General features: G+C 72.2%; 198 protein-coding genes, 1 tRNA gene and 2 pseudogenes (2 of these 201 only partly in view). 123 read left to right on the top strand and 78 right to left on the bottom strand.

All coding sequences use genetic code 11. The features are described from left to right. The 11 genes from ACIQ6Y_RS04070 to ACIQ6Y_RS04020 form a co-directional block, all read left to right on the top strand. A protein-coding gene (locus ACIQ6Y_RS04070) for a GntR family transcriptional regulator (RefSeq protein ID WP_404032541.1) crosses the window boundary here: on the top strand, positions 1–104 show its 3' end. The gene continues 634 nt to the left of window position 1, outside the view; 104 of the gene's 738 nt are visible here — the last part of the coding sequence; its start codon lies beyond the left edge, outside the window; its stop codon occupies positions 102–104. A 199-nt stretch (positions 105–303) separates the two neighbouring features. Then, positions 304–1,308, top strand: a complete 1,005-nt coding sequence (locus ACIQ6Y_RS04065) for a sugar ABC transporter substrate-binding protein (protein WP_404032539.1) — start codon at positions 304–306, stop codon at positions 1,306–1,308. Continuing rightward, entirely contained in the window at positions 1,305–2,336 is a 1,032-nt protein-coding gene (locus tag ACIQ6Y_RS04060) for an ABC transporter permease (protein ID WP_404032536.1), read from the top strand. The genes ACIQ6Y_RS04065 and ACIQ6Y_RS04060 overlap by 4 nt, the downstream gene beginning before the upstream one ends. Beyond that, positions 2,333–3,103 carry an ATP-binding cassette domain-containing protein gene (locus ACIQ6Y_RS04055; RefSeq protein ID WP_404032533.1) on the top strand — a complete coding sequence of 257 codons (771 nt, stop codon included), beginning with the start codon at positions 2,333–2,335 and terminating at the stop codon, positions 3,101–3,103. Before ACIQ6Y_RS04060 ends, ACIQ6Y_RS04055 begins: the two co-directional genes overlap by 4 nt. A gap of 116 nt (positions 3,104–3,219) precedes the next feature. Then, complete coding sequence (locus tag ACIQ6Y_RS04050; protein WP_404032530.1) at positions 3,220–4,365, top strand: ROK family glucokinase; 1,146 nt, start codon at positions 3,220–3,222, stop codon at positions 4,363–4,365. Next, positions 4,362–4,946 (top strand): sugar kinase, encoded by a 585-nt coding sequence (locus ACIQ6Y_RS04045; protein ID WP_404032527.1) that lies wholly within the window; start codon positions 4,362–4,364, stop codon positions 4,944–4,946. The genes ACIQ6Y_RS04050 and ACIQ6Y_RS04045 overlap by 4 nt, the downstream gene beginning before the upstream one ends. Before the next feature lie 121 nt (positions 4,947–5,067). Beyond that, on the top strand, positions 5,068–7,914 hold the full coding sequence (locus ACIQ6Y_RS04040; RefSeq protein ID WP_404032524.1) for a DEAD/DEAH box helicase: 2,847 nt from the start codon (positions 5,068–5,070) through the stop codon (positions 7,912–7,914). 1,019 nt (positions 7,915–8,933) lie between these two features. Next, complete coding sequence (locus ACIQ6Y_RS04035; RefSeq protein WP_404032522.1) at positions 8,934–10,193, top strand: SWIM zinc finger family protein; 1,260 nt, start codon at positions 8,934–8,936, stop codon at positions 10,191–10,193. Between the two features lie 119 nt (positions 10,194–10,312). After that, entirely contained in the window at positions 10,313–11,620 is a 1,308-nt protein-coding gene (locus ACIQ6Y_RS04030) for an alpha/beta fold hydrolase (protein WP_404032519.1), read from the top strand. 78 nt (positions 11,621–11,698) lie between these two features. Next, on the top strand, positions 11,699–12,334 hold the full coding sequence (locus ACIQ6Y_RS04025) for an MBL fold metallo-hydrolase (RefSeq protein ID WP_404032516.1): 636 nt from the start codon (positions 11,699–11,701) through the stop codon (positions 12,332–12,334). Between the two features lie 65 nt (positions 12,335–12,399). Beyond that, a complete protein-coding gene (locus ACIQ6Y_RS04020) occupies positions 12,400–13,179 on the top strand; it encodes an exodeoxyribonuclease III (RefSeq protein WP_404032513.1) in 780 nt (259 codons plus the stop codon). A gap of 10 nt (positions 13,180–13,189) precedes the next feature. Here ACIQ6Y_RS04020 and ACIQ6Y_RS04015 read toward each other — a convergent pair whose 3' ends face one another. Further along, positions 13,190–14,905: an SGNH/GDSL hydrolase family protein gene (locus tag ACIQ6Y_RS04015; RefSeq protein ID WP_404032510.1), complete on the bottom strand. Its 1,716-nt coding sequence runs from the start codon at positions 14,903–14,905 to the stop codon at positions 13,190–13,192. Between the two features lie 244 nt (positions 14,906–15,149). Here ACIQ6Y_RS04015 and ACIQ6Y_RS04010 point away from each other — a divergent pair, with 244 nt between their 5' ends. Together ACIQ6Y_RS04010 and ACIQ6Y_RS04005 are read left to right on the top strand one after the other, a co-directional pair. After that, positions 15,150–15,557: a DUF6278 family protein gene (locus tag ACIQ6Y_RS04010; RefSeq protein ID WP_404032507.1), complete on the top strand. Its 408-nt coding sequence runs from the start codon at positions 15,150–15,152 to the stop codon at positions 15,555–15,557. A gap of 108 nt (positions 15,558–15,665) precedes the next feature. Beyond that, the gene (locus tag ACIQ6Y_RS04005) at positions 15,666–16,409 is read left to right on the top strand and encodes an amino acid ABC transporter ATP-binding protein (RefSeq protein WP_404032504.1); all 744 of its coding nucleotides are present in this window, start codon (positions 15,666–15,668) and stop codon (positions 16,407–16,409) included. A gap of 232 nt (positions 16,410–16,641) precedes the next feature. Here the strand turns inward: ACIQ6Y_RS04005 and ACIQ6Y_RS04000 are convergent, their stop codons facing one another. Together ACIQ6Y_RS04000 and ACIQ6Y_RS03995 are read right to left on the bottom strand one after the other, a co-directional pair. After that, a complete protein-coding gene (locus ACIQ6Y_RS04000; protein WP_404032501.1) occupies positions 16,642–18,210 on the bottom strand; it encodes an alpha/beta fold hydrolase in 1,569 nt (522 codons plus the stop codon). Positions 18,211–18,308: 98 nt separating this feature from the next. Then, entirely contained in the window at positions 18,309–19,058 is a 750-nt protein-coding gene (locus tag ACIQ6Y_RS03995; RefSeq protein ID WP_404032498.1) for a hypothetical protein, read from the bottom strand. Between the two features lie 79 nt (positions 19,059–19,137). Between ACIQ6Y_RS03995 and ggt the strand changes: the two genes are divergently transcribed. After that, the gene (gene ggt, locus ACIQ6Y_RS03990; protein ID WP_404032496.1) at positions 19,138–20,937 is read left to right on the top strand and encodes a gamma-glutamyltransferase; all 1,800 of its coding nucleotides are present in this window, start codon (positions 19,138–19,140) and stop codon (positions 20,935–20,937) included. Between the two features lie 15 nt (positions 20,938–20,952). Here the strand turns inward: ggt and ACIQ6Y_RS03985 are convergent, their stop codons facing one another. Together ACIQ6Y_RS03985 and map are read right to left on the bottom strand one after the other, a co-directional pair. Next, entirely contained in the window at positions 20,953–23,502 is a 2,550-nt protein-coding gene (locus tag ACIQ6Y_RS03985; RefSeq protein ID WP_404032494.1) for an ATP-dependent Clp protease ATP-binding subunit, read from the bottom strand. A 174-nt stretch (positions 23,503–23,676) separates the two neighbouring features. Continuing rightward, entirely contained in the window at positions 23,677–24,444 is a 768-nt protein-coding gene (gene map / locus ACIQ6Y_RS03980) for a type I methionyl aminopeptidase (protein WP_404032492.1), read from the bottom strand. Between the two features lie 63 nt (positions 24,445–24,507). On the opposite strand from map, the gene ACIQ6Y_RS03975 reads away from it, so the two are divergent. The 9 genes from ACIQ6Y_RS03975 (at position 24,508) to ACIQ6Y_RS03935 (ending at position 35,549) form a co-directional block, all read left to right on the top strand. Further along, positions 24,508–24,759: a helix-turn-helix domain-containing protein gene (locus ACIQ6Y_RS03975; protein WP_404032490.1), complete on the top strand. Its 252-nt coding sequence runs from the start codon at positions 24,508–24,510 to the stop codon at positions 24,757–24,759. 141 nt (positions 24,760–24,900) lie between these two features. Continuing rightward, positions 24,901–26,418, top strand: coding sequence for a hypothetical protein (locus tag ACIQ6Y_RS03970; protein WP_404032487.1), 1,518 nt, complete (start codon positions 24,901–24,903; stop codon positions 26,416–26,418). Positions 26,419–26,651: 233 nt separating this feature from the next. Then, entirely contained in the window at positions 26,652–27,494 is an 843-nt protein-coding gene (locus tag ACIQ6Y_RS03965) for a nitrilase-related carbon-nitrogen hydrolase (RefSeq protein WP_404032484.1), read from the top strand. After that, positions 27,491–28,777 (top strand): aspartate aminotransferase family protein, encoded by a 1,287-nt coding sequence (locus ACIQ6Y_RS03960; RefSeq protein ID WP_404032480.1) that lies wholly within the window; start codon positions 27,491–27,493, stop codon positions 28,775–28,777. Before ACIQ6Y_RS03965 ends, ACIQ6Y_RS03960 begins: the two co-directional genes overlap by 4 nt. 74 nt (positions 28,778–28,851) lie before the next feature. Continuing rightward, positions 28,852–30,414 (top strand): PucR family transcriptional regulator, encoded by a 1,563-nt coding sequence (locus ACIQ6Y_RS03955; RefSeq protein WP_404032477.1) that lies wholly within the window; start codon positions 28,852–28,854, stop codon positions 30,412–30,414. 155 nt (positions 30,415–30,569) lie between these two features. Continuing rightward, positions 30,570–31,412 carry a nitrilase-related carbon-nitrogen hydrolase gene (locus ACIQ6Y_RS03950; RefSeq protein WP_404032474.1) on the top strand — a complete coding sequence of 281 codons (843 nt, stop codon included), beginning with the start codon at positions 30,570–30,572 and terminating at the stop codon, positions 31,410–31,412. Positions 31,413–31,479: 67 nt separating this feature from the next. After that, entirely contained in the window at positions 31,480–32,883 is a 1,404-nt protein-coding gene (hydA, locus tag ACIQ6Y_RS03945) for a dihydropyrimidinase (RefSeq protein WP_404032471.1), read from the top strand. A gap of 11 nt (positions 32,884–32,894) precedes the next feature. Next, positions 32,895–33,917: a TIGR03842 family LLM class F420-dependent oxidoreductase gene (locus ACIQ6Y_RS03940; RefSeq protein WP_404032468.1), complete on the top strand. Its 1,023-nt coding sequence runs from the start codon at positions 32,895–32,897 to the stop codon at positions 33,915–33,917. A 102-nt stretch (positions 33,918–34,019) separates the two neighbouring features. Further along, a complete protein-coding gene (locus ACIQ6Y_RS03935) occupies positions 34,020–35,549 on the top strand; it encodes an NCS1 family nucleobase:cation symporter-1 (protein WP_404032465.1) in 1,530 nt (509 codons plus the stop codon). A gap of 22 nt (positions 35,550–35,571) precedes the next feature. Here ACIQ6Y_RS03935 and ACIQ6Y_RS03930 read toward each other — a convergent pair whose 3' ends face one another. Continuing rightward, entirely contained in the window at positions 35,572–36,237 is a 666-nt protein-coding gene (locus ACIQ6Y_RS03930; protein WP_404032462.1) for a hypothetical protein, read from the bottom strand. 240 nt (positions 36,238–36,477) lie between these two features. On the opposite strand from ACIQ6Y_RS03930, the gene ACIQ6Y_RS03925 reads away from it, so the two are divergent. The 9 genes from ACIQ6Y_RS03925 to ACIQ6Y_RS03885 all read left to right on the top strand — a co-directional run bounded on the left by ACIQ6Y_RS03925 (position 36,478) and on the right by ACIQ6Y_RS03885 (position 46,513). Beyond that, entirely contained in the window at positions 36,478–38,313 is a 1,836-nt protein-coding gene (locus ACIQ6Y_RS03925; RefSeq protein WP_404032460.1) for a gamma-glutamyltransferase family protein, read from the top strand. 86 nt (positions 38,314–38,399) lie between these two features. Beyond that, a complete protein-coding gene (locus tag ACIQ6Y_RS03920) occupies positions 38,400–39,245 on the top strand; it encodes an inositol monophosphatase family protein (RefSeq protein WP_404032457.1) in 846 nt (281 codons plus the stop codon). Positions 39,246–39,364: 119 nt separating this feature from the next. After that, positions 39,365–40,774, top strand: a complete 1,410-nt coding sequence (locus ACIQ6Y_RS03915; protein ID WP_404032454.1) for a phytoene desaturase family protein — start codon at positions 39,365–39,367, stop codon at positions 40,772–40,774. A gap of 27 nt (positions 40,775–40,801) precedes the next feature. After that, positions 40,802–41,311 (top strand): O-acetyl-ADP-ribose deacetylase, encoded by a 510-nt coding sequence (locus ACIQ6Y_RS03910; RefSeq protein ID WP_404032452.1) that lies wholly within the window; start codon positions 40,802–40,804, stop codon positions 41,309–41,311. A gap of 57 nt (positions 41,312–41,368) precedes the next feature. Next, positions 41,369–42,163: a class I SAM-dependent methyltransferase gene (locus tag ACIQ6Y_RS03905; RefSeq protein WP_404032450.1), complete on the top strand. Its 795-nt coding sequence runs from the start codon at positions 41,369–41,371 to the stop codon at positions 42,161–42,163. A 456-nt stretch (positions 42,164–42,619) separates the two neighbouring features. After that, on the top strand, positions 42,620–43,045 hold the full coding sequence (locus ACIQ6Y_RS03900) for a CBS domain-containing protein (protein ID WP_404032447.1): 426 nt from the start codon (positions 42,620–42,622) through the stop codon (positions 43,043–43,045). Between the two features lie 117 nt (positions 43,046–43,162). Continuing rightward, a complete protein-coding gene (gene lpdA / locus ACIQ6Y_RS03895; RefSeq protein ID WP_404032444.1) occupies positions 43,163–44,575 on the top strand; it encodes a dihydrolipoyl dehydrogenase in 1,413 nt (470 codons plus the stop codon). Positions 44,576–44,693: 118 nt separating this feature from the next. Continuing rightward, positions 44,694–46,040 (top strand): hypothetical protein, encoded by a 1,347-nt coding sequence (locus ACIQ6Y_RS03890; RefSeq protein ID WP_404032441.1) that lies wholly within the window; start codon positions 44,694–44,696, stop codon positions 46,038–46,040. Then, complete coding sequence (locus ACIQ6Y_RS03885) at positions 46,037–46,513, top strand: hypothetical protein (protein ID WP_404032439.1); 477 nt, start codon at positions 46,037–46,039, stop codon at positions 46,511–46,513. The genes ACIQ6Y_RS03890 and ACIQ6Y_RS03885 overlap by 4 nt, the downstream gene beginning before the upstream one ends. Positions 46,514–46,520: 7 nt before the next feature. Here the strand turns inward: ACIQ6Y_RS03885 and ACIQ6Y_RS03880 are convergent, their stop codons facing one another. Further along, positions 46,521–46,883 carry an ArsR/SmtB family transcription factor gene (locus ACIQ6Y_RS03880; protein WP_404032437.1) on the bottom strand — a complete coding sequence of 121 codons (363 nt, stop codon included), beginning with the start codon at positions 46,881–46,883 and terminating at the stop codon, positions 46,521–46,523. 56 nt (positions 46,884–46,939) lie between these two features. Between ACIQ6Y_RS03880 and ACIQ6Y_RS03875 the strand changes: the two genes are divergently transcribed. The 5 genes from ACIQ6Y_RS03875 (at position 46,940) to ACIQ6Y_RS03855 (ending at position 52,319) form a co-directional block, all read left to right on the top strand. Next, entirely contained in the window at positions 46,940–48,982 is a 2,043-nt protein-coding gene (locus tag ACIQ6Y_RS03875; protein ID WP_404033689.1) for a heavy metal translocating P-type ATPase, read from the top strand. Positions 48,983–49,043: 61 nt separating this feature from the next. Then, positions 49,044–50,513: an AlkA N-terminal domain-containing protein gene (locus ACIQ6Y_RS03870; RefSeq protein WP_404033687.1), complete on the top strand. Its 1,470-nt coding sequence runs from the start codon at positions 49,044–49,046 to the stop codon at positions 50,511–50,513. Positions 50,514–50,524: 11 nt separating this feature from the next. Next, on the top strand, positions 50,525–51,052 hold the full coding sequence (locus ACIQ6Y_RS03865; protein ID WP_404032434.1) for a methylated-DNA--[protein]-cysteine S-methyltransferase: 528 nt from the start codon (positions 50,525–50,527) through the stop codon (positions 51,050–51,052). A 107-nt stretch (positions 51,053–51,159) separates the two neighbouring features. Continuing rightward, positions 51,160–51,816 carry a helix-turn-helix transcriptional regulator gene (locus ACIQ6Y_RS03860; RefSeq protein ID WP_404032431.1) on the top strand — a complete coding sequence of 219 codons (657 nt, stop codon included), beginning with the start codon at positions 51,160–51,162 and terminating at the stop codon, positions 51,814–51,816. A 32-nt stretch (positions 51,817–51,848) separates the two neighbouring features. Next, positions 51,849–52,319: a DUF3291 domain-containing protein gene (locus ACIQ6Y_RS03855; protein ID WP_404032428.1), complete on the top strand. Its 471-nt coding sequence runs from the start codon at positions 51,849–51,851 to the stop codon at positions 52,317–52,319. Here ACIQ6Y_RS03855 and ACIQ6Y_RS03850 read toward each other — a convergent pair. Then, positions 52,316–53,053 carry an SIR2 family NAD-dependent protein deacylase gene (locus tag ACIQ6Y_RS03850; RefSeq protein WP_404032425.1) on the bottom strand — a complete coding sequence of 246 codons (738 nt, stop codon included), beginning with the start codon at positions 53,051–53,053 and terminating at the stop codon, positions 52,316–52,318. The genes ACIQ6Y_RS03855 and ACIQ6Y_RS03850 overlap by 4 nt on opposite strands. Positions 53,054–53,136: 83 nt before the next feature. Between ACIQ6Y_RS03850 and ACIQ6Y_RS03845 the strand changes: the two genes are divergently transcribed. Further along, entirely contained in the window at positions 53,137–53,334 is a 198-nt protein-coding gene (locus ACIQ6Y_RS03845) for a type II toxin-antitoxin system VapB family antitoxin (protein WP_404032422.1), read from the top strand. A gap of 3 nt (positions 53,335–53,337) precedes the next feature. Here ACIQ6Y_RS03845 and ACIQ6Y_RS03840 read toward each other — a convergent pair whose 3' ends face one another. Further along, a complete protein-coding gene (locus tag ACIQ6Y_RS03840; RefSeq protein ID WP_404032419.1) occupies positions 53,338–53,829 on the bottom strand; it encodes an NUDIX domain-containing protein in 492 nt (163 codons plus the stop codon). Positions 53,830–53,907: 78 nt separating this feature from the next. Then, the gene (locus tag ACIQ6Y_RS03835) at positions 53,908–54,981 is read right to left on the bottom strand and encodes an ADP-ribosylglycohydrolase family protein (RefSeq protein WP_404032416.1); all 1,074 of its coding nucleotides are present in this window, start codon (positions 54,979–54,981) and stop codon (positions 53,908–53,910) included. A gap of 162 nt (positions 54,982–55,143) precedes the next feature. Between ACIQ6Y_RS03835 and ACIQ6Y_RS03830 the strand changes: the two genes are divergently transcribed. After that, entirely contained in the window at positions 55,144–56,280 is a 1,137-nt protein-coding gene (locus ACIQ6Y_RS03830) for a glycerate kinase (RefSeq protein WP_404033685.1), read from the top strand. Positions 56,281–56,744: 464 nt separating this feature from the next. Here ACIQ6Y_RS03830 and pssA read toward each other — a convergent pair whose 3' ends face one another. The 9 genes from pssA to ACIQ6Y_RS03785 form a co-directional block, all read right to left on the bottom strand. Next, on the bottom strand, positions 56,745–57,560 hold the full coding sequence (gene pssA / locus ACIQ6Y_RS03825; protein WP_404033683.1) for a CDP-diacylglycerol--serine O-phosphatidyltransferase: 816 nt from the start codon (positions 57,558–57,560) through the stop codon (positions 56,745–56,747). A gap of 22 nt (positions 57,561–57,582) precedes the next feature. Then, on the bottom strand, positions 57,583–58,239 hold the full coding sequence (locus tag ACIQ6Y_RS03820) for a phosphatidylserine decarboxylase (protein ID WP_404032414.1): 657 nt from the start codon (positions 58,237–58,239) through the stop codon (positions 57,583–57,585). 169 nt (positions 58,240–58,408) lie between these two features. Next, entirely contained in the window at positions 58,409–59,614 is a 1,206-nt protein-coding gene (locus ACIQ6Y_RS03815; protein WP_404032411.1) for an acyl-CoA dehydrogenase family protein, read from the bottom strand. Between the two features lie 3 nt (positions 59,615–59,617). Then, positions 59,618–60,124 (bottom strand): MaoC family dehydratase, encoded by a 507-nt coding sequence (locus tag ACIQ6Y_RS03810; protein WP_059195327.1) that lies wholly within the window; start codon positions 60,122–60,124, stop codon positions 59,618–59,620. 4 nt (positions 60,125–60,128) lie between these two features. Continuing rightward, entirely contained in the window at positions 60,129–61,091 is a 963-nt protein-coding gene (locus tag ACIQ6Y_RS03805; RefSeq protein ID WP_404032408.1) for an HpcH/HpaI aldolase/citrate lyase family protein, read from the bottom strand. Continuing rightward, complete coding sequence (locus tag ACIQ6Y_RS03800) at positions 61,088–63,136, bottom strand: protein meaA (protein ID WP_404032405.1); 2,049 nt, start codon at positions 63,134–63,136, stop codon at positions 61,088–61,090. The genes ACIQ6Y_RS03805 and ACIQ6Y_RS03800 overlap by 4 nt, the downstream gene beginning before the upstream one ends. Before the next feature lie 17 nt (positions 63,137–63,153). Then, entirely contained in the window at positions 63,154–64,491 is a 1,338-nt protein-coding gene (ccrA, locus tag ACIQ6Y_RS03795; protein WP_404033681.1) for a crotonyl-CoA carboxylase/reductase, read from the bottom strand. Between the two features lie 399 nt (positions 64,492–64,890). Then, positions 64,891–65,700: a TetR family transcriptional regulator gene (locus ACIQ6Y_RS03790; RefSeq protein ID WP_404032402.1), complete on the bottom strand. Its 810-nt coding sequence runs from the start codon at positions 65,698–65,700 to the stop codon at positions 64,891–64,893. A gap of 160 nt (positions 65,701–65,860) precedes the next feature. Beyond that, on the bottom strand, positions 65,861–67,666 hold the full coding sequence (locus ACIQ6Y_RS03785; protein WP_404032400.1) for a 3-hydroxyacyl-CoA dehydrogenase family protein: 1,806 nt from the start codon (positions 67,664–67,666) through the stop codon (positions 65,861–65,863). Positions 67,667–68,074: 408 nt separating this feature from the next. On the opposite strand from ACIQ6Y_RS03785, the gene ACIQ6Y_RS03780 reads away from it, so the two are divergent. Beyond that, positions 68,075–68,659 carry an adenylosuccinate lyase gene (locus ACIQ6Y_RS03780; protein WP_404032397.1) on the top strand — a complete coding sequence of 195 codons (585 nt, stop codon included), beginning with the start codon at positions 68,075–68,077 and terminating at the stop codon, positions 68,657–68,659. Here the strand turns inward: ACIQ6Y_RS03780 and ACIQ6Y_RS03775 are convergent. The 4 genes from ACIQ6Y_RS03775 to ACIQ6Y_RS03760 all read right to left on the bottom strand — a co-directional run bounded on the left by ACIQ6Y_RS03775 (position 68,637) and on the right by ACIQ6Y_RS03760 (position 72,348). Then, a complete protein-coding gene (locus ACIQ6Y_RS03775) occupies positions 68,637–69,161 on the bottom strand; it encodes a GNAT family N-acetyltransferase (RefSeq protein WP_404032394.1) in 525 nt (174 codons plus the stop codon). The two genes, ACIQ6Y_RS03780 and ACIQ6Y_RS03775, sit on opposite strands and share 23 nt — an antisense overlap. Then, positions 69,158–69,559 carry a RidA family protein gene (locus ACIQ6Y_RS03770; protein WP_404032391.1) on the bottom strand — a complete coding sequence of 134 codons (402 nt, stop codon included), beginning with the start codon at positions 69,557–69,559 and terminating at the stop codon, positions 69,158–69,160. Before ACIQ6Y_RS03770 ends, ACIQ6Y_RS03775 begins: the two co-directional genes overlap by 4 nt. A gap of 48 nt (positions 69,560–69,607) precedes the next feature. After that, positions 69,608–71,167 (bottom strand): alpha/beta hydrolase, encoded by a 1,560-nt coding sequence (locus tag ACIQ6Y_RS03765; protein WP_404032388.1) that lies wholly within the window; start codon positions 71,165–71,167, stop codon positions 69,608–69,610. A 140-nt stretch (positions 71,168–71,307) separates the two neighbouring features. After that, the gene (locus ACIQ6Y_RS03760; RefSeq protein WP_404032386.1) at positions 71,308–72,348 is read right to left on the bottom strand and encodes an Rv2578c family radical SAM protein; all 1,041 of its coding nucleotides are present in this window, start codon (positions 72,346–72,348) and stop codon (positions 71,308–71,310) included. Positions 72,349–72,482: 134 nt separating this feature from the next. On the opposite strand from ACIQ6Y_RS03760, the gene ACIQ6Y_RS03755 reads away from it, so the two are divergent. The 10 genes from ACIQ6Y_RS03755 to ACIQ6Y_RS03710 all read left to right on the top strand — a co-directional run bounded on the left by ACIQ6Y_RS03755 (position 72,483) and on the right by ACIQ6Y_RS03710 (position 86,715). Beyond that, positions 72,483–72,926: an SRPBCC family protein gene (locus ACIQ6Y_RS03755; RefSeq protein WP_404032383.1), complete on the top strand. Its 444-nt coding sequence runs from the start codon at positions 72,483–72,485 to the stop codon at positions 72,924–72,926. A gap of 149 nt (positions 72,927–73,075) precedes the next feature. Beyond that, entirely contained in the window at positions 73,076–75,463 is a 2,388-nt protein-coding gene (locus ACIQ6Y_RS03750) for an MFS transporter (protein WP_404032381.1), read from the top strand. Positions 75,464–75,603: 140 nt separating this feature from the next. Then, positions 75,604–78,069 (top strand): SpoIIE family protein phosphatase, encoded by a 2,466-nt coding sequence (locus ACIQ6Y_RS03745; RefSeq protein ID WP_404032378.1) that lies wholly within the window; start codon positions 75,604–75,606, stop codon positions 78,067–78,069. A gap of 101 nt (positions 78,070–78,170) precedes the next feature. Further along, complete coding sequence (locus tag ACIQ6Y_RS03740; protein ID WP_404032375.1) at positions 78,171–78,896, top strand: class I SAM-dependent methyltransferase; 726 nt, start codon at positions 78,171–78,173, stop codon at positions 78,894–78,896. Between the two features lie 98 nt (positions 78,897–78,994). Continuing rightward, positions 78,995–79,828 (top strand): M55 family metallopeptidase, encoded by an 834-nt coding sequence (locus tag ACIQ6Y_RS03735; protein WP_404032372.1) that lies wholly within the window; start codon positions 78,995–78,997, stop codon positions 79,826–79,828. Further along, positions 79,821–81,125: a M20/M25/M40 family metallo-hydrolase gene (locus ACIQ6Y_RS03730; RefSeq protein WP_404032369.1), complete on the top strand. Its 1,305-nt coding sequence runs from the start codon at positions 79,821–79,823 to the stop codon at positions 81,123–81,125. The genes ACIQ6Y_RS03735 and ACIQ6Y_RS03730 overlap by 8 nt, the downstream gene beginning before the upstream one ends. 17 nt (positions 81,126–81,142) lie before the next feature. Beyond that, positions 81,143–83,080 (top strand): prolyl oligopeptidase family serine peptidase, encoded by a 1,938-nt coding sequence (locus tag ACIQ6Y_RS03725; protein ID WP_404032366.1) that lies wholly within the window; start codon positions 81,143–81,145, stop codon positions 83,078–83,080. Further along, positions 83,077–84,006, top strand: coding sequence for an LD-carboxypeptidase (locus ACIQ6Y_RS03720; protein ID WP_404032364.1), 930 nt, complete (start codon positions 83,077–83,079; stop codon positions 84,004–84,006). The genes ACIQ6Y_RS03725 and ACIQ6Y_RS03720 overlap by 4 nt, the downstream gene beginning before the upstream one ends. A gap of 212 nt (positions 84,007–84,218) precedes the next feature. After that, a complete protein-coding gene (locus tag ACIQ6Y_RS03715) occupies positions 84,219–85,991 on the top strand; it encodes a CocE/NonD family hydrolase (RefSeq protein WP_404032361.1) in 1,773 nt (590 codons plus the stop codon). Positions 85,992–86,151: 160 nt separating this feature from the next. Further along, the gene (locus ACIQ6Y_RS03710) at positions 86,152–86,715 is read left to right on the top strand and encodes a GNAT family N-acetyltransferase (protein ID WP_404032358.1); all 564 of its coding nucleotides are present in this window, start codon (positions 86,152–86,154) and stop codon (positions 86,713–86,715) included. Here ACIQ6Y_RS03710 and ACIQ6Y_RS03705 read toward each other — a convergent pair. Further along, positions 86,687–87,034 carry a DUF6204 family protein gene (locus ACIQ6Y_RS03705; protein ID WP_404032355.1) on the bottom strand — a complete coding sequence of 116 codons (348 nt, stop codon included), beginning with the start codon at positions 87,032–87,034 and terminating at the stop codon, positions 86,687–86,689. The genes ACIQ6Y_RS03710 and ACIQ6Y_RS03705 overlap by 29 nt on opposite strands. A gap of 144 nt (positions 87,035–87,178) precedes the next feature. On the opposite strand from ACIQ6Y_RS03705, the gene ACIQ6Y_RS03700 reads away from it, so the two are divergent. The 3 genes from ACIQ6Y_RS03700 to ACIQ6Y_RS03690 all read left to right on the top strand — a co-directional run bounded on the left by ACIQ6Y_RS03700 (position 87,179) and on the right by ACIQ6Y_RS03690 (position 91,109). Further along, on the top strand, positions 87,179–89,119 hold the full coding sequence (locus ACIQ6Y_RS03700; RefSeq protein WP_404032352.1) for a DUF5107 domain-containing protein: 1,941 nt from the start codon (positions 87,179–87,181) through the stop codon (positions 89,117–89,119). 358 nt (positions 89,120–89,477) lie between these two features. After that, positions 89,478–90,011, top strand: coding sequence for a phage holin family protein (locus ACIQ6Y_RS03695; protein WP_404032349.1), 534 nt, complete (start codon positions 89,478–89,480; stop codon positions 90,009–90,011). A 6-nt stretch (positions 90,012–90,017) separates the two neighbouring features. Then, a complete protein-coding gene (locus ACIQ6Y_RS03690; RefSeq protein WP_404032346.1) occupies positions 90,018–91,109 on the top strand; it encodes an SDR family oxidoreductase in 1,092 nt (363 codons plus the stop codon). Here the strand turns inward: ACIQ6Y_RS03690 and ACIQ6Y_RS03685 are convergent. After that, a pseudogene (locus ACIQ6Y_RS03685) lies at positions 91,063–91,668 on the bottom strand (TIGR03557 family F420-dependent LLM class oxidoreductase); the annotation flags it as partial. The gene ACIQ6Y_RS03690 and the pseudogene ACIQ6Y_RS03685 sit on opposite strands and share 47 nt — an antisense overlap. A 228-nt stretch (positions 91,669–91,896) precedes the next feature. Between ACIQ6Y_RS03685 and ACIQ6Y_RS03680 the strand changes: the two are divergent. The 13 genes from ACIQ6Y_RS03680 to ACIQ6Y_RS03620 all read left to right on the top strand — a co-directional run bounded on the left by ACIQ6Y_RS03680 (position 91,897) and on the right by ACIQ6Y_RS03620 (position 101,504). After that, positions 91,897–93,414: an NAD(P)/FAD-dependent oxidoreductase gene (locus ACIQ6Y_RS03680; RefSeq protein WP_404032343.1), complete on the top strand. Its 1,518-nt coding sequence runs from the start codon at positions 91,897–91,899 to the stop codon at positions 93,412–93,414. After that, complete coding sequence (locus ACIQ6Y_RS03675) at positions 93,411–95,258, top strand: transketolase (protein ID WP_404032340.1); 1,848 nt, start codon at positions 93,411–93,413, stop codon at positions 95,256–95,258. Before ACIQ6Y_RS03680 ends, ACIQ6Y_RS03675 begins: the two co-directional genes overlap by 4 nt. Continuing rightward, complete coding sequence (ligD, locus tag ACIQ6Y_RS03670; RefSeq protein WP_404032338.1) at positions 95,255–96,181, top strand: non-homologous end-joining DNA ligase; 927 nt, start codon at positions 95,255–95,257, stop codon at positions 96,179–96,181. The genes ACIQ6Y_RS03675 and ligD overlap by 4 nt, the downstream gene beginning before the upstream one ends. A 68-nt stretch (positions 96,182–96,249) precedes the next feature. After that, positions 96,250–96,564: a gas vesicle protein gene (locus ACIQ6Y_RS03665; protein ID WP_404032335.1), complete on the top strand. Its 315-nt coding sequence runs from the start codon at positions 96,250–96,252 to the stop codon at positions 96,562–96,564. 58 nt (positions 96,565–96,622) lie between these two features. Further along, on the top strand, positions 96,623–97,048 hold the full coding sequence (locus ACIQ6Y_RS03660; protein WP_404032332.1) for a gas vesicle structural protein GvpA: 426 nt from the start codon (positions 96,623–96,625) through the stop codon (positions 97,046–97,048). After that, entirely contained in the window at positions 97,045–97,815 is a 771-nt protein-coding gene (locus ACIQ6Y_RS03655) for a GvpL/GvpF family gas vesicle protein (RefSeq protein ID WP_404032329.1), read from the top strand. The genes ACIQ6Y_RS03660 and ACIQ6Y_RS03655 overlap by 4 nt, the downstream gene beginning before the upstream one ends. Before the next feature lie 3 nt (positions 97,816–97,818). Further along, positions 97,819–98,067, top strand: coding sequence for a gas vesicle protein GvpG (locus ACIQ6Y_RS03650; protein ID WP_404032326.1), 249 nt, complete (start codon positions 97,819–97,821; stop codon positions 98,065–98,067). Positions 98,068–98,080: 13 nt separating this feature from the next. Continuing rightward, a complete protein-coding gene (locus tag ACIQ6Y_RS03645; protein WP_404032323.1) occupies positions 98,081–98,719 on the top strand; it encodes a DNA primase in 639 nt (212 codons plus the stop codon). After that, the gene (locus tag ACIQ6Y_RS03640; RefSeq protein WP_404032320.1) at positions 98,716–99,870 is read left to right on the top strand and encodes an SRPBCC family protein; all 1,155 of its coding nucleotides are present in this window, start codon (positions 98,716–98,718) and stop codon (positions 99,868–99,870) included. The genes ACIQ6Y_RS03645 and ACIQ6Y_RS03640 overlap by 4 nt, the downstream gene beginning before the upstream one ends. Then, positions 99,867–100,193: a gas vesicle protein gene (locus ACIQ6Y_RS03635; RefSeq protein WP_404032317.1), complete on the top strand. Its 327-nt coding sequence runs from the start codon at positions 99,867–99,869 to the stop codon at positions 100,191–100,193. Before ACIQ6Y_RS03640 ends, ACIQ6Y_RS03635 begins: the two co-directional genes overlap by 4 nt. Then, positions 100,190–101,038: a GvpL/GvpF family gas vesicle protein gene (locus ACIQ6Y_RS03630; RefSeq protein WP_404032314.1), complete on the top strand. Its 849-nt coding sequence runs from the start codon at positions 100,190–100,192 to the stop codon at positions 101,036–101,038. Before ACIQ6Y_RS03635 ends, ACIQ6Y_RS03630 begins: the two co-directional genes overlap by 4 nt. Then, positions 101,035–101,223, top strand: coding sequence for a gas vesicle protein (locus ACIQ6Y_RS03625; RefSeq protein WP_404032311.1), 189 nt, complete (start codon positions 101,035–101,037; stop codon positions 101,221–101,223). Before ACIQ6Y_RS03630 ends, ACIQ6Y_RS03625 begins: the two co-directional genes overlap by 4 nt. 17 nt (positions 101,224–101,240) lie before the next feature. Continuing rightward, complete coding sequence (locus tag ACIQ6Y_RS03620) at positions 101,241–101,504, top strand: gas vesicle protein K (protein WP_404033679.1); 264 nt, start codon at positions 101,241–101,243, stop codon at positions 101,502–101,504. Between the two features lie 11 nt (positions 101,505–101,515). Here ACIQ6Y_RS03620 and ACIQ6Y_RS03615 read toward each other — a convergent pair whose 3' ends face one another. Next, positions 101,516–101,686 (bottom strand): hydrophobic protein, encoded by a 171-nt coding sequence (locus tag ACIQ6Y_RS03615; RefSeq protein ID WP_404032309.1) that lies wholly within the window; start codon positions 101,684–101,686, stop codon positions 101,516–101,518. A 43-nt stretch (positions 101,687–101,729) separates the two neighbouring features. After that, entirely contained in the window at positions 101,730–102,551 is an 822-nt protein-coding gene (locus tag ACIQ6Y_RS03610; protein ID WP_404032307.1) for a class I SAM-dependent methyltransferase, read from the bottom strand. Between the two features lie 155 nt (positions 102,552–102,706). On the opposite strand from ACIQ6Y_RS03610, the gene ACIQ6Y_RS03605 reads away from it, so the two are divergent. Together ACIQ6Y_RS03605 and ACIQ6Y_RS03600 are read left to right on the top strand one after the other, a co-directional pair. Beyond that, positions 102,707–103,375: a histidine phosphatase family protein gene (locus ACIQ6Y_RS03605; protein WP_404032304.1), complete on the top strand. Its 669-nt coding sequence runs from the start codon at positions 102,707–102,709 to the stop codon at positions 103,373–103,375. A 76-nt stretch (positions 103,376–103,451) separates the two neighbouring features. Further along, positions 103,452–105,071: an ABC-F family ATP-binding cassette domain-containing protein gene (locus ACIQ6Y_RS03600; protein ID WP_404032301.1), complete on the top strand. Its 1,620-nt coding sequence runs from the start codon at positions 103,452–103,454 to the stop codon at positions 105,069–105,071. Positions 105,072–105,169: 98 nt separating this feature from the next. Here the strand turns inward: ACIQ6Y_RS03600 and ACIQ6Y_RS03595 are convergent, their stop codons facing one another. Further along, positions 105,170–106,285, bottom strand: coding sequence for a Vms1/Ankzf1 family peptidyl-tRNA hydrolase (locus tag ACIQ6Y_RS03595; protein ID WP_404032298.1), 1,116 nt, complete (start codon positions 106,283–106,285; stop codon positions 105,170–105,172). Positions 106,286–106,344: 59 nt separating this feature from the next. On the opposite strand from ACIQ6Y_RS03595, the gene ACIQ6Y_RS03590 reads away from it, so the two are divergent. Continuing rightward, positions 106,345–106,659: a DUF6158 family protein gene (locus ACIQ6Y_RS03590; protein WP_404032295.1), complete on the top strand. Its 315-nt coding sequence runs from the start codon at positions 106,345–106,347 to the stop codon at positions 106,657–106,659. Positions 106,660–106,870: 211 nt separating this feature from the next. Here the strand turns inward: ACIQ6Y_RS03590 and ACIQ6Y_RS03585 are convergent, their stop codons facing one another. The 6 genes from ACIQ6Y_RS03585 to ACIQ6Y_RS03560 all read right to left on the bottom strand — a co-directional run bounded on the left by ACIQ6Y_RS03585 (position 106,871) and on the right by ACIQ6Y_RS03560 (position 113,061). Then, positions 106,871–108,967 (bottom strand): catalase, encoded by a 2,097-nt coding sequence (locus ACIQ6Y_RS03585; RefSeq protein ID WP_404032292.1) that lies wholly within the window; start codon positions 108,965–108,967, stop codon positions 106,871–106,873. Continuing rightward, positions 108,967–109,509 (bottom strand): type 1 glutamine amidotransferase domain-containing protein, encoded by a 543-nt coding sequence (locus tag ACIQ6Y_RS03580; protein ID WP_404032290.1) that lies wholly within the window; start codon positions 109,507–109,509, stop codon positions 108,967–108,969. Before ACIQ6Y_RS03580 ends, ACIQ6Y_RS03585 begins: the two co-directional genes overlap by 1 nt. A 6-nt stretch (positions 109,510–109,515) precedes the next feature. Then, the gene (locus tag ACIQ6Y_RS03575) at positions 109,516–110,172 is read right to left on the bottom strand and encodes a diguanylate cyclase (protein WP_404032288.1); all 657 of its coding nucleotides are present in this window, start codon (positions 110,170–110,172) and stop codon (positions 109,516–109,518) included. Further along, positions 110,169–110,624 carry a CBS domain-containing protein gene (locus tag ACIQ6Y_RS03570; RefSeq protein WP_404032285.1) on the bottom strand — a complete coding sequence of 152 codons (456 nt, stop codon included), beginning with the start codon at positions 110,622–110,624 and terminating at the stop codon, positions 110,169–110,171. The genes ACIQ6Y_RS03575 and ACIQ6Y_RS03570 overlap by 4 nt, the downstream gene beginning before the upstream one ends. Beyond that, positions 110,624–111,007: a DUF2795 domain-containing protein gene (locus ACIQ6Y_RS03565; RefSeq protein WP_404032283.1), complete on the bottom strand. Its 384-nt coding sequence runs from the start codon at positions 111,005–111,007 to the stop codon at positions 110,624–110,626. Before ACIQ6Y_RS03565 ends, ACIQ6Y_RS03570 begins: the two co-directional genes overlap by 1 nt. Positions 111,008–111,264: 257 nt before the next feature. Continuing rightward, positions 111,265–113,061, bottom strand: coding sequence for a thiamine pyrophosphate-requiring protein (locus ACIQ6Y_RS03560; protein ID WP_404032281.1), 1,797 nt, complete (start codon positions 113,059–113,061; stop codon positions 111,265–111,267). A gap of 253 nt (positions 113,062–113,314) precedes the next feature. Between ACIQ6Y_RS03560 and ACIQ6Y_RS03555 the strand changes: the two genes are divergently transcribed. From ACIQ6Y_RS03555 to ACIQ6Y_RS03540, 4 genes are all read left to right on the top strand, one after another. Continuing rightward, positions 113,315–114,109 carry an RNA polymerase sigma factor SigF gene (locus tag ACIQ6Y_RS03555; RefSeq protein WP_404032278.1) on the top strand — a complete coding sequence of 265 codons (795 nt, stop codon included), beginning with the start codon at positions 113,315–113,317 and terminating at the stop codon, positions 114,107–114,109. 143 nt (positions 114,110–114,252) lie between these two features. Further along, entirely contained in the window at positions 114,253–114,900 is a 648-nt protein-coding gene (locus tag ACIQ6Y_RS03550; protein ID WP_404032275.1) for a hypothetical protein, read from the top strand. 117 nt (positions 114,901–115,017) lie between these two features. Then, a complete protein-coding gene (locus tag ACIQ6Y_RS03545; protein WP_404033677.1) occupies positions 115,018–116,349 on the top strand; it encodes an aminotransferase class I/II-fold pyridoxal phosphate-dependent enzyme in 1,332 nt (443 codons plus the stop codon). Further along, positions 116,346–117,443: an MBL fold metallo-hydrolase gene (locus ACIQ6Y_RS03540; RefSeq protein WP_404032272.1), complete on the top strand. Its 1,098-nt coding sequence runs from the start codon at positions 116,346–116,348 to the stop codon at positions 117,441–117,443. Before ACIQ6Y_RS03545 ends, ACIQ6Y_RS03540 begins: the two co-directional genes overlap by 4 nt. Before the next feature lie 82 nt (positions 117,444–117,525). Here the strand turns inward: ACIQ6Y_RS03540 and ACIQ6Y_RS03535 are convergent, their stop codons facing one another. Together ACIQ6Y_RS03535 and ACIQ6Y_RS03530 are read right to left on the bottom strand one after the other, a co-directional pair. Then, positions 117,526–118,146 carry a DedA family protein gene (locus tag ACIQ6Y_RS03535; RefSeq protein WP_404032270.1) on the bottom strand — a complete coding sequence of 207 codons (621 nt, stop codon included), beginning with the start codon at positions 118,144–118,146 and terminating at the stop codon, positions 117,526–117,528. Then, positions 118,143–118,916, bottom strand: a complete 774-nt coding sequence (locus ACIQ6Y_RS03530) for an MBL fold metallo-hydrolase (RefSeq protein WP_404032267.1) — start codon at positions 118,914–118,916, stop codon at positions 118,143–118,145. The genes ACIQ6Y_RS03535 and ACIQ6Y_RS03530 overlap by 4 nt, the downstream gene beginning before the upstream one ends. A gap of 84 nt (positions 118,917–119,000) precedes the next feature. On the opposite strand from ACIQ6Y_RS03530, the gene ACIQ6Y_RS03525 reads away from it, so the two are divergent. The 7 genes from ACIQ6Y_RS03525 (at position 119,001) to dnaK (ending at position 128,571) form a co-directional block, all read left to right on the top strand. Then, on the top strand, positions 119,001–119,438 hold the full coding sequence (locus ACIQ6Y_RS03525; protein WP_404032265.1) for a hypothetical protein: 438 nt from the start codon (positions 119,001–119,003) through the stop codon (positions 119,436–119,438). Between the two features lie 134 nt (positions 119,439–119,572). Continuing rightward, the gene (locus ACIQ6Y_RS03520) at positions 119,573–121,690 is read left to right on the top strand and encodes a phage holin family protein (protein ID WP_404032262.1); all 2,118 of its coding nucleotides are present in this window, start codon (positions 119,573–119,575) and stop codon (positions 121,688–121,690) included. Between the two features lie 84 nt (positions 121,691–121,774). Continuing rightward, positions 121,775–123,142 (top strand): amino acid permease, encoded by a 1,368-nt coding sequence (locus tag ACIQ6Y_RS03515; RefSeq protein ID WP_404032260.1) that lies wholly within the window; start codon positions 121,775–121,777, stop codon positions 123,140–123,142. A gap of 78 nt (positions 123,143–123,220) precedes the next feature. Continuing rightward, positions 123,221–124,282, top strand: coding sequence for an ATP-binding protein (locus tag ACIQ6Y_RS03510; RefSeq protein ID WP_404032257.1), 1,062 nt, complete (start codon positions 123,221–123,223; stop codon positions 124,280–124,282). Next, on the top strand, positions 124,279–126,081 hold the full coding sequence (locus ACIQ6Y_RS03505) for a hypothetical protein (RefSeq protein WP_404032254.1): 1,803 nt from the start codon (positions 124,279–124,281) through the stop codon (positions 126,079–126,081). Before ACIQ6Y_RS03510 ends, ACIQ6Y_RS03505 begins: the two co-directional genes overlap by 4 nt. A gap of 52 nt (positions 126,082–126,133) precedes the next feature. Continuing rightward, positions 126,134–126,562 (top strand): OsmC family protein, encoded by a 429-nt coding sequence (locus ACIQ6Y_RS03500; RefSeq protein WP_404032251.1) that lies wholly within the window; start codon positions 126,134–126,136, stop codon positions 126,560–126,562. A 155-nt stretch (positions 126,563–126,717) separates the two neighbouring features. Then, positions 126,718–128,571: a molecular chaperone DnaK gene (gene dnaK / locus ACIQ6Y_RS03495; protein WP_404032248.1), complete on the top strand. Its 1,854-nt coding sequence runs from the start codon at positions 126,718–126,720 to the stop codon at positions 128,569–128,571. Positions 128,572–128,715: 144 nt separating this feature from the next. On the opposite strand, the gene narJ is transcribed toward dnaK, so the two are convergent. The 3 genes from narJ to ACIQ6Y_RS03480 form a co-directional block, all read right to left on the bottom strand. Beyond that, entirely contained in the window at positions 128,716–129,210 is a 495-nt protein-coding gene (narJ, locus tag ACIQ6Y_RS03490; protein ID WP_404033675.1) for a nitrate reductase molybdenum cofactor assembly chaperone, read from the bottom strand. 276 nt (positions 129,211–129,486) lie between these two features. Further along, entirely contained in the window at positions 129,487–130,287 is an 801-nt protein-coding gene (locus tag ACIQ6Y_RS03485) for an SAM-dependent methyltransferase (RefSeq protein ID WP_404032245.1), read from the bottom strand. Positions 130,288–130,320: 33 nt separating this feature from the next. Then, positions 130,321–131,184, bottom strand: a complete 864-nt coding sequence (locus ACIQ6Y_RS03480) for a helix-turn-helix domain-containing protein (RefSeq protein ID WP_404032243.1) — start codon at positions 131,182–131,184, stop codon at positions 130,321–130,323. Between the two features lie 204 nt (positions 131,185–131,388). Between ACIQ6Y_RS03480 and ACIQ6Y_RS03475 the strand changes: the two genes are divergently transcribed. Continuing rightward, entirely contained in the window at positions 131,389–131,814 is a 426-nt protein-coding gene (locus ACIQ6Y_RS03475) for a hypothetical protein (RefSeq protein ID WP_404032240.1), read from the top strand. On the opposite strand, the gene ACIQ6Y_RS03470 is transcribed toward ACIQ6Y_RS03475, so the two are convergent. Continuing rightward, complete coding sequence (locus ACIQ6Y_RS03470) at positions 131,796–132,617, bottom strand: helix-turn-helix domain-containing protein (RefSeq protein WP_404032238.1); 822 nt, start codon at positions 132,615–132,617, stop codon at positions 131,796–131,798. The genes ACIQ6Y_RS03475 and ACIQ6Y_RS03470 overlap by 19 nt on opposite strands. A 74-nt stretch (positions 132,618–132,691) precedes the next feature. Between ACIQ6Y_RS03470 and ACIQ6Y_RS03465 the strand changes: the two genes are divergently transcribed. Together ACIQ6Y_RS03465 and ACIQ6Y_RS03460 are read left to right on the top strand one after the other, a co-directional pair. Then, positions 132,692–132,997 (top strand): 4a-hydroxytetrahydrobiopterin dehydratase, encoded by a 306-nt coding sequence (locus ACIQ6Y_RS03465; protein WP_404032235.1) that lies wholly within the window; start codon positions 132,692–132,694, stop codon positions 132,995–132,997. Between the two features lie 32 nt (positions 132,998–133,029). Next, positions 133,030–133,773, top strand: coding sequence for a class I SAM-dependent methyltransferase (locus tag ACIQ6Y_RS03460; protein WP_404032233.1), 744 nt, complete (start codon positions 133,030–133,032; stop codon positions 133,771–133,773). Here ACIQ6Y_RS03460 and ACIQ6Y_RS03455 read toward each other — a convergent pair. Both ACIQ6Y_RS03455 and ACIQ6Y_RS03450 read right to left on the bottom strand, forming a co-directional pair. Further along, the gene (locus tag ACIQ6Y_RS03455; protein ID WP_404032230.1) at positions 133,739–134,218 is read right to left on the bottom strand and encodes a hypothetical protein; all 480 of its coding nucleotides are present in this window, start codon (positions 134,216–134,218) and stop codon (positions 133,739–133,741) included. The two genes, ACIQ6Y_RS03460 and ACIQ6Y_RS03455, sit on opposite strands and share 35 nt — an antisense overlap. Next, a complete protein-coding gene (locus tag ACIQ6Y_RS03450) occupies positions 134,215–134,694 on the bottom strand; it encodes a hypothetical protein (RefSeq protein WP_404032227.1) in 480 nt (159 codons plus the stop codon). The genes ACIQ6Y_RS03455 and ACIQ6Y_RS03450 overlap by 4 nt, the downstream gene beginning before the upstream one ends. A 39-nt stretch (positions 134,695–134,733) precedes the next feature. Here ACIQ6Y_RS03450 and ACIQ6Y_RS03445 point away from each other — a divergent pair, with 39 nt between their 5' ends. Then, positions 134,734–135,681 (top strand): helix-turn-helix transcriptional regulator, encoded by a 948-nt coding sequence (locus tag ACIQ6Y_RS03445; RefSeq protein ID WP_404032224.1) that lies wholly within the window; start codon positions 134,734–134,736, stop codon positions 135,679–135,681. 39 nt (positions 135,682–135,720) lie between these two features. Here the strand turns inward: ACIQ6Y_RS03445 and ACIQ6Y_RS03440 are convergent, their stop codons facing one another. Both ACIQ6Y_RS03440 and ACIQ6Y_RS03435 read right to left on the bottom strand, forming a co-directional pair. Continuing rightward, a complete protein-coding gene (locus ACIQ6Y_RS03440) occupies positions 135,721–138,381 on the bottom strand; it encodes a cellulose binding domain-containing protein (protein WP_404032221.1) in 2,661 nt (886 codons plus the stop codon). A gap of 235 nt (positions 138,382–138,616) precedes the next feature. Further along, positions 138,617–141,529 (bottom strand): glycoside hydrolase family 48 protein, encoded by a 2,913-nt coding sequence (locus ACIQ6Y_RS03435; protein ID WP_404032219.1) that lies wholly within the window; start codon positions 141,527–141,529, stop codon positions 138,617–138,619. Positions 141,530–141,987: 458 nt separating this feature from the next. On the opposite strand from ACIQ6Y_RS03435, the gene ACIQ6Y_RS03430 reads away from it, so the two are divergent. The 3 genes from ACIQ6Y_RS03430 (at position 141,988) to ACIQ6Y_RS03420 (ending at position 145,115) form a co-directional block, all read left to right on the top strand. Continuing rightward, complete coding sequence (locus tag ACIQ6Y_RS03430) at positions 141,988–142,254, top strand: hypothetical protein (RefSeq protein ID WP_404032216.1); 267 nt, start codon at positions 141,988–141,990, stop codon at positions 142,252–142,254. A gap of 31 nt (positions 142,255–142,285) precedes the next feature. Next, the gene (locus ACIQ6Y_RS03425) at positions 142,286–144,019 is read left to right on the top strand and encodes a glycoside hydrolase family 6 protein (protein WP_404032214.1); all 1,734 of its coding nucleotides are present in this window, start codon (positions 142,286–142,288) and stop codon (positions 144,017–144,019) included. Between the two features lie 190 nt (positions 144,020–144,209). After that, positions 144,210–145,115 (top strand): class I SAM-dependent methyltransferase, encoded by a 906-nt coding sequence (locus tag ACIQ6Y_RS03420; RefSeq protein WP_404032212.1) that lies wholly within the window; start codon positions 144,210–144,212, stop codon positions 145,113–145,115. Positions 145,116–145,183: 68 nt separating this feature from the next. Here ACIQ6Y_RS03420 and ACIQ6Y_RS03415 read toward each other — a convergent pair whose 3' ends face one another. The 3 genes from ACIQ6Y_RS03415 to ACIQ6Y_RS03405 all read right to left on the bottom strand — a co-directional run bounded on the left by ACIQ6Y_RS03415 (position 145,184) and on the right by ACIQ6Y_RS03405 (position 149,839). Continuing rightward, positions 145,184–146,020, bottom strand: a complete 837-nt coding sequence (locus ACIQ6Y_RS03415; protein WP_404032209.1) for an aldo/keto reductase — start codon at positions 146,018–146,020, stop codon at positions 145,184–145,186. Between the two features lie 109 nt (positions 146,021–146,129). After that, entirely contained in the window at positions 146,130–147,956 is a 1,827-nt protein-coding gene (locus ACIQ6Y_RS03410) for an AMP-dependent synthetase/ligase (protein WP_404032206.1), read from the bottom strand. A gap of 380 nt (positions 147,957–148,336) precedes the next feature. Then, positions 148,337–149,839, bottom strand: coding sequence for an MFS transporter (locus tag ACIQ6Y_RS03405; protein ID WP_404032203.1), 1,503 nt, complete (start codon positions 149,837–149,839; stop codon positions 148,337–148,339). Positions 149,840–149,958: 119 nt separating this feature from the next. Between ACIQ6Y_RS03405 and ACIQ6Y_RS03400 the strand changes: the two genes are divergently transcribed. Then, positions 149,959–150,939, top strand: a complete 981-nt coding sequence (locus ACIQ6Y_RS03400; protein ID WP_404032200.1) for an Lrp/AsnC family transcriptional regulator — start codon at positions 149,959–149,961, stop codon at positions 150,937–150,939. An 18-nt stretch (positions 150,940–150,957) separates the two neighbouring features. Here the strand turns inward: ACIQ6Y_RS03400 and ACIQ6Y_RS03395 are convergent, their stop codons facing one another. Beyond that, positions 150,958–151,812, bottom strand: coding sequence for a LysR substrate-binding domain-containing protein (locus tag ACIQ6Y_RS03395; protein ID WP_404032197.1), 855 nt, complete (start codon positions 151,810–151,812; stop codon positions 150,958–150,960). A gap of 190 nt (positions 151,813–152,002) precedes the next feature. Between ACIQ6Y_RS03395 and ACIQ6Y_RS03390 the strand changes: the two genes are divergently transcribed. Further along, entirely contained in the window at positions 152,003–153,043 is a 1,041-nt protein-coding gene (locus ACIQ6Y_RS03390) for a bile acid:sodium symporter family protein (protein WP_404032195.1), read from the top strand. On the opposite strand, the gene ACIQ6Y_RS03385 is transcribed toward ACIQ6Y_RS03390, so the two are convergent. Both ACIQ6Y_RS03385 and ACIQ6Y_RS03380 read right to left on the bottom strand, forming a co-directional pair. Further along, positions 152,979–154,211, bottom strand: coding sequence for a DUF4185 domain-containing protein (locus tag ACIQ6Y_RS03385; RefSeq protein WP_404032192.1), 1,233 nt, complete (start codon positions 154,209–154,211; stop codon positions 152,979–152,981). The two genes, ACIQ6Y_RS03390 and ACIQ6Y_RS03385, sit on opposite strands and share 65 nt — an antisense overlap. Before the next feature lie 44 nt (positions 154,212–154,255). Continuing rightward, entirely contained in the window at positions 154,256–155,173 is a 918-nt protein-coding gene (locus ACIQ6Y_RS03380) for a zinc-binding alcohol dehydrogenase family protein (RefSeq protein WP_404032190.1), read from the bottom strand. Positions 155,174–155,262: 89 nt separating this feature from the next. Between ACIQ6Y_RS03380 and ACIQ6Y_RS03375 the strand changes: the two genes are divergently transcribed. Beyond that, positions 155,263–155,700 carry a MarR family winged helix-turn-helix transcriptional regulator gene (locus ACIQ6Y_RS03375; RefSeq protein WP_404032188.1) on the top strand — a complete coding sequence of 146 codons (438 nt, stop codon included), beginning with the start codon at positions 155,263–155,265 and terminating at the stop codon, positions 155,698–155,700. A 19-nt stretch (positions 155,701–155,719) separates the two neighbouring features. Then, positions 155,720–156,247, top strand: coding sequence for an isochorismatase family protein (locus ACIQ6Y_RS03370; RefSeq protein WP_404032185.1), 528 nt, complete (start codon positions 155,720–155,722; stop codon positions 156,245–156,247). 105 nt (positions 156,248–156,352) lie between these two features. Here the strand turns inward: ACIQ6Y_RS03370 and fdhD are convergent, their stop codons facing one another. Genes fdhD through ACIQ6Y_RS03345 form a run of 5 tightly spaced genes read right to left on the bottom strand, consistent with a single transcriptional unit; the run spans position 156,353 to position 162,776 of the window. Beyond that, positions 156,353–157,201, bottom strand: a complete 849-nt coding sequence (gene fdhD / locus ACIQ6Y_RS03365; RefSeq protein ID WP_404032182.1) for a formate dehydrogenase accessory sulfurtransferase FdhD — start codon at positions 157,199–157,201, stop codon at positions 156,353–156,355. Positions 157,202–157,217: 16 nt separating this feature from the next. Beyond that, positions 157,218–158,078 (bottom strand): 2Fe-2S iron-sulfur cluster-binding protein, encoded by an 861-nt coding sequence (locus ACIQ6Y_RS03360; RefSeq protein ID WP_404032180.1) that lies wholly within the window; start codon positions 158,076–158,078, stop codon positions 157,218–157,220. Further along, a complete protein-coding gene (locus ACIQ6Y_RS03355) occupies positions 158,075–159,883 on the bottom strand; it encodes an NADH-ubiquinone oxidoreductase-F iron-sulfur binding region domain-containing protein (RefSeq protein ID WP_404032176.1) in 1,809 nt (602 codons plus the stop codon). Before ACIQ6Y_RS03355 ends, ACIQ6Y_RS03360 begins: the two co-directional genes overlap by 4 nt. Positions 159,884–159,888: 5 nt before the next feature. Then, positions 159,889–161,808, bottom strand: a complete 1,920-nt coding sequence (locus ACIQ6Y_RS03350; protein ID WP_404032173.1) for a molybdopterin oxidoreductase family protein — start codon at positions 161,806–161,808, stop codon at positions 159,889–159,891. Next, entirely contained in the window at positions 161,805–162,776 is a 972-nt protein-coding gene (locus tag ACIQ6Y_RS03345) for a 2-dehydropantoate 2-reductase (RefSeq protein WP_404032171.1), read from the bottom strand. Before ACIQ6Y_RS03345 ends, ACIQ6Y_RS03350 begins: the two co-directional genes overlap by 4 nt. 281 nt (positions 162,777–163,057) lie before the next feature. On the opposite strand from ACIQ6Y_RS03345, the gene ACIQ6Y_RS03340 reads away from it, so the two are divergent. Together ACIQ6Y_RS03340 and ACIQ6Y_RS03335 are read left to right on the top strand one after the other, a co-directional pair. Continuing rightward, the gene (locus tag ACIQ6Y_RS03340) at positions 163,058–164,005 is read left to right on the top strand and encodes a beta-ketoacyl-ACP synthase III (protein ID WP_404032168.1); all 948 of its coding nucleotides are present in this window, start codon (positions 163,058–163,060) and stop codon (positions 164,003–164,005) included. A gap of 115 nt (positions 164,006–164,120) precedes the next feature. Next, the gene (locus ACIQ6Y_RS03335; RefSeq protein ID WP_404032166.1) at positions 164,121–164,798 is read left to right on the top strand and encodes a GntR family transcriptional regulator; all 678 of its coding nucleotides are present in this window, start codon (positions 164,121–164,123) and stop codon (positions 164,796–164,798) included. Positions 164,799–164,801: 3 nt separating this feature from the next. Here ACIQ6Y_RS03335 and ACIQ6Y_RS03330 read toward each other — a convergent pair whose 3' ends face one another. Further along, complete coding sequence (locus ACIQ6Y_RS03330) at positions 164,802–166,031, bottom strand: low temperature requirement protein A (RefSeq protein ID WP_404032164.1); 1,230 nt, start codon at positions 166,029–166,031, stop codon at positions 164,802–164,804. A gap of 216 nt (positions 166,032–166,247) precedes the next feature. Here ACIQ6Y_RS03330 and ACIQ6Y_RS03325 point away from each other — a divergent pair, with 216 nt between their 5' ends. From ACIQ6Y_RS03325 to ACIQ6Y_RS03300, 6 genes are all read left to right on the top strand, one after another. Continuing rightward, the gene (locus ACIQ6Y_RS03325) at positions 166,248–167,429 is read left to right on the top strand and encodes an ROK family transcriptional regulator (protein ID WP_404032161.1); all 1,182 of its coding nucleotides are present in this window, start codon (positions 166,248–166,250) and stop codon (positions 167,427–167,429) included. A 120-nt stretch (positions 167,430–167,549) separates the two neighbouring features. Next, complete coding sequence (locus ACIQ6Y_RS03320) at positions 167,550–169,070, top strand: sugar ABC transporter ATP-binding protein (protein ID WP_404032158.1); 1,521 nt, start codon at positions 167,550–167,552, stop codon at positions 169,068–169,070. Then, positions 169,067–170,086, top strand: coding sequence for an ABC transporter permease (locus ACIQ6Y_RS03315; RefSeq protein ID WP_404032156.1), 1,020 nt, complete (start codon positions 169,067–169,069; stop codon positions 170,084–170,086). Before ACIQ6Y_RS03320 ends, ACIQ6Y_RS03315 begins: the two co-directional genes overlap by 4 nt. A 17-nt stretch (positions 170,087–170,103) precedes the next feature. Then, entirely contained in the window at positions 170,104–171,141 is a 1,038-nt protein-coding gene (locus ACIQ6Y_RS03310; RefSeq protein WP_404032153.1) for a substrate-binding domain-containing protein, read from the top strand. A gap of 44 nt (positions 171,142–171,185) precedes the next feature. Then, positions 171,186–172,595, top strand: coding sequence for a Gfo/Idh/MocA family protein (locus ACIQ6Y_RS03305; RefSeq protein ID WP_404032151.1), 1,410 nt, complete (start codon positions 171,186–171,188; stop codon positions 172,593–172,595). 15 nt (positions 172,596–172,610) lie between these two features. Next, a complete protein-coding gene (locus tag ACIQ6Y_RS03300; RefSeq protein WP_404032148.1) occupies positions 172,611–173,609 on the top strand; it encodes a sugar phosphate isomerase/epimerase family protein in 999 nt (332 codons plus the stop codon). Between the two features lie 79 nt (positions 173,610–173,688). Here the strand turns inward: ACIQ6Y_RS03300 and ACIQ6Y_RS03295 are convergent, their stop codons facing one another. The 4 genes from ACIQ6Y_RS03295 to ACIQ6Y_RS03280 all read right to left on the bottom strand — a co-directional run bounded on the left by ACIQ6Y_RS03295 (position 173,689) and on the right by ACIQ6Y_RS03280 (position 180,286). Next, the gene (locus ACIQ6Y_RS03295; RefSeq protein WP_404032145.1) at positions 173,689–175,080 is read right to left on the bottom strand and encodes an OFA family MFS transporter; all 1,392 of its coding nucleotides are present in this window, start codon (positions 175,078–175,080) and stop codon (positions 173,689–173,691) included. A 122-nt stretch (positions 175,081–175,202) separates the two neighbouring features. After that, on the bottom strand, positions 175,203–177,347 hold the full coding sequence (locus tag ACIQ6Y_RS03290; protein WP_404032142.1) for an acetate--CoA ligase family protein: 2,145 nt from the start codon (positions 177,345–177,347) through the stop codon (positions 175,203–175,205). A 4-nt stretch (positions 177,348–177,351) separates the two neighbouring features. Beyond that, positions 177,352–178,593, bottom strand: a complete 1,242-nt coding sequence (frc, locus tag ACIQ6Y_RS03285; RefSeq protein WP_404032139.1) for a formyl-CoA transferase — start codon at positions 178,591–178,593, stop codon at positions 177,352–177,354. 10 nt (positions 178,594–178,603) lie between these two features. Then, a complete protein-coding gene (locus ACIQ6Y_RS03280) occupies positions 178,604–180,286 on the bottom strand; it encodes a thiamine pyrophosphate-binding protein (protein ID WP_404032136.1) in 1,683 nt (560 codons plus the stop codon). Positions 180,287–180,429: 143 nt separating this feature from the next. Here ACIQ6Y_RS03280 and sucC point away from each other — a divergent pair, with 143 nt between their 5' ends. The 5 genes from sucC (at position 180,430) to ACIQ6Y_RS03255 (ending at position 184,889) form a co-directional block, all read left to right on the top strand. Next, a complete protein-coding gene (sucC, locus tag ACIQ6Y_RS03275) occupies positions 180,430–181,560 on the top strand; it encodes an ADP-forming succinate--CoA ligase subunit beta (RefSeq protein ID WP_404032133.1) in 1,131 nt (376 codons plus the stop codon). A gap of 14 nt (positions 181,561–181,574) precedes the next feature. Next, positions 181,575–182,492: a succinate--CoA ligase subunit alpha gene (sucD, locus tag ACIQ6Y_RS03270; RefSeq protein ID WP_404032131.1), complete on the top strand. Its 918-nt coding sequence runs from the start codon at positions 181,575–181,577 to the stop codon at positions 182,490–182,492. A 70-nt stretch (positions 182,493–182,562) separates the two neighbouring features. Then, positions 182,563–184,131, top strand: coding sequence for an aldehyde dehydrogenase family protein (locus ACIQ6Y_RS03265; protein ID WP_404032128.1), 1,569 nt, complete (start codon positions 182,563–182,565; stop codon positions 184,129–184,131). Positions 184,132–184,194: 63 nt separating this feature from the next. Then, positions 184,195–184,644 (top strand): MarR family winged helix-turn-helix transcriptional regulator, encoded by a 450-nt coding sequence (locus tag ACIQ6Y_RS03260; protein WP_404032125.1) that lies wholly within the window; start codon positions 184,195–184,197, stop codon positions 184,642–184,644. Between the two features lie 157 nt (positions 184,645–184,801). Then, positions 184,802–184,889: transfer RNA gene (locus tag ACIQ6Y_RS03255), tRNA-Leu, on the top strand. A gap of 75 nt (positions 184,890–184,964) precedes the next feature. On the opposite strand, the gene ACIQ6Y_RS03250 is transcribed toward ACIQ6Y_RS03255, so the two are convergent. After that, positions 184,965–186,020 carry a glycerophosphodiester phosphodiesterase family protein gene (locus ACIQ6Y_RS03250; RefSeq protein ID WP_404032122.1) on the bottom strand — a complete coding sequence of 352 codons (1,056 nt, stop codon included), beginning with the start codon at positions 186,018–186,020 and terminating at the stop codon, positions 184,965–184,967. Between the two features lie 199 nt (positions 186,021–186,219). On the opposite strand from ACIQ6Y_RS03250, the gene ACIQ6Y_RS03245 reads away from it, so the two are divergent. The 9 genes from ACIQ6Y_RS03245 (at position 186,220) to ACIQ6Y_RS03205 (ending at position 197,913) form a co-directional block, all read left to right on the top strand. Beyond that, on the top strand, positions 186,220–186,921 hold the full coding sequence (locus ACIQ6Y_RS03245) for a DNA polymerase beta superfamily protein (RefSeq protein ID WP_404032119.1): 702 nt from the start codon (positions 186,220–186,222) through the stop codon (positions 186,919–186,921). 315 nt (positions 186,922–187,236) lie between these two features. Then, entirely contained in the window at positions 187,237–189,291 is a 2,055-nt protein-coding gene (fusA, locus tag ACIQ6Y_RS03240) for an elongation factor G (protein ID WP_404032117.1), read from the top strand. Positions 189,292–189,408: 117 nt separating this feature from the next. Next, the gene (locus tag ACIQ6Y_RS03235; protein ID WP_404032114.1) at positions 189,409–190,332 is read left to right on the top strand and encodes an LLM class flavin-dependent oxidoreductase; all 924 of its coding nucleotides are present in this window, start codon (positions 189,409–189,411) and stop codon (positions 190,330–190,332) included. A 293-nt stretch (positions 190,333–190,625) separates the two neighbouring features. Further along, positions 190,626–191,942 (top strand): ABC transporter substrate-binding protein, encoded by a 1,317-nt coding sequence (locus ACIQ6Y_RS03230; protein WP_404032112.1) that lies wholly within the window; start codon positions 190,626–190,628, stop codon positions 191,940–191,942. 5 nt (positions 191,943–191,947) lie between these two features. After that, a complete protein-coding gene (locus ACIQ6Y_RS03225; protein ID WP_404032109.1) occupies positions 191,948–192,943 on the top strand; it encodes a carbohydrate ABC transporter permease in 996 nt (331 codons plus the stop codon). Between the two features lie 7 nt (positions 192,944–192,950). Beyond that, positions 192,951–193,790, top strand: a complete 840-nt coding sequence (locus tag ACIQ6Y_RS03220) for a carbohydrate ABC transporter permease (protein WP_404032106.1) — start codon at positions 192,951–192,953, stop codon at positions 193,788–193,790. Positions 193,791–193,810: 20 nt separating this feature from the next. Further along, a complete protein-coding gene (locus ACIQ6Y_RS03215) occupies positions 193,811–195,169 on the top strand; it encodes a GH1 family beta-glucosidase (RefSeq protein ID WP_404032103.1) in 1,359 nt (452 codons plus the stop codon). Positions 195,170–195,340: 171 nt separating this feature from the next. Continuing rightward, positions 195,341–197,233, top strand: coding sequence for a discoidin domain-containing protein (locus ACIQ6Y_RS03210; protein WP_404032100.1), 1,893 nt, complete (start codon positions 195,341–195,343; stop codon positions 197,231–197,233). A 218-nt stretch (positions 197,234–197,451) separates the two neighbouring features. After that, entirely contained in the window at positions 197,452–197,913 is a 462-nt protein-coding gene (locus ACIQ6Y_RS03205; protein WP_404033673.1) for a GNAT family N-acetyltransferase, read from the top strand. A gap of 129 nt (positions 197,914–198,042) precedes the next feature. On the opposite strand, the gene ACIQ6Y_RS03200 is transcribed toward ACIQ6Y_RS03205, so the two are convergent. After that, positions 198,043–198,807: a CDP-alcohol phosphatidyltransferase family protein gene (locus ACIQ6Y_RS03200; RefSeq protein ID WP_404032097.1), complete on the bottom strand. Its 765-nt coding sequence runs from the start codon at positions 198,805–198,807 to the stop codon at positions 198,043–198,045. Between the two features lie 107 nt (positions 198,808–198,914). On the opposite strand from ACIQ6Y_RS03200, the gene ACIQ6Y_RS03195 reads away from it, so the two are divergent. The 5 genes and pseudogenes from ACIQ6Y_RS03195 to ACIQ6Y_RS03175 form a co-directional block, all read left to right on the top strand. Beyond that, entirely contained in the window at positions 198,915–199,901 is a 987-nt protein-coding gene (locus tag ACIQ6Y_RS03195) for a 3-hydroxyacyl-CoA dehydrogenase NAD-binding domain-containing protein (protein WP_404032094.1), read from the top strand. Positions 199,902–200,011: 110 nt separating this feature from the next. Beyond that, positions 200,012–200,410, top strand: a complete 399-nt coding sequence (locus ACIQ6Y_RS03190) for a 6-pyruvoyl trahydropterin synthase family protein (protein WP_404032091.1) — start codon at positions 200,012–200,014, stop codon at positions 200,408–200,410. Further along, complete coding sequence (locus ACIQ6Y_RS03185) at positions 200,407–201,558, top strand: glycosyltransferase family 4 protein (protein WP_404032089.1); 1,152 nt, start codon at positions 200,407–200,409, stop codon at positions 201,556–201,558. Before ACIQ6Y_RS03190 ends, ACIQ6Y_RS03185 begins: the two co-directional genes overlap by 4 nt. Continuing rightward, the gene (locus tag ACIQ6Y_RS03180; protein ID WP_404032086.1) at positions 201,555–202,496 is read left to right on the top strand and encodes a methyltransferase domain-containing protein; all 942 of its coding nucleotides are present in this window, start codon (positions 201,555–201,557) and stop codon (positions 202,494–202,496) included. The genes ACIQ6Y_RS03185 and ACIQ6Y_RS03180 overlap by 4 nt, the downstream gene beginning before the upstream one ends. Beyond that, positions 202,493–203,374: pseudogene (locus ACIQ6Y_RS03175) on the top strand (lysylphosphatidylglycerol synthase transmembrane domain-containing protein); the annotation flags it as partial. The gene ACIQ6Y_RS03180 and the pseudogene ACIQ6Y_RS03175, both read left to right, overlap by 4 nt. A 113-nt stretch (positions 203,375–203,487) precedes the next feature. Here ACIQ6Y_RS03175 and ACIQ6Y_RS03170 read toward each other — a convergent pair. After that, the gene (locus ACIQ6Y_RS03170) at positions 203,488–204,225 is read right to left on the bottom strand and encodes a creatininase family protein (protein WP_404033671.1); all 738 of its coding nucleotides are present in this window, start codon (positions 204,223–204,225) and stop codon (positions 203,488–203,490) included. 38 nt (positions 204,226–204,263) lie between these two features. Here ACIQ6Y_RS03170 and ribA point away from each other — a divergent pair, with 38 nt between their 5' ends. Further along, a complete protein-coding gene (gene ribA / locus ACIQ6Y_RS03165) occupies positions 204,264–204,926 on the top strand; it encodes a GTP cyclohydrolase II (RefSeq protein ID WP_404032083.1) in 663 nt (220 codons plus the stop codon). On the opposite strand, the gene ACIQ6Y_RS03160 is transcribed toward ribA, so the two are convergent. Genes ACIQ6Y_RS03160 through ACIQ6Y_RS03150 form a run of 3 tightly spaced genes read right to left on the bottom strand, consistent with a single transcriptional unit; the run spans position 204,916 to position 208,201 of the window. After that, the gene (locus ACIQ6Y_RS03160) at positions 204,916–206,148 is read right to left on the bottom strand and encodes a serine hydrolase domain-containing protein (protein WP_404032080.1); all 1,233 of its coding nucleotides are present in this window, start codon (positions 206,146–206,148) and stop codon (positions 204,916–204,918) included. The two genes, ribA and ACIQ6Y_RS03160, sit on opposite strands and share 11 nt — an antisense overlap. 59 nt (positions 206,149–206,207) lie before the next feature. Beyond that, positions 206,208–207,629, bottom strand: a complete 1,422-nt coding sequence (locus ACIQ6Y_RS03155) for an MFS transporter (protein WP_404032077.1) — start codon at positions 207,627–207,629, stop codon at positions 206,208–206,210. Next, positions 207,626–208,201: a TetR/AcrR family transcriptional regulator gene (locus tag ACIQ6Y_RS03150; protein WP_404032074.1), complete on the bottom strand. Its 576-nt coding sequence runs from the start codon at positions 208,199–208,201 to the stop codon at positions 207,626–207,628. The genes ACIQ6Y_RS03155 and ACIQ6Y_RS03150 overlap by 4 nt, the downstream gene beginning before the upstream one ends. A 91-nt stretch (positions 208,202–208,292) precedes the next feature. Between ACIQ6Y_RS03150 and ACIQ6Y_RS03145 the strand changes: the two genes are divergently transcribed. Continuing rightward, positions 208,293–208,718: a PPOX class F420-dependent oxidoreductase gene (locus tag ACIQ6Y_RS03145; protein ID WP_404032071.1), complete on the top strand. Its 426-nt coding sequence runs from the start codon at positions 208,293–208,295 to the stop codon at positions 208,716–208,718. 4 nt (positions 208,719–208,722) lie between these two features. Here the strand turns inward: ACIQ6Y_RS03145 and ACIQ6Y_RS03140 are convergent, their stop codons facing one another. Genes ACIQ6Y_RS03140 through tkt form a run of 8 tightly spaced genes read right to left on the bottom strand, consistent with a single transcriptional unit; the run spans position 208,723 to position 219,070 of the window. Continuing rightward, complete coding sequence (locus ACIQ6Y_RS03140; RefSeq protein ID WP_404032068.1) at positions 208,723–210,177, bottom strand: membrane-associated oxidoreductase; 1,455 nt, start codon at positions 210,175–210,177, stop codon at positions 208,723–208,725. A 46-nt stretch (positions 210,178–210,223) separates the two neighbouring features. Further along, on the bottom strand, positions 210,224–210,808 hold the full coding sequence (locus ACIQ6Y_RS03135) for a histidine phosphatase family protein (protein WP_404032065.1): 585 nt from the start codon (positions 210,806–210,808) through the stop codon (positions 210,224–210,226). 8 nt (positions 210,809–210,816) lie between these two features. Next, the gene (gene gnd, locus ACIQ6Y_RS03130; protein WP_404032062.1) at positions 210,817–211,692 is read right to left on the bottom strand and encodes a phosphogluconate dehydrogenase (NAD(+)-dependent, decarboxylating); all 876 of its coding nucleotides are present in this window, start codon (positions 211,690–211,692) and stop codon (positions 210,817–210,819) included. Positions 211,693–211,694: 2 nt separating this feature from the next. Further along, positions 211,695–213,341 carry a glucose-6-phosphate isomerase gene (pgi, locus tag ACIQ6Y_RS03125; protein WP_404032059.1) on the bottom strand — a complete coding sequence of 549 codons (1,647 nt, stop codon included), beginning with the start codon at positions 213,339–213,341 and terminating at the stop codon, positions 211,695–211,697. Further along, complete coding sequence (opcA, locus tag ACIQ6Y_RS03120; protein WP_404032056.1) at positions 213,334–214,269, bottom strand: glucose-6-phosphate dehydrogenase assembly protein OpcA; 936 nt, start codon at positions 214,267–214,269, stop codon at positions 213,334–213,336. The genes pgi and opcA overlap by 8 nt, the downstream gene beginning before the upstream one ends. Beyond that, a complete protein-coding gene (gene zwf, locus ACIQ6Y_RS03115) occupies positions 214,266–215,843 on the bottom strand; it encodes a glucose-6-phosphate dehydrogenase (RefSeq protein WP_404032053.1) in 1,578 nt (525 codons plus the stop codon). Before zwf ends, opcA begins: the two co-directional genes overlap by 4 nt. Further along, positions 215,840–216,964 carry a transaldolase gene (gene tal / locus ACIQ6Y_RS03110; RefSeq protein WP_404032050.1) on the bottom strand — a complete coding sequence of 375 codons (1,125 nt, stop codon included), beginning with the start codon at positions 216,962–216,964 and terminating at the stop codon, positions 215,840–215,842. Before tal ends, zwf begins: the two co-directional genes overlap by 4 nt. Positions 216,965–216,994: 30 nt before the next feature. Continuing rightward, a complete protein-coding gene (gene tkt, locus ACIQ6Y_RS03105) occupies positions 216,995–219,070 on the bottom strand; it encodes a transketolase (RefSeq protein WP_404032047.1) in 2,076 nt (691 codons plus the stop codon). 146 nt (positions 219,071–219,216) lie between these two features. Here tkt and ACIQ6Y_RS03100 point away from each other — a divergent pair, with 146 nt between their 5' ends. Next, entirely contained in the window at positions 219,217–220,122 is a 906-nt protein-coding gene (locus tag ACIQ6Y_RS03100) for a helix-turn-helix domain-containing protein (RefSeq protein WP_404032045.1), read from the top strand. A gap of 6 nt (positions 220,123–220,128) precedes the next feature. On the opposite strand, the gene ACIQ6Y_RS03095 is transcribed toward ACIQ6Y_RS03100, so the two are convergent. Beyond that, the gene (locus tag ACIQ6Y_RS03095; RefSeq protein WP_404032043.1) at positions 220,129–220,626 is read right to left on the bottom strand and encodes a GNAT family N-acetyltransferase; all 498 of its coding nucleotides are present in this window, start codon (positions 220,624–220,626) and stop codon (positions 220,129–220,131) included. A 56-nt stretch (positions 220,627–220,682) separates the two neighbouring features. After that, positions 220,683–222,083 carry a glycoside hydrolase family 16 protein gene (locus tag ACIQ6Y_RS03090; protein ID WP_404032040.1) on the bottom strand — a complete coding sequence of 467 codons (1,401 nt, stop codon included), beginning with the start codon at positions 222,081–222,083 and terminating at the stop codon, positions 220,683–220,685. Between the two features lie 284 nt (positions 222,084–222,367). Here ACIQ6Y_RS03090 and ACIQ6Y_RS03085 point away from each other — a divergent pair, with 284 nt between their 5' ends. After that, complete coding sequence (locus ACIQ6Y_RS03085) at positions 222,368–222,778, top strand: VOC family protein (protein WP_404032038.1); 411 nt, start codon at positions 222,368–222,370, stop codon at positions 222,776–222,778. A gap of 52 nt (positions 222,779–222,830) precedes the next feature. On the opposite strand, the gene ACIQ6Y_RS03080 is transcribed toward ACIQ6Y_RS03085, so the two are convergent. Beyond that, positions 222,831–224,519, bottom strand: a complete 1,689-nt coding sequence (locus ACIQ6Y_RS03080; RefSeq protein ID WP_404032035.1) for a carbohydrate binding domain-containing protein — start codon at positions 224,517–224,519, stop codon at positions 222,831–222,833. Between the two features lie 194 nt (positions 224,520–224,713). Further along, complete coding sequence (locus tag ACIQ6Y_RS03075; protein WP_404032033.1) at positions 224,714–225,838, bottom strand: ATP-grasp domain-containing protein; 1,125 nt, start codon at positions 225,836–225,838, stop codon at positions 224,714–224,716. A gap of 301 nt (positions 225,839–226,139) precedes the next feature. On the opposite strand from ACIQ6Y_RS03075, the gene ACIQ6Y_RS03070 reads away from it, so the two are divergent. Then, a protein-coding gene (locus tag ACIQ6Y_RS03070) for a metallophosphoesterase family protein (protein WP_404032030.1) crosses the window boundary here: on the top strand, positions 226,140–226,562 show its start. It continues 477 nt past the right edge of the window; only the first 423 of its 900 coding nucleotides appear in the window; it begins with the start codon at positions 226,140–226,142; its stop codon lies beyond the right edge, outside the window.

Genomic DNA, 226,562 nt, shown 5'->3' with positions numbered 1-226,562 from the left:
AGCGCACCACCTTCGACGACACCGGCCGCCCCGTCGAGCACGGCAACCACACCTACCGCGCCACGCGCTACTCCTTCGAGTTCCAGCTCCTCGTGCGCCCCTGAGCCCCGCTCGGACACCGATTTCCCGCCACTTTCCCGCCCCCTTCCCCGCCACAGCACGTCGCAATGTCCGGACAATGCGACCGACTCGCGCTCCCCGGTCGCGAAGGGCACGATCCCTGTGTTCGATACTGGGGCGTTTGGGGTCGGCGGGATCGCCGGCTCCGCGTACGGCAGAACACGGCAAGAAGGGCACGGCCTCGTGGCACGGTTTCGGACCTGGGCAGGGATCGCGTTGGCGGGGGCACTCAGCGTGTCCCTGGTGGCGTGCAGCAGCACCGGCGGCAAGCGCGCCGAGGACGCCCGCAAGGCCGCGGCCGAACGGGGCAGGGCGGCGGTGTCCACTCCCCGCTGGACCTTCGCGATGATCACCCACTCGGGCGACGGCGACACCTTCTGGGACATCGTCCAGAGCGGCGCCAAGGAAGCCGCCGCCAAGGACAACATCAACTTCCTGTACTCCCACGACGACGAGGCGCAGCAGCAGGCCCAGCTCGTGGACGCGGCCGTCGACAAGAAGGTCGACGGCATCATCGTCACCCTCGCCAAGCCCGACGCCATGAAGGCCGCCGTGGCCCGTGCCGTGAAGGCCGGCATCCCGGTGATCACCGTCAACTCCGGCTCCGCCGAGTCCAAGGCCTTCGGCGCCCTCACCCACATCGGCCAGGACGAGACCATCGCCGGCCAGGCCGTCGGCGAGGAGCTCAACGCGCGCGGCCGCAAGAAGGCCGTCTGCGTCCTGCACGAACAGGGCAACGTCGGCCACGAACAGCGCTGCGCCGGGGTGAAGGAGACCTTCGACGGCGACGTCCAGAACCTCTACGTCACCGGCACCAACATGCCCGACGTGCAGTCCGCGATCGAGGCCAAGCTCCAGGCCGACAAGGACGTCGACGCGGTCGTCACCCTCGGCGCCCCCTTCGCCGACACCGCCGTGAAGGCCAGGCAGGACGCCGGCAGCGACGCCGAGATCGACACCTTCGACCTCAACGCCAAGGTCGCCGCCGGCCTCAAGGACGGCACCCTCGGCTTCGCCGTCGACCAGCAGCCCTTCCTCCAGGGCTACCAGGCGATCGACCTGCTCTGGCTCTACCGCTACAACGCCGACGTGCTCGGCGGCGGCAGGCCGGTCCTGACCGGCCCGCAGATCATCACCAAGGACCAGGCGTCCGCGCTCGAGGAGTACACGAAGCGGGGCACCCGATGAGCGCCACGACCACCGACGAACGGCTGCTGCACACCTCGCCGCTGAAGAAGCTGCTCGGCCGCCCCGAGCTCGGCTCGGTCGTCGGCGCGATCGCCGTCTTCGTCTTCTTCGCGATCGCCGCCGACAGCTTCCTGCAGGCCTCCAGCCTCAGCACCGTCCTGTACGCGTCCTCGACCATCGGCATCATGGCGGTCCCGGTGGCGCTGCTGATGATCGGCGGCGAGTTCGACCTGTCCGCGGGCGTCCTCGTCACGTCCTCCGCGCTGATCTCGTCGATGTTCAGCTACCAGATGACCGCGAACGTCTGGGTCGGCGTCGGCGTCTCCCTGCTCGCCACCCTCGCCATCGGCGCGTTCAACGGCTTCATGCTCACCCGCACCAAGCTGCCCAGCTTCATCATCACGCTGGGCACCTTCCTGATGCTGACCGGCATGAACCTCGGCCTCACCAAGCTGATCGACGGCACGGTCTCCACCAAGACGATCGCCGACATGGAGGGCTTCCCCACGGCCCGCGACGTCTTCGCCTCCACCCTCACCATCGGTGACGTCGACTTCAAGGTCACCATCCTGTGGTGGTTCGGCCTGGTCGCCGTCGCCTCCTGGATCCTGCTGCGCACCCGCATGGGCAACTGGATCTTCGCGGTCGGCGGCAACAGGGACGCGGCCCGCGCGGTCGGCGTCCCCGTGAACAAGACCAAGATCGGCCTCTACATGGGCGTCGCCTTCGGCGCCTGGATCGCCGGCCAGCACCTGCTCTTCTCGTTCGACGTCGTCCAGTCCGGCGAGGGCGTGGGCAACGAGCTGATCTACATCATCGCGGCTGTCATCGGCGGCTGTCTGATCACCGGCGGCTACGGCAGCGCGGTCGGCTCGGCGGTCGGCGCGTTCATCTTCGGCATGACCAGCAAGGGCATCGTCTTCGCCGAGTGGAACCCGGACTGGTTCAAGTTCTTCCTCGGAGCGATGCTGCTCCTCGCGACCCTGCTCAACGCCTGGGTCCGCAAGCGCGCGGAGGCCACCAAGTGACACTCGTCGAGCTGACCGACGTCAGCAAGCACTATGGCAACATCCGCGCCCTCGAAGGTGTCTCCCTGGAGGTAAACGCCGGGGAGATCACCTGCGTCCTCGGCGACAACGGCGCGGGCAAGTCCACCCTCATCAAGATCATCGCGGGCCTGCACCAGCACGACGGCGGCACCCTGCGCCTCGACGGCGAGGAGACGAAGCTCTCCTCCCCGCGCGAGGCCCTGGACCGCGGCATCGCCACGGTCTACCAGGACCTCGCGGTCGTCCCCCTCATGCCGGTCTGGCGCAACTTCTTCCTCGGCTCCGAGCCGCGCAAGGGCGTCGGCCCCTTCAAGCGCATGGACATCGACCACATGCGCCGCACCACCCACGCCGAACTGCTGCGCATGGGCATCGACCTCCGCGACGTCGACCAGCCCATCGGCACCCTCTCCGGCGGCGAACGCCAGTGCGTCGCCATCGCGCGCGCGGTCCACTTCGGCGCGAAGGTCCTGATCCTGGACGAGCCCACGGCCGCCCTGGGCGTGAAGCAGTCGGGAGTGGTCCTGAAGTATGTGGCGGCGGCACGCGACGAGGGCCTGGGTGTTGTGTTGATCACCCACAACCCCCACCACGCGTACCTGGTGGGAGACCGCTTCGTACTCCTGAAGAGGGGCACGATGGTGGGCAACCACACCCGCGACCAGATCACCCTGGACGAGCTGACTCAGCAGATGGCGGGAGGATCGGACCTCGACGCTCTACGCCACGAACTGCAACGTGGTTAGGGGCGCGGGGAACGGCGCGAGCAACCCGACACGACCCGCAGCCGCACTATGAGACAAGCCACCCCGTTGCGGTCGCGTACGCCGCGCAGCGCACCCGTACGGCAGAATCGCACCTGATGAGCACCTACCGCGACCTCACCGCCCCCATCGGCTCCCGCCGCGCGCCCGTACTGCGCACGGTCGGCACCAGGGAACGCCGCTCACTCCTGACGGCACCCCGCGTGCCCACCGTGGGCATCGACATCGGCGGCACCAAGGTGATGGCGGGCGTGGTCGACGCCGACGGCAACATCCTGGAGAAGGTCCGCACCGAGACCCCGGACAAGTCCAAGAGCCCCAAGGTCGTCGAGGACACCATCGTCGAGCTCGTCCTGGACCTGTCCGACCGGCACGACGTGCACGCCGTCGGCATCGGCGCCGCCGGCTGGGTCGACGCCGACCGCAACCGCGTCCTGTTCGCCCCGCACCTGTCCTGGCGCAACGAGCCGCTGCGCGACCGCATCGCCGGGCGCCTCGCGGTCCCCGTCCTCGTCGACAACGACGCGAACACCGCCGCCTGGGCCGAGTGGCGCTTCGGCGCCGGCCGCGGCGAGGACCACCTGGTGATGATCACCCTCGGCACCGGCATCGGCGGCGCGATCCTGGAGGACGGCCAGGTCAAGCGCGGCAAGTACGGCGTCGCCGGCGAGTTCGGCCATATGCAGGTGGTGCCCGGCGGCCACCGCTGCCCGTGCGGCAACCGCGGCTGCTGGGAGCAGTACAGCTCAGGAAACGCGCTGGTCAGAGAGGCCAAGGAACTGGCCGCGGCCGACTCCCCGGTGGCGTACGGGATCATCGAGCACGTCAAGGGTCAGATCGGCGACATCACCGGCCCGATGATCACCGAGCTGGCCCGTGAGGGCGACGCCATGTGCGTCGAGCTGCTCCAGGACATCGGCCAGTGGCTCGGCGTCGGCATCGCCAACCTCGCGGCCGCCCTCGACCCCTCCTGCTTCGTGATCGGCGGTGGCGTCTCGGCCGCCGACGACCTGCTGATCGGCCCCGCGCGGGACGCGTTCAAGCGGCACCTCACCGGCCGCGGCTACCGCCCCGAGGCCCGGATCGTGCGCGCCCAGCTCGGCCCCGAGGCCGGCATGGTGGGCGCCGCCGACCTCGCCCGCCTCGTCGCGCGCCGCTTCCGGCGCGCCAAGCGCCGCCGCGTGGAGCGGTACGAGCGCTACGAGCGGTTCGCCGCCACCCGCCGCTCCGAGGAGTCGCTGTGACGGGCTCTCTGCCGCACCAGCCCGGCCCGCCCGAGGACGACCGGGCCCACGACACGGAGGACCGCCGCCACATGCGCCGCCGACGGGCGCTCACCCTGCTGATCATCGTGCTGCTCATCGGCATCCCGGCCGGCTACCTGATGATCTCCGCCGCACAGAGCCGCGACAGCGGCAAGGACAAGGAGGCGCGCTACTCGGCGCGCGGCCTGACCGAGGACTGGCCCTCCAAGGTCCAGCGCCGCCTCTACCAGGTGCCCATCCCGCACCCGTCCGTCAAGGTCGCCCACTACGAGACGAACAACTGGAAGACCAGCCGTCTCTACGTCCAGTTCCAGGCGCCCAACGTCAACCTCGACGAGTTCCTGCGGAACATGGGCGCCAGCCGGGCCCAGCTCAAGCGCGGCGACATCACCATCAGCGCCCGCGACCAGCGGATCACCGGCTGGGACTTCAGCGGCCCCGGCGCCTGGTACGGCCTCGTCCACGAGCAGAAGAAGCCCGCGCCCACGCAGGACGTGATGGTGAACCTGTCGGAGCCGAACAACCCGTTCGTGTACGTCGTCTCCCGTACGACGCCCTGACCGGACGCTCCCGGACCGGCCCTGCCCCGGCCTCGGACGGTCTTCGGGGCCGATTGTCAGACCCCGCCCGTAGAGTCGAAGACGAATGATCCGACACGACGGGCGGGAGGTGGCAGGACGTATGAGCGACAGCGCGGCGACCGCGGGCACGGCCCCGTCCGTCCCACTCCGCCTGGCGGCCGTCTTCCTCCCCGCCCCCCTCCCACGCGAGGGCCGCATCGCCTTCTGGGACCCGGAGGGCGAGCCGGTGCCGAGCTCCGACGGCCGCACCGAGCTGACCGTCGTCCGCCCCCACGGCAAGGGCGTGCGCCGCGCAAGCACCTCCGCGCTCAGCCTGCCGCTCGACCAGGCCCTGCCCCTGCTCGTACGGGCCCGGCGGGACCCCGCCGCGCATCCCGCCACCGCCTGCTGGGGCGCGGCCGCCCTGCACGCGCTGCGGCTCACCGCGCGCGGCCGTCTGCTCCCCGGCCTCACCCCCTCCGGACACGACGCCTGGCGTGCCGGACCCCTCGACCCGGACGACATCGCACACCTGCGCGCGGTCGCCGCGGCCCTGCCCTACGAAGGGCATGCCGTCCCGCTGCCGGGACCGGGCCCGGTCCGGCTGCCCGAGCCGGAAGCACTGATGCGCGCCTTCCTCGACGCGGTCGCGGACACCCTGCCCCGCACCCCGGCCGCCCCGCACGCCTGCGGCCGGCCCTTCGCCGACCGCCGCCCCCAGCATCTGCCCGCCGCCCACGACTGGGCCGCGGAGGTCGCCGCCGGCATGGACGCGGGCGTCCGCATCTCCCTACGGCTGGACCTGTCGGCGTACGACATCTTCGACGGCGGCGACGCGGCCGAGGGCGGGGACGCAGGTGAGCGAGTCCGGCGTGCGGGGGCCGCGATCGTGCAGGTGCACAGCCTCGCCGACCCCATCCTGGTCGCCGACGCGACCGCGCTGTGGGCGGGGGAGGCCGACGGGGCGTTCGGGCCACGCGCGCGGGTGGACGCCGCCCTCGCCGTCCGCCGTGCCGCCCGGGTCTGGCCGCCGCTGGACCGGCTCGCCGAGCAGGACGTACCGGACGTCCTCGCCTTGTCCGAGGAGGAGCTGGGCGACCTGCTCGGGGTCGCCGCCACCCGGCTCGCCGCGGCGGGAGTCGCCGTCCACTGGCCCCGCGACCTCGCACGCGACCTCACCGCCGCCGCGGTGGTACGGCCCGCGCCCGGCTCGGCGACCGACGGCACGGGCTTCTTCGACAGCGAGGAACTGCTCCGCTTCCGCTGGCAGCTCGCGATCGGCGGCGACCCGCTCAGCGACGCCGAGATGGACGTGCTCGCCGAGACCCACCGCCCGGTCGTCCGGCTGCGCGACCAGTGGGTGCTGGTGGACCCCGCCCTCGTCCGCAAGGCCCGCAAGCGCGAACTGGGCCTGCTCGACCCCGTCGACGCGCTCTCGGTGGCGCTGACCGGCACCGCGGAGGTCGACGGCGAGACCGTCGAGGCGGTCCCCGTCGGGGCGCTGGCCGCCCTGCGCGACCGCCTGACGGCCGGCGTACACCCCGCCGAACCGCCCGCCGGACTGGCCGCCACCCTCCGCGACTACCAGCTCCGCGGCCTGGCCTGGCTCGACCTCATGACCTCCCTCGGCCTCGGCGGCTGCCTCGCCGACGACATGGGCCTCGGCAAGACCGTCACCGTCATCGCGCTCCACCTCAAGCGCGCCCGCACCGAACCGACCCTGGTGGTCTGCCCCGCCTCGCTGCTCGGCAACTGGCAGCGGGAGATCACCCGCTTCGCCCCCGGAGTCCCCGTCCGCCGCTTCCACGGCGCCGAGCGCAGCCTCGACGACCTCGACGCGGGCTTCGTCCTCACCACCTACGGCACCATGCGCTCGGCCGCCACGACCCTCGCCGAGCAGCGATGGGGCATGGTCGTCGCCGACGAGGCCCAGCATGTGAAGAACCCCTACTCGGCCACCGCGAAGGCACTGCGCACCATCCCGACCCCCGCGCGCGTGGCCCTCACGGGCACGCCCGTGGAGAACAACCTCTCCGAACTGTGGGCCCTGCTCGACTGGACGACCCCCGGCCTGCTGGGTCCCCTGAAGTCCTTCCGCGCCCGGCACGCGCGTGCGGTGGAGACCGGGGAGGACGAGGAGGCGGTGCAGCGGCTGGCCCGCCTGGTGCGCCCCTTCCTGCTGCGCCGCAAGAAGTCCGACCCGGGGATCGTCCCCGAACTGCCCCCCAAGACGGAGACGGACCACCCGGTCCCGCTCACCCGCGAACAGGCCGCGCTGTACGAGGCCGTGGTCCGCGAGTCGATGCTCGCCATCGAGACGGCGCAGGGCATCGCCAGGCGGGGCCTGGTCCTGAAACTGCTCGGTGCGCTGAAGCAGATCTGCGACCACCCGGCGCTCTACCTCAAGGAGGCCCACGGCAACCCCGAAGGCCTGGCCGCCCGCTCCGGCAAACTCGCGCTGCTCGACGAGCTGTTGGACACGCTGCTCTCCGAGGACGGCTCGGCGCTGGTCTTCACCCAGTACGTCGGCATGGCCCGCCTGATCACCGCCCACCTCGCCGGCCGCGCGATCCCGGTCGACCTCCTGCACGGCGGCACGCCTGTCCCCGAGCGCGAGCACATGGTGGACCGCTTCCAGAGCGGGGAGACCCCGGTCCTGGTGCTCTCCCTGAAGGCGGCCGGCACCGGCCTGAACCTCACCCGCGCGGGCCACGTCGTCCACTTCGACCGCTGGTGGAACCCCGCCGTCGAGGAACAGGCCACCGACCGCGCCTACCGCATCGGCCAGACCCAGCCCGTGCAGGTCCACCGCCTCATCACCGAGGGCACGGTGGAGGACCGCATCGCCGAGATGCTCGCCGCCAAACGCGCCCTCGCCGACGCCATCCTCGGCTCCGGCGAGTCGGCCCTGACCGAACTCTCCGACCGCGAACTGTCCGACCTGGTCTCCCTCCGGAGGACGTCATGACGGAGGAACGGCCCGAGGAGCGGCAGGACGACAAGCTGCCTCCGGCCTCGGACATCCAGCCCGGCCCCGCGGACGAGGCCCGCCGTGCGCTGCACGCCGCCCTGAAGCGGGGGAGCCCCGAGCCGGAGGCCGGGCCAGCTCGTCGGCGAACCCCGGCGGTCCGAGTACGCCCCGAGGACGCCCGGTCCGGCCCCGCCGACGCCGTCCGCGCGGCCCTGCGGCGTGGCCTGCCCGAGGCCGAAGAGAGTCCTGCCCCGGAAGCCGCGCCCGCCGCCGACGCCGCCCAACACCCGGAGGGGCCCACAGCACACGGCCCGCACACCGGCCCCCGCCCCGGCGACGCCGCCCGCGCGGCGCTACGCGCGGCCCGGGCGGCGCGCGACGAGGCACGGCCGGGCGAGGACCCTGCGGGGGAGGACGACCGTACAGTCCGGGACGAGTCCCGAGGCCCGGAGCTGTCCCGGGGCCGGGAGTCGCTCCGGGGCCGGGAACGGTCCCGGGGCCCGATGCAGTTCCGGAGCCCGTTGCCGTCCGGAAGTCCGGAGCCGTCTCAAGGCCCGCAGCCGTCGCGAGGCCTGGAGCAGTCGCGAGACCTGGAGCAGCCGTCCCGAGGCGAAGCCCCGCCCCGCGACCGGGAGCCGTCCCGGGGCCCGATGCTGTCCGGAAGTCCGGAGCCGTTGCGAGACCTGGAGCACCCGTCCCGGGGCGAAGCCCTGCCCCGAGACCCCGAGCCGTTGCGAGACCCGGAGCAGCCGTCCCGAGGCGAAGCCCTGCCCCGAGACCCCGAGCCGTTGCGAGACCCGGAGCAGCCGTCCCGAGGCGAAGCCGCGCCCCGAGACCCGGAGCCGTACCGAGACCCTGAGCCGTCCCGAAGCGAAGCCCCGTTCCAGGCCGAGGCACTTCGTCGCCCGCGCCTGGCACCACAGGCCGACCCCGTCCTGGACGCGGCGCCCGCCCACCGCCCTCAGCCCTCGACGACGCACCCCACCACGTCCCCCGTAGCCACCACCCCCCGTTCCATGGCCGCGCCCCACCGCGACACCGACCTGCGCCGCACCTTCCCGGCCTTCAGTGCCCGCCCCACGGAAGGCGACTTCGCCGAGACCTGGTGGGGCAACGCCTGGGTGGCCGCGCTGGAGGAAGGGGCGCTGGACGTGAAGCGGTTGGTGCGGGGGCGCGGGTATGCGGAGCAGGGGCATGTGGACGCGATCACGGTGACGCCCGGGCATGTGCTGGCCTATGTGCGGGGCAGCCGGCCGCGGCCGTACCGCGTGCAGGTGCGTCTGCGGACGCTGGACGACACCGACTGGGAGGAGTTCCTGGACGCGGCGGCGGAGCGGCCCGCGCACATCGCGGCGTTGCTCGACAAGGAGCTGCCTCCGTCCCTCGCGGAGGGTGCCGTGCCGCTGCTGCCCGGTCCGGGGGAGCTGGAACCGCACTGCAGTTGCCCGGACCGAGGTCATCCCTGCAAGCACGCGGCGGCGCTGTGCTACCAGACGGCCCGGCTGCTGGACGCCGACCCGTTCGTGCTGCTCCTGCTGCGAGGAAGGGGCGAACGGGTGCTGCTGGACGAGCTGTCCCGCCGTAACGCGACCCGAGCGGCCCGCGCCGCGCAGGAACAGCCACCGGCCCCGCTGCCCGGCGTACGCGCGAGCGAGGTGCTCGCCGGTCGGGAGCGGCCGCCGCTGCCCTTGCCGATACCCGCCCCCGCGCACCCCGAGCAGCCCCCGGCGTACCCGGCGGCGCCGGGCGGGCCCGACCCGTTCGCGCTGGACCAGTTGGCCACCGACGCCGCGGCCCGCGCCCACGCGCTGCTCGTCACCGGGCATGACCCGATCGCCGAACTGACGCTGTGGCAGGACGCGGTACGCCTCGCCGCGGGCCGTCCCGGCTCCGGACTGACCGCCGGCAGCCGCGCTCTGTACGCCTCGCTCGCCTCCGCCGCGGGCCGCACCCCGGCCGAGCTGGCCCGCGCGGTCGCCGCCTGGCGGCAGGGCGGCCCGGCCGGACTCGCCGTACTGGAAGAGCCCTGGGACCCGCCGGCCGGTCGTTTCGACCGCGCGCGTCCCCTCCTGCTGGCCGCCGACCTGCCCGCCTTCCGCCCGTACCGCAACCGCCTCACCCACCCCCGAGGCCACCTCCAACTGCGCCTGGGCCGCGACAGCTTCTGGTACGCCTACGAGTCCGACCCCGGCGCCGACGACTGGTGGCCCCGCGGCACCCCCGACCACGACCCGGTCGGCGCCCTCACCGGCATAGGCACACTCTCCGACATATGACCGAACCCACCTCCCCACGTGGACGGAATGTGAGGGTCCTCCGGCGATCCCACGCAGCTCCTTGCGCAGCTTCGGGGCCCCGCGCCCCGGCGCCGGAGGGCTGCGGTTAGCGTGGAGCGGTGAGTGAAACGAACACCCCCGCCCTGCAGTACCGCCTCGACGGCCCCGACGACGCACCGGTGCTCATCCTGGGCCCCTCCCTCGGGACGACGTGGCACATGTGGGACCGTCAGGTCCCCGAGCTGACCCGGCAGTGGCGGGTCTTCCGGTTCGACCTGCCGGGGCACGGCGGCGCTCCCGCCTACCCTGCGGGCTCGGTCGCCGACCTCACCGCGCGGCTGCTGGCCACGCTGGACGGGCTCGGTGTGCAGCGGTTCGGGTACGCCGGCTGTGCGCTCGGCGGGGCCGTCGGCATCGAGCTGGCTCTGCGGCACCCCGAGCGGCTGGCGTCCCTCGCGCTGATCGCGGCCTCGCCGCGGTTCGGCACGGCGGACGAGTTCCGCCAGCGCGGGGTGATCGTGCGGACGAACGGCCTGGACCCCATCGCCCGTACCGCGCCCGACCGTTGGTTCACGGCCGGTTTCGCCGCCGCGCAGCCCGCGATCACCGACTGGGCGGTGCAGATGGTCCGCACGACCGACCCCGGCTGCTACATCGCCGCGTGCGAGGCCCTCGCCGCGTTCGACGTGCGCCCCGAGCTGACCCGGGTCGGCGTGCCGACGCTCGTCCTGGTCGGCTCCGAGGACCAGGTCACGGGCCCCGCGGAGGCGCGCACGCTGGTCGCCGGCATCCCCGACGCGCGGCTGGCCGTCGTACCGGGCGCCTCGCACCTGGTGCCCGTGGAGCAGCCCGCGGCCGTCACCGACCTGCTCGTGCGGCACTTCTCCACCGCCTGGCAGCCCGCCCATGACACGGGCACCGGCCCGGTGCCGGTTCCCGTGCAGGTCGCCGCGCCCGTCCAGCCGATGGCCGTCGTGGCGCCCGCCCCGATCGCGCCCATCGCCGAGATCGCCCCGCCCGCGGCCCAGCCCGAGGCCGAGGTCGGCGCCGACGCCTACGAGGTGGGGATCAAGGTGCGCCGCGAGGTGCTCGGCGACGCGCACGTGGACGGCGTCCTGGAGCAGGCCGACGACTTCTCCGCCGACTTCCAGGACTTCCTCACCCGCTACACCTGGGGCGCGATCTGGGACCGGCCCGGTCTGGACCGGCGTACCCGCAGCTGCGTCACACTCACCGCGCTCGTCGCGGGCGGCCACCTGGAGGAACTCGCCGTCCACACCCGTGCCGCCCTGCGCAACGGCCTCACCCCGCCCGAGATCAAGGAGGTCCTGATGCAGGCGGCCGTCTACTGCGGCATGCCCGCCGCGAGCAGCGCCTTCCGGGTCGCCCAGCAGGTCATCCGCGAGGAGACGACCCCGCAGGAGTGAGTCGGGCCTCCGCCGGCGCGGTCTGTCCTCCCGGCGGGAGCGAGCAAGGGCCCCCTCCACGCGGCAGGATGGGGGACCATGAGGCTCACGAAGATGTCACACGCCTGTGTCCGCCTGGAGAAGGACGGCCGCGTGCTCGTCCTCGACCCGGGCGGCTTCACGGAGGAGGACGCCGCGCTCGGCGCGGACGCGCTTCTCGTCACGCACGAGCATCCCGACCACTTCGACGAGGGACGGCTGCGCGCCGCGCTCGAGGCCGACCCGGCTGCCGAGATCTGGACCCTGAAGGCGGTCGCCGACCAGATCTCGGCCGCCTTCCCGGGCCGTGTGCACACCGTCGGCCACGGCGACACCTTCACCGCGGCGGGCTTCGACGTCCAGGTGCACGGCGAGCTGCACGCCGTGATCCACCCCGACATCCCGCGCATCACCAACGTCGGCTATCTGATCGACGACGGCCGTGTCTTCCACCCCGGCGACGCCCTGACCGTGCCGGACCACGAGGTGGAGACGCTGATGCTCCCGGTCATGGCGCCCTGGAGCAAGATCTCCGAGGTCATCGACTACGTCCGCGAGGTGAAGCCGCAGCGGGCGTACGACATCCACGACGCCCTGCTCACCGATCTGGCCCGCCCGATCTACGACCGCCAGATCGGCGCCCTCGGCGGCACCGACCATCTGCGGCTGGCCCCGGGCGCCTCCGCCGACGTCTGAGAGCTGAGAGGGGCGTCTGAGAGCTGAGAGGGGCGTTGTCAGACCCTCCGGGTAGGTTGTGAGGCATGCGTATCGCGACCTGGAACGTGAACTCGATCACCGCCCGCCTGCCCAGGCTCCTGGCCTGGCTGGAGAGCAGCGGCACCGACGTGCTGTGCCTTCAGGAGGCCAAGGTCTCCGAGGAGCAGTTCCCGTCGGAGCAGCTGCGCGAGCTGGGCTACGAGTCGGCGGTCCACGCCACCGGCAGGTGGAACGGCGTGGCGGTGCTCTCCCGCGTAGGCATCGAGGACGTGGTCAAGGGCCTGCCCGGAGACCCCGGCTTCGACGGTCTGGTCGAGCCGCGGGCCATCTCGGCGACCTGCGGCCCGGTCCGCGTCTGGTCGGTGTACGTGCCGAACGGCCGCGAGGTGGAGCACCCGCACTACGCGTACAAGCTCCAGTGGTTCGAGGCCCTCAAGGCCGCCGTCGCCGGGGACGCGGGCGGCAGCCGCCCCTTCGCGATCCTCGGCGACTACAACGTGGCGCCGACGGACGACGACGTCTTCGACCCGGCCGCCTTCGAGGGCGCCACCCACGTCACCCCGGCCGAGCGCGCCGCCCTGGCCTCCCTGCGCGAGGCGGGCCTGAACGACGTGGTGCCCCGCCCCCTGAAGTACGAGCACCCCTTCACGTACTGGGACTACCGCCAGCTCTGCTTCCCCAAGAACCGCGGCATGCGCATCGACCTGGTCTACGGCAACGCCCCCTTCGCCAAGGCCGTCACCGACGCCTACGTCGACCGCGAGGAGCGCAAGGGCAAGGGCGCCTCGGACCACGCGCCGGTGGTCGTGGACCTGGACGTGTAGGACACCGGCCTCAGAGCGCCTCCAGGTCCACCGCCTGCGCCATGGCGGCCATGCCCGCGTCGTTGGGGTGCAGATGGTCGCCGCCGTCGTAGGCGGGCAGCATTCGGGTGGGGTCGGCGGGGTCGCGCAGGGCGGCGTCGAAGTCGAACAGAGCGTCGAACCCGCTGCCACCGCCGCGCAGCCACGCGTTCAGCTCGGCCCGCTCGGCCTCGACGGCCGGTGTGCACAGGATGTTGCCCCCGCAGGGCAGGATCGTGACCGCCAGGACCCTGAGCCCCCGCGCGTGGGCGCGCGCGGCGATCTCGCGCAGGCCGGCGGCGACCTGCTCGGCGTCGGCGCCGAACCTCAGGTCGTTGACCCCCTCGAAGACGACGACCGTCCGTGCCGAGGTCTGCGCGAACACGTCCCGGTCGAGGCGGTTGAGGGCGCTGACCCCGGTCTGGACCGACGAGGTCCCGTCGCCGAGGTAGCCGTCGGAGACGACACGGTTGGACGAGATCCCCTGGTTGACCATCCCGTAGCGGGGGACGGCGCCCTGCGCCTGGAGCCGGTCGGAGAGCAGGTCGGGCCAGCGCCGGTTGGCGTCCACGGTGGAACGGCTGCCGTCGGTGATCGAGTCGCCGAGCAGCACCACGGACCCCGGCCCGCCGCCCACGTCCACGCCGGCCAGCAGCGGCCAGTAGCTGATCCCCCCGGTGTACGCCGCCGCGGAGGGGTCGGTCGTGTGGTCGCCGGGCCGGCTCACGTACGACCGCTGGTTGGCGAACCGATGCACGGGCAGCGCGCTGACGGTGCCGGTCAGCCGGAAGCTGACGAGCAGATTCCTGTCCGCGGGCAAGGGGAAGTCGAGGGGGTCGCTGTACGTCTGGGCGCCGGCGGCGATCGAGGTGCCCGCCGCACCCCGGAAGGTCACCGGCACGGGCGTGTCCACGGCCTCGGCGCCCCGCGCCTGCACGGCCACCGTCGCGGACTCGATCCCGACCGGCGTCGAGGCGAAGGTGTTGTCGAAGCGCAGCCTCAGCCGCGGTCCGCCCGCAGAGGTGTGCACCACCAGCCGCAGTGTGCGGTCGGTCCACGGTCCCACGGCCGGGTGACCGGAGGTCGCGGCCGCCCAGGTGCCGGTCCAGCCCTTGGCCACGGGCCGCACGGACAGCGCGAAGACATGCAGACCGGCTGCCCATGGCAGCCGTACCGACACGACCTTGCGGTCCGGCGCGATCGGCACCGTCACGACGTACAGCCGTGCCTTCTCGGCGAGTTGGCCGTCGGGCGTGTTGACGTGCGGCAGGGCGACGGCCTTGGTGGCGAGCGGGCCGGTGCGCCAGTCGGGTGCGGTGAGCCGGTACGCGGAGCTCATGCCGTCCGCGTAGTCGACCCGGCCGATGCCGCTCGCGTCCGGGCCCGTGCCCGCGACGAGGAAGGCCAGCGCGTCCCCGCGCCCGGTGAGGCGCACCGACTGCCCGGTGGCCCGTACGTTGTCGGGTTCGCCCGGCGCGCAGCGCGGCAGGGTCAGCCGGGCGCCCTGCACGATGATCGTGCGGCCCGGTGTCCAGCCCGCGGCGGCGAGGTCCTGGGCCGACAGCGAGGCGCCCGAGCCGTCGAAGTCGGCCGAGTCGGGCTGGGAGTCGTCGCTGACGGCGGTGTTGTCGAACAGCCGCTCGAGCGGCCGTGCGAGCTGCCCGGCGGTGGCCTGTGGCGCGGTCGGTGACAGCGCGGTGGCGATCACGACCAGGACGGCAGCTAAGAAGATCCGGCATCCCTGGCGTATCAACCGATCCTCCCGGTGGGGGTGAGGCGAACCGGCCGCTGTGCTGAGGAGCGGCACACTGCGACGTTAGCGGCGCAAAGTGAAGCTAGGGAGACGGTGGGTGACCGTCAATCCCAAGGGACGGCAGCCGTGGAACATCACCCGCAAGAGGTGCCCCGCGCGCCTGTGGTGCGCAGGCCGGTGTCGGTGCCAGGCTGGGCGTATGAACATCCCGTTCCTCGGCCACCGGCAGAAGAAACACGGCGCGCCCGATCCGGAAGGGATCGCCGCGCTGCTGTCCGAGTGCGAGCTGCTGCGCTCGCAGGCGGCCGAGGCGGGGGTGCGACTCGACGACACCGAGGCCTCGTTGGAGGCGCTGGACCAGGTGGTGCCGCGCTGGCGGGACGACGAGGAGACGCTGCCGTGGCTCGGCAACGACGCCGGTCTGTATCTGGGCACGGTGATCGTCCGGACCGTGCCCGGCGCCGCCTGGGCCCTGTGGCCGGACGGGCAGCCGGTGGTCCGGCTGGCTTCCGGCCGTGAGGTCGATGTCGTGACCGCGGGGCAGGAGTGGGCGTCGAGCGGTGCGCCGGAGCTGTCGCAGGTCTACGCCGAAGTCGCGGAGGCCTGAGACGGTTATACGGCTAATGCCCGAAAAGTGCGTGTCGTTCGTCAACCCCTTTCCCCGGTGGATAGGTTGCGGCAGCCACGGCACGGCTGAGAGTGAGTGGGGCTGGGAATGGCTGTCGATCCGTTGATCGAACTGCGTCAAGTGAACAAGCACTTCGGTGACCTGCATGTCCTTCAGAACATCGATCTCGCTGTCGGCAAGGGGGAGGTGGTGGTGGTCATCGGCCCGTCCGGGTCGGGCAAGTCCACACTCTGCAGAGCGATCAACAGACTCGAGCCGGTCGAGACCGGCACCATCCTGCTCGACGGCAAGCCCCTGCCCGCCGAGGGCAAGGCGCTCGCGGCGCTGCGCGCCGATGTCGGCATGGTCTTCCAGTCCTTCAACCTGTTCGCGCACAAGACGGTCCTGCAGAACGTCTCGCTCGGCCAGATCAAGGTCAGAAAGCGCAAGAAGGAGGACGCCGACCGGCGTTCACACGAACTGCTGGAGCGCGTCGGCGTCGCCGACCAGGCCGACAAGTACCCCGCCCAGCTCTCCGGCGGCCAGCAGCAGCGGGTGGCCATCGCCCGCGCCCTCGCCATGGACCCCAAGGCCCTGCTGTTCGACGAGCCCACCTCCGCACTGGACCCGGAGATGATCAACGAGGTCCTGGAGGTCATGCGGCAACTGGCCCGGGAAGGCATGACGATGGTCGTCGTCACCCACGAGATGGGCTTCGCCCGCTCCGCCGCCAACCGTGTGGTGTTCATGGCCGACGGCCGGGTCGTGGAGGACCGCAGCCCGGACCAGTTCTTCGACAACCCGCACAGCGACCGCGCCAAGGACTTCCTGTCCAAGATCCTCAAGCACTGAGACCGGACACCCTCTACCACACCCACCGGCGTCGCCGGGCCCGTGATGCACCCCACCGGGCGACGCCCCGTTCCGGACCTCGACTAGGATTTGACCTTCGTGCCTGCGGAGCCGGTGGTCACGGTCGTCTCCGGACCAGGGACGCTGCTGCCGGGTGGGGAACCCCCCACGGCCCCTCGACCGTAGGGGGCAGCAGTCACAAGAGCCAGACCCGGCCGGCGGCAGCCGGAGATCACTGCTCGCGCAGCGGGACCGTCAGATATGACGGGTCGTTCGCCGGCGAGGAGAAGGTCAGCTGCGCGCCGGACGGGTTGTGCTCGATGTAGAGCGGGTCGACCGTGTCGACGACCAGGGCCAGTCGGTGCCCTGCCGGGACGTTGTAGGCCGTGGAGAACACCTCCAGGTCGACGCCGAACGGCTTCCCGGGGGTGCGCCCGTGGAAGGTGTACGGCGCGTGGCCGACCAGCTTGCCGAGGCCGAGCGGGCCCACGTCGTACAGGTACGCGACGAGGGTTCCGCTCTCCTTGGTCGCCGTCAGCGTCGTGTGCAGCCGGGCCGTGCCGCGGATGTGCTGGGCCGTCGGACACCGCTCGGACTGCCATACGGCGGTCCAGCGGCGGGGGAGCAGCGGGATCGACGCCACCGGCGGGAGCTGGGCGATCTGGTCGAGGATGCTGGACAGGAAGACCGTGCCGCCGTCGGCGCCCGAGTCCACGTTGGTGTGGATGGTCTCGGTGCCCGCGAGGGCGATCTTCCGGTCCGTCGCCGCCACCGACTTCCAGTCCGGGTAGCCCTCGTAGGCCCCGCCCGTACGGGACTTCAGCCGCACCGGCGCCTCACGGTCGACGCCGTTGTCGGCGCCCTTGAGGTGGTGGTCGAACCAGCGGCCGGTGTCGGTCCACACGTCGTTGGGCAGCCCGAACAGTCCCGTCAGCTCGGCGGTGGCGTGGTCGCCGGGGCGCAGCTGGAGCCGCTTGGGGCCCGTCAGCTTCTCGTAGAAGTCGGCGTACTGGCCGGGCGGGAAGATGCTGTCGCCCCAGGCGTTGGCGAGCATCACGGCCGTGCCGTTGGCGTTGATCCGGTCGACGTAGGCCTCGGGGGAGCGCTTCTTCCCCCAGGCGAGCATGTCGGGCTCGCGCTCCAGGTTCGAGGCGTAGAAGTCCTTGAAGATCTGCCGGAGTTCCGGGCCGGGGCGGCCGGTGAGCGTTCCCGCGCCGTCGAGCAGGGAGGCGGCCTGCACATGCTGGGTGCGGCCGCCGTAGATGGAGTCGATCAGGTCGGCCCAGCCGCTGAGGGCGGCGACCGCCTTCACCCGCGGGTCGTGCGCGGCCGCGAGCAGGCTGATCCCGGCGCCGTAGGAGACGCCCGCCATGCCGATGTGGGCGGGGTCCGCGGGGGTGTGGGCGAGCGCCCAGTCGATGACCCGGGAGGCGTCGGCCACGTCCGGTGGCCCGGCGACTTCTATCTCACCGCCCGACTGCCAGAAGCCGCGCACGTTGTAGGTGACGACCACATAGCCGGAGTCGGCGAGTTTCTGGGCCGGCGCCAGGTACTCGATCTGGGGCAGGCCCCAGCTGGTGGGCAGCACGACGAGCGGGTAGCGGCGGCTGCCGTCGGCGCCCGTGGGCGTGACGACGTTCGCCTTCAGGACGGTTCCGCCGTCGCCGGAGATGTCGACGAACCGGACCGGGTTCGGGGCGGCCTGCGAGGCCGGGGCGAGGCCGAGGGTGCCGGCCGCGAGCAGGGCCGCGGAGACGGCGCCCACGGTGGACGTACGCAGTGCGGTGCGGTGGGGTCGCACGGGTCACTCCTCACTCGTGTCAGTGCAAAGTGACCCGACGGTAACCGCGGCCGATTACCGGTGGTAACCCGTCGGTAAGTTACGTAGGAGTAACAATCTCAGGAGGCCCGGTGAGAGGTGCGGGCTGCCGGCAGCGGGGCCTGCGCCGCGCGCGTCACGTCCGCGACCAGCTCCACCACATCGGGGCCGTACGCATGCGAGTTGACCACCTTCAGCAGCAGCACGAAGGAACCCGTGCCGTACTTGCGGGACAGACGCTCGTGGTGGCGGGCGAGATAGCGGGTCGCGGCCTGGTTGGTGATGGCCCGCTGGCCACAGAAGAGGAACACCGGGCGGGCGTCCGGGTTCTGCTCGTCCGTCAGCCGGGCCAGCAGCACGTACTCGGTACGGCCCGCCTCCAGGCGGTAGCGCTCGGCGCCTATCTGGAACGCGCCGCGGTCCGGCCCCGGCTCCGGGTCCACGTTGACCCGCACGCCCGGCAGCATGGCCGCCATGTGCGCGGTCATACGGCGGTTGGAGCCCGGCCCGCCCACGCAGAACTCGGTCCGCTCGCCGAAGCCCGGCGGCGCCATGTCCTGCGTGACGATCTGCACATGCGCCCCGCAGTCCTTGATCAGCGCGGCGAGCTCCACCAGGGCGAACACGTCGAAGCGGTGGACGGCCGGTTCGGACGCGGCCGGATCGCGGTTGACGACGAGCAGTGAGTCCGCGTTCTCCGGCAACCCCAGGAACCGCTGCTTGCGGCGCAGCTTGCGCCGCCACAGGTAGGTGCGGGACAACCAGCCCAGCGCGGCACTGATCCCGGCCGCCACCACCCCGAGAACGATGTTGCGCACGTCGTCATTCATGGGCGCGCATCGTACGTGACTGACATGGCCATGGTGTTGGCATAGGCTGCCCGGACGGTCTCTCCGACTGGAGGTGCGGATGCGTCGCCCTGTCGTACGGAAACTGACGGTCCTTGCGGTCTCGGCCGCCGTCGTGTCGGTGGGAGCGGCCGCTCCACCCGCCGCGAACAACCCCGCGGCCGAGAAGGTGCCCGTCGCCGTCGGATACGGCGGCGCCGTCGCCAGCGTCGACCCGGACGCCTCAGCCGCCGGAATCGAGGTGCTCCGCAAGGGCGGCAACGCCGTCGACGCGGCCGTCGCCACCGCCGCCGCGCTCGGCGTGACCGAGCCCTACTCCGCCGGGATCGGCGGAGGCGGTTACTTCGTCTACTACGACGCCAAGTCCCGCACCGTGCACACCATCGACGGCCGCGAGACCGCGCCGCTGAGCGCGGGACCCGACCTGTTCCTGGAGAACGGCAAGCCGCTCGCCTTCGCGGACGCCGTGAACAGCGGCCTCGGCGTCGGCGTTCCGGGCACGCCCGCCACCTGGCAGCAGGCCCTGCGGCAGTGGGGCAGCAGGCCGCTCGCCCCGCTCCTCGCGCCCGCCGAGCGGCTCGCCCGGGACGGCTTCACCGTCGACGCCACCTTCCGCGCGCAGACCGCCGCCAACGAGACCCGCTTCCGCTACTTCCCGGACACGGCCGAGCTGTTCCTGCCCGGCGGCCGACTCCCCGTCGTCGGCTCGACCTTCAAGAACCCCGACCTGGCCCGCACCTACGCCGAACTCGGCCGCAAGGGCGTCGGCACGCTCTACCACGGTCGCCTCGGCCGGGACGTCCTGAACACCGTCAACCACCCGCCCGTGAACCCGGCTTCGGGCTGGAACGCCCGCCCGGGAGACCTGACCGCGAAGGACCTGACGGCGTACCGCGCCAAACTCCAGGCCCCGACCAGGACGTCGTACCGCGGACTCGGCGTCTACTCCATCGCCCCGTCCTCCTCCGGCGGCACGACCGTCGGCGAGGCCCTCAACATCCTGGAGAACAGCGACCTTTCGAAGGCGAGCCGGGCGCAGTATCTGCACCGGTTCATCGAGGCGAGCCGGATCGCCTTCGCGGACCGCGGGCGCTGGGTCGGCGACCCCGCCTTCGAGGACGTACCGGCGAAGGAACTGCTCTCCCAGCGGTACGCCGACTCGCGGGCCTGTCTCATCAAGGACGACGCCGTGCTCACCAGCCCGCTCGCGCCGGGCGACCCGCGCGACCCGGCCGACTGCGGCGCGCCCGGCACCGCGGCGCCGACGACGTACGAGGGCGAGAACACCACGCACCTCACCGTGGCCGACAAGTGGGGCAACGTCGTCGCCTACACCCTCACCATCGAACAGACCGGCGGCAGCGGCATCACCGTGCCCGGCCGCGGGTTCCTGCTGAACAACGAGCTGACCGACTTCTCCTTCGCGCCCGCCAACCCGGCCGTGCACGACCCCAACCTGCCCGGACCCGGCAAGCGGCCGCGTTCGTCCATCGCGCCGACCATCGTGCTCGACCGGCACAACCAGCCCGTCGTGGCGGTCGGTTCGCCGGGCGGCGCCACCATCATCACCACCGTGCTGCAGACCCTGACCGGGTTCCTCGACCGCGGTCTGCCGCTCGTCGACGCGATCGCCGCGCCGCGCGCCAGCCAGCGCAACCAGACCACCACCGAGCTCGAACCCGGCCTGTACGACAGCCCGTTGCGGGCGGAGCTGGAGGCGATCGGGCACGGGTTCCGGCTCAACCCGGAGATCGGCGCGGCGACCGGCGTGCAGCGCCTGCCGGGCGGCAAGTGGCTGGCAGCCGCGGAGACGGTACGCCGGGGCGGCGGCTCGGCGATGGTGGTCAGGCCCGCACCCTAGGCGAGGCCCCGCGCCTTAGGCGAGGCCGGGTGTCTCCTGGGGCCCGGCCTCCGTGCGGAAGTCCAGGCGTCCGTCCGTCGCGTCCACCGTCACCCGGTCGCCCTCGGTGACCTTGCCGTCGAGCAGCAGCCGCGACAGGCGGTTGTCGACCTCACGCTGGATGGTGCGGCGCAGCGGGCGGGCGCCGTACTCCGGCTGGAAGCCCTGCCGGGACAGCCAGTCGACGGCCGCGTCCGTGAAGCCGATCTCCACGCCCTGCGCGTGCACCAGCCGCTTGGTCTGCTCCAGCAGCAGGTTGGTGATCTGGTGCAACTGATCGGACGACAGCTGCCGGAAGACCACGATCTCGTCGATGCGGTTGAGGAACTCGGGCCGGAAGTGCTCGCGCAGCGGGCGCAGGATGCGTTCGCGGCGCGCCTCCTCGGCGGCCTCGCCGTCGTCCCCGGACCCGAAGCCGATACCGCCGCCACCGCGGATGATCGCATCCGAGCCGAGGTTGCTGGTCATCACGATGACGGTGTTGGTGAAGTCGACGGTGCGGCCCTGGGAGTCGGTGAGCCGGCCGTCGTCGAGGACCTGGAGCAGGATGTTGAAGACGTCCGGGTGCGCCTTCTCCACCTCGTCCAGGAGCAGCAGCGAGTACGGATGACGGCGGACGACCTCGGTGAGCTGCCCGGCCTCCTCGTGGCCGACGTACCCGGGCGGCGCGCCGACCAGGCGGGAGACGGTGTGCCGCTCCTGGTACTCGCTCATGTCCAGGCGCACCATACGGTCCTCGCTGCCGAACAGCACCTCCGCCAGCGCCCTGGCCAGCTCGGTCTTGCCGACGCCGGTGGGGCCGAGGAAGAGGAAGCTGCCGATGGGCCGGTCCGGGCTCGCCAGGCCCGCCCGGGAGCGCAGCACCGCGTCGGAAACCACCCGCACGGCCTCGTCCTGTCCGACGACCCGCTGGTGGAGGTGCTCCTCTAGACCGAGGAGGCGGTCCTTCTCCTCCTCGGTGAGCCGGCTCACCGGGATGCCGGTCTGCCGGGACACCACCTCGGCGACGGCCTCCGCGGTGACCTCCAGATGCCGGCCCTCGTCGGCCGCCTCGCTGCCGCTGACCTCGGCGATGCGCTGCTTGAGCTCGCCGATCCGGTCGCGCAGCCGCATGGCCTCCTCGTAACTCTCGTCGGCGACGGCCTGGTCCTTGTCCCGGCTCAGCTGCTCGGCCTCGCGCTCCATGGCCCGTACGTCCGTGCCCTTGGTGCGGGCGCGCAGCCGGACCCGGGCACCGGCCTGGTCGATCAGGTCGATCGCCTTGTCGGGCAGGCGGCGGTCGGTGAGATACCGGTCGGACAGCTCCACGGCCGCGTCCAGTGCCTCGTCGGTGTAGCGGACCTGGTGGTGGGCCTCGTAGCGGTCGCGCAGGCCGCGCAGGATCTCCAGCGCGTCCTCGGGGGTCGGCTCGGGCACCAGGATCGGCTGGAAGCGGCGGGCCAGCGCGGCGTCCTTCTCGATGCGCCGGAACTCCTCCAGGGTCGTGGCCCCCACGACATGCAGCTCGCCGCGTGCCAGGGCGGGCTTGAGGATGTTGCCTGCGTCCATCGAGCCGCCTTCCCCGCCGCCGCCCGCGCCGACGACGGTGTGCAACTCGTCGATGAAGACGATCAGCCGGTCGGAGTGGGCGCGGATCTCCTCGACGATGGAGTTCAGCCGCTCCTCGAAGTCGCCCCGGTAGCGGGTGCCGGCCACCACACCGGCCAGGTCCAGCGCCACCACCCGGCGGCCGATCAGGATGTCCGGCACATCGCCGTCCGCGATCCGCTGCGCCAGGCCCTCCACGATGGCGGTCTTGCCGACGCCCGCGTCGCCGATCAGCACGGGGTTGTTCTTGCCGCGCCGGGACAGCACCTCGACGGTCTGCTCGATCTCGGTGTCCCGCCCGATGACCGGGTCGATACGGCCCTGCCGGGCCTGCTCGGTCAGATCGCGCCCGTACTTGTCGAGCGTCGGCGTGCCCGTGCTGCGCTGCCGCTCCGCGCGCGGCGGCGCCGCCTCCGGGGCCTCGGGCGGTACGGCGCCGGGGGCGAAGTGGGCCGCGTTGAGGATGTGCCCGGCGGCCGAGTCGGGGTTGGCGGCCAGCGCGCTGAGCACATGCTCCGGGCCGATGTGCCCGGCACCCCGCGACCGGGCCAGTTCGTGCGCGTCGAGGAGCGCCCGCTTGGCGGCCGGGGTGAGGGACAGCGAGGTCGGCGGTGGCGCCTCGGCCGCCTGGTGCACGGCCGGGCCGGAGCGCTCGTCGATCTCCGAGGCCAGCTCGTCGGGGTCGGCGCCCGCCCGGCTGAGCAGGCTCCGGGTCGGCTCCGCCGACAGGGCCGCCCGCAGCAGATGCTGGGTGTCCAGATCGCGGCTGCCGTGCTCGGCGGCGTACTGGGCGGCGCCCCGCACCAGCTCGCGGGCCGGCTGACTGAGCAGCTGGCCGATGTTGATCTGCCGGGGACCGGGGCGAGGTCCGCCGAAGAAGCGGGCGAGGAACTCTCCGAAGGCGTCGTAGCCCTCCGGGCCGCTGAAACCGCTGGTCATAGCGTTCCCATCCGGCGTCCCTGCGCGGGCAGGGTCACCCTCGCTGATCGACGTGCCGGAGTCGGGTAACCCTGCCGGAAGCCGGTTACACCTGGCCGCGTTCGTAGAACACCTTCGCACGAACGGGGACCCGGGGCACCTCCAGAGGCTGGACGGGAGTACGTGCCGTCGGGCTCAGCGGGCTGTGAGGATCCGCGGCCCCGAGTCCGTGATCGCGACGGTGTGTTCGGCGTGGGCCGCGCGGGAGCCGTCGTTCGTCTTCAGCGTCCAGCCGTCGGCGGCCGCGTGGTAGTCGTCGCGGCCGGAGGCGACCAGCATCGGCTCGATGGCGAGGGCCATGCCGTGGCGCAGCTTCATACCCCGGCCGGGACGGCCCTCGTTGGGGACCCCCGGGTCCTCGTGCATACGGCGGCCGATGCCGTGTCCGCCGAAACCGTCCGGGATGCCGTAGCCGGCCGCCCGGCACACCGAGCCGATGGCGTACGCGATGTCGCCGATGCGGTTGCCGACGACGGCGGCGTCGATGCCGGCCGCGAGGGCGCGCTCGGCGGTCTCGATCAGCCGCAGGTCCGCCGGACGGGGCGTGCCCACGGTGAAGGTGAGCGCCGAGTCGCCGGCCCAGCCGTCCAGCTCGGCGCCGCAGTCGACGGAGAGCAGGTCGCCGTCGCGCAGCCGGTACGCGGTCGGGATGCCGTGCACGATCGCGTCGTTGACCGAGGCGCAGATCACCGCGGGGAAGGGGGTCGGCGCGAAGGAGGGCCGATAGCCCAGGAAGGGTGATGTCGCGCCCGCCTCGCGCAGCACCTCACGTGCCACCTCGTCCAGCTCCAGCAGGGACACGCCCACACCGGCGGCCTCCCGTACGGCCGTCAGGGCGCGGGCGACGAACTGGCCCGCGGCGTGCATCGCGTCGATCGAGGAGTCCGTCTTCAGTTCCACCACGCCAATTACTATACCGGTATTTGAATGGGGGTCGACGCGGGGGAGCGGTATTAGAATGGGCGCATGGTGCGTACCCCCCTGACCCCCGAAGAACGCGAACGCGGCGAGCGCCTCGGGCGGTTGCTGCGCGAGGCCCGCGGCGACCGCAGCATGCCGGAGATCGCGGCGCAGGCCGGGATCTCCGCCGAGACGCTCCGCAAGATCGAGACCGGGCGGGCGCCGACGCCGGCGTTCTTCACCGTGGCGGCGCTGGCGCGTGTGCTGGGCCTGTCCATGGACGACCTGGTCGTGCGCTGCGCCCTTGTGCCCGTGTGAGTCCCCCCGCCCGGTGTCACCGTTGTGCGCCGTGCCGTCTGAGGCTCCTGCGCCTCCGCCGAAAACTCCCTGTAGCCGGGGCGTAACACAGCTGGTGTTCGCTACCTAGCCGGAACACTCCGGTCTTGCGGGGGTCGTGCGATGACAGTGGAACAACTCCCGGTTCGGGTCAGGGAGTTCGCGAGCTACCTGGACGGCCTGCTGGCGCGTCTCGACCAGAGCGCGGGCTGGTGCGGGGTGTTCTGGCAGCGCGACCCCGAGGGCATGCAGGCCTGCCTCGACGGCCGTGAGGTGCCGCCGTGGGACGTGGTGGAGTCGCTGCTCCAGGACCTCGCCGCCGAGTGCGGCCCCGCCTTCGCGGCCGAGGAGAAGCAGCGCGCGTCCTCCCTGCACGCGGCCGCACTACGGGCCTACGACCGCCGCCCCGGCGGCCGCGACGCCCTGCGCGACCGGCTCGACGTCATGCTCCGCGAGCAGAAGTACGCCGCCGAACGCCTCACCGCCCTGCACCACGCCCTTGCCGCCACCCCCGCCGGCGAGACCGCCGACGCCCTGCGCGTCGACCTCGCCTGGGCCCGCGACGACCACACCCGCGCGACAGCGCGCCGCACGGAACTCGGCGAGCGGATGGCCGAGCTGGACCGGCTGGACGCGGACGCGCTGCCGTCTGCCGTGCAGGGGGCGGGGTTCCGGGTCTTTCCGCAGGTTGCGGATGTGGAGCCTGCTGCCGTTGACTCCGGCCCGGAGGCGCGAGGCACTTTCCGGGGAACCCCCGGCTTGGAGGGCCGCCGTGACGCCTTCCGCGGAGCCGAAGCGGACCCCGGCCCGGAGGGCCGTGACGCCCTCCCGCAGGCGCCGAACCCTCTCGCTCACGAGGGCCCGGAGGAGCCGGCCCCCACCGCTCAGCCCGCCCCCGCCCCGACCCCCGCCCCCAAACCCCGTAAGCGCCGGCGTGGTGGTGCCCGGTTCGCCGGGATGGACGAGGAGGAGGCGGCCGCGCCCGTGGCGTTGCCGGGCGCCGGGATGCCGGAGGTGCCGGCGCCGCCGGGCAGGGGCGGTCGTACGCCCAGGGGAGCCCGGTTCGCCGGGGCGGCCGAGGAGGCGCCGCGGGCGCACGTGGCGGTCGACGAGGGGGCGCGGGCCGAGGTCGCCGCGGTCGTGGACGCGCTGGAGCGGTTGCGGGGCGAGGGGCGCAGCGGGGAGGCGCACGCGGTGCTGGCGGAGGCGGCGTACTGGCCCGCCGCCCGGTTCCCGCTGCTCGCCGCCGAGCTGGAGCGGGCCGGGCTGGCCGCGGACTGGGCGACCCTGCTGTGGGAGGCGGCCTCGCTGCCGGCCGACCGGCTGGTCGCCGCGGCGGACGCGCTGGTCGCGGCCGGCCGGGACGCCGACGGGCGGCAGATCCTGCGGCAGGGTGTGGTGCGGCCGGCCGGGGAGATCGGGCAGGCGGTGGCCGCGCTGGAGGCGGAGGGCCGGCGGGCGGACGTACGCGCGCTGCTCGACGCGTACGTCCGGGTCCGCACCCCCGAGGAGGCCGCCCGCAGCGCCCAGGCCGACCCGCGCACCCTGGTCCCGCTGCTGCTGGAGACCGCCCAGGCCGTGTCCGCCGAGCGGTACTGGGACCTGCTGCACGCCCTGCGCGTCGCGGGATTAAGCGCCTGAGAGTGCCTGGGAGTGCCTGAGGCGCCTGAAGCGCCTGAGCCTCCTGAGGCGCACGAGGCGTCGCTCCGCTCGCTCTCCCGTCCCGGGACTCACCCACGGGAGTGGGAAACGCGAGCGACGCCACGCGTTGACGACAATGGTCTTGGCAAGGTCCCCGGGGAGGCATACGTTCATCCCTCTACGCCCTGTTCTACGTGCGTAGAGGCGCTGACGTCCCGTCGAAGGAGCAGCTCATGGCGAACGTCGTCCGTGCCGCTCTGGTCCAGGCCACCTGGACCGGCGACACCGAGTCCATGGTGGCGAAACACGAGGAGCACGCTCGCGAGGCCGCCCGGCAGGGAGCCAAGGTCATCGGCTTCCAGGAGGTCTTCAACAGCCCCTACTTCTGTCAGGTCCAGGAACCCGAGCACTACCGCTGGGCCGAGCCGGTCCCCGACGGGCCGACCGTGCGCCGGATGCAGGACCTCGCGCGCGAGACGGGCATGGTCGTCGTCGTGCCCGTGTTCGAGATCGAGCAGTCCGGCTTCTACTACAACACCGCGGCCGTGATCGACGCCGACGGCACCTACCTCGGCAAGTACCGCAAGCACCACATCCCCCAGGTCAAGGGCTTCTGGGAGAAGTACTACTTCAAGCCCGGCAACCTGGGCTGGCCCGTCTTCGACACAGCCGTCGGCAAGGTCGGCGTGTACATCTGCTACGACCGCCACTTCCCGGAGGGCTGGCGGCAACTGGGCCTCAACGGCGCCCAGTTGGTCTACAACCCCTCCGCCACCCATCGCGGCCTGTCCTCCCACCTGTGGCGCCTGGAACAGCCCGCGGCGGCCGTCGCGAACGAGTACTTCGTCGCCGCGATCAACCGGGTCGGGGTGGAGGAGTACGGCGACAACGACTTCTACGGCACGAGCTACTTCGTCGACCCGCGTGGGCAGTTCGTCGGCGAGCCCGCCAGCGACACCAAGGAGGAACTCGTCGTCCGCGACCTCGACTTCGGCCAGATCGAGGAAGTGCGGCAGACCTGGGCCTTCTACCGCGACCGCCGCCCCGACGCCTACGAAGGACTGGTGCAGCCGTGACCAAGGACCTGCTGGGCCGCCACCGCGCCGTGCTCCCGGACTGGCTCGCCCTCTACTACGACGACCCGCTGGAGATCACCCACGGCGAGGGCCGGTACGTCTGGGACGCCGCCGGCAACCGCTACCTGGACTTCTTCGGCGGCATCCTCACCACCATGACCGCGCACGCGCTGCCCGAGGTCACCAAGGCCGTCGGCGAGCAGGCGGGGCGGATCATCCACTCCTCCACGCTCTACCTCAACCGGCCGATGGTCGAACTCGCCGAGCGGGTCGCCCACTTGAGCGGCATCCCGGACGCCCGGGTCTTCTTCACCACGTCCGGCACCGAGGCCAACGACACCGCCCTGCTGCTCGCCACGACGTACCGGCGCAGCAACACGATCCTGGCGATGCGCAACAGCTACCACGGCCGTTCCTTCAGCGCGGTCGGCATCACCGGCAACCGCGGCTGGTCGCCGACCTCGCTGTCCCCGCTGCAGACGCTGTACGTCCACGGCGGCGTGCGCACCCGGGGACCGTACGCGGCGCTGTCCGACAACGACTTCGTCGCCGCCTGCGTCGAGGACCTGAAGGACCTGCTCGGTCACACCCGCCCGCCCGCCGCGCTGATCGCCGAGCCGATCCAGGGCGTCGGCGGCTTCACCTCCCCGCCCGACGGCCTCTACGCCGCCTTCCGTGAGGTGCTCGCCGAGCAGGGCACGCTGTGGATCGCCGACGAGGTGCAGACCGGCTGGGGCCGTACCGGCGAGCACTTCTGGGGCTGGCAGGCGCACGGGCAGTCCGGGCCGCCGGACATCGTCACCTTCGCCAAGGGCATCGGCAACGGCATGTCCATCGGCGGCGTCATCGCCCGCTCCGAGATCATGAACTGCCTGGACGCCAACAGCATCTCCACCTTCGGCGGCACGCAGATCACCATGGCGGCCGGTCTCGCCAACCTCAACTACCTGCTCGAACACGACCTCCAGGGCAACGCCCGCCGGGTCGGCGGACTGCTCATCGAACGGCTGCGGGCCGTCGCCGCGCAGGTGCCGGCCGTACGGGAGGTCCGCGGGCGCGGCCTGATGATCGGCGTCGAGCTGGTGCGGCCCGGCACCGACGAGGCCGACCCCAAGGCCGCGGCGGCCGTGCTGGAGGCGGCCCGTGAGGACGGGCTGCTGATCGGCAAGGGCGGCGGCCACAACACCAGCGCGCTGCGGATCGCCCCACCGCTCTCCCTGACCGTCGCGGAGGCCGAGGAGGGCGCCGCGATCCTCGAACGGGCGCTGAGAAGCGTCCTGTAGCCCCCGTCGGGAGCATCTCGTAGGCCCCCACGGGAGCATCCCGCAGCACCCATGTGAGTCGAGGGAGCGCCGCCATGACCACCGCCCCGGAATCCCTGGAATCCCTGGAGCCCGCCCTGTCGGTCCGCCAGGTGCTCGGCCTGGAGCGGGTGCTCGCCGGGGAGCCCGAGGTGGTGGCCGGGGCGGGCCATCTCGACCGGCTGGTGCGCTGGGTGCACGTCGCCGAGGCCGCCGACGTCGGGGTGATGCTCAGCGGCGGCGAGATGGTCCTCACCACCGGGGTGCTGCTCGCCGGGGACGAGCACAAGCAGGCCGAGTACATCCGCTCCCTGCACCGCGCGGAGGCCGCGGCCGTGGTCCTCGGACTCGGCCGCGCCTTCCCGTCCCCGCCGGACGTGATGCGCCGGGCCGCCGAGCGCTGCGGTCTGCCGCTGGTCGTCCTGCACCGCCCGTTCCCCTTCGCGGAGCTGACCGAGGAGGTGCAGTCCAGGCTCGTGCGGCGGAAGTTCGCCGCCGTCAGCCTCTCCGAGTCCGTGCGCACCGCGCTCACCGGCCTGATCACCGCGGGCGCCCCGCTGCAGCGGCTGCTCGACGAGGTCGCCCAGCACAGCGGCTGTCCCGTCGTCGTCACCAACCTCGCCCACCGTGTCCTCGCCACCGCGGGGGAGCGGCCCGCCGTGGACGACGTCCTGCGCGACTGGGAACGTATCGCCCGGCAGGCCGGCGGCAGCGAGGGCGACGGCTGGATCCGCGCCGAACTGGGCGGACGCGGGGAGCGGTGGGGCCGGATCGTGCTGTGCGGCTTCCGCGGCGACACCTCCGCCGGACGCCTCCTCGCCGACCGGGCCGCCGAGGCCCTCGTCCTGCACCGCATGCTCGGCGGCGCGGCCACCTGGGAGGAACAGTCGGCGCAGAGCCTGCTCACCGACCTGGTCTCCGGCGTCGTACCGGCGCGGCAGCTGCTGCCGCGGGCGCGGGCCGCCGGACTGCCCGTCAACCGGCGGACGTTCGTGCCGCTCGTGGTGCGCGGGGCACGCCCGGACCGGCTGGAGCGGGTGCTGCGGCTGACCGGGCTGCCGGGCCTGGTCGCCGAACTCGCCGACGCGGCCACGGCCGTGCTGCTCAGCCTCGCCCGTGACCAGGACGCCGACGCCCTCACCGGCCACTTCGCGTCCCGGCTGCGGCAGGAGGGCCCGACGCCCGTCGTGGCCGCCGCCGCGGCCCGCCCCGACTGGGACGGCGTACCGGCGGGGCTGCGGGAGGCGCGGCACGTGGCCGACGCGGTGGCCGACTCCTCCACCGTCCTCGAACTGCCGCCGGTCGTCCGCCTGAAGGACGTCCACCTGCGCGGCCTCGTCCGGCTGCTGCGCGACGACCCGCACGTGCAGTCCTTCGCCGAAAGGGAGTTGGACGGCCTGCTGCGCGCGGCCGACGACGACCTGCTGGCCGTGCTGCGCACGTACCTGGCGACGGGCCGCAACAAGTCCCGTACCGCACAGCTCCATCACGTCTCCCGGCCCGCGCTCTACCGCCGGCTGGAGGCCATACAGAGCCGCCTCGGCGTCGACCTCGACGACTTCGAGCAGGCGGCCTCGGTGCACATCGCACTCCTCGCGCATGACGCGCAACAGGGGTGAAACATGCGACGACCTGGGAAAACGGTGGTGAAACATGGGGTCGGTCAAGGGTGACACGGTGCCACGCCGCACCCCCGCAGACGTGACACGGTGCAACTCAAAGCAGCCGCGCGGACTTTCTAGGCTCACCGCACACCGAGCTACCGGAGGTCCCGATGAGCCGAGTGATCCGCGCCGCCGTGTTCCAGACCGCCTGGACCGGCGACAAGGAGTCGATGATCCAGGTGCACGAGCAGGCGGCCCGCGACGCGGCCGCGCAGGGCGCCCAAGTCCTCTGCTTCCAGGAGCTGTTCTACGGCCCGTACTTCTGCCAGGTCCAGGACCCGGCCTTCTACGAGTACGCCGAGCAGATCCCCGAGGGCCCGATCGTCCGCCGCTTCCAGGCCCTCGCGAAGGAACTGGGCGTCGTCCTGGTCCTGCCCATGTACGAGGAGGAGCAGCCCGGCGTCCTCTACAACACCGCCGCCGTGATCGACGCGGACGGCTCCTACCTCGGCAAGTACCGCAAGACCCACATCCCGCAGGTGCGCGGCTTCTGGGAGAAGTTCTACTTCCGCCCCGGGAACAGCGGCTGGCCCGTCTTCGACACCGCCGTGGGCCGCATCGGCGTCTACATCTGCTACGACCGCCACTTCCCGGAGGGCTGGCGGGCGCTGGGCCTCGCGGGCGCCGAGCTCGTCTTCAACCCCTCGGCCACCTCACGCGGCCTGTCCGGCTACCTCTGGCAACTGGAGCAGCCCGCCGCGGCCGTTGCCAACGAGTACTTCGTCGGCGCGATCAACCGGGTCGGGGTGGAGGAGTACGGCGACAACGACTTCTACGGCACGAGCTACTTCGTGGACCCCGAGGCCCAGTTCGTCGGCGAGGTGGCCGGCGACAAGGAGCCCGAACTCGTCGTCAGGGACCTGGACATGGCCAAGCTGAGGGAGGTCAGGGACCGCTGGCAGTTCTACAGGGACCGCGCGCCGGGAGCGTACGGCCCCCTGACAGCGCCCTAGGGGCGCGGGGAACTGCGCGACCAGCCACGAACAACCGGCACGTCGACACTGCGAGGAGCGACGCAGCATGAGTACCCGTACCGTCATCCGCGGAGGCCTCGTCATCACGGCCTCCGACGAGATCCACGCGGACGTCCTGGTGGAGGACGGCCGCATCGCCGCCCTCGCAGCCTCCCACACCCCCGCAGCGGAGGCATTCTCGGCGGAAACCACCATCGACGCCACAGGAAAGTACGTCATCCCCGGCGGCGTCGACGTCCACACCCACATGGAGCTCCCCTTCGGCGGCACCTCCGCCTCGGACACCTTCGAGACCGGCACCCGCGCGGCAGCGTGGGGCGGTACGACCACGATCGTCGACTTCGCCGTACAGAGCGTCGGCCACGGCCTCCGCGAGGGCCTGGACGCCTGGCACGCCAAGGCGGAGGGCAACTGCGCGATCGACTACGGCTTCCACATGATCGTCTCCGATGTGAACCAGGAGACGCTCAAGGAGATGGACCTCCTCGTGGAGGAAGGCGTCACGTCCTTCAAGCAGTTCATGGCGTATCCGGGCGTCTTCTACAGCGATGACGGCCAGATCCTGCGCGCCATGCAGCGCTCCGCCGAGAACGGCGGCCTGATCATGATGCACGCCGAGAACGGCATCGCGATCGACGTCCTCGTCGAACAGGCCCTGGCCCGCGGCGAGACCGACCCCCGCTACCACGGCGAGGTCCGCAAGGCGCTCCTGGAGGCCGAGGCCACCCACCGGGCCATCCGGCTGGCTCAGGTGGCCGGCGCGCCCCTGTACGTCGTGCACGTCTCGGCGGCCGAGGCGGTGGCCGAACTGGCCAAGGCACGCGACGAGGGCCTGAACGTCTTCGGCGAGACCTGCCCCCAGTACCTGTTCCTGTCCACGGACAACCTCGCCGAGCCGGACTTCGAGGGCGCCAAGTACGTGTGCAGCACCCCGCTGCGCCCGCGTGAGCACCAGGCCAAGCTGTGGCGGGGCCTGCGCACGAACGACCTCCAGGTCGTCTCCACCGACCACTGCCCCTTCTGCTTCGTCGGCCAGAAGGAACTGGGCCGCGGTGACTTCTCCAAGATCCCCAACGGCCTGCCGGGCGTGGAGAACCGGATGGACCTGCTGCACCAGGCCGTCGTCGACGGGCACATCTCGCGCCGCCGCTGGATCGAGATCGCCTGCGCGACCCCGGCCCGGATGTTCGGCATGTACCCGAAGAAGGGCACGATCGCGCCCGGCGCCGACGCCGACGTCGTGATCTACGACCCGCACGCCGAGCAGGTCGTGTCCGCCGAGACGCACCACATGAACGTCGACTACTCGGCGTACGAGGGCAAGCGGCTGACCGGCCGGGTGGAGACGGTGCTCTCGCGGGGTGTGCCGGTCATCACCGAGCGGGAGTACACGGGCCGTGCCGGGCACGGCGTCTACACCCCCCGCTCCACCTGTCAGTACCTCAACTAGGAGCGGTGCCCATGGACTTCGGACTCGTCCTGCAGACCGACCCGCCCGCCTCGCGGGTCGTGAGCCTGATGAAGCGCGCCGAGCGCAACGGCTTCCGGTACGGCTGGACCTTCGACTCCGCCGTGCTCTGGCAGGAGCCGTTCGTCATCTACAGCCAGATCCTGGCGAACACCACCAAGCTGAAGGTCGGCACGATGGTGACCAACCCGGGCACCCGCACCTGGGAGGTCACCGCCTCCACCTTCGCCACCCTCAACGACATGTTCGGCAACCGCACGGTCTGCGGCATCGGCCGCGGCGACTCCGCGATGCGGGTGGCCGGCCGCAAGCCCAACACCCTCGCCCGGATCAGCGACGCCATGAAGGTCATCCGCGCGCTCGGGCGCGGCGAGGAGGCCGACCTCGGCGGCGGCACGGTCGTCAGGTTCCCGTGGATCAGGCCGGGCGCCGAACTGCCCGTGTGGATGGCCGCGTACGGGCCGAAGGCGCTGAAGATGACCGGCGAGGAGGCCGACGGGTTCATCCTCCAGCTCGCCGACCTCTACCTCACCGAGTACATGGTCAAGGCCGTGAAGACCGCCGCGGCGGACGCCGGGCGCGACCCAGACGAGGTGACGATCTGCGTCGCCGCGCCCGCCTACGTCACCGCCGACGACTCGCCCGAGGCGCTCGGCCATGCCCGCGACCAGTGCCGCTGGTTCGGCGGCATGGTCGGCAACCATGTGGCCGACCTGGTCGCCAAGTACGGCGAGCACTCCGCGCAGGTCCCCGACGAACTCACCGCGTACATCAAGGCCCGGCAGGGCTACGACTACTCCCACCACGGACGCGCCGGGAACCCCGACACCCAGTTCGTGCCGGACGAGATCGTCGACCGGTTCTGTCTGATCGGCCCCGCCGAACGCCATGTCGAGAAGCTGAAGGCGCTGCGCGAGCTGGGCGTCGACCAGTTCGCGGTCTACGACATGCACGACGCGCAGGAGGCCGTGATCGACGCGTACGGCGCGAAGGTGATCCCGGCCCTCACCAGCTGAACCCGCACGACAACTCCCCCTGGTCACCCCTCCCCGCCGTCCCGGGGAGGGGCTGGTGCCCGCACGGCCTCTCCCGTCCCACCTCGTTCGATTGGCCTGCCCATGACCGACACCGCTCCCTCCGCCATACCCCCGACCGCCCAGGTCACCCTCCCCGACGGGCGCGTGGAGATCGCGCCGGACGCCCCGCAGCCCAGCGGCCCCTACGCCAACGAGGACCTGCTCCCGGTTCCCGTGGCGGGCCGCACCTGGACGACGTACAACTTCTCCGCTCTGTGGGTCGGCATGGCCCACAACACCGCCTCCTGGACGCTCGCCTCCGGTCTGATCGCCGTCGGCATGGACTGGAAGCAGGCGGTGCTGACCATCGCCCTCGCCAATGTGATCGTGCTCGTCCCGATGCTGCTGACCGGGCACGCGGGACCGAAGTACGGCATCCCGTTCCCGGTCTTCGCCCGCGCCTCCTTCGGCATCCGCGGCGCCAACCTGCCCGCCGTGGTGCGGGCGTTGGTGGCGTGCGGCTGGTTCGGCATCCAGACCTGGATCGGCGGCGAGGCGATCTACTTCCTGGCCGGGAAGCTGATCGGCTCGGGCTGGACGGACGCCGGGAAGGTCGGCGGCTACGCCTGGACGATGTGGCTGTCGTTCGCGATCTTCTGGGCGCTCCAGGTGGCGATCATCTACCGCGGCATGGAGACGATCCGCCGATTCGAGAACTGGGCGGCACCGTTCGTGCTGGTCGGCGCGTTCGTGATGCTGTGGTGGATGAGCAGCAGGGCGGGCGGTCTCGGCCCGCTGTTCGACCAGCCGTCGAAGCTGGGCTGGGGCGGCGACTTCTGGAAGCTGTTCTGGCCGGCCCTGATGGGCATGATCGGGTTCTGGTCCACGCTGTCGCTGAACATCCCCGACTTCACCCGCTACGGCAGGAGCCAGAAGGCCCAGACCTGGGGGCAGGCCCTGGGACTTCCCACCACGATGACGCTGTTCGCGTTCCTGTCGGTGCTCGTGACCTCCGGCTCGCAGGCGGTGTACGGCGAACCCGTCTGGGACCCGGTGCAGTTGGCCGCCCGCACCGACAACGAGGTGGGGCTGCTGTACGCGCTGGTGACCGTGCTGGTCGCGACGCTGTCGGTGAACGTGGCCGCGAACCTGGTCTCCCCGGCCTTCGACTTCTCCAACATCGCGCCCAGACGGATCAGTTTCCGCGCCGGAGCCCTCGCCACCTGTGTCCTCGGCGTGCTGATCTTCCCCTGGAAGCTGTACTCCGACCCGCAGGGCTACATCTTCACCTGGCTCGGCCTGGTCGGCGGGCTGCTCGGCACGGTCGCCGGCATTCTCATCGCCGACTACTGGATCCTGCGCCGCGGCCGGCTCGACCTCGTCGACCTGTACCGCGAGGGCGGGCGCTACTGGTACCGGGGCGGCTGGAACTGGCGGGCCGTCGTGGCGTTCCTGACGGGCGGGGTCCTCGCGATCGGCGGCGCGAGCTTCGAGCCGATCCTCGACGGCCGGCCCGTCCCGGCGCTGGAGCCCCTCGCCGACTACGGCTGGGCGGTGGGCCTGGGCACCTCGCTGCTGCTGTACCTGCTGCTGACCGCGACGACGGGCACCCGGGACCGAACCGCTGTATGACGCAGGCCCGTTGGAGGACGGATCAGGCGCTGCCGCCGTCCTCCAGCGCGGCCATCGCCTCCTTGGCGGCCTTGATGGCGCCCTTGTTGATCTCGTCCGTGCTCGGCGCCTGCTTCGACTCGAAGTCGCTGCCGTTGTAGGTGACGATCACCAACGCGTTGTCGGAGCGGGCCAGCACCACGCCCTCGCGGGTCTCCTGGTCGTCCTCGGTGGTGAGGTTCACGACCGAGTAGGCGGCGTCACCCAGACCGGGGACCTCGCCACCGCCGCTGCGGTCCGCCACCCGCGCCTTGTACGACTTCTCCGCCTCCGCGTCCGAGTCCATGACCTCGAAGGACACGTCCAACCAGCGGTAGTCGTAGCCGTCCAGCGCGTTCCACGAACAGGTGCGGCGCTCGTCGGAGTCCGAGGACGGTATCTCCTTGCCGGCCGTCTTCGCGCCGGGCACCAGCGAGCCGATCGTCTTCTTCCCCAGGCTCGTACAGGGCGCCGGGGCGGCGCCGTACGTCTTCGGCGCGGCCGTCGTCGAGGGGCCGGACGCCGACTGTCTGCCCGTCTCCTGGCGCGGCGCGTCGTGCGCGGCCGAGGGAGTCTCGGGGCCGGACGCGAGGGCCCACCCCGCGCAGGCGAGGACGGCGACGGGCGTCAGACGTGCGGTGAGGGCGAGCGGCAGGGGAAGAGAACGCACGGGCGCACTTTTCGTGGGGGACGGTGCGGAAGCAGTCCGCACTGCGGACAAGGGGACGCCAGTGTCACACGACTGGCAGTGGGGCGAAAGTGCCAACTCGCTCCGTACGCAGGCGGTGACGGGGGCGAACGACCGACGGCCCTTGTGCCCCGATATGTCCCCTCGACGGGCTGCCGCCGCCGACACGTGGGCACTTACGATCACACGACCCGTCGTCGCACCCACCCGAGGAGTCCGCCCGTGTTCACCACGCGTCCCACCCTCCAGGGCACCTTCGGCATGGTGTCCAGCACGCACTACCTGGCCTCGCAGTCGGCGATGGCCGTGCTGGAGGACGGCGGCAACGCCTTCGACGCGGCCGTGGCGGGGGCGTTCGTGCTGCACGTCGTCGAGCCGCACCTCAACGGGCCCGCGGGGGAGGTGCCGATCCTGCTGGCCCCGGCGGGCGGTGAGGTGCGGGTGCTGTGCGGGCAGGGCGTGGCCCCGGCGGGCGCGTCCGTCGCGCACTACCGGGGGTTCGGGTTCGACCTCGTGCCGGGCACCGGCCCGCTCGCCGCGGCCGTGCCCGGCGCCTTCGACGCCTGGATGCTGCTGCTGCGCGACCACGGCACCAAGGAACTCGCCGAGGTACTGAAGTACGCCGTCGGGTACGCCGAGCACGGGCACGCGCCCGTGGAGAACGTCGGCGCGACCGTCGAGACCGTACGCGAGCTGTTCGAGACCGAGTGGACGTCGTCGGCGGAGGTCTATCTGCCGGACGGCGAGGCACCGCGCCCCGGCCGGCTGCTGCGCAACCCCGCCCTCGCCGCCACCTGGACGAGCCTGCTCGCCGAGACCGCCGGCGCCGGGGACCGGGAGGCACGCATCGACGCCGCGCGGGAGGTGTGGCGCACCGGCTTCATCGCCGAGGCGCTCGTACGGCAGTCCGCCCGGCCCACCCTCGACACCAGCGGCACGCACCACACCGGCACCCTCACGGCCGCCGACCTCGCCGGCTGGTCGGCGACCTACGAGACGCCGGTGACGTACGACTGGAACGGCTGGACCCTGTGCAAGGCGGGCCCCTGGAGCCAGGGCCCGGTCCTGCTCCAGCAGCTCGCCCTGCTGCCGCCCGAACTGCCCGCGTACGGGTCCGCCGAGTACGTGCACCTGCTCGTCGAGGGCTGCAAGCTCGCCATGGCCGACCGGGAGGCCTGGTACGGCGACGCGGCCGAGGTGCCGGTCGGCGAGCTGCTGTCGGAGTCGTACAACGCCGGGCGGCGGAAGCTGATCGGCGACACGGCGTCGTACGAGCTGCGGCCGGGGAGCCCGGGCGGGCGCGGCCCGCTGCTGCCCGCCCACGCGCGCGTGGCCGCTTCGGTCCCCTCCGGGCCCAGCCCGATGGACGCCCTGGGCGTCGGCGAACCCACCGTCGCGGGGCCTTCCACCTCACCCGTGCCGGGGGAGCCGCGGGTCGCCGCCGACGGAGGCACCCGGGGCGACACCTGCCACCTGGACGTCGTCGACCGCTGGGGCAACATGGTCGCGGCCACGCCCAGCGGCGGCTGGCTGCAGTCCAACCCCGTCGTGCCCGAGCTGGGCTTCCCGCTCGGCACCCGGCTGCAGATGACCTGGCTGGAGGAGGGCCTGCCGAACTCCCTCACGCCCGGCCGCCGCCCGCGCACCACCCTCACCCCGTCCCTCGCACTGCGCGACGGCGTGCCGCTGCTGGCGTTCGGCACGCCCGGCGGCGACCAGCAGGACCAGTGGCAGCTGCACTTCTTCCTGGCCGCGGCCCTGCGCCCGCCGGTGCGCGGCGGCCTCGACCTGCAGGGCGCGATCGACGCCCCGAACTGGCACAACGACTCCTTCCCCGGCTCCTTCTACCCGCGCGGGATGCGCCCGGGCAGCCTGACCGTGGAATCCCGGATGCCCGAGGAGGTCGTGGCCGGGCTGCGGCGGCGCGGGCACGACGTCACCGTCGGCGACGCCTGGTCCGAGGGGCGGCTGTGCGCGGTCGCCCGGGACCCGGAGACGGGTGTGCTGTCGGCGGCGGCGAACCCGCGCGGGATGCAGGGCTACGCGGTGGGGCGCTGAGCGCGGTCACCCGCTGTTCATCCCGGTTCCGCCCGGTGTGCACGGCCCGGGTGGGGATTGTCAGTGGCGCGTGATCTCATGGAGGCATGATCGAAGACACGGAAACCATCGACGAGTTTCTCGCCCGCCACTCGGCCGACGTGGAGGAGGCCGTCCGTGCGGCGGCCGACGCCGAGATCCTGCCCCGCTTCCGTCAGCTCGCCGCGCACGAGATCGACCAGAAGAACGGCCCGCACGACCTGGTGACGGACGCCGACCGCAAGGCCGAGCTGTATCTCACCGAGGCGCTGAGCGCCCTGCTGCCCGGCTCCGTCGTCGTCGGCGAGGAAGCGGTGCACGCCAACCCCGCGTCGTACGAGGCGATCAGAGGCGACGCCCCCGTCTGGATCGTCGACCCCGTCGACGGCACCCGGCAGTTCGTGCACGGCGAGGACGGCTTCTGCACCCTGATCGCCCTCGCCCAGCGCGGTGTCCTGCTCGCCTCCTGGACGTACGCACCCGTCCGCGGCCAACTGGCCACCGCCGTACGGGGCCAGGGCGCCTTCCTCGACGGCGAGCGCCTGTACGCAGGACCGCCCACCCCGGGCCGTGACCTCGAGGTCGCCACCTCCCACCCCGACTACACCACCGACGAGCAGAAGCGCGCGCTGCTCGGCCTGTGGACCGAGGGAGTCGCCCCGCGCGCGTGCGGCTCGGCGGGCCTGGAGTATCTGGCCCTCGCGCGAGGCGAGTCGGACGCCACCGCCTTCTCCTGGGAGGCGGCCTGGGACCACGCGGCGGGCCTGCTGCTGGTCGAGGAGGCGGGCGGCGCCCACCTCACCCTGACCGGCGAGCCCTTCCGCATCACGGGCGGTAACTCCCTGCCCTTCACCGCGGCCAGGGACGCGGCCACGGCCCGACGCGTGCTGGGCCTGCTGTCGGGGACGGCATGACCCCAGGGAGTACAGGCCCGTTGGGTGAGGAGGCCTTCCGGGAGCGGGTGTTGTCGGTGCCGCGGCATATCCTGAGCCCAGAGGCCATCGGCTGACGAAGGAGTCCGAAGGTGCCGACCATGTTCGATGCGGTCGTGGTGGGAGCGGGGCCCAACGGGCTCACGGCCGCCGTCGAGCTGGCCCGACGCGGCTTCTCCGTGGCCCTGTTCGAGGCGCGCGACACCGTCGGCGGGGGAGCCCGCACCGAGGAACTGACCCTGCCGGGCTTCCGCCACGACCCGTGCTCGGCCGCCCACCCGCTCGGCATCAACTCACCCGCGTTCCGCGCCCTGCCTCTTCAGGACCACGGGCTGCGCTGGCTGCACGCCGACCTGCCCATGGCCCACCCCTTCGACGACGGCACCGCCGCCGTGCTGTCCCGGTCCGTCGCCGAGACGGCCGCCTCCTTCGGCCCGCGCGACGCCGGCGCCTACCGCAGACTGGTCGAGCCCTTCCTGCCGCGCTGGGACACCCTCGTCCGCGACTTCATGTCCCTGCCGCTGACCGCGCTCCCGCGCGACCCCGTCACCCTCGCCCGCTTCGGCCTGCTGGGCCTGCCGCCCTCCACCTGGCTGACCCGCCGTTTCCACGACGAGCGCGCCAAGGCCCTCTTCGCCGGGCTCGTCGCCCATGTCATCGCCCCGCTGAACGGCCTGGCGACCGGCGCGATCGGCCTGGTCTTCGCGCTCGCCGCGCACGCCCGCGGCTGGCCCGTCGCCGAGGGCGGCAGCCAGTCGATCTCCGACGCGCTCGCCTCCCTGTTCCGGGCCCACGGCGGCATCGTCCACACCGACTACCAGGTCAAGCGCCTGGACGACCTGCCGCCCGCGCGCGCGTACGTCTTCGACACCTCGCCCACCGCCCTCGCCCGTATCGCCGGCCTCGGCGGCCTGTACGACCGCTACCGCTACGGCGCCGCCGTCTTCAAGGTCGACTACGCCCTGGACGGACCGGTGCCGTGGACCGCCAAGGAGGCCCGCAGTGCGGGCACCGTGCAGGTCGGCGCGACCAGCACGGAGATCGACACCGCCCTGCGTGCCGCCTCCCGCGAGGGGCGTGCGCCCGAGGCGCCGTTCCTGATCACCGTCCAGCCCAGCGTCGTCGACCCCACCCGGGCGCCCGACGGCAAGCATGTCTTCTGGGCGTACGGGCATGTCCCCAACGGCTGGACCGGCGACCTCACCGACGCCGTCGAACGCCAACTGGAGCGCTTCGCCCCGGGATTCCGCGACCGCGTCCTCGCCCGCGCCACCGCAGGGCCGCCCGAACTCGCCGCCCGCAACGCCAACTACGTCGGCGGCGACATCGCCACCGGCGCGTTCACCGGCCTGCAGACCCTGCTGCGGCCCCGGCTGTCCCTGTCGCCGTACCGCACCCCGCACCCGGCCGTGTTCATCTGCTCCTCGGCGACCCCGCCGGGCCCCGGGGTGCACGGCATGTCGGGGCACAACGCGGCGAAGGCGGTCTGGAGACGACTGCGGCAGGGCTGAGCCCGGGCCCGTGGAAGGCTGAACAGCATGACCACCATCACCCTCGTCCAGGGAGACATCACCCGGCAGACCGCCGACGCCATCGTCAACGCGGCCAACTCCTCCCTCCTGGGCGGCGGAGGCGTCGACGGCGCCATCCACCGCCGTGGCGGCCCCGCCGTCCTGGAGGACTGCCGCCGCCTGCGCGCCGGACACCTCGGCAAGGGCCTCCCCACCGGCCGGGCCGTCGCCACCACCGCCGGGAACCTCGACGCCCGGTGGGTCATCCACACGGTCGGCCCCCGCTACAGCCACGACGAGGACCGCTCGGCCCTGCTCGCCTCCTGCTACCGCGAGTCCCTGCGCGTCGCCGACGAACTGGGCGCCCGCACGGTCGCGTTCCCCGCCGTCTCCGCCGGCATCTACGGGTGGCCGATGGGCGACGCGGCCCGGATCGCGGTGAGCACCGTACGGGCCACCGACACGGCGGTCGAGGAGGTCAGGTTCGTCCTCTTCGACGCGCCGGCGTACGAGGCGTTCGCCGCGCAGCTCCGCTGACGCGGACGTCGACGCGAGCGGGTCGCACAACCCAGCCGGCCGGAGGATCGTGGACCCATGGGCACGCGGCAGCGGCAGGTAGGCATGTGGACGGGCGCGGGCGCCTACGAGCGGTACATGGGGCGCTGGAGCAGGCTCGTGGCCCGGGAGTTCCTGCCCTGGTGCGGGGTCGGGTACGGGCTGCGGTGGCTGGACGTGGGGTGCGGTACGGGGGTGCTGTCGGGGGTCGTGGCCGAGCGGTGCCGGCCGCGGCTGGTGCTGGGCGTGGACCGGTCGGAGGCGTTCGTCGCCGCGGCGCGGGGCGGGGCGGCCCGGTTCGTGGTCGGGGACGCGACGGCACTGCCGGTGCGGGAGGGGGCCTTCGACGCGGCGGTGTCCGGGCTGGTGCTGAACTTCCTGCCGGAGCCGGTGGCCGCCGTGGCCGCGAAGGGCCGGGCGGTCCGGCCGGGCGGGACGGTCGCGGCGTACGTCTGGGACTACGCCGAGGGCATGGGCCTGCTGCGCCGCTTCTGGGACGCCGCCGTCGGCGCGGACCCCGCCGCGGCCGCCCTGGACGAGGGCCGGCGCTTCGCCGGGTGCCGCCCTGAGGCCCTGCGGGACGTGTGGACGCGGGCCGGCCTCGCCGAGGTGGCGGTCACCGGCATCGAGGTGCCGACGGTGTTCGCCGGGTTCGCCGACCTGTGGGAGCCGTTCCTCGCCGGGCAGGGCCCCGCACCGGCCTACGTCGCCTCCCTCGACCCGCCCGCCCGCGACCGCCTACGGGACGCGCTGGCCGCGAGCGTCGGGGCCGACGGGCAGGGCACGGTGGGGCTGACGGCACGCGCGTGGGCGGTGCGGGGGACACGGCCGTAGGTGCGAGGGCGGTACGGCGGACGCGGCCGTAGGTCCGTCACCACCCCGGCATCGGGGGCGGCGGCCACTTCGGCGGCTCGGGCAGCGGACCGCTCACGCCCAGGTCGGCCGCACGGCGCCCGCTCAGCCGGCCCAGCAGGATGTGCCCCGGAGCGGCGAGGGCGGGCCCGTGCGGCGAGAGCGTCCGGACGCGGCCCAGGTCGTCCCCAGGCGCACGGCTTCGGCCTGGCGACGGCCGGGCCGCTCCCCGGTGGTGCTCCACCCCAGCGCCAGTCACGGCCCGCGCCCCCTCTACGGCCGGCTTCCTGGGCCGGACCGAGGCCGCCCGCTGCGGTCACCGTCCCGCGTGTGAGTGCGCCCGCCCGGGAAACCCGGCCCGCGTGAGAAGCGAGGCGACCCCGGGCATCCCGGACCGACCCCGCCGCGGACCGCCGTACGAGAATCCGGGAGGTGCCCATGACCCGGCAGATAAGGGACGTGATGTCGCCCGGCGCCGCTGCCGTCGAACCGATGACCACGGTGGCGCGGGCCGCGCAGGTGATGCGTGAGCAGGACATCGGCGATGTGCTGGTGGCGTACGACTGCGACCTGTTCGGGGTGCTGACCGACCGGGACATCACGGTCCGGGTCGTCGCCGAGGGCCGTGACCCGGCGGCCACCGCCGTCGGCACGGTGTGCACCCGGCCGCCCGTCGTGACGCTCACGCCCGACGACACCACCGACCGCGCCGCGGAGCTGATGCGCCGCCACGCGGTACGCCGGCTGCCCGTCGTCGAGCACGGCGGCTGCCCGGTCGGCGTGATCAGCCTCGGCGACCTCGCCGCCACCGACGACCCGCGCTCCGCCCTTGCGGACATCAGCCGGGCCCAGCCGAACCACTGAGCGGCGCCGGTCACGGATGAGAGGGTGATCACCTTTGGTGGGGCTCGGTGGCGGTGAGCCCGACCGGGCGAAACAATCTGTTGCGCACCGCTCCTACGTCACCGAAGAGGACCACCCATGGACGAGCAGGACGAGCACTTCGACGTCGTGGTACTCGGCGCCGGCCCCGGCGGGTACGTCGCCGCCGTGCGGGCCGCGCAGCTCGGCAAGAAAGTCGCCGTCGTGGAGGAGAAGTACTGGGGCGGCGTCTGTCTGAACGTCGGCTGCATCCCCACCAAGGCCCTGCTGCGCAACGCCGAGCTGGCGCACATCGTCACCCGCGAGGCGAAGACCTTCGGCATCAAGGTGGACGGCACGGTCTCCTTCGACTACGGCGAGGCGTTCAACCGCAGCCGCAAGGTCGCGGACGGCCGGGTCAAGGGCGTCCACTACCTGATGAAGAAGAACAAGATCACGGAGTTCGACGGCCGGGGCACCTTCCTCGACGCGAACACCCTCCAGGTCGCCGACTACGACGGCAACACCCGCACCATCGGGTTCGAGAACTGCATCATCGCCACCGGCGCCACGCCGAAGCTGCTCCCGGGCACCAAGCGCAGCGCGCGCGTGGTGACGTACGAGGAGCAGATCCTGGCCGACGACCTGCCCGAGTCGATCGTGATCGCGGGCGCCGGCGCCATCGGCATCGAGTTCGCCTACGTCCTGCACAACTACGGCGTGAAGGTCACCGTCGTCGAGTTCCTCGACCGGATGGCCCCGCTGGAGGACGCCGAGGTCTCCGCCGAACTGGCCAAGCAGTACCGCAAGCTGGGCATCGACGTGCTCACCTCCACCCGGGTCGACGCCATCGACGAGTCCGGCCCCAAGGTGCGCGTCACCGTCACCGGCAAGGACGGCGCCCAGCAGGTGCTGGAGGCCGACAAGGTGCTCCAGGCGATCGGCTTCGCGCCCAACGTCGACGGCTACGGCCTGGACAAGACCGGCGTACGCCTCACCGAGCGCGGCGCGATCGACGTCGACGGCCGCTGCCGTACGTCCGTCCCGCACATCTACGCCATCGGTGACGTCACGGCCAAGCTGATGCTCGCGCACACCGCCGAGGCGATGGGCGTGATCGCCGCCGAGACGCTCGCGGACGCCGAGACGATGGAGCTCGACTACGCGATGATCCCGCGCGCCACCTACTGCCAGCCGCAGATCGCCAGCTTCGGCTACACCGAGGCGCAGGCCCGCGAACTGGGCTACGACGTGAAGGTCGCCAAGTTCCCGTTCACCGCCAACGGCAAGTCCCACGGGCTCGGCGACACGGTCGGCTTCGTCAAGCTGATCAGCGACGCCAAGTACGGCGAGCTGATCGGCGGCCACCTCATCGGCCCCGACGTCACCGAGCTGCTGCCCGAGCTGACCCTGGCCCAGCAGTGGGACCTCACCGTCCACGAGGTCGCGCGCAACGTCCACGCCCACCCGACCCTGGGCGAGGCCGTCAAGGAGGCCGTCCACGGCCTCGCCGGTCACATGATCAACATGTGAGTCCGGGCGGGGCCGTCCGGCCGGGTTCACCCGAGCGGCCCCGCCCTGCTCGCCGCCGCACCCAGGACAGGGTGTCCTTGCTTGCGTCGGGCCGATCCCGGCGCGAGGAGGGACGGCCATGGCGGACGACGCCGCCCGGGCCGGGCCGAGCGAGCTGGAACGGCTCAGGGCCCGGGTCGCGGTGCTGGAGGCCGAGCGCGCCGAGCACACGGCGCGGGCCGAGAATGCCGAACGCGCGCTGCGTGCCGCGCACCCGCCCCGCCACCGCCTGCGGTCCCTCGCCGCCGCCCTGCTGATCGTCCTCGGCTGTGTGCTGGCCCCGCTGAGCCTGGTGGCCGCGTGGAGCGCCGACCTGGTCGGTGACACCGACCGGTACGTCGACACGGTCGCGCCGCTCGCTAAGGACCGGGACGTGCAGAACGCGGCCGCCGACGCGGTGACCGGCGCCGTGATGCACCACCTCGACCTGCCCGCGCTCCTGCAGAGCGTGGCGCCCGCCGACCGCCCCCTGGTGACCGAGGCCCTCGGCAGGCTCGGGCCCTCCCTGGAGAGCGCGGTCCGCAGCTTTGTGCACGACAAGGCGCGGGCCGTCGTCGCCTCGGACGCCTTCGAACGGATCTGGACCGAGGCCAACCGCAGGATCCACGGCGCCGTCGACGAGGCGCTGACGGGCGGCGGCGACGGCACGGTGACGCTCGACGACGACACGGTGAGCGTGGACCTCGGGCCGGTCGCCGAGCAGGTCAAGCGGCGGCTCGTGGACTCCGGCCTGACGGTGGCCGGACGGATTCCCGAGCTCCACACCCGGCTCACCGTCGTCGAGTCCGAGGACATCGGCAAGGTCAGGACGTACGTCCGGCTGCTGAGGCTGGCCGGATTCTGGCTGCCCGTCCTCGCGGTGCTGCTGATCGCGGCCGGCGTGCTGCTCGCCGCCCACCGCCGCAGGACCCTGATCACCGCCGCCCTGTGCTTCGCCTTCGCCGCGCTGGTGCTCGGCGTCGCCCTGACCGTGTTCCGCGGCGTCTACCTCGACGCCCTGCCCTCCGCGGTGTCCCGGCCGGCCGCCGGGTCGGTGTACGACACGCTGATCCGCCATCTGCGGGCCGGCGTACGGACGGTCGTAGCGCTCGGCGTGGTGATCGCGACGGCCGCCTGGCTGTCCGGGCCGGGCCGCTGGGCGGGCGGCGCGCGGCAGATCTGGCACTCCGGGATCGGCGCGGCGCGCGGCACGGCCGACCGGCTGGGCCTGCGCACCGGCCCGGTGGGCCCGTTCGCGCACCGCTTCCGCACCTGGATCACCTGGCTGCTCGTCGCAGGCGCCGTCGTCGCCTACGCGCTGTGGCCGTACCCGACCGGCTGGGTGGTCGCCGGCCTGGCGCTCGCGCTGCTCTTCGCGCTGAGCCTCGTCGACTTCCTCGCCGAGGAAGCCCCGCACCCGCACCCGAGAGAAAGGACCGCACCATGAGTCATGAGTCGACGCAGCCCGGCGGACGCCCGGACAGCGAGATCGGCACCGCCTGGAGCAGACCCAAGGGGCAGCGGGCCGCAGGCCCCGGCGAGCCCGACCCGTGGGTGTCCGGCGGCGTCCTGTTCGCCGCCATCCTGATGCTCTGCAACGGCGTCCTCGCCGTCCTCCAGGGCATCGCCGCCGTCGCCGACGACGACGTGTACGCCCGGATCGGCTCCTACGTCTACGAGCTGGACCTCACCGGCTGGGGCTGGATCCACATCATCCTGGGCGCGCTGGTCGCCGCCACCGGAGCGGGACTGCTCAAGGCCGCGCCCTGGGCCCGGCTCGCCGGCATCCTCTTCGCCTCGCTGAGCCTGGTCGCCCAGTTCCTCTTCCTGCCGTACGCGCCCGTCTGGGCCGTGATCATGATGGCGATCGACGTGTTCGTGATCTGGGCGCTGGCCAGCCACCAGGAGGCCACCGTCTGACCCGGCGTCAGTCCTGGTCCTGCGTGTCGCTGAGGCCGAGGCGCAGGTGCTCGACGTGGTAGACGGCCTGGTCGAGCAGTTCGGCGACGTGGTGGTCGTGCAGGGCGTAGACGACCGAGCGGCCGCGGCGTTCGCCGACGACCAGGCCGAGGTTGCGCAGCAGACGCAGCTGGTGGGAGCAGGCGGACTGCTCCATGCCTACCTCGGCGGCCAACTCCGTGGCGGGCAGCGGGCCTTCGCGCAGCCGGGCCAGGATCAGCAGCCGCGAGGGCGTGGACAGGGCCTGGAGCGTGGTGGCCACCTTGGCGACGTTGTCCGCGTCCAGGCGTACGCGGTCCGTGGCGGTGGTGGTGACGGCTCCATGACCCATGGCCGTATCCTACTCATCTCACATGAACAGATGAATGAGTCTTCATGTGTTCCTGTATGGTGGGCGCCGTGTCAGCGACCCTCACCTCCCGACCGGCCCCCGCCCGCCCCGCCGCGACCCCGCCGCGCCGCCGCACCCGCGTCCTCGCCCTGCCCGAGGCCCGCTGGGCGCTCGCCTCGCTGCTGGCGTTCCTCGCGGCCCTGACCCTGGACCTCGGCGGCGCCCCCGCCTGGGCCCATGTGCCGCTGTACGCCGTCGCGTACGTCACCGGCGGCTGGGAGCCCGCCCTGGAAGGGCTGCGGGCCCTGCGCGAGAAGACGCTCGACGTCGACCTGCTGATGATCGTCGCGGCGCTCGGCGCGGCCGCGATCGGGCAGGTCCTCGACGGGGCCCTGCTGATCGTCATCTTCGCCACCTCCGGCGCCCTGGAGGCCCTGGCCACCGCCCGCACCGCCGACTCCGTGCGCGGCCTGCTCGACCTCGCGCCGAGCCGGGCGACCCGGCTGACCGCCGAGGGGGAGGAGACCGTCGCCACCGCCGAACTGGCCGTGGGAGACGTCCTGTTGATCCGCCCGGGCGAGCGCATCGGCGCGGACGGCACGGTCCTCGACGGCGTGAGCGAGGCCGACCAGGCCACCATCACCGGCGAACCCCTCCCCGTGGTCAAGCGCCCCGGCGACGAGGTGTTCGCCGGCACCCTCAACGGCACCGGCGCCCTGCGCGTCCGCGTCGAGCGCGACCCCGCCGACTCGGTCATCGCCCGGATCGTCACGCTGGTGGAGGAGGCGTCCCGCACCAAGGCGCCGACCCAGCTGTTCATCGAGAAGGTCGAGCAGCGCTACGCCGTGGGCGTGGTCGCCGCGACCCTGGCCGTCTTCGCGGTGCCGCTCGCCTTCGGCGCGTCGCTGACCGCCGCCCTGCTGCGTGCCATGACCTTCATGATCGTCGCCTCGCCCTGCGCGGTCGTCCTCGCCACCATGCCGCCGCTGCTCTCCGCCATCGCCAACGCCGGCCGCCACGGCGTCCTGGTCAAGTCCGCCGTCGCCATGGAACGCCTCGGCGAGATCGACACGGCCGCCCTCGACAAGACCGGCACCCTCACCGAAGGCGTCCCCGAGGTGACCGACGTACGGCCCCTGCCGGACTCCGGCCTCGACACCGACGCCCTCCTCGCCCTCGCCGCCGCGGCCGAGCACCCCAGCGAACATCCACTGGCCCGCGCGATCGTGACGGCGGCCCGCGGCAGGGGCCTGCCGGTCGCTGCCGCGGAGGACTTCACGGCCACGCCCGGGGTGGGAGTCACCGCCACGGTCGGGGGCCGGAAGGTGACCGTGGGGCGAGCCGCCGAGGCGGAGGAGGACGGCCTGGGGCGTGGGACGGGAGCTGACGGGAGGGCCTTCGGGGCGCCGGCCGACATCCGGGCGGCCGGCGCCGGGATCCTGCCCGGGGCCTCTGGGCACCCCGGCGGTGTCACCGTCGTCCGGGTCGAGCGCGATGGGGTCCTCGTCGGGACCCTCGCGCTCAGCGACCGGCTGCGGCCGGACGCCGCCGCGACCACCGCCGAGCTGGCCGCACTCACCGGCGCCGCGCCCCTCCTGCTGACCGGCGACAACGAGGCCACTGCCGCCCGTGTCGCCGAGGCCACCGGCCTCACCGATGTGCGCGCCGGGCTGTTGCCCCACGGCAAGGTGGACGTCGTACGCGGCCTCGAACAGGCCGGCCGCAAGGTCCTGTTCGTCGGGGACGGGGTGAACGACGCCCCCGCTCTCGCCGCCGCGCACTCCGGCGTGGCGATGGGCCGGGCCGGGTCCGACCTGGCGCTGGAGACCGCGGACGCGGTGATCGTGCGGGACGAGCTGACCGCCGTACCGGCCGTCGTACGGCTCTCCCGCGCGGCCCGCCGCCTGGTGCGGCAGAACCTGGTGATCGCGGGCACCTTCATCACCGTCCTCGTCGTGTGGGACCTGGTCGGACACCTGCCGCTGCCGCTCGGTGTCGCCGGGCACGAGGGATCGACCGTGCTGGTCGGCCTGAACGGGCTGCGGCTGCTGCGCGAGTCCGCCTGGCGATCCGGGCGACCGCAGGACAGCCGAGGTTGATGTCGGATTCTCGCCAGCCCCTTCGGTGTGCGTCCCCGATGCTGGACGCATGCTGAAGGGGATGCACACCGACCGGGACCACTGCGTACGGGCCGTCCAGTCCAAGGACGCGCGGTTCGACGGCTGGTTCTTCACCGCGGTCCTGACCACCCGGATCTACTGCCGGCCCAGCTGCCCGGTGGTGCCGCCCAAGCCCGAGAACATGACCTTCCACCCGAGCGCGGCCGCCTGCCAGCAGGCCGGTTTCCGGGCCTGCAAGCGCTGCCGCCCGGACACCAGCCCCGGCTCCCCGGAGTGGAACCAGCGCGCCGACCTGGTGGCCCGCGCCATGCGCCTGATCGCCGACGGCACCGTCGACCGCGAGGGCGTCCCTGGCCTCGCCGCCCGGCTCGGCTACAGCACCCGGCAGATCGAACGCCAGCTGCTCGCCGAGCTGGGCGCGGGCCCGCTCGCCCTCGCCCGCGCCCAGCGCGCGCAGACCGCCCGGCTGCTGATCGAGACGACCCGACTGCCCATGGCGGACATCGCGTTCGCCGCCGGCTTCGCCTCCATCCGCACCTTCAACGACACCGTCCGCGAGGTCTTCGCCCTCACCCCGACCGACCTGCGCGCCCGCGCGCCCCGCAACAGCCCGCAGAACACTCCGGGCGTCCTCACCCTGCGGCTGCCGTTCCGCGCCCCCCTCAACCCCGACAACCTCTTCGGCCACCTCGCCGCCACCGCCGTACCCGGGGTGGAGGAGTGGCGGGACGGCGCCTACCGCCGCACGCTGCGGCTGCCGTACGGCCACGGCATCGTGGCGCTGCGGCCCGAACCCGACCACATCGCCTGCCGGCTCACCCTCGGCGACCTGCGCGACCTGCCCGTCGCGATCAGCCGCTGCCGCCGGATGCTCGACCTGGACGCCGACCCGGTCGCCGTGGACGACCAACTGCGCGCCGACCCGCTGCTCGCGCCCCTGGTGGACAAGGCGCCCGGCCGCCGCGTGCCGCGCACGGTCGACGAGGCCGAGTTCGCCGTCCGGGCCGTGCTGGGCCAGCAGGTCTCCACCGCGGCGGCCCGCACCCACGCCGCCCGCCTGGTCACCGCGTACGGCGACCCGGTCGAGGACCCCGAGGGCGGCCTCACCCACCTCTTCCCGACGCCCGAGGCGCTCGCCGCCGTCGACCCCGAGTCGCTGGCGATGCCCCGCACCCGCCGTACGACGCTCACCACGCTGGTCGGCCAACTCGCTTCCGGCGACCTTCACCTGGGGGTGGAGAGCGACTGGGCCGAGGCGCGCGCCCGGCTCCTGGCCCTGCCCGGCTTCGGCCCCTGGACCGTCGACGTCATCGCCATGCGCGCCCTCGGCGACCCCGACGCCTTCCTCCCCACCGACCTCGGCATCCGCCGCGCCGCCCAGGAACTGGGCCTGCCCTCCACCCCGGCCGCCCTCACCGCCCGCGCGGCCGCCTGGCGGCCCTGGCGCGCCTACGCCGTGCAGTATCTGTGGGCGACCGACAGCCACCCGATCAACTTCCTGCCGGTATGAGGACGCCACTCATGAACAAGCAGCACACCGTCATCGACAGCCCCTACGGCCCGCTCACCCTCGTCGCCGACGACGGCGTCCTGTGCGGCCTCTACATGACCGACCAGCGCCACCGCCCCGACGAGGAGACCTTCGGCCCGCGCGAGGACACCCGGTTCGGCGCGGCCGAGGAGCAGCTCCAGGCCTACTTCGAGGGCGAGTTGAAGGAGTTCACCCTCGAACTTCGCCTGCACGGCACCCCGTTCCAGCGCAGCGTCTGGGAGCAGCTCACCCGCATCCCCTACGGCGAGACCCGCACCTACGGCCAACTCGCCGACGCCCTCGGCAATCCCCAGGCCTCCCGCGCGGTCGGCCTCGCCAACGGCAAGAACCCCGTCGGCATCATCGTCCCCTGCCATCGCGTCGTCGGCGCCGACGGCAGCCTCACCGGCTACGGCGGCGGCCTGGACCGCAAGCAGCGCCTGCTGGACTTCGAGCGGGGAACGGCCCTCTTCCAGCGGCCGTCCGGTCAGCGGTGTACGCGGCGACTGCGGTCATGACGGCTCTCAAGGGCAGGGCGGCGGTTGGAGGCACCCGGCCCTGCCGCGCCCCCCCGCCCCAGCGCAGCCCGTGTTTCTCAAACCTCATTGGTCATAGAGTCGGCACTGTGACTGACGAAGACTCCACGTTCGACGTGCTCGGTGTGCTGAGCGACCCCCTGCGCCGCCGGCTCTACCGCTACGTCGCCGCCGCGCCGGAGGAGGTGGGCCGGGACGCGGCCGCGGAGGCGGCCGGGATCTCCCGGTCGCTGGCCGCCTTCCATCTGGACAAGCTGGTCGAGGCCGGGCTGCTGGCCGTCGACTTCCGGCGGCTGTCCGGCCGCAGCGGACCCGGCGCGGGGCGGCCGGCGAAGGTCTACCGGCGTGCCGAGGGGGAGCACGCCGTCTCCGTGCCGCCACGGTCGTACGACACGGTCGGCCGGCTCCTCGCCGAGGTGCTGGAGGACGCCGGGCTGGACCGGGAACTGCAGGCCGCGGCGAAGGCGGCGGGCGCGGCCCTGCCGGAGGCGCGGGCCGACGACATGGAGGCGGCGCTGCGGGCCCGCGGCTACGAGCCCTTCCGGGACGGCGAGACGCTGCGGCTGCGCAACTGCCCCTTCCACACGCTGGCCAAGGACTTCCCCGCGCTGATCTGCGGCATGAACCTGGCGCTCATCCAGGGCATGGCGCCCGAGGAGTGGTCCCCGGCGATGGACCCGTGCCCGGGCGGCTGCTGCGTGGCTCTGACCAGGAGCCCGGACAACTCTAAAAACAAAAGTCATTGACTATAGAAGTCGGGCCGGGCCATGCTGTGCCCATGACTGAGCATCACCTGGCCCAGGTCAACATCGGCCGTATCGTCGCCCCGCTGGACAGCCCCGAGTTGGCGGACTTCGTCGCCCAACTCCCGGAGATCAACGCCCTCGCCGACCGCAGCCCCGGATTCGTCTGGCGCATGGTCGACGACGACGGTGTGGGCGCGACCGCCCTGCGCCCCGACGGCGAGGACGCTCTGCTCCTCATCAACTGCTCGGTCTGGGAGTCGGTCGAGGCCCTGCGCGGCTTCACGTACCACACCGAGCACCTGCGGATGCTCAGCCGCCGCCGCGAGTGGTTCCACCGCATGGGCGAGGCCCACCAGGCCATGTGGTGGGTCCCGGCCGGCCACGTCCCCACGGTCGCCGAGGCGATGGACCGCGTCGCCATGGTCCGCGAACACGGCCCCACCCCCGAGGCGTTCACCTTCCAGAAGCCGTATCCGGCCCCCACGGAGGCGGCGCGGGTCTAGTGGTTCCGGGCCTCGACGAGATCGCGCAGCAGGCGCGGCAGGGCTGTGCCGATCGGTTCGCGTACGACCTCGTCGGCCAGTTCGTCGTACGGCGTCGGCTCGGCGTTGACGATGACCAGGCGGGCACCATGGTCGGCGGCCACACCGGCGAGGCCGGCGGCGGGCTGGACCTGGAGGGTGGTGCCGACGGCGAAGAACACCTGGCAGGCCTTGGCGATGGAGAGGGCCTCGCCGAGGACGACGGGGTCGAGGCGCTCGCCGAACATCACCGTCGCGGACTTGAGGATGCCTCCGCACAGCAGGCAGGACGGGTCCTCCTCACCGGCCTCCACCCGGGCGAGGGCGTCCTCCATCGGCCCGCGCGCATGGCACGCCGTACAGACGACACTGCGCGCACTGCCGTGCAGTTCGAGCACCTTGCGCGCGGGCATCCCGGCCAGCTGGTGCAGCCCGTCCACGTTCTGCGTGATCACCCGCACCGGCACCCCGGCCCGCTCCAGCTCCGCCACCGCCCGGTGCGCGGCATTCGGCTCGGCCGCGAGCGTCCGGTTCTTCCGCCGCATCTGCCACGACCTGCGCCGGATCTCCGGGTCGCCCATGTAGTACTCGTACGTCACGAGCTTCTCGGCCTCCGGATCCCTGCGCCACAGGCCGTTCGGCCCGCGGTAGTCGGGGATGCCGGAGTCCGTGCTGATACCGGCACCGCTGAGGATCGCGACGAGGGGCTTGCTCATGGGACCGAGCGTAGGGCGGGGCGGTGGAGGGCGGCGAGGGGATTTCGCTGTGGCCGGCAGGGCGCGACTGCTAGCGTCCGGGCATGGCCAAGGTCAATGTGTCGCTGGATGCCGAGCTCGTCGTGGAGGTCATGGTGCTTTCGGGCGTGGGCAGTCCGCAGGACGCCGTGGAGCTGGTGGTGCGGGACTACATCCAGCGCGGGCACCGTACCGAGGCCAGGGTCGTCGAGCGGGACGAGATGGTGCACGACCGGGACATGCGGCCCCGCGAGGACGGCTGACGGTCAGCCGGCCGGGCTGCCGTTCTCCAGCTCGACCGGGCCGGAGCCGGACTCCAGGACGTCCAGGGCGGCCAGGACGCGCCGGCCGAGGTTGTCCAGGAGGTGGTCGGTGAGGTCCTCGCGGGGGACCAGCCGCCACGACAGCAGCTCCTCCTCCTGGAGCCGGATGGCCTTGAGGTCGTCCTCGCCGAGCACGCCACCGTCGTAGAGGTACGCCACCAGCGGTGGCCGCCCCGGGCCGCTGGACCAGTCCACCGCCAGCAGCCGCCCGAGCTCGCGGTCCAGGCCGATCTCCTCGGCCGTCTCCCGCCGGGCGCCCTGGCGCGGGGTCTCCCCGGCGTCGGACTCGATCGTGCCGCCCGGCAGGGCCCAGCCCTCCCGGTAGTTCGGCTCGACGAGCAGGACACGGCCCTCCGCGTCCCGGAACAGGGCGGCGGCGCCGGCCAGGACCTTCGGCAGGCTCGCGATGTACGCGGCGAAATCAGCAGTGGTCATCCCGGAAGGGTAACCAGCCCGCCGTGGCCCGGGCGGCCTGCGCGGCGGGCGCACGGGGGCGCAGTACGGGGAGATCCGCTAGTCGCCGGTCTCCGCCAGGCGCAGGGTGCGCTCCGCCAGCTCACTGATGCGTACGCCGTCGAAGCCGAACACCGCGGTGCGTACGGTGTCCTCCAGCGGGTCCTTCCAGTGCGCGGGGATCGCCTGTGCGCCGGTCAGCACGCCGGCCACCGAGCCGGCCGTGGCGCCGTTGGAGTCGGTGTCGAGGCCGCCTCGCACCGTGAGGGCGATGGTGCGGGTGAAGTCGCCGGCGCCGTACAGGAGGCCCGCGGTGAGCACGGCCGCGTTCGGGACCGTGTGGATCCAGCCGAGCCCCGCGGTCTCCTCGGTCAGCGTGTCCAGGGTGTCCTCCCAGGACAGGCCGCTCTCGTGCAGCGAGGTCACACGGCGCACGGTCCGGGCGAGCCGGCTGCCGCCGGGGATCACGGCGAGGGCCTGGTCGACGGCGTCCCGCACGCTCGGCGCGGTGAACGCCGCCGAGATCAGGGCGGCCGCCCACATGGCGCCGTAGACGCCGTTGCCGGTGTGCGACAGCACCGCGTCCCGGCGGGCCAGCGAGGCCGCCCGGCTCGGCCGGCCCGGGCAGGTCCAGCCGTAGATGTCGGCGCGGATCAGGGCGCCGATCCATTCCTGGTACGGGTTGTCGAAGGTCGCGGTGAGCGGGGGCCGCAGGCCGTTCGCGAGATTGCGGTAGGCCGCCCGCTCGGCCGTGAACGTCTGGAGGTACGGCAGCGACAGCAGCCACAGGTCGCCGACCTGCTCGGTGCTGAAGCCGAAGCCGTGCCGCTCCAGCAGGTGCAGGCCGAGGATCGCGTAGTCGACGTCGTCGTCGCGGCAGCTGCCGTGGATGCGGCCGCGCAGGCACTGCCGCCACTCCGGGCGCAGCGCCAGGGTGTCGGTCTCGGCGACGGGCTCGGGCAGATAGTCGGTGAGCGGGAGCGCGTCGGCCTCCCGTAGATAGCGGTCGATCCGGTCGCGTGTCCACACCTCGCCCAGTTCGACCGGCTTGCCGAGCATGTTGCCCGCGATCCGGCCGAGCCAGCCCCCATGGATGCGGTCGGCGAGGTCCGGGAGGGTGCCCACAGCGGTCATGTCTGAAGGTCTACCCCGTTCACGAGGGGGCTCGCGCGGGTTCCACCCTCTGGGAGGGGCATGACGGCGGCCGGGCCTTGAGGTTATGGTCACAGCGGCGCGACTGCCTTGACGTGCGCAAGGCTCGGAGAGCAAGGGGATTGCAAGGTGGCTGACGCTGCACTGGAGGGCACCCACAGGGTGCTCGTGGCCGCGGACAAGTTCAAGGGGTCGCTGACGGCCGTGCAGGTCGCCGAGCGGGTGACCGCAGGGCTGCGGCGGGTCGTGCCCGGCCTGGAGGTCGAGGCGCTGCCGGTGGCCGACGGCGGCGACGGAACGGTGGCCGCGGCCGTCGCGGCCGGGTTCGAACGTCGTGTCGTACGGGTCTCAGGGCCGCTCGGCGACGAGGTGACGGCCGCGTTCGCGCTGCGCGAGGGCACCGCCGTGGTGGAGATGGCCGAGGCGAGCGGGCTGCAGAGGCTGCCGGAGGGCGTCTTCGCGCCGCTCACGGCGTCCACGTACGGCTCGGGCGAGCTGCTGAAGGCCGCGCTGGACGCGGGCGCCCGCACGATCGTGTTCGGCGTCGGCGGCAGCGCGACCACGGACGGCGGGGCCGGGATGCTGGCCGCGCTGGGCGCGCGCTTCCTGGACGCGTCCGGTGAGCCGGTGCCGCCGGGCGGCGGCGGGCTCGCCTCGCTGGCCTCCGCCGATCTGTCGGGGCTGGACCCGCGGCTGGCCGAGGTGGAGCTGGTGCTCGCCAGCGACGTCGACAACCCGCTGACCGGGCCGAAGGGCGCGCCCGCGGTGTACGGCCCGCAGAAGGGGGCGTCGGCGGAGGACGTGGCCGCGCTGGACGCGGCCCTCGCGCACTTCGCCGAGGTGCTCGGGGCGGCGGTCGGTGCGCGGGCCGCCGAGTTCGCCGAGGCGCCCGGGGCGGGTGCCGCGGGCGGCATCGGATACGGGGCCATGCTCGTCGGGGCGCGGTTCCGGCCCGGCATCGAGGTCATGCTGGACGTGCTGGGGTTCGCGCCTGCGCTGGAGCGGGCGACCCTTGTCATCACCGGGGAGGGCTCGCTGGACGAGCAGACCCTCCACGGCAAGGCGCCCGCGGGTGTCGCCGCCGCTGCCCGGGCCGCCGACAAGGAGGTCGTCGCGGTGTGCGGGCGCCTCGCCCTCGCCCCCGAGGTGCTGGGCCGCGCCGGTATCCGCAGGGCGTACCCCCTGACCGAGGTCGAGCCGGACGTGGCCAAGTGCATCGCGGAGGCCGGCCCCATCCTCGAAACCGTCGCCGAGTCCATCGCCCGCGACTTCCTCACCTGAGCCCCCAGGGGGCTCCGCCCCCTGGACCCCCGACCTATGCCCACCCACCGCCCGCAGGAGTGGGCTGAAAAGCCCGACAACGGGCACTGCCGCAGGAGTGGGACGAGAATCGCCCGACACGGGCACTGCCGCAGGAGTGGGACGAGAATCGCCCGACACGGGCACTGCCGCAGGAGTGGGACGAGAATCGCCCGACACGGGCACTGGCGCAGGAGTGGGCCGAGAACGTCCGGCACGGGCGCTGGCGCAGGAGTGGGCCGAGAACGTCCGGCACGGGCGCTGGCGCAGGAGTGGGCCGAGAAGGCCCGACACGGGCGCTGCCCCAGGAGTGGGCCGAGCGGCCCGGCAACGGTCGGGAGGGCGGGCGCGGTCCCGCAGAAGTCCGCCGGAGGCGCCCACGCGAAGGGGCCCGAGCTTGGAGATCAAGCTCGGGCCCCTTCGGCGTCGTACAGCCGACCGCAGGACTACGGCAGCTGCGCCGCCCGCGCCTCGCGCCGGTTGTCGCGGAAGTTGTTCACCCGGCGGGCCGTGGCGAACAGCGGGATGACCGCGCCCGTGACGAGCTGCAGGGCGCAGCCGGTCTGCAGGAGGAGCTGGCCGCTGGGGGCGTCGAAGGCCCAGGCGGTCAGCAACCCCATGCTCAGGACGATCCAGGAGAGCATCGCCACCGCGAGGCGACCTCGCGGCTTGGGGTACTCCACGCGGCTCACCATCAGCCACGCCGTGCCCAGGATCGCCAGGAGCGTCGCCACGAAGGGCAGCTCCAGCAGGACGATGGAGACCACCGTCAGGGCGCCGAAGGGCGAGGGCATGCCCTGGAACATGCCGTCCTTCATCGTCACGCACGAGAATCTCGCCAGGCGCAGCACCACGGCCAGCAGCACCACGATCGCGCCGACCGCGGCCACCCGCTGGTGCGCGTCATCCGCCACCATGCCGTAGACGAGGACGAAGTACGCCGGGGCCAGACCGAAGCTGATCAGGTCCGACAGGTTGTCCAGCTCGGCACCCATGGGGGAGGAGCGGAGCTTCCTCGCCACCAGGCCGTCGAACAGGTCGAAGACCGCCGCGCAGAGCATCAGGATGACCGCCGTGGCCGCGCTGTGGCGGGTCATGCCGGTCGCCGGGCTGCCTGTGAGGTCCGGGATCAGGATGCCGGTGGTGGTGAAGTACACCGCCATGAAGCCGCATGTGGCGTTGCCCAGGGTGAGGGTGTCCGCTATCGAGAGGCGGAGCGAGAGAGGCATCTCCTCCTCGTCCGCCTCCTCGGCCTCGGGCACCCACCCGGTCTGGGTCTCCGGGTCAATCACGGTCAATGCGAGTCACCCCAGCCACGGTCTTCTGACCGACCTCGACCGCCACCTCCACGCCCTCCGGGAGGTAGATGTCGACGCGCGAGCCGAAACGGATCAGACCGATGCGGTCACCCTGCTCGACCTTCGTGCCCTCAGGGATGTAGGGGACGATGCGACGGGCCACCGCGCCGGCGATCTGGATCATCTCGATGTCGCCGAGCTCGGTGTCGAAGTGCCAGACGACCCGCTCGTTGTTCTCGCTCTCCTTGTTGAAAGCGGGAACGAAGCCGCCCGGGATGTGCTCGACCGACGTCACCGTGCCCGCGAGGGGGGCGCGGTTGACGTGGACGTTGAGCGGGCTCATGAAGATCGCGACACGGGTCCGCCCGTCCTTCCACGGCATGATGCTCTGCACCACACCGTCGGCGGGGGAGATGACCCGGCCCGTAGCGATCTCGCGCTCGGGGTCGCGGAAGAACCACAGCATGCCCGCCGCGAGAGCGGTGGCGGGCACGGCGACGGCCTTGGCGGCGCCGGAGCGGCGTGCCCGGACCAGGCTGAGTGCTGCGGTGGCGACGGTCGGGAGAAGCCACGGCGATGCTCCGCGCGCGAGGCGTACGCCGACCCGGCTGTCGCGTGGTGCAGAGGTTTGGCTGTGGGGCATGGATGACCTTCGTAGCGGATGATGCCGCGCATGAGGGGGGACGGCGGCTTTCCGGCGATCGTAGCGGTTAAGAGCCGCAACTGGGTAAGCCAGGAAGCCGAGTCGGCGGCCGAAGGGTAATGACGGGGTGTGATCTTCTTCGCGAAGAAAACACCCCGTTTCCGGACAATCAGCCCTGGAATCGATACTCTTCGAGCAGCCTGCGGCCGATGATCATTTTCTGGATCTCGGCGGTACCTTCACCGATGAGCAGCATCGGGGCCTCACGGTAGAGGCGCTCGATCTCGTACTCCTTGGAGAAGCCGTAGCCGCCGTGGATCCGGAAGGCGTCCTCGACGACCTCCTTGCAGTACTCGGAGGCGAGGTACTTCGCCATCCCTGCTTCGAGGTCGTTTCGTTCCCCGGAGTCCTTTTTGCGCGCTGCGTTCACCATCATCGCATGCGCGGCCTCGACCTTGGTAGCCATCTCGGCCAGCTTGAACTGGATCGCCTGGTGCTGGGCGATCGCCTTGCCGAAAGTGTGACGCTGCTGGGCGTACTGGACGCCGAGCTCGAACGCACGCTGAGCGACGCCGCAGCCACGTGCCGCGACATTGACGCGGCCGACCTCGACCCCGTCCATCATTTGGTAAAAACCTCGTCCGGTGACCCCGCCGAGCACCCGATCGGCCGGAATCCGCAGGTTGTCCATGATGAGCTCGGTCGTGTCGACGCCCTTGTAGCCCATCTTGTCGATCTTGCCGGGGATCGTGAGGCCGGGACGGACCTCGCCGAAGCCCGGCTCCTTCTCCACGAGGAAGGTCGTCATCGACTTGTGCGGGGCCGTGCCCTCGGGGTGTCCTTCGTCACTTCGGACCAGGACGGCCACCAGGGACGACGTACCGCCGTTCGTCAGCCACATCTTCTGGCCGTTCAGGACGTACTCCTCGCCGTCCTTCACCGCCTTCGACGTGATGGCCGACACATCGGAGCCCAGGCCCGGCTCCGACATCGAGAAGGCGCCGCGGATGTCGCCGGCCGCCATGCGGGGCAGGAAGTGGTCCTTCTGCTCCTGCGTGCCGTGCTGCTTGAGCATGTACGCCACGATGAAGTGCGTGTTGATGATGCCGGACACCGACATCCAGCCGCGGGCGATCTCCTCCACGCACAGGGCGTAGGTGAGGAGCGACTCGCCCAGACCCCCGTACTCCTCGGGGATCATCAGGCCGAAGAGGCCGAGTTCCTTCAGGCCGTCGACGATCGCTTGCGGGTACTCGTCGCGGTGCTCCAGCTCGGTGGCGACCGGGATGATCTCCTTGTCCACGAAGTCGCGGACGGTGGCGAGGATCTCCTGCTGGACGTCCGTCAGACCCGCGGTCTGCGCAAGGCGTGCCATGGGTCAGCCCTCCTGAAGTTCCGGGCGGCCCGGCTGCTCGCCGCCGCGCTCCTTGATGTACGTCTCGGTGGGCACCATCACCTTGCGGCGGAAGACGCACACCAGCGTGCCGTCCTGCTTGTAGCCCTTGGTCTCGACGTAGACGATGCCGCGGTCGTTCTTCGACTTCGACGGCCACTTGTCGAGCACGGTCGTCTGGCCGTAGATCGTGTCGCCGTGGAAGGTCGGCGCCACGTGCTTGAGCGACTCGATCTCCAGGTTGGCGATCGCCTTGCCGGAGATGTCCGGCACGCTCATGCCCAGCAGCAGGGAGTAGATGTAGTTCCCGACGACGACGTTCTTGCCGAAGTCCGTCGTCTTCTCCGCATAGTTGGTGTCCATGTGGAGCGGGTGGTGGTTCATGGTGAGGAGACAGAACAGGTGGTCGTCGTACTCCGTGACCGTCTTGCCCGGCCAGTGCTTGTACGTCGCCCCGACCTCGAACTCCTCGTAGGTGCGTCCGAACTGCATGGCCTTACGCCTCCGGGATCTCGAACTTGCTGGTGCGCTGCATGCCGGCGGCGCGTCCCTTGCCGGAGATGACCAGGGCCATCTTGCGGCTGGCCTCGTCGATCATCTCGTCGCCGAGCATCGCGGAGCCCTTCTTGCCGCCCGCCTCGGACGTGTAGTAGTCGTACGCGTCCAGGATCAGCTCGGCGTGGTCGAAGTCCTCCTGCGACGGCGAGAAGATCTCGTTCGACGCCTCGACCTGGCCGGGGTGCAGCACCCACTTGCCGTCGAAGCCGAGCGCGGCGGCGCGCTGGGCGACCGCGCGGTAGCCCTCGACGTTGCGGATCTGGAGGTAGGGGCCGTCGATCGCCTGGAGGTTGTTGGCGCGGGCGGCCATCAGGATCTTCATCAGGATGTAGTGGTAGGCGTCCGCCGGGTACCCGGGCGGCTGCTCGCCCACGACCAGGGACTTCATGTTGATCGACGCCATGAAGTCGGCCGGGCCGAAGATGATCGTCTCGACGCGCTGGGAGGCCTGCGCGATCTCGTTGACGTTGTTCAGACCCTGCGCGTTCTCGATCTGCGCCTCGATGCCGATCTTGCCGACCTCGAAGCCCATCGTCTTCTCGATCTGCGTCAGCAGCAGGTCCAGGGCGACGACCTGCTGGGCCGTCTGCACCTTCGGCAGCATGATGCAGTCGAGGTTCTGGCCGGCGCCCTCGACGACCGTGACGACATCGCGGTACGTCCACTCGGTCGTCCAGTCGTTCACGCGGACCACGCGCGTCTTGCCCGTCCAGTCGCCCTCGTTGAGGAACTTGACGATGGTGTGCCGCGCCTCGGGCTTGGCGAGCGGGGCGCAGGCGTCCTCCAGGTCGAGGAAGACCTGGTCGGCGGGGAGGCCCTGGGCCTTCTCCAGGAAGCGCGGGTTCGAGCCCGGTACCGCCAGGCAGGAACGCCGGGGGCGAAGGCGGTTGACCGTGGTCATGCGGGGACCTCCAGAGGGTCGAGCTTGTTCGCTTTCCGGATCTCGTCGACGATGCGGCCGATGATCCCGGTGATGTCGAAGTCCTTCGGGGTGAAGACGGCGGCCACTCCGGCTTCCTTCAGCTGCGCGGCGTCACCGCTGGGGATGATGCCACCTGCGATCACCGGTATATCTGTGGCACCGGCCACACGCAGCCGGTCCAGCACGTCCGGCACCAGCTGGGCGTGCGAGCCGGACAGGATCGACAGGCCCACCGCGTGCACGTCCTCGGCGAGGGCCGCGTCCACGATCTGCTCCGGGGTGAGCCGGATGCCCTGGTAGACCACCTCGAAGCCGGCGTCACGCGCACGCACCGCGATCTGCTCGGCGCCGTTGGAGTGTCCGTCCAGGCCCGGCTTGCCGACCAGGAAGCGCAGCTTGCCCACGCCCATGTCCTGGGCGGTCGCCTCCACCTTGCGGCGCACCTCGCTCATCGGCGAGCCCGCCTCCGCCGGCACGGCCACCGGGGCCGAGGACACGCCCGTCGGGGCGCGGAACTCGCCGAACACCTCGCGCAGCGCCCCGGCCCACTCGCCGGTGGTGACACCGGCGCGGGCGCACTCCAGGGTGGCCTCCATGAGGTTGGCGGTGCCCTTCGCGGCCTCCTTCAGCTTCTCCAGCGCCTTGCACGGGCGCGGGTGGTTGAAGGGCGGCTGGTAGCGGGTGTCACGCCAGTGCTGGAGCGAGGCGATGACCTTCGCCTCGACCGCCGGGTCGACCGTCTGGATCGCGGTGTCCAGGTCGGCCGTCAGCGGGTTCGGCTCGGTCGTCTCGAAGATGTTGACGCCGACGATCTTCTCCTGGCCGGACTCGATCCGCGCCCGGCGCTCGGCGTGCGAGGCGACCAACTGCGACTTGAGGTAGCCGGACTCGACGGCGGCCATCGCGCCGCCCATCTCCTGGATCCGGTCGATCTCGGCGAGGGAGTCCTCGACGAGCTGCGCGACCTTCGCCTCGATGACCTTCGAGCCCTCGAAGATGTCCTCGTACTCCAGCAGATCGCTCTCATGGGCGAGGACCTGCTGGATGCGCAGGCTCCACTGCTGGTCCCAGGGCCGGGGGAGACCCAGCGCCTCGTTCCAGGCCGGCAGCTGCACGGCACGCGCGCGGGCGTCCTTGGAGAGGGTGACCGCCAGCATCTCCAGCACGATCCGCTGGACGTTGTTCTCCGGCTGCGCCTCGGTCAGACCGAGGGAGTTGACCTGGACGCCGTACCGGAAGCGGCGCTGCTTGGGGTTCTCGATGCCGTACCGCTCGCGCGTGACCTGGTCCCAGATCCGCCCGAACGCCCGCATCTTGCACATCTCCTCGACGAAGCGGACACCCGCGTTCACGAAGAAGGAGATACGGGCCACGACGTCCCCGAACTTCTCGGCGGGGACCTGCCCTGAGTCGCGTACGGCATCGAGAACCGCGATCGCGGTGGACATCGCGTACGCGATCTCCTGGACCGGCGTGGCGCCCGCCTCCTGCAGGTGGTAGCTGCAGATGTTGATCGGGTTCCACTTCGGGATGTGGGAGACCGTGTACGCGATCATGTCCGTCGTCAGCCGGAGTGAGGGCCCCGGCGGGAAGACATGCGTCCCCCGCGACAGGTACTCCTTGACGATGTCGTTCTGGGTCGTGCCCTGGAGCTTGGTGATGTCCGCGCCCTGCTCCTCGGCGACGACCTGGTAGAGCGCCAGCAGCCACATGGCGGTGGCGTTGATCGTCATCGAGGTGTTCATCTGCTCCAGGGGGATGTCCTGGAACAGCCGGCGCATGTCACCGAGATGGGCCACCGGCACGCCGACCCGGCCGACCTCGCCGCGGGCGAGGATGTGGTCGGAGTCGTAGCCGGTCTGGGTCGGCAGGTCGAAGGCGACCGACAGACCTGTCTGGCCCTTGGCGAGGTTGCGCCGGTACAGCTCGTTGGACGCCTCGGCCGTGGAGTGACCGGCGTACGTGCGCATGAGCCACGGCCGGTCCTTCTCCCGCTGTCCTTCGGCGGGCTGACGCTCAGTCATCTATGACCCCGGGTGTCTCAGATGTTGCGGAAGCGGTTGATGGCGTCGAGGTGCTGGGCGCGCATCTCCTGGTCGCGGACGCCGAGGCCTTCCTCGGGGGCGAGGCAGAGGACGCCGACCTTGCCCTGGTGGGCGTTGCGGTGGACGTCGTGGGCGGCCTGGCCGGTCTCTTCCAGGGTGTACGTCTTGGAGAGGGTGGGGTGGATCTTGCCCTTGGCGATGAGGCGGTTGGCTTCCCAGGCCTCGCGGTAGTTCGCGAAGTGGGAGCCGATGATCCGCTTCAGGGACATCCACAGGTAGCGGTTGTCGTACTCGTGCATGTAGCCGGAGGTGGAGGCGCAGGTGGTGATGGTGCCGCCCTTGCGGGTGACGTAGACGGACGCGCCGAAGGTCTCGCGGCCGGGGTGTTCGAAGACGATGTCGATGTCCTCGCCGCCGGTGAGCTCGCGGATGCGCTTGCCGAAGCGCTTCCACTCCTTGGGGTCCTGGGTGTGCTCGTCCTTCCAGAACTTGTAGCCCTCGGCGTTGCGGTCGATGATCGCCTCGGCGCCCATGGAGCGGCAGATGTCGGCCTTCTGGTCGCTGGAGACGACGCAGATGGGGTTGGCGCCGCCGGCGAGGGCGAACTGGGTGGCATACGAGCCGAGTCCGCCGCTGGCGCCCCAGATCAGGACGTTGTCGCCCTGCTTCATGCCGGCGCCGTTGCGGGAGACGAGCTGGCGGTAGGCGGTGGAGTTGACCAGGCCGGGGGCGGCGGCCTCCTCCCAGCTGAGGTGGCCGGGCTTGGGCATCAGCTGGTTGGACTTGACCAGCGCGATCTCGGCGAGACCGCCGAAGTTCGTCTCGAAGCCCCAGATCCGCTGCTCGGGGTCGAGCATGGTGTCGTTGTGGCCGTCGGAAGATTCCAGCTCGACGGACAGACAGTGCGCGACGACCTCGTCACCGGGCTGCCAGGCGTTCACACCGGGGCCGGTGCGCAGGACGACGCCCGCGAGGTCGGAGCCGATGATGTGGTACGGCAGGTCGTGCCGCTTGGCCAGCTCGTTCGTGCGGCCGTAACGCTCCAGGAACCCGAAGGTGGACAGCGGCTCGAAGATCGAGGTCCACACCGAGTTGTAGTTGACGGAGGAGGCCATCACGGCCACCAGGGCCTCACCCGGACCGAGTTCGGGCAGGGGCACCTCGTCGAGGTGCAGCGACTTGCGGGGGTCCTTGTCGCGGGTCGCGAGGCCCGCGAACATCTCCGTCTCGTCCTTGTGCACGGTGACCGCGCGGTACGAGTCGGGGAGCGGCATGTTGGCGAAGTCGGCCGAGGTGGAGTCGGGCGACTGGATCGCGGCCAGGATGTCCTTCACGGTCACGGTGTTGCCTCCGGCGGTGAGCGCCCTGAGGGAAGGGCGCCGATGGTTACGTCGGTGCTGCTGAGGGTGGGTTCTTGCCAGGTGCCGTCGGTTCGGCGTGTGGTGCTGTTCGGCAGCGCTTTGTGGCGCGGGAGGTTGCCTGTGACGCAGGCGTCCGGGCGGGTCGGGCCTGTGGCGGCTCGCTGGGACAGCTGCCCGGACGTCTTCAACGTATGACACCGCGTGTCAGGTGACAAGGCACTGAGTGCCAGATGTTGGTCTCAGATGAAATCTTTACGTGACAAATGAGCGATGATCGATCGAACGCCCCGGTGAGGGGCCCGCAAAAGGGCCCCTGACATGCCAAAACGGCCACCCCTAGGGGTGGCCGTCGTCACAGCTGAGAGGTAGGTCTTAGCGCTCCTTGAGCGCCTGCTCGATGGTGCGCATCACCTCGTCCAGCGGGGCGTCGGTGCGGGCGACCGTGACCAGGACCTCGCCCTGGGTGGAGGTCGTCGCCGCGGCCGGCGGGGGCGGGGTGGTGCGGCCCGCCATGATCCCCGAGCCGAACGTCTTGCGGACGATCGCGAAGGCGTGGTCGAGCTGTGCCTCCACGTCGCCCTGGCCGCCGGCCCTGAGCCAGCGGCGCAGCACATGGTTGTGGGCGGTGACCACGGCGGAGGCGGCGACCTCCGCGAGCAGCGGGTCGTCGTTGGCGTCGTCGTCGTGCGCGTGCTCGTCGAAGTGGCCGAGGAGGTAGCGGGTGAAGAGGCGCTCGTAGCGGGCCACCGACGCGATCTCCGCCTCGCGCAGGGTGGGCACCTCGCGCGTGAGCTTGTAGCGGGCGACCGAGATCTCCGGCCGGGCCGCGTACATCCGCATGACCTCCTTGATCCCACGGCACACCGTGTCGAGCGGGTGCTCATGGGCGGGGGCGGCGTTGAGCACGGCCTCCGCGCGGATCAGGGTGTCGTCGTGGTCCGGGAAGATCGCCTCTTCCTTGGAGCGGAAGTGGCGGAAGAAGGTGCGACGGGCGACGCCGGCCGCGGCCGCGATCTCGTCGACGGTGGTCGCCTCGTACCCCTTGGTCGCGAACAGCTCCATCGCCGCGGCCGCCAGTTCCCGGCGCATCTTGAGCCGCTGGGCCGCCGCGCGGGAACCCGCGGCGCTTTCCGGCGCGTCGGGTGTGGCGGGAGTACGTGAGGACTTGGCGGGCTGGGACATGACCCGAACGTACTGCATGTGCGCAGCTCGGTGCGCATGCACGGGGTCTCCCCCGCCCTGAACGGGCGGGGGAGGGGCGGACCGGTCGGGCTGCCCGGCACCGGCCGGATCCAGCAGCCCGCCCCAGTCCTCCCCGGTTCCGAGCCAGTCGCCGACCCGGTCAGCGCCGGGCATATTCGCGGAAACCGCGGCCCGTCTTGCGGCCGAGGCAGCCCGCCGCCACCAGGTGCTCCAGCAGCGGCGCGGGGGCGAGGCCCGGCTCGCGGAACTCGCGGTGCAGCACCTGCTCGATCGCCAGGGAGACGTCCAGGCCGACCACGTCCAGCAGTTCGAACGGGCCCATCGGGTAGCCGCCGCCCAGCTTCATCGCCGCGTCGATGTCGTCCAGGGAGGCGTAGTGCTCCTGGACCATCTTGATCGCGTTGTTCAGGTACGGGAACAGCAGGGCGTTCACGATGAACCCGGCCCGGTCGCCGCAGTCGACGGCGTGCTTGCGGATCTTCGCGCACACCGCGCGGACCGTGTCGTGGACGTCGTCCTCGGTCAGCACGGTGCGCACGACCTCGACCAGCTTCATGGCCGGGGCCGGGTTGAAGAAGTGCATGCCGATCACGTCCTGCGGACGCGAGGTCGCGCGGGCGCACGCCACGACCGGCAGCGAGGACGTGGTGGTCGCCAGGATCGCGCCGGGCTTGCACACCTTGTCCAGCGTCGCGAACAGCTGCCGCTTGATCTCCAGGTCCTCCGCGACCGCCTCGACGGCCAGGTCGACCTCGGCGAACGCGTCGTAGGAGCCGGCCGGGGTGATCCGCTCCAGGGTCTCGGCGGCCGCCTCGGCGGTCATCCGGCCCTTGTCGACCGAGCGGGCGAGCGACTTGCCGATCCGGGCCTTCGCCGTCTCGGCCTTCTCGGCGCTCCGGGCGGCCAGCACGACCGTGTAGCCCGCCTTGGCGAAGACCTCGGCGATACCGGAGGCCATGGTGCCCGAGCCCGCGACACCGACCGAGGAGACCGGACGGCCCCCCGCGAGGTTGCCGCCCTGAAGCGGGGTCAGCGTGTCCCGGACGACCGTCGCGCTGCCCGGCGCCTCGTAGGTGTAGAAGCCCCGGCCCGCCTTACGGCCCGTCAGTCCGGCCTCGCTGAGCTGCTTGAGGATCGGCGCGGGGGCGTGCAGCCGGTCGCCGGACTCGGCGTACATGGCCTCCAGGACGGTGCGCGCGGTGTCGATGCCGATCAGGTCGAGCAGCGCGAGCGGGCCCATCGGCAGGCCGCAGCCCAGCCGCATCGCGGCGTCGATGTCCTCGCGGGAGGCGTACTTCGCCTCGTACATCGAGGCCGCCTGGTTGAGGTAGCCGAACAGCAGGCCGTCGGCGACGAACCCGGGCCGGTCGCCGACCGCGACGGGCTCCTTGCCCAGGTCCAGGGCGAGGTCGGTGACGGCGGCGACGGCGGCCGGGGCGGTCAGCACCGAGGAGACGACCTCGACCAGCTTCATCGCGGGCGCCGGGTTGAAGAAGTGCAGGCCCAGCACCCGCTCGGGCCGCGCGGAGTCGGCGGCCAGCCGGGTCACGGACAGCGCGTTGGTGCCGGTCGCCAGGATCGTCTCGGGGCGCACGACGCCGTCCAGCTCGCGGAAGATCTGGTGCTTGACCTCGTACGACTCCGGCGCCACCTCGATGACCAGGTCGGCGTCGGCCGCGGCCCGCAGATCGGTGGAGGTGCGCAGCCGGGCGAGGGTCTTCGCGCGCTCCTCCTCGGTGAGCCGGCCGCGCTCCACGGCGCGGGCGGTGGAGGTCTCCAGGGCGGCGACGCAGCGCGCGGCCTGGGCCTCGTCGATGTCGATGCCGACGACCTCGCGGCCGGCCCGGGCGAGGACCTCGGCGATGCCGGTGCCCATCGTGCCGAGGCCGACGACGGCGATCGTCCGGAGCGGGGACAGAGGGGTGTCGGACAGGGGAGCAGCCATCGCGGGACTCCAGGAATGAGGGTGACGACGGGAAGCGCGCCCAGGTGCGCCGACAGGCGCACCGGGTGCGTGGAGAAATGCGGGTGTGATGACCGGGCTGCGAGCGCACACGCCCGGCGCCGAGTCCACGGGCGCGCACACGCCCGGGCTGCGGCGGATCCGACCGGCCCTGTCCCGTGGCCAGGTCGCACTGCGGTACCTTCAGGCACCGAACCGACTGCTGCTCCCCCACTGCCTCGAAAGGCGTGGGAGGTGTCCCATGACGGCTGCGTCACCAAACCGTCCTGAGGAGTTCCGCGAGTGGGTGACTCGCTCGTCTGAGCTTAACCCGCGGGTAACGAGCGCGCCAGCCCCCGGAGTTTGTGATGTAGGTCCCCTTGCGCGGGCATCGCCCCTACCCTCGGCTCCATGGACGAAGCGTTGCGATCGCTCACCGAGCGCTTACGGAAGGAGTCCGGGGACACCCCGGGCTTCGCTCACCTGGCGGCGACCGACGACCCCGACGAGCTGGCCCAGGTGCTCGTCGCGCCCGGACAGCCCCTGTGGGCGCGGGAGCTGGCCGCGTTCCGGCTGGGCCTGGCGGGCGACCGGCGGGCCTTCGAGTCGCTCGTCCTGCTGCTCAACCACCGCGACCCCGAGCGCTGCGCCTGTGCCGCCCTCGCCCTCGCCCGCCTCGGCGACCCGCGCACGGCCCGCGCGGCGGCCGCCCTCGCCACCAACGAACTGCGCGTCGCCTACGCGCTGCACCCGGTGCGGCTGCTGGTGGAGCTGCGGGCCCCGGAGGCGGTGCCCGCGCTCATCACCACCCTGGAGCGGCGCCTGCGGCCGCACGACCCCTACCGGCGCGTGGCCCTCGCCTGCGTGGACGGGCTCGGCGCGCTGGGCGACGCGCGCGCCAGGACCGTACTGAACGAGGCCCTCGCGCACCCGGCCCTTGCGGAGGCCGCCGTGCACGCGCTCGCGCGCCTGCCTAGGCAGCGGCGAGCTCCCTGACGTACCTGACCTCCGGCACCGGCACCCCGGCCACCTCGTACGGCTCCTCGGTGCCGTCCGCGCGGAAGCCGGCCCGCTCGTAGAAGCGCCGCGCGCGGGCGTTGTCCTTCAGCACCCACAGCAGCATCCGCGGGTGGCCGGCGGCCGTGCAGCGCCGTACGGACTCGTCGAGGAGGGACTGCCCGATGCCGTCGCCGTAGTGCGCGGGATCGACGTAGATCGCGTACAACTCGGCGTCGGCGGTGCGTACTTCGCCGTCGCGGTACGGGCCGTGGCAGGCCCAGCCGACGACCTCGCCGGCCCGCTCGGCGACCAGGTCCAGGGAGCTGCCGTCGGCGGCGGCGAACCGGGTGCGGTGGCGGGCGGCGTCCTCGGTCACGCTGAGCCCGTCGAGGTGGGACTGCGGCATCAGGCCCCGGTAGGCCCTTTGCCAGCCGGCGATGCGGATCTCGGCCACGCGGTCGCAGTCGGCGAGCGTCATCGGACGCACCAGGAGGGTCACCCGGACACCACCGCGAGGGCCTCGATCTCCATCAGGAACTCCGGCCGCACCAGCCCGGCGACCTGGACGGCGGAGGCGGCCGGCAGCCGGTCGTCGGGGATGTGGGCCGCGCGGGCCTCCCGGATCGCCGGCATGTACGCCATGTCCGTGACGAAGAAGGTGAGCTTGACGACGTCGTCGAAGCTCGCTCCGGCGGCGGCGAGGCAGCGCCGCAGGTTCTCGAACACCTGCCGGGCCTGCGCCTGCGGGTCGCCCGCGCCGACCAGGGTGCCGCTCTCGTCGAGCGGCAGCTGGCCGGCGACCGCCACCAGCCGCCCGGTGCCCGTCACCACATGCGTGTACTGGGCGGCGGGGGCGACACCGTCGGGGGCGGGAATCCTCATGATCGAGTCACTCATGCGCTCATGGGATCACACGGGCTCGCAGGCCCGCCCGGGGTTGAACACTCAGCCGCGGAAGCCCAGCAGCCCGTGCAGGGTCGTGCCGCGGGACGAACCGGACTTGGTGGCCAGCGGCTTCGGGGCCGGCTGGGCCTGGCAGACCGCGTCCACGTCGCCGGTGCCGCGCGGCACCGTGCCGTCGCTGAGATAGGCGGTCAGGTGCTTGTCCAGGCAGGCGTTCCCGCTCAGCGTGATGCCGTGGTTGCCGCCGCCCTCCTCGACGACCAGGCTGGAGCCGTGCAGCATGGCGTGCACGAAGGCGCCGCCCTGGTACGGGGTGGCCGCGTCGTCGGTCGCCTGGAACAGCAGCACCGGCGGCAGCTCGCCGTTGGCGATGTCCCTCGGCAGCCGCTGCGCGGTCGGCCAGAACGCGCACGGCGCGTTGTACCAGGCGTTGTTCCAGGTCATGAAGGGCGCCTTCTCGTACGCCGCCCAGTTGTCCGCGCGCCAGGTCGCCCAGTCCCGCGGCCAGACCGCGTCCCGGCACTGCACCGACGTGTAGACGCTGTAGCCGTTGTCCCCGGCCGCGTCGACCGCGCCGAACGTCTCGTACGCCTCCACCAGCGGGTCGGCGTCCTTGGCGTTGACGTACGCGGCGAATGCCTCGGCGAGGTAGGGCCAGTAGCCGTCGTAGTAGCCGCCCGGCATGAAGGTGTCCTCCAGTTCGGAGGGGCCCACCTTCCTGCCCGCGGGCTTCTTCGCCAGCGCGGCCCGCATCGCGTACCACTTGGTCTCGACCTTCGCCGGGTCGGTGCCCAGCTTGTAGGTCTTGTGGTGCCGGGCGACCCAGGCCATGAAGGCGCGGTGGCGGTCGTTGAAGGCGTGGTCCTGGGCGAGGTTGTCGTCGTACCAGACGCCGGTCGGGTCGACGATCGAGTCCAGCACGAAGCGGCGCACCTGGTGCGGATAGAGCTTGCCGTAGACCGCGCCGAGGTAGGTGCCGTACGAGTAGCCGAAGTAGTTGAGCTTCTTCGCGCCCAGCGCCTGGCGGATACGGTCCATGTCCCGTACCGCCGAGACCGTGTCCATGTACGGCAGCACGTCCGCGTACTTCTCGGCGCAGGCGTCGGCGAAGGCCTTGGCGCGCACCAGGTTGGCCTGCTCGACGGCCGGGGTGACGGGCACCGAGTCGGGGCGTACGGGCTTGAAGTGGCCGGGCCGGCAGTTCAGCGCGGGCCTGCTGCGGCCGACGCCGCGCGGGTCGAAGCCGATCACGTCGTACTGGGCGGCCACCGACCGGGGCAGGGTCGCGGCGACGAACCCGGCGAGGGTGCGGCCGCTGCCGCCCGGGCCGCCGGGGTTGACCAGCAGCGGCCCCTGGAACTTCGTCGCGGTGTGCGGGACCCGGGTCAGCGCGAGCGTGATCTGCCGCCCCGTGGGGTTCGCGTGGTCCAGCGGCACCTTCAGGGACGCGCACTGCAGCGTCGGATAGGCGGTGGTGCCGCACTTCGTCCAGGCGGGCTTCGAGGCCGCGGCAGGGGGGCCGCTCGCCTCGGCGGGGACGGCGGTGAGCGACCCGGCCAGGACGGCGGCGGCACCGCACAGCACGGCTGCGCGTTTCTTCATGGAGGAGTCCTCCCAGGACGGAGGGTGAGCCGGACCGCGAGGGCCGCGGTCCTCGCCGCATCGTCCCGGAAAGTCCGCCTGGGAGAGCCTGTTCTGGCCGGTCTTGACCCGATTGGGTCGCTACTTGCGCTCGGATGCGCTCATATCAGGGTGAGTTGGGTGGGGCCGGGCGTCGGCTCGGGGGCGGGGGCGGTCTCCCGGACGCGGCGCGGCATGCCGGGGCGGCTCGGGCCGATGCCGTACTCCTGCGCGAGTTCGTGCACCTGACGGGTGATCCGGCGCTGGTACCACTTGGGCGCGTAGGCGCCGTCGGCGTACAGCCGCTCGTAGCGGCGCACCAGGTGCGGATGGTGCTGCCCCAGCCAGGCCATGAACCACTCCCGGGCGCCGGGCCGCAGATGCAGCACCAGCGGGGTGACCGAGGTGGCCCCGGAGGCGGCGATCGCCCGTACGGTCGCCCGCAGTTGGGCGGGGTGGTCGCCGAGGAAGGGGATCACCGGGGCCATCAGCACCCCGCAGCCGATGCCGTGGTCAGTGAGGGTGCGCACCACGTCCAGGCGGCGCTCCGGCGCGGGAGTGCCCGGCTCGACCGTGCGCCACAGCTCGTGGTCGGTGAAGCCGACCGAGACGGAGATGCCGACATCGGTGACCTCGGCCGCCCGGGTCAGCAGGTCGAGGTCGCGCAGGATCAGGGTGCCCTTGGTGAGGATGGAGAACGGGTTCGCCCGGTCGCCGAGGGCCTCGATGATGCCCGGCATCAGCCGGTAGCGGCCCTCGGCGCGCTGGTAGCAGTCGACGTTCGTGCCCATCGCCACGTGCTCGCCCTGCCAGCGCGGGGAGGCCAGCTGGCGGCGCAGCAGCTCGGGGGCGTTCACCTTGACCACGATCTGGGTGTCGAAGCCGATGCCGGTGTCCAGGTCCAGATAGCTGTGGGTCTTGCGGGCGAAGCAGTAGACGCACGCGTGCGTGCAGCCCCGGTACGGGTTCACCGTCCATTCGAACGGCATGCGGGAGGCGCCCGGCACCCGGTTCAGGATCGAACGGGCCCGGACCTCGTGGAAGGTGATCCCGCGGAACTCGGGCGTGTCGAACGTCCGGATCGTGACCGCGTCCGCGCCGAACAGCGCGGCATCGGCCGCCCGGCCGTGCTCGCCGGAGTCGGTGAGGTTGTCCCAGCGCATGACGCCTCCTCGGTAGTACTCACCTCACAATAGAACACTTGTTCCCATGATCGTGCGACCTCGATTTGGGCGGCCGGGCGGCGGGGTGGTTGGCTTGCCTCCACCGGCGAGAACTGAACGTCCTGGAGGAAGCAATGGCGCAGGTAGAGGCCACTACGGAGCGGGTCGTCGCGGCGGACGCGGAGACGGTGTTCGACGCCCTCGCCGACTACAGCGGCACCCGCGCGAAGCTCCTGCCCGAGCACTTCAGCGAGTACGAGGTGCGCGAGGGCGGCGACGGCGAGGGCACCCTCGTCCACTGGAAGCTCCAGGCCACCAGCAAGCGGGTGCGCGACTGCCTGCTGGAGGTCACCGAACCCACCGACGGCGAGCTCGTCGAGAAGGACCGCAACTCCTCCATGGTCACCGTCTGGCGCGTCACCCCCGCCGGCGAGGGCAAGTCCCGCGTGGTCGTCACCACCACCTGGACCGGCGCCAGCGGCATCGGCGGCTTCTTCGAGCGGACCTTCGCCCCCAAGGGCCTCGGCCGCATCTACGACGCCGTGCTCGCGAAGCTCGCCGCCGAGGTGGAGAAGTAAGTCCCCGGACATCCCAAGGGACTTCGGCCCCTTCACCGGTTCGAGTGGATTCACCTCTCGACCGGATCGGCGCCGTAACTCGTCGCACTTGCTCGGGGTTGTCGCATTACGCGGCAATTGTGCGGCAGGTGTGACGAGGGGAGCGCTGCATGGGCGGGATCACGCTGGAGCGGACGGACACGGTCGAGAACCCGCCCGGCCTCCCCGTCCCGAAACCCGCCCGGCCCGCCGCCGAACTCAGCCCCCGCCGGGTCCGGTTGGTCTTCCTCGGGCTGATGCTGGCGCTGCTGCTCGCCGCGCTGGAGCAGATGATCGTCGCCACGGCCCTGCCGAAGATCGTCGGTGAACTGCACGGCCTGGACCGGATGTCCTGGGCGATCACCGCCTATCTGCTCACGGCCACCGTCGGACTGCCCGTCTACGGCAAGCTCGGCGACCTCCTCGGCCGCAAGGGCGTCTTCCAGTTCGCCATCGCCGTCTTCGTCGTCGGCTCCGCGCTCGCCGGACGGGCGCAGACCATGGACCAGCTGATCGCCTTCCGCGCGGTGCAGGGCGTCGGCGCGGGCGGGCTCATGATCGGCGTCCAGGCGATCATCGCGGACATCGTGCCGCCCCGGCAGCGCGGCCGGTTCATGGGCCTGATCGGCGCCGCCTTCGGCCTCGCGTCGGTTGCGGGCCCCCTCCTCGGCGGCTACTTCACCGATCACCTCACCTGGCGCTGGTGCTTCTACGTCAACATCCCCTTCGGCCTGCTCACCATGGCCGTCGTCACCGTCGTGCTGAAGCTGCCCAAGCCGAGCGCACGGCCCCGATTCGACGTCCTGGGCACGCTGTTGCTCGCCGCCGCCTCCACCTGCCTGGTGCTGCTGACCAGTTGGGGCGGCACCGAGTACGCCTGGGACTCGCAGGTCGTCCTCGGCCTCGGCGCCGGGGCACTCGCCGCGACGGTCCTCTTCCTCCTCGCCGAGCACTTCGCCGCCGAACCCCTCATCCCGCTGCGACTGTTCCGCGACTCCGTCTTCAACGTCACCGGCCTCGTCGGACTCGTCGTCGGCATCGCCCTGTTCGGCGCCGCGAGCTATCTGCCGACCTTCCTGCAGATGGTCGACGGGGCCAGCGCCACCGAGTCCGGGCTGCTGATGCTGCCGATGATGGGCGGCATCGTCGGCGCCTCCATCGTCTCCGGCCAGCTCATCAGCCACACCGGCCGCTACAAGCTCTGGCCCGTCCTCGGCAGCGCCCTGTCCGTCCTCGGCATGTGGCTGCTGTCCCGGCTCGAAACCGACACGCCCCGGCTGCAGTACAGCATCTGGATGGCCGTCCTCGGCGCCGGAATCGGCATGGTGATGCCGGTCCTCATCCTCGCCGTGCAGAACTCGGTGCGCCCGGCCGACCTGGGGACGGCCACCAGCGCCAACAACTACTTCCGCCAGATCGGTGGCAGCGTCGGGGCCGCGGTCTTCGGCACCCTCTTCGCCGACCGGCTCGCCGACGCCCTGCGCAGGGAACTGCCCACGGGCGGCGGGCTGCCCGACCCGGAGTCCGTCACCCCGCAAGCGGTCCACTCCCTGCCTCCGGAGCTGCGCGACGCCTACATCCGGGCCTACGCCGACGCCATGCCCCGCATCTTCCTGTACCTGGTGCCGGTGCTCGCCCTCGGCCTGCTCATCGCCTTCTTCCTCAAGGAGAGACCACTGGTGTCCCACAACGCCGTCGAATCCGGGCACCCGACCGTGCCCGCCCCCGCCCCCGTCCCGCAGGCCCGGTCGCCCCACACGGCCGGGGTCCCGGTCTGCGGAACCGTGCAGCACCCCGACGGCACGGCGGTGTCCCGCGCGGCGCTCACCCTCATCGACGTGGCCGGACAGCAGATCGGCCGGGGTGCCAGCGGCGAGGACGGCCGGTACGCGCTGGCGACGCCCGGACCGGGGTCGTACGTCCTGATCGCCGCGGCCGGCGGGCATCAGCCGCAGGCCGTCACGGTGACGGTCGGCGAGCGCCCGGTGGAGCTCGACGTCGTCCTGGGCGGCGCGGGCCGCCTCGCGGGCACGGTCGTCACCGCCGACGGCAGCGTCGTGCGGGACGCCACCGTCACGCTCACCAACGTCCACGGCGAGGTCGTCGCCAGCACCCGCAGCGGCCGCGAGGGCGGGTACGTCATCAGCGAGCTGGTCGCCGGCGAGTACACCCTCGCCGCCAGCGCCCCGGCCTTCCGCCCGGCCGCGCTCCCGGTCACCGTCCAGGCCGCCCGCGAGACCCGCCAGGACATCGAGCTCGCGGGCGGGGCCGTGCTGCGCGGCACCGTCCGGGCGAGCGGCGGCCGCCCCGTCGAGGACGCGCGCGTCACCCTGCTCGACGCCGCGGGCAACGTCGTGGACACCCTCACCACCGGCCCCGACGGCACCTTCCGCTTCGTCGACCTGTCCTCCGGCGAGTACACCGTGATCGCGTCCGGTTACCCGCCGGTCGCCACCGTCCTCCAGGTGGCGGGCGGCGGCCGTACGGAACGGGATCTTCAGCTCGGGCACGAGGACTGAGGAGGCCCGCGGGGGAGCGGGGGCGTGCGCCGGGCGCGCGGTGGCACCAATTCCCGCATTGCCGCACATCGTGCGGGGCGGCGCCGTACCGTGGTGCGGGGACAGATCTTGTGGAGGCGTGCGGAGAGAGGGCTTGGGCCATGGACCGTGGCACCGACCGGGAAGCACCTCCCAGCCGGCCGGCCGGGCCCGGCATGGAGGCCGGGCCCGTGGAGGCCGGGCCCGCGGCCGGGCGCATTCCGCTGGCCGTGGTGGTCGTCGACCGGGCGGGCCTGGTGTCGCACTGGAGCAGCGGCGCCCGACGGTTGTTCGGCACCCCCAAGGAGATAGCCGTCGGCCGGCCCGTGACCGATCTGCTGCCCGTGTCCGGCGCGCTGGCCTACGAGGACTACGACGGCCCCGGCCCCGACCTGGAACCCGCGCTCGGCGGCGCGCTCTCCTACCCGGCCGCCGGGTGCGCCCGCCTCGATGTTCCGGAGGGCGCCCGGGCGGAGGTCCTGTGGTGGGCCTACCCGCTGGTGGGCCCCGGCCCCGAGCGGCTACTCGTGCTGGCCGCGGACGCCGCCGGGCTGCGCACCGAGGCCACCGAGGACACCGAGGACGCTTGCGAGGGCCCCGGCGTCGAGCGCATCGCGCCCGGCTTCGCCCTGCACACCGACTTTCCCGGCGCCGAGGACCTCGCCCGCAGGCTGCCCGAGATCCTGCCCAGCATGAGCGTCGAGGAGGGCGCCCGGATCGTCGGGCAGGTCCTCGAACTGGGCTATCCCGTCCTGGAGTTCAGCCAGAACGACCGGGTGCCCGTCACCCCCGACTGGGGCGTGCCCCGGCGCGCCGAGCGCAAGGCCCGCCGGGAACGCCTGGCACGGGCCGTCGCCGCGGGCGAGGCGCTGCCCGCCGAACTCACCGAGGACGACCGCGAGGACCTCGAGTACACCGCCGTACGCGAGCGGCTGGAGTTCCTCAACGAGGTCAGCGGCAGGATCGGCACCTCACTGGACCTGTCCCGGACCATCGTCGAGGTCAGCAGAGCGGTCGTGCCGCGCTTCACCGACGTCGCCGGGACCTATCTGCGTGAACAGGTCGTCGCGGGTGAGGGCTTCCCCGAAGGCGTGCCCGACACCACCACCATGTGGCACCGGGTGGCCGTCGAGCACACCGACGAACCCGGCCGCTGGGACGACGTCGTGCCGGTCGGCGAGGCCATGCCGTTCCCCGCGCACACCCCGTTCTTCCAGTGCATGACCACCGGCGAGCCCGTCCTCGTGCCGCGCATCAGCGAGCAGATGGGCCACGCCATCGCCTCGCAGTTCGAGAAGCGCGACATCCGGCCGCTGATCACCGGCCGGTCCATGCTGGTCGTCCCGCTGAAGGCCCGCAATGTCGTCCTCGGCTTCATGATCCTGCTGCGCCACCCCGAGCGCGCCGAGTTCAACGACATGGACCGGGTCACCGGCGCCGAACTCGCCGCCCGCGCGGGCCTCGTGCTCGACAACGCGCGCATGTACACGTACCAGGAGTCCGTCGCCGAGACGCTCCAGGACAGCATGCTGCCGCACATCCCGCCGCGCAGGGCGGGCTGCGACGTCGCCACCCGCTATCTGCCCGGCACTCTGCTCGGCAGGGTCGGCGGCGACTGGTTCGACTCGGTGAAGCTGCCCGGCGCGCGTACCGCGTTCGTCGTCGGCGACGTCATGGGGCACGGCCTCAACTCGGCCGCGATGATGGGCCAGTTGCGCACGGCCGTGCAGACCATGGCCGCGCTCGACCTGCCGCCGGCGCAGCTGCTGCGCAACCTCGACGACCTCGCCCAGCGCCTCGGCGACACCTACCTGGCGACCTGCCTGTACGCCGTCTACGACCCGATTGCGAGCGAGCTGCACCTCGCCAACGCCGGGCACATCCCGCCGGTGGTCGTCCGCGCCCGGGACGGCCGCAGCGAGCTGCTCGACCTGCCCACCGGCGCGCCCATCGGTGTCGGCGGGGTGCCCTTCGAAGCCGTACGCGTGCGGGTGGAGCCCGGCGACCGGCTGGTGATGTGCACCGACGGGCTGGTGGAGATGCGCGGCGAGGACATCGGGGTCGGGCTGGCCACGCTCTGCGAGTCCGCCGCGCATCCGGCCGCCTCCATGGACGACGCCTGCGACACCATCATCCGCGCCCTCAACACCCGTGGCGGCCGCAAGGACGACGTGGCCCTGCTGATGGCCCGCCTCAACGGCATCGAGCCCCACGACGTCGCCGAGTGGCGCCTCCCGCTCGACCCCGCCGAGGTGCCCCGGGCCCGGGCCGTGGTGCGCGAGCAACTGCACGACTGGGGGCTCGCGGGGCTGGCCGACACCGCCGAGCTGCTGGTCAGCGAGCTGGTCACCAACGCCGTACAGCACTCCCGCACCAGGCCCGTCGAACTGCGGCTGGTGCGCGGGGACACGCTGCTGTGCGAGGTGGACGACGACGACCACGAGCTGCCGACCCTGCTGAGCGCCGGACCCGGCGACGACACCGGGCGCGGACTGCGGGTGGTCTCCACCCTCGCCCGGGAGTGGGGCACCAGCCGCACGGGCGCGGGCAAGACGGTGTGGTTCGAGCTGACGCTGCCGAGGCGGTGAAAACCGGTCGCACCCCACGGTTGTCCCCGTGAGCTGCGCGGGGTAGACCGTACTCGCCCGTCGAACGCGACGGATCGGCGCTGCACCGTGGGGAGTTGGGCATGAGCGTGACGAGTCGGTACCGGCAGGCCTGGGAGGGCTTCTGGCAGGAGGCCTCCGACGAACCGGGGTCCGTGTTCTGGGACGCCGAACCGCCCCTGACCGCAGCCGTGCACGTCGCCCTGTTCGAGCCGCTGCTGGCCGACCCCGCCCTGCCGCTGATCGACCTCGGCTGCGGCAACGGCACCCAGACCCGCTTCTTCGCCGACCGCTTCCCGCACGTCATCGGCGTCGACCTGGCGGCAGCGGCCCTGGAGCACGCCCGGCTCGCCGACCCGGCCGGACAGGCCGCCTACCGGCAGCTCGACGCCACCGACAAGACCGAGGCCGAGACCCTGCACGCCGAGCTGGGCGACGCCAACGTCTACATGCGGGGCGTCCTGCACCAGTGCGAGCCCGACGACCGCCAGCCCCTGGCCGACGGGCTCGCCACGCTGATCGGCACGCGCGGCCGCGCCTTCCTGGTCGAGCCGTCCGAGGCCGCAGGGGCGGTCCTGCGGGGCCTCGCCCAGAGCCCCGAGGGGCCGCCCGCCAAGCTCGCCCCGGTCTTCCGGCACGGCATCGCGCCCGGCGAGGTCACCGACGCGGCGGTCGCCGACCACCTCACCGCGGCCGGCCTCACCGTCCTCGGGACCGGCGATCTGCCGCTCACCACCACCGAGCACACGGCCGACGGCACCCGCATCCGGATCCCGTCGAAATGGCTGGTGGTGGGCCGTGCGGCATGAGGCCGCCGGGGCATGAGTGACACAGGGCGCAGAACCGGTCAGGGCGGGAGAATCCGCGTCCTGGCCCGTTCTCGCTTCTCCGCGTAACGTGACGCACCATGAAGATCCTGATCAGCGCCGACATGGAGGGCGCCACCGGCGTGACCTGGCCCGCCGATGTGCTGCCGGGGACACCGCAGTGGGAGCGGTGCCGGTCGATGTTCACCTCGGACGTGAACGCGGCGGTGCTCGGCTTCCTCGACGGCGGCGCCGACGAAATCCTCATCAACGAGGCGCACTGGAGCATGCGCAACCTCCTGCTGGAGCAGCTGGACGAGCGGGCCCAGATGCTGACCGGCCGGCACAAGGCGCTGTCGATGGTGGAGGGCGTGCAGCACGGCGACGTCGACGGGATCGCGTTCATCGGCTACCACGCGGGCGCCGGCATGGAGGGCGTCCTCGCGCACACCTACCTCGCCAATCAGATCACGGGCGTCTGGCTGAACGACGTACGCGCCAGCGAGGGCCTGCTGAACGCGCACGTCGTCGCCGAGTACGGCGTCCCGGTCGTCCTGGTCACCGGCGACGACCTGGCCTGCGAGGACGCGCTGGGGTACGCGCCGGAGGCGCTGAAGGTCGCCGTGAAGGACCATGTGTCGCGGTACGCGGCGGTCTGCCGTACGCCGACCAGGACCGCCGCCGACATCCGCGCGGCGGCCAAGGAGGCGGCCGCGCTGGCCGTGCGGCACGAGCCGGTCTCCGCCGGGCCGCACACCGTCGCGCTGGAGTTCGACGCCGAGCACCTCGCGATGGCCGCGACCGTCGTGCCGGGCGTGGCGCGGATCGGGGAGCGCAAGGTCGCCTACACCAGCGACACCATGTTCGAGGGGATCCGCACCTTCAAGGCGGTCACCACCATCGTCTCGGCCGCAGTGGAGGAGCAGTATGGCTGACGAGCAGGCGCTGGACGAGGTCGTCCGGTTCACCTCCGACCTCATCCGCATCGACACCACCAACCGCGGCGGCGGCGACTGCCAGGAGCGGCCCGCCGCCGAGTACGCGGCCGCGGCCCTGGCCGAGGCGGGCCTGGAGCCCATCCTGCTGGAGCGCACCAAGGGCCGTACCAATGTGGTGGCCCGCCTTCAGGGCACCGAGCCGTCCGCGGACGCGCTGCTCGTGCACGGTCATCTCGACGTCGTGCCGGCCGAGGCCGCCGACTGGAGCGTGCACCCCTTCTCCGGGGAGATCCGCGACGGGGTGGTCTGGGGCCGGGGCGCGGTCGACATGAAGAACATGGACGCGATGATCCTCGCCGTCGTACGGTCCTGGGCCCGCGAGGGCGTACGGCCGCGGCGGGACGTCGTCATCGCGTTCACCGCGGACGAGGAGGCCAGCGCCGAGGACGGCTCGGGCTTCCTCGCCGACCGGCACCCGCATCTGTTCGAGGGCTGCACCGAGGGCGTCAGCGAGTCCGGCGCCTTCACCTTCCACGACGGCTCCGGCCGGCAGATCTACCCCATCGCCGCCGGGGAGCGCGGCACGGGCTGGATGAAGCTGACCGCTCGGGGCCGTGCCGGGCACGGCTCCAAGGTCAACCGGGAGAACGCGGTGACGCGCCTCGCCGCCGCCGTCGCACGGATCGGCGCGCACGAGTGGCCGCTCAGGCTCACCCCGACCGTGCGGGCCGCCCTCACCGAACTCGCCGCGCTCTACGGCATAGAGCCCGACCTCGACGACGTCGACGGGCTGCTGGAGAAGCTGGGCCCGGCGGCCAAGCTGGTCGAGTCGACCGTGCGCAACAGCGCCAACCCGACCATGCTGGAAGCCGGTTACAAGGTCAACGTCATCCCCGGCGAGGCATCGGCCTACGTCGACGGGCGTTTCCTCGCCGGTCACGAGGACGAATTCCGCGCCACGCTCGACGAGTTGACCGGGCCCGACGTGGACTGGACGTTCCACCACCGGGAGGTCGCCCTCCAGGCGCCCGTCGACGCACCCACCTTCCTGCGGATGCGGGAGGCCGTCGAGGAGTTCGCGCCCGAGGGGTACACCGTGCCGTACTGCATGTCCGGCGGCACGGACGCCAAGCAGTTCTCGCGCCTGGGCATCACCGGCTACGGCTTCGCGCCGCTGAAGCTGCCGGAGGGCTTCGACTACCAGGCGCTGTTCCACGGTGTCGACGAGCGGGTCCCGGTCGAGGCGCTGCACTTCGGTGTCCGCGTCCTGGACCGCTTCCTGCGGACCGCCTGAGCGAAGTGGGGGACGACGTGCAGACACTCGCCTACGGTTCCTGGCCCTCGCCCATCGACGCGGCCCTCGCCGCCGCCCACGACGGACACCCCGAGTACGTCGGCTTCGTCGGCGACGAGGCCTGGTGGACCGAGCCGCGCCCCACCGAGGGCGGCCGCCGCACCCTGGTGCGCCGGCACGCCGACGGCCGCGAGGAGCCGGTTCTGCCCGCGCCGTGGAACGTGCGCAGCAGGGTCGTCGAGTACGGCGGACAGCCCTGGGCCGGGGCGGAGGTGGACGGACGCCCGCTGGTGGTGTTCGTGCACTTCGCCGACCAGCGCCTGTACCGGTGGGAGCCCGGTGCCGAGCCGGTCGCGCTCACGCCGGTCTCCGCGGTCGGCGGCGGGCTGCGCTGGGCGGACCCGGTGCTGCTGCCCGAGCGCGGCGAAGTGTGGTGCGTCCTTGAGGAGTTCACCGGCGACGGGCCGTCGGACGTCCGCCGCGTCCTGGTCGCCGTACCGCTGGACGGGTCGGCGGTCGTACGGGAACTGACTCCCGAGCGGCACCGGTTCGTCACCGGGCCGAAGCTGTCGCCCGACGGGCGGCGGGCCTGCTGGATCGGCTGGGACCACCCGAACATGCCGTGGGACGGCACCGAGCTGCTGCTCGCCGACGTCCGCCCCGACGGCACCCTCACAGCGCCCGAGGTGGTGGCCGGCGGGCCCGAGGAGTCCGTCTGCCAGGCCGGCTTCGCCGCGGACGGCGCGCTGCTGTACGCCTCCGACCGCACCGGCTGGTGGAACCTCTACCGCGACGGCAAGGCCCTGTGCCCGCGCGAGGAGGAGTTCGGCGGCCCGCTGTGGAAGGTCGGCCAGCGCTGGTTCGCGCCGCTGGAGAGCGGCCTGATCGCCGTCGTGCACGGCCGCGGCGCCACCGCCCTCGGCATCCTCGACCCCGAGACCGGTGAGGTCGTCGACGCGGCCGGGCCGTGGACCGAGTTCGCGCCCACCCTCGCCGTGCACGGCGAACGCGTCGTCGCCGTCGGCGCCAGCCCGCGCACCGCCTACGAGGTCATCGAGCTGGACACCCGCACCGGACGCGCCCGCGTGATCGGCGCCCCGCACCAGGACGACGTGGACCCGGCGCACTACCCCGAGCCGCAGATCCGCACCTTCACCGGACCGGACGGCCGGGAGATCCACGCCCACGTCTACCCGCCGCACAACCCGCTGTGCACGGCGCCGGACGCCGAGCTGCCGCCGTACGTCGTGTGGGCGCACGGCGGGCCCACCGGGCGCTCCCCGCTGGTGCTCGACCTGGAGATCGCCTACTTCACCTCGCGCGGCATCGGGGTCGCCGAGGTGAACTACGGTGGCTCGGCCGGGTACGGGCGGGAGTACCGCAACCGGCTGCGCGAGCAGTGGGGCGTCGTCGACGTCGAGGACTGCGCGGCCGTCGCGCTGGCCCTCGCCGAGGAAGGCACCGCCGACCGGACCCGGCTCGCCATCCGGGGCGGCAGCGCGGGCGGCTGGACCACGGCCGCGTCCCTCGCCGCGACCGACGTCTACGCCTGCGGCACGATCATCTACCCCGTCCTCGACCTGGCCGGCTGGGCGTCCGGGGAGACCCACGACTTCGAGTCGCGCTACCTGGAGACCCTCGTCGGGCCCTACGACGAGGTACCCGCCCGGTACGCCGAGCGCTCGCCCGTCGAGCACGCCGAGCTGATCACCGCGCCCTTCCTGCTGCTCCAGGGCCTGGACGACGTGATCTGCCCGCCCGCCCAGAGCGAGCGGCTGCTGGCCCGGATGGAGGGCCGGCGGGTGCCGCACGCGTACATCGCCTTCGAGGGCGAGGGGCACGGGTTCCGGCGCGCGGAGACCATGGTGCGCGCCCTGGAGGCCGAACTGTCCCTGTACGCCCAGGTGTTCGGGATCGAGCTGCGCGGTGTGCCGCGGTTGGAGCTGGCGAAATGAGAGAACTGCAGCGTCCCTCGCGGCTCGCGCCCGGTGCCCGGGTGGCTGTCGTGGCGCCGAGCGGGCCCGTGCCCGAGGAGCGGCTCCAGGCCGGCCTCGACGTGCTGCGCGGCTGGGACCTCGACCCGGTCGTGGCGCCCCATGTCCTGGACCGGCACCCCGAGTTCCCCTACCTCGCGGGCACGGACGCGGGCCGGGCCGCCGACCTCCAGGCCGCCTGGTGCGACCCGTCGGTCGACGCCGTGCTGTGTGCCCGCGGCGGCTACGGCGTGCAGCGCATGGTCGACCTGCTGGACTGGGAGGCCCTGCGGGCGGCCGGCCCGAAGGTGTTCGTCGGCTTCAGCGACGTCACCGCCCTGCACGAGGCGTTCGCCGTCCGGCTGGGCCTGGTCACGCTGCACGGGCCCATGGCGGCCGGCGTGGACTTCATCAAGAACGCGCACGCCCAGGAGCACCTGCGGGCCACGCTGTTCGCGCCGGAGACCGTCACCACCATCGCCGCCCCGGGCAGCCGGGCCATGGTGCCGGGCCGGGCCCGCGGTGTGCTGCTCGGCGGCTGTCTGAGCCTGCTCGCCGCCGAGCTGGGCACCCCGCACGCGCGCACCTCCGCGGCGGGAGGGCTGCTGTGCCTGGAGGACGTGGGGGAGGAGACGTACCGGCTCGACCGCTACCTCACCCAACTCCTGCGCGCGGGCGGCCTGGAGGGGGTGAGCGGGGTGCTGCTCGGCTCCTGGGAGAGTTGCGAACCCTACGAGGAGAGGCTGCGGCCGATGCTCGTCGACCGGCTCGGCCCGCTGGGTGTGCCGGTCGTGGAGGAGTTCGGGTTCGGGCACTGCGAGGGCGCGTCGACGATCCCCTTCGGGGTGGCCGCGGAACTGGACGCGGAGGCGCGGACGCTGACGCTGGACGCGCCTGCCCTCCACTGAGGCTCCGTCAAGGAACACTGATTCACGGTCAACGGACACTGATTCGCGGTCCAAGGAACAGTGATTCACGTCCAAGGCACGCTGAATTACCGTCAAGATACCTCCGTCACGGTGATTGACCGTCTCTGACACGTGTCACACCATGGCTTACCGGCCGGTACCTACCGGTCGGTAAGCCGGGTTGTCCCCGTGTGCCTCAGTGTGGAGGTCTCGTGTCCCGTCGCGTGCCCAGATCCGGTGCCGCCCTCGCCCTCGGTCTCGCACTCACCGCCCCCCTCGCGCTCACCGCCCCGGCCGGCGCGACCGGCCAGTACACCGTCACCGCCCTGAAGTTCACGGTCCAGGCAGGCGGCCGCACCTGCACGATCGACGCCGACCTCTACCGGCCCGCCGGGACGGACGGCACCCACCGCGCACCGGCGGTGCTCACCACCAACGGCTTCGGCGGCAGCAAGGCCGACGGCTCCACCGACGCCGGCGCCAAGGCCTTCGCCGAACGCGGCTATGTCTCGCTCGCCTACTCCGGCCTCGGCTTCGGCGGGTCCGGCTGTCTGATCTCCCTCGACGACCCGCGCATCGACGGCACGGCCGCCTCGCGGCTCATCGACTTCCTGGCCGGCGAGCGCGCCGCCGACGACGGCACGACGGCCGACTTCGTCACCCTCGACGCCGCGGGCGACCCGCGCGTCGGCATGATCGGCGGCTCCTACGGCGGCGCGATCCAGCTGGCCACGGCCGCGGTCGACCACCGCGTCGACGCGCTCGTGCCGATGATCACCTGGCACGACCTGGCGTACGCGCTCGACCCGAACAACGCCGTCGGCGCCCGGGACGTCCCCGGCGCCTTCAAATGGCAGTGGTCCAACGGCTTCTACCTCATCGGCGAGGGCCAGCCGCTGCTCCAGCCGAGCCTGGACCCCTCCCGCATCAACTCCCTGACCTGCCTGCACTTCGTCACCCAGGCCTGCGACACCGTGCGCACCCTCAACTCCGGCGCCTACCCCGCCGACCGCACCACCGAGCTGCTCTCCTACGCCCGCAGCGTCTCGCCCGTCTCCTACCTGGACCGCGTGCAGGCACCCACCCTGCTGATCCAGGGGCAGGCCGACAGCCTGTTCAACCTCAACGAGGCGACGGCCACGTACAAGGCGCTCAAGGCCCAGGGCACCCCCGTGAACATGATCTGGCAGTCCTGGGGACACAGCGGCGGCCTCACCGACCCGGCGGAGGGCGAACTCGACCTCGGCCAGGGCAACTTGGAGACCAGCTACGTAGGCCGCCGCATCCTCGCCTGGTTCGACCGGCACCTGCGCGACCGGGCGGTCGACACCGGCCCCGCCTTCGCGTACTACCGCGACTGGATCGCCGACCCCGCCGACCGGTACGCCACCGCCGACCGGCTCCCCGCACTCGACAGCACGTACTACCTCTCCGGCGACGGCAAGCTCGTCGACAACCGCGCCAAGGTCGCCCGCGGCAGCCGCTCGTACACCAACTGGCTGATCCCCACCAGCCATTCGGAGAGCTCGCTCGCCGGTGTCGTCGGCCTGCCCGACCCCGCCCCGTACGACACCCCGGGCACCCACCTGGCATGGACCAGCGAGCCGCTGCCGCGCGCCCTCGACGTCGTCGGCGCGCCCCGCGCCACCCTCAAGGTGGACTCGCCCGCCGCCGAACGCGGCCAGGACTCCGGCGACGCCGCCGACAAGCTGGTGCTGTTCGCCAAGGTGTACGACATCGCCCCCGACGGCACGAAGACGCTGGTGCGCCGGCTGGTCGCGCCCGTGCGCGTACCCGACGTCACCAAGAGCTTCACGGTCACCCTGCCGGGCATCGTGCACCGCTACGAGGCCGGACACCGGCTGCGGTTCGTGATCGCCGCGAGCGACGACGCGTACTTCGGCAACAAGGGCGTGAAGCCGGTGACGGTGGTCAGCGCACCGGAGGAGACCGGGGTCCTGCGGCTGCCGGTGGTCGGAGGGTGAGCGTGACCGGGGTGCTGCGGGTGCCGGTGGTCGGAGGGTGAGCGTGACCGGGGTGCTGCGGGTGCCGGTGGTCGGAGGGTGAGCGTGACCGGGGTGTCGCGGCTGCCGGTGGTCGGCGGCTGAGCGGCCGCGGCGGCCGGCCCCGGCATAAGCTGGACCGATGCCGCACACCGCATCCCGTTTCCTGGCCGAGAGCTCCCGCGTGGGCATACGTCATTTCACCCTGGCCGACGGCGACGAGTTCACCGCGCGGGCCAGGGAGAGCAAGGACCTGCACCATCCCTGGCTCTTCCCGCCCGACACCGCCGAGGCCTACGCCTCCTACGCCGGCCGGCTGATCGAGGACCCGGCCAGGGCTGGTTTCCTGGTGTGCGAGAAGGGTGAGGGAGGCGCCGGCCGGGCTCTCGCCGGGTTCATCAACATCAACAACATCGTCCACGGCGCCTTCCAGTGCGGCGCCCTCGGCTACGGAGCCTTCGCGCACGCCGCCGGGCGCGGCCTGATGCGCGAAGGGCTCGACCTCGTCATCGGCCAGGCCTTCGGACCGCTGCGGCTGCACCGCCTGGAGATCAACGTCCAGCCCGGCAACACCGCCTCCATCGCGCTCGCCCGTGCCTGCGGCTTCCGGCTGGAAGGCTTCTCCCCGGACATGCTCTTCATCGACGGGGCCTGGCGGGACCACGAGCGCTGGGCGCTCACCGCCGAGATGCGGACTTCCGGTTGATCTTCATGGTGTCGAGGTCGGTGACGGTCGACCGCAGCGGGCCGAAGCCGTAGCCCAGGCCCCTGAGCACCGTCTCGGCCCGGTCCTCCGCGATCGCCGCGGCCATCTCCTCGCCGTCCGCCGCGTCCGACACCACCACGAACCGCATCGAGAAGTGCTTCAGCGGCGACGCCTCGTACGACAGCGTGCCCTCCTGCGTGAACCGCATGCTCGCCAGCCCGTGGTCCGCCGCCTCGGCGAGCAGCCGCGCCCGCGCCGCCTCGGTGAGCCCGTCCCAGGTGCCCCGGACGATCACCCGGTAGGTGTGCTGCTCGCTCACTGCTCTCGCTCCTCGTGTGCTGTTCTTCTGCGGAAGGGCCGACTGTACGTCGCCGGGAGGGGGTCCACGCGGAATATTCGGGGCGGCTCTTTGCCCAATCCTGACCGGCAGGTCCCCTGGTCGGCCGTCCGGCCGCCGGGTTCCATGGTGATCGTGACGACGATCCGACGTGCCGTAGTGACGCTGCCCGCCGCCGAGTTGGGACCGGACAACCCGCTGCCCCCGCTGCGGCCCCTGGACGAGGTCCACCGCATCGAGGAACGCGACAAGGCGGGACTGCCCCGGGACATGGCCCGCCAGGTCGGCCACGAACCGCTGCGCAGCCTGCTGCCGCTGCGCGTCCGGGACGGATACGACCGGCAGCGCGCACCGCGCGACATCGACGCGCTCGTGCTGGAGAACGACCGCCTGGAGGTCACCGTCCTGCCCGGACTGGGCGGCCGGATCTCCTCCCTGCGGCACAAGCCGACGGACCGTCAACTTCTCTACGTCAACCCGGTGTTCCAGCCCGCCGACTTCGCGCTCAACGGCGCCTGGTACTCCGGCGGCATCGAGTGGAACATCGGCGCCACCGGCCACACCACCCTGTCCTGCGCACCCCTGCACGCCGCCCGCGTCCCCGCCCCCGACGGCGGGGAGATGCTGCGGCTGTGGGAGTGGGAGCGACTGCGCGACCTGCCCTTCCAGGTCGACCTCTGGCTCCCCGACGGCTCCGACTTCCTCTACGCCGGCATCCGCGTCCGCAACCCGCACGAGCGGCCGCGGCCCACCTACTGGTGGTCCAACATCGCGGTGCCCGAGGAGCGCAGGGTGCTCGTCCCCGCCGACGAGGCCTGGCACTTCGGCTACGAACGCCGCCTGCGCAAGGTGCCTGTCCCCGCCTACGACGGTGTGGACCGCACCTACCCGCTGAACAGCGACTACGCGGCCGACTGGTTCTACGACGTCCCCGACGGGCAGCGCCGCTGGATCGCGGCCCTGGACGCCGACGGGCACGGTCTTGTGCAGACCTCGACCGACGTCCTGCGCGGCCGGAAGCTCTTCGTGTGGGGTTCCGGCACCGGCGGGCGGCGCTGGCAGGAGTGGCTCACGGAGCCCGGCACCGGCGGGTACTGCGAGATCCAGGCCGGGCTCGCCCGCACCCAGCTGGAGCACGTCCGGCTGGAGGCGGAGAGCGAGGTGAGCTGGCTGGAGGCGTACGGACCGCTGGACACGGATGCCGACGGCGACTGGCCTGCCGTCCTGGACGCGGCCGAGGCCCGGCTGGAGGCCGTGCTGCCCCGCGCGGACGTCGAGGCCGCGTACGCCGCGTGGCGGGACTGCGCCGACACCGAGCCCGGCGAGACGCTGTCCACCGGCTCCGGGTGGGGTGCGCTGGAGGTGCTGCGCGCGGGGTGGAAGCTGCCGGGTACGCCCTTCGCGGAGTCCACCCTCGCTGACGCACAGGCACCCTGGCTGGAGCTCCTGCGCTCCGGGTCCTTCCCCGAGCCGGGCCTGGTCGGCGAACCCGGTGAAACCCTCGTCGCCCCACCCTGGCGCGACATGCTGGAGACCGCCCCTGCCACGCCGCTCGCCGAGTACCACCTCGGCATCGCCCAGTGGCACGCCGGCGACCGGGCGCAGGCCGTACGCAGCTGGGAGCGGTCCCTGCCGGGTGCTGCCCTGCGCTGGCCCTCACTGCGCTGCCTCGCCGTGGCCGACCTGGAGTCCGGCCACCTGGCACGCGCCGCCGACCGCTACGCCGAGGCCTTCGCCGAACTGCCGGGCGGCTCCACCGCGACCGCCGCACTGGGCCGTGAGGCCATCGCAGCGCTGCTCACCGTCGGGCGGGTGCCGGAGGCGCGGGGCGTCTGGGAGCGGCTGGACGAGGCGACCCGCAGCCGGGGCCGCTTCCGCCTCATCGAAGCGACCCTGCTCCTGGCGGAGGGCCGGTCCGAGGAAGCGCGCGGGGTCTTCGAGTCCGGCTTCGAGGTGCCCGACCTCCGGGAGGGCGCCGCGGACATCGACCGACTCTGGTCCCGCCTCACCGACGACCCACTCCCGGCGAGGTACGACTTCCGCATGCGCCCGACACCGACCGACTGACGGCCCGCCGCTGCTGAGGCCAGGGCATCGGCGCAACTCGGCGCTACGAGGTGCCGCTTCTTTGGGCCGGGAGCCGCCCCAGGCGGCACGCATGCCCGCAGCGGCGGCGGCTGCACGGCACCGCCCTAAGGGGCGCGGGGAACTGCGCGATCAGCCACAGACAACCCGCAGCCGACCACGGACGCGAGGCACCCTCGGCGGTGGCGCGATCGGGCGAGCCCCGGCTGGGACGCCGCTGGGCTGCATGGCCCCAGGGGCGCGGGGAACTGCGCGACAAGCCACAGACAGCCCGCAGACGTGTGACGGCGCTGATGGGCACACGGCGTTACGCACTCGGGACCACGGGTACCCGACCCCCATGGACCGCTTGGATCACCTGGAGCATCTGGACAAGGCACTGGTCGACGAGCTCGCGCAGGTGGCGCGGGAGACCGTGCGGGACGAGCTGCGCCGGCAGACGAGGGGACAGCGCCGCAAGGCGATGCTGTACGCGGCGTCGGGCGCCGTCGCCCTGTACGCGGGCGCGGCGCTGGCCCTCACCGTGGGGCTGGCCCTGGCCGCAGGGCTGCCCGACTGGGCCGCCGCGCTGATCACCGCGCTGATCCTCGGCGCCCTCGCCTACGCGCTGCGCGCCGCTGCGAAGCCCTCGCGGCCCACGCCCGAGCGGACGGCCGAGACACATGAGCACGTGCACGGCGGCACCGCCCCGCTCGGCCCGCCCGGCGGCCTCGCCGGCCCGAGCGGCTACCCGCCGGTCCCGCCCGTCGCACCGGGCGGCGCGGGTGCCGCCACGGGCGCACCCGGCGCGGGCACCCCGGCCCCCGGACTGGGCGACGCACCCGCCCCGAGGCCGGACGACATCGACCCCGAGAACCCGCACCACAGGGCGTGAGCACCGGTGCGCGGGCGGGGTAGGGCCGTCGTCGTCACCGGGGCCGGCGGCGGAGTCGGCCGCGCCACGGCCGTGGCCTTCGCCGCGCGCGGCGACCGGGTCGCGCTGCTGGGCCGCGGCCGAGAGGGGCTCGCCGGCGCCGCCGACGACGTGCAGCGCGCCGGTGGCGAGGCACTCGTGGTCAGCGTCGACATGGCCGACGCCAAGGCCGTCGAGGACGCCGCCCAGCAGGTCGCCGACGCGTTCGGCGGCATCGACGTATGGGTCAACAACGCGTTCGCGGGAGTCTTCGCGCCCTTCACCGAGATCACGCCCGACGAGTTCCGCCGGGTCACCGAAGTGACGTACCTGGGCTATGTGTTCGGCACCCGGGCGGCCCTGCGGCACATGCTGCCCCGCGACCGCGGCACGATCGTGCAGGTGGGCTCCGCGCTCGCCTACCGGGGCGTGCCGCTGCAGTCGGCGTACTGCGGTGCCAAGCACGCGATCCAGGGCTTCAACGAGTCGCTGCGCTGCGAACTGCTGCGGGACGGCAGCCGGGTGCGCACGACGATGGTGCAGCTCCCGGCCGTGAACACCCCGCAGTTCGAGTGGGTGCTCAACCGGATGCCGGGGCGGCCCCGTCCGGTCGCGCCCGTCTACCAGCCCGAGGTGGCCGCGCGGGCGATCGTGCACGCCGCCGCGCACCCACGGCGGCGCGAGTACTGGATCGGCGGCTCCACCGCGGCCGCGCTGCTCGCCAACGCGGTCGCCCCGGGGCTGCTGGACCGCTATCTGGCCCGCACCGGGTACGACAGCCAGCAGGAGCCGCGGCAGCCGGGGGAGGAGCCCGGCGGGGCCGGGAACCTGTGGGCCCCGGCCGACGGCCCGCACGGGCACGACCACGGCGCGCACGGCCGCTTCGACGCCGAGTCCCGCGACGGCGACCCGCAGGAGTGGCTCTCGCGCAACCGGAGCCGCCTGGGCGCCGGCCTCCTCGTGGCGGGCGCCCTGGGCGCGATGGGTGCGCTGGCAGCAGCTGGTTGGCCCACAGCCGGCGCACCGTCTTCACCGCCTCGTCGCGGTCGGGGCCGTAGCAGACCTTCGTACCGCCCATGACCGGCTTCGTGCCGCCGCCGCCCTTGCGGAACTGCTCCACCAGCTCCGCGTCCGGCATCATCGTGATGAAGCCGTCGCCCACCCGGCCCGCCAGCGAGGTCGCCTTCGGACCAAACCCGGAGACGTCGATCGGCACCGGCTCCTCGGGCACCGTGTACAGGCGGGCGTTCTCCACCGTGTAGTGGACGCCGTCGTGGTTGACCTCTTCGCCGGTGAACAGCTTGCGCATGACCTGGATCGCTTCCTCCAGCATCTCCATGCGGACATGCGCGGGCGGCCAGGGATCGCCCAGGATGTGCTCGTTGAGCGCCTCGCCGGTGCCGACGCCCAGCCGGAAACGGCCGTTCGTCATCACCGCGCAGGTCGCGGCGGCCTGCGCCACCACCGCCGGATGGATACGGACGGTGGGGCAGGTGACCGCGGTCTCCACCGGCAGCGACACGGCTTCCGAGATCGCGCCGATCACCGACCAGACGAACGGGCTCTGACCCTGCGCGTCGTTCCACGGGTGGAAGTGGTCGGAGATCCACAGCGACGTGAAACCGGCCTGCTCGGCCATCCGCGCCTGCTCCACGAGATCCGCGGGGCCGAATTCCTCCGAGGCCAGGAAGTAGCCGTACTCGGGCATGGGGGGTACCTCCGCGAGGGGCGGTTCGGGACCCGCACCGAGTACCCGGGAGCCCCCGCGGAAACCGGCCCGGTCCGGCCGCCCCGGGTTTGGCCGCCCTGGCCGGGGGGACGCGGAAGGCCTCGTACGAGCACATACGCCACCGCCGGAGGCGAGATCGTGACCCGACCCCGCATCGTGATCGTCGGCGCCGGGTTCGCCGGGTACCGCACGGCGCGCACCCTGTCGGGACTGACCCGGCAGCAGGCCGACATCACCCTGCTGAACCCGACGGACTACTTTCTGTATCTGCCGCTGCTGCCGCAGGTGGCTGCCGGAATCCTGGAGCCACGCCGTGTCACGGTGTCCCTGTCCGGCACGCTGCCCCGGGTGCGGCTCGTCCTCGGCCAGGCCGACGGCATCGACCTCGACGCACGGACCGTGCGCTATCGCGACCCCGAGGGCGGCGGCGGGACCCTGGAGTACGACCGGCTGGTGCTGGCCGCGGGCAGCGTCAACAAGCTGCTGCCCGTCCCCGGGGTCGCCGAGCACGCGCACGGCTTCCGCGGCCTGCCCGAGGCCCTCTATCTGCGCGACCACGTGACCCGCCAGGTCGAGCTGGCCGCCTCCGCCGAGGACCCCGCGCGCTGCCGGGCCCGCTGCACCTTCGTGGTCGTCGGCGCGGGCTACACCGGCACCGAAGTCGCCGCGCACGGGCAGCTGTTCACCGACGCGCAGGTCCGCAAGCACCCGATGCGCTCGGGCATGCGGCCGCGCTGGATGCTGCTGGACGTCGCCGACCGGGTCCTGCCCGAACTGGACCAGCGGCTCTCGCGCACCGCCGACCAGGTGCTGCGCAAGCGCGGCGTCGACGTGCGCATGGGCACCTCCGTGAAGGAGGCCACACCCGAGGGAGTGCTGCTCACCGACGGGGAGTTCGTCGACACCCGCACCCTCGTGTGGTGCGTCGGCGTACGGCCCGACCCGCTCGCCGAGTCGCTCGGACTGCCCCTGGAACGCGGCCGGCTGCTCGTCGACCCGCGGCTGGGGGTGCCCGGCAGGCCCGAGGTGTTCGCCTGCGGGGACGCGGCCGCCGTACCGGACCTGGACCGGCCGGGGCAGTACACGCCCATGACCGCGCAGCACGCCTGGCGGCAGGGCAAGGTCTGCGGCCGCAACGTGGCCGCGTCCCTCGGCTGGGGCGAGTCCGCCGTCTACCGGCATCGCGAACTGGGCTTCGCCGTCGACCTGGGCGGGGCGCAGGCCGCCGCCGACCCGTTCGGCCTGCCGCTGTCCGGGCCGCTCGCCGGTCTGGTCACCCGCGGCTACCACCTCGCCGCCATGCCCGGCAACCGCGTCCGCGTCGCCGCCGACTGGCTGCTGGACGCCGTACTGCCGCGCCAGGCCGTGCAGTTGGGCCTCGTCCGCTCCTGGTCGGTGCCGCTGGACACGGCCGCGCCGGAGCTGGCCCGGGTGGCCGGGCGACCCGAGCCGGCGGCCGCGGCAGCAGCCGGGTCCGAGGCCGCGGCCGACGACCGTCACCACGAACCACCCGGTCCCGTACGACGTGAGGACCTCCCGGGCGAAGACTCCGACACGCCGGACGGCCCCGACCGGTCCCGGCGTCTCGGGGAGCTTCCGCAACCCGGCGACGAGGAATCCGAGAAGCCCGACGAACCCGACCAAGGAGCGCGATGAACTCCCGCGAATTCGCCGACCTCGCCCGCCAGTTGCGCGTGGACAGCGTACGCGCCGCCGCAGCCGCGGGCAGTGGGCACCCGACGTCGTCGATGTCCGCCGCGGACCTGATGGCCGTACTGCTCGCGGGCCATCTGCGCTACGACTTCGACCGTCCCGCCCACCCGGCCAACGACCGCTTCGTGCTCTCCAAGGGCCACGCCTCCCCGCTGATGTACGCGGCGGCCAAGGCGGCCGGCGTTGTCGACGACGAGGAACTGCTGACCTTCCGCAAGCAGGGCAGCCGACTCGAGGGCCACCCGACCCCGCGCAAACTGCCCTGGGTGGAGACGGCCACCGGCTCGCTCGGCCAGGGCCTGCCCGTAGGCGTCGGCATCGCGCTGGCCGGCAAACGCCTGGACCGCACCGGATACCGGGTGTGGGTGCTGTGCGGCGACAGCGAACTCGCCGAGGGCTCGGTGTGGGAGGCCGCCGAGCACGCCTCCTTCGAGCACCTGGACAACCTCACCGCGATCATCGACGTCAACCGCCTCGGCCAGCGCGGCCCCACCCGCCACGGCCACGACCTGGACGCCTACGCCCGCCGCTTCCAGGCATTCGGCTGGCACACCGTGGAGATCGACGGCCATGACGTCGACGCGATCGACCGCGCCTACGGAGAGGCCGTCTCCACCCTCGGCCAGCCCACCGCGATCCTCGCCCGCACCCTGAAGGGCAAGGGCGTCGAGGACGTCGAGGACCGCGAGGGCCTGCACGGCAAGCCGCTGCCCGACGCCGAGCGGGCCGTCGCCGAGCTCGGCGGCACCTCCGACCTGACCGTCCAGGTGGCCGAACCGCCCGCGGCGCGCGCCCTGCACGCCGTCCACACCGGGCCCTACGAGCCGCCGAGCTGGCCCAAGGGCGAGGAGGTGCCCACCCGGGACGCGTACGGCAAGGCCCTCGCCGCACTGGGCAGCGGGCGCGGGGACGTCGTGGCCCTGGACGGCGAGGTGAGCGACTCCACGCGCGCCGAGTTCTTCGCCAAGGAACACCCCGACCGGTTCTTCGAGTGCTACATCGCCGAGCAGCAGATGGTCGCCGCCGCGGTCGGACTCGCGTCCCGCGGCTGGGTCCCGTACGCCTCCACCTTCGCCGCCTTCCTCACCCGCGCCTACGATTTCGTCCGCATGGCGTCCATCAGCGGCGCGGGCATCAACCTCGTCGGCTCGCACGCGGGGGTCTCCATCGGCCAGGACGGACCCTCCCAGATGGGCCTGGAGGACCTGGCGATGTTCCGGGCCGTGCACGACTCGACCGTGCTGTACCCGTGCGACGCCAACCAGACCGCGCGCCTGGTCGCGACCATGGCCAGGCTGGACGGCGTCCGCTATCTGCGCACCTCGCGCGGCGCCACGCCGGTGATCTACGGCCCCGACGACGAGTTCCCGGTCGGCGGCTCCAAGGTGCTGCGCTCCTCCTCGCACGACCGGGTCACGCTGGTCGCGGCGGGCGTGACCGTGCACGAGGCGCTCGCCGCCGCCGACCTGCTGGCGCGCGAGGACATCGCCGTGCGCGTGATCGACCTGTACTCGGTCAAGCCCGTCGACCGGTTCACCCTGCGGCAGGCCGCCGAGGACACCGGCTGTCTGGTCACCATCGAGGACCACCACCCCGAGGGCGGCCTCGGCGACGCCGTCGTCGACGCCTTCCTGGACGGACGCCCCATGCCCCGCCTGGTGCGGCTCGGCGTGCGGACCATGCCCGGCTCGGCCACCCCCGAGGAGCAGCTGCACGCCGCGGGCATCGACGCCGAGTCGGTCGCCGCCGGCGTACGGCTGCTGGTGGAGCAGGCGGTCGTGCCGTGAGCGGCGACGACGTACGACGGATCAGGGCCGGCCGCCGCACCGTCGAGGTGCGGCGGCCCGGCAAGGTGCTCTTCTCCGGCGACGGCGACGCCAAGGAGTACACCAAGGGCGACCTCGCCGACTACCACCGGGCCGTCGCGCCGTTCATGCTGCCGCATCTGCGCGGCCGCCCGCTGATGCTGGAGCGCCGGCCCGACGGCATCGACGGCCCGAGCTTCATGCAGAAGAACACCCCCGAGCACTACCCGGACTGGATCACCCGGTTCGAGGTGCCCAAGGAGGGCGGCACGGTCTGCCACACCGTCTGCGAGGACTCCGCCACCCTGCTCTACCTCACCGACCAGGCCTGTCTCACCTTGCACCGCTGGCTGTCGCGCACCGGCGGCATCGACCGGCCCGACCGGATGGTGTTCGACCTCGACCCCGCGGGGGACGACTTCGAGCAGGTCCGCGAGGCCGCCGGGCTGCTCGGCGAGGTCCTCGACGAACTCCGGCTGCCCTCGGCGCCGATGACCACCGGCTCGCGCGGACTGCATGTGGTCGTGCCCCTGAACGGCCGTCACGATTTCGACGACGTAAGGGAGTTCGCGCGGGACGTCGCCGAGCTGCTCGTCGCGTCCCACCCCGGCCGGCTGACCACCGCCGCCCGCAAGAAGGACCGCGGCGACCGTCTCTACCTCGACATCCAGCGCAACGCCTACGCCCAGACCGCGGTCGTGCCCTTCACCGTACGCCCCCTGCCCGGCGCACCCGTCGCCACGCCCCTCACCTGGGACCAGCTCGCCGATCCCGGTCTCACCGCCCGCCGTTGGAGCATCGAGGACGCCGTGGAGCAGGCCCGTACGAACCCCTGGTCGGGCGTCATGAACCGGGCCAGGTCCCTCGGTCCGGCCCGGCGCCGACTGGACGCGCTGCGCGGCTGACCGACGTGAAAGGCCCGCCTGCCGGGTTTGGCCAAGGCTCTGCGGGCCACTCGCCGTGCGAGGCATCCATGACTGAGAAGACGAACCAGAAGACGGGCGGGGCGGGCGAACGGCCCACCCCGATGGAAGTGTTGCGCGCGGCGCGGGACCAGCTCGCCGAACTCACCGGCATGACCGCCGAGTCGGTGTCGTCCTTCGAACAGAGGGAGGACGGCTGGACGCTGGAGGTCGAGGTCCTGGAACTGGAACGCGTCCCCGACACGATGAGCCTGCTGGCGAGCTACCAGGTCGAACTCGACCCGGACGGACAGCTCACCGGCTACCGGCGCGTCCGCCGCTACGAGCGCGGCCGCTCCGACGCCCGCAGGCCCGGCGGCCGTTGAGGCCCGCATCCCGCCCGTATCGCGCACAAGCCGAGTGTGACAAGGAGGAACGACCGGCATGACCGTCGTCCCGGCACAACAGACCGGAGGGTCGGGAGGCTCGAGTGGCCTCTACGACGTGCTGGAACTCGTACTGGACAGGGGGCTCGTCATCGACGCCTTCGTGCGGGTGTCCCTGGTCGGTATCGAGATCCTGAAGATCGACGTCCGAGTCGTCGTCGCCAGCGTCGACACCTATCTGCGCTTCGCCGAGGCCTGCAACCGCCTCGACCTGGAGTCCGGCCCGAACAAGAGCCCCGGGCTGCCCGAGGTGGTCGGTGAGATCACCGAGTCGGGTGCCCGCGGCAAGTCCAAGGGCGCCCTGTCCGGCGCCGCCGAGACCATCTCCGGCGCCTTCCGACAGGCCCGCGAGGAGGGCCAGGAGACCGAGAGCAAGCCGCGCGCCCGCCGCAGCACCACACGCCGGAAGGAGGAGCAGGAGTGAGCACCTACGTCTACGGCATCGTCGCCGCGACCCACCCGCCGCTGCCCGACGGCCTCAAGGGCGTCGGCGACCCGCCCGGCCCGGTCCGCCTGCTGCCGGCCGGTGAGCTGGCGGCGGTCGTCGGCGAGGCCCCCGAGGGGCTGCGGCCCAAGCGCCGCGACCTGATCGCACACCAGGCCGTGCTGGGCGAGGCGGGGGCCGAGGGCTGTGTCCTGCCGATGCGGTTCGGCAGCGTCGCCCCCGACGACGACACGGTGACCACGGTGCTCACCGAACGCGCCGACCACTACCGCGAACGGCTCCAGGCCCTCGACGGCCGGGTCGAGTACAACGTCAAGGCTTCCCACGTCGAGGAGGCCGTGCTGCACAAGGTGATGTCCGCCGACACCGACATCCGGGCCCTCGCGGAGGCCAACCGCAGGGCCGGCGGCGGCAGCTACGAGGACAAGCTGCGGCTCGGCGAGATGGTCGCCGGTGCCGTGCGCGCCCAGGAGGCCGAGGACGCCGCCCGCGTCCAGGAACTGCTGGACTCCGCGGCCGAGGCGACCAGCACGGGACCCGAGTCCAGCGGCTGGCTGGTCAACATCTCGTTCCTGGTGCACCGCGAGGCGGCCGGCAAGTTCCTCGACACGATCGAGGACGCCCGCAGGAACCTTCCGCACCTCGAACTGCGCGTCAACGGCCCGCTGCCCCCGTACAGCTTCGTCGATCCCGGCCCGGCCGGTTCGGCGCACACGGGCATCTCGAGCGCACAGCCGGTGGAGTAGGCCATGGGACTGATCACGGAGGTGCTGCTGCTGCCGTTCGCGCCGGTGCGCGGCAGCGCCTGGGTGATCGAACAGGTGCTGCACGAGGCCGAGCGGCTCTACTACGACCCCGCCGCCGTCCGGGCCGAGCTCGCGCGACTGGAGGAGCAGCTGGAGGCGGGCGAGATCGACGAGGCGGAGTTCGACCGCAGGGAGGACGAGCTCCTCGACCGGCTGGAGAGAGGCACGGGCCGAGGCGGCACCGCAGAGTGAGAGGACGGACACGATGAGCAGAGCGGGACTCGGCCTCGCCGTAGGGGCCGGATATCTACTGGGGCGGACCAAGAAGCTCAAGATGGCCATCGCCGTCGGCACGTTCGTGGCGGGCCGTCGGATGAACGTCGGCCCCCGGGCGATCGCGGATCTCGTCTCCGGGCAGCTGCGGAACAACCCGCAGTTCAAGGAGCTCGGGGACCAGCTCCGCGGGGACCTGCGCGGAGTGGGGAAGGCGGCGTCCTCGGCGATGATCGAGCGGCAGCTCGACACCCTCGCCGGGCGGCTGCACGACCGTACCGCCGAGACCCGCGACCGGCTGGCCGGGGTCGTCCCCGGCGCGGACGAATCCGAGAGCGCGGACGAATCCGAGAACGACGAGGAGGAACGCGCGGCCCGGGGTACCCGGTCGCACGAGGACCAGGAGCCGGAGGAGACAGCGGAGGCGAGCGACAAGCGGGATGCGGAGGAGCCCGCGGCGTCCGAGTCGTCCGGCAGCGGGTCCCGTGCCCGGAAGTCCACCGCGCCGGCCAAAAAGGCGGGCGCTCGCAAGACCGCCGCCAAGAAGACCACCCGGGGAGCCAAGGCGGCCGGATCGGCCGCGAAGACGGCCTCCGGCGCCCGGCGGCCGAAAGGAGGCGGTGACCGATGACCGCCACAGCCCGATCAGCGGCCTCCAAGGCGACTGACGCCGCGGGCGGCAGCCCGCTCTCGGAGCTGGCCCACAGCCCCGCCGCCGACCGGCTCAAGGCCGAGGCGCAGGAATACCTCGCCGCCCAGGCCGAGCGGCTCCTGGCCGGCCTGGGCCGCAAGCTCGGTGAGACCACCGTCCGGCTCAACGACATCGCGGAGGGCAACAGCCCCGGCTTCGCCAAGCTCGCCCTCGACGGTGGCCGCAAGCTCTCCGAGGGCAAGAGCCCGCTGCGCGCCGCCCTCGAGGTCGGCGCGGGCCGGGTCAAGGACAGCGTGACCGGCGCGGTCAAGAACGCCCTGGGCGGCAAGAAGGGCCGCAAGGGCGGTGCCGGCAACAAGCCGACGGTCATCATGGAGTACGTCGATGTCGCGGTTCCGCTGAGCACCGCGTACGACCAGTGGACCCGCTTCCAGGACTTCAGCACGTTCGCCAAGGGCGTCAAGAGCGCCCAGCGCGCCGACGACACGTCGTCCGACTGGCAGGTCAAGGTCTTCTGGTCCAACCGTAGCTGGAAGGCGCGCACGCTGGAGCAGGTGCCCGACGACCGCATCGCGTGGACCTCGGAGGGCGCCAAGGGCTCGGTGAAGGGCGTCGTCTCCTTCCGCGAGCTCACCGAGGACCTCACACGCGTCCTGCTGGTCATCGAGTACTACCCCAAGGGCCTGTTCGAGAAGACCGGCAACATCTGGCGGGCCCAGGGCCGCAGGGCGAGGCTCGACCTGAAGAACTACGCCCGCTACGTCACGCTGCGCGGCGAGGCGGACGAGGGCTGGCGCGGCGAGATCCGCGACGGAGAGGTCGTCCGCAGCCATGAGGAGGTCGTCCAGGACGCCGAGGACGCCGGGGACGCTCAGGACACGGACGTCGACGAGGCGGACGAGGACTACGAGGCCGACGAGGAGTACGAGCCGGACGAGACCGCCGAGGCCGATGAGGCTGACGAGGTTGATGAGGCGGACGAGGACGACTACGACGACCGGGGCGCGGCCGCCGAGGACGAGGACGAGTACGACGCCGAAGCCGAGTACGAGGACGAGGACGAGGAAGAGCCGGAGGAAGAGCCGGAGCCCGAGCCTGAGCCCGAGCCCCGCCGTCGGAGCCGCCGATGAGTACACCGAGCCGACTGCCTCAGGCCTACGGCGGTGACGGCGGGTCCAATCTCGCCGACATCCTGGAGCGGGTGCTGGACAAGGGCGTCGTCATCGCGGGCGACATCCGCATCAACCTGCTCGACATCGAGCTGCTCACCATCAAGCTGCGGCTCGTGGTCGCCTCCGTCGACAAGGCCCGGGAGATGGGCATCGACTGGTGGGAGGACGATCCGGCGTTGTCCTCGCGCGCCCGGCGCAGCGAACTCGCCCGGGAGAACGCCGAGTTGCGCGAGCGACTCGCGCAACTCGAGGCCGGCGAAGTGCAGGAGGAGGCCTCATGACCGGACTGCGCTATGTCTACGCCGTCTGCCGGCCCTTCGCGTCCGCCCTCCAGGCCCAGTTGACGGGCGTGGCCGGGGTGCCGCCCCAGCAGCTGACGCACCACGGCCTGATCGCCGTGGTGAGTACGGTGCCCGAGGCGGACTTCTCCGAGGAGGCGCTGCGCGAGCATCTGGAGGACCTGGACTGGCTCACCGCGACCGCCCGCGCCCACCAGGGCGTGATCGACGCGCTCACGGCCGTCACCACGCCGCTGCCGCTCCGGCTCGGCACGGTCTTCCGTGACAGCAGCGGCGTACGCGTGATGATCGAGGAGCACGAGGAGGCCTTCCGGCGCACCCTCGACCGGCTGGAGGGCCGGGTCGAGTGGGGCGTGAAGGTGTACATGGAGCCGTCGGAGGAATCCGCGGAGCCCGCGCGCCCGGCGGCCCGGCCCACGAGCGGCCGGGACTATCTGCGCCAGCGGCGCAGGCAGTCGCACAGCGCCGAGGAGTCCTGGCGGCGGGCGGAGGAATTCGCCACCGGCCTGCACCGGACGCTCGCCTCTTTCGCGGAGGACTCCCGGCTGCACGCCCCGCAGAATCCGGCGCTTTCCGGGGAGGCGGGCCGGAATGTGCTCAACGCGGCCTATCTCGTCTCCCGCGCCGCGTCCGAGGAATTCGTGGAACTGGTCGACCGTACGAAGGACCAGGCGAGCGGAATGCGGGTGGAACTCACCGGACCGTGGGCCGCCTATTCGTTCACCGGGGACATGGGATTCACCGAGAACGCGGGGTCGTCTCAGGACACAGCGGGGTCGCCTCAGGACACAGCGGGGTCCTCTCAGGACACGGGGGAGGAGCGGTGACCGTCATCGAACGCCGCGAGGTCGCCCTCGTGGACCTGCTCGACCGGCTGCTGGCCGGCGGGGTCGTCGTCACCGGGGACCTCACGCTGCGCATCGCCGACGTCGACCTCGTCCGCATCGACCTGAACGCCCTGATCAGCTCGGTCGGCCCGCAGCTGCCGGCCCCCTGGGAGGAGAGTACGTGAGCGAGCCCCGCCGCCGGATGGAGCTCGACCCCGACACGGTCGAGAGGGACCTCGTCAAGCTGGTCCTGACCGTCGTCGAGCTACTGCGCCAGCTCATGGAGCGGCAGGCGCTGCGCCGCGTCGACGCGGGCGATCTCAGCGAGGAGCAGGAGGAGCGCATCGGCCTCACCCTGATGCTGCTGGACGACCGCATGACCGAGCTGCGCGAGCGCTACGGACTGCGGCCCGAGGACCTGAATCTGGACCTCGGGCCGCTCGGGCCGTTGTTGCCCCGAAAGTGATCGGGGGTCTCTCACCACCTGTACCAGCGACCCCTGCCGCCCCCGGCGGTCGTACCGCGGAGCAGGAATCCCAGCAGCCACAGAATCAGCACGGCCAGTGCGATCCACCACAGCAGTTTCACGGCGAATCCGGCGCCGAACAGGATGAGCACCAGAAGCAGCACCAGCAGGATGGGAACCATGATGTGAACCTCCTGGCACACCGTGTATCCCGAATTCGGAGTTTCAGCCGTCTTTCCGGCACAGAATCTCGCCGTGCAGGACGCTGAACCAGCCGTCCTCCCGCCGGCCCCACTCCCGCCAGGCCTCCGAGACCGCCCGCAGGTCCCCGGCCGTCGCGTGGCCGCCCTCGGTGGCGCGGTCCGCGTAGGCCGAGGCCACCGTGCGGTCGGCCCACAGGCCGCTCCACCAGGCACGCTCCTCGGGCGTGGAGAAGGTCCAGGTGGCGGAGGTGGCGGTGATGTCGGTCAGGCCCGCCCGCAGGGCCCACGCCTTCAGGCGCCGCCCGGCGTCCGGCTCGCCGCCGTTGGCCCGGGCCACCCGCTGGTACAGGTCCTGCCAGGCGTCCAGGCCCGGCGAGGCCGGGTACCAGGTCATCGCCGCGTAGTCGGAGTCGCGGACGGCGATGAAGCCGCCCGGCTTCGTCACGCGCTTCATCTCGCGCAGCGCCTGCACCGGGTCACCCACGTGCTGGAGCACCTGGTGGGCGTGGACCACACAGAAGGTGTCGTCGGGGAAGTCCAGGGCGTGGACGTCGGCGACGGCGAAGTCGGTGTTGGCCAGGCCGCGTTCGGCGGCGGTCGCGCGGGCCGTCTCGACGATCTCCGGCGCCCGGTCGACACCGGTGACGTGCCCGTCCGGGACCAGCGCGGCCAGGTCCGCGGTGATGGTGCCGGGGCCGCAGCCGATGTCCAGGATCCGCATGTGGGGCTCGAGCGAACCCAGCAGGTACGCCGCGGAGTTGGCGGCGGTGCGCCAGTTGTGCGAGCGCAGCACCGACTCGTGGTGTCCGTGCGTGTAGACCGCGGTCTCCCGTGCCTGCGACATGACTCTCCCCCTTCTCGTCCGGCCCGCCCCGGGCTGCCGGAGCGGCTGATGCCACCGTATGCCGTCCAACCGCATACTGAGACCCGCGTTTTGACATATGGACTGACAGTCCGTCAGCTAGGGTTGTCGGGACTCGGCCCGAGTACGCTGAGGCGGTGCGCCTGCTACTCGTTCGCCACGGCCAGACCGTCGCCAACCTCGACTACCTGCTCGACACCGCTCACCCGGGCACGGACCTGACCGAGCTGGGCGAGCGGCAGGCCGCCCTGCTGCCCGGCACCCTGGCCGACGAGGACATCGCGGCCGTCTACGCCTCCCCGCTGACCCGCACCCGGCGCACCGCCGCCCCGCTGGCCGCCGCGCGCGGGCTCGACGTCCTGGTCCGCGACGGTCTGCGCGAGGTGTTCGCCGGCGACCTGGAGATGCTGCCCGGCGGGTCGGAGGAGGGGCAGCGGTACCTGCGGACCGTGGTCGCCTGGATGAACGGCGACACCGGGCTGCGCATGCCGGGCGGGGACACCGGGGACGAGGTCCTCGCGCGCTACGACGCCGTGATCGCCGAGGCCGCCGCCGGCGGCGCGGGCACCGTCGCCATGGTCAGCCACGGCGCCGTGATCCGCCTGTGGACGGCCTGCCGCGCCGCCAACGTCGACGTCCCCTTCGCCACCACCCACGGCCTGGACAACACCGGCGTGGTCGTCCTGGAGGGCTCCCCGGCCGACGGCTGGAAGGCCCTGACCTGGGCGGGCGCCATGGTGGAGGCGGTCGGCCCGGGCACGGAGGGCGGCCCTACGGGCAGGCCGCTGGACGAGACCTCACAGTGATACGGCGCCGCTGTCGCACGGTCGGGTCCGATAACGGTTTGCCCGGGTGTGCGGCGCGCCCGCACAATGCCTGACCATGGGACATCTGGAAGCCGCGCACCTCGAGTACCACCTCCCCGACGGGAGGACCCTGCTCGGCGATGTGTCCTTCCGGGTGGGTGAGGGCGCGGTCGTCGCCCTCGTCGGACCCAACGGGGCGGGCAAGACGACCCTGCTGCGGCTGATCTCCGGCGAGCTCAAGCCGCATGGCGGCACCGTCACCGTGAGCGGCGGGCTCGGGGTGATGCGCCAGTTCGTCGGCTCGGTGCGCGACGAGACCACCGTGCGTGACCTGCTCGTCTCCGTGGCCACGCCGCGCATCCGGGAGGCGGCGAAGGCCGTCGACGCCGCCGAGCACGCCCTCATGACCGTCGACGACGAGGCCGCCCAGCTGGCGTACGCGCAGGCCCTCTCCGACTGGGCGGAGGCGCGCGGCTACGAGGCGGAGACGCTGTGGGACATGTGCACCACGGCCGCGCTCGGAGTGCCGTACGACAAGGCGCAGTGGCGGCTGGTGCGGACGCTGTCCGGCGGCGAGCAGAAGCGGCTCGTCCTCGAGGCGCTGCTGCGCGGCACCGACGAGGTGCTGCTGCTCGACGAGCCGGACAACTACCTCGACGTCCCCGGCAAGCGCTGGCTGGAGGAGCGCCTGAAGGAGACGCGCAAGACGGTCCTCTTCGTCTCCCACGACCGTGAACTGCTCGCCCGTGCCGCCGAGAAGATCGTCTCCGTGGAGCCCGGCCCGGCCGGCGCCGACGCCTGGGTGCACGGCGGCGGCTTCGCGACGTACCACGAGGCCCGCCGCGAACGCTTCGCGCGTTTCGAGGAGTTGCGCCGCCGCTGGGACGAGAAGCACGCCCAGCTGAAGAAGCTGGTGCTCAACCTCCGCCAGGCGGCCGCCGTCAGCCACGAGATGGCCTCGCGCTACGCCGCCGCGCAGACCCGGCTGCGCAAGTTCGAGGAGGCCGGACCGCCGCCGGAGCCGCCGCGCGAGCAGGACATCACCATGCGGCTCAAGGGCGGCCGCACCGGCGTACGGGCCGTCACCTGCGCCGGCCTCGAACTCACCGGCCTGATGCGGCCGTTCGACCTGGAGGTCTTCTACGGCGAACGCGTCGCGGTCCTCGGTTCCAACGGCTCCGGCAAGTCGCACTTCCTGCGGCTGCTGGCCGGCGAGGACGTGGCGCACACGGGGGAGTGGAAGCTCGGCGCACGCGTCGTGCCCGGCCACTTCGCGCAGACCCACGCACACCCGGAGCTCCAGCGCCGCACCCTGCTGGACATCCTGTGGAAGGACCACGCCCAGGACCGGGGCGCAGCCATGTCCCGGCTGCGGCGCTACGAGCTGACCAACCAGGCCGAGCAGACCTTCGACCGGCTCTCCGGCGGCCAGCAGGCGCGGTTCCAGATCCTGCTGCTGGAGCTCCAGGGCGTGACCGCGCTGCTCCTCGACGAACCCACCGACAACCTCGACCTGGAGTCCGCCGAGGCCCTCCAGGAGGGTCTGGAGGCCTTCGAGGGCACGGTCCTCGCGGTCACCCACGACCGCTGGTTCGCCCGCTCCTTCGACCGCTATCTGGTCTTCGGCAGCGACGGCCGCGTCCGGGAGACCCCGGAGCCGGTGTGGGACGAACGGCGGGTGGAGCGGGCCCGGTAACCCCGGCCGCCCGGCCGCTGAGGACCGGCGCACCCGGCCGACCGCCCGGTAACCCCGGCCCGGCCGACCGCTGAGGACCGGCGCGCCCGCCCCGCCGCTCAGGACCAGCGCAGCAGCGCGCCGAGACCGGCCGACGGTACGTCGTCGCGCCGGGCCGCCTCCAGCGGCGCCAGGGACAGCGCGGGTGCGCCCGTGGCGACGGCGGAGCGGATCAGGGCGTCGTCCGCGCGGGCCGCCCACGAGTGCTGCTCGCCGAGGGTGCGCAGCTCGGTGCGGCGCACCGCCAGCTGGTCCGGGTCCTCCCCGATCCACACCTCACGACGGGTGTCCGGGCCGTCGGGCCGTACCAGCAGCGTGTCGATACGGTGCTCACGCGCGGCCTCGACCAGCGCCGGCACACCCTCGACCGCCCCGGAGCGACCCTCGTCGTCCGGCGTGCGTACGGCCAGGAACCGTTCCAGCGCCGCCTGGGCCCGCTCGCGGACATGCCGGGTCCTGGCCTCCTCCACGTCCGCGTCGAGGAGCCTGCTGCCGGCGCCGTGCGGGGCCTCCACCACGCGCTCGGCCAGCCGCTGCGGCATCCGCTCGCGCACCGAGTGCCGCTCGCGGTCCTCGCCCACCAGGATCAGCAGGTCGGCCCGCGTCTCCTCCTGGCAGACGGACAGCGCGTCGGCGATCTCGGCCGCGTTGTGCTCCCAGGTGTTCTCCACCCGGAGCTGGAAGTGCCGCTCGGACCAGTCGGCGCTGCTCGTGCGGTGCACCGGCCACTGCCGCCCGGCGACCGTGCCCGCGGGCTCCCGGGCCAGGGCGCTGCGCAGCTCGAAGTCGGCGCCCTTGCGGTCCACGTACGCCACCACGCACACCGGGTCCTCCCCGGCCAGGTCCAGCAGCGGGGAGACGCGCGGCAGCGGCGCCCACTCGGCGCGGTCGGCCTGCGGGGGACGGGCCAGCGACGGATCGAGCGCGACCTCACCCGCACGGGCGAACAGGGCCCGGCCATGCGGTTCGGGGGAGTGCCGCAGCTCCTCCAGGGCGTCCCGCACCGCCCGGCAGGTGGCCTCGTCCGCGCCCTGCCGGGCCAGCTCGCGGGCCATCGCCTCGGCGGTCAGATGCCGCTCGTGCGGGGTGTCCTCGGTGTGCCGGGAGGTGTCGACGTACACGGAGGCCCAGGGGCCGGTTCGCTCGTACAGTGGGTGCAGGAACGCGAGGTCCATGGCTCCCTCCCGGAGGCCGTTCGATGGTGCGGTGCGCATCGGGCGGGTACCCGAACGGCATGGACGAACACGACGAGCGGGGCACCACGATGACCGGAGTCGAACCGGGCAGGCTGGACGACCAGCAGCTCATGAAGGAGCTGGAGACGATCCACCGCACGCGCCACGACACCCTGCTGTACGGCTCGAACGACGCGCTGCGCGTCCACAACGAGCGCATGGCGCAACTGGAGGGCGAGTACCTCCGCCGCAACCCGCGCCGGTCCGTCTCCCCGGGCCGCACCCGCGACGGGGCGCGCGAGCGCATGCCGTCGGGCCGTGACCAGGCCCCGGTGGGCAAGTGGGGCCCGGGCGCGGGCGGCGTCGGCGGCTGACAGGGACCCGCACAGGCGGCTGAGCTGACAGGGCGCCCCGCGGCAGCGGCTGAGCCGGCAGGGACCCGTACAGCGGCTGAGCCGGCAGGAACCCGTACAGCGGCTGACAGCGGTGCCCGCACAGCGCTCCGGGCCGCGGGAACCGGGAGTCGGTCCCCGCGGCCTGGAGGCCACCGTCACCCCGAGGCCGCCGTCACCCCGGACGCCACCGTCAGCAGCGCAGCGGCGGGCGGTCCCAGTGCCGGTGCGCCGCGATGGCGTCGACGAACGCCTGTGCGAACTCGGGGCTCGCCCGACCCGGGGCGGTGTCCGTGACCACGCCCTGATCGCTCAGCACCTGCTGGGACTCCGCCGACAGACGCAGCCCCTCGGGTTCCAGGGCGGCGAGGACGCCGACACCGGAGCCGAGCGCGGCGATGGGTTTGCCGTGCCGGTAGGCGTCCCGGACGAAACGCATCGCGTCCGGGTCCTCGGCCGTCGAGGGCGTGTCCGCGGGGCCGCCCGGCAGCAGGACGGCGTCGTAGAGGACGGACGCCATCGTCGGCAGGGCGCGGTCCACGGCGTACCGCTCACCGTCGGAGCCCGTGACAGACCCGTCCACCGGGGCCAGCGCCTCCACCAGCGCCCCCTCGGCGGCCAGCGCCTCGCGCACCGAGGTGACCTGGGCCGCGTCCACCCCGTCGGCGACCAGTACCGCGATCCGGCGGGTGCGGATCGAGCCGTCGCCGCGCAGGGCCTGAAGGCTGAGCGCGGGCGAGGCCAGCTTGGACGCCGGTTCCGCCACGGCCGCGGGCTCGGGCACGCCGATGCCGCGGGCGACCTCGGCCGCCAGTTCGCCGTCCACCTTCGCCAGGTGCTCCACCGTCCGGACCCGCACCGTGCGCGCCTCGACCTTGCCCAGCTCGAACCGGAACGCGGCCACGATGTGCTGCTTCTCCCAGTCGGCCATGCTGTTCCAGAACAGCGCGGGCTGGCTGTAGTGGTCCTCGAAGCTCGGGCTGCGTCGCCGGATCGTGGCGCCGTCGATCTTCTCGGTGTAGTGCCGGAAGGCGTGCGGGTCGGCGCCCGCGTGCGCGGGACAGCCGCCGCCCAGCGAGTTGGGGAAGTAGTTCGTGCCCCGGTGGATCGTGCTCTGGCCGTACCCGTCGCGCTGGTTGGTGCGCACCGGCGCCACCGGCCGGTTCACCGGCAACTGCGCGAAGTTGGGCCCGCCCAGCCGGATCAGCTGCGTGTCCAGATAGGAGAAGTTGCGGGCCTGGAGCAGCGGATCGTTGGTGAAGTCGATGCCCGGCACCACGTTCGCCGTGTGGAAGGCGACCTGCTCGGTCTCGGCGAAGAAATTCTCCGGGTTGCGGTTCAGCACCATCCGGCCGATCGGCCGCACCGGCACCTGCTCCTCCGGGATGACCTTCGTGGCGTCGAGCAGGTCGAAGTCGAAGGCGAACTCGTCCTCCTCCGGGACCAGTTGGACGCCCAGCTCCCACTCCGGGTACTCGCCCGCCTCGATCGCGTCCCACAGGTCGCGCCGGTTGAAGTCCGGGTCACGCCCCTGGCACTCCTGCGCCTCGTCCCACACCAGCGAATGCGCGCCGAGCCGCGGCTTCCAGTGGAACTTAACGAACGTGCCCTTGCCGTCGGCGTTCACGAACCGGAAGGTGTGCACCCCGAAGCCCTGCATCATGCGGTAGCTGCGCGGGATCGCCCGGTCCGACATCAGCCACATGATCGCGTGCAGCGTCTCCGGCTGCAGCGACACGAAGTCCCACAGGGTGTCGTGCGCGGAGGCGCCGGTGGGGATGTCGTTGTGCGGCTCGGGCTTCACCGCATGCACGAAGTCCGGGAACTTGATGCCGTCCTGGATGAAGAACACCGGGAAGTTGTTCCCGACCAGGTCGTAATTGCCCTCGGAGGTATAGAACTTGGTCGCGAAGCCGCGCACGTCCCGCACCGTGTCCGCCGAGCCCTTCGGGCCCTGCACGGTGGAGAACCGCACGAACACGGGCGTGCGCACCGCCGGGTCCTGGAGGAACGCCGCGCGGGTGAACTCCGCGCAGGACTCGTACGGTTCGAAATAGCCGTACGCCCCCGCGCCGCGGGCGTGCACCACCCGCTCCGGGATCCGCTCATGGTCGAACCGGGTCAGCTTCTCCCGGAAGTGGAAGTCCTCCAGCAGCGTCGGCCCGCGCTCGCCCGCGCTCAGCGAGTCGTCGGTGTGGTCGACCGGCACACCCTGGTCGGTGGTGAGCGGACCGGACGCCGGGTCCTCGGCGCGAAAGAAGTCCTGCTGCTCCTGCTTGCGGTCACCCATCAGCCGCTCTCCTTCGCGAAGACCTCCACGAAGGCCTCGCAGAACGCCTTGAGATCGTCCGGCTTACGGCTGGTGACCAGCTTGTTCGGTCCGTGGTCGCACACCCTGACCTGCTCGTCGACCCAGGTGCCGCCCGCGTTGGTGATGTCCGTGCGCAGACTCGGCCAGGAGGTGAGCACCCGGCCGCGCACCACGTCCGCCTCCACCAGCGTCCACGGCGCATGGCAGATCGCGGCCACCGGGCGGCCCCGCTCGAAGAAGTCCTTCACGAACGCCACGGCCTTCTCGTCCAGCCGCAGGAAGTCGGGGTTGGCCACCCCGCCGGGCAGCACCAGCGCGCCGAACGACTCCGCCGGCACCTCGCCCACCACCTCGTCCACGGCGAAGGTGGCCGCCTTGTCGAGATGGTCGAAGGCCTGCACATGGCCGGCCTTCGTCGACACCAGCACCGGCTCGTGCCCGGCGTCCTCCGCCGCCTGCCAGGGATCGGTCAGCTCGATCTGCTCCACGCCCTCGGGCGCGGTCAGAAACGCGATGCGCATCTGTTCTCACTCTCCTTCCGTGGCACGCCATTCGGCCTGGTCGCCGGTGACGCGCTTGTTCTCCCGGCGCGCCGCCCGCAGGCAGCGCAGCAGTTCCTCGCCGTACGGCAGCAGCACACAGGTGCCGACCGCGGCAGCGATCCCCGCGATGTACGCTCTCGACAGCGGAGGCTTGCGCCGCACCAGACGCCAGGCGTCCCGGTTCCCGCGGCCCCCGCGCAGCAGCGACTTCACCTGGTCGGCGTGCAGACACAGCAGCGCGGACAGCGCGCCGAACGGCAGCGACTCCAGGAAGCTGTGGATGTGCTGCTCGATGGGCCGCACCTCGCGGTCGCTGTGCGTCGCCATCCGCACGTCCCACAGCGCGGTCGCCTCATGGGCGGCGGCACCCGCCAACTGCACCGTGAGCAGCAGCGGGTTGACCTCGTAGCGCAGGGTCAGCGCGATCGGCACGCCCACCTCGGCCATCATCAGCGAGTGGAGCGCGGACTCCTTCGTCCCCGTCGTCTCCTCGATCCGGGTGCGCCGGTGCATCAGCCAGTCCGCGAGGCCCGGCACGAACCAGCTCGGCAGCAGCCCGTACAGCAGATAGCGGACCGTGGCGTCACCCACGTCCACGGTGACGCCCGTCCGCGAGATCTCGGCGGCCCGGTCCCGGCTCACACGGCCCCCCGGCCGTGCGGCGCGGCGCCGGGCTCCTCGTCCGGCTCGGCCCTGCTGATCGCGGCCAGCGCGCTGTCGGGGTTCTCGGACATCGCCAGGTCCCCGAGCGTGACCATCCCGACCGGCAGCCCGTTCTCGACGACCGGCAGCCGTCGTACGGCCTTGGCCCGCATCAGCGCGACGGCCGCCGCGACCGTCTCCTGCGGGGTGACCGTCACCGGGTGCGGGGTGCAGGCCGCCTGGGCGCTCATCGTCATCGGGTCGATGCCCTCGGCCACCGCCCGGATCGTGATGTCACGGTCGGTGAGCACCCCGACGACCTCCTGGCCGTCGGCCACCAGCACGTCCCCGATGTCCTGCGCCCGCATCAGCTGCGCGGCCTCCGCCAGCGAGGCGTCCGGGCGTACGGCGACCACGCCCGGGGTCATGACCTCGCGTACGAACTCGGCCATCACCGGCCTCCTTCCGTTCCCTCGCCGCTGGTCAGGGCCTCGGCCAGCTCCTGGACGTTGCGATAGCGCGCGGACCGCGGCAGCCGGTGCAGTGGCTCGATCAGGGCGTCCGGCGCATGCCGGTCGCGCAGCAGGCCCATCAGCTCTCGGGGACCCGCCGGAAACGCGGTCCGGCCCAGTACGCGGCCGAGTTCCAGGCGCGCCTCGGCCGCGGACGCCGGGACGTGCGGGCCGCCCGCGATCCACGGGTCGTCCTCGGCGACGGGTTCCGGATCGTGCCACTCCTCCACCCGTGTGGGGTGGCCCGACCTCAGCAGGCCCTGGAGCTGGTGCTTCATCTCGTCGTCGCGGTGCGCGCTCATCCGGTCGCTGCCTCGCTGCATGACTCCTCCAGATCGTCGGCAGTCGCGCACCGCGTACCCGGCCCCGCTCCGACGACACCGGGGTTTGCGGGCCGGATCGGGGGAGACCCGGCTGTCACCCCCCACGGGTCCACCTGGGGAAGGAAAGACCATGGCCGTACTCGCGGTGCTCGTCCCCGTCCTCCTGCTCGGCGTCGTGCTGGCGCTCGGCTGGTACGAGGATCTGGTCCTGCCACCGGAGAAGACGAGGACGACGCAGCCCGTGCCGTCCTCGCCCGCTACTTCTTCGCCCGCCCGGGCAGGAACTCCTGCACCTTCGCCTTGAGACCCTGCCGCACCATCGAGCCGCGGTCGGCGTCGCCCTTCAGGATCGACGCGGCCGTGGCCTCCATCTGCTCCCAGGTGGAATGCGGCGGGATCGGCGGTACCGCCGGATCGGTGAGGAACTCCACCACCGCCGGCCCGTCCGCCTCCAGGCCGGCCCGCCAGCCCGCCTCCACGTCCTCCGGCTTCTCCACCCGTACGCCGGTCAGGCCCAGGCTCCGGGCGAACGCCGCGTACTGCACGTCCGGCAGCTCCTGCGAGGGCAGGAAGGACGGCGCGCCCTCCATGGCCCGCATCTCCCAGGTGACCTGGTTGAGGTCGTGGTTGTTGAACACGGCCACCACCAGGCGAGGGTCCTGCCAGCGATCGGCGTACTTCGCGGCCGTGATCAGCTCCGCCATGCCGTTCATCTGCATCGCGCCGTCCCCGACCAGTGCGATCGCCGGCCGGTCCGGGTGCGCGAACTTCGCGCCGATCGCGTACGGCACCCCGCAGCCCATCGTCGCCAGCGTCCCCGACAGCGACGAGCGCATGCCCGGCCGCATGGTCAGATGACGGGCGTACCAGTTCGCCGCGGAACCCGAGTCGGACGACACCATCGCGTCCTCGGGCAGCAGCGGGTCCAGCGCCCGCGCCACGTACTCCGGGTTGATCGGGTCCGCCGACAGACCGGCCCGCCGCTCCATCACCTCGTGCCAGCGCGCCATGTTGTCGCACACCGTGTCGAACCACTCCCGGCCGCGTTCCTCGCCCCGCAGCATCGGGATCAGCCGCCGCAGCGTCTCACGGGCGTCGCCGACCAGGTTCACCTCGTACGGATAGCGCATCCCCACCATGTGCGGGTCGATGTCGATCTGCACCCCGCGCGCCTTGCCGAACTCCGGCATGAACTGCGTGTACGGGAACGACGATCCGATGGTCAGCAGCGTGTCGCAGTCCCGCATCAGCTCGTACGAAGGACGTGTGCCCAGCAGCCCGATCGACCCGGTCACATACGGCAGTTCGTCGCTGAGCACGTCCTTGCCGAGCAGTGCCTTGGCGACGCCCGCGCCGAGCGTCTCGGCGACGTTGCGCACCTCCTCGACGGCACCGGCGGCGCCCTGACCGATCAGGATCGCCACCTTGTCACCGGAGTTGAGGATCTCCGCCGCCCGGCGCAGCGACTCGTCCGACGGGACCGCCGTCCAGGCACTGCGGTCCAGGCTGGACGGCACCATCTTGAACTCGTGCGTGGGCGGCGAGTAGTCCAGCTCCTGCACATCGCCCGGGATGATCAGCGCGGTGGGGCAGCGGCGCGCGTACGCGGTGCGGATCGCCCGGTCCAGGACGTTCGGCAGCTGCTCGGGCACCGTCACCGTCTCCACGAACTCGGAGGCGACGTCCTTGAACAGCGTGTGCAGGTCCACCTCCTGCTGATAGGAACCGCCCATCGCGGTGCGGTGCGTCTGGCCGACGATCGCCAGCACCGGCACATGGTCCAGCTTCGCGTCGTACAGCCCGTTCAGCAGGTGGATGGCGCCCGGGCCCGAAGTCGCCGCGCACACCCCGATACGGCCGCCGAACTTGGCGTAGCCGACCGCCTCGAACGCGGACATCTCCTCGTGCCGGGACTGGACGAACATCGGCTGGTCCTCGGCCCGGCCCCAGGCGGCGAGCAGGCCGTTGATGCCGTCGCCGGGGTAGCCGAAGACATGCTCGACCCCCCACTCGCGCAGCCGTGACAGGACGTGGTCGGAGACCTTCGTGCTCATGACGGAACCTCCCGGGTCGGGACGAAAGGCGGACCGGGCTCTGTGCCCTGCCGAGTCACCCCGCACCACGGCCGGAAACCCCCGGCCCGGGTTTGCGGCCCCGAGGCCCGGGCAGGCGCACCCCAGTGCTTCGGACCGGAGGCACGTCCGTGGAAGCGGCCTGCCGCAGCCCGCGCGCACGATGCCCGGCCACGCCAGGCTTCCCACGGTGACCGTCCATCCCAGAGCACCCACAAGGGAGTTGCGACGCACCATGCGCACCCAAGCAGCCGCGAAGCACCACCCTCATGACGACGCCCCCGACACCGCCCAGGCCTTCCGCACCCTCGCCGAACTGCCCCCGGGACCGCAGCGCGACACGCTGCGCGAGCAGATCGTCGAGGCCTGGCTGCCCATGGCCGAACGGCTCGCCGGCCGATTCCGCAGCCGTGGCGAGTCCCACGAGGACCTGCGCCAGGTGGCGGCGCTCGGCCTGGTCAAGGCCGTCGACCGCTACGACCCCGCGCGCGGCAACGCCTTCGAGAGCTACGCCGTGCCCACCATCACCGGAGAGATCAAGCGCCACTTCCGCGACCACATGTGGACCCTGCACGTCCCCCGCCGGGTCCAGGACCTGCGCAACCGCGTCCGGTTCGCCCTTCAGGACCTCACCCAGGACATCTCCGGGCGCACGCCCACCGTCACCGAGCTCGCCGAGCACACGAACCTGAGCGAGGAGGACGTCAAGGCCGGCCTGGAGGCGCTGGAGAGCTTCACCGCCCTCTCGCTCGACGCGGAACTGCCCGGCAGCGAGGACGGCTACTCCCTCGGCGACGCCCTCGGCGCCCCCGACCCCGCCCTCGACACGGTCGTCGACCGCGAGGCCGTCAAGCCCCGGCTCGCCGCCCTGCCCGAACGGGAACGCGCCATTCTCTACATGCGGTTCTTCGACGACATGACCCAGAGCCGCATCGCCGAGCAGTTCGGCATCTCGCAGATGCACGTCTCCCGGCTGATCAGCCGCTGCTGCGACCGGCTCAGGGAGCAGGTGCTGCACGACGCCGCCTGAGCGGGGCCCGGCTTCACCCGGTCGGGCGTGCGGGTCCCACTGATGGGGTCCGGCCGCGCGCGAGTCCGGGTGGGGCGGGCTGTGATGGCTGCGGGGGCGCGAGCGCCGTGCCCCCGCAGCCGCCGGCCCGAGGAGCCCTTCGTATGCGCCGCACCGCCCGTGCCCTGTCCGTCGTCGCCCTCACCGGCGCCGCCCTGACCGGTGCCGTGCCGCTGGTGGCGGCCGACCCCGCCGCCGAGGTGAGCCCCGCCACCGCGGCGCCGGGCGGCAGCGTCACCGTGTCCGTCTCCTGCGACCCCGTCGGCGGATCGCCGCCCGCCACCATGGACGCCACCTCCGAGGCCTTCGAGGAGGGCACCGTCGCCCTGCAGCTGGTGCCCGGCAACGACGACCCGGTGTCCGGACCCGCCTACCGCGGCACCGCCGCCATCGCGTCCGCCGGCGCCCTGGAGAGCGAACCGGCCGGACTCGGACCCGACACCGCGTGGACCGTCGAGGGCACCTGCCCCGCCGCGCCCGGCGGCCAGGGCAAGCCCTGGAGCGCCACCTTCACCGTGACCAAGGACGGCGGCGGCGCCACCAGCGCGCCGCCCTGCCCCGAGACCACCCACGGCACGACCCACTCCACCCCCTGCCCGCCCGCCCCCGTCCAGCACGGCGTACGGGCCGGGCAGGGCGGCACCTTCACCGACTCGGTGCCCGCCCTCGTGGCCGGCGGCCTGCTCATCGCCGGAGCCCTCGGCGGCGCCGCCTACCGCCTGTACCGCCGCAACCCCGCCCGGGACGCCTGACCGCACCCCGCGCCGGGTACACAGAGCCCCACGGGCCGCACGAGCGCTTGCTCCGCGCCCGGCCCGGGCCCCCGGCATGCGGGCGGACGACAGCGGCGGCACGATGCGGAGGTGGGTATGCGGTGGGCGGCGGACGCGGAGGGACACGGGCCCGTACGGTACGGGCCGCCGTTGCCCGACGACGGGCTGCCGGTGCTGCCGGACCTGTGCGCGGTGGTCGCGGCCGCCGCCGGACGCGGCGTCGCCGAGCCGGTCGGCGGCGGCACGGCGCTGCTGGACGCCGCCTGCGGCTACTGGGAGCGCCGCGGACTGCCCACCGCGCCCGAGCACGTCGCCGCGGGCCCCGGCGCCCCGTCCCTGCTGCTCGCGCTGACCGCTGCGCTCGGCGGCGACGTCCTCGTGCCGCGGCCCTGCGCCGCCTGGTGGGCACCGTACGCACGTCTCCTCGGCAGACCCGTCTTCCATGTCGCGACCCCCGCCGAGTGCGGCGGTGTCCCCGACCCGTACGCGCTGCTGGAGACCGTGCGCCGGGTCCGTGAGGAGGGCGGCGACCCGCGGCTGCTCGTGCTGTCCGTCGCCGACGACCCCACCGGCACCGTCGCCCCGCCCGAGGTCCTGCACGAGGCCGTCGAGGCCGCCGTGGGGGAGGGCCTGCACCTGGTCAGCGACGAGACCTGGCGCGACACGCTGCACCACCCGCCCGACCGCCGGCACTATCCGCCCGACCCGCGGCACCCCTCGCCCGACCGTCGGCACTCCCCGCCCGACCCGCTGCACTTCCCGGGCACCTCGCTGCTCAGCCCCGCCGAGATGCTGCCGGACCGGGTCACCGTCGTCACCGACCTGGCCGGCGCGCTGCTGCCGACCGGCTGGCCGGCCGCCGTCGCCCGCTTCCCCGGGGACCCGGCCGGAGCCCGGCTCCACGCGCGCGTGCTGGACGTCCTCACCGCCCTCGGCGCCCGTGTGGCGAGCCCCGTCGCCGCCGCGGCCGCCCACGCCCTCGCCGAACCCGAGCCGGTCACCGCCCGCGCCGCCGCCGCCGTACGCCTGCACGCGCGCGTGGCCGCCCATCTGCACGACGCCGTCGTCGGCGCGGGCGCCCTCGCCCGGCCCCCGCAGGCCGGCCGCCACCTCTACGTCGACCTCGGCCCGCTGCGCACCGCGCTGACCGCCCACGGCGTCGGCGACGCCCAGGAACTGGAGGACTTCCTCACCGTCCGGCTCGGCATGCCCGCCCCCGGCGGCCAGCGCTTCGGCGACGACCTCGCGGCCCTGCGGGTACGGCTCGCCACCGGGCCGCTGCTCGGCGGCACCGACGAGGAGCGCGCGGCCTGCCTCGATTCACCCTCGCCGTTGGAACTGCCACACGTGGACCGCGCGTTGACCACCGTGAAGACGGTCTTCGACGATCTCCGCGACGACGCTCAGCGATGGGAGCCTCCTCGATGACGCAGCAGTCCGAGTCGACCACCACGAGTGCCGGCCCCCGCGAAGACGCCTCCGCACCGGCAGCCGCTGCCCCGCTCACCGAGTCCCCCCTGTCCCCCCTCGCCCCGCCGTTCCCCCCGCTCGCCGAGCCCCGCCCGCTGGGGGAGCGGCGGGTGTGGCCTCGTACCTTTCACGACCGGCTCACCGCCCCGCTGCCCGGCCTCAAGGCGTTCGCCCGCTTCGCCCGCGAGGGCGCCGTACGCCCCGGACCCGACGGCCTCGCCGACATCCCCCGGCTGCCCTTCGCACCGGGCCCGCTGCCCCGCGTGGACACCCGCACCGTCGCCGTCTCCTGGGCGGGGCACGCCAGTTGGGTGGTGCGCATCGGCGGTCTGACCGTCCTCACCGACCCCGTGTGGTCCCGCCGCATCCTCGGCACCCCGCCCCGCGTCACACCCGTCGGCATCGCCTGGAGCGCCCTGCCGCGCGTGGACGCGGTCGTCATCAGCCACAACCACTACGACCACCTCGACGCGCCCACCCTGAGCCGACTCCCGCGCGACACCCCGGTGTTCGTGCCGGCCGGCCTCGGCCGCTGGTTCCAGCGCCGCCGCTTCACCTGTGTCACCGAGCTGGACTGGTGGGAGGCCGCCGAACTGTCCGGGGTCCGCTTCGACTTCGTCCCCGCCCACCACTGGTCCAAGCGCACCCTCACCGACACCTGCCTCTCCCTCTGGGGCGGCTGGGTCCTCACCGACCCCGACGGACAGCGCGTCTACTTCGCCGGCGACACCGGCTACGGCCACTGGTTCACCCGCATCGGCCGCCGCTACCCCGGCATCGACCTCGCCCTCCTCCCCATCGGCGCCTACGACCCCCGCTGGTGGCTCAGCGACGTCCACTGCGACCCCGAGGAAGCGGTACGCGCCGCCCAGGATCTGGGCGCGCGCAGGATGGCCCCCATGCACTGGGCCACGTTCATCCTCTCGGCGGAGCCGGTGCTGGAACCGCTGACGCGGGTGAGGAGGGCCTGGGAGAAGGCGGGCCTGGCGAGGGAGGACCTGTGGGATCTGCCGGTGGGCGCCTCCAGGGTGCTTGAGGGGGCCGACCTCTAAAGGGGTGCGGGGCTGTATCCATATGTGGCTCCGCCGCGTGGGCGCGACAAGCCACGACGGCGCGGCACCCCGCAACGCAACATCAAGAGGCAGCCCGAACCCGCTTCCACACACTAGGCGCCACACTGATCACCAGCGTGAGCACAATCGCCGCGACAACCCCCTCCCACGGCTCGGGAAACAGCGACCCCCCGAGAATGCCGATCAACTGATACGTCACTGCCCAAGCCAGGCACGCAGGAAGGTTCCCCCGCACGAACCGCCGCAGAGGCCACTCGGCCAGCAGACACGCCAGCATCACGGGCAACCGCCCCGCCGGCACCAGCCGGGACAGCACCAGCACGGCCACCCCGTGCTCGGCCAGTTTGACCTGCGCCTGCTCCAGCCGATCCTCAGGCGCCCGAGCCCGAATGGCCTCCAGCCACCGCGACCCGTTCTTCGACTTCAGCCCCCGTCGCCCCAGCCAGTACAGCGCCACATCCCCCAGGAACGCGGCCACAGAAGCCGTCACGAACACCAGAGCCAGAGCGAACGGCGCGGTCTGGTGAAAGGCCACCACCGCGGCGGAAGAGACCAGCGCCCCCGTCGGTACGACCGGGACCAGCGCCCCGATCAACACCAGCAGAAACAGCGACGGATACCCGAGGGCCTGCTGCGTCGACTCCGGCGGCACCGACGAGGACGCGGCCGCGAGCAGGCTCACCGTGTGACCCCCAGCCGCACACTCTCCCCGTGCCCCAGCCGGTGCACCGCCACCTGAGGCGCCCGCTCGGCGGCGAGGCGCTCGAACTCGTGCCCCGGCGCATGGAACTCATGGGGGCGCACGGCGTCCATCCCGATCGGCCAGTACGTCCCGTAGTGCACCGGCACCGCACTCGCCGCCCCCAGGAGCGCGAGCGCCTGCGCGGCCCGCCCCGCGTCCAGATGCCCCTCGCCCAGATACGGCCCCCAGCCGCCCACCGGAAGCAGCGCCACGTCGACCGGCCCGACCTCCTTGGCCATGGTGTCGAACAGGCCGGTGTCCCCGGCGAAGTAGGTCCGCGCCTCGCCCTCGACGACATAGCCGAGCGCGGGGGAGCGGTGCGGCCCCACCGGCAGCCGCCGCCCGTCGTGCGCCGCGGGCACGGCCCGTACGAGGAGATCGCCCACACGCGTCTCGTCGCCGGGCGCCACCTCCTCGATCCGCAGGTGGGAGAGCCGGCGCAGGGACGGCACCGCACGGCGTGCGCCCCGGGGCACGAACAGGCGCGTGCCCGGCGCGAGCCGCGCGAGTGACGGCACATGCAGATGATCGGCGTGCAGATGCGACACCAGCGCCACGTCCGCGCGCCAGGCACCCGGCGGCGGCAACGCGCCCCGGCGGCGCCGCAGATGCGCCAGCCTGCGGGCGAACAGGGGGTCGGTGAGGACACGGACGTCCGAGTCCGCGACCGTGCAGGTGGCGTGCCCCCACCAGGTGATCTCCACCGGCACTCCTGCGCCCCTTTCACGCGACTCCCCCGAAGCCTACGTGCAGGAGTAGGGTCGGCGGCGAAACCCTGAGGTGAGGGGGACGCCATGGGACAGACGCGGGGTGCCTTCGGCCGGCCGGACGCGGCGGTCGCGCAGGTCACGGCGATCGCCGGCCTGACGCCGCTGGAGGAACTGGAGGCCGATCCCTTCCTGGTCGACTCCCGCGGCCAGCACGCCATGTGCGCGCGCTGGGCCGCCGAACGCGGCTACGTCGTCGTACGCCAACTCCTCGTGCGCGGACTGCGGCCCGACCACCGCGCCCTGTGGGACGGCGTCCGGCCCGGACTCGACCTGTTCGTGGCGCCCAGCCCGCGCGTCCTGCGCTGCGCGCTCTCCTCCCTGGAGGAGTTCACCGCCGAGTGCGCACGCCGCGGGGTGCGCCTGGAAACGGTGGGCTGCGCCGAACCGGCGTACGACGCCGGGATGAAGGCCGTCGTGCACCGCAGGCTGTCGATGCCGACGGCCGGCTACGACGGCCGCTGACCTCACCACGTACATCCGACGGCAGCCCGTACTTTCCAATGTCACCCGGCGGACGAGCCGGTTCCGCGGCACGGTGTGCCAGGCTGGATGCCGGGCCCGCCGTGGGGACGGGCACGGGACGTGAGGTGTGCGGGGTGCTGGGACGGCGTTGGCGGCGGGTGGTGAGCCAGATCGGCCGGAGCACCACGGTGTGGGCCGTGTCGACGCTCACCATGCTCGTCCTGGCCGGCCTGCTGCCCGACTTCCAGCTCCAGTCCCCGGACGGCGACAGCGCCACCCGCATCGCGGTCACCGCCGCGCTCGGCGCGGGCGCCTTCGGTCTGCTCTCCGCGCTGGTGTGGCCGCTGCTCGTGCGGCTGCTGCTGCTCGTGCCCGCGCTGGTGCTGGGCCTGCTGGTGTTCTTCCTCAACGGCGCCCTGCTGCTGCTCGCGCTGCGCCTGAACCCGGCCGAGCGGGGCGGCGCGGCCTGGGAGACCGCGGTCGTGGTGGCCGCCGTGATGTCCGCGGTCGCCTCCGCGACCGGCGCCGCCCTCGCCGTCCGCGACGACGACGCCTACCGGCGCCGCCTGTACCGGCTGGCCGACCGCCGCCGCAGAGCCCTGCCCGTGCCCGGCCCCGCCACGCCCGGCACGGTCTTCCTGCAACTGGACGGCGTGGGCCACGCCGTGCTCGCCGACGCCGTCGCCAAGGGGCTCATGCCGACCGTCGAGCGCTGGCTGCACGGCGCTCCCGGCGCGCCCGCCACCCACCGGCTCACCCCCTGGCGCACCGACTGGTCCAGCCAGACCGGCGCCAGCCAGCTCGGCATCCTGCACGGCAGCACCTTCGACGTGCCCGCCTTCCGCTGGTACGAGAAGGACAGCCAGGTCGTCATGGTGTGCAACCGGCCCACCAGCGCCGTCGAGCTGCAGCGCCGGGCCGTCGAGCGCACCGGGGACGGCGGGCTGCTCACGGTGGACGGCGCGAGCCGCGGCAACCTGTTCAGCGGCGGCGCCGACGAGCAGGCCCTGGTGCTGTCCATCGCCGCCCGGCGGCGCAGCCGCGAGACCCGCTCCCGCGCCGGGTACTTCGCCTACTTCTCCGACCCGGCCAACGCGGTGCGCACCGCCCTGTCGTTCGTCGCCGAGGCGGGCCGCGAGGTCGCCCAGTCCGTCCGGGCCCGGCTGCGCCGGCAGCGCCCCCGGGTGGGGCGCGGCGGCCTCTACCCGTTCATCCGCGCCTTCGCGACCGTCGTCGAGCGGGACGTCGTCGTCGCCGCCGTGATGGGCGACCTGCTCGCCGGGCGCACCGCCGTCTACGCCGACCTGGTGGCGTACGACGAGGTGGCGCACCACTCCGGGCCGCACAGCCGCGACGCCGAGCAGGTCCTCGCCCGGCTCGACCGCTCGCTGGCGCTGATCGAGAAGGTCGCCGAGCACGCCCCGCGCCCCTACCGCCTGGTGATCCTCTCCGACCACGGCCAGAGCCCCGGCGAGACCTTCCGCGCCCGCTACGGCCTCACCCTCGGCGACCTGGTGCGGGCCGGCTGCGGACTGCCCGTGCCGCGCAGGGCGCAGCGCACCCACAGCGGCGCCGAGGCGCGGGCGGCGGTCCGAGCGGCGCTGCGCCGGCCGGTGGAGGAGAGCGCCGAGGAGTACCGTCCCGCGCGCCGCAGCGAGCCGGTCGTGCTGGCCTCCGGCAACCTCGGCCTGGTCTCCTTCCCGGACGTGCCCCACCGCATGACCAAGGAGGAGATCGACGCCCGCCACCCGGCGCTGCTGCCGACCCTCGCCAACCACCCCGGCATCGGCTTCCTCCTCGTGCGCAGCGAGGAGCACGACGGTGTGGTGCTCGGGGCGTACGGCGCCGAGATCCCGGTCGCCGAGCTGGTGGACGGACGCGGCCCGCTGGCCGCCTTCGGGCCGGGCGCCGCCGACGCGGTGCGGCGCACGCACTCCTTCCCGCACACCGCCGACATCATGGTCAACTCCTTCCACGACCCGGCCGACGGCGAGGTGCTGGCCTTCGAGGAGCAGATCGGCTCCCACGGCGGCCTCGGTGGCGAGCAGGGCCGGCCGTTCCTGCTGTCCCCGCTCGCCTTCTCGGCACCGCCCGCGGAGATCGTCGGCGCCGAGCAGATCCACCGGGTGCTGCGGCGCTGGATGGGGGAGTCGGACGGCCCTCAGGTGCTGCTGGACGATTCGCGGCCGAGGAGCGGCGGCCTCGCACCTTTTCCGGTGCCGGACGGGGTCGTACAGGACAAAAGCGCGTGATTTGGAGGGCCGCCGGACGGTGCCCGACCATGGGCGCCGTCCCGGCGATCCCGGGCGTCAGTTCGATGAGAGGCGCACCACCCCATGCACGACTCCGGAACCGTCACCGCACCGGCTCCGGCCCCCGAGCAGGCGACCCCCACACCCAGCAGGCACGCCCGCCGCTTCGGCCTTCCCGTCGCCACCGCCCTGGTCACGGGCAACATCATCGGCGGCGGCATCTTCCTCCTCCCGGCCTCGGTCGCCCCCTTCGGCACCATCAGCCTGGTCTCCTTCGGTGTGCTCACCGTCGGAGCGATCGCCCTGGCCCTGGTCTTCGGCCGGCTCGCCGAGCGCGACCCGCGAACAGGCGGCCCGTACGTCTACGCCCGTGAGGCGTTCGGCGACTTCGCGGGCTTCCTCGCCGCCTGGTCGTACTGGATCACCACCTGGGTCTCCAACGCCGCCCTCGCGGTCGCCGCGGTCGGCTACCTGGACGTGCTGATCCCGGTGAACGACCACAAGTGGACCGCGTGCCTGGCCGCCCTGTGCGTCCAGTGGCTGCCCGCTCTCGCCAACTTCGCCGGCACCCGCTACGTCGGCGCCGTGCAGCTCGTCTCCACCGTGCTGAAGTTCGCCCCGCTGCTGCTCGTCGCCGTCGGCGGGCTGTTCTTCTTCGACGCCGGAAACCTCGGGCCGTTCCGGGCGAGTGACGACAGCGCGATCGGCGCGGTGTCCGCCTCCGCCGCGATCCTGCTCTTCTCCTACCTGGGCGTGGAGTCCGCCGCCGTCAGCGCGGGCGAGGTCCGCGACCCGCGGCGCAACGTCGGCCGGGCCACCGTCATCGGCACCGCGGGCGCCGCCCTCGTCTACCTCCTGGGCACCCTCGCCGTGTTCGGCACGGTCGCCCACGACAAGCTGCTCGACTCCGCGGCCCCCTTCTCGGACGCCGTGAACGCCATGTTCGGCGGCACCTGGGGCGGCTGGGCCGTCGCCCTCGCCGCGCTGGTGTCGATGACCGGCTGCCTCAACGGCTGGACCCTGCTCAGCGCCCAGACCCCGTACGCCGCCGCCAAGGACGGCCTGTTCCCGGCCGCGTTCACCCGCAGGAAGCGGGGCGTGCCGACCGTCGGCGTGGCCGTCACGGTCGTCCTCGCCTCCCTGCTGACGATCTACAACTACACGGCCGGCACGGCGAAGGTCTTCGAGATCCTCGTCCTCGTCACCACCTTCACCGCGACCGTGCCCTATCTGCTGGCGGCCGCCGCGCAGATCTTCCACCTCGTCAAGGGCGAGCAGGTGAACAAGGCGCGCCTGGTGCGCGACGCCGTGATCGCCGCGGTCGCGTTCGGGTTCTCGATGTGGCTGGTCGCGGGCGCCGGGTACGCGGCCGTCTACCAGGGCGTGCTGTTCCTGTTCGCGGGCGTCCTCGTGTACGCGTGGCTGGCGGCCCGCAGGCAGCGCACCGCCTGAAATTCGGCTGCGCGCGGGGGGTCGTACGCACACACTGTGAGGGCATACGACCCCAAACCCCCTTGAGGAGCCCCTGCGTTGCAGGCCGCCGTCACCGTCACTCCCGCCCGTGTCCCCGACCTTCTGCTGGGCCTGGCCACCGTCCGGCCGGTGTTCCTGTGGGGCGCGCCCGGCATCGGAAAGTCCTCCCTGGTCAGGGAGTTCGCCGAGTCCCTCGGGCTGGAGTGCGTGAGCCTGCTCGGCACGCAGCTCGCGCCCGAGGACCTGATCGGGGTGCCGCAGATCCGCGACGGGCGGTCGGTGTTCTGCCCGCCCGAGGCGATCGCCCGCGACGAGCCGTACTGCCTGTTCCTGGACGAGCTGAACGCGGCCACGCCGGATGTGCAGAAGGCGTTCTACTCGCTGATCCTGGACCGCCGGATCGGAAACTACGAGCTGCCCAAGGGCTCGATCGTCATCGGCGCGGGCAACCGCTCCACCGACAACGCCCTCGCCCGCCCCATCGCCTCCGCGCTGGTCAACCGGCTCACCCACGTCCATCTGGAGGCCTCGCCGAAGGACTGGCTGGTCTGGGCGGCGAAGAACGGCATCCACCCCTGGATCCTGGACCACCTCACCGACCGGCCCGACCATCTGTGGTCCAAGCCGCCCAAGACCGAGGAGCCGTTCTCCACGCCCCGCTCCTGGCACATGCTCTCCGACGCCCTGCACTCCTTCGGCCAGGATCTCGACGAGGAGACACTGAAGGTCCTCGCGCACGGCACGCTGACCCCGGCGCACGCCACCGCCTTCTGCGGCTACGTCAAGATCGTGCGCAGCCGTTTCGGCATCGAGGCGATCCTCAAGGGCGACGCCCGCTGGCCCGGCCGCGTCGAGGATCGCGACCTGCTGTACTACCTGGCCGAGTCGTTCCGCGGCCGTCTGGTCAAGGAGCTGCCGGTCTCCAAGGAGCACCTGTCGGCGAACGGCCGCCAGACCGCGTACCGCGCCAAGTCCCTGCTGGTGCAGCTAGCGGAGATCTCCGTCGAGGTCGCCCAGAGCGTCATCGCCTCCGACGCCGACGGCAACCCCGTGCTGCCCTCCTGGTTCCTCGTCGAGGCGGCCCGCGACATGCCCCGGCTGGTCGAGGCCCGGCGGTGAGCCCCGCCAAGCCCAAGCCCAAGCCCAAGCCCAAGCCCAAGGCCAAGCCCGACCCCGCCGCCGAGACCTGCGCCGAGGGCCTGCGGCTGGTGTGGGCCAACCCGGCGCTCGCCGCGCTGGAGGCCAAGACCTGCCGGGACCCGGAGTGCCGGGCGGCGCCCCGGCAGGGTCTCGCCCGGGTCGACTCCAACGGCACCGTCCATCTGCACCCCACCGCTCGCGCCGAGCCCGCCGAGTGGGCCTGGGCCGTCGCGCACGCCCTGATCCACCTCGGCTTCGGGCACGTCCCCGCCGCCGACGGGGCGCGCGTCCAGCCCGACCGGTTCGAGCGGGCCGCGCGCTGCGCGGTCGTCGACCGCTTCCTACTGACCTTCAGGGTCGGCCGCCCGCCCGAGGACCTGCCCGCCGCCTACCCGGACGGCGACGAGGAGCGCCTCACCGCCCTGTGGCGCCGCGACGGCATCCCGGCCGCCTACCAGCGCGAGGAGTCCGACCAGCTGCTGGTCGACTGGGGCTCCTGGAACGGCCAGGTGCCCGACTGGCAGCTCGCCTTCGCGCACGCCCTGACCCGCACCCTGTCGACCGCGATGGACCTGGCCGGCGGCCGCCGCGACTCCATGTCCGGCGGCCCCACCGAACGGCGTCCCTGGGAGCGGGCGCTGAGCTGGTTCGTGTCGTCGTACCCGCTGCTCGGCGGCATCGCCTCCGGCATCAAGCTGGTCGCCGACGCCGAGTTCGCCCGCGCGCACGGCATCGCGATCGCCGCGGTGGACGCCCTGTCCGGGGAGATCTACGTCAACCCGCTGTGCCGCTACGACGACGAGGAGTGGCGGTTCGTCCTCGCCCACGAGATGCTGCACGCCGCCCTGCGCCACCAGGACCGCTGCGGCACCCGCGACCCCCAGCTGTTCAACGTCGCCTGCGACTACGTCGTCAACGCCTGGCTGCGCGAGATGCGGGTCGGCACCATGCCCGAAGGGCTGCTGTACGACCCGGAGCTGGCCGGCCTGTCCGCCGAGGAGGCCTACGACCGCATCGCCGGCGACCTGCGCCGCATCCGGCGCCTGGCCACCCTGCGCGGCAAGGGCGTCGGCGACATCCTGAGCGGCCCGCTGGGCGCGCCCGGAGACTACGTCGACCTCGACGAGTTCTACCGCCGGGGCCTGGCCCACGGCCTCGATCTGCACCAGCGGCAGGAGCGCGGCTTCCTGCCCGGCGGTCTGGTCGAGGAGATCCGCGCGCTCAGCCACCCGCCGCTGCCCTGGGACGCGCAACTGGCGCGCTGGTTCGACGAGTTCGTGCCGCGCCCCGAACCGCTCAGGTCCTACGCCCGGCCCGCCCGGCGTCAGGCGTCCACGCCCCACATCCCGCGCGCGGGCCGGTACTTCCCGCCCGAGGAGGTCCCCCGCTGCACCTTCGGGGTGGTGCTGGACACGTCCGCCTCGATGAACCACACCCTGCTCGGCAAGGCGCTGGGCGCCATCGCCTCCTACGCCGAGGCGCGGGACGTGCCCGCCGCCCGCGTGGTGTTCTGCGACGCCGCCCCGCACGACGCGGGCTATCTGCCGGTCACCGAGATCGCGGGACGTGTCCAGGTGCGCGGGCGCGGCGGTACGGTCCTGCAGCCCGGGATCGATCTGCTGCACCGCGCGGACGACTTCCCGCCCCAGGCGCCGGTGCTGATCATCACCGACGGCTGGTGCGACGTCCTGCGGGTGCGGCGCGAGCACGCCTATCTGATCCCCCGGAGCGGACGACTGCCGTTCACCGCGCGTGGGCCCATCTTCCGCGTGAGTTGAGCCGGAATGTGATCGGATGGAGGCACTGCAAGTCCATCCGAAAGGAAGAAACGTGGCCACCACGCGTTCCGCACACACCGTCTGGGAAGGCGACCTCCTCAAGGGGACCGGTGTCGTCACCTTCGACTCCTCCGGTGCCATCGGCCAGCAGCCGGTGACCTGGGCCTCGCGCGCCGAGGAGGCCAACGGGAAGACCAGCCCGGAGGAGCTGATCGCCGCCGCCCACTCCAGCTGCTTCTCCATGGCGTTCTCGAACATGCTGGCCAAGAACGGCACGGCGCCCACCAAGCTCGTCACCTCCGCCGACGTCACCTTCCAGCCGGGCGAGGGCATCACGGGCATCCACCTCACGGTGGAGGGCACGGTTCCGGGACTCGGCGAGGACAAGTTCCTCTCCATCGCCGAGAAGGCCAAGGTCGGCTGCCCCGTCAGCCAGGCCCTGAAGGCCGTGCCGATCACCCTCACGGCGAAGCTCGCCTGACCAGGCACGGACGACGGACAGTACGGCCCGCCCCGGAGGCGGGCCGTATCCCGTTCCGCGGCCCTGTGCACCGGGCGCCCCGTTGACAAGCGCCCGCTCACGTTCTGTGCTGGAGGTGCAGGCGATCGGGGAGACCCTGGTGGAAGGGGACGGCGATGGCACGTGCGGTCGGGATCGATCTGGGGACCACGAACTCGGTGGTGGCGCTCCTGGAGGGCGGTGAGCCCACCGTCGTCGCCAACGCGGAGGGCGCCCGTACGACGCCGTCGGTGGTGGCGTTCGCCAAGAACGGCGAGGTGCTCGTCGGTGAGGTCGCCAAGCGGCAGGCGGTCACCAATGTCGAGCGCACCGCCCGCTCGGTGAAGCGGTACATGGGCGACGGCCAGTGGCGCTTCCCCGAGCAGGGCTCCGTGGACGGCACCCGCTACCGGGCGCAGGAGCTGTCCGCGCGGGTGCTGCAGAAGCTGAAGCGCGACGCGGAGGCCTACCTCGGCGAGGACGTCACCGACGCGGTGATCACCGTGCCCGCCTACTTCGACGACGCCCAGCGCCAGGCCACCAAGGAGGCCGGGGAGATCGCCGGCCTGAAGGTGCTGCGGATCATCAACGAGCCGACCGCCGCCGCCCTCGCCTACGGCCTGGACCGCGGCGAGGAGCAGACCGTGCTGGTCTTCGACCTCGGTGGCGGCACCTTCGACGTGTCCCTGCTGGAGATCGGCGACGGCGTCATCGAGGTCAAGGCCACCAACGGCGACACCCACCTCGGCGGCGACGACTGGGACCAGCGGATCGTCGAGCACCTGGTCAAACGCTTCCAGGGGCAGTACGGCATCGACCTCGGCAAGGACAAGATGGCCGTGCAGCGTCTGCGGGAGGCCGCGGAGCGGGCCAAGATCGAGCTGTCCAGCTCCTCCGAGACCAACATCAACCTGCCCTACGTCACCGCCTCCGCCGAAGGCCCCCTGCACCTGGAGGAGAAGCTCACCCGCGCCCAGTTCCAGGAGCTCACCGCCGATCTCCTGGACCGCTGCAAGACGCCTTTCCACCAGGCGGTCAAGGACGCGAACATCAAGCTCTCCGCGATCGACCACGTCATCCTGGTCGGCGGCTCCACCCGGATGCCCGCCGTCACCGAGCTGGTGCGCGAGCTGACCGGCAAGGACCCGCACAAGGGCGTCAACCCCGACGAGGTCGTGGCCGTCGGCGCCGCCCTGCAGGCCGGGGTGATCCGCGGCGACGTCAAGGACGTGCTGCTGCTCGACGTCACCCCGCTGTCCCTCGGCATCGAGACCAAGGGCGGCATCATGACCAGGCTGATCGAGCGCAACACCACGATCCCGACCCGGCGTTCGGAGATCTTCACCACCGCCGAGGACAACCAGCCCTCGGTCGGCATCCAGGTCTACCAGGGCGAACGCGAGATCGCCGCGTACAACAAGAAGCTCGGCACCTTCGACCTCACCGGACTGCCGCCCGCGCCGCGGGGCGTGCCGCAGATCGAGGTCGCGTTCGACATCGACGCCAACGGGATCATGCACGTCTCCGCCAAGGACCTGGGCACCGGGCGCGAGCAGAAGATGACCGTCACCGGCGGCTCGGCGCTGCCGAAGGACGACATCGACCGCATGATGCGGGACGCCGAGCAGTACGCCGAGGAGGACCGGACCCGCCGCGAGCACGCCGAGGCCCGCAACCAGGGCGAACAACTCGTCTACCAGACGGAGAAGTTCCTCCGCGACAACCGCGAGCGCGTACCGGAGGCCACCCGCTCCGAGGTCGAGTCCGCCGTCACCGACCTCAAGACCCTGCTGGAGCAGAACGCCGACACCGGCCCCCTGCGCACCGGCATCGAGAAACTCGCCACCGTCAGCCAGAAGATGGGCCAGGCGATGTACGCGCAGGGCCAGCAGACGCCCCCCGGCGAGACCGCGCCCCCGCAGGACGAGGAGGGTGTGGTGGACGCCGAGATCGTCGACGAGGAACGCGAACAGAAGGGCGGCGCAGCCTAGGGCCTGTCGCTTGGATCAGCCCGGCGTCGCGGGGTCTGGCCCTAGCGCGGCGGCCCCACCCGCTCCCACCCCCTCCGCTCCGGCCGCGGCCCCAGCTGCCGGGGGCGAAGGCGAGATACGGCAGGACGCCCCAGAGGAAGACGGTCATCGGCGCGCTCCAACGGATGCGGGCGGTAGCGTCGCGCACACCGCGTCCAGGATGCAGGCGTACGGGGTGCCGAAGTCGGTGAGCCGGGAGCGGAGCTGCTCCAGACCCTCACGGTGCTCGACGAGGAGGTCGGTGTCGCCGGTGCGGGCGGCGAACTCCAGCACCGCGGGCAGATAGTCGGGCAGTTCCTCGCCGGAGAACTCCAGACCGTGGGCGCGGTAGACGTCCTTGAAGCGGACCAGCGACATTCCGCGCCGCCGGGTGTCGCCGTCCTGCCACCAGCTCAGGTACAGGCTGTGCCGGTTCTTGAAGTCGAAGACCCGCACATAGTGCTCGGCCAGCTCCCGCGCGGGGGTGACGGCCGCGTGGTCGGTGAACTCCCGCAGCTGCGGGGCGGCTTCGCGCAGCAGCGGCAGCCGGTCGAGGAGATCCTCGTCGGGGTAGGTCAGGCAGAGCGCTGCGGCCTGGTACAGCACGGCGTCCGAGGGCATCAGGCGTCCTTCCCGTCGTACCTTGTCGTGGCTCCAGCGGTCCCGGTAGAAGGCGTCCGCCTCCCGCCCGCCGACCAGGCCGATGCTGTGCAGGTCGGGTGCCGGGGTGCCGGGCCGGAAGGAGCGCCCGGTCCGCAGCAGCGCCGCGCCCGGTTCGGAGGGCGGGGTCCGCGTCTCGGGCACGTGCGCTCCCTTGGCTCGCCAGGTTCTTCGAACCTAGGGCCGGGCCAGGGAGCGCACCTGTTCACGGGAGCCGTCCGAGGTACCCCGAACGGGTTAGGGCTTGCGGGCCACCCCCGCGTACACCGGCACGATGCCCTCCGCCTGCGCGGCCACGTCCTCCGCCTCGGGGCGCCAGCCGTGCACCGGGATGAAGCCGGGGCCGATCAGCTCCAGGCCCTCGAAGAACTTGGAGAACTCGGCCAGGGTCCGCGGGTGGAAGGACGTACCACTGCGCCGGAAGTTCTCCGCGGCCTGCTCGATGGCCGCCGGGTTCAGATCGGGCGTGACCTGCGAAAGGATCAGGTAGCTGCCGGGCGCGAGCGCGTCGACGTACCGCCGCACCAGGGCGTACGCCCCGTCGTCCAGGTAGTGCGTGAGGGCGACCAGCGACAGCGCGACGGGCTCGGCGAGGTCCAGCGACTCCTTGGCGCGGGCCAGCAGGGCGTCGACGTCCCGGACGTCTGCGTGCACATAGTCGGTGCTGCCCTCGGGAGTGCCGCCGAGCAGGGCCTCCGCGTGGCGCAGCACGATCGGGTCGTTGTCTGCGTACACCACCTTCGACTCCGGGGCGACCCGCTGGGCGATCTGGTGGAGGTTCGGCTCGGTCGGTATGCCGGTGCCGATGTCGAGGAACTGGCGGATGCCGGCCTCGGCGACCGTCCGGACGGCCCGGTGCATGAAGCGCCGGTTGGCACGCGCGCCGCGCACCACCGTGCCGTCGACGGCGAGAATGCGGCGGGCCAGCTCCTCGTCCACCGGGTAGTTGTCCTTGCCGCCCAGCCACCAGTCGTAGACCCGGGCCGGGTGCGGCCGGCTGGTGTCGATACGGGGGGATGCGGCGTCGGATCCGGTCATGCGGGGTGTACTCCTAGGAAGAGTCGGTGGGGGCTAGTAGCGCTCGCGGTACTCCTGGAGGATCTTCTTGGTGCGCCGGCCGGACGCGGCATGGGCCGTGATGTGGTCCAGCACCTCCAGATGCGCGGAGACCTCCTGGCGCGAGTCGAGATACAGGGCGCCGGTCAGATACTCGGTGAACACCATGTCCGGCAGCTCGGGCTCGGCGAACCGGAACAGCGAGAAGGGCGCGTACGTCCCCGGGTGCGGGCCGCTCGCGAACTCGGCGACCTGGAGCGTGACCCGGTCCCGCTCGGCGGCCTCCAGCAGCCGGTCCAGCTGGTCGCGCATCACCTCGGGCCGCTCGCAGATGGGCCTTCGCAGCACGGTCTCGTCGATGATCACCCACAGGTGGGGCGGGTCGGCGCGCTCCAGCAGCCGCTGGCGCTCCATCCGCAGTGACACGTGCCGCTCGACGGCCTCGGACCCCTGCTGTCCGATCGTCCCGGCCTCCATCACGGCACGGGCGTAGTCCTCGGTCTGGAGCAGGCCGGGCACGAAGTGCGGCTCGTAGGAGCGGATCAGCCGGGCGGCGCCCTCCAGGCTGACGTACAGGCTGAACCAGTCCGGCAGCACGTCGTGGTACCGCTGCCACCAGCCCGGCTGGTTGGCCTCCTCGGCGAGCGAGACGAACGTCTCCGCCTCCTCCTGCGGCACCCCGTACGTCTCCAGCAGCACCTGCACGTACGGGATCTTCAGCGCGACCTCGGCCATCTCCATCCGCCGTACGGTCGCCGGTGCCACGCGCAGAACCTTCGCAGCTTCCTCCCGCTTGAGCCCGGCCGCCTCCCGCAGCTCCTGCAGCCGCTTGCCGAGCACCACCTGCCCGACCGTGGGCGCAGGCCGCCGCTCACTCACCCCAGCCTCCTAGACACGCCAGCACTGTAAGGGGGCGCGGGGAACTGCGCGAGCGACCAGGGACGGTCAGCAGGCGCAAACGGTGGGAAACCAGGCAGATCGGTAGGCGCACAGTCATTACCTCACAGGTAATCGACCACCACAGGCGCTCCCCGGCATGGTGGTCCCACCGAGACAACACGACCTTCCCGGAGGGTGATTCCCATGTCCGCCACCACACTCAGCGCCCTCGCCCGCACCTCCGAGCCCAACGCAGTGCTCCGCCGCTTCCTGGCTCTCGACACGGCGGTGACCGGCGCGAACGGCCTCGCCTACCTCGCCGCGTCCGGCCCCCTGGCCGACCTCCTCGGCGTCGACAGGGCCCTGCTGCTCGAACTGGGCGCGTTCCTCACGGCGTACGCCGTGGCGGTGGGCCTGCTGGCTGCCAGGTCCCGCCCCGCCGCACTGCCGGTGAAGGCCGTGATCGAGGCCAACCTCGCCTGGTCGGCGGTGAGTTTCGCCGCCCTCGGCCTGTGGCTGAACCCCAGCACCGCCGGCACGGTGTGGACGGTGCTGCAGGCCCTCACCGTGGCCGGTTTCGCCCTGCTCCAGCACGCCGCCCTGAGGAACCGTCAGGACATGAGTGAGTGAAGGTACTTGACCGTCGCCGGGTCCGCCGGGAGCAGTGTCTCGATGGCCAGCTCGGCGACGGTCACGTCCATGGGGGTGTTGAAGGTGGAGATCGACGAGATGAACGACAGCACCCGCCCCTCGTGCTCCACCTGGAGCGGCAGCGCGAAGTACGGCACCGGCTCCTCGGGCTCCGCACCCGGCGCCTGCTCGGGCACCGGATACGCGGCGACCTCCTCGTACAGCTCCCGCAGCGGCTGCGAGCGGTGCAGCGCGATCTGCCGCTCCATCTGGGCCAGCAGATGCCCGCGCCACTCGCGCAGATTGCGGATGCGCGGCGCGAGGCCCTTCGGGTGCAGCGTCAGCCGCATCGCGTTCAGCGGCGGCGCCAGCAGCTCCTCGGGCATGCCGTCCATCAGCATCAGGATGCCCCGGTTGGCGGCCACCACGTCGTACGTCGCGTCGACCACCAGCGCCGGGTAGGGCTCGTAGCCCTGGATCAGCCGCTCCATGCCCTCCCGCAGCGACCGCAGCGCCGGGTCGTCCAGCGGGGTCTCCGGGTAGCGCGGGGCGTAACCGGCCGCCAGCAGCAGGGCGTTGCGCTCGCGCACCGGCACGTCCAGGTGCTCGGCGAGCCGCAGCAGCAGGTCCTCGCTCGGCCGGGAGCGGCCGGTCTCCACGAAGCTGATGTGCCGGGCGGAGGAGCCGGCGCGCAGCGCCAGCTCCAGCTGGCTGACCCGCCGCTGCTCCCGCCAGGCCCGCAGCAGCGGGCCGACGCCCTGGCCGGCGGGAGCGGTGGCGGGGGCGGACGTCACTGTGGTCATGTGGACGACGGTAGTCGAGCGAGGCAGGCTGGTCAGGTACGCGAACCCCGGATTCCCAGGAAGGGAGCCCCGCCGTGGCCGTCGAACCCCTGTCGCAGAAGGAGATCGAGGACCGGCTGGCCGAGCTGCCCGGCTGGACGGTCGAGGACGACCGGCTCACCCGCACCTACCGGCTCGGCTCCCACTTCGCCGCGACCGCGCTGGTCGTGCACATCGCGCAGGTCCAGGAGGAGCTGAACCACCACTCCGACCTCACCCTCGGCTACAACACCGTGCGCCTCGCGGTGAACACCCACAGCGCGGGCGGCGCCCTCACCGACCTGGACTTCAGCCTGGCGCGAAAGGTGGAAGACCTGGCACCCGGGCATGGGGCAAGCTGACCTGATCGATCAGCGACGGCCGGGGGGCGTGCATGCTCGACTACGACAAGGAAGCCGATGCCTACGACGCCCTGCGCGGCGGTGAACCCAGGGCCGCCGCCGCTGCCGAGGCGGTGCTGGGCCTGCTGCCGCAGGACTGCGTCGGCCTGCTGGACGTGGCCTGCGGCACCGGCATCGTGACCCGCCGCCTGGCCGCCGGCCGGCCCGGCCTGCGGGTGGCGGGCGTGGACCTGGCGGCCGCGATGGCCCGGATGGCCGCGTCCCGGCTGCCCGGCCGGGTGGTCGTCGGCGACAGCCGCAGGCTGCCCTTCCCGGACGCCTCCTTCGACGCGGTCGTCAGCGTGTGGCTGCTGCACCTGCTGGACGACACCGCTGTGCGCGATGTCGTCGCCGAGTGCGCCCGGGTGCTGCGGCCCGGCGGCGTCTACGTCACCACCGTAGACAAGGCCGCCGCGCACAACGTGGGCAGCGACATCGACGCCGTCCTCGCCTCCCGCCCGCGCAGCCCCGCCCACGACGCGGCCGGCACCGTCACCGCCCTCGCCGCGGCGCACGGCCTGACCCCTGCCGGGCAGGCCCGCTTCCCGGGCCTGGGGCAGGGGCGCAGTCCCCGTCGCACCATCGCCGATCTGCGGCGCGGCTGGTTCGTGACGCTGCCGCCGGGCGAGCCCCGCACCGAGGAGTTCGCGGCCCGCCTCGCCGGACTGCCCGACCAGGACCGGCCGCGCCCCGACCCGGAGTTCAGCCTGCGGGCGTTCCGCAGACCGGCCGGGTGAACTCCATCGACCAGTTCGTCAGCCAGTTCTCGCCGCCGTCCAGCGAGAACGCCTGCTCCCAGCGGGCCGTCGTCGCGCTGATGCCCGACCACACGAACCGGACCCGTACGTCCTGGCCTTCGTGCGAGTCGTCGCCGTAGAACTCGCCGCGGCCGTCCGCGAACTGCCCGAACACCGGCGGGAACAGCCGGCCGGTGCGGCTGGACGCCCAGTTCAGCGACCACTGCCGGGTCTCCGGGTCGAACAGCCGCAGGGTCAGGCCGCGTTGGCCGAGGTGGGGCATGTCGATCTCGTCGACGTTGGCCGTGCCGTCGAACAGGCTCCAGCAGCGGGTGGTGCCGGTGAACTCCGTCCAGTCGCTGTCCGGGTCCAGGAAGTCGGTGCGCATCCGGTTGCGGACGTCCCAGTTGCCGTGGAAGAAGTCGAAGTCGTGCGGGCTGCTCATGCGATGTCTCCTGTGGTTCCCTCGGGCATGCTGTCGGCCAGATAGGCGGCCAGGTCGGGGGCGCTGGGCGCGAGCAGATGCCGTACCCAGGCGTCCCGCTCGTGCCGGATCGGCGGCAGCTCCCAGACGCAGCCGATCCACGGCCGGTCCACCGGCACGAAGTGCGTCGGATCGCGGTCGGGGCAGCCGAGCACCGGCTGACCGGCGGCGGCGCCGCGGAAGTGCAGCACGTTGTCCCACACCCAGCTGTACGCGTTCAGGTAGGCGCCGTCGTCGCCGCCCCGGTGCAGCACCACGAAGGTCGCGGGCGGTGTGCCGTCCGCGTCCGGCAGCAGCGTGGGCAGGACCGCGTACGCCGCCTCCTGCACCTCGGGCGCGATACCCGCGGGGTCGGCGGTGACGTGGTAGCGCTTGACGTGCCGCCCGGCCACCTCGACCGGAGGCGGCACGGTGAGCAGTTTCTCCTCGAAAGCCATGGCCGCACGCTAGGACCGCTTCCCTGACAACATATGTCAGTGAAGTCCAGCCGACTCGTCTCGATCCTGCTGCTGCTCCAGACCCGGGGCCGGATGACCGCCGCCCAGCTCGCCGAGGAGCTGGAGGTGTCGGTGCGCACGGTCTACCGGGACGTCGAGGCGCTCACCGCCGCCGGGGTCCCGCTGTACGCGGACGCGGGCCACGCCGGCGGCTACCGACTCCTCGACGGCTACCGCACCCGCCTCACGGGCCTCACCTCGGGCGAGGCCGAGGCGCTCTTCCTGTCCGGCGTCCCCGGGCCCGCTGCCCAGCTGGGGCTCGGGCCGGTCCTCGCCGCGGCCCAGCTCAAGGTGCGCGCCGCCCTCCCGGCCGAGCTGCGTGTGCACGCCGACCGCATCAGCGGCCGCTTCCACCTGGACGCGCCCGGCTGGTACGCCGGCGCCGACGACGCGCCCTTCCTGCCCGCGGTCGCCGACGCCGTGTGGAACGGACACGCGCTGCGGGTGACGTACCGCCGCTGGCGCGAGCCCACCGACGTCGAGCGCCGCCTGGAGCCGTACGGGCTGGTCCTCAAGGCGGGCCGCTGGTATGTCGTCGCGGGCCCGGGGCCGCGCACCTTCCGGGTCGACCAGATCCTCGAACTCGCGGTGACGGGCGAGGAGTTCACCCGCCCCGACGACTTCGACCTGGCCGCCTACTGGACGGCGTACCAGCGCGACTTCCTGAACCGGCTGCACCGCGCAGAGGCGGTCGTGCGGCTGGCGCCGGGTGTGACACCGACCGGGCCCGCCGGAGATGCCGTGCGCGCCAACGGCCGTACGGACGAGGACGGTTGGACGGTCGCCACCATCCCCATCGAGTCCGTCGACCATGCCCACGGTGAGTTCCTGCGCCTGGGCACCGGCGTCGAGGTGCTCGAACCCACCGAACTGCGCGAGCGGATCGCGGCAACCGTCGCGGAGCTGGCCCGGCGCTACGGCCGTTGAGGGGCGCGCCCGGTATGGACACGCCCCTTGACGCTCAGCTCACGTGCAGGACTGGTCGCCGAGCTTGAACGTGGTCGGTCTGGCGTTCGTGCCGGTCCAGTTGCCGGTGAAGCCGAAGCTCACCGAGGAGCCGGCGGCCACGGTGCCGTTCCAGCCGACGTTCTTGGCCGTCACCGTCCCGCCCGAGGTGGAGAGGTCGGCGTTCCACGCCTGGGACACCGTCTGCCCGCCCGGGAAGGTCCAGCTCAGTGCCCAGCCGTTCCAGGCGCCGGTGCCCGTGTTGGACAGCTGCACATCGGCCTGGAAGCCGCCCGACCACTGGTTGGTGATCTTGTAGGTGACCGCGCAGGCGCCGGTCGGCGTGGGGTCGGGACCCGGACCGGGGCCGGGGTCGGTGCCGCCGCCGGTGTCGGAGGTGTCGCCGTAGATGATCCCCCGGCCGTTCGTCCCGACGTACACCCGGCCGTAGACGCGCGGGTCACCGGTGATCGTGGCGCCCGTCCAGCCCCACTGGTGGGCGTCGTCGTTGATCCGGGTCCAGGTCGCGCCCCGGTCGGTGGAGCGGAAGACGCCGCGCACGCCGCCGATCTTCGCGCTGGTGTAGAGCGTCTGGTACGAGGCTCCCGGCGCGGCCTTGCCGAAGCCGACGGTGTCGGCCTGCTCGACGTTCGACAGCTTGGTGAAGCTCGCCCCGCCGTTCGTCGAGTGCCACAGCCCGTACGCCCCGTCGCTCGCCCCGCCCGCCAGCCACACATCGCCCTTGGTGCCGGGCAGCGCCTTGAAGCGGACGCTGTCGCCGCTGGGCAGACCGGTCGCGGCGGAGGCGGTGAAGGTCGCGCCACCGTCCGAACTGACGTAGAACTTGCCCGACTTGAAGCCGTAGAACACCTTCGGGTCGACCCGGTCCGCCTCGACGACCGCGCCCGCCGGAATGCCGGTCGACGCCGACCAGGACGTGCCGAAGCCGGTCGCGTACTGCACGCCCGCGCCCTGCGGGCTCCACACGAAGCGGGTGCCGTCGGCCGCCGCGGCGACCGTGCCGCCGCCGCTGACCCCCGAAGGGTCCTGACCCGCGAACCAGTTGGCGCCGTTGTCGGTGGAGAACGCGATGTGCGGACCCGAGTCCAGATCGCCGACCCGCACCACCGTGTTCGGGTTGGTCTCGGCGAAGTCCAGGCTGGTGGTCGTGGTGAAGTTCGGCGCCGTGTACATCATCGCCGGCACCTTGGTCAGGTCCGTGTGCCGGAAGCCGCCGATGTCACCGAGCGCGCTGAGCAGCGGGGCGCCCGACGGGGGAGAGGCCAGGTCGAGGACGGCCGTCTCCTCCAGGCCCTGCACCATCGGCTTGATGGCGAAGGTGCTTCCGCTGTCCCAGTTGGTGAGGTTCTCGGTGCCGTACACCGTGGCTCCGGTGCCGTACATCATCCTGTCGGAGTTGAACGGGTCGATCTCCAACGACTCGGTCATCCAACCGAGTTTGGGCGTCTGCTCGGGCGGCGAGGGGTTCGCGCCCCAGGTCAGCCACGGCGAGGACGAGACGTCCATCGTGAAGCGGTTCTGGCGGTTGGGGTACGACGAGTAGTCCCACGCCTTCGTCCAGGTGCCGCCGCTGTTCGTCGAGCGGAAGATCTGGGTGTCCGGCCACCAGGAGCTGTACGCCGTCGCCATCACCGTGCCCGGCTTCTGTCGGTCGATCGTCAGACCGCTGAACCCGAAGTAGGTGTCGGCCTCCGCCACCGGGCTGATGTCCGTCCAGGTGCCCGTCGCGGTCGCGTACCGGTACAGCCGGCCCTTGCCCCCGTCGTACGGGCCGCCCGTGTCGCTGTAGGCGAGATAGAGGTAGCCGTTGCTCGCGTCGAGCACGCCCTTGTGGGCCAGATAGCCGGTCGGCTGCCCGGCCACCCGCGACCAGGTCGCGCCCGCGTCCGTCGAGCGGTAGACCGCGTTGTCCTTGTCGGCGACACCGACATAGATGGTCTTCGTGGCGGTGCCCGAGGTGCCGGTGGACTCGTCGAAGGTGACCCAGACGATGCCCTGGTTGTCGCTGTTGTAGCCGGAGGTGTCGCTCGGATCGGCCACGTAGTTGCCGACGTTGGGGAAGTTCGTCACCTGCGACCAGGTCACGCCCGAGTCCGTCGACCGCCACAGGCCCTTGCCGCTGGGCGCGCCCAGGTACAGCACACTGTTGCGGTTCGGATCGACCGCGAGGCGCTCGCCCATGCCGCGGCCCGGCATGTTGCCGCCCAGCTTGAACGGCAGGTTCGTCCTCTGCCAGGTCGCGCCCCGGTCCGCGGAGCGCATGACCGCGCCGTTGCCCGGGTCCCAGCCGTTGGTGTACGTCCCGACGGCCGCGTACACCCGGTTCGGGTCCACCGAGTCGGACGCGAGGCTCACCACGCCGGTGTGCCCCCAGTCGTCCCAGCCGACCGAGTCCAGCAGCGGCGTCCAGGTCCTGGAGGACTCCACCCAGCGGTAGGCGCCGCCGATGTCGGTGCGGGCGTAGGCGAGGTTCTTCTCCTTGCGGTTGAACACGATGCCGGGGACGAAACCGCCCCCGTCGATACGGGCGTTCTTCCAGGTGTAGGTGTCGGCGGCGATCGCCACCGATCCGCTCTCGGGCGCGCCGACCGCGACGGGCGCTCCCGCCAGCAGGCCGGCCGCGAGCGCGAACACGGCCGTGAGGATGCGGGTTCTTCGCACGGGATCCTCTCCCTTGGGGGTGGAAAGGCATGGATGACCGGGCGGCCCCCGTGCGGGAGGGGGCCACCCGGCCGGTCGGCCCCGCCGTCAGGTGACGGGGCCACGCACACGGAACTTTTCAGGCGCTCAGCGGTGAGGTACCTAGGGGCGCGGGGAACTGCGCGACCAGCCACGGACGACCCGCAGCCGAACCACGACAGAACCACGGCCCGCCCCGCGGAGCGACTGGCGGGGGCTATTCAAGGAGCTCCGCGTACGAGCCCATGGCGAGGGCGATGTCCGCCTGCGCCCAGAACCGGTGGTACGTGAAGGACGGCACCGCGCCGCCCGCGAGGTACGACTCGATCTTCGACCAGGCCGGGTCGTCCTCGTAGAAGGAACGGATGGACGCGAACGTCGACGACGAGTTGATCGCGTCTCCGTTCGGCATCGTGCCCGTCCAGCCGCTGGGAACGTAGATCGGGTCGTCGAAGCGGCTGTAGTCGGTGCGGTTCTCCGGGACGGCGATGCCCAGGGCGTCCTGGTTGTTCTTCCACATGCCGTCGAGCAGGGCCTTCGCGGTCGAGGCCGCCTGGGTGTCACCCGAGCGGTCCGCGTAGTACGTCAGGGTCTTGGCGTACGCGGCGGCCACACCGACGTCGTTGGTGTAGTCGACCACGGACACGTGCAGCCCGTTGTTCGCACCCGGGCTGGTGGCGTTCCAGGTGTCGGGCTGACCCGACCAGCCGAGAGTCGAGGGGATGCGGAACGTGCCGTCGGGGTTGACGGTCGTCTCCGACAGCGCCCAGTCGACCCACTTGTCGAGCACCGCCTTCGCGGCCGCGTTGCCCGTCTGCTGGTAGTACTCGGCGACGCGCTCCATCGACCACGCCTGGAAGCCGAACCACTGGTTGGACGGCGGGTCGTGGTAGACGGGCTTCTCGTCGTAGTACATGCCGTAGAAGGTCGACGTGCCGGCCGGCGGAGCGGCGTACCGGCCCGCCCAGCTGTTGGTCGCGCCACCGGCGATCGCGCCCTCGCTGGACTGCAGCCAGCGGTAGAACTCGATCTGCCGCGTCAGCGACCTGGACCAGTCGGCCGTGCCCGTGGCGGACTTCGGCTTCAGCGGGTCGTAGGAGCTGAGCGCGTACGCGGCGAGCGGGTTCTGGTAGCCGCCGTGCGCGTGGCTGGAGCCGATGCGCCAGGCCCAGCCCGCCGAGGTGTCGGTGGCACCGCCCCAGGCGTAGTACCAGGACAGCAGGTAGTGCGAGGCGTCCTTGCCGGTGCCGGCGGGGCAGGACGGGCTGGTGCAGTTGCCGATCTTCTTGAAGTACTTGTCGTACATCGCGTAGCGCAGGTAGTCGCCCATCTTCGCGGCCTTGGTCACGGTCGCGGAGACGTCCGACCCCTTGCCCTGCTGCTTGGCCCACACGTCGGCCCAGTACGCGGCCTGCACCGCGCGCGCGTCGGCGTCGGGCGCGTTGGTGAACTTCCACTGCTTGGCGTAGCTGGAGTCACCGGTGAACAGGTCCAGATAGCCGTTCCTGCCGCCGTACTTGAACGCGTCGCAGGTCGGCTGCGGGACGGTCTCCCACACCGACTCCTGCGGGCCGCGCTGGAAGGTGTTGATGTAGGACGGGCCGGTGTCGGTCGGGCCCGCCTCGCACTTGCCGGGCGCGTTGCCGTAGCCGTAGACGTTGTCGACGTCCTGGATCCAGTGCATGCCGTAGACGTCGTCCGTGCCGTACGCCGACTTCAGCTCGCTCGCGATCGGGTCAGGGCCGACCGAGACAGCCGTGTCCAGACGGGACGGGTACTGGTTCACGTTGTCGTACTCGGGCGCGTAGGTGGCCGGCTTGGAGGCGTTGTAGAAGGAGTTGGTCGGCTGGTCGGCGTGGGTGGGGATCATGTACTTCTCCATGATCTCCCAGGCGCCGTTGAACTTGGTCCAGTCGCCGGTCACCTTGCCGTACATGGCCTGGAGCCACAGGAGGTAGCTGTACGCCTCCGAGGTGGTCTCATGGCCGTGGTCGGGCGCCTCGACGATCAGCGTCTCCACCGAGTGGTAGGGGATGCCCTCGGGGGAGAAGTAGCCGTTCGCCGGGTTGGTGATCTTCCCGTACAGCTCCAGGAACCGGGCGTCGTACTCCTTGGTCGCGGCGATCTCCGTGACCGTGACCGTGGCCTTGGCGTGCCCGGTCGCCGTCGAGTCGAAGGTCGCGGCTCCCGTGCCGGTGGCGTTCGCGGTGATGGTCACCCGCTGCGCGGTGTTCCAGTTCTGCGGGGTGAAGGTCAGGCTCGCCCCGCCGGTCACCGTCAGGCCGGTGTTGCCGCCGGTGCGGGCCGTGGTGACGGTGACGTTGGAGGAGGGCTGCGTCGACAGCTTCACCTCGTAGGTGCCCGTCTTGCCCTGCTGCACCGGGAGTTGGGCCGGTGTGGCGACCACGGACGGCCCGGAGGCGACCGTGATGCCGACCGGGGTGGAGTCGGCGGAGGCGCCCAGGCTGTCGTACGCCTTCGCCACCAGCGAGTGGTTGCCCACGGCCAGGTTCGACGCCGAGAGCGAGTACGGCGAGCTGGTGTCGGTGCCGAGCAGGGTCGTGTCGTCGTAGAACTCGACCTTGGTGATGGTGGCGCCGTCGGCCGCGGCGGCGGTCGCCGCGAGCGGGACCGCGTTGCCCTGCGTGTACACCGCGCCCGCGGTCGGGCTGGTCAGCACGGTGATCGGCGGCTGGTGCGCGCCGGCGCACGTGGTGCCGTTGATCGCGAAGGACGTCGGTGCGGCGTTGCTGCCGCTGTAGGTGAACTGGGCGCCGGTCGACACCGCGGCTCCGGCGGCGATCGTGCCGTTGTAGCCCGCGTTGCGCACCGTGACCGACTGCCCGGACTGGGACCAGGTGCCGTTCCAGCCGTTGCTCAGCCGCTGGTTGCCCGCGTAGGCGTAGGTGAGGGTCCAGCCATTGATCGGGTCGGTGCCCCGGTTGGTGATCGTCAGGTCCGCGGTGAAGCCGGACCCCCAGTCGTTGGTCTTGTAGTCGACGCTGCACTGAAGTGCCGCTGCCTGGGCGGGAGTCGAACCCGTGCCCAGCATGGTCAGGGGAAGCGCCAGAGCAGCGACGACGGCCGTCCACAGCCGTCGGACCGTTCTGCGCCTGCGAGGGGGGTGCACGTGCTGGTTCCTCCTTGCGGCTCGGAGTAAGAAGTCAAGGCTTGAACCAGTGGGAGCGCTCCCATAGTGAAGACGGGGTGGATTCCGGTCAAGGTGTTTGAAGAGTCGAAAAGATTCGACGAACGCCATCGGAGAAAAGTCAAGCCGATCCCCTGTCCTTTACCGGCACTTGGCGCTACCTTCCTTCGCACCAGTGGGAGCGACTCCACCAGTCGACACGTGCCGTCACAGCGCGTCCGAACTGCAAGGAATCGCTCATGCGACACCCCCCGCGTTCAGCTCTTTTACTCGCCGGGGCCGCGTCGGTCTGTGTGGTGGAGCACTCCGTCACCAGCCGGTGGGGACCCGGATTCCAGGGATCCGCGAGGATCACCAACAGCTCGGCCCTGCACGGTGGTTGTCGGCTGCCCCTCGGCCTCGCCGGAGGGCGGAGAGACCGGCCAGGGCTGGAACGCCCGGTGGCCCCGGCCTTGTCGTGCCGTGACCACCGCGAGCGAGGACCCCAAGTCCCCCTGGCGACGGGCGAGATCGGCGAGAACACCTGCGCGCACTTCTTCACCGACCACGTGCCGGCGTGGTGCGACGCGCGCGGCCCGTCCCACCCGGGCCGGCCCCCGAGCACCCTGAACCGCCGCTCCGGGCCCGCCTCGATCACCGCCCACGACGGCACCCCCATGCCGTTCGGCAGCGGCCTGCGCGACCAGCTGCGCGGCGCCACCCCGTAACCCCCCATCCAACATAAGGAAACCCGCACTCATGAGCCGTACCAGAACTGCGTTGCTCGCCGCCCTGGCGCTCACCGCCGGAGCCTCCGGGACGGCGCTCGCCGTCGTACCCGGTGACACCGGCATCGCCGCCGCGCCCTGCACCGTCGACTACAAGGTGCAGAACGACTGGGGCAGCGGCTTCACCGCCGCCGTGACCGTCACCAACAACGGGGCCGCCAAGTCCTCGTGGTCGGTGGGCTGGTCCTACGCCGGCAACCAGAGGGTCACCAACGCCTGGAACGCCAAGGTCACCCAGAGCGGGGCCGCCGTCACCGCCGCCAACGAGTCGTACAACGGCACGCTGGCGACCGGCGGTTCGACCAGCTTCGGCTTCCAGGGCACCTACAGCGGCAGCAACGCGATCCCGGCGACCTTCACCCTCAACGGCGTGACCTGCAACGTCGACGGCGGCGGCCCGACCGACCCCGGCCCCACCGACCCGGGCCCGACGGACCCCGGCACACCCACCGGCCGGGTCGACAACCCGTACGCCGGCGCCAAGGTGTACGTGAACCCCGAGTGGTCCGCGCACGCCGCCGCCGAGCCGGGCGGCAGCCGCATCTCCAACCAGCCCACCGGTGTGTGGCTGGACAGGACCGCCGCGATCAACGGTGTGGGCGGCGGGATGGGCCTGCGCGCCCACCTCGACGAGGCACTGCGGCAGAAGGGCACCGGCGAGCTCGTCGTCCAGCTCGTCATCTACAACCTGCCCGGCCGTGACTGCGCGGCCCTCGCCTCCAACGGCGAGCTGGGCCCGACCGAGATCGACAAGTACAAGACGCAGTACATCGACCCGATCGCCGCGATCCTCGCCGACTCCAAGTACCGCGGCCTGCGGATCGTCACCACGGTCGAGCTCGACTCGCTGCCGAACCTGGTCACCAACGTGACCCCGCGGGCCACCGCCACGCCCAACTGCGACGTGATGAAGGCCAACGGCAACTACCAGAAGGGCGTCGGCTACGCCCTGAACAAGCTCGGCGACATCCCCAACGTCTACAACTACCTCGACGCGGGCCACCACGGCTGGCTCGGCTGGGACGACAACTTCGGCCCCTCCGCCGACATGTTCAAGACCGCCGCGACCACCGAGGGCGCGACCGTCGCCGACGTGGCCGGCTTCATCGTCAACACCGCCAACTACAGCGCGCTGAAGGAGAACAACTTCAAGATCACGGACTCCGTGAACGGGACGTCCGTGCGCCAGTCCAAGTGGGTCGACTGGAACCGCTACGTCGACGAGCTGTCGTACGCGCAGGCCATGCGCGAGAAGCTGGTCTCCGTCGGCTTCGACTCGAAGATCGGCATGCTGATCGACACCTCCCGCAACGGCTGGGGCGGCAGCGCACGGCCCACTGGCCCGGGTGCCACGACCAGCGTCGACACCTACGTCGACGGTGGCCGCTACGACCGCCGCCTCAACACCGGCAACTGGTGCAACCAGGCCGGCGCGGGCCTCGGCGAACGGCCCAAGGCCGCTCCCGAGCCGGGCATCGACGCGTACGTCTGGATCAAGCCGCCGGGCGAGTCCGACGGTGCCAGCTCGGCGATCCCGAACGACGAGGGCAAGGGCTTCGACCGGATGTGCGACCCGACGTACACCGGCAACCCGCGGAACAACAACAACCTGTCCGGCGCCCTGCCGAACGCCCCGCTCTCGGGGAAGTGGTTCTCCGCGCAGTTCCAGGAGCTCATGCGCAACGCGTACCCGCCCCTGTCGTGAGGGGACGACCGGTTGGACCGGTTGGACCGGATGACCGTGTGACATGACGGCTGCTGTGCCGGGACCGGGCCGCCCCGGCCCCGGCGCAGCACCGCCGCGCTGCCGCTTTTTGCGGTTACGGCAACACCACTGGCCTCTCCCCGGTGCGTCGGCGCACGCTGGCCGCATCCCGGAGGAGAGGCTGACCACCATGGCGCACGCACACCACGCACCCCACCAGCACGGCGGGGGGCACCACCACGACCACGACACCACCGACATCGACTGGGCCGAGATGGGCCCCCTGCTGGAGGCGCAGGCGGAGCTGTTCACACCGCTCTACGAGCACGCCCTGTCCTGGCTCGCCAAGCGGCAGACGGACCCGGGCCTGGTGGTGGACGCCGGCAGCGGCCCCGGTGTGGTGGCCGGCCTGTTCGCGGAGACCTTCCCCGGCGCCCGCGTGGTCGCCGTCGACAGCACCGAGCCCCTGCTGGAGCGTGCCCGCGCCCGTGCCGAGCGGCTGGGCGTCGCCGACCGCTTCGGCACCCTGGCCGGCGAGCTGCCCGGTGTCCTCGGCGATCTCGACTACCCGGCCGACCTGCTGTGGGCCAGCCGCAGCCTGCACCACCTCGGCGACCAGCGCGCCGCCCTCGCCGCGTTCGCCGAGCACCTCGCCCCCGGCGGCACCCTCGCCCTGATGGAGGGCGGCCTGCCCGCCCGCTACCTCCCCCGCGACATCGGCATCGGCCGCCCCGGCCTCCAGGCCCGCCTGGACGCCCTGGAGTCGGAGTGGTTCACCCGCATGCGCACCTCCCTGCCGGACACGGTCGACGAGACGGAGGACTGGCCCGCCCTGCTCACGGCAGCCGGCCTCAAGCCCACCGGCACCCGCACCTTCCTCCTCGACCTCCCCGCCCCGGCCCCCGACCGCGCCCGCGCCTACATCGCCGCCCACCTGACCCGTCTGCGCGACGCCATGTCCGACGACCTCACCCCCGAGGACCGCACCACCCTCGACCGCCTGCTCGACCCCGCCGACCCCGCGAGCGTCCACCACCGCCCGGACGTGTTCGTCCTGGCGGCCCATACGATCCACACGGCCACGCGCGTGCAGTGACCGCCGGGCATGCACGAGCGCCCCGGAAGCCGCGCAGGCTCCCGGGGCGCTCGTCGCCGAGTGACAGGTCAGGCCATCTCGAACGTCGCCGGGTCCGGGCCCAGGCGGCGGTCTTCGTTGAGGGCGCTGATCGCTGCGAGGTCCTCGGTGTCGAGGGTGAAGTCGAAGACGGCGATGTTCTCCGCGATGCGGGACGGCGTCACGGACTTGGGGATGACGATGTTGCCGAGCTGGAGGTGCCAGCGCAGGACGACCTGGGCCGGGGTGCGCTGGTGCTTCTGGGCGATGGCGACGATCGCGGGAACCTCCAGGAGGCCCTTGCCCTGGCCGAGGGGCGACCAGGCCTCGGTGGCGATGCCCTGCTCGGCGTGGTACTCGCGGGCGGCGTGCTGCTGGAGGTGGGGGTGCAGCTCGATCTGGTTGACCGCGGGGATCAGCGAGGTCTCCGCGATCAGGCGCTCCAGGTGCTCCGGGAGGAAGTTGGAGACGCCGATGGACTTGACGCGGCCGTCGGCGTGGAGCTTCTCGAACGCGCGATAGGTGTCGACGTAGAGGTCGCGCGACGGGGTCGGCCAGTGGATCAGGTACAGGTCCACGTAGTCCAGGCCGAGCTTCGCCAGGGACTCGTCGAAGGCGCGCAGGGTGGAGTCGTACCCCTGGTCGCTGTTCCAGACCTTGGTGGTGACGAAGATGTCCTCGCGGGGGACGTCGGAGGAGGCGATGGCCTTGCCGGTGCCCTCTTCGTTGCCGTAGATCGCTGCTGTGTCGATGCTGCGGTACCCGGCCTCCAGCGCGGTGGCGACCGCCCGCTCCGCCTCGGTGTCCGGCACCTGCCAGACGCCGAAGCCCAGCTGGGGCATCTCGACGCCGTTGTTGAGGATGATCGGGGGGACCTTGCTGCTCACGAGCTCTCGATCCTTCGGTTGTCGTCAGGTGGTACGCACATCGTCAACGATCACCCGCCGTGATGCATTCCTGACCCGGAAATCCGCCGGCCGCAGGCGACGACCCGCCTCACACCCTGTACAGCGCCTCCACCTCCGCCTCGTACGCCTTCTCGATCGCCTTCCGCTTCAGCTTCAGCGACGGCGTGAGCAGGCCGTGCTCCTCGGTGAAGGGCTGCGCGAGGATGCGGAAGGTGCGGATGGACTCCGCCTGGGAGACGAGGGTGTTCGCCGCGACGACCGCCCTGCGGACCTCCGTCTCCAGGTCCGGGTCGCGCACCAGCTCGGCCGGGCCGAGCGGCGGCTTGTTGCGCATGGTCAGCCAGTGGTCGACGGCGTCCCGGTCGAGGGTGACCAGCGCCGCGACGAAGGGCCGGTCGTTGCCGACGACCACGCACTGGTGGACCAGCGGGTGCTCGCGGACCCGCTCCTCCAGGGGCGTGGGGGAGACGCTCTTGCCGCCGGAGGTCACCAGGATCTCCTTCTTGCGGCCGGTGATGGTGAGATAGCCGTCCTCGTCGAGCTGGCCCAGGTCGCCGGTGGCCAGCCAGCCGTCGTGCAGGGTCTCGTCGGTGGCCTTGGGGTTGTTGAGGTAGCCCTGGAAGATGTTGGGGCCGCGCAGCCAGATCTCGCCGTCCTCGGCGATGTGCACAGTCACGCCGGGCACGGGCTGCCCGACCGTGCCGTAGCGGGTGCGCTCGGGCGGGTTCGCGGTCGCCGCCGCCGTGGACTCGGTCAGGCCGTAGCCCTCGTAGATCTGCACGCCCGCGCCCGCGAAGAACAGCCCGAGCTGCCGGTCCATCGCCGAGCCGCCCGACATGGCGTTGCGGATCCGCCCGCCCATCGCCGCGCGCACCTTGGAGTAGACGAGCTTGTCGAACAGCTGGTGCTGCATCCGCAGCCCCGCCGAAGGGCCGGGCCCGGTGCCCCAGGCCTTCGCCTCGACCGCCTCGGCGTAGCGCACCGCCACGTCCACGGCCTTCGCGAACGGACCCTCCCGGCCCTCCTTCTCGGCCTTACGGCGAGCCGCCGCGAACACCTTCTCGAAGATGTACGGCACGGCCAGGATGAACGTCGGCCGGAACGCGGCCAGGTCCGGCAGCAGCGCGGCCGCGTCCAGCCGCGGCTGGTGCCCGAAGCGCACCCTGCCGCGGATCGCGGCCACCTCCACCATCCGCCCGAAGACATGCGCGAGCGGCAGGAACAGCAGGGTCGCCGCCTCGTCGCCCTTCTTGGAGTGGAACACCGGCTCCCAGCGCGCGAGGACGGTGTCCGCCTCGTACATGAAGTTGCCGTGGGTGATCACACAGCCCTTGGGACGGCCGGTCGTGCCCGAGGTGTAGATGACCGTCGCCACCGAGTCCGGCGTGACCGCGTTGCGGTGCCGGTGCACCACCTCGTCGTCCAGATGCGCCCCGGCGTCGTACAGCTCCTGCACACAGCCCTCGTCGAGCTGCCACAGCCGGCCCAGGCGCGGCAGCCGGCCGATGACGGTCGCGATGGTCATGGCGTGGTCCTCGTGCTCCACGACCGCGGCCGTCACCTCGGCGTCGTACAGCATCCAGAAGCACTGCTCGGCCGAGGAGGTCGGATACAGCGGCACCACCTGCGCGCCGATCGTCCACAGCGCGAAGTCGAACAGCGTCCACTCGTAGCGGGTGCGGGACATGATGCCGACCCGGTCGCCGAACCGTACGCCCTGCGCGAGCAGGCCCTTGGCCAGGGCGAGCACCTCGTCGCGGAACTCGGCCGAGGTCACGTCCCGCCACTGCCCGGCCTCGTCCTTGCGGCCGAGCGCGATGTGCCGCGGGTCCTCGGACGCGTGCTCGAAGACGACGTCGGCCAGACCGCCCACCGGCGGTGCCAACGCCGACGGAGGGTTGGTGAACTCGCGCAAACCCGCTCCCGCCTCGATCTGGCGCTCCGCACAGCGCCGTGAAAGCTACCCCACGCGTCCGGGCGGCGGGAGGGCCCGGGAACCGGAGGGGTGCTCAGGTCCGCGCTGGTCAGGAGGGGAAAATGCGTGCAGATGGGGAAGGGCCGGACAGATTCCTGACGGTCCAGTAAGTTTCGGGACCCCAATCTCCACGGAATCTGTACGACCCGAGCAGCCGGTTCCGTGACGTTCCGGCGACTCGCAGCCCGAGGCCCAGGCCGGACCCGCCCCGGCCGTCACCCGTCGGTGCAGGCCGGTCCCGTCCCGGCCGTCACCCGTCGGTGCAGGCCGGACCCGTCCCGGCCGTCGCCCGTCGGTGCAGACCGCGCCCGCCTCGGCCGTCACCCCGAGGCGCGGGCAGGCCTCTCCTCCGTCAGCGTCGGCGCGGCCGAATCCGTCACTGCGCGCGTCTGTGTCCGCGCAGGGCGGACCAGCGCCAGTACCAGCAGCCCCGCCGTCACCCCCAGCACACCGGCGACCACGGCCGTCGCGTTCAGGCCCGACGCGAACGCCGAGCGCAGCGCCTGCTCCGGGAACCCGCCCCGCAGGGCCCCCGCACCGCCGCCCGCGAGCGTGTGCGCCGCCTCGCGCGGCAGTTCGTCCGCCATCCGCGAGGTCAGCACCGTCCCGAAGACGGCGATCGCGAGCGCGTACCCGAGCTGCCGGAACGCGTTCACCGCACCGCCCGCCATCCCCGACTGCTCCGGCGGTACGGCGGCCAGCGCGGCCCCCGCGATGCCCGGAGCCACCAGACCGGTGCCCAGGCCCACCAGCAGCAGCCCCGGCACCAGCGCCGAAGCCGTCGAGCCGGAGTCCAGGAACGCCAGGCAGAAGTGGCCCGCGCCGATCAGCAGCAGACCGCCCCCGACCGTGAACCGCGCGGGCACCCCGTGCAGCAGCCGGCCGCCCGCCGCGGCCACCACGAACGAGGCCAGCGACAGCCACAGGAACACCGCGCCCCCGCGCACCGGGCTCATCCCGAGCAGCGTCTGCAGCCAGATCGACGTGTACGGCATCAGCCCGAACGCCGCCCCGCTGAACGCCAGCGCGCCCAGCATGACCCCCGCGAAGGCCGGCCGCAGGAACAGCCGCGGGTCCAGCAGCGGATCGGCCGCCCGCAGCTCCACCACGACGAAGCACACCAGCGACGCCGCCGCGAGCCCGAAGGAGGCGAGGGCACCGCCGTCGCCCCAGCCGTTCTCACCGGCCCGCACCGCACCGAAGGTGACCGCACCGGCGGCGCCGGCGAACAGCGCCGTGCCCGCCCAGTCGATCCGGCGGCCCGCCGCGCCCTTCGACTCCGGCACCGCCCGCAGCGTCAGCCACACCGCGGCCACGCTCACCGGCAGATTGACGTAGAAGATCCACCGCCAGCCCGGCCCGTCGGTGAGGAGCCCGCCGAGCACCGGGCCCACCGCGGCCGCCGCCCCGCTGACCGCGCCCCACACGCCGAGCGCCACCGACCGGCGCCGCCCCTGGTAGACCGAGCCCAGCAGCGGCAGCGTCGTCGCGAGCATCGCCGCCGCACCCACGCCCTGCACCACCCGCGCCGCGACCAGCACGCCCGGCCCGGACGCCAGCCCGCACAGCAGGGACGCCGCCGCGAACAGCACCACACCCGCCACATGCACCCGCCGCCGCCCCAGTACGTCGGCCGCGGCCCCCGCCCCGAGCAGCAGCGCGGCCAGCGCCAGCGCGTACCCGTCCATCACCCACTGCAAGTCGCTCAGCGAGGCGTCCAGCGCGCCCGCCATGTCCGGCAGCGCGACGACCACGATCGTCACGTCCAGCAGCAGCATGAACGTGCCCAGGCACACCGCTGTCAGCGGCCCCCATGTCCGCATGTCCCACTCCCCGTATCCACTCGTACCGGCCTTCTGTTCGCTCCGTACGATGGGTGGCGCGCAGCGGATCGCGGCGGAAGGGAGCCATGGTGCGGCGGAATCCGACCGAAGGGCAGGGCATGGAGCTGGAATCCGACATCGTCGACGGGCTCGACCTCCAGATCCTGGACGCCCTGGAGGTCAACGGCCGCGCCTCCTTCAGCCGGATCGGCGCGGTGCTAGGCGTCTCCGACCAGACCGTCGCGCGCCGCTACCGGCGGCTGTGCGCCGAGGCCGGGCTGCGGGTCGTGGCCGTCCGGGACGCCGCGCGGCTCGGGCAGGACCAGTGGACGCTGCGGCTGCGGTGTGTGCCCGACAGCGCGCTCACCATCGCCGACGCGCTCGCCAAGCGGGCCGACACCAACTGGATCGGGCTGGCGGCCGCGGGCACCGAGCTCATCGTCTGCACCCGGCCGCGCAGTCCCGGCGACCGGGACGACCTGCTGCTCGGCAAGCTGCCGCGTACGCCACGCGTGCTGGAGATCCGGGCGCACCAGGTGCTGCACCGCTTCTACGGTGGTCCGACCGGGTGGCTGCGCAAGTTCCGCGTCCTCGGCGACGAGCAGGTCGCCGCGCTGCGGGCCGAGCTGCCGGTGGGCGAGGGGCCCGCGCGGATCTCTCCCGAGGACGAGCCGCTGGTGGAGGCCCTGGAGCGGGACGGCCGTGCCACGTATCCCGAGCTTCAGCGGGTGACCGGGCGGTCGGAGTCCTCCGTGAAGCGGCGGCTGGCCTCGCTGCTCGGGTCCGGCGCGGTGTACATCGACATCGAGTACCGGTCGGAGGTGCTGGGGTATCCGATGGCGGCGGAGTTGTGGATCACGACCGCGCCGTCCGCGCTGAGGTCCGTGGGGGAGGCCATGGCCACCCATGACGAGGTCGCTCATGTCGCGGCCACCGCGGGCCCCAGCAATCTCATCGCCACCGTCGTGGTGCGGTCCACCGCCCATCTGTACGAGTACCTCAGCGGGCCGTTGGGTCGGTTGGAGGGGGTGCAGCATGTGGAGGCCTCGCCGTTTCTCCGGCGGGTCAAGCAGCTGACGTATCAGGCGGTCGGGCGGTGAACCGGCGCCCTCGGCCCTTCAGGGACGTACTCTTCCGGCCAGCACCGCGGCCGCCAGCGCCTCCGCCGGGCCGTGCGGCGACGCCCTGCGGGGGTTGTGCAGCAGCACGAAGTCGACCTTGCCCAGTTCCGGCAGGCCGGCCCGGTCCGGGACCCGGACCAGCCCGGGTGGGATCAGGCCGCGGGAGTGGGCCATGACGCCGAGCCCGGCTCTCGCGGCGGCGATGAGGCCGTTGAGGCTGCCGCTGGTGCAGGCGATGCGCCACTCGCGGCCCTCGCGCTGCAGGGCCTCCAGGGCCATGGCGCGGGTGATGCCGGGCGGCGGGTAGACGATCAGCGGGACGGGGCGCTCGGGGTCCAGGCGCAGGCGCTCCCCGCCGATCCAGACCAGGCGGTCGTGCCAGACCAGGCGCCCGCGCGGGTCCTCGGCCCGGCGCTTGGCGAGCACCAGGTCCAGCTTTCCGGCGGCGAGCTGTTCGTGCAGCGTGCCGGACAGCTCCACCGTCAGCTCCAGGTCGACCTCGGGGTGGTCGTGGCGGAAGCGCTCCAGGATCTCCGGCAGCCGGGTCAGCACGAAGTCCTCGGACGCGCCGAAGCGCAGCCGCCCGCGCAGCCGGGTACCGGTGAAGAACGCCGTCGCCTGCTCGTGCACCTGGAGGATCCGCCGGGCGAAGCCGAGCATCGCCTCGCCGTCCTCGGTCAGCTCCACCGAGTGGGTGTCCCGGGTGAACAGCGCCCGGCCGGTGGCGTCCTCCAGACGGCGTACGTGCTGGCTGACCGTCGACTGGCGCAGCCCGAGCCGCCGGGCGGCCTGCGTGAAACTCAGCGTCTGAGCCACCGCGAGGAAGGTGCGCAGCTGGGCGGGGTCGTACACCCTCCTGACGTTATCGCGGAACGTGATGGCAGTCAGTGTGGTGTACGGGATTCCCGATCACGGCGTCGCGGAGCAGGATGGAGGGGGGACCCCTTGGCCGGGACCTCGGGGCTCTTCGGCTGGGCCTCGGGCCCCTTCGGCCGGGGTCTCGAGCCCCTCACATACGACCGAGCACCGAAAGCGGAGCACAGTGAAACGCCTGCGATGGCCGACCCGGCTGCCGATCGACCCGTACGTCCTGCTGTTGCTCGGGACGGTGGGCCTCGCGGCGCTGCTGCCGGCCCGCGGCACGGGCGCCGAGGTGGTCGACGGGGCGTCGACGGCCGCGATCGCGTTCCTGTTCTTCCTGTACGGGGTACGGCTGTCCACCCGTGAGGCGCTGGACGGGCTGAAGCACTGGCGGCTGCATGTGGTCGTGCTGGCCTGCACCTTCGTGGTCTTCCCGCTGCTCGGGCTGGCCGCCCGCGGCCTGGTGCCGGTGCTGCTGACCCAGCCGCTCTATCAGGGCCTGCTGTTCCTGACGCTGGTCCCCTCGACCATCCAGTCGTCGATCGCGTTCACCTCGATCGCCCGCGGCAATGTGCCCGCCGCGATCTGCGCCGGGTCCTTCTCCTCGCTGGCCGGCATCGTCGTGACCCCGCTGCTCGCGGCCTCGCTGCTGGGGTCCAGCGTGGGCGGGTTCTCGGCGGACTCGCTGGTGGAGATCGTTCTCCAACTGCTGGTGCCCTTCGTGGCCGGGCAGGTGCTGCGCCGCTGGGTGGGCGGCTTCGTCACCCGGCACAAGAAGGTGCTGGGCCTGGTCGACCGCGGCTCGATCCTGCTGGTCGTCTACGCCGCCTTCAGCGAGGGCATGGTCCAGGGCATCTGGTCCCAGGTCAGCCCGCTGCGGCTGGGCGGCCTGCTGCTGGTGGAGGCCGTGCTGCTGGCGGTCATGCTGGCGCTGACCTGGTACGGCTCGAAGGCGCTGGGCTTCGGCCGCGAGGACCGCATCGCGATCCAGTTCGCCGGTTCGAAGAAGTCCCTGGCGTCCGGGCTGCCCATGGCGAGCGTGCTGTTCGGCGCGCACGCCTCGCTGGCGGTGCTGCCGCTGATGCTCTTCCACCAGATGCAGCTCATGGTGTGCGCGGTGATCGCCAAGCGCCGCTCGCACGACCCGGTCGAGCCCCTCAGCGCGCGTCCCTCAGCCGCAGCGTCACGAACCGCGGCCGGTACAGCGCCACGTTCGCGTTGATCCGTGCCGCGGCGTCCGTGGTCCCCAGCCAGTTGACGTCGTAGCTGAGCACCAGCCGCCCGCCGCCGCTCAGTTCGGGGTGCGCCTGCGGGTTGTAGGCGGCGACGCCGTCGGGGGGCAGCGGCGGGGTGATGCCGCGGGCCGGGCCGTGCCACGGACCGGTGGGGGAGCAGGACCAGTACGACGTCACCGTGTGCAGCCCCGCCGTCCCCGCGGCCATCGTGAACAGCACGTACGTCTCCCCGTCCCGCACCACCGAGAAGGCGCTGCCCACCCCGGCGCGCCGCCCGTCCCCGAGCACCGGGCGCGGCACCGCCCCGGCCGCCCACTCCCGGCCCGTCCAGTACTCCCAGGCCGACGGATCGCCGAGTCCGCCCTCGGGCACCCGGGCGACGTACGCCGAGGAGACCGGGCGGGAGACGGCGCGGCTGTCGTCACCGCCGTAGACGTACGTCCAGCCGTCCTGCTCGACCAGCGTCGTGCCGAACAGCACGCGCCGCGAGGGGTCGGGGACCGTCCGCTGGTCGTGCACCTTCACCACGGACTCGACCCTGAGGCCTGGCAGCGAGAGCGTGGCGACCTCGGTCGCGGTGGGCACGCCGTAGATCCAGGGCGGCTGCCCGGCGGTGCGCGTCCACAAAAGGACGCGGACGACCCGGTCGGTGGCGCCGGGGGAGCGGGGCTCGACGCGGGCGGCGACCGGCCAGCGCCACTGTCCGGGGCCGGGGTCGGGGAAGAGGAGGGCGCTTCCCAGGGGTCCGGGGAGGGTGCTCTCCAGGCGTCCGTCCCGCATGACCACGGCCGAGTTGCGCACCATCGGCGCGGCCGCGTCGCGCCAGGCGGCGGACTCGCCGTGCGGGTTGGGCGGGGCGTGCACGGCGCCCAGGAACGTGTCGGAGAACAGCCACAGCAGCCGGCCGTCCGGCAGCCGCACCGAGTGGGTGCCGTCGCCGCCGGTCCAGTCGTCGGTGCGGGCGGCGTCGTCGCCGTAGCGCGCGAACTCGCCGGTGAGCCGCTCGTCGGCCGACCAGGAGCCGATCGCCCTGGGCCCGCAGCCCTCGCCGTCCGGCCCGTCGCCACCCGGCAGCGCGGTGAGCAGCACGGCCCCCAGAACCAGGGCCAGCAGCAGGCCGAGCCCAGGTGCCAGGCGCTGTGCGGCGAAGGACATGTGCGGCGACGTTAGTGGCTGCCGGGCACGGGGTCCATGGGGCCTCAGGGCACCAGGACGACCTTGCCCAGGTTGGCCCGCGAGGTGATCGCGCGGTGCGCCTCCTCGGCCTCGGCGAGCGGGTACTCGGCGTGCACGGCGGGCCGCAGGGAGCCCTCCGTGAACAGCCGCCACAGCTCCTGGCGCCACTGCTCGTACAGCTCGGGCCGTCCGCGGGCGATCAGCGCCATCTGGAAGCCGATCACCGACCTGGCGCCCACGAGCAGGTCGTACGCCTGGATCGTGCCGCCGCCCGAGCTGTACGCCACCAGCCGCCCGCCCGGTGCGAGCGCGGCCACCGCCGGGCTGAGCAGCTCACCGCCGACGGCGTCGAGGGCGTAGTCGACGGGCTCGCCCCAGTCGGTGTCGTCGTAGTGGACGACCTCGTCGGCGCCGAGGGAGCGCACGAAGTCCGCCTTGGCCGGGTCGGACACGGCTCCCACCACGCGGGAGGCGCCGCGCAGTCGGGCGAGCCGCACCGCGAGATGGCCGACGCCGCTCGCCGCGGCCGTGACCAGCGCGGCCTCGCCCGGGGCGGGGCGTGCCGCCTCCAGCGCGCCGTACGCGACCAGGCCGCTGCGCACCAGGGCGACGGCGTCCACGGCCGAGGCGCCGTCGGGCACGGGGGACGCCATGGCCTCCAGGAGCGGGGCGTACTCGGCGTAGCCGTGCCCGAAGCACAGCCCGGTCACCCTGTCACCGGGGCGGTATCGGGTCACCCCCTCGCCCACGGCCACGACCTCCCCGGCGATCTCGCCGCCCAGCGCGATCGGCTCGGCGGCCTCGGTGACCTTGCGGACGACGGGCAGGGTGACCCCGACGGCCTCGCAGCGGACCAGCAGCTCACCGGGCGCCGGCTCGGGGACGGCGACCTCCTCCAGGAACAGGGGGCCGCCGGGACGGTCGTAGCGGATGCGGCGCACAAAGCCTCCGAGGACGTCGGGTTCGTTGGGAGTCCCAACGATAGCCGGGATCGTTGGGAAGTCCAATGGTTTCCGTCTAGGCTGCCGCCATGACCGAAGCCCCCCTGCCCGCGATCCGCTCCCTGCCCAGCTGGCTGCTCGGCCGCGCGGCGGCCCGGGGGCGCGCCCTGGTGGCCGAGGCGCTGGCCGCCGAGGACCTGCGGATGTGGCACCACGTCGTGCTCTCCGCCGTCCGCGACCTCGCCCCCGTCGCCCAGGCCGACCTCGGCCGCTCCGTCGGGCTCGACCCCAAGGACCTGGTCGGCATCCTCAACGACCTCCAGACGGCCGGCCTCGTCGTGCGCGCCCCCGACCCCGCGGACCGCCGCAAGAACGCCGTGTCCCTCACCGAGGCGGGCGACCGGAAGCTGACGCGCTGCGAGACGGCGGCCCGCGAGGCCAACGACACCCTGCTCGCCCCGCTGTCGACGGCCGAACGGGAGCAGTTCATGCGCCTGTTGACGCGCATCTCCGGGACACAGGGGTGAGGGCGGTTACCGTTCCGGCATGACCGCACCCACCGCGCTCGATCCGGCGCGCACCGCCCTCGTCCTGGTCGATCTGATGGACCGCATCGTCGCACTGCCCCTGGAACCGCACACGGGCGCCGAAGTCCTGGCCGTCTGCGAGGAACTGGCCGCCCGCTTCCGGGCCGCCGGGGCGCCGGTCGTGCTCGTCCGGGTGGAACGGCCCGGCGTGACCGAGCAGCCGCCCGGCAGCGGCCTGGCGCACGGGCTGCTCAGGGACGGGGACATCGAGATCGTCAAGCGCACGATCGGCGGCTTCCACCTCACCGGACTCGACGACCGGCTGCGCGGGCAGGGCGTCGACACCCTGGTGTTCGGCGGCATCGCCACCAACCTCGGCGTGGAGTCCACCGCCCGCGCCGCCGGTGACCTCGGCTACGAGCTGGTCTTCGTCGAGGACGCCATGACCGCCTTCACCGCGCCCGAGCACACGGCCTCCGTGACGCTGGACTTCCCCCGGCTGGGCACGGTCGCGGCGGCGGCCGACGTCACCTTCCGGCAGGGCTGAAGCACGAGGCGGAGCCATGGGCGGAACGCCCAGCGGGACCCCGGCGGCGCAGGGGGCGCTCCCCGCCGTACCGGGGTCCCGCCGCCCGTGCAGCGGAAGGACCGGTCAGCCCTGGGCGGCCGCGGCCGGCAGGGCGATGCGGTCCTCACCCGCGTACACGTTCATGGACCCGCCCCGCAGGAATCCCACCAGGGTCAGACCCGTCTCGGCGGCCAGGTCCACCGCGAGCGACGACGGCGCCGACACCGCCGCCAGCACCGGAATCCCGGCCATCACCGCCTTCTGCGCCAGCTCGAACGACGCCCGCCCCGACACCAGCAGAATCGCCCGCCCCAGCGGAAGCCGGTCCTCCTGCAGTGCCCGCCCGACCAGCTTGTCGACCGCGTTGTGCCGGCCCACGTCCTCGCGTACGTCGATCAGCTCGCCGTCCTCGTCGAACAGCGCGGCCGCATGCAGTCCGCCCGTCCGGTCGAAGACGCGCTGGGCCGCCCGCAGCCGGTCGGGCAGGACCGACAGCAGCTCGGGCGTGACCCGCAGCGGAGGCGTGTCCGCTATCGGCCAGCGCGCCGTCGTACGGACCGCGTCCAGGCTGGCCTTGCCGCACAGCCCGCACGAGGACGTCGTATAGACGTTGCGCTCCAGGGTGATGTCCGGGACCGCCACGCCCGGCGCGGTCCGCACGTCCACCACGTTGTAGGTGTTCGAGCCGTCGACCGTGGCGCCCGCGCAGTACACGATGTTCTGCAGGTCCTTGCCCTCGGCCAGCACGCCCTCGCTGACCAGGAACCCGGCCGCCAGGGCGAAGTCGTCGCCGGGCGTGCGCATGGTGATCGCCAGCGGCTTGCCGTTCAGCCGGATCTCCAGGGGCTCCTCGGCGACGAGCGTGTCCGGGCGGGTGGAGACGGCCCCGTCCCGGATGCGGAGCACCTTGCGTCGTTCCGTGACTCGTCCCATGTCCCGATCAGTCCCGTCAGTTCCGGTTCTGTACGTGCTGGTAGCCGAAGCGGCCCTTGATGCAGAGGTTGCCGTGGGTCACCGGGTTGTCGTGCGGCGAGGTGACCTTGACGATCTCATTGTCCTGCACGTGCAGCGTGAGGTTGCAGCCCACTCCGCAGTACGCGCACACCGTGGTCGTCTCCGTCTGCCGCGCCTCGTCCCAGGTCCCGGCCGCCCGCATGTCGAACTCCGACTTGAAGGACAGGGCTCCCGTCGGGCACACCTCGATGCAGTTGCCGCAGTACACGCACGCCGAGTCGGTCAGCGGGGCGTCGTGCTCGACGGCGATCCGGGCGTCGAAACCGCGCCCGGCGACCGAGATCGCGAAGGTGTTCTGCCACTGGTCGCCGCAGGCGTCGACGCACTTGTAGCAGAGGATGCACTTGTCGTAGTCGCGGACGTACAGCTCGTTGTCGACCCTCGGCTCCTCGTCGAGGCGTGCCGCGTCCGGGCCGAAGCGGTCCGGTTTCGCCTCGTACTCCTTGATCCAGTCGGCGACCTCCGGGGTCGTCGACAGGTCGACCGAGGAGGCGAGCAGTTCGAGGACGACCTTGCGGCTGTGCCGGGCCCGCTCGGTGTCCGTACGGACCTCCATGCCCGGCTCGGCCTTGCGGGAGCAGGCCGGCACCAGGGTCCTGGAGCCCTCGACCTCCACGACACAGACCCGGCAGGCGTTCTTCGGCGTCAGGGTGTCGCCCTGGCAGAGGGTCGGGATGTCCTTGCCCGCGGCCCGGCAGGCGTCGAGGATCGTCGAGCCCTCCGTCGTGCGAACGGGCTCTCCGTCGAGCGTGAACTCCAGCAGCCGGCGCGGGAGCCCGAGTGGTGTCACAGTCATTCGTACGCTCCCAGACGGTCGACGGCGGATTCCACGGCGTTCCACGCGGTCTGCCCCAGACCGCAGATCGAGGCGTCCCGCATCGCGCGGCCGACCTCCCTGAGCAGCGCGATGTCGTCGGCGGCAGCGGCCCCGGTGCGCTCCACGATCCGGTGCAGCGCCTCCTCCTGCCGCACGGTCCCGACCCGGCACGGCACGCACTGCCCGCACGACTCGTCCCGGAAGAACTCCGCGATGCGCAGCAGGAGCCGGGGCAGGGGAACCGTGTCGTCGAAGGCCATCACCACGCCCGAGCCCAGGGTGGTGCCCGCCTCGCGGGTGCCTTCGAAGGTGAGCGGGATGTCCGTCTCGTCGGGCCGTACGAAACCACCCGCGGCGCCGCCGAGGAGGACGGCCCGCAGCCGCTCGTGTACGCCCGCCAGCTCCAGCAGCTCGCCCAGCGTCGCCCCGAACGGCAGCTCGTAGATCCCCGGCCGCCGCACGCTGCCCGACACACAGAACAGCTTCGGTCCGGTGGACCTCGCCGTGCCGATCGCCGCGTACGCCTCGGCTCCCATGGTGAGGATCGGCAGGACGTTGACCAGCGTCTCGACGTTGTTCTCCACCGTCGGCCTGCCGAACAGGCCCTTCTCCACCGGGAACGGCGGCTTGGAGCGGGGCTCGCCCCGGTAGCCCTCGATGGAGTTGAACAGGGCGGTCTCCTCGCCGCAGATGTATGCCCCCGCCCCGCGCCGGATCTCGATGTCGAAGGCGTATCCCTGACCGAGGACGTCCTCGCCCAGCAGTCCCCGCGCGCGTGCCTGGGTGATCGCGTGTTCCAGGCGGCGCAGGGCGCGCGGGTACTCGCCGCGCAGATAGAGGTAGCCGTGGTGGGCGCCGGTCGCGTACCCGGCGATCGTCATCGCCTCGATCAGTGCGTACGGGTCTGCCTCCATCAGCACGCGGTCCTTGAAGGTGCCCGGCTCGGATTCGTCGGCGTTGCAGACCAGGTAGTGGGGGTGGTCCGGCTGGGCTGCCGTGGCCTGCCATTTGCGGCCCGTCGGGAAGGCGGCCCCGCCCCGGCCGAGCAGGCCGGAGTCGGTGACCTCGCGGATGACCCCGGCGGGGCCCAGCTCGAAGGCGCGGCGCAGGGCGGTGCAGCCGCCGTGGGCGCGGTAGTCGTCGAGGGAGGCGGGGTCGACGACACCGACCCGGCGCAGCAGGACCAGCCCCGGCGAGCCCGCCTGGGGCACGGCCGTCGCCGCCGGGGGTTCCTCGGGCACCGAGTCGGGCGCGGTCGCGGCGAGGACGGCTTCCTCGACGGTCGCCGGCGCCGACACCGCCGTACGCACCGGGTCACCGGCCCGGATCGCGAGCGCGGCCGGGGCGCGTTCGCACAGGCCCAGGCACGGGCTGCGCTGGATGTGGACGCCGCGTGCCTCGACGCCCGCGCACAGGTCGGCCGCGCCGGCCGCGGTGCACGCGAGATCCGTGCACACGTGCAGCACCGTCGCGGGGCGGGGCTTCACCGAGAACATCGCGTAGAAGGTGGCGACCCCGTAGGCCTCCGCCGGCGGCACGGTCAGCCGTCGGCACAGATAGCCGAGGGCGCCCTCGCTGATCCAGCCGATCCGGTCGTTGATCGCGTGCAGCCCCGGCAGCAGCAGGTCGCGGCGGTCCCGGGCCGCCCGTCCGCCGCGCGCCCACCTCAGGTCGGCGTCGGAGCGGTCGGCGCCCTCCCAGGAGGACTCCGGAGGCCCCAACAGGGCGTCGACGGCGGCCCGTTCCTCGTCCGTCGGTTTGCTGTCGCCGAAGTGCAGGTCCACTCACGTCACCTCACGTAGGTCACTGCGGGGAGCTTCTCGATCCGGATCGCCGACGCCTTGAACTCCGCCGTGCCCGCGATCGGGCAATTGGCCTCGATCGTCAGCTGGTTGGTGTCCACCTCGTCGGGGAAGTGCATGGTCATGAACGCCAGGCCGGGCCGCAGCGCGGTGTCGATCCACACCGGCGCCACCACCGCACCGCGCCGCGAGGTGACGCGGACCTCCTCGCCGACCACGACCCCGTAGCGCTCGGCGTCCTCCGGGCACAGCTCGATGTACTCGCCGCGGCGCAGCGGGGAGGCGTAACCGCCGCTCTGGACACCGGTGTTGTAGGAATCGAGCCGTCGCCCGGTGGTGAGCCGGATCGGGTACCGCTCGTCGGTGAGGTCGACCGGCGGATCGTGCGACACCAGCCCGAAGGGCGCCCGCAGGCCGCGCTTCTCCGGGTCCGCCTCCCACAACCGGCCGTGCAGATACGTCGGTTCGAGCCGGTCGCCGCTCGGGCAGGGCCACTGGATGCCCTGGTGCTCCTCCAGGCGCGCGTACGTCATCCCGTGGTGGTCCGGCGACACCGAGCGCAGCTCGTTCCAGACCGCCTCGGCGTCGGCGTACTTCCAGTCGTGGCCGAGGCGTGCCGCCAGCTCGCAGAGGATGTCGATGTCCTCGCGGGCCTCGCCGGGCGGGGTGACGGCCCGGCGCACCCGCTGCACCCGGCGCTCGCTGTTGGTGGTGGTGCCCTCGGTCTCGGCCCAGCCGGCGGTGGCGGGCAGGACGACGTCCGCGAGTTCGGCGGTCCTGGTCAGGAAGATGTCCTGCACGACCAGGAAGTCCAGTGCCTTCAGCCGTCGTATCGCCTGTTCGCTGTCCGCCTCGGACTGGGCCGGGTTCTCACCGATGCAGTAGACCGCCCTGAGCGTGCCCTCCTCCATCGCCTCGAACATCTCGGTGAGGTTCAGGCCGTAGTGCGGCTGGATGACGGTGTCCCAGGCGGACTCGAAGCGGGCCCGGGCACCGGGGTCGAGGATGTCCTGGAAGCCGGGCAGCCGGTTGGGGATGGCTCCCATGTCGCCGCCGCCCTGGACGTTGTTCTGGCCGCGCAGGGGCTGCAGCCCGCTGCCCCAGCGCCCTACATGGCCGGTCAGCAGGGAGAGGTTGATCAACGCGCGCACGTTGTCGGTGCCGTTGTGGTGCTCGGTGATGCCGAGGGTCCAGCACAGCTGGGCGCGCTCGGCGCGTGCGTAGGCGTGCGCCAACTCCCGTATGGCGGCGGCCGGTACGCCGGTCACCTTCTCGGCGAGGGACAGCGTCCAGGGCTCGACCAGTGCCCGGTACTCCTCGAAGCCGGAGGTCGCCCGCTCGACGAACGCCTCGTTGGCCAGGCCCGCGTGGATGATCTCCCGGCCGATCGCGTGCGCCATCGGGATGTCGGTGCCCACGTTCAGGCCGAGCCAGCTCTCGGCCCACTCGGCGGTGGAGGTGCGGCGCGGGTCGACGGCGTACATCCGGGCGCCGTTCCTGATGCCCTTCAGCACATGCTGGAAGAAGATCGGGTGCGCGAAGCGGGCGTTGGAGCCCCACATCACGATGACGTCCGTGTGCTCGATCTCCTCGTACGACGACGTACCCCCGCCCGAGCCGAACGCGGCGGACAGACCGGCGACGCTCGGGGCGTGACAGGTGCGGTTGCAGGAGTCGACGTTGTTGGTGCCCATCACCACGCGGGCGAACTTCTGGGCCACGTAGTTCATCTCGTTGGTGGCGCGGGCGCAGGAGAACATGCCGAACGCGTCCCTGTTGCGCCACAGGCCGCGGGCCGTGCGGTCCAGGGCCTCCTCCCAGCTCGCCTGCCGGAACGGCTCGTCGCGGGAGTCGCGGACCAGGGGGTGGGTGAGGCGCGTGTAGGTCTTGGGCTGCCGTTTCCTCATGCGGCGCTCCTCAGCGCGAGCAGGTCCGAGATGGCGTGCACGGTGCGCAGGGTGGGCACCTCCACGCCGATGATCTCCGCCAGCTCGACGACCGCGGCGAGCAGCACGTCGAGTTCGAGCGGTTTGCCGCGTTCCAGGTCCTGGAGTGTGGAGGTGCGGTGGTCACCGACCTTCTCCGCGCCCGCCAGACGGCGTTCGATGGAGACGCCGACCTCGCAGCCGAGTGCCTCGGCGACGGCCAGCGTCTCGGCCATCATGATCTCGATGACCCTGCGCGTGCCGCCGTGCCGGCACATCTGGGCCATGGTGGCGCGGGCCAGCGCGCTGATCGGGTTGAAGGAGATGTTGCCGAGCAGCTTCAGCCAGATGTCGTTGCGCAGGTCGGGCTCGACGGGGCACTTGAGGCCGCCGGCCCTCATGGCCTCGCTGAAGCGGACACAGCGCGGGGACACGCTGCGGTCGGGCTCGCCGATCGAGAACCGGGTGCCTTCCAAGTGCCGTACGACACCGGGTCCTTCGAGTTCTGTCGCCGCGTAGACCACGCAGCCGACGGCCCGTTCGGGCGCGAGCACCGCACTGACCGCGCCGCCGGGGTCCACGCTCTCGACGCGGTGGCCGTCGTAGGGGCCGCCGTGGCGGTGGAAGTACCACCAGGGGATGCCGTTCTGCGCGGCGATCACCGCCGTGGTGTCGTGCAGCAGGGGCTCGATCAGCGGCCCGCACGCCGCGTACGCGTTGGCCTTCAGGCCGAGGAAGACATAGTCGACCGGGCCGATCTCGGCCGGGTCGTCGGTGGCGTGCGCACGGGCGGTGAAGTCACCGCGCGGGCTCAGCACCCGTACGCCGTGCTGCCTCATGGCCGCGAGATGCGGTCCACGGGCGACGAGATGCACATCGGCGCCCGCGCGGTGGAGCGCGGCACCGACGTAGGCGCCGATCGCACCGGCGCCGAGGACTGCGACTTTCACTTCGGGAACGCTCCGTTCGAGGGAGTACCGCGGAGGTGGCTGAAAGTGCCGTGTCGTCGACCGATTCTTGTCGACGAAATATTGTCTACAGTATGGAGGAGGGGTGGGCAAGGGTTCGCACACGGCCGGGCAGGGGTTCGCGCATGGCCGCCGCCCCTCTGACCGAAGCCGACAACTCGGGCGACGGAATCCTGTGTGATCGCCTGTCGGGCTACCCGTGAGTCACTGACAAGACTGGTGAATCCCGCAACAGAGGCCAGCCACTAGGGGGACCACCGCACATGAACGGCTCGCGCATCGCCGCCGTCGGCCACTACCAGCCCGCCCGGATCCTCGGGAACGAGGACCTGGCGGGCATGGTCGACACCAGTGACGAGTGGATCAGGAGCCGCGTCGGCATCCGCACCCGCCACATCGCCGGACCCGACGAGCCCGTCGACGAACTGGCCGCCCACGCCGCCGCCAAGGCCCTCGCGTCGGCGGGGCTCGACCCGGCCGACATCGACCTCGTGCTGGTCGCCACCTCCACGGCCGTCGACCGCTCCCCGAACATGGCCGCCCGGGTCGCCGCCCGGCTCGGCATCCCGCGGCCCGCCGCGATGGACATCAACGTGGTGTGCGCGGGCTTCACGCACGCCCTGGCCACGGCCGACCACACGGTCCGCGCGGGGGCGGCCCGGCGTGCGCTGGTCATCGGCGCCGACAAGATGTCCGCGGTGACCGACTGGAGCGACCGCACCACCTGTGTCCTCGTCGGTGACGGCGCGGGGGCCGCCGTGGTCGAGGCCTGCGCCGAAGGTGAGACGCCCGGCATCGGGCCGGTGCTGTGGGGCTCGGTGCCCGAGATGGGGCACGCCGTACGCATCGAGGGGGAGCCGGCGCGGTTCGCCCAGGAGGGCCAGAGCGTGTACCGCTGGGCGACCCAGCAGCTGCCCCCGCTGGCCCGGCAGGCCTGCGACCGGGCGGGTCTCGCACCGGAGGAACTCGCCGGGGTGGTGCTGCACCAGGCCAACCTCAGGATCATCGAGCCGCTCGCCGAGAAGATCGGCGCGGTCAACGCGGTCGTGGCCCGCGATGTCGTCGACTCCGGGAACACCTCGGCCGCGAGCATCCCGCTGGCCTTCTCCAAGCTGGTCGAACAGGGCGCCGTCACGAGCGGCGACCCGGTCCTGCTGTTCGGCTTCGGCGGCAACCTGTCGTACGCCGGCCAGGTGGTGCGCTGCCCCTGAGGCGCTTTACCGGCTCATGGCACGGTCATGGTGGGCCGTAGACTGTAGACGAAATCCAATCCATACTGGCGTTCCGGCCGCTGTGCCCGGCCGCCCTGCCGAGGAGGGGACCGCGATGTTGTCGACAGGACTGCCCCAGGGGGCGGTGCCCAGGCTCGAGCGGCCCGGGCCGCTGCGCGAGCGGGTCTACGAGGCGCTGCTGGAGCTCATCACCACGCGCGCCCTCCGGCCCGGCCAGCACCTGGTCGAGAGCGAACTCGCCGGGCACCTCGGGGTGTCCCGCCAGCCCGTACGGGAAGCGCTGCAGCGGCTCAACACCGAGGGCTGGGTCGATCTGCGGCCCGCCCAGGGCGCGTTCGTGCACGAGCCGACCGAGGAGGAGGCCGACCAGCTCCTCACCGTACGCACCCTGCTGGAGGCCGAGGCCGCCCGGCTGGCCGCGGCGAACGCGGGGAGCGCCGGGGTGCAGGCGTTGGAGGACCTGTGCGTGGAGGGGGAGCGGGCCGTCGCCGCGGACGACGTGGACGCGGCCGTCGCGCTGAACGCCCGGTTCCACGCCAAGATCATGGAGCTGGCGGGGAACGCCGTGCTCGCCGAGCTGGCGGGGCAGGTCGACCGGCGGGTGCGGTGGTACTACACGCCGGTGGCGCGGCAGCGGGGTGAGCAGTCGTGGATCGAGCACCGGGCGCTCATCGCGGCGATCGCCGGGCGGGACGAGCAGGTGGCCGGGCGGCTGATGCGGGAGCATACCGAGCACACTCGGCGGTCCTACCACGCGCGTTCCTCGTCCTGAGGGTCATTCCGCCGTCGCGCCGTGGGGGGTGCTGTGTTCTCGCGGCTGCGGGTCGTGGGTGGTTGTTCGCGCCGTTCCCCGCGCCCCTGAGGGTGCTGTTCCCAGCTTCTCCTCGATGATCAGCATGGCCGCCAACACGCCCACCAGGGCCAGGAGTTCCGGCAGGCCGCCCAGGGTCGTGCCCAGCAGGGTCGTGGTGAGGGCCGCCGGGGCCGCCAGGAGGCGGAAGCGGGCCGGGTGGAGGCGCAGGACCGTGCGGAACGCGGCGTCGCCGATGAGGAAGAGGGCGACGCCGCCGGCCAGCGCCAGGGCGGGGCCCGTGCCGAGGTGGCCGGTGAGGTGGCCGAGGGTCTTCTTCACCCCGGCGGCGAGGAAGGCGATGCCCAGCAGCATCGGCAGGAAGGCGTAGTAGTAGGCGTTCATCGCCAGGCGCCAGCGCGCCGCGGTCGGGGTCGAGCGGAACGCCGCCTCGGCCAGTTCCTCGTCGCGCACGAAGTACGTCCACCACAGCCCGACCGCCACCGCCAGCGCGAGGAACGCCCCGCTGAGCATCCCCGGCGTGAGCGGCAGGTCGCCGACGCCGATGCCGATCGCGATGACGGACTCGCCGAACGCGACGATCAGCAGCAGACCGTGCCGCTCCACGAAGTGCGCCGGGTCCAGGCTGCCCAACTGCACCCGCAGCGTGTCCGCCGACCGTCCGCCACGCCGCCGGGGCCCGTGCTCGGCGACGAACGGCGTCACGAACTGCAGCACCACCGCCAGCACCCACAGCCCGTCCGCGGCGAGCCCGTCGAACAGTCCCGCCACCGTCACCACCAGCGCGGCGAGGCCGTTGGGCACGCCGTACCAGACGGAGTCCAGGCCGTGACCGCGGGTGTACAGCACGGTGTGCACGACGACGACCCCGAGGAAACCGAGCCCGAACACCACCCCGGTGTCGTCGAAGGCCCGCGGAATGGCCAGCGCGCACACCAGGAAGAAGGCCATGCCCAGCATCAGCAGCAGCCGGCGCGAAGGCCGGTCCGGCGGCACCTGGTTGGTGAGATAGGCGTACGCGCCGTACATCCAGAACAGCACGATCAGGATCAGCGCCGTACGACCGGCCGTCACCAAGGACAGGTCGTCGGCGAGCAGCACGGTCAGCTGGATCAGGGTGAAGACGAAGACGAGATCGAAGAAGAGCTCGAGCGTCGTCACCCTGCGACCCGGCTCCTCCACTGCGGTGTTCATGTACGCCCCCTGTGTCGCCTCTGGCGCCAAGATCCTATGCGCTGCGGGGGTTTGGGCCCGTTCCGGGAGGGCCGCGACCCCTCTTTGTCCTCTCAGTGGAAGAAGTCGAGGCAATTCCCGCGCGACTTCTTCCAAGTCCCGTCGGCCGCTGCTACGTTCCCCACCAAAGCCCGGCAGCAGTGGCCGAAAACAGGCGGGGAGGGGCATGTGAGACGCATGACGGCACGACCCGCGAACGCCCATCAGGCCCGGCTGCTCAAGCTGTTGCGCGACGACGGCCCCAACTCCCGGGCGCAGTTGGGCGATCGAGTCGAGCTCTCCCGCTCGAAGCTGGCCGTCGAGGTGGAGCGGCTGCTGGAGACGGGCCTGGTGGTCGCCGACGGGCTCGCCGCCTCACGCGGCGGCCGCCGCTCCCACAACGTCCGGCTCGATCCCCGGCTGCGCTTCCTCGGCGTCGACATCGGCGCCACGTCGATCGACGTGGCCGTGACCAACGCCGAGCTGGAGATCCTCGGACACCTCAGCCACCCCATGGAGGTGCGCGAGGGGCCGGTCGCCGTCTTCGAGCAAGTCCTCGCGATGGCGGCCAAGTTGAGGGCATCCGGTCTCGCCGAGGGCTTCGACGGCGCCGGTATCGGCGTCCCCGGACCGGTCCGCTTCCCCGAAGGCGTGCCGGTCGCGCCACCCATCATGCCGGGCTGGGACGGCTTCCCCGTGCGGGAGGCGCTCAGCCAGGAACTCGGCTGCCCGGTCATGGTCGACAACGACGTGAACCTGATGGCCATGGGGGAGCAGCACGCGGGCGTCGCCCGCAGCGTCGCCGACTTCCTCTGCGTCAAGATCGGCACCGGCATCGGCTGCGGCATCGTCGTCGGCGGGAGCGTCCACCGCGGTACGACGGGCAGCGCCGGCGACATCGGACACATCCAGGCCGTGCCCGACGGCCGCCCCTGCCCCTGCGGCAACCGGGGCTGCCTGGAGGCCCACTTCAGCGGCGCGGCCCTGGCCCGCGACGCCGAGGAGGCCGCCCGGCACGGGTTGTCACCGGAACTCGCGGCCCGGCTGGAGACCCATGGCGCACTCACCGCCGTGGACGTCGCCGCCGCGGCCGCCGCGGGCGACCCCACCTGCCTCGACCTCATCCGCGAGGGCGGCACCCGCACCGGCCAGGTCATCGCCGGACTGGTCAGCTTCTTCAACCCCGGCCTGGTGGTGATCGGCGGCGGGGTGACCGGCCTCGGCCACACCCTCCTCGCGGCCATCCGCACCCAGGTCTACCGCCAGTCGCTGCCCCTGGCGACCGGCAACCTCCCCATCGTCCTCGGCGAGCTGGGCTCCACCGCCGGTGTCACCGGCGCCGCCCGCCTGATCAGCGACCACGTCTTCTCACCCGCGTAGACACCGGCGTCCCGCACCTCACCCGTACAGCGCCCTGCTTCGCCCTGCCCTGGAACCGGCCCCGTCCTGGGACCTGCCCTGCCCTGGAACCAGCCCCGTCCGCTCGCGAGGGGAAACCGCATGGCATCACCACCACCCCTGCTCAGCATGTCCGGCATCACCAAGTCCTTCCCCGGAGTCCGGGCCCTGGACGGCGTCGACCTCGACGTCCAGGCCGGTGAGATCCACTGTCTGCTCGGCCAGAACGGGGCCGGGAAGTCCACCCTCATCAAGGTCCTGGCCGGCGCCCACCAGCCCGACACCGGCACCATCCGCTGGCGCGGCGAGGCCGTCACCCTCCGCTCGCCCAGCGCCGCCATGCGCCTCGGCATCGCCACCATCTACCAGGAACTCGACCTGGTGGAGCACCTGTCGGTGGCCGAGAACGTCCACCTCGGCCATGAACCCACGGCCGCCGGGTTCGTCGTACGCCGAAGGGCCGCGCGGGAGTCGACCGCCGCCCTGCTTCAGCGACTCGGCCACGCCGAGATCGACCCGTCCCGTCCCGTCGGCGAGTTGTCCGCCGCCCAGCGGCAGATCGTCTCCATGGCGCGGGCGTTGTCCCACGACGTGCGGCTCATCGTGATGGACGAGCCGACCGCCGCCCTCGACCCCGACGAGGTCGACAACCTCTTCCGGATCGTCGGCGACCTCACGGCCGACGGCGTGGCCGTCGTCCACATCTCCCACCGCCTGGAGGAGATCCGCCGCATCGGCGACCGGGTGACCGTGCTCAAGGACGGGCGCGCGGTGGCCGGCGGACTGCCCGCGAAGACCACCCCGACCCGTGCGGTGGTGGCGCTGATGACCGGGCGGAACGTGGAGTACGTCTTTCCCGAGCGGCCCGCTGCGGCCGGGCCGCGGGGCACACCGGTGCTCACGGTCCGAGGGCTCGCCCGCGCCGGGGAGTTCGAGCCCCTCGACCTGGAGGTCCACCCCGGCGAGATCGTCGGACTCGCCGGACTGGTCGGCTCGGGCCGCTCCGAGATCCTGGAGACCGTCTACGGCGCCCGCAAGCCCACCGCGGGACAAGTAAGCGTCGACGGACGCCCGTTGACGCCCGGCAGCGTCCGTGCCGCCGTACGCGCCGGACTCGGGCTCGCCCCCGAGGAGCGCAAGGCGCAGGCCCTGCTGATGCCGGAATCCGTCACCCGCAATGTGTCGCTCTCCTCCATGTCCCGCTTCTCACACGCCGGTTGGATCGACCGCCGGGCCGAGGAGAACGCGGCACGGGCCGCCACCCGGGAACTGTCGCTGCGCCCCGACAACCCCTCCGCGCCGGTGCGCACGCTGTCCGGCGGCAACCAGCAGAAGGCCGTCCTCGCCCGCTGGCTGCTGCGCGGCTGCCGGGTCCTGCTGCTCGACGAACCCACCCGGGGCGTCGACGTCGGCGCCCGCGCCGAGCTGTACGCGGTCGTCCGGCGCCTCGCCGACGAAGGCCTCGCCGTCCTGCTCGTCTCCAGCGAGGTGCCCGAGGTGCTGGGCCTCGCCGACCGCGTCCTGGTGCTCCGCGAAGGCCGGGTCGTGCACACCGCGCCCGCCCGCGAACTCGACGAACACCGCGTACTCGACCTGGTCATGGAAGGAAGTCCGGCTACATGACACAGCACGTCTCCCCGCCCCGGGACGGCACCGGCAAGACGGCCCCGGCCGGACACGACACCTCCTGGCCCCGCCTGCTGCTGCGTGCCGACGTCCGCACGCTGTCTCTGCTCGGCGTGCTCGCCGCGCTCGTCGTCATCGGCGGCGTCACCAGGCCGGAGGAGTTCCTCGACACCCGCAACCTCCAACTCGTCCTCACCCAGGCCTCCGTGATCGGCGTGGTCACCGTCGGCATGACCTTCGTGATCACCTCCGGCGGCATCGACCTGTCCGTCGGCGCGATCGTCGCGCTCGCCTCCGTATGGGCCACCACCGTCGCCACCCAGGAGTACGGCTTCGCCGGCATCCTCTTCACCGCGGTGGTCGTCGGGGTCGGCTGCGGACTGGTCAACGGCCTTCTCGTCGCGTACGGCGGCATGGTCCCGTTCATCGCCACGCTCGCCATGCTGGCCTCGGCACGCGGCCTCGCCCTGCAGATCACCGACGGCCGCACCCAGATCGTCAGCGTCGACGGCATCCTCGACCTCGGCGAACGCGACGCCTACGTCCTCGGCGTCCCGCCGCTGGTGCTGGTTTTCGCCGCCGTCACGCTCGCAGGCTGGCTGCTGCTGAACCGCACCACCTTCGGGCGCCGCACCGTCGCCGTCGGCGGCAACGCCGAGGCCGCCCGGCTCGCCGGCATCGACGTACGCCGCCAGCGGCTCTACCTCTACCTGCTGTCCGGGCTGTGCTGCGGCATCGCCGCCTTCCTGCTGATCGTGCTGTCCGGCTCGGGACAGAACACCAACGGCAACCTCTACGAGCTCGACGCCATCGCCGCCGCGATCATCGGCGGAACCCTGCTCAGCGGGGGCCGCGGCACCATCACCGGCTCCGTGCTCGGCGTCCTGATCTTCACCACGATCACCAACCTCTTCGCCCTGAACAACCTGCAGAGCGACGTCCAGCAGATCGCCAAGGGCGCGATCATCGTCGCCGCCGTGCTGGTCCAGCGCCGTACCGCGAGCACGACCTGAGGAAAGGGTCCACCGCCATGACCGAGAACACCAGCCGCAGAGGACTGCTCCTCGGGGCCGCCGCCGTCTCCGCCGGTGCCCTCCTCACGGGCTGCACCAGCAACGAACCCCAGGGCGACGAGGCGGCCGACAACCGGCCCGCCGCCTCCGACACGCCCGGCAGGCCGGTCACCATCGGCTTCGCAGGCCCCCAGGCCGACCACGGCTGGCTCAACGCGATCAACGTCAACGCGCGCGAACGCGCCGAGAAGTACTCCGACGTCACCCTGGAGATCACCGAGGGCTCCAACGACACCGCCGCCCAGATCGGCCAGATCGAGACGCTGATCAACAAGAAGGTCGACGTGCTGGTCGTGCTGCCCGCCGACGGCAAGGCCCTCACCCAGGTCGGCCTCAAGGCCATGCGGGCCGGCATCCCCGTGGTCAACCTCGACCGCGTCTTCAACACCCCGCAGGCCTACCGCTGCTGGATCGGCGGCGACAACTACGGCATGGGCCTCAACGCCGGGCACTACATCGGCGAGAAGCTCAAGGACAAGCCCGACGCCCGCGTCGTCGAACTCGCGGGCCTGGACAACCTGGAGCTCACCAAGCAGCGCACCCAGGGCTTCGACGACGCCCTGAAGAACTACCCCAACATCAGGAAAGTCGCCCGCCAGGCCGCCGAGTTCACCGTCGAGTCGGGCCAGGCCAAGATGGCCCAGCTCCTCCAGGCCCAGGGGGCGTTCGACGCCCTGTGGAACCACGACGACGACCAGGGCGTGGGCGCCCTGCGCGCCATCGAACAGGCCGGACGCGACGACTTCCTCATGGTCGGCGGCGCAGGCGCCCTCTCCGCCTTCCGGGCCATCGAGCGCGACGACGGCGTCCTGAAGGCGACCGTGCTCTACCCGCCGACCATGGCCGCCTCCGCCATCGACCTCGCCCGCGCCCTCGGCCAGGGCAAGGGCGTCGGCGGCCTCGCCGAGTTCGAGATCCCGGCGTCGATCACCCTCTACTCGGCCGTCGTCGACAAGGACAACGTCGACCGGTACCTGCCCACCGGCTTCCAGTGAGGCGCCCCCACCCCACCGGCCACGGACCTGAGGAGGAGCACCGTATGGATCAGCCAGAGGAAGCGGCACCGGCGTCCGGGAAGCCCCCGCTGCGGATCGGCATGGTCGGTCATGCCTTCATGGGCGCCGCCCACTCCCAGGGCTGGCGCACCGTGGGCCATGTCTTCGACCTGCCGTTGCGCCCGGTCCTCGCCGCGATCTGCGGCCGGGACCCGGACGCCGTGCGCGCCGCGGCCGACCGGCACGGCTGGGCCCGCGCGGAGACCGACTGGCGCGCCCTGATCGCCCGCGACGACATCGACCTCGTCGACATCTGCACCCCCGGCGACAGCCACGCCGAGATCGCCCTCGCCGCGCTCGCGGCGGGCAAGCACGTGCTGTGCGAGAAGCCTCTGGCGAATACGGTGGAAGAGGCCGTGGAGATGGCCCGAGCAGCCGAAGAAGCCTACCTGGACGGCAAGTTGGCGATGGTCGGCTTCAACTACCGCCGGGTGCCCGCCCTCGCCCTGGCCCGGCGGATGATCGGCGAAGGCCGCCTCGGAGCGCTGCGACACGTCCGGGTGACGTACCTCCAGGACTGGCTGGCCGACCCGGAGTTCCCGCTGACCTGGCGGCTGCGCCGGGAGCGGGCGGGGTCCGGCGCCCTGGGCGACCTGGGCGCCCACGCCGTCGACATCGCCCAGCATCTGGCGGGCGAGCCCCTGGCGGGGGTGTCCGCGCTGACGGAGACCTTCGTGCGTGAACGTCCTCTGCCTGCCGGCGCTGGCACCGGCTGCGGCGCAGGAAGCGGCGCAGGCAGCGGCCTCAGCGCCGTGTCGGCCGCCGGCACGGTGAGCGGCACCGGCCCCGGCACGGTCACGGCCACCGGCCCCGGGACGGTTACGGGCTCCGGCCTCGGCAAGGCCGCCGGCCCCGGCACGGTCGTCGGCTCCGGCACGGTCGTCGGCCTCGGCACGGGCACCGGCCCCGGCACCGGCCCCCGCACGGCCGCCGGCACCGGCACCGGCACAGTCACCGTAGACGACGCCGCCCTCTTCACCGGCCGCTTCGCCTCCGGCGCCCTCGCCTCCTTCGAGGCCACCCGGTACGCCACCGGCCGCAAGAACGCCCTGCGCGTGGAACTCAACGGCGAGCGCGGCTCACTGGCCTTCGACCTGGAACGCCTCAACGAACTCCAGTACTTCGACGGCACCCAGCCGGCTACCGAGGCCGGCTTCCGCCGCGTCCTCGTCACCGAACCCGACCACCCGTACCTGGACGCCTGGTGGCCGCCCGGTCACGGCCTCGGCTACGAGCACACCTTCGTCCACCAGGCCCGCGACCTCGTCCACGCCATCGCACAGGGCCGCCGACCCGAGCCCTCCTTCGCCGACGGACTCCAGGTCCAGCGCGTGCTGGCGGCCGTGGAGGAGAGCGCCGGGAAGAACTCCGTCTACACCCCCATAGCGGACTGAAGGAGACCCCCGAGGATGCCGCGCACCTTCACCCTCTTCACCGGCCAGTGGGCCGACCTGCCCCTGGAGGAGGTCTGCCGACTCGCCCGCGACTTCGGCTACGACGGCCTCGAACTCGCCTGCTGGGGCGACCACTTCGAGGTCGACAAGGCCCTCACCGACCCGACGTACCTCACCTCGCGCCACCAACTGCTCCGCAAGCACGGCCTGAAGTGCCGCGCGATCTCCAACCACCTGGTCGGGCAGGCCGTCTGCGACGCCATCATCGACGAACGCCACCAGGGCATCCTGCCGCCCGCCGTGTGGGGCGACGGCGACCCCGAGGGCGTACGGCGGCGGGCCGCCGCCCGGATGAAGGACACCGCTCGTGCCGCGGCCGCGTTCGGCGTCGACACCGTCGTCGGCTTCACCGGCTCCGCCATCTGGCACCTGGTCGCGATGTTCCCGCCCGCCCCCGAGGCGATGATCGAGCGGGGCTACGAGGACTTCGCCGCCCGCTGGAACCCGATCCTGGACGTCTTCGACGCCGAGGGCGTCCGCTTCGCCCACGAGGTCCACCCGGGCGAGATCGCCTACGACTACTGGACCACGCAGCGAGCGCTGGAGGCGGTCGGCCGCCGCCCGGCCTTCGGCCTCAACTTCGACCCCTCTCATTTCGTCTGGCAGGACCTCGACCCGGTCGGCTTCCTCTGGGACTTCCGCGACCGGATCTACCACGTCGACTGCAAGGAGGCCCGCAAGCGCCTCGACGGACGCAATGGCAGGCTCGGCTCCCATCTGCCCTGGGGCGACCCGCGCCGCGGCTGGGACTTCGTCTCCGCCGGACACGGCGACGTCCCCTGGGAGGACGTCTTCCGCATGCTCCGCTCCATCGGCTACACCGGCCCGGTCTCCGTCGAGTGGGAGGACGCCGGCATGGACCGCCTCCAGGGTGCCCCCGAGGCCCTCGCCCGCCTCAGGGCCTACGACTTCGAGCCGCCGTCGGCGTCGTTCGACGCGGCGTTCGGCCACTGACGGCGGCCCGTACACCTGAGGAGGCCCTCCCCGCCGCAGGGGAGGGCCTCCTCACATGTCACGGGTCACGCAAGGCACGTCACGCCATTTCCTCACCCAGCGGCTGAGGGTTGGGCACGATCCGCCGCCGCGACTGCGGCCTGCCCGGCGCCTTCAGGAACAGCGCGAGCACCGCGGAGGCGAGGCCGACGCAGCCCGCCAGCACGAACGCCCCCTCGTAGTCCCAGGCGGCGACCACGATCGAGCCCATTCCGGAGCCGAGCAGCCCCGAGATCAGCTTCGAGCTGTAGACCATGCCGTAGTTGGTGGCGTTGTTGTTCTCCCCGAAGTAGTCCGCCGTCATGGCCGCGAACAGCGGGAAGATCGCGCCGCCGCCGAAGCCGGAGACCATGGAGCAGACCAGGAAGAACGGCATGCTGCCCATCTGGCCGGAGATCAGCACCCCGAACTGCGCGCTGCCCAGCACGATACAGACGATGATCAGCGTGTTGCGGCGGCCGTAGCGGTCCGAGATCCAGCCGATGACCCCGCGGCCCGTGCCGTTGACGATCGCCTTCAGCGACATCGCCGTCGCCACGATCCCGCCGGCGAAGCCCATGTCCTTGCCGAACGGCACCTGGAAGGCGATGCCGAAGATATTGATCCCGGCCGTGCACAGCAGACAGAACCACATCATCCACAGAACAGGGGTACGGGCGGCCTCCTTCGGGCTGTACTGCTTCACGGCCGGCGGGTTCTTCTCCAGCGCCCGCCGGATCTTCGGGTCGTCGGTCTGCCGCAGCGGGTCGACGTGCGGTGGCCACCAGTTCTTCGGCGGGTCCTTGAAGAACCAGCCGGCGCTCGCCACCATCACGCACAGCCCGACACCCACCGAGGCCAGCACGGTCCGGTAGTTGGACAGATCCATGTACGAGGTGAACAGGAACACGAACGGCACGGAGCCGTAGGCGAAGCCGCCGTTGACGAAGCCGGTCTTGCCGCCCTTGCGCTCCGGATACCACTTGCCGACCATGTTCACGCAGGTCGCGTAGACCAGACCGGCGCCGATGCCGCTGCACATGCCGAAGCCGAGATAGGCGACGGTGACATGCGGCGCGTACGCGAGCGACAGATAGCCGAGCAGCGTGCCGACCGCGCCGATCAGCATCGCCGTACGGGCGGGCAGCCGGCCGCTCTCCCGCAGCTGCCCCGCCGGGAAGGCCACGGCCGCCTGGAAGAACACCCAGACGCCCATCAGCCAGAAGATGTGTCCGCTGCTCCACAGATGCGCCTCGTGGAGCGTGTCCTCCGCCGACGTGAACGCGTACTCGGCGGAGCTGATGCCCATCATGCCCACCCAGGGCAGGATGACCATCCACTTGCGCGCGCGGCCCATGAGGTCGATGTCCGACTCGCCGATGCGGTACACGCGCCCGTTGCGGTCCGTCACCTCCCTGTAGGGGACGGACGTGGAGAGGTCGGTGGTTGTCATGTCGTCAGCACCCCTAGCGTTCGAAAGCTCTGGCCAGCGCCCCCTGTCCAATGCGTTTCGTGCGCGCACGGGTCCCGGGGCCGGCCGACGCGCACCGTCGGCCGGCCCCGTGCTCACTCACCTCATGAACCGCCCCCCAACAGACCCGCCGCCCGCGCCCAGCGGTACTTCGCGCCGAGCACCGCCACCGGCCGCTCGGTGGTGTACGGGTACGCCACGACACCCCGCTCGAAGAGGTACTGGCACGCCTCCTCCACCTCGACGTCCCCGGCCAGCGACGCCACGACCGGCTTCTCGATCCCGCGCGTGCGGAACTCCTCCACCACGCGCGCGGTGAGCTCCGCGAAGACCATCGGGGGAGTGACGATGGTGTGCCAGTAGCCCAGCACCAGCGCGTGGACGCGCGGGTCCTGAAGGCCCAGTCGGATCGTCGCCTCGTACGTCGACGGCGGCTCGCCACCGGTGATGTCCACCGGGTTGCCGGCGGCCCCGAACGGCGGGATGAACGCGCGGAACGCCGCGTCCAGGTCCGGCGGGATCTCCATCAGCGACAGGCCGTTGTCGGTGACCGCGTCCGAGAGCAGCACGCCGCTGCCGCCGGCGCCCGTGATGATCACGACGTTGTCGCCCTGGGGCGGCGGAAGCACCGGCAACGCGCGCGCGTACTCGAGCATGTCCTGCAGTCCGGGCGCCCGGATGACCCCGGCCTGCCGGAGGATGTCGTCGTACACGGCGTCGTCGCCGGCCAGCGCCCCGGTGTGCGACCCGGCCGCCTTCGCCCCGGCCGCCGTACGGCCCGCCTTGAGGACCACGACCGGCTTCTTCGGTACGGTCGCCCGCGCGGCCTCGACGAAGGCCCGGCCGTCCTTGAGGTCCTCCAGGTGCATCGCGATGCAGTCGGTGTTGGGGTCCTCACCGAACCAGGTCAGCAGGTCGTCCTCGTCCAGGTCCGACTTGTTGCCGAGGCCCACGATCGCCGACACGCCCGTCTTCGTGGTCCGCGCGAAGCCCAGGATGGCCATGCCGATACCGCCCGACTGCGAGGTCAGCGCCACCCCGCCCTTGACGTCGTACGGCGTGCAGAAGGTGGCGCACAGGTCCTGCCAGGTGGAGTAGTAGCCGTAGATGTTCGGGCCGAGCAGGCGGATGCCGTGCCGTTCGGCGATGGCCACGATCTCCGCCTGGAGTGCGTGCTCGCCGGTCTCCGCGAAGCCGGAGGGGATCAGCACGGCGTTGGGTATCTTCTTGCGCCCCACTTCCTCCAGGGCCGCCGCCACGAACTTGGCGGGGATCGCGAAGACCGCCACATCCACCTCACCGGGAACGTCCGTGACACTCTTGTACGCCTTGCGGCCCAGAATGTCATCGGCCTTGGGGTTCACCGGATGGATGTCCCCGGCGAAGCCGCCGTCGACGAGGTTGCGCATCACCGAATTGCCGATCTTGCCCTGCTCGTTGGACGCGCCGATCACGGCGACCGCTCTCGGCTGCATCAATCGGCGCATGGACGCGAGGATCTCCTCGCGCGTGTAGCGGCGGCGTGGCATCGGCGGTGACTCGGAGAGGATCACGCGGATGTCGGCGGCGACCGCGCCCTGCGGGCCCGCGATCACCGGGTTGAGGTCGACCTCGGCGATCTCGGGGAAGTCCGCGACGAGTTGGGACACCCGGCGGATCTGCTCGGCGATCGCCCACCGGTCCACGGCCGCCGCGCCGCGCACCCCGTGCAGGATCTCCGCCGACCGGATCGAGTCCAGCATGGACAGCGCCTCGTCGGCGTCCACGGGCGCGAGCCGGAAGGTCACGTCCTTGAGCACCTCCACCAGCACGCCGCCGAGCCCGAAGGCGACGACCTTCCCGAACGTCGGGTCCGTCACCGCGCCGACGATCACCTCCTGCCCCTGCGGCAGCAGTTCCTGCACCTGTACGCCGTCGATGCGGGCGCCCGCGTCGTAAGCGCGCGCGTTGTCGACGATCCGGTGGAACGCGGCCCGTACGTCCGCCGCCCCCTCGACCCCGACGACCACCCCGCCGGCGTCGGTCTTGTGCAGGATGTCCGGCGAGACGATCTTCATCACGACCGGCCCGCCGAAGCGTGCGGCGCACGCCACCGCCTCGTCGACGTCCCGCGCCAGTTCCTCGCCCGGTACGGCGATCCCGTACGCGTCGGCGACCACCTTGCCCTCCGGCGCGGTGAGCGCGCCGCGGCCCTCGGCGCGCACGGCGTCCAGCAGCGCGCGCACCCTGACCTTGCGGTCCTCGGCCATCACCTCAGATCACCCCGTTCGACTTCAGCAGGCGCAGTTCCTCGTCGCCGAGGCCCAGCTCGCCGATGTACACCTCTTCGTTGTGCTCGCCGAGCAGCGGTGAAGTGCTCACCTCGACGGGGGAGTCGGACAGCTTCAGCGGGCTGCCGACGGTCACGAACTCGCCGCGCTGCGGGTGCGGGACGCGCACGACCATCTCGTTGGCGGCCAGCGAGGTGTCCTCGATGATCTCCTTGGTGGACAGGATCGGCCCGCACGGGATGTTGTGGGCGTTGAGCTTCTCCAGCACTTGCCACTTGGGCAGGGTGGAGGACCACTCCTCGATCAGCTGGAACATCTTGCCCAGCTTGGGCAGCCGGGCCTCCGGCGTCGCCCACTCGGGGTCCTCGGCCAGCTCGGGCCGGCCGATGAGCTCGCTGAGCGGCTGCCAGCCGACGGGCTGCACGATGACGTACACGTAGTCGTTCGGGCCGCCCGGCGCGCACCTGACCGCCCAGCCGGGCTGGCCGCCTCCGGAGGCGTTTCCCGAGCGGGGAACCTCCGCGCCGAAGTCGTCGTTGGGATATTCAGCGAGCGGCCCGTGTGCCAGGCGCTGCTGGTCCCGCAGCTTCACCCGGCACAGGTTGAGTACAGCGTGCTGCATGGCCACGTTGACCCGCTGCCCACGCCCGGTGTTCTCGCGCTGGAAAAGAGCCGCGAGAATCCCCGCCACGGCGTGCACACCCGTCCCCGAGTCCCCGATCTGGGCCCCCGTCGCCAGCGGCGGCCCGTCCTCGAAACCCGTGGTCGCCATGGACCCGCCCATGGCCTGCGCGACCACCTCGTACGCCTTGAAATCGGTGTACGGGCCGTCCCCGAACCCCTTGATGGAGGCATATACGATCCGCGGATTGATCTCCTGGATGCGGTCCCAGGTGAAGCCCATACGGTCGACCGCGCCCGGTCCGAAGTTCTCGACCATGACGTCGCAGCGCCGGATCAGCTCGGTGAGGATCTCCTTGCCGCGCTCGGTCTTGGTGTTGAGGGTGATGCTGCGCTTGTTGCAGTTGAGCATCGTGAAGTAGAGGGAGTCGACGTCCGGGATGTCGCGCAACTGCTTGCGCGTGATGTCGCCGGTCGGAGCCTCCAGCTTGATGACGTCAGCGCCCAGCCAGGCGAGCAGCTGAGTCGCGGAGGGCCCGGACTGGACGTGCGTCATGTCCAGGACGCGGATGCCTTCGAGGGCCTTGGTCGGCCTGCCGGTCATGCGGGTCACCTCACTTGTACATGGTCTGGTTCATGGTTCCGGGGGCGTACGCGTCCGGGTCGACCCAGACGTTGATCAGCGACGGCTTGCCCGACTCGCGGGCGCGCCGCAGCGCGGGGCCGATGTCGGCGGGGTCGCGCACCTCCTCGCCGTAGCCGCCCAGCATCTGCGCGAACCTGTCGTAGGGCACGTCGCCGAGGGTGTTGCCGACCCGCTCGCGTTCCTTGCCGTACTTGGCGGCCTGGCCGTAGCGGATCTGGTTCATCGAGGAGTTGTTGCCGACGATGCCGACGAAGGGGAGGTCGTAGCGCACGAGGGTCTCGAAGTCCCAGCCGGTGAGGGAGAACGCCCCGTCGCCGAAGAGGGCCACGACCTCCTTGTCGGGCCGCGCCTGCTTGGCGGCCAGCACGAAGGGGACGCCGACACCGAGGGTGCCGAGCGGGCCCGGGTCCATCCAGTGGCCGGGCGACTTGGGCTGGACGACCTGCCCGGAGAAGGTGACGATGTCGCCGCCGTCGCCGATGTAGACCGAGTCCTCGGTGAGGAAGTCGTTGATCTCGCTGACCAGGCGGTACGGGTGGATGGGGGAGGCGTGCGACCTGAGCTGCGGCAGCCGCTTGTCCAGCGCGCTCTGTTCGGCGGCGCGCAGTTCGTCGAGCCACTCCTTGCGCTTGGACGCACCGCCGTTGATGCGTCCGGAGGCCGCCTCGGTCACCGACTTCAGCACCAGGCCGGCGTCGCCGACGATGCCGAGGTCGATGTCGCGGTTCTTGCCGACGGTGCGGTAGTCCAGGTCGATCTGGACGACCGTGGCGTCGGGGGAGAGCCGCTTGCCGTAGCCCATACGGAAGTCGAAGGGGGTGCCGACGATCACGATGACGTCGGCGTTGGAGAAGGCGTAGCGCCGGGAGAGCTGGAAGTGGTGGGGGTCGCCGGGCGGGAGGGTGCCGCGTCCCGCGCCGTTCATGTACGCGGGGATGTTGAGCGTGCGCACCAGCTCGACGGCCGCCTCGGTGGCACGGGTCGTCCACACCTGGCTGCCCAGCAGGATCGCGGGCTTCTCGGCGTGCACCAGTAGGTCGGCCAGCTTCTCCACGGCCTCGGGGTCGCCGGCCGAGCGGGTGGAGGCACGGTAGGCACCGGGCCGGGGCACGCGCGCCCTGTCCGCCGGAACCTTCGCGTCGAGGACGTCGCGCGGGATCTCCAGGAATGAGGGACCGGGCGCGCCGTGGTAGCACTCGCGGAACGCCATGGACACCATGTCCGCGGCGCGGGCCGTGTCCGGGACGGTCGCGGCGAACTTGGTGATCGGCGTCATCATGTCCACGTGCGGCAGATCCTGGAGGGAGCCCATCTTGTGCTGGGTGAGAGCCCCTTGGCCGCCGATCAGCAGCATCGGCGACTCCGCGCGGAAGGCGTTGGCCACACCGGTGACGGCGTCGGTGGTACCGGGGCCGGCGGTGACGACGGCGCAGCCGGGCCTGCCGGTGATGCGTGCGTAGCCGTCGGCGGCGTGGGCGGCGACCTGTTCATGGCGTACGTCGACGACCTCGATGCCCTCGTCGACGCAGCCGTCGTAGATGTCGATGATGTGGCCGCCGCACAGCGTGTAGATGCGGTCGACGCCCTCGGCCTTCAGCGCCTTGGCAACGAGGTGACCACCGGAGATCACGTCCTGGGTGTCGTCGGGCATGGCGAGGTCCTTGTCCCTTCGTAGGGGGTGGGAACGCACTTCGTACATTGCATACAGTCGACGAATACTGTATGAAGCTTGTTATCCCGCATCCGGTGGGTGGTGTCCAGGGGGCGTGCGGCACTTTTCAGTCAGGAGCCGGAATGGACCTGTACGAGCACCAGGCAAGGGAACTCTTCGAGGAACACGGCATCTTGGTGCCGAGGGCCGAGGTGACCGACTCACCCAAGAAGGCCCGCGAGATCGCCCGCGCACTCGGCGGCCGGGTCGTTGTCAAAGCGCAGGTGAAGACCGGCGGACGCGGCAAGGCGGGCGGGGTGAAACTCGCCGCCGACCCGGCCGCCGCCGAACTCACCGCCCGGCAGATCCTCGGCATGGACATCAAGGGACACCGGGTCGGCACGGTCATGCTGGCCCAACCCGCGGACATCGAGCGCGAGTTCTACGTCTCCTACGTCCTCGACCGCGCGGCCGGCCGCTTCCTCGCCATCGCCTCCGCGGAGGGCGGCATGGACATCGAGGAGGTCGCCGCGAGCCGGCCCGAGGCCGTCGCCCGCATCCCCCTCGACCCCGCGGAAGGCGTCACCTCGGCGAAGGCCGGGCGCATCGCCGAGGCGGCCGGGCTGCCGCCGCAGAGCGTGGACGTGCTGGTACGGCTGTGGGAGGTGCTGGTCCGCGAGGACGCCCTCCTCGTCGAGGTCAACCCGCTCGTGCGCACCACGGACGGCCGCATCCTCGCCCTCGACGGCAAGGTCACACTCGACGACAACGCCGCCTTCCGGCAGGCCCGTTGGGGCGAGAAGCCCGCCGCGCACGACGATCCGCTGGAGGCCGCGGCCGCCGCCAAGGGCCTCAACTACGTCAAGCTCGACGGCGAGGTCGGCATCATCGGCAACGGCGCCGGGCTCGTCATGTCGACCCTCGACGTCGTCGCGGGCTGCGGCGCCCGCCCCGCCAACTTCCTCGACATCGGCGGCGGCGCCTCGGCCCGGATCATGGCCGACGGCCTCACCGTCATCCTCTCCGACCCGGCCGTGAGGTCCGTCTTCGTCAACGTCTTCGGCGGCATCACCGCCTGCGACGCGGTCGCGGACGGCATCGTCCAGGCCCTGGACAGCGTACGGCTGACGAAACCGCTCGTCGTGCGGCTCGACGGCAACAACGCCGCCCGCGGCCGCGCCATCCTCGACGCGCACGCCCACCCGCTGGTCGAACAGGCCACCACCATGGACGGCGCCGCACGCCGTGCCGCCGAACTCGCCACCACAGCCTGAGGGGACCGGACACCATGGCCATCTTTCTCACCGAGGAGAGCAAGGTCCTCGTCCAGGGCATGACCGGCGGCGAGGGCATGAAGCACACCCGCCGCATGCTCGCGGCCGGCACGAACGTCGTCGGCGGCGTCAACCCCCGCAAGGCCGGCCGCACCGTCGACTTCGACGTCCCCCAGAGCCTTGACGGCCTGGGAGGTGCCCCCACTGCCGTCCCCGTCTTCGGCTCGGTCGCCTCGGGCATGGAGGCGACCGGCGCCGATGTGACCGTCGTGTTCGTGCCGCCCGCCTTCGCCAAGGCCGCCGTCACCGAAGCCGCCGACGCCGGCATCGGACTCGCCGTCGTCATCACAGAAGGCATCCCCGTCCACGACTCCGTCGCCTTCACCTCGTACGCCGAGGCCCGCGGCACCCGCGTCATCGGCCCCAACTGCCCGGGGCTGATCAGCCCCGGCCGGTCGAACGCGGGCATCATCCCCGCCGACATCGCCAAGCCCGGGCGCATCGGGCTGGTGTCCAAGTCGGGCACGCTCACATACCAGCTGATGTACGAGCTGCGCGACACCGGCTTCTCCACCTGCGTCGGCATCGGCGGGGACCCGGTCGTCGGGACCACCCACATCGACTGCCTCGCCGCGTTCGAGGAGGACCCGGACACCGAACTCGTCGTCCTCATCGGCGAGATCGGCGGCGACGCGGAGGAACGGGCCGCCGCCCACATCCGCGACCACGTCACCAAGCCGGTCGTCGGCTACATCGCCGGCTTCACCGCGCCCGAGGGCAAGACCATGGGGCACGCGGGCGCCATCGTGTCCGGGTCCTCCGGCACCGCCCAGGCCAAGAAGCAGGCGCTGGAGGCGGCGGGCGTGCGGGTGGGGCGGACGCCGACGGAGACCGCGCGGCTGGTGCGCGCCGTGCTCGACGGCGGGGTGTGACAGGGGCCCCCATGTCCCCTCTCCCCGCGCTTCGACCGCCTCCCACCACGCCCCGAGAGCGGAGCAGACCGTGCCATCCATCCGTACCCGCAAGAACCGCAAGAACTTCAAGACCCTCAAGTCCGGTACCGCCTGGGCCGACGCGTGGCAGCGCTGTCTCGCCGTCGCGCCGGAGGCCTTCCGGGAGGACAGGGTCCTCAATCTCTGGAACGCCGCGTGGCAGGCGGACGGGCGGGTGCTGCCCGCCGTGACGCCGGTCGACGGCAGTCCCGTCGCCGGACCGCCCCTGCTCGACCGGGACATCGCCCGGCAGGCCGTCCGCGCCTCGCTCGACCAGCACCGGGCCTGGCGGCATGTCCCGCTTCAGGAGCGCCGCGCCCGGGTCGCGGCCACGCTGGACGCGCTCACCGCACACCGTGACCTGCTCGCACTGCTGCTCGTCTGGGAGATCGGCAAGCCCTGGCGGCTCGCGCGGGCCGATGTCGACCGGGCCGTCGACGGGGTGCGCTGGTACGTCGACGGCATCGAGGAGATGGTCCAGGGGCGGGCCCCGCTCGACGGGCCGGTGTCGAACATCGCGAGCTGGAACTATCCGATGAGCGTGCTCGTTCACGCATTGCTGGTACAGGCACTGGCAGGCAACGCGGTCATCGCCAAGACCCCGACCGACGGCGGTGTCGCCTGTCTGACCCTGGCCTGTGCGCTCGCCGCGCGCGAAGGGATACCCGTCACCCTCGTCAGCGGCAGCGGGGGCGAGCTGTCGGAGGCGCTGGTGCGCGCGCCCGAGATCGGCTGTGTCTCCTTCGTCGGCGGCCGCGACACCGGCGCCGCGGTGGCCACGGCCGTCACCGACCTCGGCAAGCGGCATGTACTCGAACAGGAAGGACTCAACACCTGGGGAATCTGGAACCACACGGACTGGGACGCGCTCACGGCAGTGATCCCCAAGCTCTTCGACTACGGCAAGCAGCGCTGCACGGCCTATCCGCGGTTCGTCGTCCAGCGTGAGCTGTTCGACGAGTTCCTGGCGGCGTACCTGCCGGCGGTACGCACCCTCAGGGTCGGACACCCGCTCGCCGTGGAGCACCCCGACGACCCCTACCCGGACCTGGACTTCGGGCCGCTCATCAACGCGGCCAAGGCGAAGGAACTCGGGGACCAGGTCGCCGAGGCGGTCTCGCGAGGCGCCGTCCCGCTCTACCGCGGCAAGGTGGACGAGACCCGCTTCCTGCCCGGCCAGGACACCTCCGCCTACGTCCAGCCGGTCACGCTGCTGGGGCCGCCGCCGTCGTCCCCGCTGCACCACGCCGAACCCTTCGGGCCGGTCGACACCATCGTCCTGGTCGACACCGAGGCCGAGCTGCTGGCCGCCATGAACGCGTCGGGCGGCGCCCTGGTCGCCACCCTGTCCACCGACGACCGGGCCGTCTTCGACCGACTCGCGCCGCAGATCCGCGCCTTCAAGGTCGGCCACGGCACGCCCCGCTCCCGCGGCGACCGCGACGAGCTGTTCGGCGGCCACGGGGCGTCCTGGCGCGGCGCCTTCGTCGGCGGCGAGCTGCTGGTCCGGGCCGTGACCCGCGGCCCGGCGGGGGAGCGGCTGCCGGGAAACTTCCCGGACCGGCAGCTGATGCCGTGAGGTGCGGGGGCGCGAGCCTCCACAACACCCACACCTTGAGCCCCGGGCCGCTACATTCCACACATGGTCGATCCGCAGGGAACCGAGTGTGTGGAGCCCCGGCTCGGGCCGTTGTTGAGGCAGGCCCAGGTGAGATTGGCCAGGGTGTCGGCGGAGGCGTTGGTGCCGTTCGGCGTGGACGCGCACGAGGTCGCCGTGCTCGGGGTGCTGGCGGGGGACGATGCGCTGTCGCAGGGAGAGGCGGCCGGCCGGATCGGGGTCGACCGGTCGACGATGTCCGCCCTGATCGACGGGCTCGAGGATCACGGGCTGGTGGAGCGGCGGCGCAGCGCCCTGGACCGGCGTAAGAACGTCGTCCGGCTGACCCCGGCCGGCCGCGAGTGCCTCGCGCGCGCGGACGCCGCCCGCTGCGCGGCCGAGCGGCGCTTCCTCGCGCCGCTCGGCGAGGAGACGGCCGCCGCGCTGCTGCGCGCCCTTCGCCTCCTGACCTGGGACAGCAGCGCCGAGGGATGATCTTCGGTCACTGCCGGTGAAGCTCCGCGCTCGGAGCGTACGGAGGCGCCCCGCACCCCGCCGACGTGCGGATATGCAGGTGAAAGGCACTCCGAATCCTTGGTATTGTTGTCCCTGTCGCCGCGGGGAACGCCCCGCGCAAGGCGACAGACACCTTGTCCGGGTGGCGGAATGGCAGACGCGCTAGCTTGAGGTGCTAGTGCCCTTTATCGGGCGTGGGGGTTCAAGTCCCCCCTCGGACACCATCGACGTAGGGCCGGTCGGGATCACTCCCGACCGGCCCTACGTGCATGCCGGGTCGCGGGTCCGGGCCGCGGGATTCAGCGAGGCCCGTACGCCTTGGGCAGCCGCATCCCCCGCTCGGCCATGATCTGGCGGACCCGGTTCGGATAGTTGGTGATGACGCCGTCCACGCCGAGGTCGATCAGGGCCCCCACGGTCGCCGGGTCGTCGCAGGTCCAGGGGACGACCTTCAGGCCGCGGGCGTGGGCGTCGGTGATCATCGTGCGGTCGGGGTAGAGGCGGAAGCCGGGGTCGCCGATCTTGCCGTTCTGCGGGAAGCCGTAGTTGGGGGACAGGGCCCGCAGACCGGGGATCGTGGCGGCGGCCTTCACGAAGTCGCCGTCGTAGTCGTCGGCGTCGATCCCGCCGAGCCAGGGGCTCGCGCCGGGCTTGCCGACCTGGAGGAAGTCGTAGTTCGTCAGGGCCACCAGCGGCCAGTGCGGGGCGAGTTCGTGCATCGCCTTCAGCGCGCCCCAGTCGAAGGACTGGACGGTGACCTGGTCCTCGATGCCGGACGCGTGGATCTCCTCGTACACGCGGCGTACGAACAGCTCGCGCGGCGCGGTCTGTTCGGGTGCACCCGCCTCGACCTTCGTCTCGACGTTCAGGGTGACCTGCCGGGCCTTGTAGCGCTTGACCAGGCCCAGCACGTCCTTCAGCTCCACCATCCGCAGGCCCTTGACCTGCTCCTGCTCGGGGAAGCCGGGCAGCTGCTGGTAGCCGCAGTCCATGGTCCTGATCTGGGCCAGGGTGAGATCCTTGATGTACTTGCCGACGTACGGGTACATCGGGTCGCCCGGCACGACCGGCGCGGTGTCCCTGCACTTGGCGGCGCTGACCTGCCGGTCATGGGTGACGACGACCCTGCGGTCGCGGGTGATCTGGGTGTCCAGCTCCAGCGTGGAGACGCCGAGCCGCAGCGCCTTCGCGAAGCCCTCCAGGGACGACTCGGTCGTCATGCCGAGGCCGCCGCGGTGCGCCTGGAGGTCGAAGTGCGTCTTCTGCGGCGGCACCTGCTCCGCGGCATGCGCGGTCGCGGGCAGCGCGAGCACCGGCAGCAGGGCCAGGCCGGCGAAGTAGTGTCCGAGAGACATCGCAACCTCACTCGTCGGGTCGGGTGTGGCGACGCCTGGACGCTAGTGGGGCCCCGGGCGGGTTCTGAAGACCTCGGCATGAGGTCGCCGTGAACGCTCGGAGAACGGCGACGGTATCCGGCCACTCGAAAATGCCAGGAGCCCGCCCTCGCCCGCAGGTCATCATGGCTGCTCCGCACCATCACCCGGGGGGCCTGCCATGACCGTCACCAACATCCTGCTGTCCGGCGTCGTCGGCTCCACCGCGTACGGCCTCGCCCGCGAGGGCTCCGACGTGGACCGGCTCGGCCTGTTCGCGGCACCCACCGAGGAGCTGCACGGCCTGCGCACCCCGAAGGAGTCGCACGTCACCACCGCCCCCGACCGCACTCTGCACGAGGCCGCCAAATGGTGCCGCCTCGCCCTCGGCGGCAACCCGACGGTCATGGAACTCGTCTGGCTGCCCGAGGAGTTGTACGAGGTGCGCACCCCGCTCGGCGACGAGCTGATCGGCATCCGCGCCTCCTTCCTCAGCGCAGGCCGTGTTCGCGACGCCTACCTCGGCTACGCCACCCAGCAGTTCCGCAGGCTCCTCGGCCGAGGCGACGGCTCCTTCTCCGCCGACACCCGCAGACGGACCGCCAAGCACGCCCGTCATCTCAAGCGGCTGTGCGAGCAGGGCTACGAGCTGTACCGGACGGGCGCGCTGACCGTCCGGGTCGAGGACCCGGAGGCCTACCACCGCTTCGGCGAGCAGGTCGCCGCCGACCCCGAAGCGGCCACACCGCTGCTGAGCCACTTCGAGGCGGCCTTCGCCGAGATGCCCAGCGCGCTGCCCGAACAGCCCGACGAGGCTGCGGCCGAGGCCTGGCTGAGGCGCGTGCGCCGGCGTTTCTACGCGCCCGGCCTGAGCACCGTATGACGTCCATGCGGTGAAAAACCACGTGCCCGCGCCCGCCCCGCTTCCCTACGATCACCACATCACCGCGCGCCGCCGCATCACCGGCGGCGCGTGACCATGTCGAGCGAGGGGAGCCGGGCCGTGCGTGACCGCAGCGCTGTCGTCGTTCCCCGCTCCCGGTCCGAGGTGATCCTGGTGTCCTCGTCCGCCCGGTGCCCGCTGCGCGGCCGGCACCGGACGCCGTGACGACGAACACCCCTGTGCACCATGCACCCTGACGTTCCGTCACGGTGAATCGCGCCGCCCTTTTCCAGCAGTTTTCGAAAGGCAACGGCCGTGACCACCAACGTCACCAACTCTTTCGCCACCGTCCGCAACCTGGGCATCCTCGCCCATGTCGACGCCGGCAAGACCACCGTCACCGAACGCGTCCTGTACGCCACCGGCACCACCCACAAGCGGGGCGAGGTCCACGACGGCACCACCGTCACCGACTTCGACCCGCAGGAGCGCGACCGGGGCATCACCATCTTCGCCGCGGCCGTCAGCTGCACCTGGGCGGGACACCGGCTCAACCTGATCGACACCCCCGGCCACGTCGACTTCGCCGACGAGGTGGAGCGCTCGCTGCGCGTCCTGGACGGCGCGGTCGCCGTGTTCGACGCGGTGGCGGGCGTCGAGCCGCAGAGCGAGTCGGTGTGGCGGCAGGCCGAGCGGCACGGTGTGCCGAGGATCGCCTTCGTCAACAAGCTGGACCGCGCGGGCGCCGACCTCGACCGGGCCGTCGCCTCCATCCGGGAGCGGCTGCATCCGGCGCCGCTGGTGGTGCAGTTGCCCATCGGCAGCGAGCAGGGCTTCAGCGGCGTCGTCGACCTGGTCGGGATGCGCGCGCTGCTCTGGCCCGACGGCGCCGAGGCGCCCGAGGAGGGCCCGGTGCCGCAGGACCTGTACGACGAGGCCGTACGGCGTCGGCGGCTGCTGGAGGAGGCTGTCGCGGAGCGCCACCCGGCCGCGCTGGAGGAATTCTGCGACCGGGAGACCCTGTCCGCGCCGACCCTGACGGCCGCCCTGCGCGACCTGACGCGCAGCGGCGACGGCGTGGTGGTGCTGTGCGGCTCGGCCTACCGCAACCGCGGGATCGAGCCGCTGCTGGACGCCGTCGTGGCGTATCTGCCGTCCCCGCTGGACGTGCCGCCGGTGCGCGGCGAGTACGAGGGCGTCGAGCGGGAGCGCCCGGCCGATCCGGCGGCACCGGCGGCCGCGCTGGCGTTCAAGGTGCAGGCCACGCCGACCGGGCGGCTGACGTTCCTGCGGGTGTACTCGGGCACGATCGAGAAGGGAGACGCGGTGTGGGACGCGAGCGCGCGGCGCACCGAGCGCATCGGCCGCATCCTGCGGGTGCGGGCCGACCGGCACGCCCCGCTGGAGCGGGCCGTCGCCGGTGACATCGTGGCCGTCGTCGGGCTGAAGTCGGCCCGTGCGGGCACGACCCTGTGCGCGCCGGACGACCCGATCGTCCTCGAACCGCCCGGCGTCGCCGACCCGGTCGTCTCCGTGGCCGTGGAGGCCCGCACCTCCCGCGACACGGGCCGGCTGGCGTCCGCGCTGGCCCGGCTCGCCGAGGAGGACCCGTCGCTGCGGGTGCGCACCGACGCGGAGACCGGCCAGACGGTGCTGTCGGGCATGGGAGAGCTGCATCTGGAGGTCGCGGTGGAGAAGATGCGCCGCGAACTGGACCTGGAGGTCACCGTGGGCCGCCCGAGGGTGAGTTACCGCGAGACGGTCGTGCGCGGGGCGTCCGGCGTGGTGTTCCGCCACGTCAAACAGGACGGCGGGGCGGGCCAGTTCGCCCATGTCGTCCTGGACGTCGAGCCCCTGCCGGGCCCCGGCTTCGAGTTCCGCTCGGCCGTCGTGGGCGGCCGGGTCCCGCAGGAGTACGTCCGTGCCGTGGAGGCCGGCTGCCGGGACGCCCTCGCCGAAGGGCCGCTCGGCGGGCACCAGGTGACCGGGCTGCGGGTCACCCTCACCGACGGGGCGACCCATGTGAAGGACTCCTCGGAGACGGCGTTCCGTACGGCCGGACGCCTGGGGCTGCGCGAGGCCCTGCGCGGCTGCGCGATGGTCCTGCTGGAGCCGGTCGCCGAGGTGAGCGTCACCGTGCCCGAGGACGCCGTCGGCGGAGTCCTCGGTGACCTCGCCGCACGCCGCGGCCGCGTCACCGGCTCCACCACGCGCGCCGGCTCCGCGCTCGTCACCGCCACGGTGCCCCTGGCCGAACTCTTCGGCTACGCCGGCCGCCTGCGCGGCCGCACCCAGGGCCGGGGCACCTTCACGGCCCGCCCCGCCGGGTACGCCCAGGCCCCGGCGACGGCCCTGACGGCGACGCGGTAGCGGGCCAGGCGGCTCCACCCCGTGCGGGTGGGGCCGCCGAGGCGTACGTGGTTTACAAGCAGGCGCACCCCCGAATATAGTTCGCACTACGAACTGAATGCCACGGGGGTACTCACCATGACCACAAGCAAGCCGCTCTTCGGCACCGGCGGCCTCACCGCAGTCCACGAGGCTGAGGAGACGCTGCGTCAGGCGGAGCAGGCCGACCGCATGGGGCTGGACCTGTTCACCGTCTCCGACCACCCGTACTTCGGCGGGCGGCTCGACGGCTACTCCATCCTGGGAGTCGCCCTCGGCCGCACCCGGCAGATCTCCGGCCTGGTCAGCGTCAGCAACCTGCCCACCCGGCCGGCGCCGATGCTCGCGCGGCAGATCACCTCGCTCTCCGCGCTCACCGGGGGCCGGCTGGTGCTGGGCATGGGCGCGGGCGGACTGTGGGACGACATCGAGAAGATGGGTGCGCCCCGCCTCGGTGCCGGGGCTGCCGTACGGGCGATGGAAGAGGCGATCACCCTGATCCGCAAGCTCTGCGGCGGAGGTGAACGGGTCACGTTCGAGGGCGAGTTCTACCAGGTCCACGACCTCGACCCGGCGCCCGTGCCGGCCCCGCCGGTATGGACCGGGTCGGTCGGCCCCAAGTCGCTCGCGGTCGCAGGGCGCGTCGCCGACGGGTGGCTGCCCGGATACGCCGCCGACTGGCTGAGCGACCGCTATCGCGAGTCCCGCCCGCTGATCGACGAGGCCGCGGCGGCCGTCGGCCGCGACCCGTCCGACATCGTCACCGTCTACAACCTCCCCGGTCTCATCACCGACCGCCCCCTCGACGCCCCGCGCGACAAGGACGGCCGCTGGGTGGGCGGTTCGGTCGGCCAGTGGATCGAGGAGCTGACCGGCGCGGTCCTGGAGCACGGCGCCGCCGGATTCGTGCACTTCCGCGTCGACGGCGACCCGAACCCGTACGACGTCACGCTCGGCCGCTGGGCCGAGGAGATCGCTCCGGCCGTACGGGAGGCGGTCCTGGCCGCCGCCGCCCAGGGCTGAGCCCGGCCGGGGCCCTGGTTCACGGCCGAGAGTCCAGGCCCCGGCTGTCGGCCGAGAGCCAGAGCACCTCGGCCCCCGCGCGAGCACCGCTCCCGATTCAGGAAGTGAACACTCCGGAGTCGCGAAGTGACCGCTCGCCACTGAATGCCTCAACAGCCCGAACGAGCGCGTCAAGAGATGCAGCGGGATGCGGCGGGAACGACGCCGATCCTGCCGCACCTCTTGACGCGCCTTCTTCCGGAGGTTTAACTCACGTCCTAAATTAAGTCCTGATGGCACTCGGGAGCCGAACCATGCGCAACCTCAGAGCCGCGGCGGCATGCGCCGTCACCCTCTCGCTCGCCCTCGCCACCGCGGCCTGCGGGGGCGGTTCGCCCACCGGCGGCGGATCCGACGACTCGCCCAAGACGCTCACCTACTGGGCGTCCAACCAGGGCGCCAGCGTGGAGGTCGACAAGAAGGTCCTCCAGCCGGAGCTCGACAAGTTCGAGAAGCAGACCGGCATCAAGGTCGAGCTGGAGGTCGTGCCCTGGTCCGACCTGCTCAACCGGATCCTGACCGCCACCACCTCCGGCCAGGGCCCCGACGTCCTGAACATCGGCAACACCTGGTCCGCCTCCCTCCAGGCCACCGGCGCCCTGCTGCCCTGGGACGAGAAGAACTTCGAGAAGATCGGCGGCCGCGACCGCTTCGTGAAGTCCGCCCTCGGCTCCACCGGCGCGTCCGGCCAGGACCCGGCCGCGGTCCCGCTGTACTCGATGGCGTACGCCCTCTACTACAACAAGAAGATCCTCGCCGACGCGGGAGTCGCCCAACCTCCGGCGACCTGGGCGGAGTTGGTGGCAGCCGGCAAGAAGATAGCGGCCGACGGCAAGCAGGTCCTGGGCGCCGAGGGCGCGAACCCCACCGAGAACGTCCACCACGTCTTCGTGTTCGCCAAGCAGCACGGCGCAGACTTCTTCACCGCCGACGGCAAGCCGGACTTCACGAACGACAACGTGGTCACGGCCGTCAAGCAGTACGTCGACCTCATGGCGAAGGACAAGGCCATCCCGGTCGGCAACGCCGAGTACGCCCAGAACCAGTCGGTCAGCGACTTCGCCAAGGGCAAGACGGCGATGCTGCTGTGGCAGTCGGCGTCCGCCAACCTCAAGTCGCAGGGCATGAGCGAGGACGCCTACGGCATCGCCCCCGTGCCCGTGCAGTCCGGCACCCCCGGCGCCGGCGCGCAGGCCAACTCGATGGTCGCCGGCATCAACCTCGCGGTGTTCAAGAACACCGACAACCTCTCCGGCGCCACCGAGTTCGTGAAGTTCATGACCAGCGACGCCGAGCAGAAGATCCTCAACCAGGCCTACAGCTCCATCCCGCCCGTCGGGGCCGCCCAGCAGGACCCCGCGTTCAACACCCCCGCGAACGCCGTCCTGAAGGACACCCTCGCCAAGAGCGCGGTCGCGCTGCCGCAGGTCGCCGACGAGTCGCAGTTCGAGACCGCGGTCGGCACGGCGGTGAAGGAGCTGTTCGCGGACGTGGCCGCCGGACGCCCGGTGACCGAGGCGTCGGTGAAGTCCGCGCTGGAGAAGGCCCAGCAGCAGATGCCTGCGAAGTGAGCCCGATGACCACCACCACCCCCCAGGCGGTCGACCGCCCGGTGGCGAAGGCCGACCCCGGTGCGGCGCGCGGCCCCCGCCGCCGCACCGGGCGCAGCCACCGCGCCTGGCTGCCGTATCTTTTGCTCCTGCCCGCCCTGGTCCTCGAACTCCTGGTCCATCTGGTGCCGATGGTCATGGGCATCGTGATGAGCTTCAAGGAGCTCACCCAGTTCACCCTCCGGGACTGGGGCGCGGCCCCCTGGAACGCGCTCGACAACTACTCGATGTCGGTGGACTTCGACGCCCCCGTCGGCGAGGCACTGCTCCACTCCTTCCTCGTCACCTGCGGGTTCACCCTGCTGTCCGTCGGCCTGTGCTGGCTGATCGGCACCGCGGCGGCAGTGTTCATGCAGGACACCTTCAAGGGCCGCGGCCTGCTGCGCGCCCTGTTCCTGGTGCCGTACGCCCTGCCGGTCTACACGGCCGTCATCACCTGGGTGTTCATGTTCCAGCACGACAACGGCCTGGTGAACCACGTCCTGCACGACCAGCTCGGCCTCACCGACGAGCCGTCCTTCTGGCTCATCGGCGACAACAGCTTCTGGGCGCTGCTCATCGTCTCGGTGTGGAAGGGCTGGCCGTTCGCCTTCCTCATCGTCATGGCCGGCCTGCAGAACATCCCGCGCGAGCTGTACGAGGCGGCCGCGCTGGACGGCGCCGGGGTGTGGCAGCAGATCCGCCGGATCACGCTGCCGTCGCTGCGGCCGGTCAACCAGGTGCTGGTCCTGGTGCTGTTCCTGTGGACGTTCAACGACTTCAACACGCCGTACGTGATGTTCGGCAAGGCCGCCCCCGAGGCCGCCGACCTGATCTCCGTCCACATCTACCAGGCGTCCTTCGTCACCTGGAACTTCGGCACCGGCTCGGCGATGAGCGTCCTGCTGCTGCTCTTCCTGCTGGTCGTGACGGGCATCTACCTCGCCCTCACCTCGCGCACCCGGAGGCCGTCCCGTGCCTAGGTCCCCGATGGCGGTCCCGCGTTCCTTCCTGTGGACGCGGCGCGTCTTCCTGACCCTGCTCACCGGCTTCGTGCTCGTGCCGGTGTACGTCATGGTCTCCAGCTCGCTCAAGCCGCTCGCGGACGTCACCGGAGAGTTCCGCTGGATCCCGAGCGGGCTGACGATCCGGCCGTACATCGACATCTGGTCGACGGTCCCGCTCGCCAAGTACTTCGTGAACTCGCTGATCGTGGCGGGCGCGGCGACCGTCTGCTCGGTGGTGATCGCGGTGTTCGCCGCCTACGCGGTGAGCCGCTACACCTTCCGCGGCAAACGCGTGTTCACGGTGACCGTGCTGTCGACGCAGATGTTCCCCGGCATCCTCTTCCTGCTGCCGCTGTTCCTGATCTACGTCAACATCGGCAACGCCACCGGCATCGCGCTGTTCGGCTCGCGGGGCGGGCTGATCCTCACGTATCTCACCTTCTCGCTGCCGTTCTCGATCTGGATGTTGATCGGGTACTTCGACTCGGTGCCGCGCGATCTCGACGAGGCGGCGCTGGTGGACGGCTGCGGGCCGCTGGGCGCGCTGTTCCGGGTGGTCGTGCCGGCGGCCGTGCCGGGGATCATCGCGGTCGCGGTGTACGCCTTCATGACCGCCTGGGGCGAGGTGCTGTTCGCGTCGGTGATGACCAACGACGCCACCCGCACCCTCGCCGTCGGCCTCCAGGGGTACTCCACGCTCAACGACGTGTACTGGAACCAGATCATGGCCGCTTCGCTCGTCGTCAGCGTCCCGGTCGTGGCCGGGTTCCTCCTCCTGCAGCGCTATCTCGTCGCCGGTCTGACGGCAGGGGCCGTCAAGTGACCGTTCCCGAAAGGACTTCCGTGACCATCGACCTCGCCGCACTCCCGCACGACTTTCTGTGGGGCACGGCAACAGCGGCCTATCAGATCGAGGGAGCCGTGGCGGAGGACGGCCGTTCGCCCTCGATCTGGGACACCTTCTCGCACACACCCGGCAAGGTGGCGAACGGCGACACCGGCGACATCGCCTGCGACCACTACCACCGCTGGCGCGAGGACATCGCCCTGATGCGGCAACTGGGCACCAACGCCTACCGGTTGTCGGTCGCCTGGCCCCGGGTCGTCCCCGGCGGTGACGGCCCCGTGAACCCCAAGGGCCTCGACTTCTACGACCAGTTGATCGACGCCCTCCTCGAGGCGGGCATCACCCCGTCCGTCACCCTCTACCACTGGGACCTGCCCCAGGTGCTCCAGGACCGCGGCGGCTGGCCCGAGCGGGACACCGCCGAGCACTTCGCCGCATACGCCGAGACGGTCGCGGCACGCCTCGGCGACCGCGTCACCCACTGGGCCACCCTCAACGAGCCCCTGTGCTCGGCCTGGATCGGCCACTTGGAGGGCCTGATGGCCCCCGGCCTGACCGACCTGACGGCCGCGGTCCGCGCCTCCTACCATCTGCTGCTCGGCCATGGCCTGGCGAGCAAGGCGATCCGGGCGGTGGCCCCGGACGCGCAGATCGGCATCGTCAACAACCTCTCCACCATCCACCCCGCCTCCGACCGGCCCGAGGACCTCGCCGCCGCCCGCCGGATGGACGGCCACACCAACCGCTGGTGGCTCGACCCGGTCCACGGCCGTGGTTTCCCGGCCGACATGCGCGAGGTGTACGGCGTCGAACTCCCCGAGAAGCCGGGCGACTCGGCGGCCATCGCCGCCCCGCTGGACTGGCTGGGCCTGAACTACTACTTCCCGCAGACCATCACCGACGACCCCACGGGCCCCGCCCCGTACGCCCGCGCCGTCCGCCGCCCCGGCGTCCCGCGCACCGGCATGGACTGGGAGGTCGACGCGTCCGGCATCGAGACGCTGCTGCTGCGGCTGACCGAGGAGTACGGCGCCCGCCGGATCTACGTCACGGAGAACGGCTCCGCCTACCCGGACGTCGTCCGCTCCGACGGCACGATCGACGACCCGGGCCGCCAGGACTACCTGGAGCGGCACCTCGCCGCCTGCGCCTCCGCCGCCCGCAGGGGCGCCCCGCTGGCCGGGTACTTCGCCTGGTCGCTGCTGGACAACTTCGAGTGGGCGTACGGCTACGACAAGCGCTTCGGCCTCGTCCACGTCGACTACCGCACCCAGGCGCGCACCATCAAGGGCACCGGCCACCGGTACGCGGAGATCATCCGCGGCCACCGGGACCGGGTGCCGAAGGCCGCCTGAGCGAACAGGCCCCGCTGTGGGCGCGGACCGGGACCCGCGCCCACAGCGGCCTCACCACAGCGAGCACCGGCTCGCGAAATGTCAGGTACACGCCAACCTCCATGTCAACCTCCACGCCAACCTCCACGCCAACCTTCACCCCCGACCCCCACCTCACGCAGGGAGAGCCGCATGTCGAAGCGCACGTCCCGCACCCTCCTGACCGCCCTGGCCGCCCTCACCCTCCTCGCCGGGGCGCCCGCCCTCACGCTCCTGGCCGAGGCTCCCGCCACCGCGGCACCCGCCGCCGAGGCCGCCGCCTGGGACACCGACCTCGCGGCCGCCGCGTACACCGCGAACCCGGCCGCCGTCACCTCCTCCGGCAGCGAGAACGCCGGCACCGCACCCGGCCTCGCCTTCGACGGCAACACCGGCACCCGCTGGTCCAGCAACTTCGCGGACGACGCCTGGATCCGCATCGACCTCGGACAGCGCCTGCGCATCGACCGCGTCGCCCTGGACTGGGAGGCCGCCTACGGCAAGCGCTACGTCCTGGAGGTCTCCGACAACGGCACCGACTGGCGCACCTTCCACACCGAGATCGCCGGCACGGGCGGCTCGGTCACCTTCCACACGTACCCCAAGGAGGTGACGGGCCGTCACCTCAGACTGCGCGGCCTGGAACGCGGCACCCCGTGGGGCTACTCCCTGTTCTCCTTCAAGGTGTACGGCGGCACCCCGGCCCCCGCCTCCACCACCCGCACCAACCTCGCCCTGCACCACCCCGCGTACGCCAACTTCTATCAGCACGCGGGTACTTCGCCCGCCCTCATCACCGACGGCGGCCGCCCCGCCGACCTGCGCGGCGACTTCAGCCGCTGGTCGAGCGACTGGAACACCGACCGGTGGGTCTCCGTCGACCTGGGCGCCCCCTCCACCATCGACACCGTCGAGCTGTACTGGGAGGCGGCCTACGCCGTCGACTACGAACTGCAGGTCTCCGACGACAACCGCACCTGGCGCACGGTGTACCGCCCCTCGGCCGCCGAGGTCGCCGCCCGCCGCGCCGACGTGAAGGCCCCCGCGGAGGCGGCCGGCCGCCGGGACACCGTACGCCTGGCGCAGCCGGCCACCGGCCGCTATGTCCGGATGCTCGGCAAGGAACGCCGCTCCTTCTACAACCCGGCCCCGTACACCGCCCAATTCGGCTACTCGCTCTACGAGTTCGAGGTCTGGGGCACCGGCGGCAGCGCCTCGGCCGCCTACCCCGCGCTCCCCGGCGAGCAGCAGGGCACGTACCGCACCACCTTCTTCGACGACTTCACCGGCACCTCCCTCGACCGCTCCAAGTGGCGTGTCGTACGCACCGGCACGGAGATGGGGTCCGTCAACGGCGAGTCGCAGGCCTACGTCGACTCGCCCGACACGATCCGCACCGAGAACGGCAACCTGGTCCTGCGTGCCAAGTACTGCAAGGGCTGCACCCAGGCGGGCGGCGGCACCTACGACTTCACCTCCGGCCGCATCGACACCAACACCAAGTTCGACTTCACCTACGGCAGGGTCAGCGCCCGGATGAAGCTCCCCGTCGGCGACGGCTTCTGGCCCGCCTTCTGGATGCTGGGCAGCAACGTCGACAACCCCTCGGTGTCCTGGCCGGCCTCCGGCGAGACCGACATCATGGAGGCCATCGGCTACGCCGACTGGACCAGCACCGCCCTGCACGGCCCCGGCTACTCCGCCGACGGCAACATCGGCGCCCGCCAGGTGTTCCCGAACGGCGGCCGCGTCGACCAGTGGCACACCTACGCGGTCGAGTGGACGCCGACCGCCCTGCGCTTCTACGTCGACGACCGCCTGGTCCAGGAGACCACCCGGGACACCCTGGAGGCGACCCGGGGTCAGTGGGTTTACGACCACAACCAGTACGTGATCCTCAACCTCGCCCTCGGCGGCGCCTACCCCGCCGGCTGGAACAAGGTCACGAGCCCCTACTGGGGCCTGCCGCAGTCCAGCGTCGACCGGATCGCGGCCGGGGGAGTGCAGGCGGAGGTGGACTGGGTGCGGGTGGAGCAGAAGGGCTGACCGCCCTTCAGTGTCGCCGGACGTACGGCCGGCCGCCGGTGCGCGGTCGGCCGTACGGCGGCAGCCCCGCCCGGCGGCAGCCCCGCCCGGCGGGCCGGTTCGCCCCTGATCCCGCTGATCACGGGATTCTACTTATTGCATAAACTGTGCAAGTGCTTCAGGTCGACTACTGCATCAGAACGGCAGGTCCGGAGGATGTCGACGGCGCCCGGGCTCTCATGCTCGACACCGTCTACCGCGACTTCGGCACCGGCTACGTGCCCCGGTGGCACGGTGACATCGTCGACCCGGCCGGCGCCTGTCTGACCCCCGCCCGGCACACCCTCCTCGTGGCGCTGGACCCGGCCGACGCGGCCGTCGTCGCGACGGGCGCGCTCGACTCGCGCGGGCCCGCCCATCCGCCGAACCCGAAGCACCTCGCCGAGCGCTACCCGTCCGGGGAGACGGCCCAGTTGCGCCGCGTCCACGTCCGCCCCGAGCACCGCAGGCGCGGACTGGCCCGCCGTATGGTCGGCGAACTCCTCGCCTTCGCGGCCGCCGACGGCGGCTACCGCTCGGTGTACCTGCACACCGACCCGGGCGTGCCCGGCGCGGAGGAGTTCTGGCGGTCGTTGGGCACGGTCGTGCACGACGAGCGTGAGAACGGCGTCGTGCACTTCGAGATCCCGACGGGCCGGTGACCGATGCGCCGCCGCCTCCGCCCGCTCACCGGTCCGCTGCTCGCGCAGTCCCCGCGCCCCTAGGGGACGCGCCCTGAAGGGGCGACGGGAACGGCGCGGACGGTCCGCACCCGCGCACCCACAGGACCCCTAACGGGCCGACGTCTGAAGGACCTGCTGCGGCGGGAGGGCCCCGGCCCGCGGCCGCGACCGGCGCCACAGCCACACCACATCCCGCCCGAAGGACCACACCAGCGCCCCCAGCGCGACCAGCACCACCCCCGCCGTCGCCGGAGGCGGCAGCAGGTCCGAGGCCGCGACCAGCAGGAACACTCCCTGCACGGCGGCGACCGTCTTACGGGCGGTCGACGGCGGCAGCGGCGCGTTCAGCCAAGGCCACCGGCGGGCCGCGGCGACGAACGCGTAGCGCATGCCGCCGATCAGCAGCACCCACGGCCCGAGCGCCATCGACACGTACACGCTCAGCACCAAGATCAGGAACGCGTCGACCTCCATGTCGAACCGCGCCCCCAACGGCGTCGACGTGCCCGTGCGCCGGGCGACCTTGCCGTCCACCCCGTCCAGGATCAGCGCCACCGCCGTGAGCCCGACGAACAGCGTGAGCGGCGGCGGACTCTGGAAGGAGTCGGCGACCAGCGCCGTCACCGCGCCGACCAGGATCGCCCGCCCGAGCGTGACCCGGTTGGCCGGGCCGAAGGAGCGCGGCCGGGTGCGGTGCAGCGCGCGGGAGAGCACCGCCCAGGTGGCGAACGCGAAGACCAGCCCGGTGAGCCAGCCCGCCGGGCCCATGCCGATCGCCGTACCGAGCAGGGCGAGCAGCAGCAGCTGCACCCCCGCTCCCACGGCGGTCTCCTGCTGGACCAGCCTCGCGTCGTAAGGGTCGTTCAGGGCCACCGCACATCCTCCGGCCGTGTGACAGAGTCGATCAACGCCGCGTACCGTGTGCGCGGCCTGCACATCCCCGTACGGGAACAGCTTCCCGATCGTTCAGGAGGATGCCGATGGACCGCACCGCACGGGCGTTCTGGCTCGCCGCTCCGGGGTACGGCGAGATACGCGAAGTGGCCCTGCCGGACCCCGCCGACGGCGAGGTGCTGGTGCGCAGCCTGTACTCCGGGATCAGCCGGGGCACCGAGACGCTGGTCTTCCGCGGCGGGGTGCCGCGCAGTCAGTACGACGCGATGCGCGCCCCGTTCCAGGAGGGCGACTTCCCCGGCCCGGTGAAGTACGGCTACCTCAGCGTCGGCGTGGTGGAGCAGGGCCCCGAACGTCTGCTCGGCCGTACCGTCTTCTGCCTCCACCCCCATCAGACGCGCTACGTCGTCCCCGCCACGGCCGTCACCCCCGTACCGGACGCCGTGCCCGCCGCACGGGCCGTGCTCGCCGGCACCGTGGAGACCGCCGTCAACGCCCTGTGGGACGCGGCCCCGCTGGTCGGCGACCGCATCGCGGTGATCGGCGGCGGCATGGTCGGCAGCTCGGTCGCCGCCCTCCTCGCCCGCTTCCCCGGCGTCCGTGTGCAGCTCGTCGACACCGACCCGGCCCGCGCGAAGACCGCCGAGGCCCTCGGCGTCGGCTACGCGGCGCCCGAGGACGCCCTCGGCGGCTGCGACCTCGTCGTCCACGCCAGCGCCACCGCACAGGGCCTGGCCCGCGGCCTGGAACTCCTCGCGCCCGAGGGCACGATCATCGAACTGAGCTGGTACGGCGACCAGAAGGTGAGCCTGCCGCTCGGCGAGGCCTTCCACTCCCGGCGCCTGACCCTGCGCGCCAGCCAGGTCGGCACCGTCTCCCCGGCCCGCGCGCACCGCAGCTACGCCGAACGGCTCGCCCTCGCCCTCGACCTGCTCGCCGACCCCGCCCTGGACGCCCTGATCACCGGCGAGTCCGCCTTCGACGAACTCCCGGACGTCATGCCGCGGCTCGCCTCGGGGGAGATCCCGGCGCTGTGCCACCGGGTGAGATATCCGCATGAGCCGCTGACCTGAGAAAAGAGTGAGAGGGGGCTGAACACGGGAAAGCGATGAGCCGTACTACACGGCATCCCCCGGCAGGGAACGGCGGGGGACCAGACGCGCCGCACCTGGAGGGTCGTCCGTTGTTCAGCATCACCGTCCGCGATCACCTCATGATCGCCCACAGCTTCCGCGGCGAGGTCTTCGGCCCGGCGCAGCGTCTGCACGGAGCGACGTTCCTGGTGGACGCCACCTTCCGGCGCGAGCACCTGGATGAGGACAACATCGTCGTCGACATCGGCCTGGCCACCCGTGAGCTCGGGGAGGTCGTCGCCGCGCTGAACTACCGCAACCTCGACGACGAACCGGACTTCAAGGGCGTCAACACCTCCACCGAGTTCCTGGCGAAGGTCGTCGCCGACCGCCTCGCCGAACGCATCCACGACGGGGCCCTGGGCGAGGGCGCCAAGGGCCTGGCGGGCCTCACCGTCACGCTGCACGAGTCGCACGTCGCCTGGGCCAGCTACGAGCGTGAGCTGTGACCGACACGACCGTGGACCGCCCGTCCGCGCCCGGCACGGAACTGGTGCCCATGACCCTGCGGACCGTGCACTTCGTGATGCCGGGCGGCGTCGCCGACCCGGCCACCCCCAGCGGCGGCAACGCCTACGACCGGCGCGTCGGCCTGGACCTGCCGGGCTTCGGCTGGGAGGTGCGCCGGCACCTCGTGCCCGGCACCTGGCCCCGCCCCGACTCGGCCCACCGCGCCGAACTCGCCCAGCTGCTGCGGCGGTTGCCGGACGGCGCGGTCGTCCTGCTGGACGGCCTGGTGGCCTGCGGCGTCCCCGCGGTCGTCGTCCCCCACGCCTCCCGCCTGCGCCTCGCCGTGCTGGTGCATCTGCCGCTCGGCGACGAGACGGGGCTCGCGCCCGAGGTGGCGGCCGAACTCGACGCCCGTGAGCGGGAGGTGCTGCGGGCGGCGGCCGCGGTGATCGCCACCAGCGACTGGGCGGTCCGCCGTCTCGTCGCCCACCACGGCCTCGCCCCCGACCGCGTCCACGCGGCCCCGCCGGGCGCCGACATCGCCCCGCTCGCCCCCGGCACGGACGGGGTGTCACAGTTGCTGTGCGTCGCCGCCGTCACCCCGCGCAAGGGGCAGCACCGCCTGGTCGAGGCCCTGGCCGCGGCCCGCGACCTGCCGTGGAGCTGCACCTGCGTCGGAGCCCTGTCCCAGGACCCGTCGTACGTCACCCACCTGCGTGCCCTGATCGACCGGCACGGCCTCGCCGACCGCGTCCGCCTGGCCGGACCGCAGGCGGGCGCCGCGCTGGACGCGAGCTACGCCGCCGCCGACCTGATGGTCCTCACGTCGTACGCCGAGACCTACGGCATGGCCGTCACCGAGGCCCTCGCGCGCGGCATCCCGGTGCTGGCCACCGATGTCGGCGGGGTCCCCGAGGCCGTCGGCCGGGCCCCCGACGGCGGTGTCCCCGGCATCCTCGTCCCCCCGGAGGACCCGGCCGCCCTCGCCGCCGAACTCCGCGGCTGGTTCGGCGAACCGGACGTACGACGCCGCCTGAAGTCCGCCGCCCGCTCCCGCCGCACCGCTCTCGGCGGCTGGGCCACTACCGCCCGCACCCTCGCCGGCGTCCTGCACCGGCTCCCGACCGCACCATGGAGGGCCGCATGAGCAAGCCGACGATCGCGGGTGTCGCTGTCATCCCCGGGGCCGGTCCGGTCGAGGGTCCGCCCGAGCGGGACACCGTACGGCTGCGGGAGGCACAGCCCGACGAGCCGCCGCGGTACGCGCCCGAGTGGCTGGAACTGCGGGAGAGCGCCGACGCGGCGGCACGGTCGGCGGAACTGCTGGACCCGCTGCGGATCCGGCTGGCGAATCTGCCGGGCCGGGGACCGGGCGGACTGGTCGTGCACGACCTGGGGTGCGGCACCGGCTCGATGGGCCGCTGGCTCGCACCCCGGCTGGACGGCGCCCAGCACTGGGTGCTGCACGACCGCGACCCCTATCTGCTGCACTTCGCGGCCGTCGCCTCCCCCAAGGCCGCCGCCGACGGCAGCCGGGTCACCGTCGAGACGCGCCGCGGGGACGTCGCCCGGCTCACCCCGGACGCCCTCGCCGGTGCCTCGCTGGTGACGGCGTCCGCGCTGCTGGACGTCCTCACCGCCGAGGAGACCGCGGCCCTGGCCGCCGCCTGCGCGGGGGCCGGCTGCCCGGCGCTGCTGACGCTGTCCGTCGTCGGCCGGATCGACCTCACCCCGGCCGACCCGCTGGACGCCACGATCGCCGACGCGTTCAACGCCCACCAGCAGCGCACCGGCCTGCTCGGCCCCGACGCCGTCACCGCGGCGTGCGAGGCGTTCACCGAACGCGGCGCGACCGTCCAGATACGGCCCAGCCCCTGGCGGCTCGGCGACACGGACGCCGCCCTCACCGCCCAGTGGCTGCGCGGCTGGGTCGGCGCCGCCGTCGAGCAACGCCCCGAACTGCGGGCCCGCGCCGAAACGTATCTGGCGTCCCGCCTCGCCTCCCTCGCCCTGGGCGAACTCCACGTCACCGTCCACCACGCCGACCTGCTGGCCCTGCCCCGGCCGTCGGGCACGCGCTCATGACGCAAGCGACCGAGGCGCAGGCGCCGCCGCACCCCAGCCGGCCCACGCCCGGCCGGCTGCTGCGCACCCACGCCGGCACCCTCGCCGGGCTCGCCGTCCTGGCCGTCGTCACCTGGCGGCTGGGCACCGGCGTCTTCGTCGACGGGCTGCGGCGCATCGACGGACCCGCGCTGCTCGGGGCCCTGGGCATCGGCCTGGTCACCACCGTGTGCAGCGCCTGGCGTTGGCAGCTCGTCGCGCGCGGCCTCGGGATCCGGCTCCCGCTGGGCGCGGCCGTCGCCGACTACTACCGGGCGCTGTTCCTCAACGCCGCCCTGCCCGGCGGGGTCCTGGGCGACGTCCACCGGGCCGTGCGGCACGGCCGGAGCGCGGGAGACCTGGGCCGGGGCGTGCGGGCCGTGGTGCTGGAACGGACCGCCGGACAACTGGTGCTCGCCGTCGCGGGCGGAGCCGTCCTGGCGACCGTGCCGTCCCCCGTACGCGACGAGACCCGGCAGTTGCTGGAGCTGGCCGGCATCGCGGGAGCGGGCGCGCTCGCCATCGCCCTCGCCCTGCGGCCGGGCCGCGTCCGCGCGACTGCTCGCACGAGCCACCCGCACCCCGTCACCCGAAGCCGCGTCCTGCTGGCCGAGGTTCGCGAGGCGTTGCTGTCCCGCCGTAACGGGCCCGGCGTGCTGGGGTCCTCGGTCGTCGTGCTGGCCGGACATCTCGCGCTGTTCCTGCTGGCGGCCCGTACCGCCGGAGCCGGCGCACCCGCGTTCACGCTGCTGCCGCTCGCGGTGCTCGCGCTGCTCGCCATGGGGCTGCCGCTCAACGTCGGCGGCTGGGGCCCCCGCGAGGGCGTCACCGCATGGGCGTTCGCGGCCGCCGGTCTGGGCGCGGCCGAGGGACTCGCGGTCGCTGTCGTCTACGGCGTGCTGAGCCTCGCGGCGAGCCTGCCCGGCGCGGCGGTCGTCGCCGCGCGCCGGGACACCGGCCCGCGCACCCGCGCCTACGACTCGCCCTCCAGCAGCGCGACATACGCGCCGAAGGATTCCACCAGGCTCGCCAGCAACGCCTTTCCCTTTTCCGCCGAGCCCAGGGAAGGACGGCCTATGACGCCCGAATCGGTATAGGCGGACATTCCCACGGTGAGCAGATGCCGCCGGTCGTCGGCGACGAAATCGGCCGACTCGTAACCGGGCCGCACCATTTGAGGATGGGTGTGCAGAAGGACGGAGGTCTCTATTTCCCCCGCGTGCATGTCGGTGAGCAGCGAGGTGTGCACCCCGGCCCGCTCCCGTGCCGTCTCCCAGTCCTCCGCGGCCGGGAAAAGCGCCATCCGCTCCCCGCGCGCGGAGGACTCCTGGACCACATTCCCCAGGACGTAGTTGCCGCCGTGTCCGTTGACCAGCACCAGCGTGTCGACGCCCGACCGGCGGAGCGACGCCGCTATGTCCCGTACCACCGCGTGAAGGGTCACGGAGGAGATGCTGACCGTCCCCGGCCAGGCCGCGTGCTCGTGCGAGCAGGACACCGTCACCGCAGGAAGGAGGTGCACCGGGTACGCCGCGGCGATCTCCCCGGCGATCGCGCAGGCGACGAGCGTGTCGGTGGCCAGCGGCAGATACGGACCGTGCTGCTCGAAACTCCCCACGGGCAGCACCGCGATCCGCGCATTCCGCGCCCGCACGTCCTCGGTGGTGTCCGCCGGCACGACACCGTACGGCGATATCTCCCCGACCCTCATCTTTTTCACGGCCTTTCGTCTCTGCTGAGGAACAGATCATGACAGAAAAGCTCGGCGTACTCGCCCAGAAGTCCGCACCCCGCACCGGAGTGGAACGCGTGGTGAATGCCCCCCTCCCCACGGTGTACGGGCAATTCACCGCGGTCGGCTATCTCGACCACGACCGCGGTGAGGAACAGGTCGCCCTGGTCCACGGGGACCTCGGCAGCGAGAACGTGCTGACCCGGCTGCACTCCGAGTGCCTGACCGGCGACGCCTTCGGCTCGCGGCACTGCGAGTGCGGCGACCAGCTCGACTCGGCGCTGCGGGCCGTGGCCGCCGAAGGCCGGGGCGTGGTCGTCTACTTGAGAGGGCACGAAGGCCGCGGCATCGGTCTGCTGGCCAAGCTGCGCGCGATGGCGCTGCAGGCGGAGGGCCTGGACACCGTGGAGGCGAACCTCGCCCTCGGTCTGCCGGTGGACGCCCGCGACTACGGCGTGGCGGCGGGAATCCTGCGCGACCTCGGGGTGCGCTCGGTGCGGCTGATGTCCAACAACCCGCTCAAGCGGGAGGCGTTGACCCGGCACGGCATCCGGGTCGCCGAGGAGGTGCCGCTGCTGATCCCGCCGTGCGAGAGCAACATCACCTATCTGCGCACCAAGCGGGAGCGGATGGACCACCGGCTGCCCCACCTGGACGCGGTGGCGCAGCTCAGTCCCTGATCGCCTCGTGGGCCAGCCGCCGTACGGCGGGGAAGACGCTGCTGGTGCCGCGCGGCCGCACCTGCGTCAGGAACTGCACCGTCACATCACGGCCCGGGTCGACGAAGAACGCCGTGGACGCCACGCCGGTCCAGCCGTACGTGCCGAGCCCGGCGGGCGTCCGGGTGCGCGCGGGGTCGATGACCACCGAGACGCCGAGCCCGAAGCCGACCCCCTCGTTGCCGGGCACGTCATGGGCGGGCCGGCTGCCGAAGGAGCGCAGATCGGCGTCGCCCGGCAGGTGGTTACGGGTCATCAGGTCCACCGTGCCGGGCGCCAGCAGCCGGGTGCCGTCCAACTCGCCCCGGCGGCGCAGCATCTCCATGAACCGGTGCAGGTCGTGGGCGCTCATCGCCAGCCCGCCGCTGCCGGACAGGAACCGGGGCCGCCCGCCGCGCAGCGGCAGCCCCGGCACCGGCGCGATGCCGCCGTCCTCCTGCTCGCCGTACAACTCGGCAAGCCGCGGCGCCTGTTCGTCCGTCACCTGGAAACCGGCGTCCGTCATCCCGAGCGGCCGGAAGATCCGCTCGGCGAAGAACTCGTCCAGCGACCGCCCGGACACCACCTCGATGATCCGCCCCAGCACATTGCTGGCCACGGAGTAGTTCCACTGCGTACCCGGCTCGAACTGCAGCGGCAGGCTCCCGTACACCTCGATCGTCTCCGCCAGGTCCTTGCCCGGCGGCACGGACGACTCCAGGCCCGCGTCCCGGTACAGGGCGTCGACCGGGTGGGTGTGGTAGAAGCCGAAGGTGAGGCCGGCGGTGTGGGTCATCAGATGCCGCACGCGTATGGGTCCGGCGGCCGGCCGGGTTCTCACCTCCGCCCCGGACCCGTCGACGTACACGCGCGGGTCGGCGAAGGCGGGCAGATGGCGGGCGACCGGGTCGTCCAGCGACAGCCCGCCCTCCTCGACGAGCATCAGCGCGGCCACCGCCGTCACCGGCTTGGTCATCGAGTAGATCCGCCACAGCGTGTCCGCCTCCACGGGCAGCCCCGCCGCGATGTCCCGCTTCCCGTACGTCGTGAGGTGCGCGACCCTGCCGCCGCGCGCCACGGCCACCAGGAAGCCGGGCAGGCGGCCCTCGTCGACCTCGTGGGCGAAGTGCCGGTCCAGCCGGTCCAGCGCCTGCGTGTCGAGCCCTGCCTCGTTCGGTTCGGCCTCTTGCCGCAGCTGTGCCATCGCGCTCTCCTCCGGTTCCGTTCGACGGGGTGCGAACGGACTACCCCGCCGGGAGGCCCTCAGCACCCATGATCGCGCACGGAGCCCGTGAAGTGCGCCTCCTCACCATCGTGACGCGCGCCCGGCGTGCGCCGGGCGGACTCGGCACTTTGGGCTCGTGCGGCGGGCTCCACTCCCGGCAGGAGCAGCAGCGCCGCCACCGCCCCGACCGCGGCCACACCGCCCAGCACCGGCAGCGGCAGCCGCAGGCCGCCGGCCCCGACGAGTGCGGCCGCGGCGGCGACGCCCAGCACCGGGCCGACGTTCAGGGCGGTCTGCTGCAGGCCGCCCGCCACCCCGGCCGACGCCGCGGGAGCCCGTCGTACGACGACCTGTGTGGCCGCCACCATCACCGTGCCGAACCCGGCCCCCACCAGCGCGAACCCGGTGCAGAGCGGCAGTGTGGACGACGCCCCGGCGAGCAGCAGGATGCCGGTGGCGAGCACGGCCATGGCCGCGGCGGTGGCCCGCCGGGCGCCCTGCCGCCGCAGCAGCAGCGGGGACAGCGCGGCGGCCGCCACCATCAGCACCGCGAGCGGCAGACTGCGCACCGCACTCTCGAAGGGGTCCAGACCGAGGGTGTCCTGGAGGAGGTAGACACAGGCGAACAGCGTCCCGTGCAGCGCCGCCGACGCCGCCACCAGCACCCCGAGCGCCGCCCCGATGGCCCGCGACCCCACCAGGGACCCCGGCACCAGCGGATCGTCGGCCCGCCGCTCATGCCGTACGAAGCCCACCCCCGCGGCGACCGCCACGGCCAGGGCGACACCGCTCGCGGCGGTCCACCCGGAGTCGGGCATCCCGACGAGGGCGTGCACCAGGCACCCGAGCGCCACGGCGAGCAGCAGGGCGCCGGGGAGATCCAGGCGGGGCGTGGGGCGAGGGCGCTCCCTCTCCCTGTGCACGCCGGTGAGGGCGAGGACGCCGAAGAGCAGGGCCGGGGCCACGTTCAGGAAGAACACCGACCGCCAGCCCCACTCCGTCACCAGGGCCCCGCCGAGCAGGGGGCCTGCCGCGGCCGCCAGGCCGATGGCCGCCGTGCGGACGGCGAGCGGCGTGCGCAGCCGGTCCGGCGGGTAGGCGGTGCGCAGCATGCCCAGCGTGGCCGGTTGCAGCAGGGCCCCGCACACACCCTGCACGACCCGCAGGGCGATCACCCACCCGATGCCCGGCGCGAGCCCGATCGCGGCCGAGGTCGCGGCGAAGCCCAGCATGCCCAGGCCGAACAGGAGCCGGTGCCCGTAGCGGTCGCCGAGCCGGCCGCCGAACACCAGCAGCCCGGCCACCGCGACGAGATACCCGGTGCTGGTCCACTGAGCCTGTGCGAAGCTCGCCCCGAGGTCCCGCTGGAGCGTGGGCTGCGCGACCGTGAGCACCGTGCCGTCCAGGGCGACGATCACCGCGCCGGCCACACTGCTCGCCAGCGTCAGCCGGGCCCTCACCGGTCGCTCACAGGGCCGAGGTGGGCGTCCAGGGCGGCGTTCAGCACAGGACCGAAATCCTGTGCGCCGGTGGCCAGTTGGAGGCTGCCCCAGCCCCACAACTGGGCGATCCCGTGCAGGTTCGCCCACAATGCCCCCGCGACCACGCGGGCGTCGGCGTCCGGCCGTACCGCCGCGACCAGCTCCACCAGTGCGGCGAACAGCGGCAGGCTGGTGTCCCGAAGCCCCAGATGGCCGCTCTCCAGCAGATCGTGACGGAACATCAGCTCATACATGCCGCGCCGGTCCAGCGCGAACTCCAGGTACACCCGGGCCAGGGCCGCCACCTGCTCGCGCGGGTCGCCGCCGCCCAGCGCGTGCGCGGTGCGCTCGGCGAGGTCCGCGAACCCGCGCCGGGCGATGGCCGACAGCAGCTCCAGGTGGGTGGGGAAGTAGCGGCGCGGCGCCCCGTGCGAGACCCCCGCCCGGCGGGCGATCTCCCGCAGGGTCAGCGCCTGGACGCCCTCACGCGTCACCAGCTCCACGCCGACCTCGACCAACCGGGCGCGCAGGCCCGTCTCCGACTCATGCATAGACAGTGTCTACCAGCGAGCGGTAGACACTGTCTACCCACTCGCCTCGTCCACGGGAATACGGTGCGCACACAGGCGGGTTGGAGCAGTCATGACTCAGGACGCACTGCTCAAGCTGCTCTTCGAGGGCCACAGCGGGGTGCTCGTCACCCTCAAGCGGGACGGCCGCCCCCAGCTGTCCAATGTCAGCCACGCCTACTACCCCGACGAGCGGATCATCCGCGTGTCGATCACCGACGACCGCGCCAAGACCCGCAACCTGCGCCGCGACCCCCGGGCGTCCTACCACGTCACCAGCGCCGACCGACGGGCCTACACCGTCGCCGAGGGCACCGCCGACCTCACGCCCGTCGCCGCCGATCCGCACGACGACACGGTCGAGGAACTCGTCCGCCTCTACCGCGACGTCCAGGGCGAACACCCCGACTGGGACGACTACCGCGCCGCCATGGTCCGCGACCGGCGCCTGGTGCTGCGCCTGCGGGTGGAGCACGCGTACGGCATCCCGTCGGCCTGACCGGCTACTGCCGGCTGACCGACCGGCTCACACCCGCCACCACCGTGGAGGCGAGGATCCACCCGGTGATGACCAGCACGTACGACAGCCACTGGTACCACCCGCGCGGCGCGAAGGCGCCCTCCTGCCCGAAGGAGATCACCGGCACCAGCAGGTCGAGGGTGTAGAAGACCGGGTTGAAGTCCGGCGCCTCCCCGGCCTTCAGGGGTTCCGGGTGGTGCAGCCCGTACACCAGCGAGCCCGCCGCCAGCAGCGACAGCAGCCAGCCCGCCGCCCGCAGCGGCCGGAAGCCGTAGCCGACCGTGGCGTCCTGGACGAGCCCCCAGAGCCGGCCGTACCACGGCAGGGTCGTGCGGTGCCTGCGCTGCTTGGCGAGCTGTACGAGCCGGGCGGCGTGCTCGTCGCCGATGCGCAGGTAGGACGCGGTCAACTGCTCGTAGGCGTGCGGGACATACCCGTCGCGGTCCCGCTCCAGCATCGTCAGCCGGCGCTCGGCGGGCTCCTGCGGGGTGAGGGAGGAGTACACGAGCCCGTTCAGCAGGACCTCGTCCGGCACCGTCTCCGGCTCCAGGAACAGCACGTCGATCTGAGCCCGCCGCAGGTTCAGCGTGCCCTCCATGGCCGGGCCCTGGCGCAGCCACAGCTCGCCGATGGTGGAGCTGCTCGCCCGGAGCGCGGTGTGGCCCGGGTGCGAGAGCCGGCTGTAGGACATGTCGAGCCGCCCGGCGATCCGCGCGCCCCGCAGCCCGACCCACCCCTCCACGTCGGCGTGCCGTACCAGCATGTCGCCCTCGACGCTGAGGGTCTCGGCGTCCAGGGCGGTCGCTCCGGCGTGGCCGAGGTGGCTCTCGGTGAGGTTGACCGTGCCCGCGACACTCGCGCCGTTGAGCCGGATCTGCCCCCGTGTGCGCAGCCCCGGCGCCCACAGGTCGGCACCGAGTGAAGCCTGGTTGAGCTGGAGGACCGGCTCCTCGGCATCAGGTGTGCCGATCCGGGCGCTCTCCAGGTAGAGGCTGCCGCTGATCTGCGCACCGCCGAGCCGGACGCTCCCGTCGACCCGCGCCCGGGTCAGCCGCAGCGTGCCGTCGACGTGGACGGTCGGGGCGAGCAGGCCCGGCAGCACGGACTCGCTCAGGTTCAGTTCACGCAGCCGGGCGGCATGGCAGCGCGGCGGTTCGTCGAAGCGGCAGTGCCGCAGCCGCACCGGGTGCTCGATCGTCGCGTACTGGAGGTCGAGCCGCCCGGTGACGCGGGCGCCCACCAGATCGAGCGCCGGTATCTCACCGTCCGGCTGCGGGCCGTTGAGCAGCAGAGCCCGCAACACCTCGGCACGCACGGCCCGTTCGGGCCCCCAGGCGGCGGGCTCGGGGTCGTCCGTCTCGCGGAAGTCCACGGCCCGGCCCTGCGGAAAGGCCCGCCACACCCGCTGCTCGGCCGGGGTCAGGTCGTTGATCTCCATCAGCGGCGACTCTGACCCGGCCGGACAGCGGGTGTCAACTCACGGCTTACGGCCTGGTGTTCCACTCCGCGATCACCGGCCGGTCGTGCTCGGTCGACAGCCGGCTCACCGTCCCCGTGCCCAGCTGGAACAGGCGGCCCTCCGCCGGCGACAGGCCGAGGCGGCGGGCGGTGAGGACGCGCAGGAAGTGGGCGTGGGCGACGAGGACGACGTCGCCTCGGGTGAGCGCGTCCTCGGTGCGGGCGAGCACCCGGTCGGCGCGCAGGCCGACCTCGGCCGGGCTCTCGCCCCGGTGCTCGGGGCCGGGCGTGACCCCGTCGTGCCACAGGTCCCAGTCGGGGCGGCTGCGGTGGATCTCGGCGGTGGTTATGCCTTCGTAGCCGCCGTAGTCCCACTCGTGCAGGTCGGGGTCGGTGACGGCCCCGGTCAGGCCCGCGAGTTCGGCGGTGCGCACCGCGCGGGCGAGCGGGCTGGTGAGGACGGATGAGAAGGTCCGGCCGGACAGGAGCGGCGCCAGGGACTTGGCCTGCCCCTCACCGTTGGGGGTGAGGGGCAGGTCGGTGAAGCTGGTGTGGCGTCCCGTGGCGCTCCACTCCGTCTCGCCGTGGCGGACCAGCAGAAGATCCCCCACGACAGGACCTACTTCTTCTCGACCGCGTGGCCGCCGAACTGGTTGCGCAGCGCGGCGATCATCTTCATCTGCGGGGAGTCCTCCTGGCGGGAGGCGAACCGCGCGAAGAGGGAGGCGGTGATCGCCGGGAGCGGCACGGCGTTGTCGATGGCCGCCTCGACCGTCCAGCGGCCCTCGCCCGAGTCCTCGGCGTAGCCGCGCAGCTTGTCCAGGTGCTCGTCGTCGTCCAGGGCGTTGACCGCGAGGTCCAGCAGCCAGGAGCGGATGACGGTGCCTTCCTGCCAGGAGCGGAAGATCTCGCGGACGTTGTCCACGGAGTCGACCTTCTCCAGCAGCTCCCAGCCCTCGGCGTAGGCCTGCATCATGGCGTACTCGATGCCGTTGTGGACCATCTTCGCGAAGTGGCCCGCGCCGACCCGGCCGGCGTGGACATAGCCGTACGGGCCTTCCGGCTTGAGCGCGTCGAAGACCGGCTGGACCCGGGCGATGTTCGCGGCGTCGCCGCCGACCATCAGGGCGTAGCCGTTCTCCAGGCCCCACACACCGCCGGAGACACCGGCGTCGACGAAGCCGATGCCCTTCGCGCCGAGCTCCTTGGCGTGCTTCTCGTCCTCGGTCCAGCGGGAGTTGCCGCCGTCGACCACGATGTCGCCGGGGGAGAGCAGGTTCCCCAGCTCGTCGACGACCGACTGGGTCGGGCCGCCGGCCGGGACCATGATCCACACCACGCGGGGGCCCTCGAGCTTCTCGACCAGCTCGGCGATGCTGCCGACGTCGGCGAGGTCCGGGTTGCGGTCGTAGCCGATGACGGTGTGGCCCGCGCGGCGGATGCGCTCGCGCATGTTGCCGCCCATCTTGCCGAGACCGATGAGACCGAGCTGCATGGTTACTTCACTTCCTTGAGGTCGCGGTAGGCCGCGACGAGGGCGGCGGTGGAGGCGTCCAGACCGGGCACGTCGGCGCCTTCGGTCAGAGCGGGCTCGATGCGCTTGGCCAGCACCTTGCCCAGCTCCACGCCCCACTGGTCGAAGGAGTCGATGTTCCACACCGCGCCCTGCACGAACACCTTGTGCTCGTAGAGGGCGATCAGCTGGCCGAGCACCGACGGGGTGAGCTCGCGGGCCAGGATCGTGGTGGTGGGGTGGTTGCCGCGGAAGGTGCGGTGCGGCACCTGCTCCTCGGCCACGCCCTCCGCGCGCACCTCCTCGGGCGTCTTGCCGAAGGCCAGTGCCTGCGTCTGGGCGAAGAAGTTCGCCATCAACAGGTCGTGCTGCGCCTTGAGTTCGTCGCTCAGCTCGGCCACGGGCCGCGCGAAGCCGATGAAGTCCGCCGGGATCAGCTTGGTGCCCTGGTGGATCAGCTGGTAGTAGGCGTGCTGCCCGTTGGTGCCGGGCGTGCCCCACACCACCGGGCCGGTCTGCCACTCCACCGGGTCGCCGTCACGGTCCACCGACTTGCCGTTGGACTCCATGTCCAGCTGCTGGAGGTAGGCGGTGAACTTCGACAGGTAGTGGCTGTACGGCAGCACCGCGTGCGACTGGGCGTCGTGGAAGTTGCCGTACCAGATGCCCAACAGGCCCAGCAGCAGCGGGGCGTTGGCCTCGGCGGGGGCGTTTCGGAAGTGCTCGTCGACGAGGTGGAACCCGTCGAGCATCTCGCGGAAGCGGTCCGGGCCGATGGCGATCATCAGGGACAGGCCGATGGCCGAGTCGTAGGAGTACCGGCCGCCGACCCAGTCCCAGAACTCGAACATGTTGGCCGTGTCGATGCCGAACTCGGTGACCTTCTCGGCGTTCGTCGACAGGGCGACGAAGTGCTTGGCGACCGCCTTCTCCTCGCCGCCGAGGCCGTTCACGAGCCAGGTCCGCGCGGAGGTGGCGTTGGTGATCGTCTCGATCGTGGTGAAGGTCTTGGAGGCGACGATGAACAGCGTCTCCTCCGGGTCGAGGTCGTGGGTCGCCTCGTGCAGGTCGGCGCCGTCCACGTTCGACACGAAGCGGACGGTCAGCTCGCGGTCGGTGAACGACCGCAGCACCTCGTACGCCATCGCCGGGCCGAGGTCGGAGCCGCCGATGCCGATGTTGACGACATTGCGGATGCGCCTGCCGGTGTGGCCGGTCCACTCGCCCGAGCGCACCCGCTCGGCGAAGTCGGCCATCTTGTCCAGCACGGCGTGGACCTTCGGCACCACGTTCTCGCCGTCGACCTCGATCACCGCGTCGCGCGGGGCGCGCAGCGCGGTGTGCAGCACGGCGCGCTTCTCGGTGATGTTGATCTTCTCGCCGCGGAACATCGCGTCGCGCAGCCCGAACACGTCGGTGGCGGTGGCGAGTTCCTGGAGCAGGGCGAGGGTCTCGTCGGTGATCAGGTGCTTGGAGTAGTCGATGCGCAGGTCACCCACGCGTACGACGTACCGCTCCGCCCGCCCGGGGTCCGCGGCGAACAGCTCGCGCAGGTGCGGCTGCCCCTCGGCGCGGTGGTCCTCCAGGGCGGTCCACTCCGGGCGCCGCGTCAGCTTGGGGGAGTCAGACATGAGAAGGGGTCTCCTTGCCGGCCTCGCCGCGCAGGGCGATGGCGTACATCTCGTCGGCGTCGAGGCGCCGCAGCTCCTCGGCGATGAGTTCGGAGGTCGAGCGCACCTTCAGGGCGAGGGTGCGCGAGGGCTGGCCGGGCAGCGACAGCGTCGCCAGCGGGCCTTCGGGGCGGTCGATGACGACCTCCCCGTGCTCGGTGCCCAGGCGTACGGCCGTGACGACCGGCCCCGCCGTGACCACGCGGTCGACGTCGACGCCGAGGCGCGCCTCCAGCCAGCGGGCCAGCAGCTCGGCGCTGGGGTTGTCGGCCTCGCTCTCCACGGCGGCCGACACGATCCTCTCGCGGGCCTGGTCCAGGGCCGCGGCCAGCATCGAGCGCCACGGCGTCAGCCGGGTCCAGGCGAGGTCGGTGTCGCCCGGGGCGTAGGACCGTACGCGCGTCTCCAGCGCCTGCAGCGGCTGCTCGACGGCGTACATGTCGGTGATGCGGCGCTGTGCGAGCGCGCCCAGCGGGTCCTTGGCGGGCACCTCGGGGGCGTCGACGGGCCACCACACGACCACGGGGGCGTCGGGCAGCAGCAGCGGCAGCACGACCGAGTCGGCGTGATCGGACACCTCGCCGTAGGTGCGCAGCACGACGGTCTCGCCGGTGCCCGCGTCCGCGCCCACCCGCACCTCGGCGTCGAGGCGGGAGGCGGTGCGGTCGCGCGGGGTGCGGGCGTGCCGCTTGATGACGACCAGGGTGCGCGAGGGGTGCTCGTGCGAGGCCTGCTCGGCCGCCTTGATCGAGTCGTAGGCGTTCTCCTCGTCCGTGACGATCACCATCGTCAGGACCATGCCCACAGCCGGGGTCCCGATGGCGCGGCGGCCCTGCACCAACGCCTTGTTGATCTTGCTTGCCGTGGTGTCGGTCAGGTCGATCTTCATGGCCTGCGCCAGCTCCGTCCGTCTCGTGCGAGCATCTCGTCGGCTTCCTCGGGACCCCAGCTGCCCGACGCGTACTGCGCCGGACGGCCGTGCGTCGCCCAGTACTCCTCGATCGGGTCGAGGATCTTCCAGGACTCTTCCACTTCCTGGTGACGGGGGAACAGGTTGGCGTCCCCGAGGAGGACGTCCAGGATGAGCCGCTCGTAGGCCTCCGGGCTGGACTCGGTGAACGACTCGCCGTAGGCGAAGTCCATCGTGACGTCCCGGATCTCCATCGACGTGCCCGGCACCTTGGAGCCGAACCGGACCGTCATGCCCTCGTCCGGCTGCACCCGGATGACGATGGCGTTCTGCCCGAGCTCCTCGGTGGCCGTGGAGTCGAAGGGGGAGTGCGGGGCGCGCTGGAAGACGACCGCGATCTCCGTGACCCGGCGGCCGAGCCGCTTGCCGGTGCGCAGATAGAACGGCACGCCCGCCCAGCGGCGGTTGTCCACGTTCAGCTTGATCGCCGCGTACGTGTCGGTGGTGGAGGCCGGGTCGATGCCGTCCTCCTGGAGGTAGCCGCGCACCTTCTCGCCGCCCTGCCAGCCGCCCGCGTACTGCGCGCGCACCGTGTGCCGGCCCAGGTCCTGCGGCACCTTCACGGCCTTGAGGACCTTCAGCTTCTCGGTGAGCAGCGAGCCCGCGTCGAAGGAGGCGGGCTCCTCCATCGCGGTCAGCGCCATCAGCTGCAGCAGGTGGTTCTGGATGACGTCACGGGCCGAGCCGATGCCGTCGTAGTAGCCCGCGCGGCCGCCGATGCCGATGTCCTCGGCCATCGTGATCTGCACATGGTCGACGTAGGAGCGGTTCCAGATCGGCTCGAACATCTGGTTGGCGAAGCGCAGCGCCAGGATGTTCTGGACCGTCTCCTTGCCGAGGTAGTGGTCGATCCGGAAGACCTGCTCCGGGTCGAACACGTCGTGCACGAGCGCGTTCAGCTCCCGCGCGCTTCCCAGGTCGTGGCCGAACGGCTTCTCGATGACCGCCCGCCGCCAGGACCCCTCGGGGGCGTCCGCCAGGCCGTGCTTCTTCAGCTGCTGCACGACCTTGGGGAAGAACTTCGGCGGCACCGAGAGGTAGAAGGCGTAGTTGCCGCTGGTGCCGCGGGCCGCGTCCAGCTCCTCGACGGTGTCGTGCAGCGTCTTGAACGCCGTGTCGTCGTCGAAGTCGCCCGGGATGAACCGCATGCCCTCCGCGAGCTGCTGCCAGACCTCCTCCCGGAACGGCGTGCGGGCGTGCTCCTTGACCGCGGCGTGGACGACCTGCGCGAAGTCCTGGTCCTCCCAGTCGCGGCGGGCGAAGCCCACCAGGGAGAAGCCCGGCGGCAGCAGACCGCGGTTGGCCAGGTCGTACACGGCCGGCATCAGCTTCTTGCGGGACAGGTCGCCGGTGACGCCGAAGATGACGAGCCCGGAGGGGCCCGCGATCCGGGGGAGCCGGCGGTCCCTGGCGTCCCGCAGCGGGTTGGACCAGTCGGTGGCCGGCACACTCACCGGGGCCGCCACCGCCGGTTCCGCACTCTCGTTGCTCATTCCCCGTCAACTCCCTTGCTCATAAGGGACTTCGTCACGGTGTCCAGCAGGTCCTGCCAGGCCACCTCGAACTTGGCCACGCCCTCGTCCTCCAGCCGGGTCACCACCTCGTCGTAGGAGATGCCGAGCCGCTCGACGGCCGCGAGGTCCGCACGGGCCTGCGCGTAGCCGCCGGTCACGGTGTCACCGGTGATCACGCCGTGGTCGGCGGTGGCGTTCAGCGTGGCCTCCGGCATGGTGTTGACCGTGCCGGGGGCGACCAGCTCGTCGACGTACAGCGTGTCCTTGTACGCCGGGTCCTTCACGCCGGTGGACGCCCACAGCGGGCGCTGCTTGTTGGCTCCCGTGCCGGCCAGCGCCAGCCAGCGCTCCGCCGCGAAGACGTCCTCGTACGCCTCGTAGGCCAGCCGGGCATTGGCCAGCGCCGCCCGGCCCTTGAGCGCCAGGGCCTCGTCGGAGCCCAGCGCGGTCAGGCGGCGGTCGATCTCGGCGTCCACGCGCGACACGAAGAATGAGGCCACAGAGTGGATGCTAGACAGATCCAGGCCCGCGGCCTGCGCCTTCTCCAGGCCCGCGAGGTAGGCGTCCATGACCTCGCGGTAGCGCTCCAGGGAGAAAATCAAGGTCACGTTGACGCTGATGCCCTGCGCGACCACCTCGGTGATGGCCGGCAGGCCCGCCTTGGTGGCCGGGATCTTGATCATGACGTTGGGGCGTTCCACCAGCCACGCGAGCTGCTTGGCCTCGGCGATCGTGGCCGCTGTGGCGTGTGCGAGCCGGGGGTCGACCTCGATGGAGACCCGGCCGTCCCGGCCGCCCGTCGCCTCGTACACCGGCCGCAGGATGTCGGCGGCGGCCCGCACGTCGGCGGTGGTCATCATCCGCACGGCCTCGTCGGTCGTGACGCCCCGCACGGCCAGGTCGGCGAGCTGCTCCTCGTAGCCCTCGCCGGAGCCGATGGCGGCCTGGAAGATGGAGGGGTTGGTGGTCACGCCCACCACATGCCGGGTCGCGACCAGCTCGGCGAGGTTGCCGGTGGTGATCCGCTTGCGCGACAGGTCGTCCAGCCAGATGGAGACGCCCTCGTCGGAGAGGCGCTTGAGGACGGGTGCTTCGGTCATTTCTCGATCATCTTCTTTCTGGCGGTCGGATCAACCACGCGCTGCGGCCAGCGACTGCCTGGCCGCGGCGGCGACGTTCTCTGCGGTGAAGCCGTACTCGGCGAACAGGGTGCTGCCATCGGCGGAGGCGCCGAAGTGTTCGAGGGAGACGATGCGTCCTGCGTCACCTACGAACCGGTACCACGTCAGGGCGATCCCGGCTTCGACCGCGACACGGGCTCGCACGGACGGCGGAAGCACGCTGTCGCGGTACTCGCGCGGCTGCTCCTCGAACCACTCCACGGACGGCATCGACACCACCCGCGTCCCGATCCCCTCGGCCTCCAGCCGCTCCCGCGCGGCGACGGCCAGCTGGACCTCGGAGCCGGTGGCGATCAGGATCACGTCGGGAGTCTCGGCGGAGGACTCCGCGAGGACGTAACCGCCGCGCGCGGCATCCGGGTTCGGTGCGTAGGTCGGCACGCCCTGCCGGGTGAGGGCCAGCCCGTGCGGGGCCGGCTCGGTGGAGTGCCGGCGCATGATCTCGGCCCACGCGATCGCCGTCTCGTTGGCGTCGGCGGGGCGTACGAGGTTCAGGCCCGGGATGGCGCGCAGCGCGGCCAGGTGCTCCACGGGCTGGTGGGTGGGGCCGTCCTCGCCGAGGCCGATGGAGTCGTGCGTCCACACGTACGTCACCGGCAGCTGCATCAGCGCCGACATGCGCACCGCGTTGCGCATGTAGTCGGAGAACACCAGGAAGGTGCCGCCGTAGACGCGCGTGTTGCCGTGCAGCGCGATGCCGTTCATCTCCGCGGCCATGGAGAACTCGCGGATGCCGAAGTGGACGGTGCGGCCGTACGGGTCCGCCTCGGGCAGCGGGTTGCCGACGGGCAGGAACGACGAGGTCTTGTCGATCGTGGTGTTGTTCGAGCCCGCGAGGTCGGCCGAGCCGCCCCACAGCTCGGGCAGCACGGCGCCGAGCGACTGCAGGACCTTGCCGGAGGCGGCACGGGTGGCGACCGACTTGCCCGCCTCGAAGACGGGGACCGAGGACTCCCAGCCCTCGGGCAGCTGACCGGCCACGACCCGGTCGAACAGCGCCGCTCGCTCCGGCAGGGCTGTCCGCCACTCGCCGATCCGCTTGTCCCAGGCGGCGTGCGCCTCGGCGCCCCGGTCCAGCGCCCGGCGCGTGTGGGCGAGGACCTCGTCGGCGACCTCGAAGCTGCGCTCCGGGTCGAAGCCCAGGAGGCGCTTGGTGGCGGCGATCTCCTCCTCGCCCAGCGCCGAGCCGTGGGAGGCCTCGGTGTTCCGGGCGTTCGGGGCGGGCCAGGCGATGATCGTGCGCATCGCGATGATGGACGGCCGTTCGGTCTCGGCCTGCGCCGCCTTCAGGGCCGCGTACAGCGCGTGGACGTCGACGTCTCCTTCGGCGGTCGGCTCGATGCGCTGGGTGTGCCAGCCGTACGCCGCGTACCGCCCGAGGACGTCCTCGGAGAACGCCGTCGCCGTGTCGCCCTCGATGGAGATGTGGTTGTCGTCGTACAGGAAGACGAGGTTGCCGAGCTTCTGGTGGCCGGCCAGGGAGGAGGCCTCGGCGGAGACGCCCTCCTGGAGGTCGCCGTCGGAGACGATCGCCCAGATCGTGTGGTCGAAGGGCGAGGTGCCCTGCGGGGCGTCCGGGTCGAACAGGCCGCGCTCGTAGCGGGCGGCCATCGCCATGCCGACCGCGTTGGCGACGCCCTGGCCGAGGGGGCCGGTCGTGGTCTCGACACCGGCCGTGTGGCCGTACTCGGGGTGGCCCGGCGTCCTGGAGCCCTGCGTGCGGAACGCCTTGAGGTCGTCCAGCTCCAGCTCGTACCCGGCGAGGAAGAGCTGCGTGTACAGCGTCAGCGAGGTGTGGCCGGGGGAGAGCACGAAGCGGTCGCGGCCGGTCCACTCCGGATCGGCCGGGTCGTGGCGCATCACCTTCTGAAAGATCGTGTACGCGGCCGGGGCCAGGCTCATCGCCGTGCCGGGGTGGCCGTTGCCCACCTTCTGTACGGCGTCGGCGGCCAGAAGGCGGGCCGTGTCGACGGCACGCCGGTCGAGTTCGGTCCACTCGAAGCGGTCGGGCGTCTGCGTGCTCATCTTCAAGAAGTCCTCTGAAAGAGCGGGATTGCTGGTCGGACGCGTTAAACATTAAAAGTCTGACTTTTACGAGGCCAGGTCCGCGTGTGTCAGCCTTTGGTGAAAGTGGGACATCACCCGTACGGACGAGTCAGCGCGAGAAGGACATGGCGGACAGAACCACCCCCCGGCAGGCGGACGCGGCCGACGGCGACGGCATCAGAACCTTCGCCTTCCCCTCCGACCACAGCGTCTGCGGCGTCGGCATGCAGGTCGGCCCCATGGGCGGCGCCCGCACCTGGCACCCCGACGCACCGCTCGACAAGGTCCACCGCATCGACTTCCACGTGGTGATGCTGTTCTCCGCCGGCCCCGTCCGCCACATGATCGACTTCGCCGAGTACGAGGCCCGGGCGGGCGACCTGCTGTGGATCCGCCCCGGACAGGTGCACCGCTTCCCGACCGCCGCCGAGTACCGCGGAACCGTCCTGACCATGCAGCCCGGCTTCCTGCCGCGCGCCACCGTCGAGGCCACCGGCCTCTACCGCTACGACCTGCCGCCGCTGCTGCACCCCGGCGAGAGCGAGCTCGCCGCTCTGACGGCCTCCCTCGACCAGCTCCGCCGCGAGTACGAGGACGACCGCACCCTCCCGCTGAGCCTGCACACCGCCGTGCTGCGCCACTCCCTGACCGCGTTCCTGCTGCGCCTCGCCCACCTCGCGGCCCGCTCCGCCGAGGCCGAGCGGCACCCCTCCGACACCACGTTCACCCTGTTCCGGGACGCCGTGGAGAAGGGCTTCGCCACCAACCACAGCGTCAGCACCTACGCCGACAGCCTCGCCATCTCCCGCCGCACCCTGGTCCGCGCGGTGCGCGCCGCGACCGGTGAGACCCCCAAGGGCTTCATCGACAAACGCGTCGTCCTGGAGGCCAAGCGCCTGCTCGCCCACACCGACCTGCCCATCGGCCGCGTCGGCGCCGCGGTCGGTTTCCCCGACGCGGCCAACTTCTCCAAGTTCTTCCACCAGCACACGGACATGACCCCGGCGGCCTTCCGTACGGAACTGCGCTGAGGCGTCTCAGCCGCGCCCGACCTCCTCGGTGCGGTACGGACGGAACCCCCGGCGGCGGTAGTTGGGCAGCGCGCGGGGGTGGTCCGACGACGAGGTGTGCAGCCAGACCCGGCTCACCACAGGTGCCAGCTCCCAGGCACCCCGCACGGCGAGCGTCAGGGCGAACCCGCCGAGGCCCTTGCCGACGAACTCGGGCAGCAGACCGAAGGACTTGATCTCCACCTCGCCGCCCGGATGCGGGTCGTAGGTGACGATGCCCGCAGGCGTGCCCTCGAAGGTGAGCAGCCAGAACGTCCGGTCCGGGGCCGCGGCGAACCAGGCACGCCATTCCTCCTCCGTCCGGCGCGCGCTCTTCCAGCCGTGCGGCGCGCCGACACCGGCCAGCAGGTCGACGACCAGGGGCGCGTCCCGCTCCAGCGGCTCCAGGCTCAGCCCGGGCACGGCGGCCGCAGGCTCGAGCTCGTCCCGTCCGGTCATCTCCACGTACGTCACGATCTCCGTCACCCGCGCAGCGTAAAGGGGGCCTCACACGTGCGTGAAGCCCCCCTCGCGGGTCGTGCTCAGTGCCCGAAGTCGAACCAGTTGACGTTCACGAAGTCGGCCGGCTGGCCGCTGCTGAAGGTCAGGTAGACGTCGTGGGTGCCGGTGACGCCGCTGATGTTGGCGGGGACCGTGCGCCAGGACTGCCAGCCGCCCGTGTTGCCGAGCGCGAAACTGCCGACGGGTGCGTTGGTACGGCTGTCCAGGCGGACCTCGACCAGGCCGCTCACGCCCGACCCCGCGCCGCTCGCGACCCGGGCGTAGAACTGCCTGGCCGCCGAGGAGCCGAAGTTGACGCCCCGGTAGAGGACCCAGTCGCCGTTCGCGACCGCGCCGATGTTCTGGCCGCCGCCGGAGTCGGAGGTGCCCTCGGTCATCACGCCGGACTGGCCGTCGTAGGACTCGGCCTGGATGGGGGAGTAGGCGTCACGGTTGCCGGTGGGCGGCGGAGTGGTGCCGCCCCCGCCGCCGGACGACAGCACCTGGACGTAGTCGACGACCATCGCGTGGCCGGGGACCGTGCCGGAGTCCGGGCCGCCGCCGAAGGCGCCGGGGAAGCCGCCGCCCATCGCCACGTTCAGGATGACGAAGAAGCCGTGGTTCGTGGCGTTCGACCAGGTGGTCGCGTCGACCTGATCCGCCCTGACCGTGTGGTAGTTCGTGCCGTCGACGGAGAAGCGGATCTGCTCGGGGCTCGTCGAGCGGTCCCACTCCATGCGGTAGGTGTGGAAGCCCGCCTGGCAGGTGGTGCCGGGGCAGCTCGTCGAACCGCCGATGCCGGTGGTCTCGTTGCAGGGGCCGCCGGGGTTCGTGCCGCAGTGCATGGTGGCCCAGACGGTGTTCAGGCCCTGGACGTTCTCCATGATGTCCAGCTCACCGACGCTCGGCCAGTTCCAGTAGTTGCCGCGGAACGGCGCGCCCAGCATCCAGAACGCCGGCCAGTAGCCCTTGGCCGCGGCGCCGGTCACGTTCGGCATCTGGATACGGGCCTCGACGCGCAGCTTGCCGCCGGACGGGGGCTGGAAGTCGGTGCGGTTGGTCTCGATGCGGCCCGAGGTCCAGTTGCCGGACGCGTCGCGGCGCGGGGTGATGCGCAGGTTGCCGCTGCCGTCCAGCGCCACGTTGTTGGTGCTGGAGGTCATCGTCTCGACCTCGCCGGTGCCCCAGTTGGCGGCGCCGCCGGGGTAGGACGTGCCGGTCGCGTACTGCCAGTTGCCGGTGTTCACGCCCGACCCGGCCGGACCGTCGAAGTCGTCGGTGAAGACCTGCGTCCAGCCGGACGGCGGTGTCGGCGCGGTGGCGCTCGCCGTGGAGGTGACGGTCGTGGCGGCGGTCGCGGCCAGGGCGAGCGTGCCGACGGCCGCGACGAGGGCCCGCCGCAGCGGGCGGCGGCGTCCGGGTGTGCCTGAGGTGCGGTCCATGTGGGGGTGCCTCTCGTACGTCTGGGGCTACGGATACGGGGAGTGCGGGGAGTCTTGAGAGCACTGCCTGAGCACCGCCTGAGCCTGCTTGAGAGCGCTCTCAAAGGTGCGCCCAATGTCCTCTCGGCCGTGCGGGTCGTCAAGAGGTGAAGCACCGAAATCCCTTGTGCTCCCCGTGAGTTCATGACCTGAAGCGCGACCGGCACGGGCCCTCGCGGCGCCGGGAATCATCCGGTGTCCGCGCGGAGTTCACCCAGAGGCACTCGTGATCAAGAAGGAGCCCCATGTCCGACGAACCCGCCGTCCGCGAACTGCGCCTGGTCGTCACCGCCGACGACTACGAGGCGGCCCTGCACTTCTACCGGGACGTCCTCGGACTGCCCGAGCGCGCCGCGTTCTCCTCGCCGGGCGGCCACGTCACCATCCTGGAGGCGGGCCGGGCCACCCTGGAGATCACCGACCCGAACCATGCCGCGTTCATCGACGACGTCGAGGTCGGCCGCAGGGTCGCCGGACAGATCCGGGTCGCCTTCCAGGTCGGCGACTCCGCCGCCGTCACCGCGAAGCTGGCCGCCGCCGGCGCGGAGGTCATCGCCGAGCCGACCCGCACGCCCTGGAACTCCCTGAACTCCCGCCTCCAGGCCCCCGCGGCCCTTCAGCTCACCCTCTTCGAGGAGCTGGGCGACCCGGCGTGAGAGACGCGCGCGAGGGGCGCCCCGGTGGGGACGCCCCTCGGCACCGCGATGGTCAGCCGGTGAAGCCGGCCGTGATCGAGGTGAACTGCCAGTTGTTCTGGCTGATGCCGGAGCAGTTGCTGGTCACGCCGCCGCCCGGGCACGGCCGGTCACGGTTGACCGCCCAGTAGGCGAGCCGGGCGATGTGGTGGGAGTTCGCCCAGTCGCGGATCTGGGTCCAGATCGCGGTCGAGGTCAGCTCCTGCTGATCGGACAGCCCGTTCATGCCGGAGATCCCGATGTGCGCGTACGCGGTGGCGTCGTCCCAGCCGAAGGCCGACTTCAGCTTGTTCTTCAGCCCCTCGCTCGCGTTCACCGTGTTGCCGTACATGTCGGAGCCGCCCCCGAAGTCGAACGGCATGATCGTGAACACGTCGATGTTGGCGTTCAGCGCCTTGGCCTGGTCGATGAGCCGGTTGCCCCAGTAGGTCGGGCCGGTCGTCGAGGTGCCGAAGGTGAGGATCGTGCGCAGGCCGGGGTTGTTGGCCTTCACGATCTTCAGCGCGCCCAGGATGCGGTCCTGCACGGCCGCGTTCTCGAATTCGTCCGTGTTCTCGATGTCGACGTCGATCGCCTTCAGCCCGTACGCGTCGATGACCTTCTGGTACGCGCCCGCCAGCGCCTCCGGCGTCGAGCAGTTCGGGCCGAGCTTGTTGCCGCTCCAGCCGCCGATCGACGGGACGATGTCACCCCCCGCGGACCGGATGGAGTTGATGACGCTCTGGTCGTTGCCGCCGGTCAGCGGCCGGCTGCCGTCCCAGGCGGGGTTGCAGCCGCCGGAGGAGAGGATGAACGCCATCGTGTACCACTTGATCCCGGTCGCGCTCATCACCGAGGTCGCGCTGGGCGGGTCGCCCCAGCCGAGGTACAGATAGGGCGCGGCCTGCTTGAAGCCGGTGCCCCCGCCACCGCCGGTGTCGGTCGTCACGGTCACGGCGTTGGAGGCGCCGGAGCTGTTCCCCGCCGCGTCTCTCGCCCGCACGGTGAAGGTGTACGACGTGCTCGCCGCGAGCCCGGAGACCGTGGCGCTCGTCCCCGACACGCTCAGCACCTGGTTGGAGCCGCTGAAGACGTCGTACGCCGTGACACCGACGTTGTCCGTCGAGGCGTTCCACGTCAGCGACACGCTGGACGACGTCTTGTCGGTGGAGCGCAGGCTGCCCGGCACACTGGGCGCCTGGGTGTCCCCGCCGCCCCCGCCGCCGGGCCCGTCGAGGCTGATGTCGTCGGCGTAGTACGTCCCTTGCCCGTACCAGCCGTGCACATACACGCGCGCGCTGGTCTGCGAGGCGCCGGTGGTGAAGGACAGGCTCAGCCGGCTGTACGCCGAGGGGGAGGTCGTCCAGGTCGAGGCCCCGCCGTCCACCCCGAGGTAGACATAGGAGCCGCGCACCCAACCGCTGAGCGAGTACGTCGTGTTGGGCTGGACCGCGACGGTCTGCCCGCACTTGGCGTTGTCACTGGAACTCGCGGCCCCCTGGAGGGCCCGGGACCCGCCCTGGACGGGGGAGGAGACGACCGACCCGAGGTTCCCGGAGCAGGACCAGGGCGACAACGCCCCTGATTCGAAGCCGGAGTTGCTGAGGATATTGGCCGCATGAGCGGTACCGGGCAGCGCGACGGCCCCGCCGACCGCGAGCCCGACGGCCCCGCACAGCGCGAGGAGTCTGCGTCTGGAGCGACTGAGGAGTGAGTGGCGCACGCGATCTCCCTGAGGGGTGTGGGGTGTTCGGGAGTGCACAGGGGTGCAGAGAAGTGCGCCAACAAAGTTGGTATGGACCAATCGCGCTGTCAAGAGAAGGCGCGTGATTGGTCCATACCTGAGCAGGGCGTGGCCGTTCGGGGGCGCGGGAAACTGCGCGAGCAACCACAGACGACCCGCACCCGGCCGACAACCTAAAGCGGCAACACCTGAGCCGCGGCCTCAACGCCGCCGGAGGCCGGCGCCGGCACGGCCGGCAGCAACGCCGCCCCCTCGACGCGCTGCTGAGGCAAAGAGACAGCCCGAAGAGGCCGCAGCCCCGAAACCACCGTGTAGTCCTGCCCGAGGAACGGCGGCAGGACCTCCCCGGGGTCCTCCCCGAGGGCCAACTGCACAGCCAGCCAAGGCACATTGACCCCGCACAGGGACAGCTGATGCAGGCCCCCGGCAGGCCGCGTGTTGACATCCATCAGCACCGGAACCTCCCCGAACATCCGGAACTGGATGTTGGACAGATACCGCAGCCCGAACCCCTCGGCGATCCTCCGCGCCGGCTCCAGCCACTGCTCGTGCAGCGTGAACCCGCGCCGCCGCCCGTTCTTGGTGCGGCCCACGGCCAGCCGGACCCGGTTGTCCGGCCCGGTGAGGCAGTCCACCGACACCTCCGGCTGCTCAAGCCGCGGCATCACCAGCCAGTCCACCGGCTCCTCGGCCTGCCGCAGCGCCTCGACGACCAGGTCGAGATGCACGTACGGGCTCGGGAAGCCGCTGAGGTGCACCAGCGAGAAGGGCGCGCGCGTGACGACCCGGAAGCCGACCCCGCCCGCCCCGGAGGCCGGCTTGAAGCACGCCTTGTGACCACCGGCCTCCAACTCCTCCACGGCGGCGAGGAGTTGGTCGGCGTCGCGGACCCGCCACCACGGCGGCACGGGCACCCCGATCGCCTGGACCGCCTCGTACGCGACGATCTTGTCCTCGAAGACGGCGATCGCCTCCGGCGGCGGCGCCAGCAGAGCCGTGCCGATCGCCTCGAACTCCGCGCGGTGCGCGGCGATCGCCGCCTGGTGCAGCCGGGGCACGAACACATCGATGCCGCGCCGGGCGCACTGGTCCAGGGCGTACTCCACGTACGCGGCCGGGGACAGGCCCTCCGGCTCCAGCTCGGCGGTGTCGGCGGCGGCGAGCACCGGCGAGTCCGGGTCGCCGTGCGTGGCATGGATCTCGACGGCCCGGTCGCTGGGATTTCGCCGCAGCTGATCCATGAAGAACACGTTCTCCGCGTACGTGCGGTTGAGCCAGACGCGTACGCGAGAGACCATGCAGGCCGCCTTTCACGGTTCGCGGGCAGGGCGGAGCGGCCCGTGCCCGGGCAGGATGGAGGAAGGGTCACCGAACCGCCCTGGCGAAGGGAGTTTCGGGGCGGTGGTGTTGGGGGGATCATACGGCTTTCCCGGGGTGCCGCGTGCAACGCGCGTGTTACGGATTCGGCGGCCCGCAGCACGCCGTGGCGCGCGGGCCCGAACGCCTTGTCGCTCGCCCGCGCGATGTGTTGTTGTAGTGACGAACGGTGGACGAAGAGGTACGGCGAGGGCCGACGAAGGCCGACGAGGGGGCAGGCGCGTGGCGTCGAGGGCCGGCGGGGGCGGGCGGCTGCTGGCCATCAGCGACCTGCACATCGGGTATGCGGAGAACCGGGCGCTGGTGGAGAAGCTGCGCCCGGAGTCGGAGGACGACTGGCTGCTGGTCGCCGGGGACGTGGCGGAGACGGTCGAGGACATCCGCTGGGCCCTGGAACTGCTCGCGGACCGCTTCCGCAGGGTCGTCTGGGCGCCCGGCAACCACGAGCTGTGGACGCACCCGCGCGACGCCGTCACCCTGCGCGGCGTCGCCCGCTACGAGCACCTGGTCGCGATGTGCCGGGACCTCGGCGTGCTCACCCCCGAGGACCCCTACCCGGTGTGGGAGGGACCGGGCGGTCCGGCCCTGGTGGCGCCGCTGTTCCTGTTGTACGACTACTCCTTCCTGCCCAAGGACTGCGCGACC

This window comes from Streptomyces sp. NPDC096205 (genome assembly GCF_044763135.1).
Taxonomy (GTDB): Bacteria; Actinomycetota; Actinomycetes; order Streptomycetales; family Streptomycetaceae; genus Streptomyces.
The sequence above is the reverse complement of the archived record's forward strand: the minus strand, read 5'-3'. Positions and strand labels throughout refer to the sequence as shown.

Bases quoted from the DNA above. Each gene is read 5' to 3' on its own strand.
- ACIQ6Y_RS03650 (WP_404032326.1), top strand. From the start codon at position 97,819: ATGGGACTGATCACGGAGGTGCTGCTGCTGCCGTTCGCGCCGGTGCGC.
- ACIQ6Y_RS03570 (WP_404032285.1), bottom strand. From the start codon at position 110,624: ATGGCCGAGTTCGTACGCGAGGTCATGACCCCGGGCGTGGTCGCCGTA.
- ribA (WP_404032083.1), top strand. From the start codon at position 204,264: ATGACAGAAAAGCTCGGCGTACTCGCCCAGAAGTCCGCACCCCGCACC.
- ACIQ6Y_RS03950 (WP_404032474.1), top strand. From the start codon at position 30,570: ATGAGCCGAGTGATCCGCGCCGCCGTGTTCCAGACCGCCTGGACCGGC.
- ACIQ6Y_RS03385 (WP_404032192.1), bottom strand. From the start codon at position 154,211: ATGTCCTTCGCCGCACAGCGCCTGGCACCTGGGCTCGGCCTGCTGCTG.
- ACIQ6Y_RS03090 (WP_404032040.1), bottom strand. From the start codon at position 222,083: ATGGACCGCACCTCAGGCACACCCGGACGCCGCCGCCCGCTGCGGCGG.
- ggt (WP_404032496.1), top strand. From the start codon at position 19,138: ATGCGTCGCCCTGTCGTACGGAAACTGACGGTCCTTGCGGTCTCGGCC.
- ACIQ6Y_RS03780 (WP_404032397.1), top strand. From the start codon at position 68,075: ATGGACGAAGCGTTGCGATCGCTCACCGAGCGCTTACGGAAGGAGTCC.
- ACIQ6Y_RS04060 (WP_404032536.1), top strand. From the start codon at position 1,305: ATGAGCGCCACGACCACCGACGAACGGCTGCTGCACACCTCGCCGCTG.
- ACIQ6Y_RS03315 (WP_404032156.1), top strand. From the start codon at position 169,067: ATGACACAGCACGTCTCCCCGCCCCGGGACGGCACCGGCAAGACGGCC.
- ACIQ6Y_RS03915 (WP_404032454.1), top strand. From the start codon at position 39,365: ATGTTCGATGCGGTCGTGGTGGGAGCGGGGCCCAACGGGCTCACGGCC.
- sucD (WP_404032131.1), top strand. From the start codon at position 181,575: ATGGCCATCTTTCTCACCGAGGAGAGCAAGGTCCTCGTCCAGGGCATG.
- ACIQ6Y_RS04010 (WP_404032507.1), top strand. From the start codon at position 15,150: ATGAACATCCCGTTCCTCGGCCACCGGCAGAAGAAACACGGCGCGCCC.
- ACIQ6Y_RS03085 (WP_404032038.1), top strand. From the start codon at position 222,368: ATGTCCGACGAACCCGCCGTCCGCGAACTGCGCCTGGTCGTCACCGCC.
- ACIQ6Y_RS03555 (WP_404032278.1), top strand. From the start codon at position 113,315: ATGCGCACCCAAGCAGCCGCGAAGCACCACCCTCATGACGACGCCCCC.
- ACIQ6Y_RS03740 (WP_404032375.1), top strand. From the start codon at position 78,171: ATGAGCGTGACGAGTCGGTACCGGCAGGCCTGGGAGGGCTTCTGGCAG.
- ACIQ6Y_RS03660 (WP_404032332.1), top strand. From the start codon at position 96,623: ATGACCGTCGTCCCGGCACAACAGACCGGAGGGTCGGGAGGCTCGAGT.
- ACIQ6Y_RS03470 (WP_404032238.1), bottom strand. From the start codon at position 132,617: ATGACCACAGTGACGTCCGCCCCCGCCACCGCTCCCGCCGGCCAGGGC.
- ACIQ6Y_RS03360 (WP_404032180.1), bottom strand. From the start codon at position 158,078: ATGACTGTGACACCACTCGGGCTCCCGCGCCGGCTGCTGGAGTTCACG.
- ACIQ6Y_RS03665 (WP_404032335.1), top strand. From the start codon at position 96,250: ATGACTGAGAAGACGAACCAGAAGACGGGCGGGGCGGGCGAACGGCCC.
- ACIQ6Y_RS03225 (WP_404032109.1), top strand. From the start codon at position 191,948: ATGACCACCACCACCCCCCAGGCGGTCGACCGCCCGGTGGCGAAGGCC.
- ACIQ6Y_RS03765 (WP_404032388.1), bottom strand. From the start codon at position 71,167: ATGAAGAAACGCGCAGCCGTGCTGTGCGGTGCCGCCGCCGTCCTGGCC.
- ACIQ6Y_RS03730 (WP_404032369.1), top strand. From the start codon at position 79,821: ATGGCTGACGAGCAGGCGCTGGACGAGGTCGTCCGGTTCACCTCCGAC.
- ACIQ6Y_RS03485 (WP_404032245.1), bottom strand. From the start codon at position 130,287: ATGACCGGATCCGACGCCGCATCCCCCCGTATCGACACCAGCCGGCCG.
- ACIQ6Y_RS03260 (WP_404032125.1), top strand. From the start codon at position 184,195: ATGGTCGATCCGCAGGGAACCGAGTGTGTGGAGCCCCGGCTCGGGCCG.
- ACIQ6Y_RS03940 (WP_404032468.1), top strand. From the start codon at position 32,895: ATGGACTTCGGACTCGTCCTGCAGACCGACCCGCCCGCCTCGCGGGTC.
- frc (WP_404032139.1), bottom strand. From the start codon at position 178,593: ATGACCGGCAGGCCGACCAAGGCCCTCGAAGGCATCCGCGTCCTGGAC.
- ACIQ6Y_RS04020 (WP_404032513.1), top strand. From the start codon at position 12,400: ATGCGTATCGCGACCTGGAACGTGAACTCGATCACCGCCCGCCTGCCC.
- ACIQ6Y_RS03995 (WP_404032498.1), bottom strand. From the start codon at position 19,058: ATGAATGACGACGTGCGCAACATCGTTCTCGGGGTGGTGGCGGCCGGG.
- narJ (WP_404033675.1), bottom strand. From the start codon at position 129,210: ATGCCCTCGGACGCCGTGCTGTACCAGGCCGCAGCGCTCTGCCTGACC.
- ACIQ6Y_RS03290 (WP_404032142.1), bottom strand. From the start codon at position 177,347: ATGGCCGAGGACCGCAAGGTCAGGGTGCGCGCGCTGCTGGACGCCGTG.
- ACIQ6Y_RS03750 (WP_404032381.1), top strand. From the start codon at position 73,076: ATGGGCGGGATCACGCTGGAGCGGACGGACACGGTCGAGAACCCGCCC.
- fdhD (WP_404032182.1), bottom strand. From the start codon at position 157,201: ATGGGACGAGTCACGGAACGACGCAAGGTGCTCCGCATCCGGGACGGG.
- ACIQ6Y_RS03845 (WP_404032422.1), top strand. From the start codon at position 53,137: ATGGCCAAGGTCAATGTGTCGCTGGATGCCGAGCTCGTCGTGGAGGTC.
- ACIQ6Y_RS03100 (WP_404032045.1), top strand. From the start codon at position 219,217: ATGGCGGACAGAACCACCCCCCGGCAGGCGGACGCGGCCGACGGCGAC.
- ACIQ6Y_RS03460 (WP_404032233.1), top strand. From the start codon at position 133,030: ATGCTCGACTACGACAAGGAAGCCGATGCCTACGACGCCCTGCGCGGC.
- ACIQ6Y_RS03935 (WP_404032465.1), top strand. From the start codon at position 34,020: ATGACCGACACCGCTCCCTCCGCCATACCCCCGACCGCCCAGGTCACC.
- ACIQ6Y_RS03550 (WP_404032275.1), top strand. From the start codon at position 114,253: ATGCGCCGCACCGCCCGTGCCCTGTCCGTCGTCGCCCTCACCGGCGCC.
- tkt (WP_404032047.1), bottom strand. From the start codon at position 219,070: ATGAGCACGCAGACGCCCGACCGCTTCGAGTGGACCGAACTCGACCGG.
- ACIQ6Y_RS03675 (WP_404032340.1), top strand. From the start codon at position 93,411: ATGAACTCCCGCGAATTCGCCGACCTCGCCCGCCAGTTGCGCGTGGAC.
- ACIQ6Y_RS03800 (WP_404032405.1), bottom strand. From the start codon at position 63,136: ATGACTGAGCGTCAGCCCGCCGAAGGACAGCGGGAGAAGGACCGGCCG.
- gnd (WP_404032062.1), bottom strand. From the start codon at position 211,692: ATGCAGCTCGGTCTCATCGGTCTCGGCAAGATGGGCGGCAACATGCGC.
- ACIQ6Y_RS03755 (WP_404032383.1), top strand. From the start codon at position 72,483: ATGGCGCAGGTAGAGGCCACTACGGAGCGGGTCGTCGCGGCGGACGCG.
- ACIQ6Y_RS03150 (WP_404032074.1), bottom strand. From the start codon at position 208,201: ATGCATGAGTCGGAGACGGGCCTGCGCGCCCGGTTGGTCGAGGTCGGC.
- ACIQ6Y_RS04005 (WP_404032504.1), top strand. From the start codon at position 15,666: ATGGCTGTCGATCCGTTGATCGAACTGCGTCAAGTGAACAAGCACTTC.
- ACIQ6Y_RS03235 (WP_404032114.1), top strand. From the start codon at position 189,409: ATGACCACAAGCAAGCCGCTCTTCGGCACCGGCGGCCTCACCGCAGTC.
- tal (WP_404032050.1), bottom strand. From the start codon at position 216,964: ATGACCGAAGCACCCGTCCTCAAGCGCCTCTCCGACGAGGGCGTCTCC.
- ACIQ6Y_RS03195 (WP_404032094.1), top strand. From the start codon at position 198,915: ATGGACCGCACCGCACGGGCGTTCTGGCTCGCCGCTCCGGGGTACGGC.
- ACIQ6Y_RS03875 (WP_404033689.1), top strand. From the start codon at position 46,940: ATGGTGGGCGCCGTGTCAGCGACCCTCACCTCCCGACCGGCCCCCGCC.
- ACIQ6Y_RS03565 (WP_404032283.1), bottom strand. From the start codon at position 111,007: ATGCAGCGAGGCAGCGACCGGATGAGCGCGCACCGCGACGACGAGATG.
- hydA (WP_404032471.1), top strand. From the start codon at position 31,480: ATGAGTACCCGTACCGTCATCCGCGGAGGCCTCGTCATCACGGCCTCC.
- ACIQ6Y_RS03790 (WP_404032402.1), bottom strand. From the start codon at position 65,700: ATGTCCCAGCCCGCCAAGTCCTCACGTACTCCCGCCACACCCGACGCG.
- ACIQ6Y_RS03210 (WP_404032100.1), top strand. From the start codon at position 195,341: ATGTCGAAGCGCACGTCCCGCACCCTCCTGACCGCCCTGGCCGCCCTC.
- ACIQ6Y_RS04025 (WP_404032516.1), top strand. From the start codon at position 11,699: ATGAGGCTCACGAAGATGTCACACGCCTGTGTCCGCCTGGAGAAGGAC.
- ACIQ6Y_RS03640 (WP_404032320.1), top strand. From the start codon at position 98,716: ATGACCGCCACAGCCCGATCAGCGGCCTCCAAGGCGACTGACGCCGCG.
- ACIQ6Y_RS03320 (WP_404032158.1), top strand. From the start codon at position 167,550: ATGGCATCACCACCACCCCTGCTCAGCATGTCCGGCATCACCAAGTCC.
- ACIQ6Y_RS03900 (WP_404032447.1), top strand. From the start codon at position 42,620: ATGACCCGGCAGATAAGGGACGTGATGTCGCCCGGCGCCGCTGCCGTC.
- ACIQ6Y_RS03340 (WP_404032168.1), top strand. From the start codon at position 163,058: ATGAACGGCTCGCGCATCGCCGCCGTCGGCCACTACCAGCCCGCCCGG.
- zwf (WP_404032053.1), bottom strand. From the start codon at position 215,843: ATGAGCAACGAGAGTGCGGAACCGGCGGTGGCGGCCCCGGTGAGTGTG.
- ACIQ6Y_RS04050 (WP_404032530.1), top strand. From the start codon at position 3,220: ATGAGCACCTACCGCGACCTCACCGCCCCCATCGGCTCCCGCCGCGCG.
- dnaK (WP_404032248.1), top strand. From the start codon at position 126,718: ATGGCACGTGCGGTCGGGATCGATCTGGGGACCACGAACTCGGTGGTG.
- ACIQ6Y_RS03545 (WP_404033677.1), top strand. From the start codon at position 115,018: ATGCGGTGGGCGGCGGACGCGGAGGGACACGGGCCCGTACGGTACGGG.
- ACIQ6Y_RS03835 (WP_404032416.1), bottom strand. From the start codon at position 54,981: ATGACCGCTGTGGGCACCCTCCCGGACCTCGCCGACCGCATCCATGGG.
- ACIQ6Y_RS03850 (WP_404032425.1), bottom strand. From the start codon at position 53,053: ATGAGCAAGCCCCTCGTCGCGATCCTCAGCGGTGCCGGTATCAGCACG.
- ACIQ6Y_RS03965 (WP_404032484.1), top strand. From the start codon at position 26,652: ATGGCGAACGTCGTCCGTGCCGCTCTGGTCCAGGCCACCTGGACCGGC.
- ACIQ6Y_RS03810 (WP_059195327.1), bottom strand. From the start codon at position 60,124: ATGCAGTTCGGACGCACCTACGAGGAGTTCGAGGTCGGGGCGACGTAC.
- ACIQ6Y_RS03865 (WP_404032434.1), top strand. From the start codon at position 50,525: ATGAACAAGCAGCACACCGTCATCGACAGCCCCTACGGCCCGCTCACC.
- ACIQ6Y_RS03870 (WP_404033687.1), top strand. From the start codon at position 49,044: ATGCACACCGACCGGGACCACTGCGTACGGGCCGTCCAGTCCAAGGAC.
- ACIQ6Y_RS03890 (WP_404032441.1), top strand. From the start codon at position 44,694: ATGGCGGACGACGCCGCCCGGGCCGGGCCGAGCGAGCTGGAACGGCTC.
- ACIQ6Y_RS03075 (WP_404032033.1), bottom strand. From the start codon at position 225,838: ATGGTCTCTCGCGTACGCGTCTGGCTCAACCGCACGTACGCGGAGAAC.
- ACIQ6Y_RS03985 (WP_404032494.1), bottom strand. From the start codon at position 23,502: ATGACCAGCGGTTTCAGCGGCCCGGAGGGCTACGACGCCTTCGGAGAG.
- ACIQ6Y_RS03910 (WP_404032452.1), top strand. From the start codon at position 40,802: ATGACCACCATCACCCTCGTCCAGGGAGACATCACCCGGCAGACCGCC.
- ACIQ6Y_RS03585 (WP_404032292.1), bottom strand. From the start codon at position 108,967: ATGGGTGACCGCAAGCAGGAGCAGCAGGACTTCTTTCGCGCCGAGGAC.
- ACIQ6Y_RS03695 (WP_404032349.1), top strand. From the start codon at position 89,478: ATGGACCGCTTGGATCACCTGGAGCATCTGGACAAGGCACTGGTCGAC.
- ACIQ6Y_RS03600 (WP_404032301.1), top strand. From the start codon at position 103,452: ATGGGACATCTGGAAGCCGCGCACCTCGAGTACCACCTCCCCGACGGG.
- ACIQ6Y_RS03905 (WP_404032450.1), top strand. From the start codon at position 41,369: ATGGGCACGCGGCAGCGGCAGGTAGGCATGTGGACGGGCGCGGGCGCC.
- ACIQ6Y_RS03880 (WP_404032437.1), bottom strand. From the start codon at position 46,883: ATGGGTCATGGAGCCGTCACCACCACCGCCACGGACCGCGTACGCCTG.
- ACIQ6Y_RS03455 (WP_404032230.1), bottom strand. From the start codon at position 134,218: ATGAGCAGCCCGCACGACTTCGACTTCTTCCACGGCAACTGGGACGTC.
- ACIQ6Y_RS03610 (WP_404032307.1), bottom strand. From the start codon at position 102,551: ATGTCGCAGGCACGGGAGACCGCGGTCTACACGCACGGACACCACGAG.
- ACIQ6Y_RS03635 (WP_404032317.1), top strand. From the start codon at position 99,867: ATGAGTACACCGAGCCGACTGCCTCAGGCCTACGGCGGTGACGGCGGG.
- ACIQ6Y_RS03630 (WP_404032314.1), top strand. From the start codon at position 100,190: ATGACCGGACTGCGCTATGTCTACGCCGTCTGCCGGCCCTTCGCGTCC.
- ACIQ6Y_RS03645 (WP_404032323.1), top strand. From the start codon at position 98,081: ATGAGCAGAGCGGGACTCGGCCTCGCCGTAGGGGCCGGATATCTACTG.
- ACIQ6Y_RS03805 (WP_404032408.1), bottom strand. From the start codon at position 61,091: ATGACCACGGTCAACCGCCTTCGCCCCCGGCGTTCCTGCCTGGCGGTA.
- ACIQ6Y_RS03370 (WP_404032185.1), top strand. From the start codon at position 155,720: ATGACCGCACCCACCGCGCTCGATCCGGCGCGCACCGCCCTCGTCCTG.
- ACIQ6Y_RS03350 (WP_404032173.1), bottom strand. From the start codon at position 161,808: ATGAGGAAACGGCAGCCCAAGACCTACACGCGCCTCACCCACCCCCTG.
- ACIQ6Y_RS03955 (WP_404032477.1), top strand. From the start codon at position 28,852: ATGACCACCGCCCCGGAATCCCTGGAATCCCTGGAGCCCGCCCTGTCG.
- ACIQ6Y_RS03140 (WP_404032068.1), bottom strand. From the start codon at position 210,177: ATGGAGATCAACGACCTGACCCCGGCCGAGCAGCGGGTGTGGCGGGCC.
- ACIQ6Y_RS03325 (WP_404032161.1), top strand. From the start codon at position 166,248: ATGACGGCACGACCCGCGAACGCCCATCAGGCCCGGCTGCTCAAGCTG.
- ACIQ6Y_RS03425 (WP_404032214.1), top strand. From the start codon at position 142,286: ATGAGCCGTACCAGAACTGCGTTGCTCGCCGCCCTGGCGCTCACCGCC.
- ACIQ6Y_RS03310 (WP_404032153.1), top strand. From the start codon at position 170,104: ATGACCGAGAACACCAGCCGCAGAGGACTGCTCCTCGGGGCCGCCGCC.
- ACIQ6Y_RS03330 (WP_404032164.1), bottom strand. From the start codon at position 166,031: ATGAACACCGCAGTGGAGGAGCCGGGTCGCAGGGTGACGACGCTCGAG.
- ACIQ6Y_RS03170 (WP_404033671.1), bottom strand. From the start codon at position 204,225: ATGAGGGTCGGGGAGATATCGCCGTACGGTGTCGTGCCGGCGGACACC.
- opcA (WP_404032056.1), bottom strand. From the start codon at position 214,269: ATGAAGATCGACCTGACCGACACCACGGCAAGCAAGATCAACAAGGCG.
- ACIQ6Y_RS04040 (WP_404032524.1), top strand. From the start codon at position 5,068: ATGAGCGACAGCGCGGCGACCGCGGGCACGGCCCCGTCCGTCCCACTC.
- ACIQ6Y_RS03560 (WP_404032281.1), bottom strand. From the start codon at position 113,061: ATGAGCACGAAGGTCTCCGACCACGTCCTGTCACGGCTGCGCGAGTGG.
- ACIQ6Y_RS03840 (WP_404032419.1), bottom strand. From the start codon at position 53,829: ATGACCACTGCTGATTTCGCCGCGTACATCGCGAGCCTGCCGAAGGTC.
- ACIQ6Y_RS03400 (WP_404032200.1), top strand. From the start codon at position 149,959: ATGGAGCTGGAATCCGACATCGTCGACGGGCTCGACCTCCAGATCCTG.
- ACIQ6Y_RS03975 (WP_404032490.1), top strand. From the start codon at position 24,508: ATGGTGCGTACCCCCCTGACCCCCGAAGAACGCGAACGCGGCGAGCGC.
- ACIQ6Y_RS03525 (WP_404032265.1), top strand. From the start codon at position 119,001: ATGGGACAGACGCGGGGTGCCTTCGGCCGGCCGGACGCGGCGGTCGCG.
- ACIQ6Y_RS03540 (WP_404032272.1), top strand. From the start codon at position 116,346: ATGACGCAGCAGTCCGAGTCGACCACCACGAGTGCCGGCCCCCGCGAA.
- ACIQ6Y_RS03420 (WP_404032212.1), top strand. From the start codon at position 144,210: ATGGCGCACGCACACCACGCACCCCACCAGCACGGCGGGGGGCACCAC.
- ACIQ6Y_RS03815 (WP_404032411.1), bottom strand. From the start codon at position 59,614: ATGGCACGCCTTGCGCAGACCGCGGGTCTGACGGACGTCCAGCAGGAG.
- ACIQ6Y_RS03785 (WP_404032400.1), bottom strand. From the start codon at position 67,666: ATGGCTGCTCCCCTGTCCGACACCCCTCTGTCCCCGCTCCGGACGATC.
- ACIQ6Y_RS03620 (WP_404033679.1), top strand. From the start codon at position 101,241: ATGGAGCTCGACCCCGACACGGTCGAGAGGGACCTCGTCAAGCTGGTC.
- lpdA (WP_404032444.1), top strand. From the start codon at position 43,163: ATGGACGAGCAGGACGAGCACTTCGACGTCGTGGTACTCGGCGCCGGC.
- ACIQ6Y_RS03595 (WP_404032298.1), bottom strand. From the start codon at position 106,285: ATGGACCTCGCGTTCCTGCACCCACTGTACGAGCGAACCGGCCCCTGG.
- ACIQ6Y_RS03475 (WP_404032240.1), top strand. From the start codon at position 131,389: ATGTCCGCCACCACACTCAGCGCCCTCGCCCGCACCTCCGAGCCCAAC.
- ACIQ6Y_RS03515 (WP_404032260.1), top strand. From the start codon at position 121,775: ATGCACGACTCCGGAACCGTCACCGCACCGGCTCCGGCCCCCGAGCAG.
- ACIQ6Y_RS04035 (WP_404032522.1), top strand. From the start codon at position 8,934: ATGGCCGCGCCCCACCGCGACACCGACCTGCGCCGCACCTTCCCGGCC.
- ACIQ6Y_RS03450 (WP_404032227.1), bottom strand. From the start codon at position 134,694: ATGGCTTTCGAGGAGAAACTGCTCACCGTGCCGCCTCCGGTCGAGGTG.
- pgi (WP_404032059.1), bottom strand. From the start codon at position 213,341: ATGTCTGACTCCCCCAAGCTGACGCGGCGCCCGGAGTGGACCGCCCTG.
- ACIQ6Y_RS03710 (WP_404032358.1), top strand. From the start codon at position 86,152: ATGCCGCACACCGCATCCCGTTTCCTGGCCGAGAGCTCCCGCGTGGGC.
- sucC (WP_404032133.1), top strand. From the start codon at position 180,430: ATGGACCTGTACGAGCACCAGGCAAGGGAACTCTTCGAGGAACACGGC.
- ACIQ6Y_RS03375 (WP_404032188.1), top strand. From the start codon at position 155,263: ATGACCGAAGCCCCCCTGCCCGCGATCCGCTCCCTGCCCAGCTGGCTG.
- ACIQ6Y_RS03160 (WP_404032080.1), bottom strand. From the start codon at position 206,148: ATGGCACAGCTGCGGCAAGAGGCCGAACCGAACGAGGCAGGGCTCGAC.
- ACIQ6Y_RS03970 (WP_404032487.1), top strand. From the start codon at position 24,901: ATGACAGTGGAACAACTCCCGGTTCGGGTCAGGGAGTTCGCGAGCTAC.
- ACIQ6Y_RS03405 (WP_404032203.1), bottom strand. From the start codon at position 149,839: ATGCGGACATGGGGGCCGCTGACAGCGGTGTGCCTGGGCACGTTCATG.
- ACIQ6Y_RS03735 (WP_404032372.1), top strand. From the start codon at position 78,995: ATGAAGATCCTGATCAGCGCCGACATGGAGGGCGCCACCGGCGTGACC.
- ACIQ6Y_RS03855 (WP_404032428.1), top strand. From the start codon at position 51,849: ATGACTGAGCATCACCTGGCCCAGGTCAACATCGGCCGTATCGTCGCC.
- ACIQ6Y_RS03745 (WP_404032378.1), top strand. From the start codon at position 75,604: ATGGACCGTGGCACCGACCGGGAAGCACCTCCCAGCCGGCCGGCCGGG.
- ACIQ6Y_RS03700 (WP_404032352.1), top strand. From the start codon at position 87,179: ATGGTGATCGTGACGACGATCCGACGTGCCGTAGTGACGCTGCCCGCC.
- ACIQ6Y_RS03820 (WP_404032414.1), bottom strand. From the start codon at position 58,239: ATGCCCCACAGCCAAACCTCTGCACCACGCGACAGCCGGGTCGGCGTA.
- ACIQ6Y_RS03920 (WP_404032457.1), top strand. From the start codon at position 38,400: ATGATCGAAGACACGGAAACCATCGACGAGTTTCTCGCCCGCCACTCG.
- ACIQ6Y_RS03720 (WP_404032364.1), top strand. From the start codon at position 83,077: ATGAGAGAACTGCAGCGTCCCTCGCGGCTCGCGCCCGGTGCCCGGGTG.
- ACIQ6Y_RS03205 (WP_404033673.1), top strand. From the start codon at position 197,452: ATGCTCGACACCGTCTACCGCGACTTCGGCACCGGCTACGTGCCCCGG.
- ACIQ6Y_RS03180 (WP_404032086.1), top strand. From the start codon at position 201,555: ATGAGCAAGCCGACGATCGCGGGTGTCGCTGTCATCCCCGGGGCCGGT.
- ACIQ6Y_RS03220 (WP_404032106.1), top strand. From the start codon at position 192,951: ATGGCGGTCCCGCGTTCCTTCCTGTGGACGCGGCGCGTCTTCCTGACC.
- ACIQ6Y_RS03295 (WP_404032145.1), bottom strand. From the start codon at position 175,080: ATGACAACCACCGACCTCTCCACGTCCGTCCCCTACAGGGAGGTGACG.
- ACIQ6Y_RS03615 (WP_404032309.1), bottom strand. From the start codon at position 101,686: ATGGTTCCCATCCTGCTGGTGCTGCTTCTGGTGCTCATCCTGTTCGGC.
- ACIQ6Y_RS03770 (WP_404032391.1), bottom strand. From the start codon at position 69,559: ATGAGTGACTCGATCATGAGGATTCCCGCCCCCGACGGTGTCGCCCCC.
- ACIQ6Y_RS03245 (WP_404032119.1), top strand. From the start codon at position 186,220: ATGACCGTCACCAACATCCTGCTGTCCGGCGTCGTCGGCTCCACCGCG.
- ACIQ6Y_RS03145 (WP_404032071.1), top strand. From the start codon at position 208,293: ATGACTCAGGACGCACTGCTCAAGCTGCTCTTCGAGGGCCACAGCGGG.
- ACIQ6Y_RS03300 (WP_404032148.1), top strand. From the start codon at position 172,611: ATGCCGCGCACCTTCACCCTCTTCACCGGCCAGTGGGCCGACCTGCCC.
- ACIQ6Y_RS03580 (WP_404032290.1), bottom strand. From the start codon at position 109,509: ATGCGCATCGCGTTTCTGACCGCGCCCGAGGGCGTGGAGCAGATCGAG.
- ACIQ6Y_RS03305 (WP_404032151.1), top strand. From the start codon at position 171,186: ATGGATCAGCCAGAGGAAGCGGCACCGGCGTCCGGGAAGCCCCCGCTG.
- ACIQ6Y_RS03590 (WP_404032295.1), top strand. From the start codon at position 106,345: ATGGACGAACACGACGAGCGGGGCACCACGATGACCGGAGTCGAACCG.
- ACIQ6Y_RS03760 (WP_404032386.1), bottom strand. From the start codon at position 72,348: ATGCGCTGGGACAACCTCACCGACTCCGGCGAGCACGGCCGGGCGGCC.
- ACIQ6Y_RS03230 (WP_404032112.1), top strand. From the start codon at position 190,626: ATGCGCAACCTCAGAGCCGCGGCGGCATGCGCCGTCACCCTCTCGCTC.
- ACIQ6Y_RS03885 (WP_404032439.1), top strand. From the start codon at position 46,037: ATGAGTCATGAGTCGACGCAGCCCGGCGGACGCCCGGACAGCGAGATC.
- ACIQ6Y_RS03280 (WP_404032136.1), bottom strand. From the start codon at position 180,286: ATGCCCGACGACACCCAGGACGTGATCTCCGGTGGTCACCTCGTTGCC.
- ACIQ6Y_RS03250 (WP_404032122.1), bottom strand. From the start codon at position 186,020: ATGTCTCTCGGACACTACTTCGCCGGCCTGGCCCTGCTGCCGGTGCTC.
- ACIQ6Y_RS03335 (WP_404032166.1), top strand. From the start codon at position 164,121: ATGTTGTCGACAGGACTGCCCCAGGGGGCGGTGCCCAGGCTCGAGCGG.